The sequence below is a fragment of the Enterobacter sp. BWH52 genome (assembly GCF_001037565.1).
In the GTDB taxonomy this organism is placed as follows: domain Bacteria; phylum Pseudomonadota; class Gammaproteobacteria; order Enterobacterales; family Enterobacteriaceae; genus Enterobacter; species Enterobacter hormaechei_C.
The window spans coordinates 1,882,536-2,113,221 of the sequence record NZ_KQ089854.1 but is presented as its reverse complement, the minus strand read 5'-3'; the positions used below and the strand labels follow the sequence as shown (position 1 = coordinate 2,113,221).

205 protein-coding genes, 2 tRNA genes and 5 pseudogenes (1 of these 212 running past the window's edge) are annotated in these 230,686 nt (G+C 56.0%); 112 read left to right on the top strand and 100 right to left on the bottom strand.

The window, feature by feature from the left end:
* Window positions 1–448, bottom strand: partial view of an EAL domain-containing protein gene (locus SK47_RS09935; protein WP_032609154.1) — the start only. Its footprint begins 1,010 nt before the window's first position; 448 of the gene's 1,458 nt are visible here — the first part of the coding sequence; the start codon lies at window positions 446–448; its stop codon lies beyond the left edge, outside the window.
* 285 nt (window positions 449–733) lie between these two features.
* On the opposite strand from SK47_RS09935, the gene SK47_RS09930 reads away from it, so the two are divergent.
* On the top strand, window positions 734–1,618 hold the full coding sequence (locus SK47_RS09930) for a hypothetical protein (RefSeq protein WP_048245062.1): 885 nt from the start codon (window positions 734–736) through the stop codon (window positions 1,616–1,618).
* 33 nt (window positions 1,619–1,651) lie between these two features.
* Here SK47_RS09930 and SK47_RS09925 read toward each other — a convergent pair whose 3' ends face one another.
* From SK47_RS09925 to SK47_RS09910, 4 genes are all read right to left on the bottom strand, one after another.
* Window positions 1,652–2,827 carry an HlyD family type I secretion periplasmic adaptor subunit gene (locus SK47_RS09925; RefSeq protein WP_022651165.1) on the bottom strand — a complete coding sequence of 392 codons (1,176 nt, stop codon included), beginning with the start codon at window positions 2,825–2,827 and terminating at the stop codon, window positions 1,652–1,654.
* Window positions 2,824–4,989, bottom strand: a complete 2,166-nt coding sequence (locus SK47_RS09920) for a type I secretion system permease/ATPase (RefSeq protein ID WP_048244044.1) — start codon at window positions 4,987–4,989, stop codon at window positions 2,824–2,826. Before SK47_RS09920 ends, SK47_RS09925 begins: the two co-directional genes overlap by 4 nt.
* A 176-nt stretch (window positions 4,990–5,165) precedes the next feature.
* Entirely contained in the window at window positions 5,166–23,219 is an 18,054-nt protein-coding gene (locus SK47_RS09915) for an Ig-like domain-containing protein (protein WP_048244042.1), read from the bottom strand.
* Between the two features lie 120 nt (window positions 23,220–23,339).
* Window positions 23,340–24,677, bottom strand: coding sequence for a TolC family outer membrane protein (locus SK47_RS09910; RefSeq protein WP_048244040.1), 1,338 nt, complete (start codon window positions 24,675–24,677; stop codon window positions 23,340–23,342).
* 733 nt (window positions 24,678–25,410) lie between these two features.
* Between SK47_RS09910 and SK47_RS09905 the strand changes: the two genes are divergently transcribed.
* A complete protein-coding gene (locus tag SK47_RS09905) occupies window positions 25,411–26,154 on the top strand; it encodes a DeoR/GlpR family DNA-binding transcription regulator (RefSeq protein WP_045333016.1) in 744 nt (247 codons plus the stop codon).
* Between the two features lie 13 nt (window positions 26,155–26,167).
* Window positions 26,168–27,235, top strand: a complete 1,068-nt coding sequence (locus SK47_RS09900; protein ID WP_023314112.1) for an oxidoreductase — start codon at window positions 26,168–26,170, stop codon at window positions 27,233–27,235.
* 40 nt (window positions 27,236–27,275) lie between these two features.
* Here SK47_RS09900 and cybB read toward each other — a convergent pair whose 3' ends face one another.
* The 3 genes from cybB to SK47_RS09885 form a co-directional block, all read right to left on the bottom strand.
* Window positions 27,276–27,806, bottom strand: coding sequence for a cytochrome b561 (cybB, locus tag SK47_RS09895; RefSeq protein WP_003857288.1), 531 nt, complete (start codon window positions 27,804–27,806; stop codon window positions 27,276–27,278).
* An 87-nt stretch (window positions 27,807–27,893) separates the two neighbouring features.
* Window positions 27,894–29,333, bottom strand: a complete 1,440-nt coding sequence (gene aldA, locus SK47_RS09890; RefSeq protein ID WP_048244038.1) for an aldehyde dehydrogenase — start codon at window positions 29,331–29,333, stop codon at window positions 27,894–27,896.
* A gap of 199 nt (window positions 29,334–29,532) precedes the next feature.
* Complete coding sequence (locus tag SK47_RS09885) at window positions 29,533–30,327, bottom strand: YdcF family protein (RefSeq protein WP_075262091.1); 795 nt, start codon at window positions 30,325–30,327, stop codon at window positions 29,533–29,535.
* Window positions 30,328–30,541: 214 nt separating this feature from the next.
* Between SK47_RS09885 and SK47_RS09880 the strand changes: the two genes are divergently transcribed.
* From SK47_RS09880 to SK47_RS09870, 3 genes are read left to right on the top strand one after another with little or no spacing between them, the layout of a single operon-like run.
* The gene (locus tag SK47_RS09880) at window positions 30,542–32,194 is read left to right on the top strand and encodes an MFS transporter (RefSeq protein ID WP_048244036.1); all 1,653 of its coding nucleotides are present in this window, start codon (window positions 30,542–30,544) and stop codon (window positions 32,192–32,194) included.
* Window positions 32,195–32,216: 22 nt separating this feature from the next.
* The gene (locus SK47_RS09875) at window positions 32,217–33,299 is read left to right on the top strand and encodes an HlyD family secretion protein (protein WP_003857294.1); all 1,083 of its coding nucleotides are present in this window, start codon (window positions 32,217–32,219) and stop codon (window positions 33,297–33,299) included.
* Window positions 33,296–34,675 (top strand): efflux transporter outer membrane subunit, encoded by a 1,380-nt coding sequence (locus SK47_RS09870; RefSeq protein WP_023324614.1) that lies wholly within the window; start codon window positions 33,296–33,298, stop codon window positions 34,673–34,675. The genes SK47_RS09875 and SK47_RS09870 overlap by 4 nt, the downstream gene beginning before the upstream one ends.
* A gap of 84 nt (window positions 34,676–34,759) precedes the next feature.
* Here SK47_RS09870 and hrpA read toward each other — a convergent pair whose 3' ends face one another.
* On the bottom strand, window positions 34,760–38,662 hold the full coding sequence (gene hrpA / locus SK47_RS09865) for an ATP-dependent RNA helicase HrpA (protein ID WP_023314108.1): 3,903 nt from the start codon (window positions 38,660–38,662) through the stop codon (window positions 34,760–34,762).
* A 203-nt stretch (window positions 38,663–38,865) separates the two neighbouring features.
* On the opposite strand from hrpA, the gene azoR reads away from it, so the two are divergent.
* Window positions 38,866–39,471, top strand: coding sequence for an FMN-dependent NADH-azoreductase (gene azoR / locus SK47_RS09860; protein ID WP_003857298.1), 606 nt, complete (start codon window positions 38,866–38,868; stop codon window positions 39,469–39,471).
* 90 nt (window positions 39,472–39,561) lie between these two features.
* Window positions 39,562–40,248 (top strand): RluA family pseudouridine synthase, encoded by a 687-nt coding sequence (locus SK47_RS09855; protein WP_048244034.1) that lies wholly within the window; start codon window positions 39,562–39,564, stop codon window positions 40,246–40,248.
* A 7-nt stretch (window positions 40,249–40,255) separates the two neighbouring features.
* Here the strand turns inward: SK47_RS09855 and SK47_RS09850 are convergent, their stop codons facing one another.
* Window positions 40,256–40,795, bottom strand: a complete 540-nt coding sequence (locus SK47_RS09850) for a DUF2058 domain-containing protein (protein ID WP_048244032.1) — start codon at window positions 40,793–40,795, stop codon at window positions 40,256–40,258.
* Between the two features lie 168 nt (window positions 40,796–40,963).
* On the opposite strand from SK47_RS09850, the gene SK47_RS09845 reads away from it, so the two are divergent.
* Together SK47_RS09845 and SK47_RS09840 are read left to right on the top strand one after the other, a co-directional pair.
* On the top strand, window positions 40,964–41,968 hold the full coding sequence (locus SK47_RS09845) for a DUF1852 domain-containing protein (RefSeq protein WP_048245058.1): 1,005 nt from the start codon (window positions 40,964–40,966) through the stop codon (window positions 41,966–41,968).
* Window positions 41,965–42,993 (top strand): methionine synthase, encoded by a 1,029-nt coding sequence (locus SK47_RS09840; RefSeq protein ID WP_003857302.1) that lies wholly within the window; start codon window positions 41,965–41,967, stop codon window positions 42,991–42,993. Before SK47_RS09845 ends, SK47_RS09840 begins: the two co-directional genes overlap by 4 nt.
* 3 nt (window positions 42,994–42,996) lie before the next feature.
* On the opposite strand, the gene SK47_RS09835 is transcribed toward SK47_RS09840, so the two are convergent.
* Window positions 42,997–43,929: a LysR family transcriptional regulator gene (locus SK47_RS09835; RefSeq protein WP_032634166.1), complete on the bottom strand. Its 933-nt coding sequence runs from the start codon at window positions 43,927–43,929 to the stop codon at window positions 42,997–42,999.
* A gap of 98 nt (window positions 43,930–44,027) precedes the next feature.
* On the opposite strand from SK47_RS09835, the gene SK47_RS09830 reads away from it, so the two are divergent.
* The gene (locus SK47_RS09830) at window positions 44,028–44,462 is read left to right on the top strand and encodes a DMT family transporter (protein ID WP_048244030.1); all 435 of its coding nucleotides are present in this window, start codon (window positions 44,028–44,030) and stop codon (window positions 44,460–44,462) included.
* A 4-nt stretch (window positions 44,463–44,466) separates the two neighbouring features.
* On the top strand, window positions 44,467–44,925 hold the full coding sequence (locus SK47_RS09825; RefSeq protein ID WP_023314104.1) for a DMT family transporter: 459 nt from the start codon (window positions 44,467–44,469) through the stop codon (window positions 44,923–44,925).
* Here SK47_RS09825 and SK47_RS09820 read toward each other — a convergent pair.
* The 8 genes from SK47_RS09820 to SK47_RS09785 are packed head-to-tail and all read right to left on the bottom strand — an operon-like array spanning window position 44,922 to window position 50,802.
* Complete coding sequence (locus tag SK47_RS09820; RefSeq protein ID WP_023314103.1) at window positions 44,922–45,455, bottom strand: DUF3833 domain-containing protein; 534 nt, start codon at window positions 45,453–45,455, stop codon at window positions 44,922–44,924. The genes SK47_RS09825 and SK47_RS09820 overlap by 4 nt on opposite strands.
* Window positions 45,452–45,976: a chalcone isomerase family protein gene (locus tag SK47_RS09815; RefSeq protein ID WP_023314102.1), complete on the bottom strand. Its 525-nt coding sequence runs from the start codon at window positions 45,974–45,976 to the stop codon at window positions 45,452–45,454. Before SK47_RS09815 ends, SK47_RS09820 begins: the two co-directional genes overlap by 4 nt.
* The gene (locus SK47_RS09810) at window positions 45,973–46,458 is read right to left on the bottom strand and encodes a DUF2878 domain-containing protein (protein WP_048244028.1); all 486 of its coding nucleotides are present in this window, start codon (window positions 46,456–46,458) and stop codon (window positions 45,973–45,975) included. The genes SK47_RS09815 and SK47_RS09810 overlap by 4 nt, the downstream gene beginning before the upstream one ends.
* Window positions 46,455–47,675, bottom strand: a complete 1,221-nt coding sequence (locus tag SK47_RS09805) for an SAM-dependent methyltransferase (RefSeq protein WP_003857310.1) — start codon at window positions 47,673–47,675, stop codon at window positions 46,455–46,457. Before SK47_RS09805 ends, SK47_RS09810 begins: the two co-directional genes overlap by 4 nt.
* Window positions 47,672–48,394: a DUF1365 domain-containing protein gene (locus SK47_RS09800; RefSeq protein WP_048244026.1), complete on the bottom strand. Its 723-nt coding sequence runs from the start codon at window positions 48,392–48,394 to the stop codon at window positions 47,672–47,674. The genes SK47_RS09805 and SK47_RS09800 overlap by 4 nt, the downstream gene beginning before the upstream one ends.
* Before the next feature lies 1 nt (window position 48,395).
* A complete protein-coding gene (locus SK47_RS09795; RefSeq protein WP_045336202.1) occupies window positions 48,396–49,655 on the bottom strand; it encodes an NAD(P)/FAD-dependent oxidoreductase in 1,260 nt (419 codons plus the stop codon).
* Entirely contained in the window at window positions 49,652–50,371 is a 720-nt protein-coding gene (locus SK47_RS09790; protein ID WP_023324604.1) for an SDR family NAD(P)-dependent oxidoreductase, read from the bottom strand. Before SK47_RS09790 ends, SK47_RS09795 begins: the two co-directional genes overlap by 4 nt.
* The gene (locus tag SK47_RS09785) at window positions 50,368–50,802 is read right to left on the bottom strand and encodes a nuclear transport factor 2 family protein (protein WP_003857316.1); all 435 of its coding nucleotides are present in this window, start codon (window positions 50,800–50,802) and stop codon (window positions 50,368–50,370) included. Before SK47_RS09785 ends, SK47_RS09790 begins: the two co-directional genes overlap by 4 nt.
* Window positions 50,803–51,061: 259 nt before the next feature.
* Here SK47_RS09785 and SK47_RS09780 point away from each other — a divergent pair, with 259 nt between their 5' ends.
* Complete coding sequence (locus SK47_RS09780) at window positions 51,062–51,259, top strand: hypothetical protein (protein WP_003857318.1); 198 nt, start codon at window positions 51,062–51,064, stop codon at window positions 51,257–51,259.
* 1 nt (window position 51,260) lies between these two features.
* A complete protein-coding gene (locus tag SK47_RS09775; protein ID WP_022651152.1) occupies window positions 51,261–52,013 on the top strand; it encodes a hypothetical protein in 753 nt (250 codons plus the stop codon).
* Window positions 52,014–52,069: 56 nt separating this feature from the next.
* On the opposite strand, the gene SK47_RS09770 is transcribed toward SK47_RS09775, so the two are convergent.
* Window positions 52,070–54,046 (bottom strand): alkyl/aryl-sulfatase, encoded by a 1,977-nt coding sequence (locus tag SK47_RS09770; protein WP_023324603.1) that lies wholly within the window; start codon window positions 54,044–54,046, stop codon window positions 52,070–52,072.
* 202 nt (window positions 54,047–54,248) lie between these two features.
* Between SK47_RS09770 and SK47_RS09765 the strand changes: the two genes are divergently transcribed.
* On the top strand, window positions 54,249–54,884 hold the full coding sequence (locus tag SK47_RS09765; protein ID WP_003857323.1) for a helix-turn-helix domain-containing protein: 636 nt from the start codon (window positions 54,249–54,251) through the stop codon (window positions 54,882–54,884).
* A 42-nt stretch (window positions 54,885–54,926) separates the two neighbouring features.
* Here the strand turns inward: SK47_RS09765 and paaY are convergent, their stop codons facing one another.
* From paaY to paaA, 13 genes are all read right to left on the bottom strand, one after another.
* Window positions 54,927–55,532, bottom strand: a complete 606-nt coding sequence (gene paaY / locus SK47_RS09760; protein ID WP_006810541.1) for a phenylacetic acid degradation protein PaaY — start codon at window positions 55,530–55,532, stop codon at window positions 54,927–54,929.
* A gap of 9 nt (window positions 55,533–55,541) precedes the next feature.
* Window positions 55,542–56,477 (bottom strand): phenylacetic acid degradation operon negative regulatory protein PaaX, encoded by a 936-nt coding sequence (paaX, locus tag SK47_RS09755; protein ID WP_048240857.1) that lies wholly within the window; start codon window positions 56,475–56,477, stop codon window positions 55,542–55,544.
* A gap of 133 nt (window positions 56,478–56,610) precedes the next feature.
* Entirely contained in the window at window positions 56,611–57,927 is a 1,317-nt protein-coding gene (gene paaK / locus SK47_RS09750; protein WP_047654567.1) for a phenylacetate--CoA ligase PaaK, read from the bottom strand.
* A gap of 26 nt (window positions 57,928–57,953) precedes the next feature.
* Window positions 57,954–59,159 carry a 3-oxoadipyl-CoA thiolase gene (gene pcaF, locus SK47_RS09745; RefSeq protein WP_048244024.1) on the bottom strand — a complete coding sequence of 402 codons (1,206 nt, stop codon included), beginning with the start codon at window positions 59,157–59,159 and terminating at the stop codon, window positions 57,954–57,956.
* Window positions 59,159–59,581, bottom strand: coding sequence for a hydroxyphenylacetyl-CoA thioesterase PaaI (paaI, locus tag SK47_RS09740; protein ID WP_048244022.1), 423 nt, complete (start codon window positions 59,579–59,581; stop codon window positions 59,159–59,161). Before paaI ends, pcaF begins: the two co-directional genes overlap by 1 nt.
* On the bottom strand, window positions 59,571–60,995 hold the full coding sequence (gene paaH / locus SK47_RS09735) for a 3-hydroxyacyl-CoA dehydrogenase PaaH (RefSeq protein WP_032609124.1): 1,425 nt from the start codon (window positions 60,993–60,995) through the stop codon (window positions 59,571–59,573). The genes paaI and paaH overlap by 11 nt, the downstream gene beginning before the upstream one ends.
* A gap of 1 nt (window position 60,996) precedes the next feature.
* Window positions 60,997–61,785: a 2-(1,2-epoxy-1,2-dihydrophenyl)acetyl-CoA isomerase PaaG gene (gene paaG, locus SK47_RS09730; protein WP_026080707.1), complete on the bottom strand. Its 789-nt coding sequence runs from the start codon at window positions 61,783–61,785 to the stop codon at window positions 60,997–60,999.
* A complete protein-coding gene (gene paaF / locus SK47_RS09725) occupies window positions 61,785–62,552 on the bottom strand; it encodes a 2,3-dehydroadipyl-CoA hydratase PaaF (RefSeq protein WP_045350638.1) in 768 nt (255 codons plus the stop codon). Before paaF ends, paaG begins: the two co-directional genes overlap by 1 nt.
* Window positions 62,549–63,619, bottom strand: coding sequence for a 1,2-phenylacetyl-CoA epoxidase subunit PaaE (gene paaE, locus SK47_RS09720; protein ID WP_003857345.1), 1,071 nt, complete (start codon window positions 63,617–63,619; stop codon window positions 62,549–62,551). The genes paaF and paaE overlap by 4 nt, the downstream gene beginning before the upstream one ends.
* 7 nt (window positions 63,620–63,626) lie before the next feature.
* Window positions 63,627–64,124: a 1,2-phenylacetyl-CoA epoxidase subunit PaaD gene (gene paaD / locus SK47_RS09715; protein WP_003857347.1), complete on the bottom strand. Its 498-nt coding sequence runs from the start codon at window positions 64,122–64,124 to the stop codon at window positions 63,627–63,629.
* A gap of 11 nt (window positions 64,125–64,135) precedes the next feature.
* A complete protein-coding gene (gene paaC / locus SK47_RS09710) occupies window positions 64,136–64,882 on the bottom strand; it encodes a 1,2-phenylacetyl-CoA epoxidase subunit PaaC (protein WP_048244019.1) in 747 nt (248 codons plus the stop codon).
* 8 nt (window positions 64,883–64,890) lie between these two features.
* The gene (gene paaB, locus SK47_RS09705) at window positions 64,891–65,178 is read right to left on the bottom strand and encodes a 1,2-phenylacetyl-CoA epoxidase subunit PaaB (RefSeq protein WP_048244017.1); all 288 of its coding nucleotides are present in this window, start codon (window positions 65,176–65,178) and stop codon (window positions 64,891–64,893) included.
* Between the two features lie 12 nt (window positions 65,179–65,190).
* The gene (gene paaA, locus SK47_RS09700; RefSeq protein ID WP_003857355.1) at window positions 65,191–66,120 is read right to left on the bottom strand and encodes a 1,2-phenylacetyl-CoA epoxidase subunit PaaA; all 930 of its coding nucleotides are present in this window, start codon (window positions 66,118–66,120) and stop codon (window positions 65,191–65,193) included.
* Between the two features lie 285 nt (window positions 66,121–66,405).
* On the opposite strand from paaA, the gene paaZ reads away from it, so the two are divergent.
* From paaZ to SK47_RS09680, 5 genes and pseudogenes are all read left to right on the top strand, one after another.
* Complete coding sequence (paaZ, locus tag SK47_RS09695; RefSeq protein ID WP_048244015.1) at window positions 66,406–68,445, top strand: phenylacetic acid degradation bifunctional protein PaaZ; 2,040 nt, start codon at window positions 66,406–66,408, stop codon at window positions 68,443–68,445.
* A gap of 225 nt (window positions 68,446–68,670) precedes the next feature.
* Window positions 68,671–68,802, top strand: a pseudogene (locus tag SK47_RS24080) (type VI secretion system tube protein Hcp); the annotation flags it as partial.
* An 85-nt stretch (window positions 68,803–68,887) separates the two neighbouring features.
* Window positions 68,888–69,283, top strand: a complete 396-nt coding sequence (locus SK47_RS09690) for a hypothetical protein (RefSeq protein ID WP_048244013.1) — start codon at window positions 68,888–68,890, stop codon at window positions 69,281–69,283.
* Window positions 69,284–69,442: 159 nt separating this feature from the next.
* Window positions 69,443–71,719: a primary-amine oxidase gene (gene tynA, locus SK47_RS09685; RefSeq protein WP_048244011.1), complete on the top strand. Its 2,277-nt coding sequence runs from the start codon at window positions 69,443–69,445 to the stop codon at window positions 71,717–71,719.
* A gap of 120 nt (window positions 71,720–71,839) precedes the next feature.
* Window positions 71,840–72,946, top strand: a complete 1,107-nt coding sequence (locus SK47_RS09680) for a GGDEF domain-containing protein (RefSeq protein WP_048244009.1) — start codon at window positions 71,840–71,842, stop codon at window positions 72,944–72,946.
* 39 nt (window positions 72,947–72,985) lie between these two features.
* On the opposite strand, the gene SK47_RS09675 is transcribed toward SK47_RS09680, so the two are convergent.
* Window positions 72,986–74,485, bottom strand: coding sequence for an aldehyde dehydrogenase family protein (locus tag SK47_RS09675; protein WP_022651146.1), 1,500 nt, complete (start codon window positions 74,483–74,485; stop codon window positions 72,986–72,988).
* A 241-nt stretch (window positions 74,486–74,726) separates the two neighbouring features.
* On the opposite strand from SK47_RS09675, the gene feaR reads away from it, so the two are divergent.
* Window positions 74,727–75,635, top strand: a complete 909-nt coding sequence (gene feaR / locus SK47_RS09670; protein ID WP_023314084.1) for a transcriptional regulator FeaR — start codon at window positions 74,727–74,729, stop codon at window positions 75,633–75,635.
* Here feaR and SK47_RS09665 read toward each other — a convergent pair whose 3' ends face one another.
* From SK47_RS09665 to SK47_RS09655, 3 genes are read right to left on the bottom strand one after another with little or no spacing between them, the layout of a single operon-like run.
* Window positions 75,636–75,953, bottom strand: a complete 318-nt coding sequence (locus SK47_RS09665; RefSeq protein ID WP_022651144.1) for a YdbL family probable chaperone protein — start codon at window positions 75,951–75,953, stop codon at window positions 75,636–75,638.
* A 7-nt stretch (window positions 75,954–75,960) separates the two neighbouring features.
* Window positions 75,961–76,152, bottom strand: coding sequence for a YnbE family lipoprotein (locus SK47_RS09660; protein ID WP_003857369.1), 192 nt, complete (start codon window positions 76,150–76,152; stop codon window positions 75,961–75,963).
* Window positions 76,149–78,788, bottom strand: coding sequence for a YdbH family protein (locus SK47_RS09655; RefSeq protein WP_048244007.1), 2,640 nt, complete (start codon window positions 78,786–78,788; stop codon window positions 76,149–76,151). The genes SK47_RS09660 and SK47_RS09655 overlap by 4 nt, the downstream gene beginning before the upstream one ends.
* 210 nt (window positions 78,789–78,998) lie before the next feature.
* Here SK47_RS09655 and SK47_RS09650 point away from each other — a divergent pair, with 210 nt between their 5' ends.
* Together SK47_RS09650 and SK47_RS09645 are read left to right on the top strand one after the other, a co-directional pair.
* The gene (locus SK47_RS09650) at window positions 78,999–79,988 is read left to right on the top strand and encodes a 2-hydroxyacid dehydrogenase (RefSeq protein ID WP_003857375.1); all 990 of its coding nucleotides are present in this window, start codon (window positions 78,999–79,001) and stop codon (window positions 79,986–79,988) included.
* Window positions 79,989–80,648: 660 nt separating this feature from the next.
* Window positions 80,649–81,485 (top strand): alpha/beta fold hydrolase, encoded by an 837-nt coding sequence (locus tag SK47_RS09645; protein WP_003857377.1) that lies wholly within the window; start codon window positions 80,649–80,651, stop codon window positions 81,483–81,485.
* Between the two features lie 87 nt (window positions 81,486–81,572).
* On the opposite strand, the gene SK47_RS23130 is transcribed toward SK47_RS09645, so the two are convergent.
* Both SK47_RS23130 and SK47_RS09640 read right to left on the bottom strand, forming a co-directional pair.
* The gene (locus tag SK47_RS23130; protein ID WP_022648006.1) at window positions 81,573–81,746 is read right to left on the bottom strand and encodes a GnsA/GnsB family addiction module toxin; all 174 of its coding nucleotides are present in this window, start codon (window positions 81,744–81,746) and stop codon (window positions 81,573–81,575) included.
* 308 nt (window positions 81,747–82,054) lie between these two features.
* Entirely contained in the window at window positions 82,055–82,333 is a 279-nt protein-coding gene (locus tag SK47_RS09640; protein WP_003857380.1) for a YdgH/BhsA/McbA family protein, read from the bottom strand.
* 228 nt (window positions 82,334–82,561) lie between these two features.
* On the opposite strand from SK47_RS09640, the gene SK47_RS09635 reads away from it, so the two are divergent.
* Window positions 82,562–83,152, top strand: coding sequence for a DUF4142 domain-containing protein (locus tag SK47_RS09635; protein WP_048244005.1), 591 nt, complete (start codon window positions 82,562–82,564; stop codon window positions 83,150–83,152).
* A gap of 74 nt (window positions 83,153–83,226) precedes the next feature.
* On the opposite strand, the gene SK47_RS09630 is transcribed toward SK47_RS09635, so the two are convergent.
* Both SK47_RS09630 and SK47_RS09625 read right to left on the bottom strand, forming a co-directional pair.
* Window positions 83,227–85,323, bottom strand: coding sequence for a pyrroloquinoline quinone-dependent dehydrogenase (locus SK47_RS09630; protein ID WP_023314079.1), 2,097 nt, complete (start codon window positions 85,321–85,323; stop codon window positions 83,227–83,229).
* Window positions 85,324–85,333: 10 nt separating this feature from the next.
* Window positions 85,334–85,699 carry a hypothetical protein gene (locus tag SK47_RS09625; RefSeq protein ID WP_022651139.1) on the bottom strand — a complete coding sequence of 122 codons (366 nt, stop codon included), beginning with the start codon at window positions 85,697–85,699 and terminating at the stop codon, window positions 85,334–85,336.
* Window positions 85,700–86,330: 631 nt separating this feature from the next.
* Between SK47_RS09625 and SK47_RS09620 the strand changes: the two genes are divergently transcribed.
* The 3 genes from SK47_RS09620 (at window position 86,331) to SK47_RS09610 (ending at window position 88,753) form a co-directional block, all read left to right on the top strand.
* A complete protein-coding gene (locus tag SK47_RS09620; protein WP_080472727.1) occupies window positions 86,331–87,593 on the top strand; it encodes an amino acid permease in 1,263 nt (420 codons plus the stop codon).
* An 87-nt stretch (window positions 87,594–87,680) separates the two neighbouring features.
* Window positions 87,681–87,920 (top strand): DinI family protein, encoded by a 240-nt coding sequence (locus SK47_RS09615; protein WP_045342839.1) that lies wholly within the window; start codon window positions 87,681–87,683, stop codon window positions 87,918–87,920.
* Window positions 87,921–88,069: 149 nt separating this feature from the next.
* Window positions 88,070–88,753, top strand: coding sequence for an SOS response-associated peptidase (locus SK47_RS09610; protein WP_032609110.1), 684 nt, complete (start codon window positions 88,070–88,072; stop codon window positions 88,751–88,753).
* 59 nt (window positions 88,754–88,812) lie between these two features.
* On the opposite strand, the gene SK47_RS09605 is transcribed toward SK47_RS09610, so the two are convergent.
* Both SK47_RS09605 and SK47_RS09600 read right to left on the bottom strand, forming a co-directional pair.
* Window positions 88,813–89,304 (bottom strand): 2-thiouracil desulfurase family protein, encoded by a 492-nt coding sequence (locus tag SK47_RS09605; RefSeq protein WP_003857394.1) that lies wholly within the window; start codon window positions 89,302–89,304, stop codon window positions 88,813–88,815.
* A gap of 108 nt (window positions 89,305–89,412) precedes the next feature.
* Window positions 89,413–90,216 (bottom strand): AraC family transcriptional regulator, encoded by an 804-nt coding sequence (locus SK47_RS09600; protein WP_039268873.1) that lies wholly within the window; start codon window positions 90,214–90,216, stop codon window positions 89,413–89,415.
* Window positions 90,217–90,325: 109 nt separating this feature from the next.
* Here SK47_RS09600 and SK47_RS09595 point away from each other — a divergent pair, with 109 nt between their 5' ends.
* Window positions 90,326–91,117 (top strand): sulfite exporter TauE/SafE family protein, encoded by a 792-nt coding sequence (locus SK47_RS09595; RefSeq protein WP_032645704.1) that lies wholly within the window; start codon window positions 90,326–90,328, stop codon window positions 91,115–91,117.
* A gap of 130 nt (window positions 91,118–91,247) precedes the next feature.
* Here SK47_RS09595 and dcp read toward each other — a convergent pair whose 3' ends face one another.
* Window positions 91,248–93,281: a peptidyl-dipeptidase Dcp gene (dcp, locus tag SK47_RS09590; protein WP_048244003.1), complete on the bottom strand. Its 2,034-nt coding sequence runs from the start codon at window positions 93,279–93,281 to the stop codon at window positions 91,248–91,250.
* Window positions 93,282–93,424: 143 nt separating this feature from the next.
* On the opposite strand from dcp, the gene ydfG reads away from it, so the two are divergent.
* Together ydfG and SK47_RS09580 are read left to right on the top strand one after the other, a co-directional pair.
* Window positions 93,425–94,171 (top strand): bifunctional NADP-dependent 3-hydroxy acid dehydrogenase/3-hydroxypropionate dehydrogenase YdfG, encoded by a 747-nt coding sequence (ydfG, locus tag SK47_RS09585; RefSeq protein WP_015570609.1) that lies wholly within the window; start codon window positions 93,425–93,427, stop codon window positions 94,169–94,171.
* Between the two features lie 90 nt (window positions 94,172–94,261).
* Complete coding sequence (locus SK47_RS09580; RefSeq protein WP_003857403.1) at window positions 94,262–94,948, top strand: GntR family transcriptional regulator; 687 nt, start codon at window positions 94,262–94,264, stop codon at window positions 94,946–94,948.
* A gap of 35 nt (window positions 94,949–94,983) precedes the next feature.
* Here the strand turns inward: SK47_RS09580 and SK47_RS09575 are convergent, their stop codons facing one another.
* Window positions 94,984–95,415, bottom strand: a complete 432-nt coding sequence (locus SK47_RS09575) for a universal stress protein (RefSeq protein WP_003857404.1) — start codon at window positions 95,413–95,415, stop codon at window positions 94,984–94,986.
* A gap of 287 nt (window positions 95,416–95,702) precedes the next feature.
* Between SK47_RS09575 and ydfZ the strand changes: the two genes are divergently transcribed.
* Window positions 95,703–95,906 (top strand): putative selenium delivery protein YdfZ, encoded by a 204-nt coding sequence (gene ydfZ / locus SK47_RS09570; RefSeq protein ID WP_003857405.1) that lies wholly within the window; start codon window positions 95,703–95,705, stop codon window positions 95,904–95,906.
* A 44-nt stretch (window positions 95,907–95,950) separates the two neighbouring features.
* On the opposite strand, the gene SK47_RS09565 is transcribed toward ydfZ, so the two are convergent.
* The 5 genes from SK47_RS09565 to SK47_RS09545 form a co-directional block, all read right to left on the bottom strand.
* Window positions 95,951–97,414, bottom strand: coding sequence for a mannitol dehydrogenase family protein (locus SK47_RS09565; RefSeq protein ID WP_003857406.1), 1,464 nt, complete (start codon window positions 97,412–97,414; stop codon window positions 95,951–95,953).
* Between the two features lie 223 nt (window positions 97,415–97,637).
* Window positions 97,638–99,017 (bottom strand): MFS transporter, encoded by a 1,380-nt coding sequence (locus SK47_RS09560; protein ID WP_048244001.1) that lies wholly within the window; start codon window positions 99,015–99,017, stop codon window positions 97,638–97,640.
* A gap of 73 nt (window positions 99,018–99,090) precedes the next feature.
* Window positions 99,091–100,110 (bottom strand): Zn-dependent oxidoreductase, encoded by a 1,020-nt coding sequence (locus SK47_RS09555; RefSeq protein WP_003857408.1) that lies wholly within the window; start codon window positions 100,108–100,110, stop codon window positions 99,091–99,093.
* Between the two features lie 14 nt (window positions 100,111–100,124).
* Complete coding sequence (manD, locus tag SK47_RS09550) at window positions 100,125–101,339, bottom strand: D-mannonate dehydratase ManD (protein ID WP_023314071.1); 1,215 nt, start codon at window positions 101,337–101,339, stop codon at window positions 100,125–100,127.
* Window positions 101,340–101,450: 111 nt separating this feature from the next.
* Window positions 101,451–101,777, bottom strand: coding sequence for a YnfA family protein (locus tag SK47_RS09545; RefSeq protein ID WP_003857412.1), 327 nt, complete (start codon window positions 101,775–101,777; stop codon window positions 101,451–101,453).
* A gap of 150 nt (window positions 101,778–101,927) precedes the next feature.
* On the opposite strand from SK47_RS09545, the gene SK47_RS09540 reads away from it, so the two are divergent.
* Together SK47_RS09540 and speG are read left to right on the top strand one after the other, a co-directional pair.
* Window positions 101,928–102,266, top strand: coding sequence for a DUF1283 family protein (locus SK47_RS09540; protein WP_006808856.1), 339 nt, complete (start codon window positions 101,928–101,930; stop codon window positions 102,264–102,266).
* Window positions 102,266–102,826 carry a spermidine N1-acetyltransferase gene (gene speG / locus SK47_RS09535; RefSeq protein WP_003857416.1) on the top strand — a complete coding sequence of 187 codons (561 nt, stop codon included), beginning with the start codon at window positions 102,266–102,268 and terminating at the stop codon, window positions 102,824–102,826. The genes SK47_RS09540 and speG overlap by 1 nt, the downstream gene beginning before the upstream one ends.
* A 17-nt stretch (window positions 102,827–102,843) precedes the next feature.
* On the opposite strand, the gene SK47_RS09530 is transcribed toward speG, so the two are convergent.
* Window positions 102,844–103,554 (bottom strand): YnfC family lipoprotein, encoded by a 711-nt coding sequence (locus SK47_RS09530; RefSeq protein ID WP_048243999.1) that lies wholly within the window; start codon window positions 103,552–103,554, stop codon window positions 102,844–102,846.
* A 142-nt stretch (window positions 103,555–103,696) separates the two neighbouring features.
* Between SK47_RS09530 and SK47_RS09525 the strand changes: the two genes are divergently transcribed.
* From SK47_RS09525 to SK47_RS09495, 7 genes are all read left to right on the top strand, one after another.
* The gene (locus SK47_RS09525; RefSeq protein ID WP_023300004.1) at window positions 103,697–104,452 is read left to right on the top strand and encodes a glycosyltransferase family 25 protein; all 756 of its coding nucleotides are present in this window, start codon (window positions 103,697–103,699) and stop codon (window positions 104,450–104,452) included.
* Window positions 104,453–104,580: 128 nt separating this feature from the next.
* Window positions 104,581–104,886, top strand: a complete 306-nt coding sequence (locus tag SK47_RS09520; protein WP_003857424.1) for a DUF1161 domain-containing protein — start codon at window positions 104,581–104,583, stop codon at window positions 104,884–104,886.
* Window positions 104,887–105,016: 130 nt separating this feature from the next.
* A complete protein-coding gene (gene ynfE, locus SK47_RS09515) occupies window positions 105,017–107,455 on the top strand; it encodes a selenate/tellurate reductase subunit YnfE (RefSeq protein ID WP_048243997.1) in 2,439 nt (812 codons plus the stop codon).
* Between the two features lie 10 nt (window positions 107,456–107,465).
* Entirely contained in the window at window positions 107,466–108,083 is a 618-nt protein-coding gene (locus SK47_RS09510; RefSeq protein WP_017384545.1) for a DMSO/selenate family reductase complex B subunit, read from the top strand.
* 1 nt (window position 108,084) lies between these two features.
* Entirely contained in the window at window positions 108,085–108,939 is an 855-nt protein-coding gene (locus tag SK47_RS09505; RefSeq protein ID WP_048243995.1) for a dimethyl sulfoxide reductase anchor subunit family protein, read from the top strand.
* A 44-nt stretch (window positions 108,940–108,983) separates the two neighbouring features.
* Window positions 108,984–109,598, top strand: a complete 615-nt coding sequence (dmsD, locus tag SK47_RS09500) for a Tat proofreading chaperone DmsD (protein ID WP_015570619.1) — start codon at window positions 108,984–108,986, stop codon at window positions 109,596–109,598.
* A 109-nt stretch (window positions 109,599–109,707) separates the two neighbouring features.
* Window positions 109,708–110,019 (top strand): YebG family protein, encoded by a 312-nt coding sequence (locus tag SK47_RS09495; protein WP_003857437.1) that lies wholly within the window; start codon window positions 109,708–109,710, stop codon window positions 110,017–110,019.
* A 175-nt stretch (window positions 110,020–110,194) separates the two neighbouring features.
* Here SK47_RS09495 and catA read toward each other — a convergent pair whose 3' ends face one another.
* Entirely contained in the window at window positions 110,195–110,872 is a 678-nt protein-coding gene (gene catA / locus SK47_RS09490) for a type A chloramphenicol O-acetyltransferase (RefSeq protein ID WP_045351135.1), read from the bottom strand.
* An 85-nt stretch (window positions 110,873–110,957) separates the two neighbouring features.
* Window positions 110,958–111,404, bottom strand: a pseudogene (locus SK47_RS23690) (LysR substrate-binding domain-containing protein); the annotation flags it as partial.
* 105 nt (window positions 111,405–111,509) lie between these two features.
* On the opposite strand from SK47_RS23690, the pseudogene SK47_RS24460 reads away from it, so the two are divergent.
* The 7 genes and pseudogenes from SK47_RS24460 to clcB all read left to right on the top strand — a co-directional run.
* Window positions 111,510–111,624, top strand: a pseudogene (locus SK47_RS24460) (alpha/beta hydrolase); the annotation flags it as partial.
* Window positions 111,625–111,916: 292 nt separating this feature from the next.
* A complete protein-coding gene (locus SK47_RS09480) occupies window positions 111,917–112,666 on the top strand; it encodes a YoaK family protein (protein ID WP_023314061.1) in 750 nt (249 codons plus the stop codon).
* 250 nt (window positions 112,667–112,916) lie between these two features.
* Window positions 112,917–113,627, top strand: coding sequence for an osmoprotectant ABC transporter permease OsmY (gene osmY, locus SK47_RS09475; RefSeq protein ID WP_003857442.1), 711 nt, complete (start codon window positions 112,917–112,919; stop codon window positions 113,625–113,627).
* 18 nt (window positions 113,628–113,645) lie between these two features.
* Window positions 113,646–114,545, top strand: coding sequence for an osmoprotectant ABC transporter substrate-binding protein OsmX (gene osmX, locus SK47_RS09470; RefSeq protein ID WP_003857443.1), 900 nt, complete (start codon window positions 113,646–113,648; stop codon window positions 114,543–114,545).
* Between the two features lie 8 nt (window positions 114,546–114,553).
* A complete protein-coding gene (osmW, locus tag SK47_RS09465) occupies window positions 114,554–115,201 on the top strand; it encodes an osmoprotectant ABC transporter permease OsmW (RefSeq protein WP_006808875.1) in 648 nt (215 codons plus the stop codon).
* Entirely contained in the window at window positions 115,201–116,349 is a 1,149-nt protein-coding gene (osmV, locus tag SK47_RS09460) for an osmoprotectant ABC transporter ATP-binding protein OsmV (RefSeq protein WP_003857446.1), read from the top strand. The genes osmW and osmV overlap by 1 nt, the downstream gene beginning before the upstream one ends.
* 105 nt (window positions 116,350–116,454) lie before the next feature.
* Window positions 116,455–117,765 carry a voltage-gated ClC-type chloride channel ClcB gene (gene clcB, locus SK47_RS09455; protein WP_048243993.1) on the top strand — a complete coding sequence of 437 codons (1,311 nt, stop codon included), beginning with the start codon at window positions 116,455–116,457 and terminating at the stop codon, window positions 117,763–117,765.
* Here the strand turns inward: clcB and bioD are convergent.
* The 3 genes from bioD to SK47_RS09440 all read right to left on the bottom strand — a co-directional run bounded on the left by bioD (window position 117,700) and on the right by SK47_RS09440 (window position 120,772).
* Window positions 117,700–118,395, bottom strand: a complete 696-nt coding sequence (gene bioD, locus SK47_RS09450) for a dethiobiotin synthase (RefSeq protein ID WP_015570628.1) — start codon at window positions 118,393–118,395, stop codon at window positions 117,700–117,702. The two genes, clcB and bioD, sit on opposite strands and share 66 nt — an antisense overlap.
* A 129-nt stretch (window positions 118,396–118,524) precedes the next feature.
* On the bottom strand, window positions 118,525–119,745 hold the full coding sequence (mlc, locus tag SK47_RS09445) for a sugar metabolism global transcriptional regulator Mlc (RefSeq protein WP_003857451.1): 1,221 nt from the start codon (window positions 119,743–119,745) through the stop codon (window positions 118,525–118,527).
* A gap of 121 nt (window positions 119,746–119,866) precedes the next feature.
* Window positions 119,867–120,772, bottom strand: coding sequence for a LysR family transcriptional regulator (locus SK47_RS09440; protein ID WP_003857454.1), 906 nt, complete (start codon window positions 120,770–120,772; stop codon window positions 119,867–119,869).
* Between the two features lie 121 nt (window positions 120,773–120,893).
* On the opposite strand from SK47_RS09440, the gene SK47_RS09435 reads away from it, so the two are divergent.
* The 5 genes from SK47_RS09435 (at window position 120,894) to SK47_RS09420 (ending at window position 125,262) form a co-directional block, all read left to right on the top strand.
* Window positions 120,894–122,147, top strand: coding sequence for an MFS transporter (locus SK47_RS09435; protein WP_003857455.1), 1,254 nt, complete (start codon window positions 120,894–120,896; stop codon window positions 122,145–122,147).
* A gap of 74 nt (window positions 122,148–122,221) precedes the next feature.
* Entirely contained in the window at window positions 122,222–123,706 is a 1,485-nt protein-coding gene (locus SK47_RS09430; RefSeq protein ID WP_048243991.1) for a carboxypeptidase M32, read from the top strand.
* A 149-nt stretch (window positions 123,707–123,855) separates the two neighbouring features.
* Window positions 123,856–124,161, top strand: a complete 306-nt coding sequence (gene asr, locus SK47_RS09425) for an acid resistance repetitive basic protein Asr (RefSeq protein WP_003857459.1) — start codon at window positions 123,856–123,858, stop codon at window positions 124,159–124,161.
* Window positions 124,162–124,253: 92 nt separating this feature from the next.
* Complete coding sequence (locus tag SK47_RS24455) at window positions 124,254–124,337, top strand: small membrane protein YdgU (protein WP_057979992.1); 84 nt, start codon at window positions 124,254–124,256, stop codon at window positions 124,335–124,337.
* 103 nt (window positions 124,338–124,440) lie between these two features.
* Window positions 124,441–125,262: a trypsin-like serine peptidase gene (locus SK47_RS09420; protein WP_003857461.1), complete on the top strand. Its 822-nt coding sequence runs from the start codon at window positions 124,441–124,443 to the stop codon at window positions 125,260–125,262.
* Between the two features lie 5 nt (window positions 125,263–125,267).
* Here the strand turns inward: SK47_RS09420 and mdtI are convergent, their stop codons facing one another.
* Both mdtI and mdtJ read right to left on the bottom strand, forming a co-directional pair.
* Entirely contained in the window at window positions 125,268–125,597 is a 330-nt protein-coding gene (gene mdtI / locus SK47_RS09415; RefSeq protein WP_003857463.1) for a multidrug/spermidine efflux SMR transporter subunit MdtI, read from the bottom strand.
* Window positions 125,584–125,946: a multidrug/spermidine efflux SMR transporter subunit MdtJ gene (gene mdtJ / locus SK47_RS09410; protein ID WP_003857465.1), complete on the bottom strand. Its 363-nt coding sequence runs from the start codon at window positions 125,944–125,946 to the stop codon at window positions 125,584–125,586. The genes mdtI and mdtJ overlap by 14 nt, the downstream gene beginning before the upstream one ends.
* Window positions 125,947–126,367: 421 nt before the next feature.
* On the opposite strand from mdtJ, the gene SK47_RS09405 reads away from it, so the two are divergent.
* Complete coding sequence (locus SK47_RS09405) at window positions 126,368–127,408, top strand: AI-2E family transporter (RefSeq protein WP_003857467.1); 1,041 nt, start codon at window positions 126,368–126,370, stop codon at window positions 127,406–127,408.
* Here the strand turns inward: SK47_RS09405 and SK47_RS09400 are convergent.
* Window positions 127,405–128,352 carry a zinc-dependent alcohol dehydrogenase family protein gene (locus SK47_RS09400; RefSeq protein WP_017384558.1) on the bottom strand — a complete coding sequence of 316 codons (948 nt, stop codon included), beginning with the start codon at window positions 128,350–128,352 and terminating at the stop codon, window positions 127,405–127,407. The two genes, SK47_RS09405 and SK47_RS09400, sit on opposite strands and share 4 nt — an antisense overlap.
* On the bottom strand, window positions 128,345–129,379 hold the full coding sequence (locus tag SK47_RS09395; RefSeq protein ID WP_048243989.1) for an LLM class flavin-dependent oxidoreductase: 1,035 nt from the start codon (window positions 129,377–129,379) through the stop codon (window positions 128,345–128,347). Before SK47_RS09395 ends, SK47_RS09400 begins: the two co-directional genes overlap by 8 nt.
* Window positions 129,380–129,586: 207 nt before the next feature.
* On the opposite strand from SK47_RS09395, the gene yajD reads away from it, so the two are divergent.
* From yajD to pqqF, 9 genes are all read left to right on the top strand, one after another.
* A complete protein-coding gene (gene yajD, locus SK47_RS09390) occupies window positions 129,587–129,934 on the top strand; it encodes an HNH nuclease YajD (RefSeq protein ID WP_003857471.1) in 348 nt (115 codons plus the stop codon).
* 259 nt (window positions 129,935–130,193) lie between these two features.
* The gene (locus SK47_RS09385) at window positions 130,194–131,459 is read left to right on the top strand and encodes a Y-family DNA polymerase (RefSeq protein ID WP_003857473.1); all 1,266 of its coding nucleotides are present in this window, start codon (window positions 130,194–130,196) and stop codon (window positions 131,457–131,459) included.
* 104 nt (window positions 131,460–131,563) lie between these two features.
* Window positions 131,564–132,583 carry a dipeptidase gene (locus SK47_RS09380; protein ID WP_048243987.1) on the top strand — a complete coding sequence of 340 codons (1,020 nt, stop codon included), beginning with the start codon at window positions 131,564–131,566 and terminating at the stop codon, window positions 132,581–132,583.
* Between the two features lie 137 nt (window positions 132,584–132,720).
* Window positions 132,721–132,792, top strand: coding sequence for a pyrroloquinoline quinone precursor peptide PqqA (gene pqqA / locus SK47_RS23900; RefSeq protein ID WP_002905689.1), 72 nt, complete (start codon window positions 132,721–132,723; stop codon window positions 132,790–132,792).
* Between the two features lie 55 nt (window positions 132,793–132,847).
* On the top strand, window positions 132,848–133,765 hold the full coding sequence (gene pqqB, locus SK47_RS09375) for a pyrroloquinoline quinone biosynthesis protein PqqB (RefSeq protein ID WP_003857504.1): 918 nt from the start codon (window positions 132,848–132,850) through the stop codon (window positions 133,763–133,765).
* 2 nt (window positions 133,766–133,767) lie between these two features.
* Window positions 133,768–134,523, top strand: a complete 756-nt coding sequence (gene pqqC / locus SK47_RS09370; protein WP_045894570.1) for a pyrroloquinoline-quinone synthase PqqC — start codon at window positions 133,768–133,770, stop codon at window positions 134,521–134,523.
* A gap of 2 nt (window positions 134,524–134,525) precedes the next feature.
* On the top strand, window positions 134,526–134,804 hold the full coding sequence (gene pqqD, locus SK47_RS09365; RefSeq protein ID WP_048243985.1) for a pyrroloquinoline quinone biosynthesis peptide chaperone PqqD: 279 nt from the start codon (window positions 134,526–134,528) through the stop codon (window positions 134,802–134,804).
* On the top strand, window positions 134,791–135,933 hold the full coding sequence (gene pqqE, locus SK47_RS09360) for a pyrroloquinoline quinone biosynthesis protein PqqE (RefSeq protein WP_047055244.1): 1,143 nt from the start codon (window positions 134,791–134,793) through the stop codon (window positions 135,931–135,933). Before pqqD ends, pqqE begins: the two co-directional genes overlap by 14 nt.
* 5 nt (window positions 135,934–135,938) lie before the next feature.
* On the top strand, window positions 135,939–138,215 hold the full coding sequence (gene pqqF / locus SK47_RS09355) for a pyrroloquinoline quinone biosynthesis protein PqqF (protein WP_048243983.1): 2,277 nt from the start codon (window positions 135,939–135,941) through the stop codon (window positions 138,213–138,215).
* Between the two features lie 86 nt (window positions 138,216–138,301).
* Here the strand turns inward: pqqF and SK47_RS09350 are convergent, their stop codons facing one another.
* Both SK47_RS09350 and SK47_RS09345 read right to left on the bottom strand, forming a co-directional pair.
* Window positions 138,302–140,731, bottom strand: a complete 2,430-nt coding sequence (locus SK47_RS09350; protein WP_003857512.1) for a glucose/quinate/shikimate family membrane-bound PQQ-dependent dehydrogenase — start codon at window positions 140,729–140,731, stop codon at window positions 138,302–138,304.
* A gap of 347 nt (window positions 140,732–141,078) precedes the next feature.
* The gene (locus SK47_RS09345; RefSeq protein WP_003857514.1) at window positions 141,079–141,498 is read right to left on the bottom strand and encodes a translesion error-prone DNA polymerase V autoproteolytic subunit; all 420 of its coding nucleotides are present in this window, start codon (window positions 141,496–141,498) and stop codon (window positions 141,079–141,081) included.
* 325 nt (window positions 141,499–141,823) lie between these two features.
* On the opposite strand from SK47_RS09345, the gene SK47_RS09340 reads away from it, so the two are divergent.
* Window positions 141,824–142,024 carry a hypothetical protein gene (locus SK47_RS09340; RefSeq protein WP_003857516.1) on the top strand — a complete coding sequence of 67 codons (201 nt, stop codon included), beginning with the start codon at window positions 141,824–141,826 and terminating at the stop codon, window positions 142,022–142,024.
* Window positions 142,025–142,070: 46 nt separating this feature from the next.
* Here the strand turns inward: SK47_RS09340 and SK47_RS09335 are convergent, their stop codons facing one another.
* Complete coding sequence (locus SK47_RS09335; protein ID WP_022651043.1) at window positions 142,071–142,937, bottom strand: aldo/keto reductase family oxidoreductase; 867 nt, start codon at window positions 142,935–142,937, stop codon at window positions 142,071–142,073.
* A gap of 145 nt (window positions 142,938–143,082) precedes the next feature.
* On the opposite strand from SK47_RS09335, the gene SK47_RS09330 reads away from it, so the two are divergent.
* On the top strand, window positions 143,083–144,744 hold the full coding sequence (locus tag SK47_RS09330; protein ID WP_023314051.1) for a methyl-accepting chemotaxis citrate transducer: 1,662 nt from the start codon (window positions 143,083–143,085) through the stop codon (window positions 144,742–144,744).
* 32 nt (window positions 144,745–144,776) lie between these two features.
* On the opposite strand, the gene smrA is transcribed toward SK47_RS09330, so the two are convergent.
* Together smrA and SK47_RS09320 are read right to left on the bottom strand one after the other, a co-directional pair.
* On the bottom strand, window positions 144,777–145,340 hold the full coding sequence (gene smrA / locus SK47_RS09325) for a DNA endonuclease SmrA (protein WP_003857522.1): 564 nt from the start codon (window positions 145,338–145,340) through the stop codon (window positions 144,777–144,779).
* Between the two features lie 348 nt (window positions 145,341–145,688).
* Window positions 145,689–146,594 (bottom strand): LysR family transcriptional regulator, encoded by a 906-nt coding sequence (locus SK47_RS09320; protein WP_003857524.1) that lies wholly within the window; start codon window positions 146,592–146,594, stop codon window positions 145,689–145,691.
* Between the two features lie 175 nt (window positions 146,595–146,769).
* Between SK47_RS09320 and SK47_RS09315 the strand changes: the two genes are divergently transcribed.
* The 6 genes from SK47_RS09315 (at window position 146,770) to uspE (ending at window position 153,639) form a co-directional block, all read left to right on the top strand.
* Window positions 146,770–148,080, top strand: coding sequence for a M20 family metallo-hydrolase (locus SK47_RS09315; RefSeq protein WP_048243981.1), 1,311 nt, complete (start codon window positions 146,770–146,772; stop codon window positions 148,078–148,080).
* Entirely contained in the window at window positions 148,080–149,525 is a 1,446-nt protein-coding gene (locus SK47_RS09310) for a M20 family metallopeptidase (RefSeq protein WP_048243979.1), read from the top strand. Before SK47_RS09315 ends, SK47_RS09310 begins: the two co-directional genes overlap by 1 nt.
* Before the next feature lie 38 nt (window positions 149,526–149,563).
* Complete coding sequence (abgT, locus tag SK47_RS09305) at window positions 149,564–151,090, top strand: p-aminobenzoyl-glutamate transporter (RefSeq protein ID WP_023324558.1); 1,527 nt, start codon at window positions 149,564–149,566, stop codon at window positions 151,088–151,090.
* Between the two features lie 9 nt (window positions 151,091–151,099).
* On the top strand, window positions 151,100–151,615 hold the full coding sequence (gene ogt / locus SK47_RS09300; protein ID WP_003857532.1) for a methylated-DNA--[protein]-cysteine S-methyltransferase: 516 nt from the start codon (window positions 151,100–151,102) through the stop codon (window positions 151,613–151,615).
* Window positions 151,616–151,798: 183 nt separating this feature from the next.
* Window positions 151,799–152,551 (top strand): fumarate/nitrate reduction transcriptional regulator Fnr, encoded by a 753-nt coding sequence (fnr, locus tag SK47_RS09295; protein ID WP_000611906.1) that lies wholly within the window; start codon window positions 151,799–151,801, stop codon window positions 152,549–152,551.
* A gap of 137 nt (window positions 152,552–152,688) precedes the next feature.
* Window positions 152,689–153,639 (top strand): universal stress protein UspE, encoded by a 951-nt coding sequence (gene uspE / locus SK47_RS09290; protein ID WP_003857535.1) that lies wholly within the window; start codon window positions 152,689–152,691, stop codon window positions 153,637–153,639.
* A 38-nt stretch (window positions 153,640–153,677) separates the two neighbouring features.
* Here uspE and SK47_RS09285 read toward each other — a convergent pair whose 3' ends face one another.
* The 3 genes from SK47_RS09285 to pntA form a co-directional block, all read right to left on the bottom strand.
* Entirely contained in the window at window positions 153,678–154,790 is a 1,113-nt protein-coding gene (locus tag SK47_RS09285) for a mechanosensitive ion channel family protein (protein WP_003857538.1), read from the bottom strand.
* A 107-nt stretch (window positions 154,791–154,897) separates the two neighbouring features.
* On the bottom strand, window positions 154,898–156,286 hold the full coding sequence (gene pntB, locus SK47_RS09280; protein ID WP_003857541.1) for a Re/Si-specific NAD(P)(+) transhydrogenase subunit beta: 1,389 nt from the start codon (window positions 156,284–156,286) through the stop codon (window positions 154,898–154,900).
* 10 nt (window positions 156,287–156,296) lie between these two features.
* Window positions 156,297–157,826, bottom strand: coding sequence for a Re/Si-specific NAD(P)(+) transhydrogenase subunit alpha (gene pntA, locus SK47_RS09275; protein WP_048243977.1), 1,530 nt, complete (start codon window positions 157,824–157,826; stop codon window positions 156,297–156,299).
* Window positions 157,827–158,361: 535 nt separating this feature from the next.
* On the opposite strand from pntA, the gene ydgH reads away from it, so the two are divergent.
* The 3 genes from ydgH (at window position 158,362) to folM (ending at window position 161,636) form a co-directional block, all read left to right on the top strand.
* Window positions 158,362–159,306, top strand: a complete 945-nt coding sequence (ydgH, locus tag SK47_RS09270) for a DUF1471 family protein YdgH (RefSeq protein WP_047055239.1) — start codon at window positions 158,362–158,364, stop codon at window positions 159,304–159,306.
* A gap of 185 nt (window positions 159,307–159,491) precedes the next feature.
* On the top strand, window positions 159,492–160,874 hold the full coding sequence (locus SK47_RS09265; RefSeq protein WP_003857548.1) for an amino acid permease: 1,383 nt from the start codon (window positions 159,492–159,494) through the stop codon (window positions 160,872–160,874).
* Window positions 160,875–160,913: 39 nt separating this feature from the next.
* The gene (gene folM / locus SK47_RS09260) at window positions 160,914–161,636 is read left to right on the top strand and encodes a dihydromonapterin reductase (protein ID WP_003857550.1); all 723 of its coding nucleotides are present in this window, start codon (window positions 160,914–160,916) and stop codon (window positions 161,634–161,636) included.
* Here folM and SK47_RS09255 read toward each other — a convergent pair.
* Window positions 161,633–161,968 carry a GlpM family protein gene (locus SK47_RS09255; protein WP_003857551.1) on the bottom strand — a complete coding sequence of 112 codons (336 nt, stop codon included), beginning with the start codon at window positions 161,966–161,968 and terminating at the stop codon, window positions 161,633–161,635. The genes folM and SK47_RS09255 overlap by 4 nt on opposite strands.
* Before the next feature lie 127 nt (window positions 161,969–162,095).
* Here SK47_RS09255 and rstA point away from each other — a divergent pair, with 127 nt between their 5' ends.
* From rstA to tus, 4 genes are all read left to right on the top strand, one after another.
* Window positions 162,096–162,815 (top strand): two-component system response regulator RstA, encoded by a 720-nt coding sequence (gene rstA / locus SK47_RS09250; RefSeq protein ID WP_003857553.1) that lies wholly within the window; start codon window positions 162,096–162,098, stop codon window positions 162,813–162,815.
* Between the two features lie 392 nt (window positions 162,816–163,207).
* Window positions 163,208–163,627 (top strand): anti-adapter protein IraM, encoded by a 420-nt coding sequence (gene iraM / locus SK47_RS23120; RefSeq protein WP_058659747.1) that lies wholly within the window; start codon window positions 163,208–163,210, stop codon window positions 163,625–163,627.
* Window positions 163,628–163,951: 324 nt separating this feature from the next.
* Entirely contained in the window at window positions 163,952–165,250 is a 1,299-nt protein-coding gene (gene rstB, locus SK47_RS09245; RefSeq protein ID WP_003857557.1) for a two-component system sensor histidine kinase RstB, read from the top strand.
* Between the two features lie 74 nt (window positions 165,251–165,324).
* Window positions 165,325–166,254: a DNA replication terminus site-binding protein gene (gene tus / locus SK47_RS09240; protein ID WP_003857559.1), complete on the top strand. Its 930-nt coding sequence runs from the start codon at window positions 165,325–165,327 to the stop codon at window positions 166,252–166,254.
* Here the strand turns inward: tus and fumC are convergent, their stop codons facing one another.
* Window positions 166,255–167,649 (bottom strand): class II fumarate hydratase, encoded by a 1,395-nt coding sequence (gene fumC / locus SK47_RS09235; RefSeq protein ID WP_003857560.1) that lies wholly within the window; start codon window positions 167,647–167,649, stop codon window positions 166,255–166,257.
* Window positions 167,650–167,831: 182 nt separating this feature from the next.
* A complete protein-coding gene (fumA, locus tag SK47_RS09230) occupies window positions 167,832–169,478 on the bottom strand; it encodes a class I fumarate hydratase FumA (protein WP_032609072.1) in 1,647 nt (548 codons plus the stop codon).
* Between the two features lie 199 nt (window positions 169,479–169,677).
* Here fumA and manA point away from each other — a divergent pair, with 199 nt between their 5' ends.
* A complete protein-coding gene (gene manA, locus SK47_RS09225; RefSeq protein WP_003857564.1) occupies window positions 169,678–170,853 on the top strand; it encodes a mannose-6-phosphate isomerase in 1,176 nt (391 codons plus the stop codon).
* Window positions 170,854–170,952: 99 nt separating this feature from the next.
* On the top strand, window positions 170,953–172,479 hold the full coding sequence (locus SK47_RS09220; RefSeq protein WP_023324553.1) for a YdgA family protein: 1,527 nt from the start codon (window positions 170,953–170,955) through the stop codon (window positions 172,477–172,479).
* 101 nt (window positions 172,480–172,580) lie between these two features.
* On the opposite strand, the gene SK47_RS09215 is transcribed toward SK47_RS09220, so the two are convergent.
* Window positions 172,581–173,609, bottom strand: coding sequence for a Mal regulon transcriptional regulator MalI (locus tag SK47_RS09215; protein ID WP_003857568.1), 1,029 nt, complete (start codon window positions 173,607–173,609; stop codon window positions 172,581–172,583).
* 179 nt (window positions 173,610–173,788) lie between these two features.
* Between SK47_RS09215 and malX the strand changes: the two genes are divergently transcribed.
* The 3 genes from malX to add all read left to right on the top strand — a co-directional run bounded on the left by malX (window position 173,789) and on the right by add (window position 177,699).
* A complete protein-coding gene (gene malX, locus SK47_RS09210) occupies window positions 173,789–175,381 on the top strand; it encodes a maltose/glucose-specific PTS transporter subunit IIBC (protein WP_023324552.1) in 1,593 nt (530 codons plus the stop codon).
* A 50-nt stretch (window positions 175,382–175,431) separates the two neighbouring features.
* Window positions 175,432–176,604, top strand: coding sequence for a MalY/PatB family protein (locus tag SK47_RS09205; RefSeq protein WP_048243975.1), 1,173 nt, complete (start codon window positions 175,432–175,434; stop codon window positions 176,602–176,604).
* Between the two features lie 96 nt (window positions 176,605–176,700).
* A complete protein-coding gene (add, locus tag SK47_RS09200; RefSeq protein WP_015570661.1) occupies window positions 176,701–177,699 on the top strand; it encodes an adenosine deaminase in 999 nt (332 codons plus the stop codon).
* Between the two features lie 56 nt (window positions 177,700–177,755).
* Here add and SK47_RS09195 read toward each other — a convergent pair whose 3' ends face one another.
* Complete coding sequence (locus SK47_RS09195; RefSeq protein ID WP_048243973.1) at window positions 177,756–178,796, bottom strand: oxidoreductase; 1,041 nt, start codon at window positions 178,794–178,796, stop codon at window positions 177,756–177,758.
* A 239-nt stretch (window positions 178,797–179,035) separates the two neighbouring features.
* On the opposite strand from SK47_RS09195, the gene blr reads away from it, so the two are divergent.
* The 12 genes from blr to gstA all read left to right on the top strand — a co-directional run bounded on the left by blr (window position 179,036) and on the right by gstA (window position 189,220).
* Entirely contained in the window at window positions 179,036–179,161 is a 126-nt protein-coding gene (blr, locus tag SK47_RS09190; RefSeq protein ID WP_151884424.1) for a division septum protein Blr, read from the top strand.
* Between the two features lie 229 nt (window positions 179,162–179,390).
* A complete protein-coding gene (ydgT, locus tag SK47_RS09185) occupies window positions 179,391–179,606 on the top strand; it encodes a transcription modulator YdgT (protein WP_000217941.1) in 216 nt (71 codons plus the stop codon).
* 85 nt (window positions 179,607–179,691) lie between these two features.
* Complete coding sequence (locus SK47_RS09180; RefSeq protein ID WP_048243971.1) at window positions 179,692–180,132, top strand: DUF2569 domain-containing protein; 441 nt, start codon at window positions 179,692–179,694, stop codon at window positions 180,130–180,132.
* 76 nt (window positions 180,133–180,208) lie between these two features.
* Entirely contained in the window at window positions 180,209–180,790 is a 582-nt protein-coding gene (gene rsxA, locus SK47_RS09175) for an electron transport complex subunit RsxA (protein ID WP_003857582.1), read from the top strand.
* A complete protein-coding gene (rsxB, locus tag SK47_RS09170; RefSeq protein WP_003857583.1) occupies window positions 180,790–181,368 on the top strand; it encodes an electron transport complex subunit RsxB in 579 nt (192 codons plus the stop codon). The genes rsxA and rsxB overlap by 1 nt, the downstream gene beginning before the upstream one ends.
* Entirely contained in the window at window positions 181,361–183,382 is a 2,022-nt protein-coding gene (rsxC, locus tag SK47_RS09165; protein ID WP_048243969.1) for an electron transport complex subunit RsxC, read from the top strand. The genes rsxB and rsxC overlap by 8 nt, the downstream gene beginning before the upstream one ends.
* Entirely contained in the window at window positions 183,383–184,435 is a 1,053-nt protein-coding gene (gene rsxD, locus SK47_RS09160) for an electron transport complex subunit RsxD (RefSeq protein WP_003857588.1), read from the top strand. It abuts the gene before it with no gap.
* 10 nt (window positions 184,436–184,445) lie between these two features.
* Window positions 184,446–185,066, top strand: a complete 621-nt coding sequence (gene rsxG / locus SK47_RS09155) for an electron transport complex subunit RsxG (RefSeq protein ID WP_003857590.1) — start codon at window positions 184,446–184,448, stop codon at window positions 185,064–185,066.
* 2 nt (window positions 185,067–185,068) lie between these two features.
* Window positions 185,069–185,755 (top strand): electron transport complex subunit E, encoded by a 687-nt coding sequence (locus SK47_RS09150; protein WP_003857592.1) that lies wholly within the window; start codon window positions 185,069–185,071, stop codon window positions 185,753–185,755.
* Entirely contained in the window at window positions 185,752–186,387 is a 636-nt protein-coding gene (gene nth, locus SK47_RS09145; protein WP_003857594.1) for an endonuclease III, read from the top strand. Before SK47_RS09150 ends, nth begins: the two co-directional genes overlap by 4 nt.
* 613 nt (window positions 186,388–187,000) lie before the next feature.
* The gene (gene dtpA / locus SK47_RS09140) at window positions 187,001–188,509 is read left to right on the top strand and encodes a dipeptide/tripeptide permease DtpA (protein WP_003857596.1); all 1,509 of its coding nucleotides are present in this window, start codon (window positions 187,001–187,003) and stop codon (window positions 188,507–188,509) included.
* Between the two features lie 105 nt (window positions 188,510–188,614).
* Window positions 188,615–189,220 (top strand): glutathione transferase GstA, encoded by a 606-nt coding sequence (gene gstA / locus SK47_RS09135; protein ID WP_003857598.1) that lies wholly within the window; start codon window positions 188,615–188,617, stop codon window positions 189,218–189,220.
* Window positions 189,221–189,310: 90 nt separating this feature from the next.
* Here gstA and pdxY read toward each other — a convergent pair whose 3' ends face one another.
* The 5 genes from pdxY to anmK all read right to left on the bottom strand — a co-directional run bounded on the left by pdxY (window position 189,311) and on the right by anmK (window position 193,893).
* A complete protein-coding gene (gene pdxY, locus SK47_RS09130; RefSeq protein WP_003857599.1) occupies window positions 189,311–190,171 on the bottom strand; it encodes a pyridoxal kinase PdxY in 861 nt (286 codons plus the stop codon).
* Window positions 190,172–190,237: 66 nt separating this feature from the next.
* Window positions 190,238–191,512, bottom strand: coding sequence for a tyrosine--tRNA ligase (tyrS, locus tag SK47_RS09125; RefSeq protein WP_017384594.1), 1,275 nt, complete (start codon window positions 191,510–191,512; stop codon window positions 190,238–190,240).
* A gap of 125 nt (window positions 191,513–191,637) precedes the next feature.
* Complete coding sequence (gene pdxH, locus SK47_RS09120) at window positions 191,638–192,294, bottom strand: pyridoxamine 5'-phosphate oxidase (protein ID WP_048208777.1); 657 nt, start codon at window positions 192,292–192,294, stop codon at window positions 191,638–191,640.
* A gap of 57 nt (window positions 192,295–192,351) precedes the next feature.
* Window positions 192,352–192,675: a C-type lysozyme inhibitor gene (mliC, locus tag SK47_RS09115; protein WP_003857602.1), complete on the bottom strand. Its 324-nt coding sequence runs from the start codon at window positions 192,673–192,675 to the stop codon at window positions 192,352–192,354.
* 93 nt (window positions 192,676–192,768) lie between these two features.
* Entirely contained in the window at window positions 192,769–193,893 is a 1,125-nt protein-coding gene (gene anmK, locus SK47_RS09110) for an anhydro-N-acetylmuramic acid kinase (protein ID WP_048243967.1), read from the bottom strand.
* 255 nt (window positions 193,894–194,148) lie between these two features.
* On the opposite strand from anmK, the gene slyB reads away from it, so the two are divergent.
* On the top strand, window positions 194,149–194,616 hold the full coding sequence (gene slyB, locus SK47_RS09105; protein WP_003857604.1) for an outer membrane lipoprotein SlyB: 468 nt from the start codon (window positions 194,149–194,151) through the stop codon (window positions 194,614–194,616).
* 193 nt (window positions 194,617–194,809) lie between these two features.
* Window positions 194,810–196,174 carry a GGDEF domain-containing protein gene (locus SK47_RS09100; protein ID WP_048243965.1) on the top strand — a complete coding sequence of 455 codons (1,365 nt, stop codon included), beginning with the start codon at window positions 194,810–194,812 and terminating at the stop codon, window positions 196,172–196,174.
* 35 nt (window positions 196,175–196,209) lie between these two features.
* Here SK47_RS09100 and slyA read toward each other — a convergent pair whose 3' ends face one another.
* A complete protein-coding gene (gene slyA, locus SK47_RS09095; protein WP_006808997.1) occupies window positions 196,210–196,650 on the bottom strand; it encodes a transcriptional regulator SlyA in 441 nt (146 codons plus the stop codon).
* 187 nt (window positions 196,651–196,837) lie between these two features.
* On the opposite strand from slyA, the gene SK47_RS09090 reads away from it, so the two are divergent.
* The 3 genes from SK47_RS09090 to SK47_RS09080 are packed head-to-tail and all read left to right on the top strand — an operon-like array spanning window position 196,838 to window position 199,970.
* Window positions 196,838–197,074, top strand: coding sequence for a DUF1656 domain-containing protein (locus SK47_RS09090; protein ID WP_003857607.1), 237 nt, complete (start codon window positions 196,838–196,840; stop codon window positions 197,072–197,074).
* Between the two features lie 2 nt (window positions 197,075–197,076).
* Window positions 197,077–197,937, top strand: coding sequence for an efflux RND transporter periplasmic adaptor subunit (locus tag SK47_RS09085; RefSeq protein ID WP_032610212.1), 861 nt, complete (start codon window positions 197,077–197,079; stop codon window positions 197,935–197,937).
* Window positions 197,937–199,970: an FUSC family protein gene (locus SK47_RS09080; protein ID WP_003857609.1), complete on the top strand. Its 2,034-nt coding sequence runs from the start codon at window positions 197,937–197,939 to the stop codon at window positions 199,968–199,970. Before SK47_RS09085 ends, SK47_RS09080 begins: the two co-directional genes overlap by 1 nt.
* Here the strand turns inward: SK47_RS09080 and sodC are convergent.
* The 3 genes from sodC to SK47_RS09065 form a co-directional block, all read right to left on the bottom strand.
* Window positions 199,949–200,467 (bottom strand): superoxide dismutase [Cu-Zn] SodC, encoded by a 519-nt coding sequence (gene sodC, locus SK47_RS09075; RefSeq protein WP_003857610.1) that lies wholly within the window; start codon window positions 200,465–200,467, stop codon window positions 199,949–199,951. The genes SK47_RS09080 and sodC overlap by 22 nt on opposite strands.
* An 81-nt stretch (window positions 200,468–200,548) precedes the next feature.
* Window positions 200,549–201,445 (bottom strand): aldo/keto reductase, encoded by an 897-nt coding sequence (locus SK47_RS09070; protein WP_048243963.1) that lies wholly within the window; start codon window positions 201,443–201,445, stop codon window positions 200,549–200,551.
* Window positions 201,446–201,493: 48 nt separating this feature from the next.
* Entirely contained in the window at window positions 201,494–201,733 is a 240-nt protein-coding gene (locus SK47_RS09065; RefSeq protein ID WP_003857614.1) for a DUF1289 domain-containing protein, read from the bottom strand.
* A gap of 147 nt (window positions 201,734–201,880) precedes the next feature.
* On the opposite strand from SK47_RS09065, the gene eptA reads away from it, so the two are divergent.
* The 5 genes from eptA to rnt all read left to right on the top strand — a co-directional run bounded on the left by eptA (window position 201,881) and on the right by rnt (window position 206,561).
* Window positions 201,881–203,521 carry a phosphoethanolamine transferase EptA gene (eptA, locus tag SK47_RS09060; protein WP_032645825.1) on the top strand — a complete coding sequence of 547 codons (1,641 nt, stop codon included), beginning with the start codon at window positions 201,881–201,883 and terminating at the stop codon, window positions 203,519–203,521.
* A gap of 26 nt (window positions 203,522–203,547) precedes the next feature.
* Window positions 203,548–204,147, top strand: coding sequence for a TetR/AcrR family transcriptional regulator (locus tag SK47_RS09055; protein ID WP_003857618.1), 600 nt, complete (start codon window positions 203,548–203,550; stop codon window positions 204,145–204,147).
* 53 nt (window positions 204,148–204,200) lie between these two features.
* Window positions 204,201–205,298 carry an alkene reductase gene (locus SK47_RS09050; RefSeq protein ID WP_023324540.1) on the top strand — a complete coding sequence of 366 codons (1,098 nt, stop codon included), beginning with the start codon at window positions 204,201–204,203 and terminating at the stop codon, window positions 205,296–205,298.
* A gap of 99 nt (window positions 205,299–205,397) precedes the next feature.
* The gene (gene gloA, locus SK47_RS09045; RefSeq protein WP_003857623.1) at window positions 205,398–205,805 is read left to right on the top strand and encodes a lactoylglutathione lyase; all 408 of its coding nucleotides are present in this window, start codon (window positions 205,398–205,400) and stop codon (window positions 205,803–205,805) included.
* 96 nt (window positions 205,806–205,901) lie between these two features.
* Window positions 205,902–206,561: a ribonuclease T gene (gene rnt, locus SK47_RS09040; protein ID WP_003857625.1), complete on the top strand. Its 660-nt coding sequence runs from the start codon at window positions 205,902–205,904 to the stop codon at window positions 206,559–206,561.
* A 79-nt stretch (window positions 206,562–206,640) separates the two neighbouring features.
* Here the strand turns inward: rnt and grxD are convergent, their stop codons facing one another.
* The gene (gene grxD, locus SK47_RS09035; protein WP_003832760.1) at window positions 206,641–206,988 is read right to left on the bottom strand and encodes a monothiol glutaredoxin 4; all 348 of its coding nucleotides are present in this window, start codon (window positions 206,986–206,988) and stop codon (window positions 206,641–206,643) included.
* 338 nt (window positions 206,989–207,326) lie between these two features.
* Here grxD and SK47_RS09030 point away from each other — a divergent pair, with 338 nt between their 5' ends.
* Together SK47_RS09030 and sodB are read left to right on the top strand one after the other, a co-directional pair.
* The gene (locus tag SK47_RS09030; protein ID WP_023313959.1) at window positions 207,327–208,085 is read left to right on the top strand and encodes a C40 family peptidase; all 759 of its coding nucleotides are present in this window, start codon (window positions 207,327–207,329) and stop codon (window positions 208,083–208,085) included.
* A 122-nt stretch (window positions 208,086–208,207) separates the two neighbouring features.
* Window positions 208,208–208,789, top strand: coding sequence for a superoxide dismutase [Fe] (gene sodB / locus SK47_RS09025; RefSeq protein ID WP_003857629.1), 582 nt, complete (start codon window positions 208,208–208,210; stop codon window positions 208,787–208,789).
* Between the two features lie 37 nt (window positions 208,790–208,826).
* On the opposite strand, the gene SK47_RS09020 is transcribed toward sodB, so the two are convergent.
* Window positions 208,827–209,993, bottom strand: a complete 1,167-nt coding sequence (locus SK47_RS09020; protein WP_003857631.1) for an MFS transporter — start codon at window positions 209,991–209,993, stop codon at window positions 208,827–208,829.
* Window positions 209,994–210,154: 161 nt separating this feature from the next.
* Window positions 210,155–210,244, bottom strand: a complete 90-nt coding sequence (locus tag SK47_RS23895; RefSeq protein WP_003857632.1) for a cytochrome bd-I oxidase subunit CydH — start codon at window positions 210,242–210,244, stop codon at window positions 210,155–210,157.
* 297 nt (window positions 210,245–210,541) lie between these two features.
* Between SK47_RS23895 and purR the strand changes: the two genes are divergently transcribed.
* Entirely contained in the window at window positions 210,542–211,567 is a 1,026-nt protein-coding gene (gene purR, locus SK47_RS09010) for an HTH-type transcriptional repressor PurR (protein WP_048243961.1), read from the top strand.
* Window positions 211,568–211,584: 17 nt separating this feature from the next.
* Here purR and punR read toward each other — a convergent pair whose 3' ends face one another.
* Window positions 211,585–212,496, bottom strand: a complete 912-nt coding sequence (gene punR / locus SK47_RS09005; protein ID WP_003857638.1) for a DNA-binding transcriptional activator PunR — start codon at window positions 212,494–212,496, stop codon at window positions 211,585–211,587.
* A 112-nt stretch (window positions 212,497–212,608) separates the two neighbouring features.
* Between punR and punC the strand changes: the two genes are divergently transcribed.
* Together punC and cfa are read left to right on the top strand one after the other, a co-directional pair.
* Window positions 212,609–213,808, top strand: a complete 1,200-nt coding sequence (gene punC, locus SK47_RS09000; protein WP_003857639.1) for a purine nucleoside transporter PunC — start codon at window positions 212,609–212,611, stop codon at window positions 213,806–213,808.
* 298 nt (window positions 213,809–214,106) lie between these two features.
* Window positions 214,107–215,255, top strand: coding sequence for a cyclopropane fatty acyl phospholipid synthase (gene cfa, locus SK47_RS08995; protein WP_003857641.1), 1,149 nt, complete (start codon window positions 214,107–214,109; stop codon window positions 215,253–215,255).
* A gap of 31 nt (window positions 215,256–215,286) precedes the next feature.
* Here the strand turns inward: cfa and SK47_RS08990 are convergent, their stop codons facing one another.
* Window positions 215,287–215,928, bottom strand: a complete 642-nt coding sequence (locus SK47_RS08990; RefSeq protein ID WP_048243959.1) for a riboflavin synthase — start codon at window positions 215,926–215,928, stop codon at window positions 215,287–215,289.
* Window positions 215,929–216,153: 225 nt separating this feature from the next.
* Between SK47_RS08990 and mdtK the strand changes: the two genes are divergently transcribed.
* From mdtK to SK47_RS08975, 3 genes are all read left to right on the top strand, one after another.
* Complete coding sequence (mdtK, locus tag SK47_RS08985) at window positions 216,154–217,527, top strand: MdtK family multidrug efflux MATE transporter (RefSeq protein WP_032634141.1); 1,374 nt, start codon at window positions 216,154–216,156, stop codon at window positions 217,525–217,527.
* A gap of 153 nt (window positions 217,528–217,680) precedes the next feature.
* Window positions 217,681–217,757, top strand: a tRNA-Val gene (locus tag SK47_RS08980).
* Between the two features lie 4 nt (window positions 217,758–217,761).
* A tRNA-Val gene (locus SK47_RS08975) sits at window positions 217,762–217,838 on the top strand.
* Window positions 217,839–218,016: 178 nt separating this feature from the next.
* On the opposite strand, the gene SK47_RS08970 is transcribed toward SK47_RS08975, so the two are convergent.
* The 13 genes and pseudogenes from SK47_RS08970 to SK47_RS08925 form a co-directional block, all read right to left on the bottom strand.
* Window positions 218,017–218,487 carry an Hsp20 family protein gene (locus tag SK47_RS08970; RefSeq protein ID WP_003857647.1) on the bottom strand — a complete coding sequence of 157 codons (471 nt, stop codon included), beginning with the start codon at window positions 218,485–218,487 and terminating at the stop codon, window positions 218,017–218,019.
* A 172-nt stretch (window positions 218,488–218,659) separates the two neighbouring features.
* Window positions 218,660–218,860 carry a cell surface composition regulator GlgS gene (glgS, locus tag SK47_RS08965; protein ID WP_022650936.1) on the bottom strand — a complete coding sequence of 67 codons (201 nt, stop codon included), beginning with the start codon at window positions 218,858–218,860 and terminating at the stop codon, window positions 218,660–218,662.
* A 356-nt stretch (window positions 218,861–219,216) separates the two neighbouring features.
* Window positions 219,217–219,612, bottom strand: a complete 396-nt coding sequence (locus SK47_RS24075; protein WP_045339057.1) for a YdcA family protein — start codon at window positions 219,610–219,612, stop codon at window positions 219,217–219,219.
* A 331-nt stretch (window positions 219,613–219,943) separates the two neighbouring features.
* Entirely contained in the window at window positions 219,944–220,387 is a 444-nt protein-coding gene (gene tssE / locus SK47_RS08960) for a type VI secretion system baseplate subunit TssE (protein ID WP_003857652.1), read from the bottom strand.
* Window positions 220,387–220,911: a type VI secretion system lipoprotein TssJ gene (gene tssJ / locus SK47_RS08955; protein ID WP_003857655.1), complete on the bottom strand. Its 525-nt coding sequence runs from the start codon at window positions 220,909–220,911 to the stop codon at window positions 220,387–220,389. Before tssJ ends, tssE begins: the two co-directional genes overlap by 1 nt.
* The gene (gene tssG, locus SK47_RS08950) at window positions 220,892–221,986 is read right to left on the bottom strand and encodes a type VI secretion system baseplate subunit TssG (RefSeq protein WP_072202992.1); all 1,095 of its coding nucleotides are present in this window, start codon (window positions 221,984–221,986) and stop codon (window positions 220,892–220,894) included. The genes tssJ and tssG overlap by 20 nt, the downstream gene beginning before the upstream one ends.
* Window positions 221,941–223,704: a type VI secretion system baseplate subunit TssF gene (gene tssF, locus SK47_RS08945; protein WP_048243957.1), complete on the bottom strand. Its 1,764-nt coding sequence runs from the start codon at window positions 223,702–223,704 to the stop codon at window positions 221,941–221,943. The genes tssG and tssF overlap by 46 nt, the downstream gene beginning before the upstream one ends.
* Before the next feature lie 13 nt (window positions 223,705–223,717).
* Window positions 223,718–224,458 carry a hypothetical protein gene (locus SK47_RS08940; protein WP_048243955.1) on the bottom strand — a complete coding sequence of 247 codons (741 nt, stop codon included), beginning with the start codon at window positions 224,456–224,458 and terminating at the stop codon, window positions 223,718–223,720.
* A 56-nt stretch (window positions 224,459–224,514) separates the two neighbouring features.
* A pseudogene (locus SK47_RS24280) lies at window positions 224,515–224,695 on the bottom strand (hypothetical protein); the annotation flags it as partial.
* Between the two features lie 37 nt (window positions 224,696–224,732).
* Window positions 224,733–228,112, bottom strand: a pseudogene (locus tag SK47_RS08935) (ImcF-related family protein).
* Window positions 228,113–228,169: 57 nt separating this feature from the next.
* Window positions 228,170–229,354, bottom strand: coding sequence for a hypothetical protein (locus SK47_RS08930; RefSeq protein ID WP_048243953.1), 1,185 nt, complete (start codon window positions 229,352–229,354; stop codon window positions 228,170–228,172).
* A gap of 3 nt (window positions 229,355–229,357) precedes the next feature.
* Entirely contained in the window at window positions 229,358–229,615 is a 258-nt protein-coding gene (locus SK47_RS23100) for a PAAR domain-containing protein (protein WP_075262089.1), read from the bottom strand.
* Window positions 229,616–229,711: 96 nt separating this feature from the next.
* Window positions 229,712–230,680, bottom strand: coding sequence for a formylglycine-generating enzyme family protein (locus tag SK47_RS08925; RefSeq protein ID WP_048243951.1), 969 nt, complete (start codon window positions 230,678–230,680; stop codon window positions 229,712–229,714).
* Between the last annotated feature and the right edge of the window lie 6 nt (window positions 230,681–230,686).

The window sequence follows — 230,686 nt, the reverse complement described above, 5'->3', positions numbered from 1 at the left end:
TGCGTGACGAATCGGTATGCACGTCATAAATGTTGTCTGCACAGTCCATTACGTCTGAAATATTCGCTATCCTGATCATCGATAACGATTTGGTATTATTAACGAGACTACACAACGTGGCATAAAGCCATCTCTCTGGTATTGCGCCATAAAGCGTCACGCTACAAATAACCGGCAGCGCATTCAGCACCGATACCAACTGCTTCAGGCTTTCAAGAAAGGCAGCGACGTCGCGACCAAGAAAAACAGCAACTTCAGGTGGTTGATTTTGCATCATTTTATGAACATCACCTGAGCAAACTTCATCCTCTTCAAAATGGAGCCGCGTGGCGTTTACGCCACGTGACTTCAGAAGCAGGCTATACCCCTCGAAGGTGAAACCGCAGGCTGAAATAACAAACCGTTGCTTGTAGCACGTACCTTGTATAAAAGGTAAATTTTGAGACATAACCTGCTCCTGAGAATGCAAATAGTATTCCCATCTGTAATTAAAGCCAATACTCTTTGTCGCATTGAATAATTTTACCGCACCCTGTTTGGTTAATAAACCGTTATCAATGTTATGCACAGGAACATTTTTGCGTTAATCAACCGACTCATCCATATGCAGCATAAATATTACTTTCTTTTCATATAACGACAGTAAATATGCATTTCTCGAGGTATAATGAAAATTCCGAAAAAGAAGACCGGACACTTCATCTTATCGGCCCAGACAAAAAGAGAAAATGCTATGGATAATCACATCTCATCCAGGGCTTTGCTACATCGAAGGGATGTCATTAAAAACAACCCGCGATTTGGTGAAGCTATAACAGAACACTACAGAATTAATGATGCCATTTATAAAAAACAACCCTTGTTCTACAAAACGATGCTTCAGGAATCACGCTTCAACATAATACTGTCCATGTGTTGTTTTGTTTTTGGCAATCAGGCTGAGTCAGTTTCAGAGATTAAGGCGCTATGCACCCGTTATAATATCGCCAGCCCTAACAGTGTTATCGCGATCATTACCATACTTAAAACTACCGGGCGAATTAAGACCTGGCGCTGTAGTGAAGATCGCCGAAAAACAAAAATTGCGCCGACGGAAAAAGGACTCGATGAGCTTAAACGCTATATGTCCGGGGCGTTTACGCCTGTCAGCATTCTTTATCCGGCATTCGACATTAATGTTAACCTTCTGGACAATGACATTCTGAGGCACAACTTTTTCCGGCGCGCCGCAGAGTACCTTTTCCGCGGATTAACATTCAGGAAAGTGCTTCCGGAGGTGGGTTTATTTATTGATAAGGATGGTGGACGAATGATTATGCTCTATCTCTATTTGCAGGCCATTAAAAACAAAACAGCACACGGTGCCATAATAGCGTATTCAGCCAGCACGCTGGCAAAAGAATTTTTCGTCTCGCGTATTCACGTCAACCGCATTATCAAATCGGCGCAGGAGGCAGGTTATCTTAAAGATCGCGGCGATGGCCGGATGTCAATTTATCCGGCCTTTATCGAGCTTGTCGAAAATTATGCCGGATTATATTTTGCGTATGTCACACATTACATCAATGTGGTACCAAAAGAACGACGCCATGCTGTCAACATGACGCCTACACTCTGATCTGACGGGCGTTCGGTTTGCTGAACGCCTTTTTTACCGCTCGCGCAGCGCCTCTTTTGCCTTATTCAACGGTTTCAGCAGATAATCAATGACGGATTTACTGCCGGTTTTGATATCAACTGTGGCTATCATGCCCGGGAACACCGGGAACGCCTTGCCCTGCCTGTTGGTCAGATGGTTACTGTCTGTACGAATATAAACGCGATAATAATAAACATCCCGTTTCACCTCGTCCTGAAGGGTATCCGGGGAAATCATCGTCACCTCCCCTTCCAGCCCGCCGTAGATCGAGTAATCATAGGCGGTGATTTTCACCAGCGCTTTTTGCCCGGGATGGATAAACGCGACATCGCGCGGCGAGATTTTCGCTTCTATCACCATCTGGTCATCAAGCGGTACCAGGCTCATCAGTTTGCCGTTCGGCGGGATCACCCCGCCCACCGTCGTCACGTCAATATCCTTCACGATGCCACGCACCGGCGCATTAAACGTTAAGCGGGTGAGTGAATCTTCGCGTCCTTTCATGACCGAACGCTGCGCCTCTATTTCTGCGTTCGCTTTCGCCAGTTCTTCGCGGGCGCGAACGTAGTACTGGTTTTTCATCTCGGTGATTTTGCTCTCCAGCTCATTTTTTTGGCGTTCAAGGCGTAAGACTTCGACCTTACTGGCCGCCCCCTGCGTCACCAGCGGGCGCGTTAATGCCAGTTCACGCTGCACGAGATCCGCTCCCTGGCGTAAACCCGCCAGCCCTTTTTCAAGGCTTTCGCGACGTGACTGATAAAGCGCCGTTTCCTGTTTGACCAGCTCAACGTCGTCATCCAGCTCTGCCGGGAATGTCAGCCCAGTGTCGTTCACCTCAGCATTCAGACGCGCGGCCGTCGCCATTGCAGCGTTTAATCGAGACTCGCTCTCCAGCACGCTGGACTCGGTTTTCGTCCGGTCCAGTTGGGCAAGCTGTTGACCACGCTCGACGATGTCGCCTTCGCGCACCATCAGACTGTGAATAATCCCCCCTTCCAGGGACTGGATCACCTGCTCGTGGGAGGACGGGATCACCTTGCCACTGCCCGTCGTGACCTCATCCAGCTGGAACAGGCTGGCCCAGGTAATAAACACCACCAGCAGGGCAAACAGCGACCATGCCACCAGCGACGAACGCGGCAGGCGGGGCTCCTTCAGTCGGCTATTAAAGCGGGAGAAATCATTCATGCCACGCCCTCCGTTTTCAGTTTAACCGTACGCTGCGGCGCCTGCTGCGGGGCCATTCCGTGCTGGCGTAAAATGGCATCACGAGGGCCATCCATCACCACTTTGCCGTTTTCCAGGACGATGATGCGGTCAACCAGGTCCAGAATCGGCAGGCGATGCGTCGCCACCACCAGCGTCCGGCGCTTACCGAGCCACTGGTGCAGATGCTGGATAAACTGCTTCTCGCTGACCTCATCCAGCCAGGCGGTGGGTTCATCCAGTAGCAGAATATTCGGCGAGGTGATCAGCGCGCGCGCCAGCAGCAGCGCCTGACGTTGCCCGCCGGAAAGCCCCGTTCCGCCCTCGTTGATGATGGTGTTTAGCCCCATTTTCTGCTTGCGCACAAACTCCAGCGCGCCGCTGTTGACCAGCGCCTGATGGATTTCCTCGTCTGTCGCCAGCGGATTACCCATCAGGATGTTGTCGCGTACGGAGCCGAAGAACAGCCGCGCCTGCTGGCTGAGCAACTGCATATCGCGGCGCACGTCGGCCGGGTCAAGATGATTGAGAGCAATATCGTCCAGCAAAATGCTGCCCTGCTGCGGCTCCTGCATTCCCGCGAGGAGGTGCAGCAAGGTGCTTTTCCCCGAACCATTCCGCCCGAGCACCGCCACGCGCTCCCCGGCGCGAATGCGTAGTTTGCTGATATTCAGCACGGTGAGCTTCTCTTCTTCGTCGTAATAAAACCCCACGTCGTCCAGCAGATAATCACCGCGCAGGTGGGCTTTATGCACCTTCTTTCCGTGCTGGGGATCGTCAATCGGGCGCTGCATCAGGTCATCCAGTCCCTTGCGGGCCACCTTTGCTGACTGCCAGCGGGAAAGCACGCCAGAAATTTGCGACAGCGGCGCAATGGTCCGGGACGCCAGAATCGAGGTGCCCACCAGCGCACCGGTGGTCATGTCGCCGCTGATGACCAGATAGCAGCCCACCAGCAGCACCACCGCGTAAACAATGGACTGCACCTCCTGCGTCCAGGTGAGCAGCAGGCCCGTCAACCAGCGCTGCTTCATGCCGACGCTGGCGGCGACGTCGTTGGTGTTATTCCACTGGTTCTGGAAACGCTGCTCGGCGCGCATCAGCTTGATGTCTTCAATGCCCTGCACCGCTTCCACCAGCGTGGCGTTACGAATGGCGGATTCACGCATCCCTTCGCTGGAGAGTTTCCCCAGCGGGCGCTGCACCAGCAGGCCCGGAATAAGCAAAAGCGGCACGGCGAGCAGGACCACCAGCACCAGCGGACCGCCAATCATCCACAGAATGAAGACGAACAGCAGGAAGAACGGCAGATCGGAGAGGGCCGCAATGGTCGTCGAGGTGATCAGCTCGCGCACCGACTCCAGCTCGCGGATCTGCGCGATAAACGATCCGGTTGATTTCGAGCGTGCGCCGTTTTTAATCCGCAGCGCGTGGGCAAAGACGCGTTCAGAGATGCGCAGATCGGCACGCTTCCCCACCACGTCGGAAATGTGCACGCGCAGCATGCGCATGATGAATTCGAACACGATGGCAATCATCACGCCGCCGAACAGCACCCACAGCGTGGCTTCTGACTGCGACGGTACCACCCTGTCGTAGACCTGCATGGAGAAGACCATGCCGGAAAGCGCCAGCACGTTGGCGACCAGCGCCACCAGCATAATGTCGCCGTAGCGTCGCCAGTCCTTCAGCGCCAGTTGCCAGAACCAGTTTTTTTCATACGGTTTGATGTAGTCATCCACGCGGGCATCCGGCGTGGACTCCAGGGGACGCAGCACCATCAGCCCCTTTAACCGCGAACCGAGCTCGTCCCGCGTCAGCGTTGTCTCCAGGCCGCCGTCGCCGCTAAACTGCACGCTGACGTTCCCATCGTTGTCCATACGGTTGATGACCGCAATTTGCCCGCCGGTAAACTCCGCCAGCAGCGGTAAACGCCAGGGATCGAGCGATAGGGCTTCCGCCGCCACCCACCGCATCCCCAGCCCAAGCTGGCGCGCCATCTCCTCCAGCACCAACTGGCGTGGCGACTGGCTTTCATGGTTAATCGTGACCCGAACATGCTCCGCCGAAAAATCCAGCCGATAATATTTCGCGATGATGAGCATGCCCTGCAACCAGGGTTCGTACTGTGGATGTGTCTTCATAATGCTACGTCCTGTTCAGGGCGATGATTTCGCACTGAAATGATACCTTTCCGGGATGATTAGAAATCGAACACTGTCTAAACGAGCCCGCAAAATAATCTTTTGAAATATAGGGTTATGGCTATTCGTGTAAAGAAACGCAAAAAGCCGCGAGGATCGCTCCCCGCGGCAGTGTTTTACGCAATTAACAGCTGGTGGTTCGCCAGCAGCGTCGCCAGATCTGTCTGCACCCCGTTCAGCGTCACCAGCGTGGTGGGCGAGAACTGACCGCCGGTGCCGTCCAGGTCAACCTGGATCTCGGTGTTGCTGCCGTTCTGCACCACGCGGATGTAGTCGGCGATGTTGCCCGCGCTGCTGTCCAGCGTCGCCACGCCGTTGACGTAGCTCGCCGAGCCGGTGCCGGTATAACCGCTGTCGGAAAGCAGGTCGCGCAGGTCGATACGGTCCGTATCCGCCGTCCCTTCCCAGGTGCCGACGGTAAAGCCGTTCACCACATCGCTGCCGTTGCCGCCCGTCGCGTCAGACGCGTTGATCAGCTTATAGAGCAACGTATCGTGACCGCCGCTGCCGATGTTGAAGGTGTCGTTCCCGCCCCGGCCTTCGAACTGGTTATCACCGCTGTTGCCGGTGATCACGTCGTCATAGTCGGAGCCGTTGATGCCTTCAATATTCACCAGTGTCGCGGTATCGAATCCGGTACTCTGCGCCGTAGAGCGTCCTAAATCGACGGTGACGCCGGAAGTGGCGTTGCGATAATCCACGACATCCATGCCGCCCGTACTGCTCCACGTGTCGTGTTCAGAGGTCGTCGTCCAGCCACCGGAACCGTTGTAGGTATACGTCCCTGCTTCAGCGATAAAGGTATCGTTGTAGCCGGTACCTGTCAGGGTGCCCTGGTGACCGCCCGTAGCAGCTTCAGCCGTCAGGGCGTAACTTTCTTTACCGTCTCCTGCCGTCAGCCCGTCCCAGGTTACGTTACTCGAAACACCGTTAACGGCACGAACCAGCACCGCGTGATACGTCTCGCTGGGATCCAGGCCGTAAAAACTGATGAGCGACGAGGAATCGTTAATGCCAATCCCGGACTGGGCGTTGATGATTTCACTGGCGACCAGCTGGCCTGCCGCGTTGTACAGCTGGACAGTGTTGCCAAAGAAGGCGTTAATCCCTTCGCTGTCGACAATCTTCAGATGCAAGGCCGTACCTGGTGCGACCGTATTGGTATTCCGCTCCAGTAAAACCGTACCGTTTTGACGGAAAATGAGCAGATCCTGTGCGCCATCCCAGTCGTAATCAAGCAGAGCCGCGCCGGATACCTGAGTTGACGTAGCGGTACTGAATTTCGAAGCAGTAAAGCTTGCAGTACCTGCCAGTCCATCATTGGTGTAAAGATAAGACTGCCCGCTATTCGCCAGCTTGATGATGTCCATGTGACCGTCGAGGTTCCAGTCCACCGCCACGCTGACGTTACCCACAAACTTATCCGTGGTCGCCGTTCCAACCGCGGTGCCGGCCAGAAGGTTGCCGCTACCGTCGTTCAGCATTAACACCCCGCCCTGACTGGTTCCGCTGGAGGTACGGGACATGCTCATATACAGGTCCATGTAACCATCACCGTTAAAGTCGGCCCAGGTCATACTCACGGCATTGGACGCTGCGGCGGAACCATAGCCGCTGTACATGGTATTGGTGAAGTTTTGCCCCCACGTAAATGAGCCATTGCCCTGGTTAAACATGGTCGACAGGGCATAGTTGTTGCCCCCGTTGGTCGTATGCTGGGCAATATCCACTTTTCCGTCGTTGTTCAAATCCACACCGGACGTTTCAATCAGACTGTTGTAGTTACCTACCGTTGATCCCGATACGAAACTGGAGTACGTACCGGACTTCGAACTGCCCGTCAGCGTGCCGTTGTTATTGAGCATAACGGTGCTGGAATCAGGCCCGCCAGCATCGCCGATGACAAAGTCAGTGTAACCATCGCCCTTGATGTCAATGGCGACCACCGCGCCATACCACACCGCAGCCCCCATATTGGTCAGCGTACTGGAGGTGTATGTACCGTCTCCATTGTTAATCAGCTGCACCATGTACGAGTAACTTGTCCCTTCCGCCAGCACGTCAGCCAGCCCGTCGCGGTTGATATCCGCGTAAGTACCGGTTGTGTAACTCCCCGTCATTGAGAAATTGCCTGAAACGGTGTAAGCGTTACGGCTACTGGTATTGGCGGATGCGAATTGCTGGTTGGCCATAATCGTCCACAGCCCATCCGAATCCAGCATATAGCTGGCAGAATAGGAGTAGTTCGCGGCGGTAAATGACCAGGCCGGCGTCAATGATTCTTCACTCCCTACAATCAGGCTACCGGTAGTCAACCCAGCGGTATTACCGTTGCCGGCGCTGCTTTTCACCTGTGCCGTAACATCATAATTCTTCACGCTCAGCGCATCGCCGTCAGGGAGCTGCAAATACCATGTGTTGTTATCCGGATCGACCACGACCGCACCGCCAGTCTCTGAGGTGTAGGTTTTATCGTTCACGGTGATAACCACGTACTCGCCGTTGGTCAGTCCCGCCGATACCAGTCCACTCAGAATCGGGGTGCTATCTGTCGTCGTCTGAGGGTTAATGGTCACGGTGGTTGTCGGGATACTCGTATCCACTTTCAGCACGAAATCATCTGAGTCGGTGAAGTTACCTGCCAGATCGGTCACACGCAGCATATAGACGTGATTACCGTCATTCAGACCACTGTCCTGGAAATACCAGCTGGCGGCGCCGTTCATCGTCACCTGTCCCAGCAGCACACCGTCACGATACAGTTGCACGATCTCGCCATTGTCCGGCGCACGGTTAAGCGTCCCGTTAATCACTGGAGAGTTGTCATCTGTTGCCACCGAAGCGCCGAAGCTGCCCTGACGTTCGCCTTCCCCGTCGGTATAGCTGACCACCGTTCCCACCGTATCAGGCGGCGTGGTATCAACCGTTACCACCTGCGAAGTGGTTGAGCCGACGTTGCCCGCCTGGTCGATGATCCGCACCTGGTAGTTGTAATCCCCGTCCGCCAGATCGCGGGTGTCCGTATAGCTCCAGCGCTGGTTAGTGACGGTAGCGTCAATCCAGGTATTGCCGCCGTCGAGGCTAATCTGTACGCGCTCGTCGCTGGCCAGCGCGCTGCCCAACGAACCGTTGATCGTCAGCGAGGTGTCCATGGTGATGAAATCACTTCCGGACTGCCCGGTATCTTCGCTGATGCTGTCAATGGTGATGCCGTACTGCGGCGCCTGGGTATCCACCGTCACGTCCTGCGTGGTGGTGGCCCCGACGTTGCCCGCCTGATCGACAACCCGCACCTGATAGCGGTAATCGCCGTCGGCCAGGGTGCGCGCGTCGGTATAGCGCCACTGGGTACCGCTTACCGTGGCGTAAACCCAGGTGGTGCCGCCATCCATGCTCACCTGCACATACTCACCCGCCCCGAGTTCGGCCCCGAGCGTCCCGTTGAGCGTGTACGAGGTCGAACTGGTCAGGAAGTCATTGTTATCGAAACCGGTATCGACGGTGATGTTATCCACGGTCACCGTAATCGCCGCATCCGGCGCGACCGTATCGACCGTCACCTGCTGATGAGCGCTGGCACCCACGTTGCCCGCCGCATCCACTACGCGAACGTAGTAGTCATAGGTCTGGTTACCCAGCGTGCGGCCGTCCACGTAGTACCAGCTGTTGCCGGTGACGATCACGTTCTGCCAGGTGACGCCGCCGTCGATGCTGATCTGGGCATATTCGCCGTCGGCCAGCGTCGCGCCGAGTGAGCCGTGCAGGGTCAGGGACGTGTCGCGAGTGATAAAGTCGCTGCTGCTCAGGCCGGTATCGTCGCTGATGCTGTCGATAGCGATCGTTTTGCTGGCGTCCGGCGCGACGGTATCAATGGTCACCACCTGGCTGGTGGTGGCGCTGATATTCCCCGCCTCGTCAATCACGCGCAGCTGGTAGTTGTAATCCCCGTCGGTCAGCGTACGGCCATCAATATACGTCCAGCTCAGGCCGCTAACGCTCACGTCAGTCCAGGTCGCGCCACCGTCCAGGCTGATCTGGGCGTGGTCGCCGCTGCTCAGGGCCGCGCCGAGCGTACCTTTCAGGCTGATCTGGTTGTCGCTGGTAATGAAGTCGCTGTCGGACAGGCCGGTATCCTGCGAGACGGAATCCACGGTAATGGTCGCCGCCGCAGGCTTCGTCAGATCGATTACCACGTCCTGGCTGTCCGTTGCCCCAACGTTGCCCGCGTTATCAATCACGCGTACCTGGTACTGATACGTACCGTCCGTCAGGGTGCGGCCATCAGTGTAGCGCCAGGTGGTGCCGGTGACGGTCAGGTCGATCCAGGTGACGCCGCCGTCAAGGCTGATCTGCGCCTTCTCGTTATTGCCGAGCTGCGCGGTCAGGGAACCATTCACCACCACCTGGCTGTCGTTGGTGATGAAGTCATTCGCGCTGAGGCCGGTATCGTTTTGCAGGGAATCAATGCTGATCCCCATCGACGGTGCGGTGAGATCCACGGTTACGGTGTGGTTATCGCTGGCGCTGTTGCCGATGGCGTTGCTCACCTGCGCGTTAATCACGTACGAACCGCCGTCCGCCAGCGCGGTCACGTCTGCGCTGCCGACCGTATAGCTCCAGGTGCCGTCATTTTGAACGGTAGCCGTGTAGGTTTTACCGTTAAGCGTAATTGTCACCGTCTGGCCCGCTGGCGCATCGGTGGTGCCGCTGATAACCAGTGGCGTGCCATGTTCGGCGGCATTTACGATATCGTCCTGCGCAAAGGTGTTAATGGCGATGGTCGGCACGTCGCCGTTAAGCGTCACGTCGTGCGTTGCGCTGCCCGGGTTACCTGCCTTATCGCTCACCGTAGCCGTAATGGTGTAATCCCCGTCGCTCAGGCCAAGGAAATCACGCCCCGGCACGAAGACCGACCAGGAGCCGTCCGCACCGACGGTCGCCTGATAGCTGTGGCCGTTGAAGGAGACGGTCACCGTCTGGCCCTGTTCCGCGGTGGTGGTCCCGCTGATGGTCTGCCCCGCCAGCTGCTCGGCGTTGTTGACGATATCGTCATCGGCCACGGTGCTAATGGTGACGGCTGGCGCGATGGTATCGACCGTTAAGGTATGCGTCGTCTGGCCGCTGTTACCGGCTTTATCGTTGACCGAAGCGGTGACCGTCAGCGCGCCCTGGCTCAGGGCGGCCAGGTCGGCTGCCGGCACGTCGAGCGTCCAGGTGCCGTCGCTGCCGACAAGCGCAGTGTAGGTTTTTCCTCCCAGCGTCACGGTAACGGTCTGACCCGCCTCCGCGCTGGAAGATCCGTGCACGGTCAGCGGCTGCTGCGCTTCCGCGGCGTTCAGCATGTCGTCAACCGACAGCTTCCCAATGCTCACCACCGGCGCAGTGGTATCCACGCTGATGGTGTGCGTCGCCGAGGCGCTGTTCCCGGCGCTGTCCTGCGCCGAAACAGAAACCTGGTAGCTCGCGCCGTCGGCCAGGGTGCCCACGTCGGCGGCCGGTACGGTGGTTGTCCAGGAGCCATCGCTCTGGATAGTGGCCGTATAGCTCTTACCATTCAGGGTGATAGTGACCTGCGTACCGCTGGCGAACTGCGCGCTGGAGCCGTTGATGACCAGCGACGCGCCCGCTTCTGCCGCATTGATCACGTCATCACCGCTGAGGGTGTTGACGGTCAGCGCGACCGATGCGGTATTTACCACCACGTCATGAGTCTGAGTGCTGCTATTGCCTGCGCTGTCGGTGATAGTCGCGCTAAGGGTTAAGGTGCCGTCGGTCAGCGCGGAAATCACGCTGGCCGGAACACCCACGCTCCATTTGCCGCTGGCGTCAACGGTGGTGGTGTACTGGTTCGAACCGATGGTGATGACCACCTTATCGCCGACGCTGGCGCCGGTTGCGGTGCCGCTGACGATCTGCGCCTGCCCGTGCTCCACGCTGTTGATGACGTCATCGCCCGCCACAACGTTAAAGCTGACGGTCGGCGGCGTGGTATCAAGCGTAATCGCTTTCCCCGCGCTGCCCGGATTACCCGCGGCGTCACTCACGCTGGCCTGCACGGTGTAACCGTTATCCGCCAGTGCGGAAAGGTCTGTGCCCGGCACGTTCACGCTCCAGACGCCGCCCTGCTGAACCTGTGCGGTGTAGCTGTTTCCGCCCAGCGTCACGGTGACCGTCTGACCGACTTCAGCCGTGGTGGTGCCGGAAATGGCCACGCCCGCAGCCGCTTCGCTGCCGTTGATCACGTTGTCGCCGGCTACCGTATCAATGGTCACGGTTGGCGCAGTCGCGTCCACGCTGTATTCGCGGCCCGCCGAGGCGCTGTTGCCGTGCGCGTTGGTGACGCTCACCTGCACGCTGGCGTCACCGTCCTTCAGGCCCGCGAGATCGGCGGAAGGCACGGTGGCCGTCCAGTTACCGTCAGCATCCACCTTCGCGGTGTACGTCTTGCCGCCGAAGGTAACGGTAACGGTCTGGTTTTCCTCAACGTTCGAGGTGCTGCCGGAGAGCACCAGATCCACGCCTTTCTCCGCCGCGTTAATCACGTCGTCGGTGGCAATCGCATCAATGCTGATAGCCACCGCCGCCAGATCGACGGTCACGTCATGGCTGATGGTCACCGGGTTGCCCGCCGCGCTCTGGCCTGCCACGGTCACGGTGACGGTACCTGCTGCGAAGGCCGCGACGTCTGCCGCCGGGATCGCCGCGTTCCAGGAGCCGTCTGCCAGTACCGACGCGGCATAGGTCTTGCCATTCACGGTCACGGTGAGCGTTGTGCCTGCCGCCAGCCCGTCACTGGTGCCGGAGACGATCAGGTTTTGACCATGCTCAATGCTGTTGATCACGTCATCGCCCGCCACGGTATTCACGCGCAGCCCCGGCAGGCTGGCGTCGATGGTGACATCGCGCTCGCCCGTTCCCGTGTTGCCGTGGCCGTTGGTCACAGTCGCAGACACCGTCAGGTCGCCGTTGCCCAGCGCCGTCAGGACGGATTCCGGCACGTTCACGGACCAGGTCAGATCGCTCTGCACTGTCGCGGTGTACGTGTTGCCGCCAATGGTCACGGTGACGGTATTGCCCGCCTCCGCGTTCGCTACCTTGCCGCTGAGGGTCTGACCCGCGGCCACTTCCGCCGCGTTGATGACGTTATCGCCCGCAATGGTGTTGATGGTGACGGTTGGCAGCGCGGTATCTACAAGCAGGTTCGCGGTGTTGCTCACGCTGTTGCCCACGCCGTTGGTGGCCGTCGCGTTCAGGGTGTAACTGGCCTGACCGAGACCGGTCAGATCCGCTGCCGGAACGGTCAGGCTCCAGGTGCCGTCTGCCGCCGTCGTGGCCGTGTAGTTTTTGCCGTTGAGGGTCACGGCCACCACGGTGCCTTCTCCCAGGTTGGCGCTGGTGCCGCTGACGCGCAGATCCTGACCCTTCTCTACCGCGTTCAGCACATTATCATCGCTGATGGCGTTGAAGCTGACCGACGGCAGACCGGTATCGACGGTCACATTATGCGTGCCGCTGCCGGTGTTGCCCGCCGCGTCGGTGACTGATGCAGTGATGGTCGCGGTACCGTCGCTGAGGCCTGAAATCACATTTGCCGGGACGCCCACGCTCCAGTTACCCGCCGCGTCCAGCACGGTGGTATAAGTCTGGCCGCCGATCGTGACGGTGACCTTATCGCCCGCCGCCGCGCCGGTGGCGGAGCCGCTGATAATCTGCGCCTGATTGTGTTCAGCCACGTTAATTACGTCGTCGCCTGCCACGGTGTGGATGGTCACTGCCGGAACGGTGACGTCCACCGTAAGGTTGTGGTCCGCCGACGCCGGGTTACCCGCCTTGTCGCTCACGCTCGCGGTCACGGTGACGCTGCCGTCGCTTAATCCTGCCAGATCCGCCGCCGGAACGTTCAGCGTCCAGCTGCCGTTCGCGCTGACGGTTGTGGTGTAATCTTTGCCGTTCAGCGATACGGTCACCGTCTGGCCCGCTTCGGCGGTGCTGGTGCCGGAGATTGCCAGGTCGGACTGCGCTTCTGAGGCGTTGAGGATATCGTCGGTGGCAATGGTGTTGATGGTCACGGACGGCGCGGTAGCATCCACGCTGTACTCACGGCCCGCCGAGGCGCTGTTGCCGTTCACATTGGTGACGCTCACCTGTACGCTGGCGTCACCATCCTTCAGGCCAGCCAGATCCGCTGACGGCACGGTGTAAGTCCAGTTGCCGCTGTCGTCCACGGTGGTGGTGTAGATCCTGCCGTTCAGACTAATGGTCACGGTCTGCCCGGCTTCCACGTTGGTGGTCACACCGGACAGCACCAGATCCGCGCCCTTCTCCGCCGCGTTAATCACGTCGTCGGTAGCAAGCGCATTGATGCTGATGGCAACGGTAGCCAGATCAACGGTCACGTCGTGGCTGATGATGATCGGATTACCCGCCGCGCTGTCACCGGTAACGCTGATTTTCACGGTGCCTTCCGGCCACGCGCTCACGTCGGTGGACGGGATCGCAGCGCGCCAGGTGCCGTCTGCCAGTACCGTTGCCGCGTAATCTTTACCGTTGACGGTAACCGTCAGCGCCGTGCCCGTCGCCAGCCCGTCGCTGGAGCCTGAAACAATCAGATTCTGCGCGTGCTCGATGGTGTTGAGCACGTCGTCACCCGCCACGGTATCGACGCGCAGCCCCGGCAGGTTAGCGTCGATAGCGATCTCGCGCTCGCCGGTGCCGGTGTTGCCGTGTCCGTTGGTGACGGTCGCCGTCACGCTCAGACTGCCGTTGCCGAGTGCGGTCAGCACGTCAGACGGCACGTTGACGGACCAGGACAAATTATTCTGCACCGTTGCGGTGTAGCTGTAGCCGCCGATAGTCACGGTCACGGTGTTGCCCGCTTCGGCATTCGCCACGGTGCCGCTCAGGGTCTGACCCGCGGCCACTTCCGCCGCGTTGATGACGTTGTCGCCCGCCACGGTGTTGATGGTGACGGTTGGCAGCGCGGTGTCGACAAGCAGGTTCGCAGAATTGCTCACGCTGTTGCCCACGCCGTTGGTGGCCGTCGCGTTCAGGGTGTAACTGGCCTGACCGAGACCGGCCAGATCCGCAGCCGGAACCGTCAGGCTCCAGGTGCCGTCTGCCGCAGTTGTCGCCGTGTAGTTTTTACCGTTCAGGGTCACGGTGACCAGGGTGCCTTCCGCCAGGTTGGCGCTGGTGCCGCTGACGCTCAGATCCTGGCCTTTTTCAACGGCGTTCAGGACGTTGTCATCACTGATGGCGTTGAAGCTGACCGATGGCAGACCGGTATCGACGGTCACATTATGCGTGCCGCTGCCGGTATTGCCCGCCGCGTCGGTGACTGACACAGAGACGGTCACGGTGCCGTCGCTGAGGCCTGAAATCACATTCGCCGGAACGCCCACGCTCCAGTTACCCGCCGCATCCAGCACGGTAGTATAAGTCTGCCCGCCGATCGTGACGGTGACCTTATCGCCCGCCGCCGCGCCGGTGGCGGAGCCGCTGATAATCTGCGCCTGATTGTGTTCAGCCACGTTAATCACGTCGTCGCCTGCCACGGTGTGGATGGTCACCGCAGGTACGGTGACGTCCACCGTCAGGGCGTGGTCAACCGACGCCGGGTTACCCGCCTTGTCGCTCACGCTCGCGGTTACGGTGACGCTGCCGTCGGTTAATCCTGCAAGGTCAGCTGCCGGCACGTTCAGCGTCCAGCTGCCGTTCGCGCTGACGGTTGTGGTGTAATCTTTGCCGTTCAGCGATACGGTCACCGTCTGGCCTGCTTCGGCGGTGCTGGTGCCGGAGATTGCAAGGTCGGACTGTGCTTCTGAGGCGTTGAGGATATCGTCGGTGGCAATCGTGTTGATGGTCACGGACGGCGCGGTAGCATCCACGCTGTACTCGCGGCCCGCAGACGCGCTGTTGCCGTTCACGTTGGTGACGCTCACCTGCACGCTGGCGTCACCGTCCTTCAGGCCAGCCAGATCCGCAGACGGCACCGTGGCGGTCCATTTACCCTCAGCGTCCACCGTGGCAGTGTAGCTCTTGCCGCCGAAGGTGATGGTGACGGTTTGATTTTCCTCTACATTCGCGGTGGTGCCGGAGAGCACCAGATCCGCACCCCTCTCGGCGGCGTTGATCACGTCATCGGAAGCGATGGCGTCAATGCTGATCGCGACGTTTGCCAGATCCACGGTCACATCATGGTTGATAGTCACCGGATTGCCCGCGCTGCTCTGGCCTTCAACGTTCACGGTGACCGTGCCTGCGGCAAGGGCACTCACGTCCGCAGAAGGGATCGCCGCGCTCCAGGTGCCGTCTGCCAGCACCGTGGCTGCATAGGTTTTACCGTTTACGGTGACGGTCAGCGCTGTGCCCGCCGTCAGGCCGTCGCTTGAACCCGTGATAATCAGATTCTGCCCGTGTTCGATGCTGTTAATCACGTCATCGCCCGCTACGGTGTCCACGCGCAGGCCCGGCAGATTCGCGTCGATAGTGATATCGCGCTCTCCGCTGCCGCTGTTGCCCACGCCGTTCGTGACGCTGGCGGTCACGGTCAGATCGCCATTGCCCAGCGCGGTGAGCACAGATTCCGGTACGCTGACGGACCAGGTCAGATCGCTCTGCACCGTTGCGGTGTAGTTATGGCCGCCAACAGACACAGTCACGGTGTTGCCCGCTTCGGCATTCACCACTGTGCCGCTAATGGTCTGGCCGGTTGCCAGCTCCGCCGCGTTGATCACGTCGTCGCCCGCCACGGTGTTAATGATGACGCCAGGCAGCACGGATTCCACGTTCACGGTGTGCGAGGTGCTGGTGCTGTTGCCGACGCTGTCCGTTGCGGAGGCCGACACGGTGTAAAGCGCTTCACCCAGTTGCCCCACCTCGCTCGCCGGAACGGTTGTGGTCCATTGGCCATTGGTATCCACCGTGGCGCTGTACGCTTTGCCGTTGAGCATCACTGTGACCACCGCGCCCGCGGCCAGCCCGGAAGCCGTACCTGTGATGGTCAGATCCTGCGTTTTCTCACTGCTGTTGATCACATCGTCGCCGGACACGGTGTCAATGGTCAGCACCGGCGCGGTGAGGTTGACTTCAACCTCGTGCGTTGTGCTGTTGCTGTTTCCGGCTTTATCGGTCAGCGCCGCGGTGATGGTGTGATCCCCGGCGGTCAGGGCACTCACGTCCGCCGCAGGCACGCCCACGCTCCACCTGCCGGAAGCGTCCAGGGACGCCGTGTAATCTTTGTTATTGATGGTGACGGTCACCACGTCGCCCGCCGCCGCACCGGTCACGGAACCGGTGACAATCAGCGCCTGCGCATGCTCGGCGCTGTTGATCACGTCGTCGTCGGAAACGGTGTTAATGGTCAGCTGTGGCACCGTGGTATCCACCAGCACATCGCGGTCCGCCAAGGCCGGGTTACCCGCCTTATCCGCGACGGCTGCCGTGATGGTGTAACTGCCGTCGGTAATCGCGCCGATATCCGCAGACGGTACGGTGACGCTCCAGCTGCCGTTCGCCTGTACGGTGGTGGTGTAGTCCACGCCGTTCAGCGTCACGGTGACGGTCTGGCCCGCTTCGGCGTTGGAGACACCGTTAACGACCAGATCCTGCTGCGCTTCGGCCGCGTTGATGATGTTGTTGTCGCTGACGATCTCGATGGACACCGTCGGCGCGGTGGCGTCCACGCTGTACTCGCGGCCCGCCGAGGCGCTGTTGCCGTTCACGTTGGTGACGCTGACCTGCACGCTGGCGTCGCCGTCTTTCAGGCTACCTAAATCGACAGACGGTACGGTCGCCGTCCAGTTGCCGCTGGCATCCACCGTCGCGCTATAGGTCTTACCGCCGAAAGTGATGGTAACGGTCTGGTTTTCTTCCACGTTGGTGGTCGTGCCAGAAAGTACCAGGTCCTCCCCCTTTTCCGCGGCGTTAATCACGTCGTCGGTGGCAACGGCGTCGATGCTGATGGCCACCGTCGCCAGATCGACCTTCACGTCGTGGCTGATGGAAACCGGGTTACCCGCCGCGCTCTGGCCGTCAACGGTCACGGTGATCGTGCCTGCGCTCAGCGCGCCGACGTCAGCCGCCGGAATAGCTGCACTCCATGTCCCGTCTGCCAGTACGGTTGCCGCGTAGGTTTTGCCGTTGACGGTGACCGTCAGCGCCGATCCGCTCGCCAGACCGTCGCTGGAGCCGGTGATAATCAGGTTTTGACCATGCTCGATGCTGTTGATCACATCGTCGCCTGCCACGGTATCCACGCGCAGGCCCGGCAGGCTGGCATCAATCGTGATGTCGCGTTCGCCGGTGCCGGTGTTGCCGTGGCCGTTGGTCACGCTCGCTGTTACGGTGAGATCGCCGTTACCGATAGCGGTTAAGACGTCAGACGGCACGTTAACCGACCAGCTCAGGTCGTCCTGGACCGTCGCGGTATAGGTGTTGCCCCCGATACCGATCGTGACAGTGTCACCGCTCGCCGCGCCGCTCACTTTCCCGCTCAGGGTTTGTCCGGAAGCCACTTCCGCCGCGTTAATCACGTCGTCGGTGGCAACCGCATTAATGGTGACCTGCGGCAGCGCGCTGTCGACCAGCACGCTATGGCTGGTGTTCGCACTATTACCCGCAGTATCGGTCACGCTGGCCGTCACGCTATAGCTCGCTTCGCCCAATGCCGAGACGTTTGCCGCCGGAACGGTGACGCTCCAGTTACCGCTGGCATCGGTGGTGGCGGCGTAACTGATACCGTTCAGGGTTACGGTGATGCGGGTCCCGTCCGGCTGGTTGCTGGTACCGGAGATCAACAGGTCCTGGCCTTTCTCGGTCGCGTTGATCACGTCGTCAACCGCCAGGGTATTGATGGCAATCACCGGCGCGGTCAGGGAGACGTCAAACGCGTGCGTCGCGCTGGTGCTGTTGCCCGCTTTATCGGTGACCGTGGCGGAGATCGTCTGATCGCCGTTAGCCAGCGCGCCCACGTCTGCCGCCGGAACGCCCACGCTCCAGCTTCCGGCACCGTCCAGCATCGCTGTGTAGTCTTTGCCGTTCAGGGTCAAGGTAATCACATCGCCCGCCTGCGCGCCCGTCACCTTGCCGGTGACAATCAGCGCCTGGCCGTGCTCGGCAATATTAACAATGTCGTCGCCCGCCACAATGTTGAAGGTAATCTGCGGCACGGTAGTGTCGACCAGCACGGACGCCCCTGCACTGGCCGGGTTGCCCGCTTTATCGGACACGGTCACCGTGACCGCCGCGCTGCCGTCGGCGATCCCCTCTAGATCCGCCGCCGGTACGTCCAGCGTCCAGCTGCCGTTTGCCTGCACCTGGGCGGTGTACTGATTGCCGTTGAAGGTCACGGTGACCGTCTGGCCTGCTTCGGCAGTAGACGTCCCGCTCAGGGTCAGATCCTGCGCCGCCTCTGCCGCATTCAGCATGTTGTCGCCGCTGATGGTGTTGATGGTGACCGCTGGCGCGGCGGTATCGACGCTGAATGCCTGCGAGGAAGAGGCCGCGTTGCCGTTCACGTTGGTTACGCTGACCTGTACGCTGGCTTCGCCGTCCTTCAGGCCGCTCAGATCGGCAGCCGGTACGGTGCAGGTCCAGTCACCGTTGGCATCGACCGTCGTGGTCCAGGTTTTACCCGCAAAGATAATGGTAACGGTCTGGCCCGCTTCAACGTTCGAGGAGGAGCCGGACAGCACCAGATCCTGGCCTTTTTCTGCCGCGTTCAGCACGTTGTCGTCCGTCACGCTGTTAATGCTTATCGCCACCGGGGCGAGATCGACATCCACAACGGTACCGATGTTCACCGGGTTGCCGGAGGTATCCTGCGCGCTGGCGCTGATGGTGAGCGACCCGTCCGCCCACCGGGAGACGTCTGCGGCCGGAACCGCAGCCTGCCATGTGCCGTCCGCCAGTACCGATGCGGAATAACTCTTGCCGTTGATGGTCACGGTGACGGTGCTACCCGCCGCCAGGTCGGTGCTGGTGCCGGAGATAACCAGGTTCTGCGCGTGTTCAATAACGTTAATGACGTCGTCACCGGCGACGGTATCAATGCGCAGGCCGGGCAGCTGGGCGTCAATGGTGACATCCAGGGAAGACGATCCGGTATTGCCGTGCGCGTTCGTCACGCTGGCCGAGACGGTCAGGTCGCCGTTGCCGAGCGCGGTTAACTGACTCTGGGTTAACGGCAGGCTCCAGGTGAGATCGTCCTGTACGGTAGCCGTGTATGTCTGCCCGCCGAGGATAATCGTGACGGTATCGCCCGATGCCGCGTTAGAAACCTTTCCGGTCAGGGTTTGCCCTGCGGTCACTTCCGCCGCGTTGACGATATTGTCGCCCGCGAAGTTGTTGAGGGTAACAACCGGCAGCGAGCTGTCCACCAGCACATCGTGCGTGGCAGCGGCGCTATTGCCCACATTATCGGTGACGCTCGCCGTTACGGTGTAATTGGCTTCACCCAGCGCGCTCACCGCAGAGGCGGGTACGGTAACGCTCCAGTTGCCGCTGGCGTCGGTGGTGGCGGTGTAGTTGATACCGTTCAGATTAACAGTGATGGTGGTTCCTTCCGGCTGGTTGCTGGTACCGGAAAGCAGCAGATCTTCGCCCTTCTCTGCCGCATTGATCACGTCATCCGCTGCCAGCGTGTTAATACCGATAACGGGCGTCACAGTATTGACCACCACATCCACTGAACTGCTGCCGGTGTTGCCGGACCGATCGGTCACGGAGACGTTAATGGTCCAGGTGCCGTCCGTCAGCCCCTGAATGACGGACGCAGGCAGGCCGAGACTCCAGTTTCCTGCCGCATCCACCACGGTGGTGTAGTCTACGTTATTGATGGTGATGGTGACCAAATCGCCCGCCGCCGCGCCGGTGACGGAGCCGCTCAGGATCTGCGCCTGAGCATGGGCCAGCTGGTTAACGGTGTTGGTGTCGGTGACGAAATCGTTGATGGTCACCTGCGGCACGGTGGCATCCACCAGCCCAACGCGATCCACGCTGCTGCTGTTGCCCGCCACGTCAGTGACGGTGGCCGTCACGGTGACATTGCCATCGGTCAGCGCGCCTACGTCGGCGGCAGGCACGTTCAGCTGCCAGCGACCGTCCGCCTGTACCGTAGTCTGGTAAGATTTACCGTTCAGCGTCACGGTGACCGTCTGGCCCGTTTCAGCGGTTGTGCTGCCGCTGAGCACCAGATCCTGCTGCGCTTCTGCCGCATTAATGATGTTGTCGTCGGTCAGGTTATCAAGCGTAATGGCTGGCGGCTGTGTATCGACGATCACCACGCGTGAGGCGTCCGCGCTGTTGCCGTTGACGTTAGTAACGCTGACGCTCACCTGCGCACGCCCGTCGGTCAGCGTTTCCATCGCGCTCGCCGGAACGGTCAGGTGCCAGGAGCCGTCCTGCTGCACCTGTGCAGTAAAGGTTTGATCCGCGAATTTCACCACCACGGTCTGCCCGGCCTCCACGCCCTGCGTCTGACCAGAAAGCGTGACATCCGCGCCTTTTTCCGCCGCGTTGAGCATATCGTCAGTGGTTACGGTATCGATGGTGATAGCCACCGCATTCAGGTCAAGTTCGATCGGGTGTTCAGCCGCCACGGTGTTGCCCCAGGCATCTTCCGCGCTGACGCTGACGGTCATGCCTCCCGCCGTCCATGCCTGAAGGTCCGCCGCCGGCACGCCAATCTGCCAGCTGCCGCTGGCGTTAACCGTGGTGACGTATTCGACATTATTGATGGTAACGGTGATCTGTGTGCCTTCGGCCAGATGAGTGCTGGAGCCGGTGACGGCCAGATCCTGCTGCTGCTCGATGGCGTTAATCACGTCATCGCCAGAGATCGTGTTCACGCGCAGGCCCGGCAGTTCGGCGTTGATGTTGATATCACGTTCGCCGGTGCCGGTATTGCCGTGCGCATTGGTGACAGAGGCGCTGAAGGTTAAATCGCCGTCGCCAAACGCCTGGAGGTCGGCCGATGGGATCGTCACGCTCCATTTCAGGTCGCTGCCAACCGTCGCGGTGTAGCTCTTGCCGCCCACGGTGACAGAGACGGTATCGCCCGCCGCCGCGCCGGTGACGCGTCCACTGAGGGTTTGGTCAACCGCCGCTTCGGCGTTATTGACCAGGTTATCCCCGGCAAAGGTGTTGACGATCACCTGCGGCAGCACGGTGTCTACCAGCAGATTCGCCTCGGCGGAGCCGCTGTTACCCACGCTGTCGGTGCCGCTGACGCTGACGGTGAAAAGGGTATTCGCCAGATCCAGCACGTCGGAAACCGGCACCTGAACGGACCAGCGACCGTTCTCAACGGTGGCCTGATAGTTAACGTTGTTCAGCGTCACGGTGACAGCGCTGCCGTTCGGCAGATTACTGGTCCCGCTCAGGCTCAGGGGCTGCATGGCCTCCTGCGCATTCAGGACGTTATCCTGGCTGATGGGATCAAGGGTAAATTCCGGCGGGTTGCCGCTCAGCGTAATGCCGTGCGTCGCGCTGCCGGTGTTGCCCGCCGCATCGGTCACGGCGACCGAAATGCTGTGGCTACCTTCCCCCAGCGCGCCAATGACGGAGGCAGGCACGCCGACGCTCCAGCTGCCGTCCGCCTGGACGACACCGGTAAAGGTCTTGCCGCCAACGGTCACGGTGACAACGTCGCCCTCCGCCGCGCCGTTCGCCTGGCCGGAAATAATCTGCGCCTGCCCCTGCTCGCTGGTGTTCAGAATGTCGTCGCCCGCGACGGTGTTGATAGTGACCACTGGCGCTGCGGTATCGACCGTGAAATCGGCGGTGATGGAGGACCCATTACCCGCTTTGTCGCTGACGTTTACCGTCAGGGTGTGCTCGCCGTTAGCCAGCGTCTGTACTTCACTGGCCGGAAGCGTAACGAACCAGCTGCCGTCGCTGCCCACGGTCGCCGTGTGATTTTTGCCGTTCAGCGTGACCGACACAATCTGGCCCGCTTCCGCATCGGTTTTCCCCGTCAGCGTCAGCGGCTGATTATGTTCAGCCGCGTTGATGATGTTGTCCTGGGCGATCGTGTCGACAGAGATCACTGGCGAGGCGGTATCCACGCCAATCGTCTGGCTGCCGGACACGGTGTTGCCCGCCGCGTCTTTTCCGCTGACGTTGACCGTCCAGGTACCATCGCCCAGCGCCTGTGCGTCGGCAGCAGGCACCTTCACGCTCCATGCGCCGTTTGCTCCCACTTCTGCGGTATAGGTTTTACCGTTGAGCGTGACGGTAAGCGCCGTTCCCTGCGCCAGGTTTTTGCTGGTGCCGGACAGCGTAAAGCCCGCGGACTGTTCGCTGGCGTTGATCACGTTATCGCCCGCCGTGGTGGCGAGCGTCACGCTGGTATCCGCTGTAGAAACGGTTACGGTAATACTGCCCGCAGAGGTCGTTTTACTGCCGTCGATCTGTACGACGGACCAGGTATGTTCCCCGTCCGCCTGGGTCGGGAGTGTTACCGTCCAGGTGCCGTCCTTCGCGACCATGGTGCTGGCGATGGTGCTGCCGCTGCCGTCTTTAACCTGAATGGTCGCGCCCGGCTGCCCGGTACCGCTGAAGGTGGGGGTGTTATCATCCGTGACCTCTTTTGCACTCAGCACGCCCTGCTTGTCACCCGCGTTGTCCGCCAGCAAAAATGTCGGCGTAGCGCTTTCGACTTCTTTTGTATTATCAATAACCCTGGTTTTGGTTTCGCCATCGCCGCCGTGAGCCAGCAGTGCGCCGATCGCACCGCCCCCTAACGCCGCACCGGCAATCCAGCCCCACGGCGCATCGCTTAATACGCTTCCCTGCTCCAGGAAAGGTTCAATGCTGCTAATGGGTGCAGCCTGGGCGGTTAATTCGGTGGCGGCAACGCCTGATGCTTCGCCGGCATCGGCAAATGAAATATGCGTCAACGCCTGGTTATCGTTAAATACCAGTTCGGAATGATTATGGGTTTCCGTGTCTTCGACAAAATAATTATTGCAGCGGATCACGCTGCCATCTTTCATATAAATGAGGAGGTCATTCCCCTGGCGGACATAACGCACCACGTCCTGAGCAGAACCCTGAATTTCAATCACGCTCGGTGAGGAAATAGAAACCGAGAGATTCCCTTCACCGGTTAATTTCGTCTTCTCTGCCGTTTTGCGAATGATGACATCAACAACTTTTGCGGTACTCATATTCTTCTCCTTGCAGGTGCGCGTATTCCTGTGGATATGTCCACCAGAGGGATGTAGCTATCCTTGGGAAAAATCACCCATTATTGTCTGACTTATTTCGCGCAGAAAGGCGCGCCTTTTTTAACTTAAATCAGGTAATTTCGCGGCAGCGTTTTTCTCTATTCCGATAAGCGGCATGAGATTATCCACCGCAGAGGCGTAATTAATCGCCGCACTCCAGCCATCGTATTCAGCCATTATTTTCGCGGAGGTGGCAGACCAGACATCCTGCTCCACGCTGAGCAGATCGTTAATGCTGCGCTTGCTCAGGGTATATTCATTTTTGTAGACATCGCGGGCGCGCAACGCATTTTCCAGCTGACGTTTCCCGGCTTCCATTCGTCCACGCGCCCCGGTCCAGTCGGCCTGTGCGACGGAGGCTTTTTGCAGGACATCAAAACGGGCCTGATCGACCTGAGACGATGCCATTGCCCTTGCGCCCTCGGCCTGACGGACGCGCGCCGAGACCGCGCCGCCCTGATAAAGCGGTGCGTCAATATTGAGCTGGATCTGATCATCCCAGTACGCGCGATTATCCGACTCATAGCGGGTGCGGCCCCCTTTCAGGCTTAAGGTCGGCCAGTGCTGAGACTTCGCGGTTTCTACGCCGTACTGGGCTGAACGCTCCATGTTCTGCGCGGCCATCACCGTTGGGATCAGTGAATAATCAATCCGATTGAGAGAATCCGGCTCCACGGCCAGACCTCCCGGAACCGGTGAATAGCGTTCAGCCTGTATGCCAGTTAATACCGCCAGCCGCGCGCGGGCGCTGTTCAGGGACGCATTGTACTGCTCTACCATCGCCTGCATCCCGGCAATACGGGTGCGGGTCTGAAGCTCATCAGAGGTGGAGCTTACGCCAGCGTCGGCGCGGAGTTTTGCCAGCTGCTCAACGTTTTTAAGCGCCTGCACGTTCTCTTTTGCCGCCTGCAACAGATCGCTGTAGCGTTTCACTTCCACATAGCTGAGCGCCGTTTTTTCCGCGACGGCAGACATCGTGCTCATCAGCTGGTAGCGATAGCTGTCACGCTGAGCTGAAGACTGGCTGATGCTGTTGTTGGTCTTGCCAAAATCGTACACCAGCTGCGTCAGACTCAGGCCCCAGGCTACGGAATTTCGCAACGAGCCGCTAGAATCGGTGGTCTGGCTGTGACCCGTACTCCCGTTCAGGGCTATTTGTGGCATCCAGCCACTGCGCGCTTCGTCTATTTGTGCCTGGCCGATCCCCAGCTGTGCCGCCTGCTGACTCACCGAGGGGTCGCGATCGAGAGCGAAAAGAACACTTTCTTTCATCGTCATTGCCGCAACGGGAGATATCCCCGCCTGGCCGTTATTTGCATTAGCCGCAGTCACCACCAACGAAATTAAGGTCAGGGAGGCAGATAATCTGAGTAACCTGTTATTGCATTTCATCTTCATAATATCCCCCGACTCCAGGTGATAGCCAAATAAATACCCAGGAAGAGGTACAAATAATTCGCCAGAAATCCATTGCCCCTTCTCCATTAATTCCGGGCAAGAGTTCCCCTAACCCATTTCAATTGAGACGAGAGCCGTTCAATCCTTTTTTTCTTTTAAGAATTTACTTAAATATTTATTGATTCGCAGCATAACAAAATGTGATATAAGCAACCACACCCGCAATGTTAATGTGTTGTTACAAATAAGAAAAAAGATGGGGTTTCTGGACAAAACGTTATAAAAGACCTTTCAGATGAAACAAATAAACCCACTGTAATATAAAGAAAATTCTAAAATACCCCGGTGTACATTTTTGCGTTAATTTCACCCCGAATCAGACACAAAGATTTTCAAAGAAATGTCAATTTAAGTAATCCACCGAATAAAACTGGATTATTTTACTTTATAAACACAGATTGTTAGATATATGCACTAATTTATAATTACAAATTAGTTATAAATATCAATTAGGCGCTGGAATGTGGCAGCTTAAGCCAAATTTATAAGTAAAACATAGCGATAACAACATACCTAAAAGATACATACATGTTTTTGATGACTGATTAATGCGATATCAATAATCACACCATTAAACTGTTTTTGGATAACATCCCGCGCCTGTCCCGATTCCCTTTTCTGCAAAATGCTGTAAAATGCGAAGTATTGCGACATTTTGCAGGATACTGCGCCCATGCATAAAACCGCCAGACAGAAATATGTGCTTGATTTCATTACTGAACAAGGCCAGGCCAGCATTACCGAGCTGGCAGATCGATTGCAGGTTTCAGCGGACACTATCCGTCGCGATCTGACCGACCTGGAAAAACAGGGACTGGCACAAAAAAACCATGGTGGCGCCATCGCGCTGAATCTCTCGACGATGAACCGGGTTAGCAGGAATACCTTGCTGCCTGAAATCAAGCAGCGGCTGGGTAAACAGGTTGCGCAATGCGTGCCTGCGGGCTCGACGCTATTTCTGGATGCCGGAAGCACACTGCTGGCCGTTGCCTCTTTCCTTCAGGGGCCGCTGACCATCATCACCCCTTCTCTTGATATCGCTCAACAGGTGAGCGATCGGGAAGGTATCGACCTGATCCTGCTCGGTGGAAAGTGGGATCAGAAACAGCGCCTGTTTGCCGGAAGCGCCACCCTTTCGCTGCTCTCTCGCTACCGGGCGGATATTGCCATCCTTGGCGCATGCGCCATCCATGCCGAACTCGGATTGAGCGCCAGTCAGGAGGCGGATGCCGAAGTGAAGCGTGCCATGCTGGCCGCAAGCCAGGCGCACTGGGTAGTCGCCGACCATCTAAAACTCAACCAGTGCGAACCGTATCTGGTGTCAGGGTTATCCGAGATTAATCAACTGTTTTTAGATCGTCCCTGGGCAGAGCTCGGGGACCATAGCGCCGTGCAGGTTACCGTTTGCGCACATTAACGTGGAGAAGGTCATGAATAAAGTGAAGACAATGAATATTGCGCTGATCGGGTATGGTTTTGTGGGTAAGACGTTCCATGCCCCGCTGATCCAGTCCGTTGACGGCCTGAAGCTGGCGGTGATCTCATCCCGGGATGAAGAGAAAGTGAAACGCGATCTGCCGGACGTGCTCGTTGTCGCCACGCCGGAAGAGGCCATTCAGCACCCGGATATCGATCTGGTGGTTATCGCCTCCCCTAACGCGACCCATGCGCCGCTGGCCACCCTGGCGCTCAATGCCGGCAAGCATGTGGTAGTAGATAAGCCGTTCACGCTGGATATGCAGGAAGCGCGGGATCTGATTGCGCTGGCTGAAGAAAAACAGCTGCTGCTCTCCGTCTTCCATAACCGCCGCTGGGACAGCGATTTTCTCGGCATTAAGCAGGTGATTGCGCAAGGCAGCATCGGCAAGGTGAAACATTTTGAGTCGCATATCGATCGTTTCCGCCCGGAGGTTCGCGTGCGCTGGAGAGAGCAAAACGTTCCCGGCAGCGGCCTGTGGTTCGACTTAGGCCCGCACATGATTGACCAGACGCTACAGCTTTTTGGTCTGCCGCAGTCGGTACAGGGCAACATCGCCACCCTCCGTGACGGCGCGGAGATTAACGACTGGGCGCACGTGGTGCTGAATTATCCGGAACACAAAGTGGTCCTCCATTGCAGCATGCTGGTGGCGGGCGGCGTATCCCGCTTTACCATTCACGGTGACAAGGCTAGCGTGGTGAAAGCGCGCATCGATCAGCAGGAAGCCCAGCTGCTGGCAGGCGTCATTCCGGGTAGTGAAAGCTGGGGTGAAGACAGCGACGCTATGGTGCTGCTTAATGCCCAGGGTGAAGCCAGCGCTATCCCTGCGCCAAAAGGCGACCAGCGGCAGTACTATATAAACGTGCGCGATGCCCTGAACGGCAAGATTGACAACCCGGTCCCGCCGGTGGAAGCCCTGGCGGTGATGGCGGTGCTGGAAGCAGCTGTAAAATCTTCAGAAACGGGTACAACTCAGGAACTGGACTTAACGGCGCAGGAGCGCGCGCAACTGCAATAAGCCGCAAAAAATGCCCTGCGGGTTTGCAGGGCATTATCGGTTACTGACGCTTTTTCGGCATCATGCGCAGCAGCGTGTTGTCTTTCCAGAAATAGTGATGCATCAGCGCGGCAAAGGCGTGCAAACCAATCACGAAATATCCCAGATTCGCCAGCGTCACGTGCCACGCTTTTAGCGTATCCACCAGGTCGAAATTCCCCTCCGCCGCATGCGGCATCGTCAGGCCAAACGCAAACCAGTCATTTCCCCGGTTATACATCATCACCATGCCGATCAGCGGCAGCGCAATGAACAGCAGGTAGATAACCAGATGCCCCAGATGGGACAGCCCGGTAATCATCGCTTTTGGTTTCGGTTGAATAGGCGGAGCCGGGAATTTGAGGCGGATAAGCAGGCGCGCCACCATCAGCACCAGGATGCTGATCCCGCAGGAAACGTGGATCATATTAATGAGCGGACGATCGCTTCGCGGGAACCATCCCCTGAACTCCATGGCGCAATAGGCCATAATAACTAACAGAAAAACCAGCCAGTGAATGCTGATTTGCAGACCCGTATATTTTGTGCGCATGTTGTTTCCCGATAAATAACCATTATCGCGCCAACATAACCACCTTTCCTGAAAATGTGAACCCCCTCGCATGGAGGGGGCTCCTGATTACGACTGCAAATAGACCACCTGCGTCTGCAAATACTCATTCAGACCGTGTTTACCATCTGCCCCGCCGATACCGGATTTCCGCCAGCCCGCATGGAAGCCCTGCATCGCTTCAAAGTTTTCACGGTTAATGTAGGTCTCGCCGAACTTAAGCCCCTTAATGGCTTTCATGGCGACGTTCAGGTCCTGCGTATAAACAGACGAGGTTAAACCGTAGTCGCTGTCGTTGGCCATGTTCAGGGCCTCTTCCAGGGTGTCGAAAGCCACCACCGGCAGCACCGGGCCAAAGGTCTCTTCGTGCATGATGGCCATATCCTGACGCACGTCCAGCAGCAGCGTTGGGGGATAAAAATACCCTTTACCTTCTGCCGCTTTACCGCCAAGGACCACTTTGGCCCCCTCCTGCACCGCGCGCGCCACCTTCTGCTCCACGCGCTCCAGCGCGGCGGCGTTGATCAGCGGCCCCATGGCAATATCCGTTCGCTCAGCCGGATTGCCAAACTGGACGGTTTTCATTGCCTCGCCCAGACGATTCACAAAGCGGTCGTAGATCCCCTTCTGGACATAGACACGTTCCGCGCAGTTACACACCTGCCCGGTATTGATGACGCGTGAATCCACAATGGCCTTCACGGCCAGCTCAAGATCGGCATCGTCCATCACGATGGCCGGGGCTTTACCGCCCAGCTCCAGCCCCACTTTGGTGATGTTTTTCGCAGCCGCAGCCATGATCTTTTCACCTGCCCCGACGCTGCCGGTCATGCTGACCATCGCCACTTTCGGATTCCCGGCCAGCTCCTGTCCGACGGTTTCACCCCGGCCCAGCACCAGGTTAAAGACGCCTTTCGGCAGGCCAATCTCATCGACGATTTTGGCAAACGCGATGGCGTTGTTTGGGGTAAATTCGCTCGGTTTGATAACGATGGTGTTGCCGGTGATCAGCGCGGGAGCAAGCTTACGGGCAATCAGGAAGAAGGGAAAGTTCCACGGCAAAATGCCGGTGGTGACGCCAAGGGCACGCTTAAACACCAGAATATTCTCGCCCGGACGGTCGCTCTGAATGATTTCCCCTTCATACCGGCGCGCCCACTCGGCCATATAGTCGATGTAGTCAGCGGTAAAGTTCACTTCCACTTCCGCCAGCTGCTGGATCTTGCCGCCTTCGGCCACAATCAACGCGCTGATTTCACTGACGCGCTCGCGGATCCCGGCGGAAATTTTGCGTAGCCAGCTGGCGCGTTCAATGGCTGGCAGCGCCTCCCAGCCAGCCTGCGCGCGCTTTGCCGCGTCAATGGCTTTGCGGGCGTCCTCGGCGGTGCCGTCGGGAATACGGGAAATGACCTCTTCCGTGGCCGGATTGATCACGTCAATCCATGCATCACCCTGCCAGGCAACAAACTGTCCATCAATATACATAGGATGTTGTACGGGTACTGTCATAACCTGCTCCTGTAATCATACTGTTTTTAACAAGTAAACTTATTGTTAAAAACTATAATTACCGGGGCAATTGCCTACTCTATGAGTCTGTTTTTGTGAGATATCTCATAAAAGATACGGGTCAGCCCGTTTCCAAAATCACAAATCGGCAACAAAGGCTGCCCGTTTGCGTAAAAGATGGCGCAAACGGGCAAGAGCATTACAGCAGAGAACGGCTCACCAGCGCGTCGGTGAGAATGACGTCGTTTCGCAGGATCTGCCACGCGGCGTCCACATCGGCAGGGATATCGACATGGGCAATGAAATCACGTCCCGCCGGACCGTAGCCGTTGATGTCGTCCCTGAGTCGCGGAAATTCACCCAGCACCAGCGACAGGTAACGTTCTACCGGCCATAACCCCTCGACCGGGCCGCTAAACACCAGACCGTCGTCGCTGTTTTGCAGCACGGGCGTCAGGCCGGGATGACTCACCCATGCGGGCGCTGCGGCCTCGTCGCGGCATACGCGGGCAAACGTAGCCATTGTGCGCCGCTGCATCGTCGGGTCCTGCACCACCAGCACCCGGGCGGCGTTCAGTCCGGATTGTTTCATCAACGCCCGGCTGAAGCGGGCGTTTTCACCACAGTTGGTCGACTGATCCTCAACGTGAAGATGCTCAGCCGGAATGTTCCAGAATTCACGGGCGATGTCGGCCAGAATAGCTGCCTCAGCCCGCCCGGTGGTGGGTATCCTGTTATAGCGGGGGTGTTTCGCAATCGCGGCGTAGAGGAAGGTCGTCGAGTGACCGATCCCGCCGCTGATGATCAGAGGAACACCCTGTTCAGCCGCGTTTTTACAGGCAGCATCAAACGCGGGGATCACCGCATTACCCGCCAGAATCACCAGATCAACGGGCTGATTGTCCTGATAGTCGTCCTGAGCAAGCCACGCCCCAACGGTATTCACGGCGTCGAGGGTTGTGCCAGGCAGACAGGGGAAAAGTGCCATTGTCATCGTTACCTCCTTACAGCATACAGAGCCATCGATTATCCCCCTTTCTGCGCGTCATGCTATGGCATGAATGCTGAAAAAACGGGCTGGAACGTTCTCAAAAAGCACTCACATTTGATTAACTTGAGAAAATCGTATTCACTTGAATTATGATTTGCGTCAGCCTTAGAATCATTAGCCCGCTCACAATTCAACATTTTGAAAGGTAAACCACGTTATGCGCCTGCCCCAACGCGACCCTTATGCTCCTCGCGAGTGGCAGCCACACGAGAAACCCGCCCTGCTGGGTTCCCCTTCCACCCCGGAACATCCAACCCCAAAACGGATCGCCTATGGCGTGGTCGGCCTGCTGGTATGTCTGACCGGGGCGCTGGGTAACGCGGTCGTCACCGCTAATCTGCAAAATCTGCAAGGCACTTTTGGCGCCTGGTCGACTGAAATCGCCTGGTTGCCTGCCGTCTATGTCATGACCAACGTTTCCATCAACCTGCTGCTGGTAAAGTTTCGCCAGCAGTACGGTTTGCGCGCCTTTACGGAAGGCTTCCTGGTGCTGTATGTGCTGGTCACCTTTTTCCACCTGTTTGTGAACGATCTTAGCTCGGCGCTGATGGTAAGGGCGGCACACGGGATGGTCGCCGCCGCGCTCAGCTCGCTCGGCATTTATTACCAGATCCAGGCCTGGCCCGCAAAGCATCGACTGAAGGCGCTGACCATTGGCATTACCGGGTCGTCGCTGGCGATCCCGCTGGCGCGGCTGTTCTCCACCGAGCTGTTACAGCTTGATGAGTGGCGCGGGCTGTACTTCTTCGAGCTGGGTCTGGCCCTGATCTCCCTGGCCTGCGTGATGGTGCTAAAGCTGCCGCCGGGCGATCGGCGCAAAGTCTTCGAGAAGAAAGATTTCATTACCTTTTTTTTGCTTGCGCCCGGCATGGCGCTGCTGTGCGCGGTTCTGTCGCTAGGGCGTCTGGACTGGTGGTTTGAAGCGCCGTGGATCGGCTGGGCGCTGGCCCTCTCGCTGGTGCTGATTGTCTCTGCGATCGTGTTTGAACATAACCGCAGCAACCCGCTGCTTAATACCCGTTGGCTGTCCAGCGGCAGCATCGTACGCCTGGGGCTGATTATGCTGCTGATCCGCATCGTACTGGCGGAGCAGAACACGGGCGTCATCGGCTGGCTGCAATATGTGGGCCTACAGAATGAACAGATGACCCATCTGGCGTGGGCTATTTTCGCCGGGATCGTCTGCGGTATCGTCACCAGCTGTCTGACGATTAAGCCCACTAAACTGGCCTGGCCGATAATCACCTCGCTGGTGCTGATGATCGTCGCCTCGCTGCTGGACAGCCAGTCCAACAACCTGACCCGGCCGGATCAGCTTATTTTCAGCCAGTTCCTGCTGGGCTTCGGCAGCTCTTTCTTCCTCGCGCCTGCGATGCTGGCAGCCATTGGCGGGGTGATCGCCGACCCGCGCAACCTGGTCAGCTTTTCCGTGATGTTTGGCATGAGTCAGAACCTTGGGGGCCTGCTGGGTTCCGCGATCCTCGGCACCTTCCAGACCTGGCGCGAGAAGTACCATTCCAGCCTGCTGGCTGACCAGCTCACCACCCTTAACCCGCTGGTGAACGAACGCATTCAGCTTTACACCCAGATGTACAAAAGCCTGATTGGCGACAGTTCCCTGCTGGGAACCCAGGCCATTACCCAGCTCCAGACGGTGACGGCGCTTGAGGCAAATATTCTGGCTTACAACGATACTTATCTCCTGACGGCGAGCATTGCCACTGCCACGCTGGTCTGGATTTTATGGCGCTTGCTGCGCCTGCGCATCACCGCCCGTATGGCCCTTAAGAACGCCACTGGCAACAAGTAATGACTATTTTTCAGGAGAGGTTATGAGTCAGCAGGATGCCGCCAAAGAGCAGGCCAACACCCGTAAAAACGTGCGCGTCGTGTCCATTTTCACCGCCGCGGCTATCGGCATTGTCGGGGTACTGGTGATCCTTTATGCCTGGCAGCTGCCCCCGTTCACGCGTCATGCCCAGTTTACCGATAACGCCTACGTGCGCGGCCAGACTACGTTCATCAGTCCTCAGGTAAACGGCTACATTACCGAGGTCCATGTTCAGGATTTCGCGCAGGTTAAAAAAGGCGAGCTGCTGTTGCAGATAGATGACCGTATCTATCGCCAGCGCGTCCATCAGGCCGAGGCGCAGCTGGCAATGAAAATTGCAGCTCTTAATAACAACCTGCAACAGCGCAGAAGTGCGGAAGCGGTGATTGCCAAAAACGAGGCGGCGCTGAAAAACGCCCGTGCCCAAAGTCTGAAAACCCAGGCGGATTTGAAACGCGTGAAAGAGCTGACCGCGGACGGCTCCCTTTCCATTCGCGAGCGCGATTCGGCACTGGCCAGTGCCGCCCAGGGGAGCGCCGATATCGACCAGGCGAAAGCAACGCTTGAGATGTCGCGTCAGGATTTACAAACGGTTATCGTCAATCGCGGTTCGCTGGAGGCCGACGTTGAGAATGCGAAAGCCGCGCTGGAGCTGGCGCAGATCGATCTGCAAAACACCCGGATTGTCGCGCCGCGTGATGGTCAGCTCGGGCAGATTGCAGTGCGTCTGGGGGCGTACGTCGCCGCCGGGACGCACCTTACCACGCTGGTCCCGCCGCAGCACTGGGTGATCGCCAATATCAAAGAGACGCAGCTGGCGAATTTACGCGTCGGACAGCCGGTGAAATTCACCGTCGATGCCTTAAACGATAAAGCCTATCAGGGCCGCGTGGAGAGCATATCCCCGGCAACAGGCGTCGAGTTCAGCGCTATCACCCCGGATAACGCCACGGGCAACTTTGTTAAAATCGCCCAGCGCATCCCGGTACGCATTGAAGTACTCGGTGAGCCGGAGGCGTACCGTCTGCTGCGCCCTGGCATGTCGGTGCAGGTGACCATCGACACGCGGGAGGCGAAACAATGACGCTTCGCCCGATAGCCGGCCTGCTGATGATGGCTATCCTGGCGGGATGCCAGTCGGTTGACGTTGAGCCCGCCAAATCGTCCCTGCACATACCGGCCCAGTGGCGCGCGACGTCGGGGCCAGCCAGCCCGACAGAGCAGCTCTGGTGGCGAAATTTTCACGACAGCAATCTGAACCGCTATGTGGATCAGGCGCTGAAGAACAACAGCGACGTGCTGATTGCACGCGAGCGGATTAACGAGTACCAGGCCCGGGTGTTCGCCGCCGACGGCAGTCTGTTCCCGTCGCTTGACGCGGGCGTGACCGGGACGCGCGCACGCTCGCAGTCCGCCGCCACGGGGCTTCCGGTATACGGTACGTTGTACAAAGGCAGCCTGACCGCCAGCTACGACGTGGATATCTGGGGCGTAAACCGTAGCACCTCCCGTGCCGCTGAAGCATCGCTGGAGGCACAAAAGGCGGCGGCAGCGGCGGCTGATCTTACCGTCGCATCATCGGTGGCCTCCGGGTATGTCACCCTGCTGTCGCTGGATGAACAGCTTCGCGTTACCCAATCCACGCTGAAGTCGCGTGAAGAGGCGTTCAATCTCGCCAAACGACAATTTGAGACGGGATACAGCTCTCGCCTTGAGCTGATGCAATCGGATTCTGAGCTGCGCGCCACCCGCGCCCAGGTTCCACTGCTTCAGCACCAGATTGCACAGCAGGAAAATGCGCTTAGCCTGCTGCTGGGCAGCAACCCGGGTGACGTTGCGCGCGGTGAAAGCTTTGATGCCCTGACGCCGCTGAAACTGCCCTCCCAGCTGCCGTCGACACTACTCAACCGGCGCCCGGATATCGTTCAGGCGGAACGTCAGCTGATTGCGGCAGACGCGACGCTGGCGGCATCGCGCGCCAGCCTGCTGCCGTCAATCAACCTCACGGCCACGGGATCGGTGCAGGATCGCACGCTGTCGGGATTGCTGGATAACCCCCTACAGCTCTGGAGCGTGGGCGGCAGTATTCTTGCGCCGCTGCTGAACCGTCAGGCGCTGAATGCGCAGGTGGATATCTCCCAGTCCCAGCGGAATCAGGCTCTGTATAGCTACGAAAAAACCGTGCGTAACGCGTTTGCTGAGGTGAATGACAGCCTTGATGCCATCACCCGCTATCAGGAACAGCTTACCGAGCTGCTGGCACAGCAGGCGGTCGCGCAGGAGACGCTGCGGATTGCGCAAAACCGCTACCGCAACGGATACTCTTCTTATCTGGATGTGCTCGATGCGCAGCGCACGCTGTTCTCGGTGCAGACCAGCGTGGTACAGGTGAAAAACAACCTGTTGCTGGCGCAAATTGATTTGTATAAAGCGCTGGGCGGCGGTTGGAGCAGTGCGTGAAAACATGCCGGGTGGCGCTGCGCCTTACCCGGCCCACATGCTCTCCCGTAGGCCCGGTAAGCGCAGCGCCACCGGGTAACGGTTTTAGCCGGAGATCTGCTCCATCGCCTGCAAGATACGCTTATCCGAAATCGGATACGGCGTACCGAGCTGCTGGGCAAAGAAGCTGACGCGAAGCTCCTCGATCATCCAGCGGATCTCCCGCACGTCGTCGTCATCGCGACGCGCTGGCGGCAGTTTGTTGAGCCACTGCTGCCACGCCTGCTGCACGTTTTCGACTTTCAGCATCTGCGCGCGATCGCGATGCGGATCGACCGCCATTTTCTCCAGACGCTTCTCAATCGCCTGCAAATAACGCAGCGTATCGCCCAGACGCTTAAAGCCGTTGCCGGTCACAAAGCCGCGATACACCAGCCCCGCCATCTGCGCCTTCACGTCCGACAGCCCCAGGGCCATGGTCATATCCACCCGCCCCTTCAGGCGCTTGTTGATATTGAACACGGCGGTAAGGATCTGCTCGACCTGTTTGGCAATCTCCACCACGGTGTCGTTCAGCTCCGCGCGCACCTTTTCATGAAGCTGAGCAAAGCCCTCTTCCGTCCAGACCGGACCGCCCGCCTCGTGGATCAGCTTATCCACACCGCAGGAGATGCAGTCGTCGATCAGATCCAGCACCTTACCGTACGGGTTAAAGTAGAGCCCCAGCTTGGCTTTGTTCGGCAGCTTCTCGTGCAGATACTTAATCGGCGACGGGATGTTAAGCAGAAGCAGTCGACGCAGCCCGCGCCACATCATCTGCTGTTGTTCCTGCGGATTGTCAAAGAGCTTAATCGCCACGCTATCGCGCTCATCCACCAGCGCGGGCCAGGCTTTGACCTTATAGTTCCCGCGCTTCTGCTCATAGCTTTCCGGAAGCTGACCAAAGCTCCAGATGTGCAGCCCGCTCTGCTCGATACCGTCGTCCGCCACGGCAGACAGGGTTTCCTGCACTTTGCCCTTCAGGGCGTCCTTCAGTTCCGAAAGCGAGCGGCCTTCCAGCAGCTTTTTGTTTTTATCGTCCACCACGCGGAAGGTGATTTTCAGGTGATCGGGCACCTGATCCCAGTTCCAGTCGTCGCGGTCGATGGTGGTCCCGGTCATGCGTCGGAACTCACGCTCCAGCGCGTCCAGCAGCGGCAGCTCCAGCGGCGTGACGCGGCCCAAAAACGCTTCGGCGTAGTTCGGCGCCGGCACAAAGTTACGCCGCACCGGTTTAGGCAGGGATTTGATTAACGCAATGACCAGCTCGCGGCGCAGGCCGGGAATTTGCCACTCAAACCCGCTCTCGTCGACCTGGTTTAACAGCGGCAGCGGAATATGAACGGTCACGCCGTCCGCGTCGGCCCCCGGCTCAAACTGATAGGTCAGACGCAGCTTGAGGTTGCCCTGATGCCAGAAGTTCGGGTAGTCGAGCTTGCTGACCGACTCCGCGCCCTCTTTGATCAGCATGCTCTTTTCAAAGTTGAGCAGGTCCGGGGTCTCTTTGCTGGCTTTCTTCCACCAGCTGTCGAAATGGCGCGCCGAGATCACATCGTGGCTGATGCGCTGGTCGTAAAACTCAAACAGCGTCTCGTCGTCCACCAGAATGTCGCGGCGGCGGGACTTGTGCTCAAGCTCTTCCACCTCGGCGCGCAGCTTCAGGTTTTCGCGGAAGAACGCATGACGCGTCTGCCAGTCGCCCTCCACCAGCGCATGGCGGATAAACAGCTCGCGACTCAGCGCCGGATCGATCTGGCTGTAGTTAACCTTACGCGCGGCCACCACCGGCAGGCCGTAGACGGTGACTTTTTCCGTCGCCATCACCGCGCCCTGCCCGCGCTCCCAGTGCGGCTCGCTGTATGAGCGTTTCAGCAGGTGCTGCGCCACCGGCTCAACCCACTCCGGATCGATACGCGCGGCGATACGCCCCCACAGACGGCTGGTTTCCACCAGCTCGGCGACCATGGTCCACTTCGGCGGCTTTTTAAACAACCCGGAGCCCGGGAAGATGGAGAAACGCGCGTTGCGTGCGCCGGTAAATTCCTGTTTATCCGCATCCTTCATCCCGATATGGGACAGCAGGCCGGTCAGCAAGGCGATATGAATTTCGCGGTACTCCGCCGGTTCACTGTTGACCGGAATGCCCAGCTCTTTTACCACCTGGCGCAGTTGGGTGTAGATATCCTGCCACTCGCGCACGCGCAGGTAGTTGAGGAAATCCACCCGGCACTGACGGCGGAACTGATTTGAAGAGAGCGTTTTTTGCTGCTCGCCCAGGTAGTTCCACAGATTCACAAAGGCCAGGAAATCAGACTCTTTATCGTGGAAGCGACGGTGTTTTTCATCCGACGCCTGCTGCTTGTCCATTGGGCGCTCGCGCGGATCCTGAATGGAGAGCGCCGAGGTGATGATCATCGCCTCGCGCACGCAGCCGTGTTTTTGCGCCTCCAGCACCATGCGCGCCAGACGCGGGTCGACCGGCAACTGGCTAAGCTGGCGGCCCAATGGCGTTAGCTTGTAGGCCGTCGCCTGCTCGTCGGTGGTAATCGCCCCGAGCTCTTCCAGCAGACGCACGCCGTCCTGAATGTTGCGCTTGTCCGGCGCTTCCACAAACGGGAAGGCGGCGATATCGCCCAGCCCCAGCGCGGTCATTTGCAGGATAACGGATGCCAGGTTGGTCCGCAGAATTTCCGGATCGGTAAACTCCGGGCGCGACAGGAAATCGTCTTCCGAATAAAGACGAATACAGATCCCTTCCGACACGCGGCCGCAGCGGCCCTTACGCTGATTAGCCGACGCCTGGGAAACCGGCTCAATCGGCAGGCGCTGAACTTTGGTTCGGTAGCTGTAGCGGCTGATGCGCGCCGTACCCGGGTCGATCACGTATTTAATGCCCGGCACGGTGAGCGAGGTTTCGGCCACGTTGGTCGCCAGCACGATGCGGCGTCCGCTGTGCGGCTGGAACACGCGGTTCTGCTCACTGTTGGACAGGCGCGCGTACAGCGGCAGGATCTCGGTATGGCGCAGATCGCGTTTGCTGAGCGCATCGGCGGTATCCCGGATCTCGCGCTCGCCGCTCATGAAGATCAGAATGTCGCCAGAACTCTCGTTGCCCAGCTCGTCGACGGCATCGAAGATGGCCTGAAGCTGGTCGCGCTCGGTATCGTCCGCCTCTTCCACAATCGGGCGATAGCGCACTTCAACCGGGTAGGTTCGGCCTGAGACTTCAATGATCGGCGCATTGTTGAAATGTTTTGAGAAACGCTCCGGGTCAATGGTCGCAGAGGTGATGATGATTTTCAGATCCGGACGCCGGGGCAGCAGCTCTTTCAGGTAGCCGAGCAGGAAGTCGATGTTCAGGCTGCGCTCGTGCGCTTCATCGATGATGATGGTGTCGTACTGCATCAGCAGACGATCCTGCTGGATTTCCGCCAGCAGGATACCGTCTGTCATCAGCTTAACCATGGTGTTATCGCTGACGTGGTCGCTGAATCGCACCTTGTAGCCGATGCAGCCGCCCGGCTCCGTTTGCAGCTCTTCCGCAATACGGTTCGCCACGGTGCGCGCCGCCAGACGACGCGGCTGGGTGTGACCGATCAGCCCTTTCAACCCGCGGCCCAGCTCCATGCAGATTTTCGGCAACTGGGTGGTTTTACCTGAACCGGTTTCCCCCGCGACGATCACCACCTGGTGGTCGCGTACGGCCTCAAGAATGTCCTGTTTCTTCTGGCTGACGGGCAGGTTTTCCGGATAGGTAATCTCCGGGCGTGCGGCTTCACGCAGCACAACTTTCCCTGCCGCCTGTTCAATCTCTTTGGCCATTTCCTGGTAAATGGCCTGTTGTGCATCAGGATTTTTAACCTTCTTAACGCCGTGCAGACGGCGCGCAAACCGCTGTTTATCGCGCAGCATCAGCGAATCAAGCTTTTGCATCAGCATCGGGAAGGTCAATTTTTGGTGTTCTGTCATAGCGTTAACGGGCAGTGCACTGCCGGATAAAATCTCTTTTTAATGATTGCTATAGAGTACCACATCAGCGCTTTGCGCGCCTTATTCAAAAAATTCGAACATAGGCTTCGATATATTGCGCTATCCCTGTGGCAGGATTGTGAATAAAGTGTCAACAAGCAACGGGGCAACCCCCTCAATCAAATACAAAACAGGAATTTCCCATGAGCAAAGTATTAGTGTTGAAATCCAGTATTCTGGCAGGGTATTCACAGTCTGGTCAGCTGTCTGACTATTTCGTTGAACAGTGGCGTGAACAGCACAGCGCGGATGAAATCACCGTGCGTGACCTGGCGGCAAACCCAATTCCTGTGCTGGACGGCGAGCTGGTTGGCGCGCTGCGTCCGAGCGATGCGCCTCTTACCCCGCGTCAGCAGGAAGCCCTGGCGCTTTCCGACGAGCTGATTGCTGAATTGCAGGCGCACGACGTTATCGTGATCAACGCCCCAATGTACAACTTCAACATTCCTACCCAGCTGAAGAACTACTTCGACCTGGTGGCGCGCGCTGGCGTAACCTTCCGTTACACCGAGAACGGCCCGGAAGGTCTGGTGAAAGGCAAGCGTGCGGTTGTACTGACCAGCCGCGGCGGTATTCACAAAGATACCCCAACCGACCTGGTGGCGCCGTACATGACCCTGTTCCTCGGCTTCATCGGCATTACCGACGTGAACTTTGTGTTCGCTGAAGGTATCGCTTACGGCCCGGAAGTGGCTACCAAAGCGCAGTCCGACGCGAAAGCCGCTATCGACAGCCTGGTCGCTGCCTAAGATCTCCCCCTCTCACCGCCCGGTGGGAGGGTTTTTCTTTTCCTGCATATTTCGTTATCATCCGCACCCACTCTCCAGCCCGGCGGCCTGATGTCTGTCATTATCGATACGTTTATTGCACCACCCTGTCACGACGACATTGAGATCCTCTGGCAGGACGAGCATCTGCTGCTGATCAACAAACCTTCCGGTCTGCTCAGCCTGTCGGGGAAAAATCCGCAAAACCGTGATTCCGTTCACCATCGTCTGGTGCAAACCTTTCCTGGCTGCACGCTGGTGCATCGCCTTGATTTTGGCACCTCGGGCCTGATGGTCATTGCGCGTAACAAGGCGATTAACGCCGCGCTTTGTCACCAGTTCAGCCAGCGCGCCGTGAGCAAGGTTTACACCGCCCTGTTGTGCGGACATGTGGAACAGGACGAAGGGACCGTGGATGCCCCGATTGCCAAAGATCCGGCACTGTTTCCGCTGATGACGATCTGTGCCCGCACCGGTAAGCCCGCTCGCTCGCGCTATCGGGTGGTGGAACGTATTTCTCAGGATACGACAATGCCGCTAACGCGGGTTGAGCTTACCCCGGAGACCGGGCGCACCCACCAGCTGCGCATTCACTGCCAGCAGTTAGGCCACCCTATTCTGGGGTGCGATCTGTATGGTGGTCTGGAATGGCCGGGCGCGGAAGAAACGCCCCGGTTGATGCTGCATGCCAGCGTTCTGAATTTTATTCATCCGCTGAGCGGCGAGACGATAAACGCCTGTCACGCCGCGCCATTCTGAGCGGGGATTACCACATTAAATCGTCAGGGATTTTAAAGTCTGCGTACGGATCGTCTTCGTCCTGCTCTTCCTGACTCAGCGCGCTGTTAAGCACAATGCTGTCCGCATCGCGTTGGGCAATTTTATCCGCCACCACCGCCGGGATAATCGCGTAATCACAGTCGCCCTTCGCATTAATTACCAGTCGGGCAATCGACAGACGGCCGTTGATCAGCTGGGTTTGCGTCTGCTTATCGACCTCGATTTTTTTGATCAGGTTGCCGTCGGTAAAGTTAAAGGTAATGTTGCCCTTCGCCACGGTGATGCGGTTCATCTCAATCAGCTGCTTCACCTGCGCCCTGAACTCTTTTGCCAGCACCGCCTGTTTTTGCTGTTCGCTCAGCTGCTTATCACGCTCCAGCTGGGCTTTCTTGTTCTCTTCAACAGCCTCTCTCGCCTCGCGAGCCTGGACGCGGGATTTTTTCGCCGTGCGCTGGACCTTCGCCATCTTTTTACTGCTGACTAAGCCCGCTTTCAGCATCTGCTCTTGCAGGGTGAGTTTTGTCATGTTCGTTTAAACCGGTTGGAAATGTCGGGGGATTATACCTGAATCGCGCAGTTCATGAAGAACCCTCATGTTGCAGTGAAATTAAGTCACTTCCCCTGCGCCAGGGGCTCAGGCATAAATTATGCATTGATAACGTTCCGGCAACATGAACTTAGGATGCATAACCAAATGAGTCAGGCTTTCACATTTACCCTTAAGCGCAGTTGCTTTGATGAAAACTATAACCCGTCAGAAAACACGCGTACCACCACCAACTTCGCCAACCTGGCGCGTGGCGAGAAGCGTCAGGAGAACCTGCGCAACACGCTGGTGATGATCAACAAGCGCTTTAACGCGCTGGCGAGCTGGGATAACCCAAAGGCGGACCGCTATGCCGTCGAGCTGGAGATTATTTCAGTCGATATGAATATCGGCGGCGATTTTACTTTCCCGGCCATCGAAATTCTGCAAACGACGATTGTGGATAAAATGACCCACGAGCGCATCGAAGGCATCGTCGGGAATAACTTCTCATCGTATGTTCGTGACTATGATTTCAGCGTCCTGCTGCTGGAGCATAATAAAGATCAACCCCGTTTTACCCTCCCCGAGAATTTTGGCGAGCTGCACGGCAATATCTTTAAAAGCTTCGTTCATTCTGCGGAATATCAGGCGAACTTCAAAAAAGCGCCGGTGATCTGCCTGAGCGTCTCCAGCAAAGACACCTATCGTCGTACCGGTAACCACCACCCGGTGCTGGGGTATGAGTACCAGCCGGACGGCGAGTCGCTAACGGAACAGTACTTCGCGAAGATGGGCCTGAAGGTTCGCTATTTCATGCCGGAAAACAGCGTCGCGCCTTTCGCCTTCTTCTTCACCGGCGATTTACTGCGTGATTACACCAATCTGGAGCTGATCGGCACCATCAGCACCATGGAGACGTTCCAGAAGATCTATCGACCGGAAATTTACAATGCCAATTCCGCTGCGGGACAGTGCTATCAGCCCGACCTGAATCAGCAGGATCACTCATTAACAAAAATCGTCTATGACCGTGAAGAGCGCAGCCGGCTGGCCATTGAACAGGGGAAATATACCGAAGAGCGGTTTATCAAACCCTACAAAACCCTTCTTGAGCAGTGGTCTCATCACTTCACGCTTTCATTTAATACGGATAAAAGGTTCTTCTCATGAAAACATTGCTCCCGACATCGACGGCTGGCAGCCTGCCGAAACCCACCTGGCTTGCGCAGCCGGAAACGCTCTGGTCGCCGTGGAAACTCCAGGACGAGGAATTACTTGCAGGGAAACAGGATGCGCTACGTTTGTCTCTGGATGAACAGATTCGCGCCGGGATTGATATCGTCAGCGACGGGGAACAAACTCGCCAGCATTTCGTCACCACCTTTATTGAACATCTCAGCGGCGTGGATTTTGAGAACCGTCAGACGGTACGCATCCGTAACCGCTACGATGCGAGCGTGCCGACCGTGGTAGACGCGGTGGCGCGTCAGAAACCGGTGTTTGTTGACGACGCGAAATACCTGCGCCAGCTGACGGACAAGCCGATCAAGTGGGCGCTGCCCGGCCCGATGACCATGATCGACACGCTATACGATGCTCACTATAAAAGCCGTGAAAAGCTGGCCTGGGAGTTCGCAAAAATCCTTAATCAGGAAGCCCGCGAGCTGGAGGCGGCCGGTGTCGACATTATTCAGTTCGATGAACCTGCCTTTAACGTCTTTTTCGACGAGGTGAATGACTGGGGCATTGCCGCGCTGGAGCGCGCCATTGAAGGACTGAAATGCGAAACCGCGGTACATATCTGTTACGGGTACGGCATCAAAGCCAATACGGACTGGAAAAAGACGCTCGGCTCCGAGTGGCGCCAGTATGAAGAGGCGTTTCCAAAGTTGCAGACCTCAAAGATCGATATTATCTCGCTGGAGTGCCACAACTCGCGCGTACCAATGGATCTGCTGGAGCTTATCCGTGGTAAAAAAGTGATGGTCGGGGCAATTGACGTCGCCACCCAGACCATCGAAACGCCTGAAGAGGTCGCCGATACGCTGCGCAAGGCGTTGCAGTTTGTTGATGCAGATAAGCTCTATCCGTCCACCAACTGCGGTATGGCTCCCCTTTCCCGCCAGGTCGCCAACGGTAAGCTGAAGGCGTTAAGCGCCGGGGCTGACATTATCCGTCGCGAGCTTGCCCGCTAACCTTCAGGTTTGCCAGTACAGCGGCGTACCGAATCGCTCAATATAGTAATCTATCACCGCCCTGACGTTCAGGGGCGGATGACGCGCGTTCGGGTAAATCGCCGCAATCGTCAATGGCTCCGTATTAATTGAACACTCCATTTCCGGCAGCAGTGCCACCAGCTCACCGCTTTTGAGTCGTTCGCTCACCATCCAGTCCGGGAAAAGCACAACGCCCATACCGCCCAGCGCCGCAATCAGGAGCGTTTCCGCGTTATTGGAAGTCATCAGCGGTACGATGGGATAGTGAACCCACGCCTCGCCCGGCTGTCGGATCAGCCAGCGGTTAGGCCCGGACGAGCCGCGGTAAACCAGACAGTGGTGAAGGCTGAGATCGTCCGGCCCCTCGGGCGCGCCATGTTTTTGCAGATAGTCCGGCGAGGCCGCCAGATGGTAGAACTGCTGACCAAACACCCGGGCGTGAAACGAGGAGTCCGTCAGCGCGCCGATGCGGAAGATAACGTCCGCGGCGTCACGGTGCGGATCGATAAAATCGTCGGTGAGGGTCAGTTCAATGGAGAGACGAGGGTAACGCGCCAGAAGCCCCGGCAGGCCAGGCGCGATGTGCCTCTGTCCGAAAAAGACCGGGCCATTGATACGCAGCGTGCCCGACGGCTCGCGGGCGCGTTCATCCAGCTCGCGTCGCGCGTCCTCCATATTCCCGGCCATTGCCCGGGCATAGCGCACAAAAAGATGCCCGCTCTCTGTGGGCATAATCGCCCGCGTGTTGCGGTAGAAAAGCTGTTGCCCGAGGGCGTCCTCAAGCTGGTGGATCACGCGTGAGACCTGCGACGCAGAAATCCCTTCCCGCCTCGCCACCACGGAGAAATTCTGCGTTTCATAAACGTCGATGAAGATCAGCAGCGCGCGAATGCTGATATGTCCGGCATCCATCATTAATGCATTTCCTGCACAGGTGTTTCCTGCATTATGGCATTTTTCTCAATGATGTTCAGACGTAATCTTCACCGCCTGGAAAAAGGAGAAAAAGCGTTATGCACATTATTTTAATTTTACTGGTGATTGCCGGTGGCATAGGGCTGTCCGTGGAAGCCGGGCTGCTGGGGCCGCTGGGCGCAGAGGTGGGCGACCTGTGGGCGGCGTTCAGCATATTTAGCGTGGGAACGGGGCTAACGTTTCTGCTGATGCTGTTTTTCAGCCCCCGCAACAGTCCCTCATTTTTTGCGCAGCCTTCATGGCACCTGTTGGGCGGCGTGCTCGGCCCGGTTTACGTCATCATTCTCACCATTGCCACGCCTGCGATCGGCATTGCCATGACGATGATCGGCATTCTGGCAGGCCAGGTTTTTAAAAGCCTGATTATTGACCACTATGGCCTGCTGGGTACGCCGCACCGCAGGATCGATACAAAACGCATTATTGCGCTGGGATTTATCATCGCCGCGCTCATTCTCGTGGCGCAGGGGTAACGTTATGACAGTGATTATGATTATTCTGGCGGTGATTGGCGGCGCAACGCTGAGCATTCAGGCTGCCATTAACGGGCAATTAGGCAGCAGCGTGGGGGTATTCAAAAGCGCGTTTCTGACGTTTTCCGTCGGCGCGCTGGTGACCGCCCTGCTGATCTTCTTTTTTGAGCCGAAACAGGCGGTCAGCCTGATGGATGTACCCAAATGGCAGCTTCTGGGCGCCCTGTGCGGCGTGCCCTATATCGTGATTATGGTGCTCGCGGTGCAGCGCATCGGGACCGCTGTTGCCACGGTAGCGGTTATCCTGGGCCAGCTGGCCATGAGCATGCTGATTGATAACTTTGGCTGGCTGAACAATGAAGCCATTCCGTTTTCAGTGAGCCGTTTCGGGGCCGTCGTCTGCCTGAGTATTGCGCTCTTCTTCATTTACTCAAGCAGTAAACTTCAGCCCGAAGAGAATTAACCGCCCTCTTTGCGGGTAAAGAACAGCGTCACCGTGGCGACGGTGACGCCAAATTTCTTCATCTCCGTTTTATTGAACAGACGGGTACTGTCCTGCAAATACATCCAGTCATCAAAGTGCAGCAGCCAGGTTTTGCCGTCCGCCTTCACGTTCATGCTGTAGCGCCAGTTAAGGGCATTGCCCGCCGCCTGGCCTGTCGCAACACCTTCTATGTCACCCGCCGTGCCTTCATAGCGATTCTGCCCAACGCGGCGGATATGCCAGACGCGCTGCTGCTTTTCGCCGTCATCGTAGACAAAATGCTCGTTCAGGGTCAGCGTATCGCCGATAACATCCCCGGCGATCTCGACGTGAAAACGGCGGATCTGCTTACCGCTGCGATCCTGCACCATCCCCCACGCCTCGGTTTTCCCCTGGAAGTAAGTAAAAATATCAAGCCGTGGCTGCTGCTGACGATACTCTGTCACCTCGGTGCTACATCCGGCCACCAGCATCGTCAGGGCAAGCGCCACTAGCAGGAAACGTTTCATTGTGCTCCTCCAGTTAACTGCTGACGCAGTTCAGGATATTCGGTGCGGGGATCGAGCCATATCGCCAGAAAGCGTGAGCTAAACGCTGCCGTCTGGCGTGGCCCGAGTGGCGTAAATTTTTTCTGCGACGCCGTGGGGCGATACCAGAATTGTCCCTGGCCGTTATTAACCACAAACGCGAGCTGCGTGCCGGGCGTGACGTCGGGCCAGAGCGTGGACAGCATGCGTAGCCAGGCTTCACTCTGCGGCTCCTGCTGCAAAATGCCCTGCGCCTGCCACTGGTCGCGGGTCGCCTCGACCAGGTCGTCACCATCGATGTCCCGGGCATAGGTGATAATCAGCGCATTATCGCCGTCTAATCCTGTATAGCTGCCGTCGGGCGTCAGAAGCTGAGAGGTATAGACGGTAAACGGCCCCCAGGTGAGGGTGGCGTCACCCACCTTGCGCCAGCTCAGCCAGTCTGCCGCCTGCACGGTACAGGTGAAGACGGATAACGCGAGCATCAGTACCAGATTTCTCATTGTTGTCTCCCCATCAACAGGTGGAAAAACAGCATCAGCACCAGCCAGCCGGGGAACATCCAGCTGACGACGATAAAGGTCGGCTCCTGAAACGTAATGGCCCCAAGATGCTCGCCGATCAGGTAGGCTACCGGTCCGCCCAGAGTCGCCAGCACCGTCAGCAACCATCCTGGCAAGGTGGTCGTGCGGGTCAGGTGCGTCCAGACGGTGGCAAACATTAGCCACAGCGCCACCATCCATAGCGGCATCAGGGACGCGCCTGTGAACGCAATCAGCCCCGTCAGCGCCCAGAGGGCGTCCAGCAGCGCACCCGACGCCGCCAGCACAAGGGCGTATACCCGGTGTGATGGCGGTAATAACAGCCAGGCAAGCACCGCCAGCGTGATCCAGATGACCAGCCCCTGCTCGCGAAACAGCACCACCAGCGTCCAGTAGAGATCAAAACCGATGGCCAACAGAAATACCTGCCCGTAACGCTTCATACGCGTTCCGCAGTCAGCTGCACCACGCTGATGGTGCGGGCATTAAACCCGGCTTCACAGTAGCCGAGGTAGTACAGCCACATCCGCCGGAAACGGTCATCAAACCCGAGCTTTTCAATCTCCTGCCAGGCGTGAACGAAACGCTGACGCCAGTGCGCCAACGTGCGGGCGTAGTCCGGCCCCATATCGAAGAGATTACGCACCACAAAATCGGTATGGCGGGTCATCAGTTCATTCATGGCGGTGATGCTGGGCAAAAAGCCGCCGGGGAAGATGTAGCGCTGAATAAAATCGACGCTTTTGCTGTAGTCGCGATAGCGCTGATCCTGAATGGTGATGGCCTGAATCGCCATCCGCCCGCCTGGACGCAGACGCGCCTGACAGGTACGGAAAAACGTTGGCAGGTAGCGTTGGCCGACGGCTTCGATCATCTCAACCGAGACCAGTTTGTCGTAAACCCCGGTCAGATCGCGGTAGTCGCAAAGCAGCACCTCAACGCGATCCTGCAACCCTGCCCGGGCGATCCGCGCGGTGGCCCAGTGGTACTGCTCCTGCGACAGCGTGGTGGTGGTCACCCGACAGCCGTAGTGACGGGCGGCGTATTCCGCCATCGCCCCCCAGCCGGTGCCAATCTCCAGCAGATGATCGTTTGCCGTGAGCGCCAGCTGGTCGCACAGCCTGGCCATTTTCGCCTGCTGAGCCGCGTTCAAATCCTGCTCGTCCCCGTTAAACAGCGCGCTGGAGTACAGCAGGTCTTCATCAAGGAAATGGGCGTAGAAGGCGTTGCCCAGATCGTAATGGGCGGCAATATTTTCACGCGCCTGAGCGCGGGAGTTGCGCCGCATCCAGTGCCGTAGCCGCTCCACCGGTTTCCCGAGCAGGCGAAACCCTTTTTCCAGTTGCCCGAGGATTTGGCTATTACGTGCAATCAGCTCCAGCAGCGGCGTCAGGTGGGGCGTCTCCCAGTCGCCATCCATCCACGCTTGTGCCGCGGCGAGGCTGCCCCCGGTTAAAATGCGCCAGTAGACGCCCGGAGCAAGTACCTGCACCTCAGCATGAAGCGCGGCGGAGGCGTCGCCGAACTGGAACGTCTGCGCGCCTTCACGCAGCGTCAGCGAGCCACCGCGCAGACCGTTCAGCAGGCGGAAGAGCAACCATCGCGCGACGCGGACGTTGCGCGGGATATCGGGTTCAAGCGCAAAGACGGGATCGGTCATGAGCGTTCACTCCTGCTGAGGGGATGGTTATGCAGCGGCACGCGCTTCAGCCACAGCCTGAGCGCCTGCCAGTAAATGGCGAAAACGGTTTTGAGGGTCATCAACGGGATCCGCGCCAGCAGCGAACGCAGCGCTGCGCGCGTCAGCGGCGCCCGGCGTAGCGTCAGGGTGGCATCAAACACCTTCGTCTCCTGATGGTTTTCGATATGCATGCGCAGCGTGCTGTCCGGGCTGTTGAAGCGCCAGTGGTAAACCATATCCATCGGATTAAAGGGCGAGACGTGAAAAGCTTTCTCCGTCGGCGGGGCGTCCCGCCCCGCTACCGCGTAGTAATGTCGTTCATTCCACGGCGTGTTACGCACTTCGGCGAGAACCCAGCGCAGAGTGTCTTCGCCGTCATAGCAGTAGTAAAAATTGACCGGGTTGAAATGAAAACCGAAATAGCGCAGCTGAGTCAGAAGCATGACCCGCCCCGCCGGACGCTCGCCGGTCAGATTTTCCAGACGCTCAAGGACGTGCTCTTTGAGCGGCGTGCCCAACGGGTAGTCCGCATCATAAAATGCCGCGGGCGCAACGCGGTTACGGCGCACGCCGACGGAGGGCAGCGCGTCCAGCTCATCGAGATCGAGCCAGGCCATAAAGACGCTGTAGGTAAAGTGGTGCGCTTTTGGCGCAAGCCGACGATGGCGCAATGTGCCGTGGTAAAGGCAGCTGTTCATCTCAGTTGCCCTCCCCGGCCGCGATAGCGTTTACCACGTCCAGCGCACTGCGTACGCCATCTTCGTGGAAGCCGTTGTACCAGTACGCGCCGCAGAACCAGCTCCGCTGGCGACCGTTTATTTCTCCGCGTCGGGCCTGGGCTTGCCAGCTTTGCGGGTTAAAAAGCGGATGCTCATAGACAAAGCGGCGCAGCACATAGCGTTCTTCCACCGGCGTTTCCGGGTTGAGGGTGACGCAAAACAGCGGGCTACCCGGCGGCAGTCCCTGCAAGATATTCATGTTGTAGGTGACGCAGGCGCTAGCCCGATCCTGCTCGCTGAGGCGGTAGTTCCAGCTCGCCCACGCGCGCTTGCGCACCGGCAGCCAGCGCGGATCGCTGTGAAGCACCACCTCGTTACGCTGCCAGCCGATATCACCCAGCACCTCACGTTCAGCCTGCGTTGGGCTGGCGAGCATCGCCAGCGCCTGAGCAGAGTGACAGGCGAAGATCACCTGATCGAAGGTGTGAGTGACGCCTTCCCGCTCAATATCGACGCCACGATCGTGGCGAACAACCTTCTGAACCGGCGCGTTGAGGTGCAGCGTCAGGCGATCGCCAAGCTTGTCCATCATCGCGCGGATATACTCCCGGGAGCCGCCTGGCACGACGTACCACTGCGGACGATGGGTAATGTCCAGCAGACCGTGGTTTTCAAAAAAGCGTAAAAAGAGCGGCAGCGGAAAGCGTTTCATCTCCTGTAGCGACGACGACCAGATAGCCGCTCCCATTGGCAGGATGTAGTGGCGCGCAAAAAAGGGCGTAAAGCGGTGCTGGCGCAGGAATGTTTCCAGCGTGGCGGATCCATCGACTTCGCCCCGGAGCGTCTGTTTCGCCAGCCGGTTAAAGCGCACGATCTCCTTCAGTAGCGTCCAGAAGGCAGGGTTCAGCAGATTACGACGCTGGGCAAACAGCGACGTCAGCGTGTGCCCGTTATACTCCAGCCCGCTCTGCGGGTTATGTACCGAAAAACTCATCTGCGTTTTTTGCCCGCTGATGCCCAGTTCGCTGAGCAGCCCCATGAAGCGCGGATAGGTGCGGTCGTTGTAGACGATAAAACCGGTATCGATGGCAAAGGTACCCTGGGGCGTGTCGACATCTACCGTTGCAGTATGGCCGCCCGGGGTGGCCTGCGCCTCAAACACCGTGATCTGATGATGTCCGGCGAGCCGCCAGGCACAGGTTAACCCGGCGATGCCGCTGCCGATAATTGCGATTTTCATGGTCGCACCATCCTGCGCAGCAGTGCGCGCTGAAGTACATCGGGCAGGCCGGAAAGCAGGCGCAGCGCCAGGCTGAACCCGGCGGGAAACGCGATGTGATCCTTCCCTTTTGCCAGACCGCGACGAATGGCGTGGACGGCGTCCCCCACGCTGACCCGGCCCGGCATCGGGAAATCGTTTTTGCGGGTCAGCGGCGTGTCGACAAAACCGGGTGAAACGACCGTGACGGCAATCCCTTTCGGTTCCCAGTCGAGGCGCAGCGTGTCGGCAAACCAGGTTAATGCCGCTTTAGAGGCCCCATAGGCTTCGGCTCGCGGGAAGTGAAGCCAGTGCGCCATCGAACTGACCAGCACCACGCGGTTGCCGGATACCAGCTGCGGCTGCAACGCCGCAAGGCAGTTTACCGGCCCCATGAAATTGGTGGTCATGACCCGCGCCACCAGCTCGGCATCCACCTCGCCGCGGTCGAGATACTCGCAGGTTCCGGCGCAGAGAATCACCGTGTCGGCAGCACAGTCCGCCAGCGCCTGGCGACAGGCGTCCCTGTCTGTCATATCGAACAGGCGCACCGTGATGTTGGGGCTGTGCTGATGCACAGCGGCCAGACGTTGCGCATCGCGCCCGCAGGCAATCACCCGGTAACCATCGTCGGCAAAAGATTTCGCCAGCCCCGCCCCGATGCCCGAGCTTGCGCCGGTGATCAGAACCGTTTTCATGATTTCACTCTCCGCTTCACGCCGCGCACGGCCCAGCCGAGTATCGGGAGATGTTCGTAAATCATCTCTCCGGCATCGTAGTAATCCCGCTGGCGAACAATGCGATCGTCGCGCATGTCTACCACGGAGCAGCCCGGCAGCTGTCGCACTGCACCCCGGGCAATACGCGGGTGCGACCAGTGCATCATCCAGGTGACCACAAAGCGATCGCCCTGCTGCAACGGCGCATCAACGGTAAAGCGACAGTGCTGGACGTTAGCCAGCAAGTGGGTGAAATAGCGCTGGATCGCGAACACCCCGCTATGTTCGCCAAAGGGATCGATAAGCGTGGCATCGGCGCGATAAATTCCCGCCAGCGCCGAAGGTGGCTGGGTATCCAGCGTGGCGTAGTAATCAACGAACCGACTGATGACGGACGGCAACGTGCTCATGGGTCACATCCTGGGTGTAAACAACGTAGCGAAATCGCATAATTTAAACTTACACAATTAACGTTATTTGTCCAAGTTTGCGCAGATATATTTTTTATTCTTATTATTTTTCAAATACCTGAAATGTTACCTCGCGCAACCATTTTGAGCATAAAGTTGAATTTCGCCGCCAGGCTGCCGTTTTTTTAGGGATAACCTTAAGGCAAAGGTGCCATTTATCTTCCAGACTTATCCTTTTAATTCATAAGGATGTCACACGATGAAACATTTACTGATGACGCTCTTTTCCAGCCCGGAATCCTTGTTGCAGGTCATGAGTCACCAGGAAATTATCGAAGCCGTAGAGGATGGCGACCGCATCATCATCGATCAGGATGGAAACGCCTCGGTTAACTACAAAAGCCACGAGGTGCGGCAGGACTTTCTGCGCCATGTCAACGCGCTGAAGAGGGCCTGAAATGGGAACGGCAATATTCATGGTATTGATGGTATGCGGGTACTGGTACACCAGCCGCGACCTCTCAACACGGTTTAAAATCAAGCGCTCCTTTGGCTGGGACGTCTATTTTCTTGTGGCGCTGTATGGCTGTATTTTTGTTCTTCAGGGAGTGATCGCCACCGGCCTGTTGTGGCTGCTGTTGTTCGCCCTCTCCGCCGCCGATAACACGTTCCATTTCACGTCTGCAAAATATGCCGACTGGCAAATTGATTTTATGAACTGGAGCTTCCTGGGGATTCAGGCCCCGGTGGTGGTAATGCTGACCTTCGCGATCCTGTTCTGTCTCTACCGCTCGAACTGGGCCGGGAGCGCGCGGCTGGACGGCGAAGGCCGAAAAAAGCTCTACAAGCGGCTGGCGCAATCGAGCGGGATTGAACAGCTGCTCTATCAGTGCATGGAGGAAGGTGAACTGGCGCACGTCACGCTGAAATCGCGGCGGATCTATATTGGGATGATCCATACCGCCACGCTGGAGTATGAAAAAACGGCCAATATCGTGCTTATTCCGATGCTGAGCGGCTACCGTGACGGGAAAAACATGCAGCTCTGTATCGAACATAACTACAGCAAATGGTATGCCGAGCATGATATTACGCTCGATTCAGAGCCCAAAAGCGCCATGGATTTTCGCAAAGTGATCATGCTGGATCAGATCGAGAGTATTTCGCTGTTCGATCCGGCAAGCGCCAGCGCGCTGGCAATGCGTGAATAAAAAAATGGCGCCTTATCGCAACAAGGCGCCAGGATTAACCAGGATGAACGCTAAACTTATGGCGTCACAATATTGAACCAGAAGTCAAATGTGTCCATGTAGCTCAGCATCTCTTCCAGCTTCGCCCCGTTTCCGCTCACCTTCACGTCACCCTTATCCATCGCCTGCTTCAGCGTCTCTTTCTTAAGGATGATGTTGTTCAGCGTGGTACGGTCCAGCGCGATAGTTGCGTCGGCATCCTTCGCCTGCGCGTTGGCGGTATGGTTCAGCACGCCGTTTTCCAGCTCCAGCTTGTATTTGCCGCCATCCTTACCGAGATCGACATTGAAGACCGCCTTCGCGTTACCGGCCCGTACCCCGTTGATGTGCACACCCAGGTAGTCGAAGAACATTTCCGGGGTCATCGCCCGCACGGTATCCGGGCTGGCGGTGTTCGGCGTCGGCAGCTTCTTCACGCCATTACGCAGTTCTTGCGCGCCGGTCAGGTAGAAGTTACGCCAGGTGCCCGCTTCCGCCTGGTAACCTAACTGCTCCAGCGCGTCGGCTTCCAGATTACGGGCAGCCTGGTTGTTAGGATCGGCAAAGACCACTTTGCTGACCACCTGAGCAACCCAACGGTAATTACCCTGCTGATAATCCGCTTTGGCTTTCTGCATGATGGCATCAGCGCCGCCCATGTACTGCACGAACTTCTTCGCAGCCTGTTCAGGCGGCAGCTCGTCGAGGGTTGCCGGGTTGCCGTCGAACCAGCCGAGATAAAACACGTAGGTGGCTTTGACGTCGTGGCTAACGGAGCCGTAGTAACCGCGGCTCGCCCACTGTTTTTCCAGCGATTCCGGCAGTTTAAACTCGGCGGCGATCTCGTCGCGGGTCAGCCCCTTGTTTGCCATACGCAGGGTCTGGTCGTTGATGTAGCGATACATATCGCGCTGGCCTTTCATCAGCTTGACGATATTCTCGTTGCCCCAGGTCGGCCAGTGGTGCTGCGCAATAATCACTTCTGCGTCCGCCCCCCAGCGCTCAATGGCGGCGTTAATGTACTTAGACCAGGCCAGCGGGTCGCGGATTTTCGCGCCGCGCAGGGAGTAGGTGTTGTGCAGGGTATGAGTTACGTCCTCTGCGGCCTCGATCATTTTCTTCTCTTTGACATACCACAGCATCTCCGACGGAGCTTCTGAACCCGGCGCCATCATAAAGTCGTAGGTCAAACCGTCGATCACTTCTTCCTGACCGGTATGGGTAATGTAGTCGGTCGGCGGGATGAGGGTGACAGTACCCGCAGAGGTGGTGGTGCCAAGGCCTGCACCCACCTGGCCTTTTGCATCCGGCTTCAGCAGGTTGCCGTACATATAGCTCGCACGACGGCTCATCGCGTTCCCGGCCATAATGTTTTCGGAAACCGCCTCTTTCATAAAGCCATCCGGCGCGTAGATTTTCACTTTGCCAGACTTGACGTCAGCTTCGTCAACCACGCCGCGCAGGCCGCCATAGTGGTCAACGTGGCTGTGGGTGATCACCACAGCGACGACCGGTTTCTTGCCGCGGTTTGCATAGTAGAGATCCAGCGCTTCTTTCGCCGGTTCAGCGCTTAACAGCGGGTCGATAACGGTAATGCCCTTCTCGCCCTCAATGATGGTCATGTTGGAGAGATCGAGATTACGGATCTGATACACGCCGTCGGTGACCTTAAACAGCCCGCCAATGTTGATCAACTGTGACTGACGCCACAGGCTCGGGTTTACCGTATCCGGGGCTTTCTCACCCTCTTTCACGAAATCATATTTCGCCGGGTTCCAGATAACGTTCCCCTGCTCGCCTTTAATCATGTTTTGCGGCAGCGGGGCGATAAAACCTTTATGGGCGTTCTCAAAGTCGGTTTTATCGGCAAACGGTAATTTGTTATACAGGGCGTTATTTACCTGCCGGGTCGTGGCAGTGGCATCCTGCGGCTGTACTTCCGCAAACGAGGAAAGCGACAGCGACGTCAACACACCGGCAAGCGCCAGATGTTTAGCAATTAGGGTTAATTTCATTGAATGGCCTCATAGATTAATTGCGCCGCCTGGATATTTACAGTTGGCGGATAATTTTAATGCGAACTCATTGACGACCATTCTAAACAGAATACCTTTCCATCATAGTCCCATATGGGACTGGTTATTTATGGGTTCGTAATTCGGGGGCTATTGCTGCTATACTCGCTACCACGGCAAACGTTGCGGGGAGAGGCTTAGCGTGAATTTTCAGGATATCCATACCTATTATCAGCAACTCAATATTGGGCAATTTTTTCCGCACATGCTTTGTAAAGGCGAGGCCTTAACCGTTGCCGCAAATAAAAAACTCACCGTCGAGCCTGGCTATATCTATTTTTGCACTGAAGGGTCGCTGACGATATTAATGCCTGATGATGGCCTTAATATTGGCAATACTATCGAGTATATGCCGATAGGGTTAATGGAAAGGTATTGTCCACTGGCGAAGTATGAATATCGCAGCAGTGCGAAGGTGAAGCTGGTGAGAATATCCTGGGTCGACTTCGACCAGATATTTTTCCAGGGCGGGCCTGAGCGCATGCAGGCGCTGGCCACCATACTGACCTACATGTCCATATTTACCATCGACCTGCACAATGAACGCAGGCAGGTCACCAGCTACCAGACCATCAAACCAATGCTGTACCGCTATCTCTATCGGCAGGAGACCCACACGGGAGAGAATGAGGGCCTGGCGCTGTTTATCATCAAGCGCACTAACCTGTCACGAACGCATGTCTTTCGCGTGCTGGCAGATCTTAAAGCCGGGGGATATATCACCATGAAGCGCGGAAAGCTGGTGTCGATTGACCGGCCCCTGCCGGATGCGTATTGAGCTCATTTTCACGCCTTGATCAACGTGCGGGAGCGAACAGCCTTATTTATCCCGGCCAGCCGACTTAGGCCGTAAATTCTCATCGAAGACCAGCCGTTTGCGTCCTGGCTCTTCTTCACGCAGCGGCTCCACCTGGTGCAGCGTCTGCTTACAACGGTCCACCAGCACCTGATACTCCCGCGTGCCCTGCTTTTTCCACTCTATTTCCTGCGCACTTAGCTCACGAATCGCTTTCGCCGGACTGCCAAGAATTAAGTGATTCGCAGGCATTTCCGCTTTGGCCTTCACAAACGCCGCCGCCCCAACGATGCTGTTTTCGCCGATCGTCGCCCCGTCCATCACGACCGCATTCATCCCCACCAGCGCATTACGGCGGATAATGCAGCCGTGCAGGATCGCGCTGTGGCCGATATGCCCGTCCTCTTCCACCACCGTGTCCTGCTCCGGAAAACCGTGCATCACGCAGTTATCCTGGATGTTCGCGCCGTCTTTCACCACGATCCGGCCAAAATCGCCGCGCAGGCTGGCGTTGGGCCCCACGTAAACGCCTTTGCCGAGGATCACGTCGCCAATCAGCACCGCGGTCGGGTGAACATAGCTCTCTTCAGGCACGACCGGCGTCAGACCATCAATTTGATAAACAGGCATACCCTCTCCTTATGTGATATTCAGACCACCAAAACGCTGGTGATAAAGCGTGCCGGGAGCGGGCAGCTCGCCCACAGAGGTTTCCCCCTTCTCACTGACAAACGCCAGGGCTCCCGCCGCCACGCGCTGGTAGATATTAATGCACAGCTGTCGCGCGCTCTGTCCCGCCCAGTGCGCAGGAAGTAACTCCTCCGGCAACAGCGGATCTTTCAGCACCACGCGACGATAAAAATGAATGAGTAACAGCTGGATCTGGAAGCAGCGTTCCGGGGTCAAATCCTCAGGCGGCGTTTCTTTCAGCAGCGGCAACAGCGGACGGAACGAGTTGATAAACGTTTCGTACATCGCGTTTTGTTCGGTCAACTGCCAGCACTCTTCCACGCGGGCTCGTAACGCCGCACGTGATAAGGCCAGCGGTGAATGGGCCTCAAAGAAAATGACGTTTTCCGCCACGCCCGCGTCATGCAGCAGAGACTGCACGTCCGCCAGGTTCTGCGACGGCGAGGCCATCAGGCTCGGCGCCAGCGTGCCGAACCCTTGCCAGATGAGCTGTTTTTTCACGTCCGCGAGGGTGGTTTTATCCAGCCCCTCGGAGAGCAGCAGCAGCCATTTACCATCCCACGCCGGCAGTTCCGCACGGTAGATTTTATTTTCCGCGCGGCGGGTCAAACGCAGCCCCTTGTCGCTGAGACGGTAAAAGCTGCGGCGGCCAATGCGGGACACGTCCAGCCAGCCCTCTTTGTTGAGGCGAAACAGCGCGGTGCGCACAAAACGCTCGCCAAATCCCATCCCTTCCAGCAGGGCCGCCAGGCTGCCGAGCCAGATCTCTCCGCCGCGGTGCGAAAGCGCGTCGCCATACAGTGAGGAGATAAGCGACGTTCCGCTGACGGGAACAGAGCTGACTGCATGCTGGATAAAGGCTTCAAGTTTATTCATGTGATTCATTCTTTTGTTATTTTTTTCCTGGATGAATCATAGCATACGAATCTGGGGTGTACCCTCACCCTAACCCTCTCCCAAAGGGAGAGGGAACTTAATACACCCTCTCCCTTTGGGAGAGGGCTGGGGTGAGGAGAATTCAACCGTTGGCTGCCACTTTACGCAAATCAAACACCCGGCAAGCTTTACCCTCGGAGCGCGGTATGCTGCCACAGTTAACGATCATCACGTCGGTCGAGATCCCCACCATCGATTTAATCCGATGACGCAGCTGATGGCAGACCTGACAGCGCTGCTCATGGGTCAGCGTTAAGCTGCTCTGTTTCAGCTCGACCTTCACCGAAAGTGAATCAAGATGCCCGCGGCGGTTCACCTCCAGCTGATAGTGTGGCGAAAGATGTTCGAACTTAACGATCTCCTCTTCCAGCTGTGACGGGAAGACGTTCACGCCGCGAATGATGAGCATGTCGTCGCTGCGCCCGCTGATGCGATCCATCCGGCGCATGGTGCGTGCAGTGCCCGGCAGCAGGCGCGTGAGGTCGCGGGTGCGGTAGCGGATCACCGGCAGTGCCTCTTTGGTCAGGGTGGTGAACAGCAGTTCGCCCTGCTCGCCGTCGGCCAGCGGCGTGCCGTCATTCGGGTTGACGATCTCCGGGTAGAAGTGATCTTCCCAGATGGTCGGGCCGTCAGCGGTTTCAAGACACTCCATCGCCACGCCCGGCCCCATCACCTCGGAGAGACCATAGATATCCAGCGCGGTAATGCCCAGCCGTTTTTCAATTTCGCAGCGCATCGCCTGCGTCCACGGCTCGGCGCCAAACACGCCGACGCGCAGGGAACAGGCGCTGGCGTCACCGCCCATCTGACGCTCCAGCTCTTCAATTAAATTCAGGCAGTATGAGGGCGTCACCATGATCATATCCGGCTGAAAATCGCGGATCAGCTGCGCCTGCTTCTCCGTCTGGCCGCCGGACATCGGGATCACCGTCGCACCCAGACGCTCGGCACCGTAGTGCGCCCCCAGCCCGCCGGTGAATAGCCCGTAGCCGTAGGCCACGTGAATTTTATCCTTCGCGCTGCCCCCGGCGGCGCGCAGGGAACGGGCAACTATATTGGCCCAGTTGTCGATATCATTCTGGGTATATCCCACCACGGTCGGCTTTCCGGTGGTGCCCGACGAGGCGTGGATGCGCACCACCTGCTCCATCGGCACCGCAAAGGTATCGAACGGGTAGTTGTCGCGCAGATCCTGCTTGGTGGTGCACGGGAATTTTTGCAGGTCCGCCAGCTCGTTAAAATCGTCAGGGTGAACGCCCGCGGCGTCAAACTTGCGTTTGTACATCGGAACGTTGTTGTAGGCGTGGTTCAGCGTCCACTTCAGGCGCGCGGTCTGCAACGCCTGCAATTCATCAATGGACGCGGTTTCGATCGGATCAAGCTTTGTTGTATTTATCATCGCAGGGTACTCACATTATTGTTCGCTCAAACACGCTCAAGGATCATGGCAATGCCCTGACCCACACCGATGCACATCGTACACAGCGCGTAGCGCCCGCCGCGTCGGTGCAATTCATTGCTCGCGGCCAGCGCCAGTCTGGCACCGCTCATTCCCAGCGGATGACCTAACGCGATCGCCCCGCCATTCGGGTTCACATGCTCCGCGTCATCCGGCAAACCCAGCTGACGCAGCACGCCCAGCGCCTGTGCGGCGAAGGCTTCGTTAAGCTCAATGACGTCCATATCGGTGATACTGAGTCCGGCACGTTCCAGCACCTTACGGGTGGCGGGAATCGGGCCTAATCCCATCAGGCGCGGCTCGACGCCCGCGGTCGCCATGGCCACAATGCGGGTGCGCGGGGTTAACCCCTGGGCAAGCGCCATCGGCTCGCTGGCGATAATCAGCGCCGCCGCCCCGTCGTTCACGCCGGAGGCGTTCCCCGCCGTCACCACACCGTTCTTGCGGAACGGAGCTTTCAGCGCGGCAAGCTGTTCAAGGGTGGTTTCGGCGCGCGGATGCTCGTCCACGCACACTTCCGTTACGGCACCTTTTTTCCCCGCCACCTGTACCGGGATAATCTCCTGCGCCAGAACGCCATTCTGCTGCGCCCGCGCGGTGCGCTGCTGGCTGCGCAGGGCAAATGCATCCTGATCGGCACGGCTTATATTTAACAATTCCGCTACATTCTCTGCCGTTTCCGGCATGCTGTCAGTTCCGTATTGCTGATGCATGAGCGGATTCACAAATCGCCAGCCGATGGTGGTGTCGAAGATCTCCGCCTGACGCTGAAACGCCGCGGTGGCTTTGCCCATCACGAACGGCGCACGGGACATGGATTCGACGCCACCGGCGATCAGCAGCTCGCCATCCCCGGCCTTAATGGCGCGTGCCGCAAAGCCAAGGGCATCCAGACCGGAGCCGCACAGGCGGTTAATGGTGGTACCGGAAACGGTCTGAGGCAGCCCGGCCAGCAGCGACGACATGCGCGCTACGTTGCGGTTATCCTCTCCCGCCTGATTTGCGCAGCCGAAGATCACATCATCTATGCGCTCCAGATCGAGCTGCGGGTAACGCGCCAGCAGCGCACGCAGCGGCACGGCCCCTAAGTCATCGGCACGCACGCTGGATAATCCTCCACCGTAGCGACCGACCGGGGTACGCACACCCTCACAAATAAATGCGTCACGCATCAGGCTTCTCCTGTCCCACTGCCGCCGGTGCGGTGCGATTTCCCGCGAAAAAGAGCGACGGTTTTCTGTTGTTGGTTCTGAATTTCAATGTCGTATACGCCGGTCAGTTTGCCCTGATGCTTCACCCGCGCGGTAGCGGTCAGCTTATCGCCGGCAAAGCCCGGACGCAGAAAATCGATGGCGCAGCCTGAGGCCACCGCCGCCAGCCCCTGACTGTTGCAGGCGTAGGCAAAGGCGGTATCGGCCAGCGAGAACAGCTGTCCGCCGTGGCAGGTTTTATGCCCGTTGAGCATCTGCGGGGTGATGGTCATGGTCACCACCGCGTAGCCCTCGCCCATGTCGAGAATGTCCATCCCCATCGCCTGCGCGCAGGCGTCCCGTTCGTACATCGCACGGGCGTTATGCCAGGCGTTATGACTCATAGCTACTCTCCAGAAGCGCACGCTGGCGCAGCAGTGAACAGGGGCGATAGCGTTCCTCGCCGTAGTGACGTTGCAGGTTCTCCAGCAGCGTTAACAGACGCTGCCAGCCAAGGCGCTCGCCCCAGGCGATGGGCCCGCAGGGATAGTTGACCCCTAAGCGCATGGCGGTATCGATGTCTTGCTCGCTGGCGACCCCTTTTTGCAGGGCGTCCAGCGCTTCGTTGGCAATCATCGCTACCGTGCGCCAGACCAGCAGACCGGGGTAATCCGCAATCTGGACCACCCGTTTCTGCTGGTGCTGCAACCAGTAAATGGCTTTCTGCGTGGCGGCGTGCGGGTTGCCGGGTGCGGCGGCTATCACGGCCACATCCCGCTCGATGCGGTCGACCACCACCACCGGGCAGCCATGGCGCAGCGCCAGCGACTGCGCGGTCTCACCCTGCGTTTCGATCAGCAACAGATCGTCAATTTCCGTGACACCGTCACTTCTTCGCTGTACGCGCATGGGGTTGAAGCTGTCGCTGACCGGGGCGAGCCATCTGACGGCGGGTTTGTCCTCCAGCCAGCGGTAAACGCCCTGCCCGCTTTTCTTACCCAGACGCCCCGCCAGCACCAGCTCCTGCTGCACCAGCGACGGCAGAAAACGACGCTCCTGCCAGAAGGCATTAAACACGGAGCAGGTCACGGCAAAGTTGACATCCTGACCAATCATGTCCGTCAGCTCAAGCGGCCCCATCGGGAAGCCTCCGCCGTCTCGCAGGGCGGCGTCAATCACCTCGGGCGTTGCCACCTGCTCTTCCAGCGCGCGCCAGGCTTCCGAGTAGAACGGGCGCGCCACGCGGTTGACGATAAACCCCGGCGTGGACTGGCAGCGTACCGGCTGCTTTCCCCAGCTCAGCGCCAGCTCGCACAGCGCATCGGCCACTTCTGGTGAGGTCGCCAGCCCGCTGACCACCTCCACCAGCTTCATCACCGGGGCAGGATTGAAGAAGTGCAGCCCGGCGACGCGTTCAGGGTGGTTTATCTCCGCCGCAATCGCGGTAACGGAAATGGACGAGGTATTGCTGGCGAGCAGCGTCTGCGGCGGGCAAACCTCTGCCAGCTGGGTAAACAGCGCCTTTTTCACTTCAAGCCGCTCGGAGGCCGCCTCGATCACCAGATCGGCTTTCGCCAGAGCACTGATATTCGTCACCGGCGTCAGGCGGGCGAGGATCTGCTCCCCGGCGTCGGCAGAGAGTTTTCCACGCGCAACGCGTGAGGACAGCCGCTGGCGAATGCCGTCGACGGCGCGGGAAATCGCCGCTGCGTCAATGTCGTACACCAGAACCGGATGACCGTGGCTGGCTGCCACTTCGGCAATCCCGGCGCCCATGGTGCCGCTGCCAATGACGGCGACCGTATGGATATTCACCATATTATTTCCCCGTAAAGTTCGGCGCGCGTTTTGCCAGGAACGCGCTGACGCCTTCCCGGTAGTCGTCGCTGCGTCCGGCCAGGCGTTGATAGTCGCGCTCCAGATCAAGCTGGGCGTCGAGGGTGTTGGTTTCGGCGGCGTTGATCGCCTGCTTGATCAAGCCCAGGCCAAAGGTCGGCTGCGAGGCAAAATGCAGCGCCATCTGCTGTGCGGTGGCGGAGAGCTGCTCGTCGTCCACCACCTGCCAGATCATTCCCCAGGCCTGTGCCTGCTCAGCGCTGAGCTTATCGCCCAGCAATGCCAGCCCCATGGCGCGGGCGCGTCCGGCCACGCGCGGCAGCAGCCAGGTGCCGCCGCAGTCCGGGACGAGGCCGAGCTTGCTGAAGGCCATCACAAAACTGGCGGAGCGCGCCGCAATCACCATGTCGCAGCCGAGGGCCAGCGTCGCCCCCGCGCCCGCCGCCACGCCGTTAACCGCGCAAATCACCGGCTTCGGCAGTTTTGCCAGGCGGCGCACCAGCGGGTTGTAAAAAGTCTCAACGGACATGCCCAGATCGGGCGCCGGGCCGTTCGGGTCGACGTTACGGTCGTTGAGATCCTGCCCGGCGCAGAAACCGCGTCCTGCCCCGGTGATCAGCAGGCAGCGGATGGCGTCATCGCGCTCGGCCTGCTTCAGGCATTCGGAAAGCTGCTGGTGCATGACGTCGTTAAAGCTGTTCAGGCGCTCCGGGCGGTTCAGCGTAATGGTCATTACGCCCTGCTCAACATGGCTCAGAATAGATTCCACAATTAGCGTCCTTTAAAGTCTGGGGTGCGTTTTTGTAAAAAGGCGTTGATCCCTTCCCGGCGATCGTCGGTGGCCGCGAGCAGCGCAAACAGCTGACGCTCCTGCGCCAGCCCGGCCTGAAGCGGGACTTCCTGCGACTGGCGAAGCGCCTGCTTCGCCGCCTGTAGCGCCAGCGGCGAATGGCGCGCCATCAGCGCCGCCTGCTTCAGGGCGTACTCCAGCGTCAGCGAGGCCGGGTAGATGTCGCTGACCAGCCCGGCGCTGTGCGCCTGCACCGCCGTGATGCTTTCGCCCGTCAGCACCATTTTGCTGGCCAGCGATTTGCCTACGCTGCGGATCAGCCGCTGGGTGCCGCCTGCGCCCGGCATGATCCCGATGGTGATTTCCGGCAGGCCAAAACGGGCGTTATCGCCAGCAATCACGACATCGCAGAGCAGCGCCAGCTCACAGCCTGCCCCCAGCGCGAAGCCGTTTACGGCGGCAATCAGCGGTTTGGTGAAGGCGTTGATCCGCGCCCACAGCTGCGGACGGATATCGTTCAGGGTGGCGGGCAGGTCTTTCTCCGCCATTTCGTTGAGATCGGCCCCGGCGGCAAAGCAGCGTTCGTTGCCGTACATCACGCAGACGGCGATCTCAGCATCCGCGGCGGCGGCCTCAAGCTGCTCCGCGATTTGCAGGAGCAGCGCATTGTTGAGCGCGTTGCGCGCCGCCGGACGGTTAAGCGTTAACTGCAACACGCGGCCATGACGGGTAACAATCAGTTCGCTCATGCCATCCCCTTCGCATCAAAATCGACGATAACGTCGGCGGTTAACGGCAGCGCCTGACAGCTCAGCACATAGCCTGCGGCCAGCTCGTCCGGCTCCAGGCTGTAGTTGGTCGCCATATCGACTTTCCCACGCAGCACTTTGCATTTGCAGGTGGCGCATACGCCACCCTTGCAGGCGTAAGGCAGATCCGCCCCCTGACGCAGGGCCGCGTCAAGAATGCTCTCGTCGTCCGCCGTCAGGGTGATCTCCCTGTCGCGCCCGTCCTGACGGACGGTGACCTTCTGGCCATCGGCCTGCACGCTGGCTGTCCGTTTAACGGCGGTACCCGGCGTGTTAAAGCGCTCAAGATGGATCGCTTTTTCCGGCATACCCAGCGCTTGCAGCGCCGCTTCGGCCTCATCCATCATCGCCGACGGGCCGCAGATGAAGGCTTCATCGTACTGACGGAAATTCACCAGCGTTTTTGCCAGCGCCTGGAGCTTTTCCCCGTCAATGCGGCCATGGAGCAGATCGCTGTCGAGCGTCTCCTGGCTGAAGATGGCGATCAGCTGCAAACGCTGCGGGTATTTATCTTTCAGGTCCGCCAGCGCCCGGCGGAACATCATGCTCTGGCTGCTGCGGTTGCCGTAAATCAGGGTGAAGTGGCTGTGGGCTTCAGTGGCCAGCGTAGCGGACATAATCGCCAGCATCGGGGTGATCCCAGAGCCGGCGGCAATCGCCAGATAATGGCCTTCGCGTTCGGCCTGCGGCTGGTAGCCAAAATGCCCCTGGGGCACCATCACCTCCAGCGCCATGCCCGGTTTGATCTCGTCCCGGGCATAGCGGGAAAAACGTCCGCCCTCGATGGCTTTGACCGCCACGCTGATCTCACCGCACGCGGTGCTTCGGCAGATGGAGTAGCAGCGGCGCAGTTCATCCCCGCCAGGGCTGGCTTTCAGGGTCAGATGCTGACCGGGACGGAAGCGGTACGCCTCCTGTAACGCCTGCGGCACCGCGAAGGTAATGGTCACCGCGTCGCGGGTTTCGGGTTCCACTTTTGCCACTGTTAATGAATGAAACGTTGTCATGGCAGCCTCAAATACATTTGAAATAGTCGAAGGGCTCACGGCAGGTATTGCAGCGGTAGAGCGCTTTGCAGGCCGTGGATCCAAATTCACTGATAAGCGAGGTATCGGTGCTCGCACAGCGCGGGCAGCTCACCTCCGCGGGAACGTGGGCATGGCAGCTATGACCAACAGGCGGGCTGATGCCATATTCACGCAGGCGCCTGCGGGCATCGTCGGTCATCCAGTCGGTGGTCCAGGCGGGCTCCAGTTGCAGCACAATATGTACCGGGCTAAAGCCGTTTCCGGTCAGGGTTTCGCGGATCGCCCCCAGCAGATGCTCCGTTGCCGGACAGCCCGAATAGGTTGGCGTGAAGCCGATGACCCAGCCTTCCCCCTGTGCCTTCACGCTGCGCACCATGCCCAGGTCGGTGATGGTCAGCACCGGTACTTCCGGGTCGGGGATCTGGCTTAACAGCGCCCAAATCTGCGGGATTTGTGCAGGCGCGATGTCGACGAGGCGTTGCATGGCGTCCTCCTTTACCACTGCTGGCCGGGGTAAACGCGCTGGAGATACTGCATCTCTGCCAGCATCGGCCCGAGGTGTTCGGTATGTAGCCCCTTCTTACCGCCCGTGCGATACGCCACCTCTTCGGGCACGCGGAGGGTGGCTTCCGCCAGGCCAGCAAACACTTCGCGCTCCCACGGGTCCCGCAGGTCGCGCGGATCAACCGCCACGCCGTCATCAATTAGCGCCAGCTCGACCTCGTCAGCGTCGAACAGTTCAGCCGTAAAGCGCCACAGGCTATCCACCGCCTGCTGCATTTTTTGTGCGGAGGTTTCTGTTCCGTCCCCCAGCCGCACCAGCCAGCCGCGGCTAAAGCGCAGGTGATAGCGCGCCTCCTTAATGGCTTTTGCCGCGATGGCGGCAAGCTGACTGTCGCTGCTGTGGATCAGCCGCTCGTAGAGCGCCACGTTCCACGCATCCATCAGATACTGACGGGCAATGGTGTCGGCGAAGCTGCCGTTTGGCTGTTCCACCAGCAGCAAATTGCGGAACTGACGCTCATCGCGGCCATAGGCCAGGGTATCTTCATCACCCTTACCTTCCCGTTCAGCGGCGTAGGTCAGGAAATTGCGCGCCTGCCCGAGCAGATCAAGGCCGATATTGGCGAGCGCCAGGTCAATTTCCAGCTCCGGCGCGTGGCCGCACCAGGCGCCCAGACGCTGTGAGAGCACCAGACCGTTGTCGCCCAGACGCAGGGCATAAGCACATACGTTGTTCATCCCCAACCTCACATATGCTCGATACCATCAGGGATGGTGTAAAACGTCGGATGGCGGTAGACCTTGCTTTCCGCCGGATCGAAAAACTCCCCGCTCTCTTCCGGCTGGGAAGCGACGATTTCACTCGCCTTCACCACCCAGATAGAACAGCCTTCGCTGCGGCGGGTATAGGCATCGCGCGCGTTTTCCAGCGCCATGCGGTCGTCGGCAGCGTGAAGGCTGCCCACATGCCGGTGCGACAGCCCCTGCTTCGAACGGATAAAAACTTCGTATAACGGCCAGTAAACATTGCTCATGGTTGATTCCTCTTATGCGGCCTGGCGGGCGCGTTGTTTTTCTGCGTGGGCCAGAGCGGCTTCACGCACCCATGCGCCGTCGTCCCAGGCTTTACGTTTTGCGGCCAGACGTTCGTGGTTGCAGATCCCGCGCCCGTTGATCACCTCGTCAAATTCCTGCCAGTCGATTTCGCCGAAGCGGTAGTGGCCGCTCTCTTCATCGAAACGCAGGTCGGGATCCGGCACGGTCATGCCGAGCATCTCCACCTGAGGCACCGTGTTGTCCACGAAGCGCTGGCGAAGCTCATCGTTGCCAAAGCGTTTGATCTTCCAGGCCAGACTGCGGGCGCTGTTTGGGGAGTTGTCGTCGTTGGGTCCGAACATCATCAGCGCGGGCCACCAGAAGCGGTTGATGGCGTCCTGCAACATCTGCCGCTGGGCTTCGCTACCCTGCGCCAGCGCCATGCAGGCCTCAAAACCCTGACGCTGGTGAAAGCTCTCTTCTTTACAGATTTTCACCATCGCCCGGGCATACGGGCCGTAAGACGTACGGCACAGCGCCACCTGGTTCACAATGGCCGCCCCGTCCACCAGCCAGCCAATGACCCCGATATCGGCCCAGCTCAGGGTCGGATAGTTGAAGATGGAGGAGTATTTCATCTTGCCGTCGAGCATCTTTTGATAGATGTCCTCCCGGGCGCAGCCCAGCGTTTCCGCCGCGCTGTAAAGGTACAGGCCGTGTCCGGCTTCATCCTGCACCTTCGCCAGCAGAATGGCTTTCCGGCGCAGCGTCGGTGCGCGGGTGATCCAGTTCCCTTCCGGCAGCATGCCGACAATCTCAGAGTGGGCGTGCTGTCCAATCTGGCGGATCAGCGTCTTGCGGTAGGCATCCGGCATCCAGTCCTGCGGCTCGATGGCCGTCTCCTGTGCGATGCGTTGCTCAAAGCGTTGTTCTTGCGTCACATAACCACCTTTGTGATTCGTTAAATCACCACAAATAGCAAAATGGTGAATCATTTGGTTTCTTAAAAGTTACACAAAGGTTAAATATAACCCCAAGAAGCGTTTGTTTATTTTGTGACGACGCTCGCAAGCCTTTTCATGAAAGGCCGATGGCGCAAGGCTTTCTGTTGGTCATGCCAAGCAATACAGATCACAACGTTAACAATTCATTAAAACTCAGCTTGATTTTTATGATTCGAGATCAAACTATTTATAGTGAAATCACGAAACATCTGGAGAGAAGAAATGCAGCAGTTAGCCAGCTTCTTGTCCGGCATCTGGCAATCAGGCCGGGGCCGCGAGCGCACCATCACCCACGCCATCAGCGGGGAAACGCTATATCAAGTCACCAGCGAAGGGCTGGATATGGCGGCCGCGCGCCGTTACGCCATTGAACACGGCGGAGAAGCGCTCCGCGCAATGAGCTTTATCGAGCGCGCCGCCATGCTGAAGGCGGTGGCCAAACATCTGCTGAGCCAGAAGGATCGGTTTTATGCCCTGTCAGCCCAGACCGGCGCGACGAAGGCTGACAGCTGGGTGGATATTGAAGGCGGTATCGGCACCCTCTTCACCTACGCAAGCCTCGGCAGCCGTGAGCTGCCGGACGATACCCTGTGGCCGGAGGATGAGCTGATCCCACTGTCGAAGGAAGGCGGCTTTGCGGCACGTCACGTGTTAACGTCGAAATCCGGCGTGGCGGTGCATATCAACGCGTTCAACTTCCCGTGCTGGGGGATGCTGGAAAAGCTCGCGCCCACCTGGCTTGCCGGGATGCCCGCCATCATCAAGCCCGCCACCGCCACCGCGCAGGTGACTCAGGCGATGGTGAAAGCGATCGTGGAGAGCGGACTGGTGCCGGACGGCGCCATCAGCCTGATCTGCGGTGGCGCGGGCGATCTGCTGAACCACCTCGACAGCCAGGACGTGGTGACGTTTACCGGGTCGGCCAGCACCGGGCAGAGCCTGCGCGTCCACCCGAATATCGTCGCACATTCCATTCCGTTTACCATGGAAGCAGATTCTCTTAACTGCTGCGTGCTGGGTGAGGACGTGACGCCGGAACAGCCGGAGTTTACGCTGTTTATCCGCGAAGTGGTGCGCGAGATGACCGCCAAAGCCGGGCAAAAATGTACCGCCATCCGCCGCATCATCGTGCCTGAAGCGCAGGTTGAAGCCGTCAGCCAGGCGCTGATTGCGCGGCTGGAGAACGTGGTCGTCGGCGATCCGGCCCAGGAAGGGGTGAAGATGGGGGCCCTCGTCAACAGTGAGCAACGTGCTGACGTGCAGGACAAAGTCGATCATCTGCTGGCCTCGGGCTGCCAGATCCGTCTGGGTGGTAAAGCTGATTTGCAGGCGCCTGGCGCATTCTTCCCACCCACCCTGCTGTTCTGCCCGCAGCCGGACGAAACCCCGGCCGTTCACGCCACCGAAGCCTTTGGCCCCGTCGCAACCCTGATGCCCTGCCGTAACACCGAACACGCCATGCAGCTGTCGCGGGCGGGCGGCGGCAGCCTGGCGGGAACGCTGGTTACGGCAGATACCCGCGTGGCGCGGCAGTTTATTGCCGGTGCCGCGCGCGCCCACGGACGCATTCAGATCCTCAACCAGGAATCCTCGAAAGAATCTACCGGCCACGGTTCACCGTTGCCGCAGCTGGTGCACGGTGGTCCGGGACGTGCGGGCGGCGGCGAAGAGCTGGGCGGCCTGCGCGCTGTGAAGCACTATCTTCAGCGCACGGCCATTCAGGGCAGCCCGTCCATGCTCGCCGCGATCGGTAAACAGTGGGTCCGTGGCGCGGAGGTGCAGGAAGATCGCGTTCATCCGTTCCGTAAATACTTCGAGGAGTTACAGCCGGGCGACAGCCTGCTGACCCCGCGTCGTACCCTGACGGAAGCGGATATCGTGAATTTTGCCTGCCTGAGCGGGGATCATTTCTACGCCCATATGGACAAAATTGGCGCGGCGGAGTCGATTTTTGGTGAGCGCGTGGTACACGGTTATTTCCTGATTTCCGCCGCGGCTGGGCTGTTTGTCGATGCCGGGGTTGGGCCGGTTATTGCCAACTACGGCATGGAAAACCTGCGCTTTATCGAGCCGGTCAAGCCGGGTGATACCATTCAGGTGCGCCTGACCTGTAAACGTAAAACGCTGAAGAAACAGCGCACTGCCGAGGAAAAACCCACCGGCGTGGTGGAATGGGCTGTGGAGATCTTCAACCAGCACCAGCAGGCCGTGGCGCTCTACTCCATCCTGACGCTGGTGGCGCGCCAGCAGGGTGACTTTTAATCAATGCAATGGCATTAACCTTGCTGCCTCGAGTGTTTGAGCGCATCAAAATAAGCGGAAGGTAAAACAGGGACTGGATGGCTTTGATTGATCGAACCATCCAGTCTGCCTGGTTTGGATAAGTTACAACCGGAAACACTAAGCAAGTTGACCATGTAGTTAGCATGGTTATTATTTTGCGCCGGGAATATTCCCGCATTAAATTACATGGATGATTAACAAACTATGGCAATTCCTGTTTACCTTTTCTTAATTGAAGATGGTGGGTCAAAAATTACAGGCTCGGTGGATGTTCGTTACCGTGAGGGAAGCATTGAAGTCACCGGCTTCACACACAATCTTCGCCTCCTAATTGATCCTGCCGAATTTGCAAAATTCCAGAACAATAATAATTACGGTGATGACCCAGTCGATCAGTTATGGATAAGGGCAGGAATAGATTATGCGCGACGTTCGGGTTTTTAACTGGCGAGCTGGAATTATTATCTTTATATTTCTCATATTCATTGCATACCCTTTCCGCGATCTTTTTACCGTGTATGAAAATTTGCAGGAAAAAATCAAGGTTAACGATCGTTTAACTCTTTACATCACCCAGGTTGAGACGGGCTCACTGTCTAAAAACAGGTATCATATTTATCTCTTTGATGCGAAAAAAAGTCCGGAAGAATTCATGTCTAACATTAAGAATATCATTCCCGTCATGATCACCGATGATGATAAAGCTTCAGTGGCAATTAAAAATGGAGACATTTATCTTCGCGTTCGCGGTACGGTTTATTCGTTCACGACGGTAGGTTTTGATGTCCGCACGCATCTCGATAGCTCGCCTTACTGAAGCGCACTTTATCGGCCATGGGGGTGTGATGCACCCCCGCTCTTTTTTAACCTGGCAAGACTGACAAACAACCTGGCAGATGCAGGCAAACGCTTTTCGTGCGCGCCTGTCAGGATAACGCTGACACAACACAATAAACACAACAAGATGAGGTCTGCGATGGGAAGCAATTCTTCTTTTTCTGCCCGTAGAACGGCACTGGCCATGGCCGTTGCGCTCTGTTGCGCCTGGCAATCCCCTGTTTACGCTCACGGCAGCGAGGCGCATATGGTCCCGATGGACAAAACGCTTCAGGCGTTTGGCGCGGACGTGCAGTGGGATGATTACGCCCAGATGTTCACCATCGTCAAAGACGGTGCCTTTGTGAAGGTCAAACCCGGCGCAAATACCGCCATCGTTAACGGCAAACCGCTGACGCTCCAGGTGCCCGTGGTGATGAAGAACAATAAGGCGTTTATCCCGGAGACCTTTATCAACGATGTCTTTCAGTCCGGTCTTGATCAGACATTCCAGGTTGAAAAAAGCCCCCACCCGTTAAACGCGCTGACGGCTGATGAAATCAACCAGGCCGTAGCAATCGTGAAAGCCTCAGCGGATTTTAAACCCAATACCCGCTTTACCCAGATTGCGCTGGCGGAGCCAGAAAAGGCCAAAGTCTGGGACTTTGTGCTTAACGGCACGGCGGTGGATGCGCCCCGCCAGGCCAATATCATCATGCTTGATGGTAAACACATCATCGAAAGCCGGGTGGATCTGAAGGAGAAAAAGATCCTCCGCTGGGAGCCGATCAAAGACGCGCACGGCATGGTGCTGCTGGATGACTTCAATACCGTTCAGCAGATCATCAATGATAGCCCGGAGTTTGCCGCCGTGCTGAAAAAGCGCGGCATTACCGACCCGAAGAAAGTGATCACCACCCCGCTTACCGTCGGCTTTTTTGACGGCAAGGATGGGCTGAAACAGGAAGACCGCCTGCTGAAAGTGATCAGCTATCTCGACGTGGGCGACGGTAACTACTGGGCGCACCCGATCGAAAACCTGGTTGCGGTGGTGGATCTCGAGCAGAAGAAAATCCAGAAGATTGAGGAAGGCCCGGTCGTGCCGGTGCCGCTCACGCCGCGCCCTTATGATGGCCGTGACCGCGTTGAAACGGTGAAAAAACCGCTGGAGATTATCGAGCCGGAAGGCAAGAACTACACCATCACCGGGGATAGGGTGCACTGGCAGAACTGGGATTTTCATCTGAGCCTGGACTTACGCGTCGGCCCGATAATCTCCACCGTGACCTATAACGACAACGGCAAAAAGCGACAGGTGATGTATCAGGGGTCGCTCGGCGGCATGATTGTGCCGTACGGCGACCCGGATATCGGCTGGTACTTTAAAGCCTACCTGGACTCCGGCGATTACGGCATGGGTACCCTGACCTCCCCGCTGGTGCGCGGCAAGGATGTTCCGTCTAACGCCGTGATGCTCAACGAAACCATCCCGGATTACACCGGCGCGCCAATGGAGATCCCCCGGGCGATCGCCATTTTCGAGCGTTACGCCGGGCCGGAATATAAGCATCAGGAATTAGGAAAACCCAACGTCAGCACCGAACGCCGCGAGCTGGTGGTGCGCTGGGTCAGCACCGTGGGTAACTACGATTACATCTTCGACTGGGTATTCCACGAAAACGGCACTATCGGCATTGATGCAGGGGCTACGGGCATTGAAGCGGTGAAAGGCGTGCAGACGAAAACCATGCATGATGTCACCGCGAAGGATGACACCCGATACGGAACGCTGATCGACCATAATATTGTCGGTACCACCCACCAGCACATCTACAACTTCCGTCTGGATATGGACGTGGACGGCATCAACAATAAGCTGGTGGCCATGGATCCGGACGTCAAACCGAACACCGCTGGCGGACCGCGCACCAGCACCATGCAGGTTAATCAGTATGATATTGATACCGAACAGCAGGCGGCGCAGAAGTTTGACCCGGGCACCATCCGCCTGCTGAGCAATACCAGCAAAGAGAACCGCATGGGCAACCCGGTCTCATATCAGATCATCCCTTACGCGGGCGGTACACACCCGGTAGCGTCCGGCGCGAAGTTTGCCCCGGACGAGTGGATTTATCACCGCCTGAGCTTTATGGATAAACAACTGTGGGTAACGCGTTACCATCCCGACGAGATGTACCCGGAGGGAAAATACCCGAACCGTTCCACGCACGATACCGGCCTCGGCCAGTACAGCAAAGATAACGAGTCGCTGAACGACCAGGATAACGTCATCTGGATGACCACCGGCACCACCCATGTCGCCCGTGCCGAGGAGTGGCCAATAATGCCGACGGAATGGGTGCACACGTTGCTCAAGCCGTGGAATTTCTTTGACGAGACGCCAACGCTCGGCAAGAAGAAAGCCGAGCAAAAATAAGCAAACGCCGGGCGCAATGCCCGGTTTTTTTGTGCAAACATTTGAGGAATAATCGAGCCTGCTTATAGTTAATACTACCTGGCTTTAGCGAGCTATCCACCGGACGGGAAGAAAACCATAATGGAAAAAAGACACAACGCAACGCCAGAACCTGCGACATGGCCTACCCGTAAATCAATGGTTGTTCACGGGCTGGCCGTGAACCTGCCGTGGCTCGCCTTTGTGAATGCCAGCTTTGCCCTTATGGTCCTGCTGCGCAATTCGCTTTTCGGCCATATCGATGCCCTCCTGCACATCAGCCCGCCTCTGCGGCAGATGATAGACGCCTCCATGCTGGGCGTGGTGATCCTTTCCGTGGCGCTGGTGATCATGGCCTGGCGCCACATCCGCGGCGTCAGCGCCGTTTTGTTTATGTGCAGTCTGCTGTGGTCGATAAGTTGTTACTGGTTTATCAACGTGTTACATCTTCCGCATCCCTGGCCTATATTCGTTACCCTGCTGATGGCCGGTATGACCGCGCTCTATTTTCACCCGGTGGCACTGCTCTGCTTCACTGTTCCGCTATGGATAAGCCTGCCCGTTGCCAGCATGCTGCTGAATCAGGAAATTAATTATCGCTTCGCCGGGCTGTGGGTGGTGTTCACCTTCATTCTCGTGTGCGGGCGCTATATCCTGTTGAGCTGGTTTGAAGAGGCGTGGCGTCGCAACCAGCAGAATCAGCGTTTAATTTCGCGGCTGGATGCGCTGGCCCATCAGGATCCGCTGACGAAAACGGCCAACCGGCGGGCGATGGAGCTGGTGCTGGAAAACGCCGTGGAGCAAGGCAAACGCTTCGCGGTGCTGATGCTGGATGTCGATTACTTCAAACTGTATAACGACACCTATGGTCACCAGGCAGGAGACGCGTGTCTCGCGAGGGTGGCAGAGGTGCTGAACACCTCGGTGCGCACGCCAGAGGATGTGGTTTCGCGCTACGGTGGTGAGGAGTTCGTCGTGATCCTCTTTGACTGTGAAGAAAGCGTTGCTGAGAAAGTCGCCGCGCGGATCCAGGCTGGCCTGCGCACCGCAGCCATTGCGCACAGCGTGTCGAAGGTGAGTGAATGTGTGACGGCGAGTATGGGCATTGCCGGCTATACCCCAGGACTGGCCGGCCCGGAAATCATCGCCCGCGCCGATGCAGCGTTGTATCGGGCGAAGGAGTCCGGGCGGGATCGGTGGTCGCGTTAAATAATGCCGGGTGCCGGCTTCGCCTTACCCGGCGTTTTATTAATACCGCACACACACCGACTTGGTTTCACACCAGCCATCCAGCCAGTCGGGGCCGAAATCGCGCCCGGTGCCAGACTGCTTCATGCCGCCGAACGGCAGGTTGGCGTCTATCAGCGTGTGGCTGTTCACCCACACGGTTCCTGCCTGTAACCTGTCGGTATACGCTAGCGCTTTACTGATATTCTGCGTCCAGACGCTGGCCGTTAAGCCGTATTCAGTGTCGTTCGCCAGCTGAAGCGCCTCTTCCCCGTCGTCCACACGAACCAGGTTCACCACCGGCCCGAAGACCTCTTCACGCGTCAGTCGCAGATGATTATCCGGGTTGACCACCAGCGTTGGCGAAACGTAATAGCCTTTGCCGTCTGGCCCCCGGTTCCCGGCGATCAGCTCCGCATTGTGCGCCTTCGCCTCATCCAGGAACGCCTGAACCTTATCGCAATGGGCGCGCGACACCAGCGGGTTGATAAACGCATCCGGCGACATGCCCGGCCCGACGCTCAGAGATTTCACGGCCTGTTCAAAGCCGCTGACCAGCGTGTCGAACAGCGGAGCCTCAATATAAATACGCGAGCTGGCCGCGCAGACCTGCCCCTGATTCAGGAAGCTGCCGGTCATCAGCCCTTCAATTACCCACGCCGGATCGGCGTCTTTCAGCACGATGGCCGGGTTTTTGCCGCCCAGCTCCAGCGTCACGCCCGTTAGCGTATCCGCAGCCACGCGGGCAATCTGCTTGCCCGTCGCCGTCGAACCGGTAAAGCTTACTTTGGCAATGCGCGGGTGCGAGGTTAGCGCCGCGCCACAGACGGCGCCACTACCGGTCACCACGTTGAACACGCCATCCGGGATCCCCGCCTCGCTCGCCAGTTCCGCCACCCGTAACAGGGTGAGCGGCGTGGTTTCCGAGGGTTTGATCACGATGGAGCAACCTGCCGCCAGCGCGGGCATTACTTTCCACATGCCAATCATCAGCGGGAAGTTCCACGGCACAATCCCCGCCACGACTCCCACCGGCTCTTTACGCGTCCACGCCTGATAACGCGCGCCCTGCGGCAGTGGAATCGAGAGATCGAGGGTTTTACCGGCAATTTTGGTGGTCAGCCCTGCCGTGTAGCGCATCCAGTTCAGGGTGCATCCCACCTCGAAGGCGCGGGAGATGTTAATGGATTTCCCCTGCTCCAGGGTTTCGAGCTGTGCCAGCTCTTCGCCATGCTGTTCCACCAAATCGGCAAACCGCAGCAGGATGCGTTCCCGCTCTGCCGGCAGACGCCCTGCCCAGCTTCTGGCGACAAAGGCGCGCCAGCCAGACATCACCGCACGATCGACATCATCGACGCTGGCATCGGCGGTGGAGGCAATAACCTCCCCGGTCGCCGGGTTGTAGACGTTCAGACGCTTTTCGCTGTCGGATGCCGCCTGACGCCCTTCAATCCACAGGCCGTGCTGGCGATCTAAAAACTGCTGCACGCCTGGCAGGATGGCGACGTGTGATTCGGACATAGGATACTCCTTCGTTATGCTTCGCAGGGTGTGTATGCAGTCTAAGAGGGGAATCGCATTCCTGCTTTTGTCTGTGTGACATTCGCTTTGTCAGCTGTGACAGGCTCCGCAAATCGTGATAATTCCCGCTTATATCGCTGTAACCGTTGAGTGTTCTTTCCTATAGTCAGCCTCGTAGCCCTGACAAAATGCAACATAAATGCAACAATGCGAAAACAGTGACGGTGCAGCGAGAACATCAATGGCGTGTGCAAGCGAACAGGACAATTTTCAGCAGTGGCTGGCGCAAATTAACCAGGTTTGTGGGCGCTTTGCGGCACGTCCGTTAGAGGGGGCGTTTCTCGGCGAACTGGAAACCAGCTATACCCAAAGTCTGAAGCTGAGCACGGTGACCGCCGCAGGCGTTAACCTTTTTCGCACCCGTCAGGAGATCAAAAACGGCAACGACGCCTGGTTCTACACCGTGTTTCAGCTGGAAGGCAGCGCCGGAATCGAACAGGACAACCAGCGCGCGATGCTGAAAGCCGGGGATATCACGCTGATTGACGCCTCCCGCCCGTGCTCCATTTACTGGCAGGAGCGTTCCCGCCAGATTTCGCTGCTGCTCCCGCGACAAATCATTGAGCAACACGCGCGTTTTCAGGAAGTGAGGTGCGCGCTGCCTCTCTCCCGCAGTCTGCCTACCGTACAGCTGAGCTACCGACTGCTACAGGAGAGCATGGGCAATGCCGATCTCAGCGCCAGCGAAAGCGAAGCGGCGCTGGAGGCGATGGTGTGTCTGCTGCGTCCGGCCTTCCAGCAGCAACACGAGGTGCTGCCGCGCAAGGAGCGTCAGTTCCGCCACGTTCTGTCCCTGATTGATGATCATATTCAGTCAGAGGCGTTAAGACCGGAGTGGATAGCTTCAGAGAGCGGCATGTCCGTGCGGAGCTTGTACCGCATGTTTGCCGGGAAAGGGCTGGTGGTGGCGCAGTATATTAAGAACCGTCGCCTCGATTTATGCGCTCAGGCGCTGCGTTCCATCAGCGATGACGAAAAGCTGGCGGGCATTGGCTACAGCTGGGGCTTTACCGACCATAGCCATTTTTCCACCGCCTTTAAGCAGCGTTTCGGGGTTTCGCCGGGCGAATACCGTAAGCGTTACCGCTAGTTACTTTTTTAGCCACTTGCCGTTAATCCCCTTCACGTATTCACCCGGCTGGGCGCGCGCCACCAGCTTTTGTCCCGCCATTTTCGCCACCTCGTCGACGGGCAAATTATTGCTGTCAGCTAACTGCTGGTAACTTTCCGTGCGTGCGGCGTTGATACGGCTCACCAGCGCCAGGGTTTCAGCATCGTGCTGAACGGGCGCAAGATAGCCGCTCAGGGTTTCCCCTACGCGCCCCTGGGCACGTGCATCGTTGAGCGTAAGCGTGGCGGCGTGAACGTTCATCCCCAGCGCCAGTAACATCAGAGCTAATCGTTTCATGGCATCCTCAGAACAGATCGCTGCGGGATTTCAGCAGGGCTTCAACGTCTTTATCCACCTTGATATGGATTTCATGCTCAATTTTCACGTTCATGTTGATAGTGATCGGCTCTTTGGGCGCCGCCACTTCAATGCGCGGCGTGCAGCCTGACAGCAGCGCGACGACGGCCACGGTGAGTACACCAGCCCTCTTTTTCATTGTTGTTCCTCACTTTCCTTGCCTGTCGAACCGCGGAGAAGGGGTATCGCCGCATGTTGCTCAAACCATGTTTGCAGATTGTCCCCAAAGCGCAGGCTGCGCCAGAGGGTAAAAATGTTCTCTTCATGGGTGTAATTCAGGTTTACGAAACTGCTTTTGCCCTCGACGCGGCTGGTGCCTTTAATGGCCGCCTGCATGGTTAACACACCCAGATTATCCACATTGAGTTTTGTCCACGACTGCGAAATTTCCATATAGCGGAGCCAGTTGATCGCCGCCCCGGCAACCACGTTGTCTTTCACAATGGCATCCGCCGTGTCCTGGTCGATGCGCAGCGTCATCGGCCCCGGGTTGGTCAGCCAGCCATCTTTAATGATCCATTTTTCATTGTCCAGCCAGAACGGCAGCGCGCCGCTCACCGGGCCGGACATGGCAAACTGCTTCGGATTCACCGCGCTTATCAGTTCGCTGGAGGAAATATTATCCACGCGTAGTAAAGCCGGATCGTGCTGCGGCATTCTCAACTGCTGCATGGTGATTTTCCCGCCGAGCGCTTCCACCTTCACGTTGGTGAGCAGGAGCGGGTTCGCTTCGGTCCAGGGATAATCGCCCTGGAGATCCGCGGTGATATTTCGGGCTGTGACCAGGTTTTTTACCTCGTCGATTCGTAACGTTACCGGCCCGCGCGTGCCCAGCGACCAGGTACCCTGGCTTAAGCGGAACGGCAGAACAAAATCAACGCCGTTGATTTCGTTATCCGGCATCCACGCGCTGCCCGCTTTCAGCACCCCGTGCCCCCCGGCCTCAAACCCCTGATCGGAGGCCGCTGAGAAAGCCACCTGTGCGTACATTTCGCCGCCGCGCAGGGTCATTTTCCAGTCTGGCGGGATCAACGGCTGGAACACCGTAAGAGACTGTTTTGGCCACCAGGCCTTACCGCGAAGGCGTTCGCCATCCCAGCGTCCATTCACCTGGACCGGGCCGATGTCGTCCGCATGCAGGTTCCCTTTAAACTGGAACACCGTCGGGTCTGTCCCGTCAACGCTGAAGGTCAAAACGGACGGCGGCAGCACGCTTCCGCCCGAGAAGCTTGTTTGCCCGGCATTGAGCGCGAGCGCGCCGCTAAAGGTGGGGTTATCCGGGTCCCGCGACCAGCGCACCGGGTGATCCAGCACCAGGCGCGGCTTGCTGACCAGCATCGTACCGTACTGCAATTTGTCGAACCCCGTGGAAAGATCGGTCAGTTCGATAACGTTGTCGCGCCACTCCCCGGTTCCCCGGACATCCCAGCGCGCGTTCATCGGCGTGAAGTTCCCTTTACCCCAGTAGCGCCACTGCCACAAACCGTTGTCCAGTAAAAAGTCGTTAGCCTGGCCGTCCAGATGCAGTTCAAAATCGCCCATCTCGTTTTCATGCGCCCGCAGAATGGCTTGCAGGCGGCCGTCCACGCCCTTCTGCGTGAGCTTCACGCCTGCCAGCGGCCAGCGGATCTCATCGATATCCAGCGAGTCGATGATGCGCCCGCGCGAGCGCAATAATGCGCCGGGTTCAAACGTAAGCTGCGGATCGTAAAGGCTGCCGGTCAGCTTCGCCGGGAGTCTGGCATACAGGATCAGATCGTTTTGCTTGGCTTCCCCGCTCAGGTGCAACGGCATAGCGCTGTTTTCCATACTGAGCGAGCCGGGACCAATATTCAGCACCGCGTTGCCCTTCCCCGCATCCCCCTGGGTCAGCACGTTGAGCCGCCCCGTGAAGGTGGCTTTCTCCAGCCCCTGCTGCCAGTTATCCACTTTCAGCCCGACGCGACCGCTCATCGGCATACCGGAGGCTGACCAGTTCCAGCGTCCGTCGCTGACGGTTAACTGCTGAGCGGTGATCTGCCACGGTAAATCGAGCAGTGGATCGGGGTTGTCCCGCGCCATGACCACCAGCTGGCCCTGATTGTCCTCCCAGTCCAGATCGGCATCGACCAGCGAGGATAACTGTGGCACGTTAAAGGTCGCGACCGTATGCCCTTTCACCGGCACGCCGTCCGGTACCAACGGCAGGGTAAATTCACCGATCAGCTTCACGGGCTGCGGCTGATCCGGCAGTTGCACATCGAACTGGCTGATGGAGAGCGTCTGGCCGCGCAACTGCCCCTTAATGCTCACCTGCTCGCCGTTATAAGTGATGTCCTGGCGGGCTGGTGTGAGTGAAGCATGCAGCTCACCCTCCCACTGCTGCCAGGGAGAAAGGGTAAAGCGGTGGATGGTCAGCCAGGTGTTAGGCAGGATGGCCTGCCACTGCGCCAGCGTTTTCGGCGCCACCGTTGAGGACGCTGACTGCGGTAATTTGCTCAGGCAGACAGAGTTAAGTTCAAGTGCGCCAATATCCAGATCCCAACGGCTGGGGTGTGACAGGGTCACGTTTTCCACACGGGCAATTTCGCACTCTTCTACCAGATAGCGGAGATCGGGGATGATCAGGGCGTGGCGCGTGAGCCGTGGGCTTTCTTCAAACGCGATGCGCGTTCCAACAGGGAGCCAGATCCCGGCGAGCGTGGGTACCCACTGGGCGAGCGTCATCAGCAGCGTCAGCGGCACGAGTAATAGCAGCAGTAATAGCGCGATTGCGGCTTTGTATTTACCCTTCATGGGCAGTTAATATCCTGATTTTGCGAAAAAAATAAGCCGTTCTTGCCGCTCATTGTCGCATGTTTAGCCAGTCAGTTGAAGGTAATGCCATTTTTAAGAGTAGATGCTCTACAATAATTCATAGAACTTATTGATTTCAATGAATTTTGAAAAATTGTAAGATAATTTTAAACATGCTAACGTGGTTCCAAAATCACTGGAGAAAGTCTTATGAAACTCGCGGTATATAGCACAAAGCAGTACGACAAAAAGTATCTGCAACATGTTAACGAGACGTACGGTTTCGATCTTGAATTTTTCGACTTTCTGCTGACTGAAAAGACGGCTAAAACCGCTCACGGCTGCGAAGGCGTGTGTATCTTCGTTAACGACGACGGTAGCCGACCGGTGCTGGAAGAGTTGAAAAAACAGGGCGTGAAATACATTGCCCTGCGCTGCGCGGGCTTTAACAACGTCGATCTCGATGCCGCCAAAGAGCTGGGTCTGAAGGTCGTTCGCGTCCCAGCCTATTCTCCGGAAGCCGTGGCTGAACATGCCGTCGGGATGATGATGTCGCTCAACCGTCGTATTCACCGTGCCTATCAGCGCACCCGTGATGCTAACTTCTCTCTGGAAGGGTTGACCGGCTTTACCATGTACGGTAAAACCGCAGGCGTGATTGGTACCGGCAAAATTGGTGTGGCCGCCCTACGCATCCTGAAAGGATTTGGCATGCGCCTGCTGGCGTTTGATCCGTACCCAAGCGCCGCTGCGCTGGAGCTGGGCGTGGAGTATGTCGATCTGAAAACGCTCTTCTCGCAGTCTGATGTTATCTCCCTGCACTGTCCGTTGACCCCGGAAAACTATCACCTGCTTAACCAGTCGGCGTTCGACCAGATGAAAGACGGCGTGATGATCATCAATACCAGCCGCGGTGGACTGATCGACTCTCAGGCCGCTATCGAAGCGCTGAAAACGCAAAAAATTGGCGCGTTGGGTATGGATGTGTATGAGAACGAACGCGACCTGTTCTTTGAGGATAAATCTAACGACGTGATTCAGGATGACGTGTTCCGTCGCCTGTCGGCCTGCCACAACGTGTTGTTCACCGGCCACCAGGCGTTTCTGACCGCCGAAGCGCTGATCAGTATATCGGAAACCACGCTGGGGAATTTACAGCAGCTTGATAAGGGCGAAGCGTGCCCTAACGCGATCGTTTAAGACGGTCAGGCCGGGTGGCGGTAACCTCTGCCCGGCCAATAACAAGCCCATCAGAAAAATAAGCACAGGTTAACTATTAAGACGGGTAACGTTCATCGTAAATATAACAATCAAGGATATGACTGTTCCGGTGTGACCATATCAGAATGAGACTCTGATGAAGGCTGCGTGATTTGCTGCACTATCGTAACCAGTTGTTCAAAAACAGCTCTCATTTGCGTCGGGTAGGTTAAAGACAACCAGGTTGCCAGCACTGCTCCAGCCAAAAAGCCCAACTTCATACACCATCCCTAATAAATTCAGCGAGATACAAGCTTTAACGTATGTGTGGTGCCGGGTGCCTCCCGGTGAGTCGTTGGTCAGCCACCTTGACCCGCTACTGATTGCCTAAGCTACACGTGCTGTTTAACCCCTCCGCACAGGGGGATTCACCACGCGAGAAACATAACACAGTGCCCCGGCTGGTTTAGGGGATATTTCGTTTAAAAATAAATAATGACCATACAAATTTAATCTATAACTGTTTTCAGGAACCCTTCTACACTTTAAGCGGATATACCAGTAATAAGATTAATATAAGTCAGTTTTATTACGTCCCTAAATGCTGGGCTATTTACTTAGCCTTCACACGTTTTTGCCATTAGCAGAGGAGTCTGAAATATGGCATTCGTAACAACGAAAGATGGTGTCAGTATTTATTACAAAGACTGGGGTCCGAAGGATGCGCAGCCGATCGTTTTCCATCACGGCTGGCCGCTGAGCGCCGATGACTGGGATAACCAGATGCTCTTTTTCCTTGCAGAAGGCTTCCGCGTCATCGCCCTCGACCGTCGTGGTCATGGTCGTTCCGATCAGGTGAGTGAAGGTCATGATATGGATCATTATGCCTCCGACGCCTCGGCCGTGGTCGAAAGCCTTGATTTGCGTAATGCAGTGCACGTCGGCCACTCCACCGGCGGGGGCCAGGTCGCCAGGTACGTTGCGAAGTACGGCCAGCCTCAGGGGCGAGTGGCCAAAGCGGTACTGGTCAGCGCCGTTCCTCCGCTGATGGTAAAATCAGACACGAACCCCGGCGGAACGCCCATTGAGGTGTTTGACGGCTTCCGCCAGGCGCTGGCCGCTAACCGCGCCCAGTTTTACCTCGACGTCGCCAGCGGTCCTTTCTATGGATTTAACCGAGACGGAGCAGAGGTTTCGCAGGGCACAATCCAGAACTGGTGGCGTCAGGGAATGATCGGTAGCGCCAAAGCCCACTATGAAGGCATTAAGGCGTTTTCAGAGACCGACCAGACGGACGATCTTAAAGCCATTACGGTTCCCGTCCTTGTGTTGCAGGGTGATGACGATCAGGTCGTCCCCTATAAAAATGCCGCCCTTCTACAGGATAAGCTGCTCGCAAACAGCGAACTCAAAATTTATCCAGGCTTCCCGCATGGGATGCATACCACGCATGCAGATACCATAAACGCCGATATACTGACATTTATTCGCTCATAAAGACGATGATTATCCATAATACAACCGGGCATCACGCCCGGTTTTGTATTGCGGCAAGAATTGAGCAACCATTTCAGGAAGAAACGCCTACAGGAGTTTGATTTTTACTTCGTACCCCTCGAGGCCCGTCATGGCCTCACGAGCGATAAACTCTATTTCAGAAACTTCCTGCCCTGTTTTTTTTCGTAACTCTGCAATTTTTTTGGCTATAAGCGCTGAAATCTCTTCCTCTGCCTTTTGTGTCATTGCGTCAACTTTCATCTTTACCTCTTACGACCGTTAACTGTATCCATTCTCTAAATGGTTTTAACCATAACCCTTTGTAAAGCGTAGACTATCTGCGTTACGTATGCTGCATTAACCTTAAGATGAGCAGCATGATGGAGTCGTCACATTTAAACATGCATTTATGTTGCATTATTTGAACAAGCTGTTATTGTCCCAAAGCCTTAGAGCACATAAACATAAGAAAAGTTTTGACTTAAACTCGCCCCGCATCAGGGGCATTTTTTTGGCTGTCTGTAAACAAAAAACCCGCCAGAAGCGGGTTTTTGTGGTATTCGAGAAAATTATTTAAAGACTTCTGCGACGGCCTGGAAGTTAGGGCCATGCTCGCGGGCAGCGATAATGACGTAGTATTTCCCGCCCTTCTCGTCTGCCAGTTTTGAGAGTTTTTGATGAAGATCTGAAGGTGAAGAAATTTGTCCACCTGAAGCCCCTACAGATACATTACCAAGGTATTCAAGTTTGAAGTGGTGCGCTTCATCCTTGGAAATCATATCTGCCGCAGATGCGCCGAAGCTTGCTACTGTTAAAGCCAATACACTCCCTAATAGTGCTTTTTTCATATCATTCCTCCTGTTGATGAATCTATATATTTAACATTAGCACCAAATATGTAAATGATCCGTATCAATATTGTAGAAGAATTGAGCATCACGACCAGCCATCACTGACCTGAACGGCGGGTGCAGCAGTTTCATCTACTATACTGACCCTTGTAGTGAGCATTTATCTGTCCGGTTGCGCCTGAAGCAACCGAAACTTACCTGTACCATGACCATCAGGAGAACAATATGCACACGAGTAAAACCCTGAAATGGCTGCTAGCCGTATCAGCAGTTGCAGCAATGTTCAGCACCGTTGGCGTACAAGCCCAGACGACAAGCGCCGCACAAACTCAAACTGCGGGCAAGGCTCAACCGGACGCCAGACTCAGCTCCGGCGACGAGAAAGCGTTGAAGGACATGGCGCAGGCCAATATCAACGAAGTCGCCGCCGCCAGGCTCGCCCTGGACAAGGCCCAAAGCAGTGAAGTGAAAACATTCGCTCAGAAAATGGTCGACGATCACGGCGCCGCGCTGACCAAAGTCCAGACCGTTGCCCAGAAAAAGGGCGTGGAGCTGCCGACCGAACCAGACGCCGCGCATAAAGCCCTGAACTCAAGGCTGGAAAACCAGCGTGGTGACGCTTTTGACAAAATGTATATGGAATATGCTGGCGTGAAGGACCACGAGAAGGTGCTGTCGAAGCTTAAGAGCGACGCCAGTAAAATCGACGATCCGGATGTGAAGGCTCTGGCCAACGAGCACACGCCGGTCGTTGAGCAGCACCTGAAGTCCGCCGAGCAGATGTCAACCCACTCCGGCGCATCAGCCGATAAATAACGCGTCGGTAAAACGACAATTGCAAAACAAAGTGGGGCCCGCAGGCCCCACGCTTATTTCCCCTTCCTGATGAATTATTCCGGCAAGGCGTAGACCACCACCTGATCGCCCACCTGATCCTTCAGGATCGTATTCCCGCCTGCCACGAAGGCCACATACTGGCGACCTTTATATTCATAGACTGACGGGTTCGCTACTGCCGGCGCTTCTGCCTGATCGGACCACAGCTCTTCACCGCTCTCGACCGAGTAGGCACGCACTTTGGCATCCATTGAAGCACCGATGAAGATCACGCCGCCCGCCGTCACTGCCGGGCCACCAATGGTAGGTGAACCCCAGCTCTCCGGCATGAAGAAGCCATACTGCTGGGAGGCGCCAACCGGACGACGCCATTTCACATCGCCCGTATGCATGTCCAGCGCCACGATTTCGCCAAACGGCGGCTGCCAGCACGGCATGCCCAGCCAGTTGCTCGCCACCAGCAGACGCATACCGTACGGGGCGCCTTCCTGTGGGGCAAAGCCGCTTTCGTTACCGGAGTCTTTGTCTGCGTTATCGTAATCTTCGCGGCTGTAGAGCTTCACGTACTGGACGATATGCGAGGTGTTGACGATGGCGATCTGTTTTTGCGGATCGAACGCCACCCCACCCCACTGTACGCCGCCAGCGCTATCAGGATAGGTTAGCGTGCCTTCGCCCTTGGTGGTCGGCGGAGTATACATTCCCTCATAGGTCAGGTTATCCCACAGACGGGAGCACTGGCCGCCACCGACGATATCCGCCAGCTTCCAGATTTCCGGTTTTTTCGACTGGTCGAGCAGCGGCGCGGGTTTGGTCGGGAACGGCTGCGTGGGCGAGAGAACTTCACCCTGAACCGAACCATCACCCTGCGGAACCGGACGTTCTTCGATTGGCCATACGTCCTCCCCCGTCAGGCGGTTAACCACGAACAGGAAACCCTGCTTGGTGGCCTGAATCAGCGCCGGGATCTGCTTGCCGTCTACGGTGATGTCCATCAGCGTCGGGGCGGAGTTAATATCGTAATCCCAGACGTCGTGGTGTACCCATTGACGGGACCAGACCACTTTACCGGTGTTGATGTCCAGCGCGGTGGTCGAGGTGCCAAGCGGAATAGCGTCCACGCGGTTGCCGCCCCAATAGTTGGGAGATGGCGATGAAACCGGGAGATAGACCAGCCCGTTGGCCTCATCGGCGGACATGTGCGTCCAGACGTTGGCGGTACCGGTACGCTTGCGAATCTCTGCCGGGATCGCCTCAAAGGTCCATTCAAGCTTACCGGTCTGGGCGTTGACTGAAAATACGGTGCCCGGAGGGGCTTCGGCATAGGCCCAGTCCTTCCCGGCCCAGCCCACCAGCAGATGGTTGCCGACAACGGTTGGCGGTTGCAGGACAGAGAGCGGATACTTCGCGTTAACGGTATTCCACTGGTTCAGATCCAACACGCCGTTATTCGCAAAGCCGCTGCAAGGTTTGCCTGAATCGGCGTCCAGCGCAAAGAGCTTGCCGTCAACGGTGCCCATATAAACCATCTTCTGGCATGCCTCTCCGCTCACCGGATTTTTGGCCTGCCAGTAGGAAACGCCGCGGTTTTTCAGCACTGGCTGGGTCAGCGCCTTGCGCGACGATTTCGTGTCATAATGCCACTTCTCTTTACCCGTCCCCGGATCCAGCGCAATCAGGCGATCGAATGGCGTGCCAATGTAGAGCGTATCGTTGGCGAAAATGGGCGTTGCGGACCAGACGGTGGCTGGCGTATCGCCTTTACCATCCGAGACGTCGCCGGTATGGAATTCCCAGACTTTCGTTAATTTCCCGACATTATCCGCCGTAATTTGGGTCAGGGGGCTGTATTTCTGCGCGTTAAGCTGGCCGTGGAAGCTGTCCCAGGTGGGCGTGCCGGGCACCAGCGGCGTCGCGGGCTGGCTGGCCGAGGCGACTTTCTTTCCGTCACCGCTGCCGGTTGAGGCATCGTCGGTGGTTTTTGTGGTTCCGGGTGCCTGCTGATCGGCGGCATCAATGTTAAGCGATTCCTGGGTCCCCTGAGAGGCCTCAGTGGCCTTATCCTGCGCCTGTAGCGCGAGCGGAGCGACCAGCAGCGCCAGCGCCGTCATGCTGACTTTTATGAAGGGATAATGCTTATCGTTGTGCACGGGCGGCTCCTCAGCTTCTGACGCGATGGTTGTAACGGGCGGAATGGCTGCTCAGCATAATCAGACCTATCAGGCCGACCACCATGGCTGCCGTTATGATGTACTGGTGCAGCAGCGCGGCGGCAAAACCAATACCCGCCAACACCACCAGGGTGACAATAATCAGGAAAACGCGCGCCCCGCGACGCGATGCCGCGCGTAGCATAACGGTCAGGATCGCCAGCACTACGCTGGCAATGACCACGCCCAGTGCGCCAATGGTGCCAGTGACGCCGGTAAGCGGCGTCCACCAGGCGTATAGCGCCACCGCGAAGGCTATTATCGCGGTCAGCAGCAGCAACATGCTACCGACCCGCGAGGATTGAGAATGCAACATACCAGGAATCCCCCTCTAAAAATGCAAAATTGACCGTTATTAAGGCGTTTTCGTGGATATGCCCCTGCTGCCCGCCGCTATTAAGGCAACGCGACGTGTGGAGCGGCGGCATATTTCACTAAACGTAACTGAGTATAGAAGAGGATTTTTTTATGGGGCGTTTAATAGCAGGCATACGACGCCTTGTGCCCCTTCGCCACCATAAAGATAGCGTTATGTTACAAGACAGTTCGAAAGCTACGAGCAGGTTACGTGATTGTCTATATCCTGTTTTTTAATTTGAGGCATAACGGGATAATTTTCCATCCAATAAAATAATTAAATAAGCCCCCCTTCAATATGATGGCGCCTTATGTTACTTAATAAAACAGGGTATTTATTTTTTAATTAACAGACGTGCAGGCAGGGAAAGTCAGTCGTTATTTGTTCGTTAATTTAACAAATCCCCTTCTTAATTAACCGCCTGTTAAAGCATCGTCAAAGAATAACGATAGTTATTGCAGGCATACACATAAGGTTTACGGTATGCGAAATCAAACCCCTCCCACCCGTGGTGTAATGGCGCAGCAACGACTACAGGCAGATAAAAACTAAATAAGTCGTCGCTCCTCTAACAACGCGGTAAAATATGATGAATAAAGCCACCACTCTCTCAGCTAATATTACAACACGCTCTAACTGGCACTGGCAGGATAACATCTGGACGCTGGGCCTCTACGGTACAGCCGTCGGGGCGGGAACGCTGTTCCTGCCCGTGGAAATCGGCACCCGTGGTCCGGTTATTTTCCTGGTCATGCTCCTGCTGGGGCTGCCGTTATCCCTGATCCCCCATTTACTCCTTTGTCGTGTGTATATGCGAGAAGAGAAGAATGAAAACGGCACGTTGCCGATCTTCGGCTCCTTCTTCAGCGGACGGGGTGAAAAGCTGATCACCCTGTTCTATTGTGTGACCTTCTTCCCGGTAACCCTGGTTTACGGGGTGGCGCTGATTAATGCGCTGAGTAATTTACTGGTGGAGCATCTGCATATTACCGCCCTCAGCCGTGGGCCATTGTCGTTTATCGTGGTTGCCGCACTTTATGTGGTGCTTAGCAAGGGCCGGGACAGAGTCGTGGCCATTATGAGCGCGCTGGCGCTGCCGTTCGCGGCATCTGTACTGCTGATCGCCGTATCACTTATCCCGGGATGGCATCTGTCTAACCTGACCGATACGGCCGCTGAAATGAACGCCACGCCGCTGCCGGTAACGCTGAAAAATATCTGGCTGACGCTGCCGCTTATTACCTTCTCGTTTTGCTGTGCGCCTATGGTCTCCCCGCTGAGCTCTTACTACCGGGAGAGGAAAGCGGAGGGCGAGAAAAAGGCACTGTTCGTGATCCGCATCGCCTATTTAGCCATCTTCGCCAGTATCCTCTTTTTCGTGCTGAGCTGCGTGCTGGGGATCCCGCATGACAACTTTGTACGGGCGAAGGCGGAAAACCTGAATGTGCTGTCCGTGATGAAAGGAAACGGTGATTTCAGCCTGATTTACCACATTGCCCCGCTCATCGCTATCATCGGTATGACGAAATCCTTTCTCGGCGTAGGCCTGTCGGTCGCACAAACGTTTGGTCAGCTGGCTGCCAGCGTATCCGGCAAAAAGGCCAGCGCCAGCAAGCGGCTGGCCTCTCTGGCGCTGTTCCTGCTGACCTATGGCATTGTTTATGCCAATCCGGATGTGCTCAGCCTGATTGAAATGTTCTGCGGACCACTGATCGCGGTGATCCTGTTCCTTATCCCTGCGTACCTCATATACATCCGCCCCTCGCTGGCGGAGCTTCGCGGCGTGACGGTGTTTCTGGTTGTTCTGGGCGGACTGGCAACGCTGTCTGCATTGCTCTGGACAATGCTTTAGCCTGAACGCCGTTTGACTGTACCCATATACAGTAGTATTTTACGTTCAGGCTGAATCACATGCGTAATATCCATAAGGTAAACAATCATGTTTGTGGAACTGGTTTATGACAAGCGAAACGTACAGGGGCTGGAGGGAGCCAGGGAAATCATCCTGACCGAGCTGACAAAACGCGTGCACCGGATTTTTCCTGATGCCAGCGTGACGGTTAAGCCAATGCAAGCGAACGGCCTGAACAGCGACGCCAGCAAAAGCGACCGTGAAAAGCTTAACCGCATGCTCGAGGAGATGTTCGAAGAGTCGGATATGTGGTTGATACAAGAGTAACCGGGCGCAAAGCCCGGCTCTGTTTTCAACTAACAATACCCCTGTGTATTCAGGCCGCGATTTTCCAGCATCGGTTCAATCTCAGAAGCATGCCCGCGCGACTTTTTCTCCCTGCCCTATACTTTCAGTCTGACTGACTGGAGGTTTCTATGTGTGGACGTTTTGCACAAGCCCAAACCCGTGAAGAATATCTGGCTTACCTGGCCGACGAAGGCGAACGCGATATCGCATATGACCCTGAACCCATTGGCCGCTACAACGTTGCGCCCGGTACCAAAGTGCTGCTGTTAAGCGAACGTGACAAACAACTGCACCTCGATCCGGTATTCTGGGGCTACGCGCCTGGATGGTGGGACAAAGCACCACTGATTAACGCGCGTGTAGAAACCGCAGCCACCAGCAGAATGTTTAAACCTCTTTGGCAGCATGGCCGGGCGATCTGCTTTGCCGATGGGTGGTTCGAATGGAAAAAGGAAGGCGACAAGAAACAGCCGTATTTTATTCATCGGGCCGACGGGCAGCCGATATTCATGGCGGCGATCGGCAGTACGCCGTTTGAGCGCGGCGATGAAGCCGAGGGATTTCTCATAGTGACCTCTGCTGCGGATAAAGGCCTCATTGATATACACGATCGACGGCCGCTGGTTCTGTCGCCAGAAGCAGCAAGAGAATGGATGCGACAGGATGTTGGCGGGAAAAAAGCGGAAGAGATCATTGCCGACGGTACAGTACCCGCCGACGAGTTTATTTGGCATGCTGTAACTCGCGCCGTGGGGAACGTGAAGAATCAGGGGGCGGAGTTAATCGAGGTGGCTCATAAAATGGAAAAATGAGCTGCATACCCATTATGACCAGGAAGCAATGCCGCTCGGCGTTAATCCTGGAGAATCGTTCATTCCCTTTCTTCAATCCAGTTCACAAGCTCCGCAAACTGAGTTTCTGAAAATACCGCAATACCATGCTCGGAGAGTAATGACGCTGCCACTCCCATACCCGATTTACGCTGATTACTGAAAGAACCGTTGTAGATAAACTGAGTTCCGCACGTTGGACTACCATCAGTTAACAAAGCAGCAGTACATCCTGCTTCTTGTGCTGCTCGCAGAGCCAGCCAGGCTGCAAGTTGATAATGCCCGGTAACATCTGTTCCGGTGTTTTCAATTATTCTGGCTTGTCCACGCATTACGTCTTTACCCTCAGCAGACATAATCTCAGCGGGTGGTCTCGGAACAGGTAGCCCCGCAGCCAACTCAGGGCAGTGGATCACCAGGCGCTGCTCCTGTTGCCAGCGAGCAAGTTGATGAGTCATCTGCGCTTTCTCTTTCCCGTTATAACGGACTTTAAGGCCCATCAGGCAGGCACTGACCAGTATTTTATTTATCATTATTTAATAGTATTAAGATCCAAAACGCCTACGATTTTAACACCTTAACCCTTCTCATGAATTAAAGAATTTGACGTGGCAGCGTCTTTAGCTGGTACATAGCTGACGCTATGATCGGTGCCCTGTCCCGTGGAACTTTTTGAATAATGCCGGGTGATAATACGAAGGTGGCTGTCCTGTGACACGGCGGAACATCGTTGCGAAGGATGATGCATTATCGTATCCAAGAGTCAAGGCTACTTCATTTACGGGTTTTCCCGTTATCAACAATGCCAGCGCGCTAACCACGCATGCTCGTTGGCGCCAGACAGAAAATGACATGCCCATTTGCTTAAGGAAATGGCGACGAAAGGTGCTGTCGCTCATGAACAGCGCATTTGCCCAGCGCTCTGCTGGATCATGGATTGAGGGATTGAGTAAAAACGCCTGACAAAGAGCCAGTAGGGCCGGATGTCGCGGCAACGGAATATCGAATTCGCGAACCGGCATAGCCGCCAGCTCCAATATCATCAGATTTATCAGTGCACGGTCACGCGTGCTTTCATACAGTGGCGGTAAATCCACTGACTCAAGCAATAGCTGACGTAATAATGGCGATACGCTAATAACTTCACAACGAGGATATTTTAAGAAGGCATTCACGAAATCTGGTTCTATATACAGACTGCGAGTGGTCACGCCAACAAATTTGACGGCGTGCATAGTTTCGGGTGGGATCCAAACAGCATGTTGTGGAGGAACAATCCACTCTCCATCCTGGGTTATGACATGCATTAATCCGGTCGCGCCATATAGCAGCTGCGCGCGGCGATGTTTGTGCTGTGGCAGCATAAATCCCTGCACATAGTCATTGCCTATCGCTACCACTTCACGATCTAGCTGCTCGACCTCTTCAATCTTTACGTTGCGCACACCCGTCTCCTTATGACCGATTTACAAAGGTAATTGAGCGCGGCGCGAATGGGAAGCAGGACGCTACCGGTATAAGCTGCGAAATCATTTTCAGGTCGAGGGTATGATTTTGAATGATATCGCAATCATTGCGCTGGCAGGCTTTACTACCGGTATTACCACCGTGCTTTTTGGCTTTGGCGGCGGCTTTGTCGTAGTACCATTCGTTTATCAACTAATGCTACGGCAGACCGAACTGGCACTAAACGCCATGCATATCGCGGTTGCTACCTCTACATCGGTGATGATATTTAACGCGGGCTGGGTCACCTATCGAAACTGGCGAGCTTGCGAGCTTTCATCGCAAATGTTATTCCCGTTACTATGGTTTATAGCCATTGGGGCTATCATGGGTTCCTGTCTGGCAGGAATATTTAGTGAGAGTGTTGTTCGCGCGCTGTTCATTTTCTACATGCTGGCAACAATCAGCGATTGTTTGTTGCGTAAGGGTTTTCTCGGAGGAAGTTCTCTGCGTCGCTTGTCATTTCCTGTAGTAACGGGCGGCGGAGTGACCATTGGTATGATAGCCGCATTGCTTGGCGTGGGCGGAAGCGTAATGACGGTACCCCTGTTACGGCGCCATGGTTATGCGATGCGTGAATGCATTAGTGCTTCTAATCCGCTTTCCCTGCCCGTCGCGCTATGTGGTGCCGTGACGTATGCAGTTATTGGCTGGCAAACTATTCCTGTGAATGGATTTCTCGGTTTTATCAACCTGAAAATTTTAGGTATGTTGGTACTAACAGGCTGGGCAGGAATAGTTTTTAGCCGTCGGGTTATACCTGCTGTACCTGATATTTGGCACGCACGAATCTATGTCATGCTGCTGTTCCTGGTGTTACTGGCGATGCTATTTCAGTAACCCTCTTTTATCGCAGCGACTAATGGCCCGTAATTATACCTGTCTCAATGTACCTTTCAGACACAAAGCGGACCAAAGCGTACAAAAAACCGGGCCTCGCGCCCGGTTCTGTTTACACACTAAAAAAGCCTTACGCACTCAATCCGCGATTCTCCAGCATCGGTTCGATCTTCGGATCGTGCCCGCGCCAGTTCCGGTAAAGTTCAGCTAGATCAGTGCTGTTGCCGCGGGACAAAATCGCCTCGCGGAATGTCTGTCCGTTTTCGCGGGTCAAACCACCCTGCTCGACAAACCACTGATAGCCATCGTCCGCCAGCATTTGCGTCCACAGGTAAGCGTAATACCCCGCCGCGTACCCGCCGCCGAAGATATGGGCGAAATAGCTGCTGCGATAGCGCGGCGGTACGGCTGGAAGATCCAACCCCTCTTTTTTCAACGCGGCGGCTTCAAAGGCTTCCACGTCTTCAACGGGCTCCTGAATGCCGTGCCAGTTCATATCCAGCAGCGCGGCGCTCAATAGCTCCGTCATGTCATAACCCTTGTTAAACTGGGTCGCATTGAGCATTTTTTCTCGCAGCGCATCCGGCATCGGTTCGCCGGTTTGATAATGACGAGCAAAGTGCGCAAACACCTGCGGATGGCTGGCCCAGTGTTCATTGATCTGCGACGGAAATTCAACGAAATCACGCGGCGTGTTGGTGCCTGAAAGCGTGGCATAGCGCTGGCTGGCAAACAGACCATGCAGGGTATGGCCAAACTCGTGGAACAGGGTAATCACATCATCCCAGGAGATCAGCGCGGTCTGCCCGTTCGCCGGTTTTTGATAGTTGCAGACGTTATAAATCACCGGACGCGCAGCAAACTCGTAAGACTGCTCAACAAAATTCCCCATCCACGCACCGCCCGCTTTGGAATCACGCGCGAAAAAGTCGCCATAGAACAGCGCCATGCCTTCACCCGTGTGGTCGAAAATCTCCCACACGCGAACATCCGGGTGATAAACCGGAATATCGAAACGCTCGACAAAACGGATACCGAACAGCTGCGTGGCGGTCCAGAATACGCCATCTTCAAGCACGGTATTGAGCGCGAAATAGGGTTTGATCTGCGACTCATCCAGCGCGTATTTCGCTGAGCGCACGCGTTCGGCATAAAACGCCCAGTCCCAGGCCTGCACCGTAAAACCGCCCTGCTCGTCGTCGATGACTTTCTGAATATCCGCCTGCTCCAGCGCAGCCCTGCCGCGCGCCGCAGGCACTATTCCGCGCATGAATTCGAGCGCGGCTTCCGGCGTTTTCGCCATTTGATCGGCAATGCTCCAGCTCGCATAGTTGTCAAAGCCGAGCAGCTGCGCCTGTCTTGCCCGTAACGCGGTAAGCCGACGGATCAGCTCGCGCGTATCGTTTTCGTCGCCTTTCTGAGTGCGTTCCCAGCCCGCGCTGAACAACTTTTTACGGGTCTCGCGCAACGCCAGCGCCGCCAGCGCGGGCTGTTGCGTGGTATTCAAAAGCGGGATCAGCCAGCGTTCCTTCAGCCCTTTTTCTGCGGCAGCGTGAGCCGCGGCAGCCATCTCCTCCGCACTGAGCCCGTCAAGCTGGCGAACATCGTCCACCACCAGCCCTCCCGCCTTATTCGCCGCGAGCAGGCGCTGGTTGAACTGGCTGGTCAGGGTGGCGGCTTCGGTATTCAGAGATTTCAGCTCGGCTTTTTCATCGGCGTTCAGACGCGCGCCCGCAAGAACAAAGTGCTGATACGTCTCCTCCGTCAGTCGGCGGGATTCGGCATCCAGCGCCTCGCGATCCTGCCAGACGGCTTCCACGCGGGCGAAAAGCGTATCGTTTAGCCAGATATCGTTCGCCAGCCCGGCCAGTTCGGTGGAGAACTGCTCGTCCAGCGCCTGAAGATCATCGTTAGTGTGTGCGGACGTCATGGCGAAGAATACGCTGCTCACGCGCGACAGCATGGCCCCGCTTTTTTCCAGCGCCAGCAAGGTGTTATCGAAGTCCGGCGCGGCGCGCTGCGCGATAATCGCGTCAATGTCTGCACGCTTCAGGCGCATTGCTTCATCAAACGCCGGGCGATAATGGCTGTCGTTGATCGCATCAAAACGTGGCGCCTGATAAGGCAACAGGCTAATTTCAAAAAAAGGATTGTTGACCGACATCGTTTACTCCTGTGCACGGTATTTCTCCCCAGAGTAGGCCAGCCTGCGCCAGCCTGCAATGGCGTCATACAAATGTTGCCTTAACGACGTGCCGGAGAGCGTGCTATGTTAGTACAACACAAAAAGCGTTGAGGAACAGTGAGATGATTATTTTAGTTACCGGGGCGACAGCGGGTTTTGGTGAAAGCATCACGCGTCGCTTCGTCGCCAACGGACACAAAGTGATTGCAACGGGGCGTCGTCAGGAGCGTTTGCAGGAGCTAAAAGACGAGCTGGGTGACAGCATTCTGACCGCACAGCTGGACGTCCGCAACCGCGCCGCCATTGAAGAGATGATTGCCAACCTGCCTGCCGAATGGCGTGAAATTGACGTGCTGGTCAATAACGCTGGCCTGGCGCTGGGTATGGAGCCTGCCCACAAAGCCAGCGTGGAAGACTGGGAGAACATGATCGACACCAACAACAAAGGCCTGGTGTACATGACCCGCGCCGTGCTGCCGGGCATGGTTGAACGTAACCGTGGTCATATCATTAACATCGGTTCCACCGCTGGAAGCTGGCCTTACGCGGGCGGCAACGTCTATGGCGCGACCAAAGCCTTTGTCCGCCAGTTCAGTCTGAACCTGCGCACCGACCTGCACGGAACTGCGATCCGCGTGACCGATGTTGAGCCGGGTCTGGTAGGCGGAACCGAATTCTCCAACGTGCGTTTCAAAGGCGATGACGCGAAAGCGGATAAAACCTATGAAAACGCGAATGCGCTGACGCCGGAAGATATCACCGAAACCGTCTGGTGGGTCGCGAATTTGCCGAAGCATGTCAACATCAACACGGTTGAGATGATGCCCGTCAGCCAGACCTATGCCGGACTCAGCGTGCATCGCGGGTAATTCACCCTTCCCGGCCTGCGGGCCGGGTATGTGATGGCAGGGAAAAGAATGGTAGTATGTTCAGGTTAACTCTCTGAGAAATCACAACCCATGGCCGCTGAATCGCAACTTAATCCTACCCAGCCCGTTAATCAGCAAATATATCGCATCTTACGCCGTGATATTGTTCGCTGCCTGATCCCACCGGGAACGCCACTCTCAGAAAAAGAGGTTTCGGTACGTTTTGACGTTTCCCGTCAGCCCGTGCGCGAGGCGTTTATTAAACTCGCAGAAAACGGCCTTATTCAGATCCGCCCACAGCGCGGCAGCTATGTAAATAAAATTTCGCTTTCGCAGGTACGGAATGGCTGTTTTGTTCGCCAGGCCATAGAGTGCGCCGTGGTGCGTCGCGCCGCGTCGCTCATCAACGATAACCAGTGCTACCTGCTGGAGCAAAACCTGCATCAGCAACGAATCGCCATCGACCGCAAACAGTTAAACGACTTTTTCCAGCTGGACGACGAGTTTCACCAAAAACTGGCGCAGATCGCCGAGTGCCAGCTCGCGTGGGATACCGTTGAAAACATCAAAGCGACCATCGACCGCGTGCGCTACATGAGCCTCGACCATGTTTCTCCGCCAGAGATGTTGCTGCGCCAGCATCATGATATTTTCAGCGCGCTGGAAAAACGCGACGTGGAAGCCGTAGATAAAGCGATGACGCTTCACCTTCAGGAAATTAGTGAGTCAGTTCAGTTAATTCGTCAGGAAAACCGCGAGTGGTTCAGCGAAGAATAAAACCTCGCCGCCCCCTTTCGGTTGCGGCGAAGTAATTAGCGGACCACTAATACTGGAATAGTGGCGTAGCGCAGGATAGTTTCAGCATTTGAACCCAGCAGATGGGTTGTCATGCTCGGGTTTCTTGATCCAATAACAATAACGTCATATTTCCCCTCTTTGCTGAGCTTGATGATTTCATCGCGTACGTTGCCGAAGCGAACTTCACAATCAATATTTTCCGGGGACATATCAAAGAGCCGTTTCAGCGCCTTCATCTTCTTATCAGACTCGGCGGTCATATACTCTTCGAACTTCTTAATATCGGCATTGAACCCCCGCAGTAACGAACGGCTGCTGTTAGGGAGAATGTTGACCAGGGTGATCGTCGCGCCTTCCGCCTTCGCGAGGTTGACCGCATGGCGTACCGCTTTATCGCTCAAATCCATTTCAAACACGTCAACAGGCATCAAAATTTTCTTATACATAAGCCTGACTCCTTTTCCGATGAAGGGTTATTTTCTGTCTCCAGAATGACATTGTGGATATAAACAAAGCCTAAACACTTGCATCCGTAAACTATCAATTAAGGAAAATAACTGTCCGCTTTGTAAAGTGGTGTCCTTAACCGTCAACGCCTGCATGAAATAAGAAAAAAGTGTGAGCTTGATCAAAAGCAAATAATTTCGTTAAAGAGAGGCGTATTAATAGTGCCCCGTGAACGGCAGCCGTCGAATTAGCGCCGTAGCGGATAAGTACGAGAGGAGAAAATACCATGATGACATACGACCGTAACCGAAATGCAATCACCACTGGCAGCCGCGTCATGATTAGCGGCACAGGTCAGTTCGGCGTGATTAAAGCGATCCACAGCGACGGCCTTAATGCCGAGCAGGTGCGTCGTGGTAAAACGGTTGAAGTGGAAGGATGCGAAGGTAAGTTCGAACCGATTGAGCTGATTCGCCTGGGGATGCACTAAGCTGCGCCCCGACATGCCGCCGCGGACGGCGGCATGTCATAGCGTTAAAGCCGGGTGGCGTACTCAGCAACCGTGGCCTTCGCGCCTTTTTGCAGCAACGTCTGATAAGCCTGCATGACCGACGCCACAAACACCGCGTCCTTCGGCAGCTCGTTACCGAAAATAGCCTCAATGCCCAACAGCGCATTAACGCGGCTTTCGCCTTCAGCGCTACCGTTTACCGCCGCCTGAATCACCGCCAGCTGCGGGTCACTCACCTCAATCGGGTTACCCTGCTCATCCACACCGCCGACATAACGCATCCAGCCCGCCACACCGAGGGCCAGCAGCGGGAAGGGTTTCTGGTGGACCAGGTGCCAGCGCACGGAATCGAGCATCCGCTGCGGCAATTTCTGGCTACCGTCCATGGCGATTTGCCAGGTGCGGTGACGCAGGGCCGGATTGCTGTAGCGCGCGATCAACAGGTCAGCATAGTGAGCTAAATCCACCCCCTTTACTTTCAGAGTCGGCGCCTGCTCTTTCAGCATCAGCGCATGCGCGGCTGCGCGATAATGTTCATCTTCCATGCAGTCGTTAATGTGCTGATAACCGGCAAGGTAGCCGAGATAGGCCAGGAACGAGTGGCTGCCGTTAAGCATTCGCAGCTTCATCTCTTCAAACGGAATGACATCAGAAACCAGTTCCGCACCGGCCTTTTCCCACTTTGGACGTCCGGCGACGAAATTATCTTCCACCACCCACTGGCGGAACGGCTCGCAGGCGACACCTGCCGGATCGCGTACGCCGGTCAGCTGTTCGATTTTATCCAGCGTGTCAGCCGTGACGGCGGGCACAATACGGTCCACCATGGTTGACGGGAAGGTGACGTTCGCTTCAATCCAGTCGGCCAGTTCGCCGTCAACAGCGCGCGCGTAGGCGCAGGTGACATTGCGCATCACGTGGCCGTTCTCCGGCATGTTATCGCATGACATCACGCTGAATGCTGGCAGCCCCGCCGCCTTACGCCGCGCCAGCGCTTCAACCACAACGCCCGGCGCAGATTTCGGCTGATGGGGGTTTTGCAGGTCGGCAACGATTAACGGATGATCGAACATCAGTTGTCCTGTTGCCGGGGAATGGCAATACCCTTTCTCGGTGATGGTCAGGGAAACAATGGCGACCTGTGGCTCGCACAGCGCCGCCAACACGGTTTCCAGCCCGTCGACCTGCGCATGCAGCGCGTTTTTGACGACGCCGACCACGCGCGCTGTCCACGCATCGGCAGACATCTCTGCCACGGTATAAAGGTTATCCTGTGCCTTCAGATCGGCGATCTGCTGTTCGCCGCCAATCAGGTTAACTTCGCAGTAACCCCAGTCGCTGCCCTGTTCTGCGGCGAGTATATCGGTGTACACCGCCTGGTGTGCGCGGTGAAACGCGCCAAACCCTAAATGAACAATGCGTGCCTTGAGGCTGTCGCGATCGTACTGAGGACGCGTTGCCTTCGCCTGTAATAACTGGTTTTCCATGATTGAGACTCGTTAATTAATGAACGCTGTGATCCGCTGCCGCTTCCTTTTCAGAGCGGCAGCGCCTGCTGACTACACCAACTAGAATGGCAGTCGGAGTCAAAAAACGCTGCCATTAACCATACTGATACGTCGTTTTCAGATCTTGATTTACATTAACTTTTCGCCATGTGGTGTGACATCAGTAAAAAGTTGTGTGACAGGTAACGCAAGATGTAAACCACTAGCGGCGTGAAGAGAGCGCGCCGTAGGCTACCGCTTCTTTATGCGGCGCTTCGGCTGCATCTTCGGCTTCACTCAGATCGCGGTCGCGCACTTCCGGCATCAGCAAAGCGGAGCCCAGCCCAATCAGCGAGTACGCCACCAGCATCGCCACAATTGGCCACCAGGACCCGGTCATGTTGCAGAAGATCCCCGCCAGCACCGGACCAAAGCCAACGGCTACCAGCCCGCCCGCCTCTTTCGAAATGGCCATACGGGTAAAGCGGTTCCGCGAACCAAACATCTCTGCCATGGTGATGTTTTCCAGCGCAAACAGCCCGAGGACCGCAAAGTTATGAATAACGATGATAGAGAGCATAATCACGCCCGGCGCGTAACTTTTATCGACGATAATCGACAGCATCGGGTAAGCCAGAATAATGGCTGAAATGTTAAGGAGGATATACGGCAGACGGCGCCCCACTTTATCGGACAGCCAGCCCAGCAGCGGGATGGTGAGGAAGCCGAGAATCGAACTGATCATCAGCGCATCGGTTGGGATCGCCTTATCAAATAACAGCGTCTGCACCAGATACCCGGCAAGGAAGGTCTGGATAAGCCCAGAGTTACCGGCCTGGCCAAAGCGCAGCCCCGTCGCCAGCCAGAACGATTTGCTCTTAAACATCGCGCCTAATGAGGTATCCTGCGCCGCCGCTGGCGCAACGGTTTCGGCGTCGTTAACCTTCTCAAACACCGGGCTCTCTTTAAGGTTCATACGCAGCCAGATGGCGAAGATCATCACCACCACGCTGGCGAGGAATGGCACGCGCCAGCCCCAGGCAATAAGTTCTTCACGATCGAGGGCAAAGAACATCACGGCCCAGATCGCCGTGGCGCTCAGCGTTCCGCAGTTGGTGCCCATGGCCACCAGCGAGGAGATGATGCCGCGTTTACCCTTCGGCGCGTACTCCGCCAGCATGGTGCCCGCACCGGAGATTTCTGCCCCCGCGCCCAGCCCCTGAATAATACGCAGCGTCACCAGCAGCACCGGTGCGAAAATCCCGATCTGCGCGTAGGTCGGCAGCACGCCGATTAAGGTGGTGCAGATCCCCATCATGGTGATGGTGATAAACAGCACTTTTTTACGGCCAATTCTGTCGCCCATTCTGCCGAAAATAAATGCCCCGACGATACGCGCGATGTAGCCTGCGCCGTAGGTGCCCATCGCCAGGATCAGCGCCATGGCCGCCGATTGCTCAGGGAAGAAAATTTCATGAAACACCAGCGCGGCGCCAAGGGAGTAGAGCTGGAAATCCATAAATTCCAGGGCGGTGCCCAGCCAGCCAGATACGGCGGCTTTCACCAAATCTGACGTACTTCTTTGAGGTTGTGCTTGAGTCATAATGGCTATCTCTGAAAGGTAAGATGCGTACCACTTAGAGCCTGTCTTCGCAGGCTCTTAACCGCGTGAATTATTATTGGTCGAACGTGAGCAAGACTTTGCAGCACTGCCGCTGGTCTTTTTCAAACAGTTCGATGGCGTCTGTAACGTGGTGATAGTCAAATGTATGGGTGACCAGTTTTTCAGGGTCGATCAGCCCTTTTTCCAGCCAGTCAATGACCACCGGGAATTTGTTGGCATTCAGGCGCGAAGAGAAGATCGACAGCTCTTTGCCGGTGATCCCCTGCTGCACGATCTGGCTCGGGTCGCTGGAAAATCCCATCAGCACGATGCGCGCCGCCGGAGACGCCAGCGTAATCGCTTCCTGCAAAATGGACGGATGACAGGCAGCATCGATGATTAATGTCGGCTTGATGCCTTTTTCATCCAGCGCAGTCTGTAACGACTGCTCGCCGTTGTTGAAGACCCAGTCTGCGCCGCTGCGTTGCGCCATCTCCAGCCGCTCATCAATGCGGTCTACCACGATGACCTGCTTCACCTTGTAAACGCCCTTCAGCGCCTGCACGGTGACCAGCCCCATCGGGCCTGCGCCGTAGATCAGCGCCACGTCCTGTTCGGTGGGTTTCGCCTGCCCCGTCACGTTGGCGGCAATGGTGAAGGGCTCAACCATCACCGCGTGTTTGTCAGGGATCGCATCCGGAATGTGCCAGGCATTTTTCGCCGGCACGACGGCGTATTCGCTGAAACCACCGTCGCGATGGACGCCCAGCACCACCAGCGAGGTGCAAACGTTCGGTTTTCCGACGGAACAGGGGTAACAGTGCCCGCAGCTGATCACCGGATCCACCGAAACGCGCTGGCCGAGTCGGGTGCCCTCCACGCCTTCGCCAACCGCGTCTATTTCGCCAAAGAATTCGTGACCGATTACCCGCGGATATTTTGCAAACGGGTTATGCCCGCGATAGATATGGCTGTCTGAACCGCAGATACCGGCGAGCTTAATTTTGACGCGGACGTCGCCTGCCCCCGGCAACGGGAGAGGACGCTCCTCAATCTCCAGCGCATTCGGCTGTTGGATCACTACGCTTTTCATCATTCGCTCCTCGTTTACCAGTTCCAGAGAGTGCCGTCTTCCAGACGGGCCACCGGCAGATAAGCCGGATCGTACGGGTATTTCGCTGCCAGCTTCTCATCAAACTCAATGCCCAGCCCTGGCTTGTCGCCCGGGTGCATATAGCCGTTATCGAAGCGCCAGCTGTGCGGGAACACTTCCAGCATCTGCTCCGAATAACCCATATACTCCTGCACACCAAAGTTCGGTACCCACAGGTCAAAATGCAGCGCCGCGGCGTGGCAAATCGGCGACAGATCCGACGGGCCGTGTGAGCCGGTACGCACCTGGTAGAGTGAGGCAAAGTCCGCAATGCGACGCATTCCGGTGATGCCGCCCGCATGGGTTATGGTGGCGCGGATATAGTCAATGAGCTGCTCTTCAATCAGCTGCTTGCAGTCCCAGATGCTGTTGAACACTTCCCCCACCGCAATTGGCGTGACGGTGTGCTGGCGGATCAGGCGGAAACACTCCTGGTTTTCAGCGGGAGTCGGATCTTCCATCCAGAACAGGCGGTAATCTTCAATACTTTTGCCGAACCGCGCCGCTTCGATGGGCGTCAGACGGTGGTGCATGTCGTGAAGGAGATGTTCACTGAAACCGAACTGGCTGCGCACTGCGTCGAACAGTTTGGGCGTGAAGTCGAGGTATTTCTCGGTGGACCACAGCTGCTCTTCCGGCCAGGCGCCCTTGGTCGCAGGTTCATACGCCAGCCCTTTGCCTTTGGCCATGCCGTAGGTGGTTTTCATTCCCGGCACGCCGCACTGCACGCGAATTGCCTTGAAGCCCATCTCTTTATGACGGGCATAATCTTCCAGCACGTCGTCAATGGTGTGCCCGGTGGTGTGACAATAAACCATCACCCCTTCCCGGGAAGCCCCGCCCAGAAGCTGATAGAGCGGCATGTTCGCGGCTTTCGCCTTAATGTCCCATAGCGCCATATCCACGGCAGAAATCGCTGACATGGTGACCGGACCACGACGCCAGTAAGCGCCTTTATAGAAGAACTGCCAGATATCTTCGATGCGGTGCGCATCGCGGCCAATCAGCTGAGGGCACAGGTGATCTTTCAGGTAAGAGGCAACGGAAAGTTCACGTCCGTTAAGCGTGGCATCACCCAGGCCGACAATGCCCTCATCGGTGGTGATTTTAAGGGTGACAAAGTTACGCCCCGGGCAGGTGACAAATACTTCAGCCCCGACAATCTTCATAATCCATTTCCTTACATCGCTCGTTGTGATGCAGGAAATTTACGCAACTACACTACTACCATACAAGTATAATGATCGTAAAATAAGCGGGCGATCACACTATAAGGACGCTTATGCGCGTCCCCAACCGGCCACGATGATCAACATGCCGCACAGGGCAATCAGCGCGCCTGCCCAGTCATACAGGCTTAGCCTGACGCCATCGACAACGCGCAGCCACAGCAGCGCGGTACAGACGTACACTCCGCCGTAGGCCGCATATACCCTCCCGCTGGCGGCCGGATGCAGGGTGAGCAGCCAGACAAAAAGGGCCAGGGACACGCCCGCCGGGATCAGCAGCAGCGCGGAAGCGCCCCGCTTTAGCCAGAGCCACGGCAAAAAGCATCCGATGATTTCGCACAGCGCGGTCGCGAAAAAAAGCAGCGTCGTTTTGAACATTTTTCTCGTTTCGTGAGGATTGATTTAGACATCATACGCGATAATGTTCACATCGTTCCCATACCTGCCGCGCGGGTATGACACCCTTTCGGATTGGTGTAGAATCCAACGGGGTAATCCGATTGTCTGCACCCGTTTAAAGGAAACGCTATGACTACATTAAGCAAACGCCTTTGTCTGACAGCCGTACTGGCGCTGTCCTCGTTCGCCTTCGCCGCAACGGCATCAGCCGAAACCAGCAAACTCATCATTGAGTCTGGTGACAGCGCGCAAAGCCGCCAGAATGCTGCCATGGACAAAGAACAATGGAATGACACCCGCAGCCTGCGTCAGAAAGTGAATAAGCGCGTGGAGAAAGAGTGGGATAAAGAAGACGTCGCGTTTGATGCCCGCGACAAATGCCAGCAAAGTGCCAACGTCAACGCTTACTGGGAGCCTAACACCCTGCGCTGTCTCGATCGTCGCACTGGCCGCACGGTAGCACCGTAATGTCGACGCCGTGTGACGTTAAGCTCCGTCCGCTGGAGCGCGAAGATTTACGCTTTGTTCACCAGCTCGACAACAATGCCAGCGTGATGCGCTACTGGTTTGAAGAGCCTTATGAGGCGTTTGTCGAGCTGTCCGATCTCTACGATAAGCATATCCACGATCAGAGTGAACGCCGGTTTGTGGTGGAGTGCGAAGGTGAAAAAGCCGGGCTGGTTGAACTGGTTGAGATCAACCACGTTCACCGTCGGGCGGAATTTCAGATCATTATTTCACCGGAGCACCAGGGGAAAGGTCTTGCGTCGCGAGCGGCAAAGCTGGCGATGGATTACGGGTTTAACGTCCTGAATCTCTACAAGCTTTACCTTATCGTCGACAAAGAGAACGAAAAAGCGATTCATATCTACCGTAAGCTGGGCTTTATGGTGGAAGGTGAACTGATCCATGAGTTCTTTATTAACGGCGAATACCGTAACACCATACGCATGTGCATTTTCCAGCATCAGCATCTGGCCGGGCATAAGTCCTCCTCCGCCAGCCTGCTTAAACCTACCGCGCAGTAACCTGCGCGGTTTTATTCTCAATAATATTCAATGCTGTTTTTGATGGTGTACTTGCGCTCAACGGCAGGTTTGACGCTGTCATCTGTGATCACCAGCTCACAGTTCACCGGGTTGTTGTGGCGATCGTAATCACAGCTCTGCTTTACATTGCCCATCGGTTTATCGTTCAACAGGCTTACCGCCGTATAATCCATGCGCTTGCGCAGATCTTTCGAAGGCACCGACTTGACCGATAAACGCTGGTCGCCGGAAACCGTAGTTTTACCCAGCGGATAGCCGTCGGCGTCATACTGGTACTTCACTTCCATCTCTTTACTGTGCGCTGCAACCACAAACCCGTTATCGTCGGTGTCCCACGTCAGGCCGGCAGACGGCAGTTCCGCCAGCTGGCATTTCCCCTGCAACTTTACCTTCTGCTGCTGGGTTTCCGCATCGACGTAGTAGTTAGCATCCAGCACCAGCGCAACGCCCGTATTCGCTTCGAGATCGTGCAGTTCAAGCGTATCGAAACACCCTTCCGTTGACATCGTGCCGGTCACACGTTTAGAGACTTCACCCTTATCGTTAAACAGCGTCTGGGTAAAATCCTTCACCGGCCCGCGCAGAGGATCAAAGTCAAACTCGTTCGAAAAGCTCGCCATCTCCGGCGTAAATGACAGCGGCGCGGAGTTGTTGTCGCATCCCACCAGTACCGTTGCCAGTAGCGTTATCGCTGCGTATTTGTTCACATCATTTACCAAAAGGATGAAAGGATAGTGGCACTTATAGTAGCAAATAGTATGGTAACGATGTTGAATTGATTCGAATACTGGTAAAATGTAAGAATGTAGATGTAGTCCAGCCAAACAGTCTTTAAGGAACGTTCAAAGGATGAGAACTTTTATAATCAATCTCAAACACTCGCTCGAACGTCGTGCAAAAATGGAATCTCAACTATTAAAGCTGAACATAGCACACGAATTTATCGAAGCAATTGATGGTCGGAAAATGGCTGAAGCTGAACGCAAAAATGTTACGCGCGAGGTAAATTATGCTTTTCTCCCGGGTGAAGTTGGTTGCGCATTAAGTCATCAGGAAATATATAAAAAAATAATATATGAAAATATCGACGCAGCTCTCATCCTCGAAGATGATGTTGTAATAAATAATGACTTACGTGAAATACTCGACAACGTAACGCTTAGCGCGACTAAACCTGAGATTATACTTCTTAGTCGAGTTAATAAATATTACAAAAAGCCTCTTAAAAGCATAAGCGGCTCATATAGCATTCATAAAACTCAACAAGCCACGACTGCTCACGCTTATATTATTAATCAAAAAGCTGCCAGTAATCTCCTTCAAAACCTATATCCTGTGTGGATGGTTTCTGACAAATGGACCTTGTTTGAAGATTTATCTTTAGCGAAAATTCATTCAATCGTGCCTTTTCCAGTACGTCTTTCCGAAGAAGCGAACGCCTCGACTATTAATGAATCGAAAGGCGATGCTGCTTTAGATGCCAAAAAGAAAGAAATCTGGGAGTTGCTGATGCGGGAAAGACCTTTAGCTGCAAAGCTTCGCCACCGTTATCGACGCGCGATTACGCCACTGTTCAATACAATAATTAATCAAGGGAAAGGGTAAGCTTATTATTCTTTTTGATTACAGCGCGTTTCAGCACCACCAGGACAATTCAGAAAGACAGCCCCAAAAACAAAAGCTTACCCTAGCCCTGCTATGCTTACAGTCTACACAGTGAAAAGGAGCTACAGATGAAACGGTTACCCTGGATTACCGCCCTGCTGTTAATGAGTGCTTCACCCGCTCTTCTTGCGGCCCCGGATTCCTGCGAGCGCGTGAAAAGCGACATTCAGCAGAAGATTATCAACAACGGCGTACCGGAGTCTGGCTTTACCCTGAACATCGTCCCGAACGATCAGGCCGATCAGCCGGATGCGCAGGTCGTTGGGCATTGTGCCAACGATACTTTCAAAATTTTGTATACCCGCACCAGTAGCGGCAACTACCCGGTGAGCGGCGCAGGTACGCAGGAGAATGCGCCCGCTGAGCCGCAATGATTTTCCCACTCAATTCCCCTGATTTGACGAGGATTAATATTTAATACCTCTAAATAAGTAACACTCCCCCCATCATTAGCCCGGTTGTAGTCACGGGTGAAAATAATTATTAACAATGATGGGGTGAGTCATGTCCGAAGTTGAACATCACGGCGGGATAAGCCGTCGAACTCTGGTTAAATCTACTGCCATAGGATCTTTGGCGCTTGCCGCTGGTGGGATCGCATTACCTTTTGGTCTGAAAAGCGCCGCCGCCGCTGTGCAGTCCGCTATTCAGCCCGCAGAAGACAAAGTCGTCTGGGGCGCCTGCTCGGTAAACTGCGGTAGCCGCTGCGCGCTGCGTCTGCACGTTCGCGATGACGAAGTCTATTGGGTTGAAACGGATAATACCGGCGAGGATGTTTACGGCAACCATCAGGTTCGCGCCTGCCTGCGAGGCCGTTCAATTCGCCGTCGCATCAATCACCCAGACCGTCTGAACTATCCGATGAAACGCGTGGGCAAACGCGGAGAAGGCAAGTTTGAGCGTATCACCTGGGAAGAAGCGCTGGACACCATCGCCGCGAGTCTGAAAAGCATGGTCGAAAAATACGGCAACGAAGTGGTCTACATTAACTACTCCTCCGGAATTGTAGGCGGCAACATCACCCGTTCCTCCCCTTACGCCTCGCTGGTCGCGCGCCTGATGAACTGCTACGGCGGCTTCCTCAGCCACTACGGCACCTACAGCACCGCGCAGATCGCCTGCGCAATGCCCTACACCTACGGCAGCAACGACGGCAACAGCACATCGGATATCGAAAACACCAAACTGGTGGTGATGTTCGGCAATAATCCGGCGGAAACGCGCATGAGCGGCGGCGGGATCACATACTTCCTTGAGCAGGCGCGCGAACGGTCAAACGCGCGGATGATCGTTATCGATCCGCGTTATACCGACACTGCCGCAGGGCGTGAAGACGAGTGGATCCCGATTCGTCCGGGCACCGATGCCGCGCTGGTGGCAGGTATTGCGTGGGTGCTGATTAATGAAAATCTGGTCGATCAACCTTTCCTCGATAAATACTGCGTGGGTTATGACGAAAAAACCCTGCCGGAAGGCGCACCAGCTAATGGTCATTACAAAGCCTATATTCTCGGCCAGGGTGATGACAAAACCGCGAAAACTCCGGATTGGGCGTCTCGCATAACGGGCATCCCTGCCGAACGCATCATTAAGCTGGCCCGTGAAATCGGTTCGGCGAAACCGGCCTACATTTGCCAGGGCTGGGGCCCGCAGCGTCAGGCAAACGGGGAGCAAACGTCCCGCGCCATCGCCATGCTGCCGATCCTGACCGGCAACGTCGGCATTAACGGCGGTAACAGCGGCGCACGCGAATCGACCTACACCATCACCATCGAACGCATGCCGCTGCCGGAAAATCCGGTGAAAACGCAAATCTCCTGCTTCAGCTGGACGGATGCCATCGTGCTTGGACCGGAGATGACCGCCCTGCGCGACGGCGTACGCGGCAAAGATAAGCTCGATGTGCCGATCAAGTTCATCTGGAACTACGCGGGTAATACCATCATCAACCAGCACTCCGATATCAACAAAACTCACGACATTTTGCAGGATGAGAGCAAGTGCGAAACGATCGTCGTCATTGATAACTTCATGACCTCGTCTGCGAAGTATGCCGATATTGTTCTGCCGGATCTGATGACCGTCGAGCAGGAAGATATCATCCCCAACGATTACGCCGGCAACATGGGATACCTGATTTTCCTCCAGCCGGTTACCGCCCCGAAGTTCGAGCGCAAGCCCATTTACTGGATCATGAGCGAAGTGGCGAAACGCCTCGGACCGGATATCCATCAGAAATTCACCGAAGGCCGTACGCAGGAGCAGTGGCTGCGCTACCTGTACGCCAAAATGGTCGCCAAAGATCCGCTGCTGCCGTCCTACGACGCGCTGAAAAAAATGGGTATTTATAAGCGCAAAGATCCAAATGGACATTTTGTGGCCTATAAAAAATTCCGTGACGATCCGGATGCCAATCCGCTGAAAACCCCGTCGGGCAAAATCGAGATCTACTCCAGCAAGCTGGCGGATATTGCGGCAACCTGGGAACTGCAAAAAGACGAAACCATCACCCCGCTGCCGGTCTATACCTCAACCTTTGAAGGCTGGGACGCGCCCGAGCGCAGCAAATTCCCGCTGCAACTGTTCGGTTTCCACTTTAAAGCCCGTACCCACTCCAGTTACGGCAACGTAGATGTGCTCCAGGCCGCCTGTCGCCAGGAGGTGTGGCTTAACCCTGTGGATGCAGAGCAACGAGGTATCAAAAATGGGGATATGGTGCGCGTCTTCAACGACCGCGGCGAAGTGCGCATTGCTGCGAAAGTCACCCCGCGCATCATGCCCGGCGTAAGCGCGATGGGCCAGGGCGCCTGGCATGACGCCAACATGAACGGCGATCGTGTCGATCACGGCTCCTGCATCAATACCCTGACCACGCACCGCCCGTCACCGCTGGCGAAAGGCAACCCGCAGCACACGAACCTGGTGCAGATCGAGAAGGCATAAGGATTAACCGATGACAACCCAGTATGGATTTTTTATTGATTCCAGCCGCTGCACCGGGTGCAAAACCTGCGAGCTGGCCTGCAAGGATTACAAAGATCTGACCCCGGACGTCAGCTTCCGTCGTATTTATGAATACGCGGGCGGCGACTGGCAGGAGGATAACGGCGTCTGGCATCAGAATGTCTTCGCCTATTACCTGTCGATTGCCTGCAACCACTGCGAAGATCCGGCCTGCACCAAGGTCTGCCCGAGCGGGGCAATGCACAAGCGCGACGACGGTTTTGTGGTGGTGGACGAGGATGTCTGCATCGGCTGTCGCTACTGCCACATGGCCTGCCCGTACGGCGCGCCGCAGTACAATGCCGCCAAAGGCCACATGACCAAGTGCGACGGCTGCCACAGCCGGGTGGCGGACGGCAAAAAGCCCATCTGCGTCGAATCCTGCCCGCTGCGCGCGCTGGACTTTGGCCCGATTGAGGAGCTGCGCAAAAAACACGGCCAGCTTGCTGCCGTCGCGCCGCTGCCGTCTGCGCACTTCACAAAGCCGAGTATTGTGATTAAACCTAACGCCAACAGCCGTCCGACGGGTGACACCACCGGCTACCTGGCAAACCCGAAGGAGGTGTGAGATGGGAAGTGGATGGCATGAATGGCCGCTGGTGATCTTCACCGTTTTCGGGCAGTGCGTGGCCGGCGCGTTAATCGTGATGGGCTTCGTCTGGCTTAAGGAAAATGATGACAAGGCCAGAATGCGCATCGTGCGCAGCCTGTTTTTTCTCTGGCTGGTAATGGGTATTGGGTTTATGGCTTCGGTGCTGCATCTTGGCTCCCCGCTGCGTGCCTTCAACTCGCTTAACCGCGTGGGCGCGTCAGCGCTGAGTAATGAGATCGCGGCGGGTTCGATCTTCTTTGCCGTGGGCGGTTTCTGGTGGCTGGTGTCGGTTATCGGTAAAATGCCTCCAGCTTTGGGCAAAATCTGGCTGGTTGTCAGCCAGCTTCTGGGTATCGTTTTTGTCTGGGCGATGACCCGGGTCTATCAGATAGAGACTGTCCCGACCTGGTATACGGGTTACACCACGCTGAGCTTCTTCCTGACGATGGTCCTTGCTGGTCCTCTGCTGGCCGCGCTGCTGCTACGCATCGCAAACGTGACATTCAAAGGTACTCTTGCCGCGTCTGTCAGCGTACTGGCAATTATCGTCTGCGTGGCGGTCGTCGTGTTGCAAAGCAATACGCTGGGGACGATACAGAGTTCCATCCAGCAGGCCAGCGCCCTGCTGCCAGATTATGGCTCGCTTCAGGTGTGGCGCATCGCGTTGCTGGCGGCGGGTTTAGGCTGCTGGATCTGCCCGCTTATTCGTCGTCAGGAGCAAAAAACGCTCGGCCTGTTTGCAGGTGTCGTTCTGGTGGTGCTGGGTGAACTGATTGGCCGTGGGCTATTTTATGGTCTGCATATGACCGCAGGGTTAGCAATTGCAGGTTAACACAGGTGCGCGGGGCTACCCGCGCGCAAGTAAGGAAAGTTGTAATGAATGATGTCTCACACCGCGAATCGTTCGCGTTCAGCGCCCGGGTACTGGGCGCGCTGTTTTATTTCGCCCCAGACAGCGAGCAGACCGCGCCGCTGGTGAGTGCCCTGACCGCAGGTGACTGGGTTCAGGACTGGCCGCTGGCGGAGGAAAACCTGCTGCCTGTCGCCAGTATGTTTAAGACCCCATCGGATGAAGCGTTGAAAGACGCCTGGCAGCGTCTGTTTATTGGCCCGTATGCCCTGCCCGCCCCCCCGTGGGGCTCGGTCTGGCTTGATCGCGAGTCAGTGCTGTTTGGCGATTCGACCCTCGCGTTGCGTCAGTGGATGCGTGAAAACCATATCGCCTTTGAGATGCAGCAGAATGAGCCTGAAGATCATTTCGGAACGTTGCTGATGCTGGCGGCATGGCTTGCCGAGAACGGTCGCGAAACAGAACGCGACCAGCTTCTTGCCTGGCATCTGCTGCCATGGAGCACGCGTTTCCTTAGCGTATTCGTTGAAAACGCGGCCCATCCGTTCTACACCGCGCTGGGTAAACTTGCCCAGCTGACGCTGGCGGAATGGCAGTCCACTTTGCTGATCCCGATTGCCGAAAAAACGCTGTACCGATAACAGCACCTGGCTTGTCCACCCGTTGTGCAGGCCAGGCTCGCACATTTTTGCTGCAACACAACGTCACAACTGCTATACTGTATATAATTACAGTATACGGGGGTGCACAATGGCTGTTGAAACAAAATTTGTTGTCGTAAGAAAAGGTGAAGAAAAAATGACATTTGCCAGTAAGAAAGAGGCTGACGCTCACGACAAACTGCTCGATATGGCAGAAGCGTTTACCGACTGGCTGTTGCAAAGCGGAATGCAGATGGATGAAACGCAGGCGGAAAACCTTGGTCTGTATCTTGCCGAGCAGAAAGAGTCCGTGCAGCATATCCTGCGTACCAGCAAGCTTCCCGAGCGCAATGCTGCAACGGATAAAACAGCATCAGATGCGGATAGCAGCAAAAAAATCCGGGCCGTCAAAGCCGCCTGATCGTCAGAACGACTCATCACCTGTCATGCCGCCGCGGGCCGGAAACGGCTCGCGGCTTAATCATGCATTATGTCGATCTTCTCGAAAACAATGCGATTGAACATTTTAATCTGTTCTGGCGTAAAATTTGGTTACAGCATTTCCTCTCGTCAGACGTATGTTAAAAACACGTGAATCACACGTTCGGCGCCTCTGAATGGTGTGGTAAATTATCACATAACTCTTGCAACTCGTTGATCATCCTGGCTACATGGAAGCCATCACAAACAGAATGATGGACCTGAACGGCGAAAGGCAACAAGACTTTTTCATCCTGGTTATAGTATTTTCCAAACGTGAACATGGGCGCAAAAAAATTCCGCATGTTAGCGACGTTGACGTTAAAACTGCTAAAACTGACCCACGGAATATCAGATATGAAAAATATATTCTCCCGGGACTCTTCCTTAGGCCAGTAAGCAAGGATATTGCCATAGCGGGCAACATCTTCTGCATAAACGCGCTGAAAATGGTGAATATTTCCATCGTAATGACTCCATAACGATGAAAATGTCTCCGTTTCTTTATGGAAAAGGGTATAGCTTGGATGAACCTCATTCCATATTACAAGCTCATCATCCTTCATGGCCATACGGAATTCCGGATGCCGGTTTACGACGTCAGAAATAAGGGAAATAATCGCAGGATAAAATTTCCAGCCAACCTCTTTGATATGCTTTAGCAGTACGGTAATGTCCAGCTGAACCGTTTGGTTAAATGTAGATTGAGCAAAGCCCTGAAATACTTCAAAGTGTTCCTTTCTTGCCCAACGTGATAAGTCAACTACCGTATATTCTGGCATTATTTTTGTCATTTCAGAGCCTTAGTTGAGCTGCGCTATATAAAATAGTAGCGTATCACAAACGCAGGGGCTGTATAGACCGTAGCGAAGAGGCACCCTAAATTTTCAGCGTATCAATCACCGCTCTCAGCGCCGGGGATACGTTGCGGTGTGGATAATAGAGGTACAGTCCGTCCATCCGCAGGCTGTAGCGCTGTAAGACGCGTATAAGCGTGCCACGCTCCAGATCGTCAGCCACCAGCTCAACCGGGACATAGGCCAGCCCGAGTCCCAGCCGGGCCGTTTCGGCCTCCATGTAGCTGTCGGAAAAGGCCCATTGCCCCTCCGGGCGGTGAGTCACTCGCTTCCCATCCTGCACAAGCTCCCATTGATAGTGGTTACCGTCGGCGAACTGGTAGGCAATGCAGGGATGAGCATCCAGATCGGCGGGCGTCTGCGGGAAACCATAGCGCCGAAAATGCGCCAGGGCGTCAACACAGCCATCTCCATATCGGGCGTGATGCGCACGGCAATCATCCGGCCCCAGCCGGACGCCAGCGTCGAATGAAAATATTCACCCAAACTGTCCGCCGTGCTGCTATGCGCATCATTAAGTTGAGTTAAAACAATGAATTAGTAAGAAACACGAAATCCTGACGCCCGCGTTTCGATGGTGACAACCTGAGATAAGACCTTCGCCGAGAGCGATAAAGTCGACCACCGCAAGGTGACGTTCGAGTACCGATACGGGATCACCCTGGCTGGCGATCTGTACATTCCCAGGAACAGCGGCGACCAGATGCTGGCTTCTCTTCTCGTCGTTGTGAATTACACCTATGTCTACACTGAATCAAATCCCATCCCGCTCCAGCGAGTATGCATACTGGGCCGGTATTTATGCCCGCCAGTCTGCTCGCGTCATCAGCAATAAAGCATTATATTAACAAGGTTATTTTATTTAATTACAAAACCTCGCACTCCTCCCGTTGAAATAATAATTAAGCAATATCCTGGTCAGCCAGCGACATCGCTTTGTTAGCTTGAGCGTTCAGGCAAAGCTCAAACCGGAGGTATTCTTTGCTGATTAAATTAAAGAAAGAACGAACGCATCAGGAGGATCGTCGTCTTGCCCTCTGGCTGGCGACCTCCGCGGGACTGCTGAATGCCATTGCGCTGGGCGCATTCGGCTTTTTTCCCTCGCATATGACGGGCAATACCTCGCAGCTATCCAGCGAAGTTTCCTCCACCGATCTCAGCGATATTCTTTTCTTCGGCGCCATTATTCTTTCGTTTGTCTCAGGTGCCATCGCTGCGCGGATTATTGTTATCTGGGGGATTATCCATAACATCAGGCTGGTATTCAGCCAGGTTCTGTTTGTTGAAGGGCTATTACTGGCAGGGGTATCCCTGTACGAAATGTATTTTCACTCCTTTGCCACGAATCAGGAGATTATTATTTTCCTGTGCGGGTTGATGGGAATTCATAATTCCACCTCCACTCAGCTATCCGGTGGACGGGTAAGATCCACACACATCACCGGCACGCTGACCGATGCGGGCATTTCGCTGGCCTCCGTTATGGTCGCCATGATGCGCCGGGATTATTCCAAAGATACGGCCGCGCAAAAGAGTCAGCTCAAAACCCATTTAACTACCCTTTTCTCCTTTATCAGCGGAGGTATCGCGGGGCTGATCCTGTTCAGAGAGTTTGGATTCCACGCGATGCTGGCGCTGGGCCTGATGCTGGTAGTCGTCGCCGCCTTCTCTATCGTCCGCATCTCGTGGCGGGTACGAAAAGTGCGCGCCGCGCTTAGTCGACAGGTTTAATCAGCACGCCTTACGTGACATTGTCACGTAAGGCGTGCTTCTTTAAGACTATTCTGCCTGCCCACTGACAGCCCTTATGCCATAAGGCTTCACCCAGGTTGTCACTAATTTCATAGGGTTACTGTTTTACCCCCTTCGCTGGAACCCTTCCGTTTCGCTTGCTATAGGTGAAGTACCCCTGCCGAAACATGGCATAACAACAGGCAACCGGTGGTTGCTATAACGCATGCGCACAGGGAGACACACCGCAATGCACCCATTACTTAAACGTTCGCTGCTTTTTGTCGGCGCGATTATCGTGGTTCTCGCTCTCCTCACCTGGGGAATTGGACTGGAGACGATTAAGGCGCGCCAGGTTGACCTGATCTACCTCGGGCAACAGCACCTGATTCTGGTCTTTTCATCAATGTTCTTTGCCCTGCTGGTGGGCATTCCAAGCGGTATTTTGCTGAGCCGTCCAGCCGCGCGTGGTATCGCCGAATATGTGATGCAAATCTTTAACGTGGGTAACACCCTGCCGCCGCTGGCCGTTCTGGCGCTGGCGATGGTGGTGATTGGCATCGGTGATAAACCGGCCATTATCGCCCTCTTTCTGGCCTCTCTGCTGCCGATTGTGCGTAACACCTATGCCGGGCTGTGCTCTGTTCCCGCGTCGTTGCTGGAGGCGGCAAACGGTATCGGCATGACCAAATGGCAGCGCCTGCGTCAGGTTGAGATCCCTAACGCGTGGCCGGTGATGCTTTCTGGTATTCGCATTGCCACTGCGATTAACGTCGGTACCGCACCGCTGGCATTCCTGATTGGCGCCAGCAGCTACGGCGAGCTGATTTTCCCTGGGATCTACCTGAATGACTTCCCGACGCTGATCCTGGGCGCGGCGGCCACCGCCCTGTTCGCCCTGATTCTGGATACGCTGCTGGCGGCACTGGGTCGACTACTGAGCCCGCATCTCGCGCGATAATTATAACAAGGAGCTTCTATGAGACTGTTTTCCGGCCTGACGGCGCTATGCGCCGCCGCGCTCTTCACCAGCCAGGCGCTCGCCGCGCCGCTGATCCTGGCAACCAAGAGCTTTACCGAGCAGCACATTCTCTCGGCCATGACCGTGCAGTATCTGCAAAAGAAAGGGTTTCAGGTGCAGCCGCAGACCAATATTGCAACGGTGATTTCCCGTAACGCGATGATCAACAAGCAGATTGATATGACCTGGGAGTACACCGGCACGTCGCTGATCATCTTCAACCACATCAACAAACGCATGTCGCCGCAGGAGTCATACGAGACGGTGAAACGCCTCGACGCGAAGCACGGTCTGGTGTGGCTTAAACCTGCCGATATGAACAATACCTATGCCTTTGCCATGCAGCGCAAGCGCGCCGAGGCTGAACATATCAATACCATGTCTGAGATGGTGGCAAAGATTGAGCAGATCCGTAAAACCGATCCGGATAACAACTGGCTGCTGGGCCTTGACCTGGAATTTGCCGGACGCAGCGACGGGATGAAACCGTTGCAGGCGGCCTACAAGATGGAGCTGGACCGCCCGCAGATCCGCCAGATGGATCCGGGCCTGGTCTATAACGCGGTGCGCGACGGGTTTGTCGATGCGGGGCTGATCTACACCACCGACGGGCGCGTAAAGGGCTTCGATCTTAAAGTGCTGGAAGACGATAAAGGCTTCTTCCCGAGTTATGCCGTGACGCCAGTTGTTCGAAAAGACACGCTGGAGGCTAACCCGGGGCTGGAGGAGGCGCTGAACACCCTCTCAGCCCAGCTCAATAACGACGTTATCACCGACCTGAATAAGAAGGTGGATATCGACCATCAGTCACCGCAGCAGGTCGCCCGTGATTTCCTGCGTAGCAAACAGTTGCTGTAGGAGGCGCTATGGAGACGATTCACTATATTCTCGACAACTGGGACTATCTCTTAACCCTGACGCTGCAACACCTGTGGCTGGTGGCACTCGCCGTCGGCCTGGCGATTATTATTGGCGTGCCGCTGGGCATTTTAATTGTCCGCCATAAATGGCTGGCAACGCCGGTGCTGGGGATTGCCACCATTGTGCTCACCATCCCGTCAATTGCGCTTTTCGGCCTGATGATCCCGCTCTTTTCGCTGATCGGTCAGGGCATTGGCGCCCTGCCCGCGATTACTGCGGTGTTCCTCTATTCGCTGCTGCCGATTGTGCGTAACACCCATACGGCGCTCGACAGCCTGCCCCCCGGCCTGCGAGAAGCGGGACGCGGCATCGGCATGACCTTCTGGCAGCGTCTGCGCTGGGTGGAAATCCCGATGGCGCTGCCGGTGATTTTTGGCGGCATCCGCACCGCCGTGGTAATGAACATCGGCGTCATGGCGATTGCCGCCGTGATCGGTGCGGGCGGGCTGGGCCTGCTGCTGCTTAACGGTATTGGCGGGAGTGATATTCGTATGTTGATTGCGGGCGCGCTGATGATTTGTCTTTTAGCGATTGTGCTCGACTGGTTGCTGCACCGTTTGCAGGTGGTACTGACTCCGAAGGGGATTCGATAATGATAAAACTGGAAAACCTCACCAAACAATTTTCACAGAAACACGGCCAGACGTTTAAGGCCGTCGACAACGTCAACCTGAACGTGCCTGAAGGGGAAATGTGCGTGCTGCTCGGCCCGTCCGGCTGCGGGAAAACCACTACACTGAAGATGATCAACCGTCTCATTACGCCAAGTAGCGGGACAATCCTGATTAACGGCGAAGACACCAGCGGAATGGACACCGTGACCCTGCGCCGCAACATTGGCTACGTGATCCAGCAGATTGGCCTGTTCCCGAACATGACCATCGAAGAGAACATTACCGTCGTGCCGCGCATGCTGGGCTGGGACAAGGCACGCTGTAAATCCCGTGCCGAAGAGCTGATGGATATGGTGGCAATGGATCCGCATAAATTCCTTCACCGCTATCCGCGTGAAATGTCCGGCGGCCAGCAGCAGCGCATCGGCGTCATCCGCGCGCTGGCAGCCGATCCTCCGGTCCTGCTGATGGATGAACCGTTCGGCGCGGTCGACCCGATTAACCGTGAGGTGATCCAGAACCAGTTCCTGGAGATGCAGCGCAAGCTGAAAAAGACCGTGATGCTGGTGAGCCACGATATTGACGAAGCGCTGAAGCTGGGCGACCGTATTGCCGTCTTCCGTCAGGGACGTATCGTGCAGTGCGCCAGCCCGGACGAGCTGCTGGCGAAACCGGCGAATGAGTTTGTCGGCTCGTTTGTTGGTCAGGACCGGACGTTGAAACGCCTGCTGCTGGTATCGGCGGGCGACGTCACCGACCAGCAGCCTACCATTACGGTACGCGAATCGACGCCGCTGCCGGAGGCCTTCGCCACCATGGATGACAACGATATTCGCGCCATTACCGTGGTTGATGAGCACGGCAAACCGCTCGGCTTTGTGAAGCGCCGCGAAGCGCGTAACGCCAGCGGCAGCTGCGGGGATATTCTGCATCCGTTCCGTATGACCGGTAAGGCCGAGGATAACCTGCGCGTGGTGCTTTCTCGCCTGTATGAGAGCAACACCAGCTGGATGCCGATTGTGGACGAGGACGGACGCTATAACGGCGAAATATCTCAGGATTATATTGCGGAGTATTTGAGCTCAGGGCGTACGCGCCGGGCGTTGAATATTCATAGCGAGAGTTAAGCATTCAGGCCGGGTACTGCCCGGCCTTTTTCCGCACGCATACCTTTTGCTAACCTCCCGATTTACCGCCACAATATTGTATCGTCCCCGTTAAATCACGACTTCATGCAACGTCTTCACGCTTACCCCGACATCCGCGCGATGTTTCGTCGTCTCCTGATTGCTACCGTCACCGGCGTGCTGGCGGCGCTGGCCGTTGCGGTGTTCCGCCACAGCATGTATCTGCTGGAGTGGCTATTTCTCAGCAACGAAAGCGGAAATCTGGTGAACGCCGCAGCCGCGTTATCGCCCTGGCGGCGGGCGCTGACGCCTGCGCTAGGTGGTCTGGCCGCGGGGATGCTGCTGTGGGGATGGCAGCGCATGACGGCACAACGTCCCCACGCCCCGACCGATTATATGGAAGCGCTTGAGACGGGTGACGGCCAGTTTGATTACGGCGCCAGCCTGGTGAAGTCCCTCGCGTCGTTGCTGGTGGTCGCCAGCGGCAGCGCCATCGGCCGTGAAGGCGCCATGATCCTGCTCGCCGCCCTCGCCGCCTCCTTTTTTGCACAACGTTGTACGCCAAAATCCGAATGGAAACTGTGGATCGCCTGCGGTGCCGCCGCCGGGATGGCCAGCGCCTATCATGCGCCGCTGGCGGGCAGCCTGTTTATCGCAGAGATCCTGTTTGGCACGCTGATGCTGGCCTCCCTCGGCCCGGTGGTGATTGCCGCTGTAGTGGCCCTGCTGACCACGCGCCTGTTAAGTCCCGGCGCGAATACGCTATATGATGTCCATCTCAGCGAGATGCTTACGGCGGTGGATTATTTCCTGATCGTTGGCGTGGGCCTGCTGGCTGGCGTTTGCGGCCCGCTGCTGATGTGGCTGATGGCGGCCAGCCACAGGCTGTTTCTGCGTCTCAAACTCTCACCGCCGTGGCAGCTGGCGCTGGGTGGTCTGATCGTCGGGCTGCTGTCGCTGCTGACGCCAAAAGTATGGGGGAATGGCTATAGCGTGGTTCAGGCGTTTTTGCAGTCGCCGCCGCTGCTGTCGGTGATTGCTGGCGTCTTTATTTGCAAGCTGCTGGCGGTACTGGCAAGCAGCGGGTCCGGCGCGCCGGGAGGCGTGTTCACGCCAACCTTGTTCGTTGGTATGGCAACGGGAATGCTGTTTGCGCAGATCTTTGCGCTGTGGTTTCCTGGCTCTGAGACGGCGATCCTGCTTGGGCTGGCGGGAATGGCGACGCTGCTCGCCGCCACAACGCATGCGCCAATCATGTCGGCCTTGATGGTCTGTGAGATGACCGGGCAGTATTTTTTACTTCCCGGTTTGCTGGTTGCCTGTGTTGTGGCGTCGGTATTGTCGAGAACGCTACGCCACGACTCGATCTACGGCCAGCATACCGCCGAAAGCCGAGAGATCGATATAGTGCGCTAATTCGCGCTGCTCTGCGCGGGGCAGATAAGGCAGTTCGCCCACCAGCGGGCCAGGCAGCTTTTTGCTCAGCACGTCGATGATTTCAGCGTAGTGCGCAAGGCCCGGGTTAATACGATTCGCCACCCAACCAATCAGCGGCAGGCCGTCATTAGCGATAGCCTGCGCCGTCAGCAAGGCATGGTTGATGCACCCTTCCTGGATGCCCACGACCATAATCACCGGCAATTGCTCCTGCACCACCCATTCGGAAAGGGGACGTAAATCGTTCATCAGGCTGCGCCAGCCACCGGTCCCTTCAACGACAACGTGGTCAACCTTTTCACTCAGATTTGCCAGGCCATCAGAAAGCAGGCTGTAGTTGATAAGCCCACTGTGAGCGACGCTGCTTTCCTCTTCGCTTAACGCGATAGGATTGACGGCATCATAAGGCAGTTCCAGAGACGAGACGCTTTGCAGAACCAGGGCGTCCTTATTGCGCAGCCCTTCTGGCGTCTCTTTACTGCCTTTTGCAACCGGCTTGTATCCTGCAACGCGTTTACCGCTTGCCGCCAGGGCCTGGAGTAACGCGCGGGATACGACTGTCTTCCCGACAGACGTATCCGTACCAGTAATAAAGAAACGCTTAAGCATGACTCATTCCACCTCTTGGGTATGCTTCAAAATATAAACCAGGTAAATAATTCAGTGGGGAAAGTCTACGGGATGCGTGCGCTACCGGGCTTGAGATAGCGCAATTTTTCGTACATCTCTGGAAAAGAGTTAGCCCTGTAGCAAACGAATCAGTAACGAGCCGTTGTACATCGCATCTTTTACCAGCGCGGCGCCGGCCATGGTGCCCTGGTTGGAAAATTGCGTACTTTCGACCACGATGTTTTTACTGTACGCGGGAAGCGCCTGCTGATTGATGCAGGCGGAAATCGCCGGAAAGAGGATATCCGCCGCCTGGCTGAGCGGGGAGCCGATCAGTATTTTTTGCGGGTTAAACAGATTCACCATAATGGCCAGAATGCGCCCGACATTATTGCCCACGCCGGTAATAATGTCCTTCGCCAGCAGATCGCCCTGCCTTGCCGCAGCGCACAGTGCCTCGACGCTTAACGGTTGACCGTGCAGCGTGGAGCTCATCGACTGGCTGAGCCGCACTTGCGCCAGCTCCAGCACGCTTTCGACGCTGGCAATCGTCTCCAGACAGCCATGGTTACCGCAGTAGCAGCGTTTTCCGTACGGATCGACCTGCGTATGGCCGATCTCCACCAGGCTACTGCTGCCAGCATGCAACAGACGCCCGTCGGTAATCACACCAGCGCCAACGTTATGATCAATCACCACCTGAATCACGTCGCGCGCGCCCCGGGAAGCGCCAAACAACGCCTCCGCCATCGTCCAGGCGCTGATATCATGCTGAATGTAGACCGGTACACCGGTGTGGTTTTCCAGCACGTCGCCCAGCGGCATCTCTTTGACGTTTTCATAAAACGGCATGCGGTGCACAATGCCATTTTCGGTATCAATAATTCCCGGCAGGGTGATCGCAATCGCCGTTAAACGTTCAAGACGCTGCTGGTGACGAATAAAGAACTGGTCGATGTGGGTCAGAATGGCATCGAGAAGTGGTTGCTCTGCATTAAGCGGGAGTTCCAGCCGGTCTTCCACCACCAGCTTGCTGCTGAGGTCGCGCAGCGCGAGGAAGATTTCCCCGCGGCTAATCCGCAGCGACAGGTAGTGCCAGGCTTCCGTTTCCACCACAAGCCCTACCGCCGGACGGCCACGACTGCCCGGCTCCTGAATTTCTGTCTCCTGAACCAGATGGGCTTCCAGCATTTCGCGGACAATCTTGGTAATACTGGCGGGTGCCAGTTGTGCCAGGCGCGAAAGATCGATACGCGAAACCGGACCAAGCTGATCAATCAGGCGATAAACGGCGCCCGCGTTGGTCTGCTTGATCTGATCGATATGCCCTGGCTGACTATCAGCAACCACCTCGTACTCCCTTATTTTCGAGCTTCGAAATAAACTGAGGGCTATGGTGAAGCACTTCAATGGCTGACGTCAAATTTTTACTTAGCCATGTGATTTACTGCACATTTTCGCCCACTTTTCCCTATAAATAACGCCCGCGAGAAGCGGTAATTAATTGTTCTTTGAAACGCTGTGCCGCATGGCTCTGTTCATGATGTTTAGACCACACCAGCCACATCTCTGAGACTGCATCCTGCTCGGCTATCTTCACCCAGCGCATTTCCGGCAATTGTACCCGTTTAAACGAGGCCGGGAGAATCGAAACGCCAAGCCCTGCGGCAACGAGACCAATGATCGTCATGGCTTCCCCCACCTCCTGCGCGATAGTCGGGACAAGGCCATATCGCCGCATCAAACCAAGAATATCGTCATACAACCCGGTTCCCACCTGTGGGTCAAAAAAGACAAATGGCTCTTTCGCCAGTTCAGCCAGCGTGACGCTGTGCTGCGCGGCGAGCGGATGATCCCGGGGGATCATCGCCATCAGCGGTTCGCGCAGGATCACCTGCCACGCCAGGGTATCAGGCAACTGCGTGTTACGCATCAGCCCCAGATCGAGCGATCCTTCGTTAAGCGGCGATATCTGCTCGCGAGTATTTATTTCGCGCGTCTGAATATGCACATCCGGAAAGTTACGGCGAAACGAAGATAGCGTTTGTGAAACAGCGCTGATAAAGGGGGCCGATGAGGTAAACCCGATGCGCAGCTCTCCCGTCTCCCCGAGATAAAGCCGTTCCGCTCTGGCGGCGGCGTCCTCCACCATACTCAGGATTTGTCGGCTATCGGCAAGAAACTGTTTTCCCGCCGCCGTCAGGCTCACGCTGCGGTTGGTTCGCGCCAGCAGACGCGCCCCGACCTGCTGCTCCAGGATCTGTATCTGCTGGCTTAGCGGTGGCTGAGAGATATTCAGCCTTGCCGCCGCACGACCAAAATGCAGCTCTTCGGCGACGGCGACAAAATAGCGTAGATGGCGCAGCTCGATATTCATATTTTTAAAGTATCATTTGAGATTATTAATATATTAGACAGAATATTTACATTTTCCTACCCTAATCTTGTGGTCATACCCGTCACCAGAAACCACGGGGATGTTTAAGCAAGGATTATGTGTGAGCCGTACAACGACCGTTGATATCGCGCCGGCCAGCGACATTGATGATTTACCCGCAGCACCGCAGCCGGTTCAGTTTATTAAACGTGGTACCCCCCAGTTTATGCGCGTCACGCTGGCGCTCTTCTCAGCGGGTCTCGCCACTTTCGCCCTGCTCTACTGCGTTCAGCCGATCCTGCCGGTCCTGTCGCATGAATTTGGCGTGTCGCCAGCCAGCAGCAGTATTTCGCTCTCCATTTCAACCGGGATGCTGGCGATCGGTCTGCTGTTCACCGGGCCACTTTCGGATGCCATCGGGCGTAAGCAGGTCATGGTAACGGCGTTAATGCTGGCCTCCGTGTGTACCTTGTTGTCCACCATGATGACCAGCTGGCACGGCATTCTGATCATGCGCGCGCTGATTGGGTTATCCCTGAGCGGCGTGGCGGCGGTCGGGATGACCTATCTCAGCGAGGAGATCCACCCGAGTTTCGTGGCCTTCTCCATGGGGCTGTACATTAGCGGGAACTCTATCGGCGGGATGAGCGGACGCCTGCTCAGCGGTGTGTTTACTGATTTCTTTAACTGGCGCATTGCGCTGGCCGTTATCGGCTGCTTCGCCCTCGCTTCGGCGCTGATGTTCTGGAAAATCCTGCCGGAATCGCGCCATTTCCGCCCGACCTCCCTGCGTCCGAAAACGTTATTTATCAACTTTCGCCTGCACTGGCGCGATCAAGGGCTGCCCCGTTTGTTCCTGACCGGTTTCCTGCTGATGGGCTCGTTCGTGACGCTGTTCAACTACATTGGCTATCGTCTGATGCTTTCACCGTGGCATCTTAGCCAGGCATTAGTGGGTTTGCTCTCTGTGGCATATCTCACCGGGACATGGAGTTCGCCAAAAGCGGGCGCCATGACCGCGCGCTTCGGCCGTGGTCCGGTGATGCTGGTATCCACCGCCGTGATGCTGTTCGGACTGCTGATGACGCTTTTCTCTTCCCTGTGGCTGATTTTTGCCGGAATGCTGCTCTTCTCTGCGGGCTTCTTTGCCGCGCATTCCGTTGCCAGCAGCTGGATTGGCCCACGCGCGCGCCGCGCTAAAGGTCAGGCTTCGTCACTGTATCTGTTCAGTTACTATCTTGGTTCCAGCATAGCCGGTACGCTCGGCGGGGTGTTCTGGCATAACTACGGCTGGAACGGCGTGGGCGGATTTATCGCGCTGATGCTGTGCGCGGCACTGCTGGTGGGCGCGAGCCTGCATAAACGACTGCATTAACATTCAGCCCTCTTCGTGTTTAAATCGAGCCGATGCTAATTTTTGTCATCGGCTGATTCAGACACGAGGACTTCATGAAAAACAATAACTATCAACAACTCACCCGCACCTTCCAGCGCCTCTCCCGCTTCTCTCACCTCTCCTCCATCGCCAGCTGGGACATGTTCACCATGATGCCGCCAGGCGGCAGCGCCGCGCGCGGTGAAGCGCTGGCGGAGATGAGCGTCCTGCAACATCAGATCCTGACCGATAAAAAAGTGGGTGAATGGCTGGCGGCGGCGGCAGACGAAGATCTGAACGACGTTGAGCTGGCCAACCTGCGTGAAATGACGCGCCACTACCAGCAGGCAACTTTACTGCCGGAATCGCTGGTGGAGGCCAAATCGCTGGCGGGCAGCAGGTGTGAACACGCGTGGCGCACTCAGCGTCCGGCCAACGACTGGCAGGGCTTTTCAGCCAACCTGAAAGAGGTGGTGAAACTCAGTCGTGAAGAAGCCCGCCTGCGCGCTGAGGCTAAAGGCTGCACGCCTTACGACGCGCTGCTGGATATCTTTGAACCCGACATGACCAGCGCTCGCCTGGATGTGCTGTTCGGCGATCTGAAGTCCTGGCTACCGGAGTTGCTGGCAAAGGTTGTGGAAAAACAGGCTCAACGATCGTTCGTTCCGCCACAGGGTCCCTTCCCGACCGCCACGCAGCGCGAGCTGGGCCTGGAAGCGATGAAAATGCTTGGCTTCGATTTTAACGGCGGTCGTCTGGACGTTAGCGCCCACCCGTTCTGCGGCGGCGTGCCGGAAGATGTGCGTATCACCACGCGTTACGATGAAGATGAACTGCTCAGCGCGCTTTTCGGCGTGATCCACGAAACCGGACATGCCCGCTACGAGCAAAACCTTCCGCGAGCATGGGCCGGTCAGCCCGTTGCGCTGGCGCGCTCTACGGCGATCCATGAATCCCAAAGCTTGTTCTTTGAAATGCAGCTAGGCCGCAGCGACGCTTTCCTGAAGCATCTGCTTCCGGCGGTTCATGCCCGTTTCGGCAGCCAGGCGGCATTCAGCGAAGAGAATTTCATTGCCTGGAACCAGCGCGTGAAGCCGGGCTACATCCGCGTTGATGCGGATGAAGTGAGCTATCCGGCGCATGTGGTGCTGCGCTATGAGATCGAGCGCGCGCTAATCAATGGCGAAATTGAAGTCGATGATATTCCCGCGTTATGGGATGAGAAAATGCAGGCCTGGCTTGGGTTATCCACCAAAGATAACTATCGCAACGGCTGTATGCAGGATATCCACTGGACCGACGGCGGTTTTGGCTACTTCCCGTCTTACACGCTGGGGGCAATGTATGCGGCACAGCTGTTCCATGCCGCCAAAACTGCGCTGCCCGGGTTGCAGACATCCATTGCCGGGGGCGATTTCTCAGCACTGTTTGACTGGCTGCGTCAGAATATCTGGCAGCACGGCAGCCGTTTCAGCACATCGCAGCTCATCACCCAGGCCACGGGCGAAGACCTGAATATCCGCTACTTCCGCGAACACCTGACGTCCCGCTATCTGTAACCGAACGCGCCGGGGGTCCACCCCGGCGTTGTACATACGGTTACACGCCGATACCAATCACTCACGGAAACCCCGAATTTACAGGGATATAGTTATTTCAACGGCCCCGCAGTGGGGTTAAATGAAAAACCAAATTCGAGGGTATGAAAATGAAAAAAGTATTAGCTCTGGTTGTTGCCGCTGCTATGGGTCTGTCTTCCGCTGCATTCGCGGCTGAAACTACCGCCACCGCAGCGCCTGCGGCTTCCACCGCTGCTCCGGCCAAAACGGTTCACCATAAAAAACATCACAAAGCGGCTAAACCAGCGGCAGAACAGAAAGCGCAGGCCGCTAAAAAGCACCACAAAAAAGCGGCAAAACCAGCGGTAGAGCAGAAAGCCCAGGCGGCTAAAAAGCATCATAAAAAAGCAGCAAAACACGAAGCGGCTAAACCTGCTGCACAGCCAGCAGCGTAAGAGTACAAGCTTAACCGTGCCCTTCGGGGCACGTTGGTAAACCGGCGCTGAACGGGTTTGCGGTCAGCGCCGTTTTTTTATCCGGAGGGCGTATGCTGCGGCGCTATCGGTTTGAGTTCATTCTTATCCTGCTAATTTTATGCGCGCTCATCGCCAGCCACTTTTATCTTTCCTGAATGTAGCACGCTGATTTTACTCCCACTTTCTCGCCGTCGCGTCTATAGTATTTTTATAGGGATCACTTTTAATAATCATAATTACCCCCCACCAGAGTGTGATATGCGTAAATCTGTTGTGTTGTTACTGGGAACGTTTAGCCTTTTTGCTGGCTTTTCACATGCGGATGATGGCGACGATGACGCCATTAGCGCCAAAGAGGTAAAGACGCTGTTTTTTGGTCATGACGATCGTACGCGTGTCACCGATCCTACCGAATCGCCCTGGGATGCCATCGGGCAACTGGAAACCGCCAGCGGCAATTTATGTACTGCAACCCTCATTACGCCACGCCTTGCGCTGACGGCGGGTCATTGCCTGTTAATGCCGCCTGAAGGCAAACCGGATAAAGCGATCGCCCTGCGCTTTGTGTCGCAAAAAGGAATATGGCGCTACGAAATTCACGGTATTGAGGGGCGGGTGGATCCGTCGCTTGGCAAACGCCTGAAACCGGATGGTGATGGCTGGATTGTGCCGCCCGGGGCGGCCTCCTGGGATTTCGGGCTGATCGTTTTACGTTATCCGCCGTCCGGGATCACCCCGCTGCCGCTCTTTGATGGCGATAAAGCCGCGCTCACCGCCGCCCTGAAAGCCGCCGATCGAAAAGTAACGCAGTCAGGCTACCCTGTTGATCACCTCGATTCGCTGTACACCCATACGGACTGCGTGGTGACGGGTTGGGCGCAAAACAGCGTGCTGTCGCATCAGTGCGATACGCTACCGGGTGATAGCGGATCGCCGCTGATGTTAAAAACCGATAACGGCTGGCAGCTGATTGGCGTTCAAAGTTCTGCGCCAGCGGCGAAAGACCGCTGGCGCGCCGATAACCGGGCGTTGTCGGTGACCGGTTTTCGCGACCGGCTGGAAGCCCTGGCGCAGCAGTAGGTCACTCAGGCCAGTTTAATCATGATCATGCCGGCGAGCAGTAATACCAGCCCTATCCAGCCTTTATTGTTTAAACGCTGCCCGAACATAATCCAGCCTGCCGCCAGGGTGGCGGCAATACCGAAGCCACCCCACAGCGCATAGGCCACGGACAGATCGATGCCTTTCACCGCCTGCGACAGGGCGCTAAACGCCCCCAGAACCGCGGCAATCGATAACAGGCCGTAGGCTTTGCGACGAAAACCGTCGGAAAACTTCAGAAAGACGTTCGCAATAATTTCCAGAACGATGGCGAAAGCCAGCCAGGCCGCGTGGATCCATTCAAACTGCTGCATGGGTCTGCTCCTTCTGCTGTTTTGCCGGTTTGCGTGTACCCGATTTAATCAGCACGATACCCGCGACCAGGGTCGTCAGCCCGGCAATTTTCATTGTCGTCAGGGTTTCATCAAATAACATGACGCTAAACAGCGTAATCAATAAAATACCAACACCTTCCCACAATGCGTATGCCACGCCCAGCGCGATTTTTTTAACCGCGAAAGAGAGGAAAATATAGGAAAGCGTAATCATGACCAGCATCAAAATAAAACCGGTGCTGCCATCACTCACGCTCGCCCATTTCATCGACAAGGTGCCGGTAATTTCAGCGACGATCGCCAGAGCTAATAAAATCCAGTAAAACATGTTTTTTCTCCTGCTTGAGAATATAATCCATCGAGGCTCGCTGCGGACAGCAAACCAAAAAATTGGGAATTAAATCAGTTAGCTAAGCGCATAGCGCCAGCTCAGGCAGAAGACGTGACTATAGCGCGGAACGCCAGTGTTGCTCACCAGAAAGCAGGCAGAGGGAGGTTGAAAACAGAGCAGAGTTGTTTGAAAAATACGTCCTGAACAAATTGTCCATAAAATTACAATTATCCGCGGTGTTGCTTCTCGTCTTTGCGGATGAAAATTGTCCTCGGTAGTTGAACACGCCTGATTTGTATCATAAGCCAGGAATTTACTCAAAGCCTTTTCATTTCTTTACCCAGTCTGTTTGATTTTGGTTAGTTTTTTTAATCCGCTTTCCCCTCTATTATAAATAAAAAACTGTTCAGGAACGTCCATGGCCAAACCTATTATCACCCTCAACGGGCTTAAGATCGTCATCATGCTGGGCATGCTGGTGATCATTCTGACCGGCGTTCGTTTTGCGGCCGATATCATCGTGCCTTTTATCCTGGCGCTTTTTATCGCGGTGATCCTCAATCCACTGGTGCAGCGAATGGTGCGGCTGCGCATCCCGCGTGTGCTGGCGATAAGCCTGCTTATCAGTATTATTATCGTTGCGATGGTGCTGTTAGTCGCCTATCTGGGAACCTCCCTGAACGAGCTGGCGCGGACGCTACCGACATACCGCTCTTCCCTGGCGACCCCGCTGCTGCAAATTGAACCCTGGCTGCAACGCGCGGGTATCGAAGTCTCGGTTGAGGAACTGCTTAAATATATCGATCCGAATGCCGCCATGACGATTGTCACCAGCCTGCTGGCACAACTCTCCAACGCCATGACCTCGATTTTCCTGCTGTTCCTGACGGTTGTGTTTATGCTGCTGGAAGTTCCACAGCTGCCTGCAAAGCTCCAGCACATCATGGTGCGTCCGGTAGAGGGAATGGGCGCCATTCAGCGCGCGCTCGACAGCGTTTCACGCTATCTGGTGCTGAAAACGGCCATCAGCCTGGTGACGGGATTAGTGGTCTGGGGGATGCTCGCCGCGCTGGATGTGCGTTTTGCCTTTGTCTGGGGGCTGCTGGCCTTTGCGCTCAACTATATTCCTAACATCGGCTCCGTGCTGGCGGCGATCCCCCCTATCCTTCAGGTGCTGGTTTTCAGCGGTTTGTATGATGCCCTGATTCTGCTGGCAGGCTATCTGGTGATTAACCTTGTCTTCGGGAACATTCTCGAACCACGGATAATGGGACGCGGGCTGGGGCTTTCAACCCTTGTTGTGTTCCTGTCCCTGATTTTCTGGGGCTGGCTGCTCGGGCCTGTCGGCATGCTGCTCTCCGTTCCGCTGACAATTATTGTCAAAATTGGCCTCGAGCAGACCGCCGGTGGACAAAGTATCGCTGTACTGCTGAGCGACATGAGCCATAAGGCCGATTAATTGTCCATTGACAGCATGGGCTTGCCCGTTCTTCCCGCTTCGCGATAGTTGCCCACTGCCCGCTGCCATTCCGACAGCGGGTAGAGGGTGACATCGCTGCACTGGCTGGCGCGCAGTTTAGGCCAGATGCGCCGAAACTCCGCCTGCCACGCCTCAGCGCTCAGCGCGTCCAGATAGTTACGAATGTGAAACCACGCCACGCGCGGCAACGGCCGCTGCTGCCGGAAGGTCTGCCCGGAGAGTAGCCCGTAGCAGACAAAGGTGCCGGTTTCGGGCATCACGCTAAGGATCGTCTCCGCCAGACTGCCGCCCGTGGCGTCGTACACCACCTCCGCTTGCGCGGCGGCAGCGTTGACGGCGGTCGTATCATGTTGCGCAATCGGGACGATCCCCATTTCAGCCAGACGTTGAGCGTGCACGGGCGAACGATGGATCCCGTAAACCGCCTCCGCACCCGCCTGGCGTGCCCATTGCCCGAGCAGAACGGCGCAGTCAGAACCGGCAGCGGTGAGCAGCACCGTTTTCCCGACCGGAGGATAGCGGTCCAGCATCATCTGTGCGGCAAGCGGGTTGATATACGCCCGCGCGGCAAGTAGCGAGTCGACGTCGTCCGGGACGGGAACCGCATACGCCGCCGGGCAGTCGACATAGCGCTGCCAGGTTCCCTGCCCCCGTAACGGCAGGACCCGCTTGCCCAGCAGCGCCGGATAAGCGGCGGGCGTTTCGGTCACTATTCCGACCCCTTCATAACCGGCTATCGCAGGCAGCGGCGTGCGATGGCGATATGCCCCGGTGATGGGGATGAGATCGGAGGCGTTCACCGGGGAAAAAAGCATGCGCACACGTATCTCTCCCGGCTGTCGCGGCGACAATGGTGTAGTTTCCGCTTGCAGTACCGATTCAGGCTCACCAAACCGGCGATACCAGAGGGCCAGATTAAGCATTGCGATCGCGCCATCCCATTTCCGGTGCGACATGTTTCAGGATGGACTCGATCACATGTGCGTTGTATTCCACGCCCAGCTGATTCGGCACGGTAAGTAACAGCGTATCCGCTTCCGCGATCGCTTCATCCTTTTTCAACTGTTCAATCAGCTTGTCTGGCTCTGCGGCATAGCTGCGTCCGAAAATGGCCCGCGTTTTCTCATCCAGATAGCCCACGCTGTCGCTTTCATTGCGGCTTGAACCGAAATACATCCGGTCGCGATCGTCCATCAGGGCAAAAATACTGCGGCTGACCGAAACGCGTGGCTGACGGGTATGCCCTGCCTCAGCCCAGGCCTGTCGGTAGGCACGGATCTGTTTTGCCTGCTGAATATGGAACGGCTCGCCGGTTTCATCATCTTTCAGCGTTGAGCTTTGCAGGTTCATCCCCAGTTTTGCCGCCCATACTGCCGTTGCATTAGAGCCAGCCCCCCACCAGATACGATCGCGTAAGCCTTCTGAATGCGGCTCCAGACGCAACAATCCCGGCGGGTTTGGGAACATCGGCTGTGGGTTAGGCTTTGCAAACCCTTCACCGCGTAATACATCAAGCAGTACCTCAGTGTGGCGGCGCGCCATATCAGATTCGGTTTCCCCTTCCTGCGGCACGTAACCAAAATAACGCCAGCCATCAATCACCTGCTCCGGGGAACCCCGGCTGATACCAAGCTGTAATCGCCCGCCGGAGATGAGATCTGCCGCGCCAGCATCTTCCGCCATATACAGCGGATTTTCATACCGCATGTCGATCACGCCCGTCCCGATTTCGATGCGTTTGGTTTTCGCGCCTATTGCAGCCAGCAAGGGGAATGGCGAACTGAGCTGGCGGGCAAAGTGGTGCACACGGAAATAAGCCCCGTCCGCGCCCAGCTCTTCGGCTGCGACCGCCAGATCGATGGACTGTAGCAGCGTGTCAGCCGCGGTTCGCGTGCCGGACTGGGGTGACGGCGTCCAGTGACCAAACGACAAAAATCCAATCTTTTTCATAGTGGAGTATCCTGATAAAGCATTGCGTTATCCCTACTCTACGCATTAACGGATGAGAATAAATGGTGATTATTTAACGGAATGCTTCAAATAAACTGACAGAAAGACGCAAATCGCAGGCTGCCTTCCCGCAGAGGAGGCATTCTCCTGACATCTCATAATGGGATATAGTGTGAACTATTCTCTTTTTAACAGGTAACATCAGCAATGGCTCTGATCCCCAAAAACTACGCACGGCTGGAAAGCGGCTACCGTGAAAAAGCGCTAAAAATCTACCCCTGGGTTTGTGGACGCTGCTCGCGTGAGTTTGTTTATTCAAATCTTCGTGAACTCACGGTTCACCATATCGACCACGATCACACCAATAACCCGGAAGATGGCAGTAACTGGGAGCTGTTGTGCCTGTTTTGTCACGATCACGAGCACTCAAAGTACACCGAAGCGGATCAGTATGGCACCACCGTTGTCGCGGGTGAGGATGCGCAAAAAGACGTGGGTGTCGCCACGTTTAACCCCTTTGCCGATCTCAAGGCGATGATGGACAAGAAGAAGTAATATCGACGGCTTCACTGCCCATACCTGCCGTATGGGCACTTATATTCCTTAAACATTTCATTAAATACCCTTTCCGCCAGATTTGCCTCGCCGCCATTCTGAATATAACCCTCTTCCTCCTGCACCCGTACGACGTCACTCCTCGTTCCCCCTTGATCTTTGCTATCAATATACAATACTGTATATAAATACAGTATTTATTAACGGTGATCATAATGCAGTTTTTCACCCCACCTGGCGATACCAGAGCGAGCTGACCATGTTTGCACTGTGTGATGTGAACGCTTTCTATGCTTCCTGTGAAACGGTTTTTCGCCCGGACCTGAAGGGACGACCGGTGGTCGTGTTGTCCAATAACGATGGGTGCGTCATCTCTCGCTCCGCTGAAGCCAAACCCTTTGTGAAAATGGGTGAACCGTACTTCAAACAGAAAGATCGCTTCAGGCATCATGGCGTGGTTTGTTTCAGCAGTAATTATGAACTTTACGCGGATATGTCCAACCGGGTAATGAACACGCTTGAAGAGATGTCGCCTCGTAGCGAAATATACTCCATTGATGAGATCTTTTGCGATCTTACCGGGGTACGTAATTGTCGCGATCTTTCCGATTTTGGGCATGAAATGAGAGCGACCGTACTGCAACGCACCCATCTGACCGTCGGGGTGGGCATCGCACCCACAAAGACGCTGGCGAAACTGGCAAATCACGCGGCAAAACGCTGGCAGCGCCAGACGGGAGGCGTTGTTGATTTATCCAATGTGGATCGTCAGAGAAAGCTGATGGCGGCGCTACCCGTCGAAGACGTTTGGGGTGTAGGACGTCGCATAGCGAAGAAGCTTGAGATGATGGGGATTAAGACCGTCCTGCAACTGGCAGACACCGATATCCGGTTCATAAGAAAACATTTCAATGTCGTGCTGGAGAGAACGGTGCGTGAATTACGGGGCGAACCGTGTCTTGAACTGGAAGAGTTTGCCCCGGTAAAGCAAGAAATCGTCTGTTCGCGCTCGTTTGGCGAACGCATCACCGAATATGACGATGTACGCCAGGCCATCTGTAGTTATGCTGCCCGGGCAGCAGAAAAACTTCGCAATGAGCATCAGCATTGCCGATTTATCTCCGTATTTGTTAAAACCTCGCCCTTCGCGCTTAACGAGCCATATTATGGCAATAGCGCGTCGGTAAAACTGCTCACCCCAACCCAGGATAGCCGGGATATTATCGGCGCATCAGTTCGTTGTCTGGATGCGGTCTGGAAGAACGGCCATCGGTACCAGAAAGCCGGTGTGATGCTGGGAGATTTTTATAGCCAGGGCGTCGCGCAACTTAATCTGTTTGACGACAACGCACCCAGGAAAAACAGCCAAAAGTTAATGGATGTATTAGACCATCTGAATGCTGAAAATGGCCGTGGCACGCTTTACTTCGCGGGACAGGGTATTCAGCAGCCGTGGCAGATGAAACGGGAAATGCTTTCACCCCGCTACACAACCCGCTTTGCGGATCTCCTCACTGTTAAGTGATATTAACAATTGCTGCTAAGTTGTAAATTTCTCCTTGCCGGACCGGACAAATCGGTTATCGTGCCAGGCAACTTTCACAGCAATAAAAGACAGTGGGATGCGCTATGGCGGTTTTTGATGGTCACAATGACCTGTTGCTTAATTTATGGCTTCACCATCGCCAGGATCCGGTAACGGCCTTCTTCTCCGGCATTGAAAACGGACACCTCGATTATCCGCGCATGCAGCAAGGCGGATTTTCCGGCGGGCTGTTCGCGCTGTTCGTGCCGCCGCAGGAGTATATCGCCCGCATGGCGCCACAATACGCCTGCGAGCCGTGGCAGCCGGTCGACATTCTCTGGCAGCAGCTGACGATCCTTAAGCAGCTTGTCGCCCACTCCGACGGCCGGGCGCGATTGTGCCTGAGCGCGGCGGATATCGAACGCTGCCGTCAGGATAAGGTGCTGGCGATGGTGGCGCATATTGAGGGCGCGGGCGGTTTTGACGGCGAGGGAGGCGATCTACAGGCTTTCTATGCCGCCGGGGTGCGTAGCATTGGGCCTTTCTGGAACATTGCTAACCGTTTTGGCACCGGCGTTAACGGGGTGTTTCCCGGCAGCCCGGACAGCGGCCCAGGGCTTACCGCAGAGGGTATCGCCCTCATTAAGCACGCTAATGCCCTGAACATGCTGATTGACGTTTCGCATATGAATGAAAAGGCGTTCTGGGATACCGCTCGTCATTCCTCATCACCGCTGGTCGCCACCCACTCCAACGCCCATACGCTGTGCCCGCAACCGCGCAATCTGACCGATCGGCAGCTGCTGGCTATCCGCGACAGCGGCGGCGTGGCTGGCGTCAATTTCGGCAACGCGTTTCTGCGCGCCGACGGTAAACGCGATAGCGATACCCCGCTGAGTACGATTGTTCGCCATATCGACTATCTTATTAACATCATGGGTGACGATCATGTCGCGCTGGGCTCCGATTTTGACGGCATTACGTTGCCTGATGACCTACAAGATGTGAGTGGTTTACCACGGCTAATCAGCGCGTTGCGTGACAGCGGCTATGATCAATTTGTGCTGAATAAGCTGCTGTGGGGTAACTGGCAAAAGGTATTGCAAAATGTTTGGCAACAATAGGTTACGTTGTAAACATTAAGTTAATTCCTTACATCTTTCGGGTTGAGCTTTGCCCTCCTGTGACGCATTATTTGATGACCATCACAAAACTGGCACAAACAATGGCGTTGGTGCTGAATTTTAAAGAGGAAAAAACGATGTGGAAGAAACCTGCTTTTATTGATTTACGTCTTGGCCTGGAAGTGACCCTGTACATTTCCAACCGCTAATCGCTCTGCCCGCCATCCGTGCGGGCATTTTTGTTTGACTACCTGGCCCATCTTCATGTTTATTAAAGTCCTCGGTTCCGCCGCTGGCGGTGGTTTCCCCCAGTGGAACTGTAACTGCGCCAACTGTCAGGGTTTGCGCGACGGTACCCTTCAGGCGACCCCTCGCACCCAGTCGTCGATCATCGTCAGTGATAACGGCAAAGAGTGGGTGCTGTGTAACGCCTCCCCCGATATCAGCCAGCAGATTGCCCATACGCCAGAACTGAATAAGAAAGAGGTTCTGCGCGGCACGCATATTGGCGGCATTATTCTCACCGATAGCCAGATTGACCACACCACCGGGCTGCTCAGCCTGCGCGAAGGGTGCCCACATCAGGTATGGTGTACGCCGGAGGTGCATGAAGATCTTTCCAGCGGATTCCCGATTTTTACCATGCTCCGGCACTGGAACGGCGGCCTGATTCATCACCCGATTGCGCCGCTCACCGCCTTTAGCGTGGAAGCCTGCCCTGATTTGCAGTTTACCGCTGTCCCCATCGCCAGTAACGCACCGCCCTATTCGCCGTGGCGCGACCGCCCGCTGCCGGGGCATAACGTGGCGCTGTTTATCGAAAACCGCCGCAACGGTCAGACGCTGTTCTACGCACCGGGTCTCGGTGAACCCGATGACGCTATCCTGCCGTGGCTCAAAAAGGCGGACTGTCTGCTGATTGACGGCACCGTCTGGCAGGACGATGAACTCCAGGCCACCGGCGTCGGGCGCAATACCGGCCGCGACATGGGCCATCTGGCGCTCGGCGATGAACACGGCATGATGGCGCTGCTGGCCTCGCTGCCGGCAAAGCGCAAGATTCTGATCCACATTAATAACACCAACCCGATCCTTAACGAGCAGTCGCCGCAGCGTCACGCCCTTGCGCAGCAGGGAATAGAAGTGAGCTGGGACGGGATGAACATCACGCTTCAGGACTAACTATGCACATTCGCGAAACGCTCTCGCCGCAAGAGTTTGAGCACGCCCTTCGGGCGAAAGGCGCCTACTATCATATTCACCATCCGTACCATATCGCGATGCATAACGGCGAGGCCAGCCGCGAGCAGATCCAGGGCTGGGTGGCGAACCGGTTTTACTACCAGACGACGATCCCACTGAAAGACGCGGCAATTATGGCGAACTGCCCGGATCCGAACACGCGTCGCAAATGGGTGCAGCGGATCCTCGATCACGACGGCAGCAACGGTCATGACGGCGGTATCGAAGCCTGGCTACAGCTGGGCGAAGCCGTGGGGCTCAGCCGCGAGGACTTAATCAGCGAGCGCCACGTGCTGCCCGGCGTCCGTTTCGCCGTCGACGCTTACGTTAACTTCGCCCGCCGCGCCAACTGGCAGGAGGCTGCATGCAGTTCGCTCACCGAACTGTTCGCCCCGCAAATCCATCAGTCGCGTCTCGACAGCTGGCCACAGCACTACCCGTGGATCAAAGAGGAAGGCTATTTTTATTTCCGCAGCCGCCTCAGCCAGGCCAGCCGCGACGTTGAACACGGTCTGGAGCTGGCGAAGCGTTATTGCGATAGCGCGGAAAAGCAGAATCGGATGCTGGAGATCCTTCAGTTCAAACTCGATATCCTGTGGTCGATGCTCGACGCGATGACCATGGCCTACGCGCTACAGCGTCCGCCTTATCACACGGTCACCGACAAAGCGGCCTGGCACACAACCCGACTGGTATAAGCATGCAAAAAAACTCCACCGTCGCCTTTCGTCGCGGCTATCGCCTGCAATGGGAAGCCGCTCAGGACAGCCATGTCATCCTCTATCCGGAAGGCATGGCTAAACTCAATGAGACCGCCGCCGCGATCCTCGAACTGGTCGATGGCCAACGCGACGCGGCGGCCATCATTGCCATACTCAACGAACGGTTCCCGGAAGCCGGCGGCGTGGATGACGACGTCGTAGAATTCCTGCAAATTGCTTATCAACAGAAGTGGATTATTTTCCGTGAGCCAGAATAAACCTGCCGTTAATCCACCGCTGTGGCTGCTGGCGGAGCTGACCTATCGCTGTCCGCTACAGTGTCCTTACTGCTCTAACCCGCTGGACTTCGCCCGGCAGGATCAGGAGCTGACCACTGAACAGTGGATTGAGGTTTTCCGCCAGGCGCGGGCGATGGGCAGCGTGCAGATAGGTTTTTCCGGCGGCGAACCGTTGACGCGTAAAGATCTGCCGGAGCTGATCCGCGCCGCCCGCGATCTCGGTTTTTATACCAACCTGATCACCTCGGGAATTGGCCTGACGGAAAGCAAGCTCGACGCATTCAGCGAGGCCGGTCTGGACCATATCCAGATTAGCTTCCAGGCCAGCGATGAAGTGCTCAACGCTGCGCTGGCGGGGAATAAAAAAGCCTTCCAGCAGAAGCTGGCGATGGCCAAAGCGGTTAAAGCGCGCGATTACCCGATGGTGCTGAATTTCGTCCTGCACCGGCATAATATCGATCAGATCGATAAAATCATCGAACTGTGCATCGAGCTGGACGCCGACGACGTCGAACTTGCCACCTGCCAGTTCTACGGTTGGGCATTCCTTAATCGTCAGGGGCTTCTGCCGACGCGGGAACAGATTGCCCGCGCGGAACGCGTGGTTGCCGAATATCGGCAAAAAATGGCCGCCAGCGGCAATCTGACCAACCTGCTGTTCGTCACCCCCGATTATTACGAAGAGCGGCCAAAAGGCTGTATGGGCGGCTGGGGGTCGATTTTCCTCAGCGTGACCCCGGAAGGCACGGCGCTGCCCTGCCACAGCGCGCGCCAGCTGCCGGTGGAATTCCCCTCGGTGCTTGAGCAGAGCCTGGAATCCATCTGGTATGACTCTTTCGGCTTCAACCGCTATCGCGGGTTTGACTGGATGCCGGAGCCGTGCCGCTCCTGCGATGAAAAAGAGAAAGACTTCGGCGGCTGCCGCTGCCAGGCCTTTATGCTCACCGGGAATGCGGATAACGCCGATCCGGTGTGCAGCAAATCGCCGCATCATCATAAAATCCTCGAGGCGCGACGCGAAGCAGCCTGTAGTGATATGAAGATCGGTCAGCTTCAGTTTCGCAACCGAACCCGTTCTCAGCTTATCTATAAAACCCGGGAACTGTAACGATAATGACCATCCGCATCGTGGAACTGGCAGGCGGTTTACGCGCAACGCTGGTGCATCAGCCGCAGGCGACACGCGCGGCGGCGCTGGCGCGCGTGAGTGCCGGAAGCCATCACGAGCCACCGCGATTCGCCGGTCTTGCGCATTTACTTGAGCACCTGCTGTTCCGCGGTAGCCAGCGCTATCAGGGCGATGATCGACTCATGGCCTGGGTCCAGCGCCAGGGCGGCAACGTCAATGCCACCACGCTGGCTCGCCACAGCGCTTTTTTCTTCGACGTTGCCGCCGATAACCTGTCCGACGGCGTCGCGCGACTGCGGGATATGTTGCAGGCGCCGCTGCTTTCCCGGCAGGACATCCAGCGCGAAGTGGCGGTCATTGATGCGGAAAACCGGCTTATCCAGCAGCATGATGCCGCCCGGCGCGAAGCCGCGGCGCGCCACGCGATGGAACAACCGGAGGTTTTTCGCCGTTTTCAGGTTGGTAGCCATGATTCTCTGGGGCAAGACACGGGATCGCTGCACGCCGCGTTGCGCGACTTTCATCGCCGCTATTATGTGGCCGGACACCTGCAATTGTGGCTACAGGGACCGCAAACGCTGGATGCGTTAGCCGAGCTTGCCCATACGTTTTCGACAGGTTTTGCTTCAGGTGGCGTGCCTGAAGCCGCCCCCCCGTTACGCCTTAGCGCTGAAGCATATTATCAGCTGGCAGTGACGGAGCGACCCGCGCTGTGGCGCTGTCCGTTGATCCAAAAAAGTGACAACGTCACCTTGCTTCGGGAATTTTTGCTGGACGAGGCCCCCGGAAGCCTGATTGACGGGCTGCGGGCGCGCGGGCTGGCAGAAGAGGTATCGCTGGACTGGCTTTATCAGGATGACGATTACGGCTGGCTGGCGCTAACGCTTGACGGCGAACGGCCCGAGGCCATAGACGCGCAAATCACGCGCTGGCTGCGGGCCCTACAGCAAACGACGCAAGAGCAACAGCGGCATTATTATCGGCTGGCACAGCAGCGCTTTAACGCCCTGTCGGCCCTTGACCAGCTTCGCCAGCGGGCGTTTGGTTTTGCGCCCGGCGCGGCGCCGGTTGATTTTTCCGCCTTCTGTGCCGACTTACTGGCGGCGCCCACCTCATATCTGGCCTGCAAAAAAATGGAAGCCGCCGGGACAATTTCCAGCCAGGGATTTGCCCTGCCGCTTAGCCACTGGCGTCGCCAGCCGGTTGCGGATGAGAGCCCCACCGCGTTTTCCTTCTACCCGCAGGCTGCCCAATATTCTGCCCCAGCCCTGACGCCAGAAGCCGTTCCGCTGCTGCATTTACCGGCGCAGGCACAAGCGCCGACGCTGATCCTCCGCAGGCCTTTTTATTCGCGCGTAAGCGAGTCACAGGGAGTGGCGATCGGCAAACAATTACGCCCTCTTCTGGCTGAAATGCGCCATATCGGCGGCAGCGGCGAGTGGCAAACGGTTGACGGTAGCTGGCAGCTAACCCTGCGGCTTCCTGACGCCGTGGTGATGGCGGAACCCATCATCGGGGCGATAATCGATCGCCTCTCCCGCCCCACACCGGCTATTACGCCTGCGCCAGATGGCATTGCGATCCGTCAGTTGCTTAAGCAATTGCCTGAACGACTGGCATCGGAACCGTCACGGAATGGCTGGCTGGCGGCGTTAGCTGGCGGCAGCGCCGGACACGCGCACGGGTTAGCCCGGCAGCTTGGCCTGCTCCGGGCGCCGGTTAACGCTAAGCCGTTGCCGTTAAGCGATTGTCCCGGCGGGGTCGAACACATTCCGCACGCCAGCGAGGATTCGGCGCTGCTGGTGTTTATTCCCCTGCCGCCGGGTGCGTCGCTCGCCGCGCTGCGGCTGCTGGCGTTATGCTGCGAACCGCGATTTTTCCAGCGCCTGCGCGTGGAACAGCAGATTGGCTACGTGGTCAGCTGTCGTTATCAGCGTATTGCCGATCGCGATGGCCTGCTGCTGGCGTTACAGTCGCCTGATCGTTCTCCCGTGAACCTGTTGGGTTGCTGCAAACGATTTTTGCGAGAGCTGACGCTGTGCGATGAATCCGAGTTCAGCCTATTGCGACAGCAGCTGGCGACGCAGATCCGCTCACCGATGGATGCCAGCGCCACGGCAGTGGCCGCCCTGCGCCAGCGCTATGGTTTGCCGGTGTTAACGCCGCAGGCTATTGATGCCCTGCAACCTGACGAGATAGTCGCGCTATGGCGCGAGATGACTCGCCGTCGCCGTCGCTGGCGGGTGCTTTTCACGGGCTGACCGGAACCGCAGCTTTCTTCCTGTGCGTGGTTTTTAGTCAAAAAAAAGCCCCGTACTACGACGGGGCCAGGCTGTTTATTTCGCTGTTATTTATCCAGCGCGTAGGCAATCACGTAGTCACCACGATCCGGCGACTGGCGTGCACCGCCAGCAGAGATCAGAATGTACTGTTTGCCGGTTTTCGGTGATACATAGCTGATAGGTCCGCCCTGGCTACCCACCGGGAGACGCGCTTTCCACACTTCTTCCCCCGTAGAGGAATCAAAGGCGCGCAGGTAGTAATCCTGGGTTCCCGCAATGAAGACCAGACCGCCCTGCGTGGCCAGCGTACCGCCCAGCGTCGGCATACCGACAGGCATCTGCATACGCATTTTTACCCCAAACGGACCGGTATCCTGAACGGTACCGACCGGCACCTGCCAGACGATTTTCTGTGTTTTCAGGTCAATCGCAGAGAGAGAGCCAAACGGTGGTTTCTGGCACGGAATACCCAGCGGTGACATGAAACGGTTTTTGTTGACCGAATACGGCGTTCCTTTCATCGGAACAGCGCCCATACCGGCGTTCACGGCTTCACCGCCCGTGTTTGCCACTGCGCTTTGCGGATCTTGTTTAATCAGCTGGACCCACAGACCCAGACGCATGTCGTTGACGAAGATGTACTGGTTGTTCGGATCCGTGGACAGACTACCCCAGTTCATTCCCCCCAGCGAGCCCGGGAAGCTCAGGGAAATATCGGTTCCCGGCATCGTGTACAGACCGTCATAACGCATTGATTTGAAGCTGATACGACAGGCCAGCTGGTCAAACGGCGTCGCCCCCCACATATCCGATTCTTTCAGGGTTTCCGCGCCAATCTGCGGCATCCCCACAGAGCGCGGCTGCGTTGCCGGGTACTGTTCACGTGGAATATCCGCTGGTTTTACCGGAACCTCTTTCACTTCAGTGAGCGGTTTACCCGTCAGGCGATCTAGAACATAAATTTGCCCCGCTTTGGTGCCCACCACCACCGCGGGCTTGTTGCCCTCTTTTGTCGGGAAATCAACCAGGCTCGGCTGCATCGGGATATCGAAATCCCAGAGGTCGTTATGCACGGTCTGGTATACCCACTTCTCTTTCCCGGTAGTCGCATCCAGCGCGAGGATTGAGGTGGCGTATTTATGATCTTCCGGAATACGGTCAGCGCCCCACAGGTCGACGGAGGAACTCCCCATCGGGATAAACACGGTATTCATCGACGCATCCCAGGACATAGGGGCCCAGGAGTTTGCAGAGCTACGTTTGTAGTGTTCGCCCGGCTTCAGAACATAGTTCGGATCCGGATTACGCGGGTCGAACGCCCAGCGCAGCTGGCCGGTGATCACGTCATAACCACGTATAACGCCTCCCGGCATATCGGTGCTGACGTTATCCGCAACGCGGCCACCAACGACAACCGTCGTACCCGCCAGCGTCGGGGCCGACGTCAGCACGTAGGTGGGATCTGACGCGTCGCCCATCCCTTCATGCAGGTTAACGCTGCCGTTAGTACCGAAGTCCGGGCAGAATTTGCCGTTATCGGCGTCTAACGCGATCAGCTTACCGTCAATGGTATTCATCAGGATACGGCGCTGGCATGCAGCGCCCGGTGCGACCTGCGCTGGCAGAACCGGCGTGGAGCCCGCTACCGTTGGCTGTGCCAGCGGTTTGGTGGCATCAAAGTATGCCAGGCCACGGCAGCGCATCCAGATTGCAGATTTGGCGTTGATTTCCGCTTTCCAGATCTCTTTCCCACTATCGGCATCCACGGCGATCACGTTGTTATGCGGCGTACAGAGGAAGACACGATCGCCAACCTGTAGCGGCGTTTGCTGATCTTCTGCGCCATTGCCGTCCGGACTTTCCGGTACGTCACCGGTATGGTAGGTCCAGACCGGTTTCAGGTTTTTCACGTTGTCACGGGTTATCTGGTCCAGCGCCACAAAGCGACTACCGCCGGCCGTATTACCGTAGTGATCCCAGTTCTGCTGTTTCGCATCATCTTTTACCGGTACCAGCGGACGTTTTTCACCGCTAAACGGCACGGTCGGATGGGGTTGAAACATCTGAACAAAGGTGACGCCCATGGCGATAATAAGGACCGCGCAGACCCCCAGAGCCCCTTTTGCGCAGGACGGTTTTCCTTCACGTTTACGCAATGCAGGCCAGGTGGCAGCTGCCAGCACCATCAGCCCGGCGGGTACCATTAAACGGGAAACCAGCGGCCAGAAGTCGAGCCCGGCATCGAAAAATGCCCAAATCAGGGTGCCAAGAAACACCAGGGCAAACAGCCCCACGGCAGAGGACTTGCGGCGGAAGAACTGAATCGCAGAGAGCAGAGTGATAACCCCGGCGATGAGAAAATACCAACTCCCCCCCAGGGAAACCAGTTTAAAACCGCCGATAGCAAAAAAGAGCCCCGTTACAAGAAGTATCACACCCACCAGCAGGCACCACGGGCCTAACCAGCCGGATGAGCGGGGATTATTGTCTGACATAAAAATGAATCTCCTGATTACTTTATAACAGCAGGGTTTTATTGACTGCCACGATGCTAAAACCCTGCGTAACATCAATTGTTCGTGTGCGAATCATAAATTAAAATTATAATGTAGACAAAATGTATTCTGTCGGAAGAAAAGAAAACTCACTAAAGTGCAGGAACATAACAAAATAAAAAAAATGGGATATCACTCTGTAATTCGCCAATACCAGAATATTTGACCAGTCAGTTCCGGCTTATGCGATGAATATCAGGTTTGCCGACAAGACAGCCCAGGTGACGTAAGATTTTTGCATGATGAGAATTAACTTATTGCCTATTAATTAAGCTTCACAAACACGATCAGCTCGCGGATTTCACGATATACGTCACTACACCAAAGATATCGAGCGTATCGTCGCTGCCGACAATAATCGGTGAATAGGCGCTGTTCATGGGGTTGAGTTGAATATTGGGACGCAGCTGGAGGCGCTTCACGGTAAATTCGCCCTCTACCGCCGCAATCACGATATCGCCATGCTCAGGCTTGCGGGAACTGTCCACCACCAGCAAATCACCGTTATTGATCCCCCCTTCTATCATCGAGTCACCGGCGGCTTTGACAAAGTAAGTGGAGCTGGGATGGGCCACTAATAACTCGTTTAAATCGATACGCCGCTCTACATAATCCGCTGCCGGGCTGGGGAAGCCGCACTGTACTAAGTCGCTGAAAAGTGGAATAGCAACGATTTCACGCAACTCTGCGGGTCTGAAAAAGATCATGATAAACACCTCCATACTGTTTTTATATACAGTAGTTTTAACTGAGGTATCGATCAAGCCATGTCAGCGTAAGCGGCTGGCTACGCCTTAACCGCTTCGCTTATAACCCCCTATAGCAATGAAGATTATTTGTTTTGTAAATTTTTACGCACAGACAAGCGTAACGCGTCATAAAACTTCACTACGCAATGACTTTCACATGACTATAAAAACAAAACAAAGTAACCACAAATCACTCCACATACACTATACGTTGACTTTATATTTAGACTAGCGCATATTTTACAGCACAAATTAACAAGACAATTTTTGGAGGACGTTTTCTATGCCCGCCCGTGATTATCCCGATAAGCGTGTTGCTCGCGGTGTCGCAAAGGAGGCCGAACTCAGGATGTTAAGTGCGCGCATCGATCCTGCGCTGATGGAGTACATCCGCATTACTGCGTATGAAACACGGAAAAGTAAGCAGGAAATCGTGGCAGAAGCGTTAGCGCTTCACCGCCAAAGAAGTCAGATTGGATCATAAACAGCAAAAGCCCGAAAAATCCTCCGGGCTTTTGCTGGTATCGGGATTACCCCACCAGAGAATTTAACGTCTCCAGCGCCTCAGGCGGCAATACCAGATCGACTGCCGCCAGGTTTTCACGCAGATGCGCCACCGATGAGGTTCCCGGGATCAAGAGGATATTTGGCGAGCGTTGCAGCAGCCATGCCAGCGCCACCTGCATCGGCGTCGCGCCCAGTGAATCCGCCACCGCCTGTAGTCCGGAAGATTGCAGTGGCGTGAAACCACCCAGCGGGAAGAACGGCACCCAGGCAATCCCCTGCTGCGCCAGCGAATCAACCAGCGCATCGTCACCGCGATTCACAACGTTGTACATGTTCTGTACGCACACCACGGAAACCATCTTCTGCGCTTCAGCAACCTGCGAAGCGGTGACGTTGCTCAGCCCAATATGACGAACCAGCCCCTGCTGTTGCAGCTCCGCAAGGGTGCTCAGCGGCGCGGCAATCGAGCCTTCCGCCGGTCCGTGGGCGCTAAACATGATCCGCAGGTTAACCACGTCCAGCACATCCCGCTTCAGGTTACGCAGGTTATCATGCACCGCCTGCGTCAGCTCCTGCGCGGAAAACGCCGGCAGCCAGGAGGCATCCTCGCCGCGTCGGGCTCCGATCTTGGTCACAATCGTAAGGTCGTCCCGGTACGGATGAAGCGCCTCGCAGATAAGCTGGTTGGTCACATGAGGTCCGTAAAAATCGCTGGTATCAATGTGATTCACACCCAACGCCACCGCTTCACGCAGCACTGCCAGCGCCGCATTTTTATCTTTTGGCGGACCAAAAACGCCAGGCCCGGCAAGCTGCATCGCGCCATAGCCAAATCGTTTAACCGTACGCGTTCCGAGCGTGAACGTTCCGCTTTTATCTATGCTGCTCATGCTGACCTTCCTCATAAAAAATGATCCGGATTTACAACAGGTTCCGCAACGAAACCATTAGTTAAGCAATAGTAAAATTAAAGTTTAAATTCGCTACGACGATAGTATTGATGTAACCCTGCCTCTTCTCTTACGGATGACCGCCATGCTGAAAAATCTGCACGTGATTACCGGTATTATCTTTGCCCTCACCATATTCTGTCTGCTGCAAGTTGTCACGGGAGGGTTGTTCTACTCTGCCGTTAACAACGATCGTCACAACTTTCAGAACTCCGGGTTACTCAATGCCCAACAGGAAAGCCTGAGCGACAGCGTTAACACGCTGGTGAAAACGCGCGTTACCGTTACCCGCGTGGCGATCCGCTACCTGAAAAACCAGCGCGATCCGGCCTCTCTCGCGGCGATCAACACGCTGCTGGGCACCGCCAACGGTTCGCTGGCCAAAGCCGAAGACTATTACAAAAACTGGCTGGTTATTCCGCAGGTGAAGGGCCAGAATGCCGCGCTCACCGAAGAGATGCAGAAAGCCTGGAAGCAAATGCACGAGGTGATGCGCTTGTCCATTGAGTATCTGCGCGCAGATAACTATCAGGCCTATGGCGACCTGGACGCCCAGCAGGCGCAGGATGAGATGGAGGCGGTCTATACCCGCTGGCGCGCTGAAAACAACGTTCTGCTGAAAGCCGCCGCCGAAGAGAACCAGAGCAGCTTTACCCAGATGCAGTGGACGCTGGCGGCGATCTTCCTGACCGTGATCGCCGTGCTGGTGGTGATCTGGCAGGGTTTACAGCACCTGCTCCTGAAACCGCTCAACGCCATCATGAACCATATTCGCACCATCGCGAGCGGCGATCTGACGCAAAATGTCGCGATTACCGGGCGCAACGAGATGGGCCAGCTGGCTGCTGGTCTGCACGAGATGCAGCAGTCGCTGGTGAGCACCGTCAGCGCCGTGCGCGGCAGCACAGATTCTATCTACACGGGCGCAGGAGAAATTGCCGCCGGAAGTAACGACCTTTCCGCCCGAACCGAGCAGCAGGCAGCCTCGCTGGAAGAGACCGCCGCCAGCATGGAAGAGCTGACTGCCACGGTGAAACAGAACTCGGATAACGCCCGCCAGGCGACGCTGCTGGCGAAGAATGCGTCTGAAACCGCCGCACGCGGCGGTCAGGTGGTGGATAACGTGGTGCGTACCATGAATGACATTGCCGACAGTTCTCAGCAAATTGCGCATATCACCGGCGTTATCGATAGTATTGCCTTCCAGACCAATATTCTCGCGCTCAACGCGGCGGTTGAAGCCGCCCGTGCCGGGGAACAAGGTCGCGGCTTTGCGGTCGTGGCAGGTGAAGTACGGACGCTGGCCAGCCGCAGCGCGCAGGCGGCAAAAGAGATCAAAGGGCTTATCGAGAACTCTGTCAGCCGGGTGAATACCGGCTCGGAACAGGTGAGCGAGGCGGGTGCGACCATGAAAGAGATCGTCGCGGCCGTGACGCGCGTAACCGATATTATGGCTGAGATTTCCTCGGCGTCTGACGAGCAGAGCCGCGGTATAGAGCAGGTCAGCCTGGCGGTCTCGCAGATGGACAGCGTCACGCAGCAAAACGCCGCGCTGGTACAGGAGTCGGCAACGGCGGCGGCGGCGCTGGAAGATCAGTCTGAACAGCTGCGTCAGGCCGTGGCGGCATTCCGGCTGAACGCTCAGGCATCGCCGGCGGCTCGCCCTAAAAACGTGAAAACGCCCGTACTGCTGCGCCCGTCAGCGGCAGGCGCGAATACAGCTGACGCGAACTGGGAAACCTTCTGAGTGACAGGCGGGCATATCGCCCGCCTTCATGATTAGCGGCTGCGCTTGGCGTGGCGTTCCCAGTTATCTCGCTTCGCATCCTCTGACTTACGCAACGAGACATAGCATGCTCCGCTGCCGCCGTGATGCGGCTGCGCTTCGCAAAAGGCCTGTACTTCGTCGAACTCGGTCAACCAGCGCGCAAGATAGCTGCGCACTACGTTAGGGTGCGACTGCTGTTCACGCCCTTTACCATGCACGATGATCAGGTTGCGTAGCCCGTCACGTCCGGCCTGGCGAATAAAGGAATAGACCAGCTGGCGGCATTGCTCCGCAGGCTGGCGTAACAGCGTTAAGCTGGCCTGACGGGAATATTTGCCGGAACGCAGCTTATCAAATACCCCCTGCTGTACCCCTTCACGCTGGAACATCAGCGGCTCGTCAAGGGGCAACAGTTCCAGAAACCCCAGCGTCAGAAAGTTATCGAGCTGCTCAGTATCTATTTCCTGACGCGCCCGCGTGTTGCGGCTCTGCTGCCAGTGAATATCCGCGCAGCGTTTGAGCGGCTGGACATCCTCCATGGCGTCAAGAAAAAGTGATTTGTCGTCAGGGTTCATGGAAATCCTCCGGCTACATCTGAGTGATGTACTATACCTGCGCCCGTTGCGGGTCTCAATCACCCGGGCACGGGTACAAATAATGGCTTAAGGAACAGATAATCGCAGACGCAATAAATTTAATCTAACCTTAACTTAAATTTCAGCCGTAATTAATTAAATAAATACGTTAAAAAATCGTGAAATCAATCACTCAACGTCCTTCTCTTTTAAGAAAAAGCTGTTATAACTTAATAAACCTGCCCAATGGATAATGCATGTAGGATCCGCGAAAGGATGCACGACTGTGTGTTCTGTGGAGTCTGTCTGATGTCGGGCAGACTCTATTTTTTATTGTTGTTATTTTTATTAAATTAATTTCCTGGCCTCTCTTCGAAACTGCGTGATTAATGATTCGGCAAGCGGTGTCTGGCGAGAATCACGACGCTGAATTAAATAATATGCCGCTTTAGGCAGGGTTTCGACAACCGGCAGCATTATCAGACGGTGCGCCAGAAGCGGATCGCAGCCCAGCTCCTGCGGTAAAATGCTGATGAAATCGCTTTGTGCGACGAGGCTAATACAGGAGGAAAAGGTCTCACAGACAACGCCAATTCGCGGTATTTGAGAGCGATGGTTAAAAGTATCCTGCAACTGCTTATAATAACTTCCCCGGGGCGTAGGCATCGTCCAGTTATATTGCAGAAGCTCATTAATTGAGGTCGCCCCTGTCGCCGGATGTCCTGCCCGACAAAATACGGCAAAAGGCTTTTCGAACAGCTTTTCAAACGTAAATTCGTGATCGTACGGCCCCTGATAATAGGTATTGATGGTAAAGTCCAGCTCACCCTGACGTAATTCATTAATCATCGACACCAGCTGGCCTTCCATAATCCGAACGTTGACCTGAGGATGCTGCGCATGAAAACGCGTAATGACGGCTGGCATCAGGCTGCGTGAAATGCTGGCTCCCATCCCAATATTGATCTGCCCGGCGAGTTCGCCCTGCCGCTGGCGGATGTCATCCTGCGCCGCGCGTAGCTCTTCCAGAATCAAATTAGCGCGGTGATAAAATCCTTCCCCGCACTCGGTCAGCGCGACGCCTTTACTCCTGCGCACAAACAGCTGGGCCGCCATACCCTCCTCCAGCTCTTTAATGGATTTGGTCAGCGCGGGCTGCGAAAGATTAAGCGTCCGGCTGGCGCCGCGAATACTGCCCTGTCGCGCCACCTCGACAAACGCCCTGATTTGATGAAATTTAATCTGAAATGACATAACGCAACCGATAACCGTTGTTTATCAGAGTAAAGAAACTGTCATCTACTTTAATGGAAACGGATGTGCGAGGGTAATTCCTGAACGGTTAAAACTGTGAAAAAACGATTAGTGATAAGTAAAAACTATCACAGCGTGAAGCAGTTCACATATTTTAATGATGACAGGAAAAGATATGAACGCACTGGCGCAGTACATCCAGACATTAGCCCCACAAATGAGCGCATGGCGTCGCGATTTCCACCATTTCGCGGAATCCGGTTGGGTGGAGTTTCGCACTGCGGCAAAAGTGGCGGAGATCCTCGCCTCACTGGGTTACGAGCTGGCGATGGGACGCGACGTGGTCGACGCCGAAAGCCGTATGGGACTGCCCGATGACGCCACCCTTTCGCGAGAGTTTGCCCGCGCCCGGGCGCAGGGCGCGCCGGAGAAATGGCTGGCGCCGTTTGAGGGCGGGTTCACCGGCATTGTCGCGACCCTGAATACCGGCCGCCCGGGCCCAACCCTGGCGTTTCGCGTGGACATGGACGCCCTTGATTTAAGCGAAGCGCTCGACGACAGCCATCGCCCGTTCCGCGACGGGTTTGCCTCCTGCAATCCGGGAATGATGCACGCCTGTGGCCACGACGGGCATACCACCATTGGTCTGGGGCTCGCGCAGGTGCTTAAGCAGCATGAAGCGCAGCTCAACGGCACCATCAAACTGATCTTCCAGCCTGCCGAAGAGGGTACGCGCGGCGCGCGCGCTATGGTCGCCGCAGGCGCGCTGGACGGCGTAGACTACTTTACCGCCATTCATATCGGAACCGGCGTTCCGGAAGGGACAGTGATCTGCGGCAGCGATAACTTCATGGCGACCACCAAATTTGACGTGCGCTTTACCGGAGTCGCCGCACACGCTGGCGGTAAACCGGAAGAGGGCCGTAACGCCCTGCTTGCTGCTGCCCAGGCCGCTATCGCGCTGCATGGCATCGCGCCACACAGCGAAGGCGCGTCCCGGGTTAACGTCGGGGTCATGCAGGCGGGCAGCGGACGCAACGTGGTTCCGGCTGATGCGTTACTTAAGGTTGAAACCCGCGGCGAAAGCGAGGCCATTAATCAGTATGTCTTTGAGCGCGCGCAGGCGGTAATTACCGGCGCGGCGGCGCTCTATGGCGTAACAGCCGGGATAAACCTGATGGGGGCGGCGACCTCCAGCGTCCCTTCCCCGGCCTGGGTCGATTATCTGCGCGAGCAGGCAAGCCAGGTGCCCGGTGTGACTCATGCCATTAATAAGGTCAAAGCGCCTGCGGGCTCCGAAGACGCCACGCTAATGATGGCCCGCGTGCAGCAGAACGGCGGCATGGCCTCGTATATGGTTTTCGGCACCCAGCTGAGCGCCGGACATCACAACGAAAAATTCGATTTTGATGAGCAGGTGATGAACGTTGCCATCGAAACGCTGGCGCGAACTGCGCTTAATTTCCCGTGGACGCAAGGTGTGTAATGCAGGAGAACTACGCTTTTATCGCTGATGCCATCGACACGCGATGTCAGACGTTTACCGATATTGCCGATGACATCTGGGATCATCCCGAAACGCGCTTTGAAGAGTTCTGGTCCGCCGAACGCCTCGCCAGCGCGCTGGAAGCCGAGGGCTTTACCCTGACGCGGGAAGCCGGAGGCATTCCCAACGCCTTTATTGCCAGCTACGGCAGCGGCAAGCCCGTTATCGCCCTTCTGGGCGAATACGATGCCCTGGCCGGGCTAAGCCAGCAGGCACACTGCGCGACGGCGCAATCCGCCACCCCGGGGGCGAACGGCCACGGCTGCGGGCATAACCTCTTAGGCACGGCTGCCTTTGCCGGGGCGGTGGCGGTGAAAAGCTGGCTGGAACAGCACGGCGGCAGCGGAACGGTGCGTTTTTACGGCTGTCCCGGCGAGGAAGGCGGCTCCGGTAAAACCTTTATGGTGCGTGAAGGATTATTTGACGACGTGGACGCTGCCGTGACATGGCACCCGGAAGCCTTTGCCGGGATGTTTAACGTCAGCACGCTGGCCAATATTCAGGCCGCCTGGCGGTTTAAGGGGATCGCCGCCCATGCCGCTAACTCCCCACATCTGGGACGCAGCGCGCTGGATGCCGTGACGTTGATGACCACCGGCACAAACTTCCTCAACGAACACATCATTGAAAAAGCGCGCGTTCATTACGCCATCACCGATACCGGCGGAATTTCGCCTAACGTGGTGCAGGCCCAGGCCGAGGTGCTGTACCTGATCCGCGCCCCGGAGATGGCCGATGCGCAGCAGATCTACGCGCGCATCGAGAAAATCGCCCAGGGCGCGGCGATGATGACCGAAACCACCGTCGAGTGCCGCTTTGATAAAGCCTGCTCCAGCTATCTGCCGAACCGAACGCTCGAAGCGGCGATGTACCGCGCATTGCAGCATTACGGCACGCCGGCCTGGACGGAAGAGGAACGCGAATTTGCCCGTAAAATCCGCGCTACGCTCACGGCAAACGACCTGCAAAACAGCCTGAAAAACATTGCCGCAACGGGGGCCGAAGAAGGAAAAGCGTTTGCCCGACGCCATCAGGAGACGCTGCTGGTGGATGAAGTTGCCCCTTACGCCATCACCGATAACGTACTGGCAGGCTCCACCGATGTGGGAGATGTCAGCTGGAAGATGCCTGTCGCACAGTGCTTTAGCCCCTGTTTTACCGTGGGCACCCCGCTGCATACCTGGCAATTAGTGGCGCAGGGGCGTACCTCTATTGCCCATAAAGGCATGTTGCTGGCCGGAAAAGTGATGGGCGCGACCGCGCTGCATCTGCTTCAGGATGCCGAACTGTTGCGAAAATGCCGGGAAGAGTTCGAACAACACATAACAGAAAAACCGTACGAGTGTCCGATCCCGCAGGGCGTGACACCGTCGCCTTTAAAATAAAAAACACAACAACACAACAACAGTCCCGAGGAACGCCCATGAGTATGTCTTCCATACCTTCGCATTCCCCATCCGGTAAGCTCTATGGCTGGGTTGAAAGGATCGGCAATAAAGTGCCGCACCCTTTCCTGCTTTTTATCTATTTAATTGTCATCCTGATGGTCGCGACGGCCGTGCTGTCCGCCTTTGAGGTGAGCGTGCGCAGCCCGGCCGACGGCAGCATGGTGGCAGTGAAAAACCTGCTCAGCGTTGAAGGGTTGCACTGGTTTTTGCCGAACGTGATTAAAAACTTCAGCGGTTTTGCGCCGCTGGGCGCCATCCTGGCGCTGGTGTTAGGCGCGGGACTGGCCGAGCGCGTGGGTCTCCTGCCCGCGCTGATGGTCAAAATGGCCTCGCACGTCAGCGCGCGTTATGCCAGCTATATGGTGCTGTTTATTGCCTTCTTCAGCCATATCTCGTCCGACGCGGCACTGGTGATCATGCCGCCGATGGGGGCGCTGATTTTCCTCGCCGTTGGTCGTCATCCTGTTGCGGGCCTGCTGTCGGCGATTGCGGGCGTCGGCTGTGGGTTTACCGCTAACCTGCTTATCGTGACCACCGATGTGCTGCTCTCCGGCATCAGCACAGAGGCAGCCAGCACCATCGATGTGACCATGCACGTCAGCGTGATCGACAACTGGTACTTTATGGCCAGTTCAGTGATTGTCCTGACGATTGTCGGGGGTCTGATTACCGATAAAATCATTGAGCCGCGCCTGGGTAAATGGGAAGGCCGGAGCGATGAAAAGCTGGAGACGCTGAGCAAAGAGCAGCAGTTCGGCCTGCGCGTAGCCGGGATCGTCTCGCTGGCGTTCATTGCGGTGGTGGCGCTGATGGTGGTACCGGAGAATGGCGTGCTGCGCGATCCGATCAAACACACCGTACTGCCCTCGCCGTTTATTCAGGGCATTGTGCCGCTGATAATTCTCTTCTTCTTCGTCGTTTCGCTCGCGTACGGCATCGCCACCGGCAAAATCCGCCGTCAGGGAGATCTGCCGCACCTGATGATCGAGCCGATGAAGGAGATGGCCGGTTTTATCGTGATGGTGTTCCCGCTGGCGCAGTTTGTCGCCATGTTTAACTGGAGCAACATGGGCAAGTTTATGGCCGTGAGCCTGACGGACGCGCTGGAGGCGGCGGGGTTGAGCGGTGTTCCGGCGTTTGTCGGCCTGGCGCTGCTGTCGTCCCTGCTGTGCATGTTTATTGCCAGCGGGTCGGCCATCTGGTCGATTCTGGCGCCCATCTTTGTCCCCATGTTTATGATGCTCGGCTTCCATCCGGCGTTCGCCCAGATCCTGTTCCGTGTCGCCGATTCCTCGGTGATCCCGCTGGCGCCCGTGTCACCCTTCGTTCCGCTGTTTTTAGGCTTCCTGCAACGCTACAGACCGGAGGCTAAGCTGGGTACCTACTATTCGCTGGTTCTGCCCTATCCGCTTATCTTCTTAGGGGTATGGCTGGTGATGCTGGTGGCGTGGTATCTTGTCGGCCTGCCGATTGGACCGGGTGTTTACCCGAGGCTGAACTAAGGAGTACTGATGCTGAGATTACTCGAAGATAAGATTGCGACGCCGCTGGGGCCGCTGTGGGTTATCGCGGATGAAGCGTTCAATCTGCGCGCGGTTGAATGGGAAGAGCACAGCGACCGGATGGTTGAGCTGCTCAACATCCATTATCGCGCCGAGGGATACGAGCGTGTTACTGCCCGTAATCCTGGCGGGCTGAGCGATAAACTGACGGCCTACTTCGAGGGCGATCTCAGCATTATTAATACCCTGCCAACCGCCACGGCGGGCACCCCTTTCCAGCGCGAGGTGTGGCAGGCGCTGCGTAATATTCCCTGCGGGCAGGTGATGCACTACGGTCAGCTGGCAGAACAGCTTGGTCGTGCCGGCGCGGCGCGCGCGGTCGGTGCGGCAAATGGCTCTAACCCCGTCAGCATTGTGGTGCCTTGCCATCGCGTGATTGGGCGCAACGGCACCCTCACCGGCTATGCCGGGGGCGTACAGCGCAAAGAGTGGCTGCTGCGTCACGAAGGGTATTTTCTGCTGTAATTCCCAGGCTTTTTGTGCTTAATTTTCTACCTGTTAGATTCATAATCCTTAATCATTCTGTGGAATTTCAAGGAGATGGCAACACGCTGCCGTCTCTTGTCTTTATTGGGGGTTTGCCAGACTTACGTCCTTACCAAAAAGATGTTAAAATTGACCAATATCAATTAAGGCTTGAGCAAACCTATGATCCCGGAAAAGCGAATTATACGACGCATTCAGTCTGGCGGTTGTGCTATCCATTGCCAGGATTGCAGCATCAGCCAGCTCTGTATCCCGTTTACTCTGAATGAGCACGAACTCGATCAGCTTGACAATATCATCGAGCGCAAAAAGCCTATTCAGAAAGGGCAGACGCTGTTTAAGGCGGGAGACGAACTGAAGTCGCTCTATGCTATCCGTTCTGGCACCATCAAAAGCTACACCATTACCGAACAGGGCGACGAGCAGATCACCGGCTTCCATCTGGCAGGCGATTTAGTCGGCTTTGACGCCATCGGCAGTGGCCATCACCCGAGCTTTGCTCAGGCGCTGGAAACCTCTATGGTCTGCGAAATTCCGTTTGAGACGCTGGACGATCTGTCCGGTAAGATGCCGAACCTGCGTCAGCAGATGATGCGTCTGATGAGCGGTGAGATCAAAGGCGATCAGGATATGATCCTGCTGCTTTCTAAGAAGAATGCCGAAGAGCGTCTGGCCGCCTTTATCTATAACCTCTCCCGCCGTTTCGCGGAACGTGGCTTCTCCCCGCGTGAATTCCGTCTGACCATGACGCGCGGTGATATTGGTAACTATCTGGGCCTGACCGTGGAAACCATCAGCCGTCTGCTGGGTCGCTTCCAGAAGAGCGGAATGCTGGCGGTTAAAGGTAAGTATATCACCATCGAAAACGGTGAAGCTCTGGCCATTCTGGCGGGTCACTCACGTAACGTGGCATAACTCTCCCGGATATCTTATGCCAGGTCGATAAATTTTCATGATTATTGATCTGGCAAAAACTTCCCCCCTGTTTCATTCAAGATATATAGGTTACTCTTTTACTTACAGACTGTGGTGACAGTAGTAAGGAGACCTGTATGGCAAAGTATCAAAACATGCTGGTGGCTATCGATCCTAATCAGGACGATCAGCCGGCATTACGACGTGCTGTGTATTTACATCAACGGATTGGTGGCAAAATTAAAGCCTTTTTGCCGATTTATGACTTCTCATACGAGATGACCACCCTTCTGTCGCCTGACGAGCGCACCGCTATGCGTCAGGGAGTGATCAGCCAGCGTACCGCGTGGATCCGCGAGCAGGCGAAGTATTACCTGGAAGCGGGCGTACCGATTGATATTAAAGTAGTCTGGCACAACCGCCCCTTCGAAGCCATTATTCAGGAAGTGGTGGCCGGTGGGCATGACCTGCTGCTGAAAATGGCGCACCAGCATGACAAACTGGAATCCGTGATTTTCACTCCAACAGACTGGCACCTGCTGCGCAAATGCCCTTGTCCGGTATGGATGGTGAAAGATCAGCCGTGGCCTGAGGGCGGGAAAGCCGTCGTGGCGGTCAATCTGGCCAGCGAAGAGGATTATCACAATTCGCTGAACGAGAAACTGGTGAAAGAGACGCTTCAGCTTGCAGACCAGGTTAACCATACTGAAGTCCATCTGGTGGGCGCCTATCCGGTAACGCCAATCAATATCGCCATCGAGCTGCCTGAATTTGACCCGAGCGTGTATAACGACGCGATTCGCGGTCAGCATCTGCTGGCCATGAAAGCGCTGCGCCAGAAATTCAGTATCGATGAGAACATGACCCACGTAGAAAAAGGGTTACCGGAAGAGGTTATTCCGGATCTGGCGGAGCATTTGCAGGCCGGGATTGTGGTGCTGGGCACCATCGGCCGGACCGGTATTTCTGCCGCGTTCCTGGGAAATACCGCCGAGCAGGTGATCGACCATCTGCGCTGCGACCTTCTGGTCATCAAACCGGATCAATATCAGACGCCGGTTGAGCTGGACGATGAGGAAGACGATTGACCCCAAAATGAAAGCCCGCCGGTAACGGCGGGCTTTTTTTATTGCGCTTCGCTCAACCGTTGCGCAGATGCCTCGTCGCCGGCATTCATCCAGGGCGCGTGCAGAACCATGCTCGGTAGCGCCAGCTTGATCTCCTGCTGGTTCAGCCCCTCCAGGATACGAATATTGATCTCCTGCTGAATATCCATGTACTTGTTGTAATCCGCCGTATTAACAATATGAACCACCTCGAAGGTCAGGCGATCGCGATCGAAGCCCAGGAAATGGGCGCGGTCAAACTTCGTTTCCCCGACGTCGGTAATGATCTGTTTGACCATCTCACCCACTGAACGCAGTTTTTCCGGCGCCGTGTCGCTGGCGACTCCGAAGGTAAAAACAATCCGCCGCGTTTGCATCCGCTTATAGTTATGCAGCGTCTGTTGCAGCAGGATGGCGTTCCCGCAGACAATCTGCTCCCCGCTCAGGCTGCGGATACGGGTGGTTTTCAGACCAATGTGCTCTACCGTCCCGGCGACATCGTTAAACACCACAAAATCGCCGATTTCGAACGGCTTATCAAAACCGATGGAGAGCGATGCAAACACGTCGCTCAGGATCGTTTGCACCGCGAGGGCGATAGCAATACCCCCTACCCCAAGGCTGGCAACCAGAGCAGTGATGTTGACGCCCGCGTTAGCAAGAATAGACAGCAGCATCACTGACCAGACAATGGCACGGAGGATAAGCCCCGTGATCACCAGCGTCACCGGGTTTTTATGGCTTCCCGGCGCCAGCATGACGTGACGAAGCCACGACACCACCCCCTGATCCATCCACAGCGCCACCTGGATAGCGAAGACCAGGAACCAGGCGTGGCTCACGGTACCAAAGAGATGATCCGGTAAGTCGACGAAACGCAGGCTGAACAACAGCGCCACGACAAAAAGCAGGACGCGGCTGGTGCGGTTAAGCATATCCGTCAGGATAAAGCGCATCCGGTTGGTGCTGGGGTGCTTGTCGCCCCAGGTGGTGATCCCTTTCTTAACGAAGGCGATCAGGCGCGTCAGCAGCCAGTACACCAGCAGAGTCACAAAGACCACCGTGGCGACGCCGATCCAGAAAGACGGCGTCATCATCAGTTCGATGATGTCGAAGCGGGACAAAAATCGCATTACACCTCCTCGTATTACACAAAGGGTAAAGTATAGACAGAGGAGAAAAGCTGGCCGCAGAAATAAGAAAACCGCCCCAGGGGGCGGTTTGTCAGGATGAAGCGAAATTACAGCGCTTTCAGGATCGCATCCACGCTGGCCTTGGCGTCGCCAAACAGCATGTGGGTGTTATCTTTAAAGAACAGCGGGTTCTGCACGCCAGCATAGCCGGTGTTCATAGAGCGTTTGAAGACAATAACGTTCTGCGCCTTCCACACTTCGAGAACAGGCATACCCGCAATCGGACTACGCGGATCGTCCTGCGCCGCCGGGTTAACGGTGTCGTTGGCGCCAATCACCAGCACGGTGTCGGTGTCGGCGAAATCATCGTTGATCTCGTCCATTTCCAGCACGATGTCGTAAGGCACCTTCGCTTCCGCCAGCAGCACGTTCATGTGGCCTGGCAGACGCCCCGCCACCGGGTGAATACCAAAGCGAACCTTGATACCGCGCGCGCGGAGTTTCTCGGTGATTTCCGCCACCGGATACTGCGCCTGCGCCACCGCCATGCCATAGCCTGGGGTGATGATGACGGAATGCGAGTTTTTCAGCATCTCTGCGGTGTCTTCCGCGCTGATTTCACGGTGTTCACCCACTTCCTCATCAGAACCGGTTGATGAGCCGTCAGAACCGAAGCCACCCGCGATGACGCTGATAAACGAACGGTTCATCGCCTTACACATGATGTAAGACAGGATCGCACCGGAAGAACCGACCAGCGCACCGGTGACAATCAGCAGGTCGTTGCTCAGCATAAAGCCTGCCGCCGCCGCCGCCCAACCGGAGTAGGAGTTCAGCATGGAAACGACTACCGGCATATCTGCTCCGCCGATAGACGCCACCAGATGCCAGCCGAACGCCAGCGCGATGATGGTCATCACCAGTAACGCCAGCACCTGCAAGCCTACGCTTTCGGTACGCACGAAGACCACCAGCAGCACAAAGGAAACGACCAGCGCCGCCAGATTCAGCTTGTGGCGGTTAGGCAGCATCAGCGGTTTGGAAGAGATCTTCCCGCGCAGCTTGCCGAACGCCACAATCGACCCGGTGAAGGTCACCGCACCGATGAAGATGCCGAGGAACACTTCGGTCAGATGGATGTTCACCAGAATCGGCTCCAGGCCCGGTTCGTGGTACAGGTAGCTGTTGAAGCCCACCAGCACCGCCGCCAGACCCACGAAGCTGTGCAGAATAGCAACCAGCTCCGGCATCTCGGTCATTTCAACGCGTTTCGCCAGACGAATACCAATCGCGCCGCCGATGATCATCGCCACCAGGATCCACGCCACGTTGCCGGTGTCCGGCCCAAAGATGGTGGCAATCAGCGCAATCGCCATACCGGCGATACCAAAGTTATTTCCCTGCTGAGACGTTTCGTGTTTGGAAAGCCCCGCCAGACTGAAAATAAACAGGATTGCAGCAACAATGTATGCGGCTGTAACTAATCCTCCAGACATATGCTACCCCTTAGCCTTTACGAAACATTTTCAGCATGCGCTGAGTCACGGTGAAACCACCGAAAATATTGATACTGGCGATCAGCACCGCAATGAAGCTCAGGAAGCTGATCCAGCCGCCATGACCAATTTGCAGCAATGCCCCGACCACGATAATCCCGGAGATGGCATTGGTGACCGACATCAGCGGGGTATGCAGCGCATGGGAAACGTTCCACACGACGTAGTAACCCACCACGCAGGAGAGCGCGAAGACGGTGAAGTGGCCAAGGAACTCTTTTGGCGCGACGTCCGCCAGCCAGCCAAACAGGATTATGACCAGCGCCATGATGGCGTATTTGCGCCACGGCGACGCAGGTTTTGCTGGCTCCGCGGGCTCTGGTGCCGCTTTCGGCGCAGCCTGAGGTTGAGCGGAAACCTGAATCGGCGGTGCAGGCCAGGTGATTTCCCCTTCACGCACCACGGTAACGCCACGCACCACCACATCATCAAAATCAACGGTAATGTTGCCGTCTTTCTCTTTGCAGAGCAGCTTCAGCAGGTTAACGAGGTTCGTGCCGTACAGCTGAGAGGACTGGGTTGGCAGACGCCCTGGCAGGTCGGTATAACCGATCACCTTCACGCCGTTCGCGGTCGTCGTGACCTGATTTGGCACGGTATACTCACAGTTACCGCCGTTTTGCGCCGCCAGATCGACTATAACGCTGCCCGGCTGCATGGAATCCACCATCTCACGGGTGATCAGCTTCGGCGCCGGTTTACCCGGAATAAGCGCGGTGGTGACAATGATGTCTACCTCTTTTGCCTGCGCCGCAAAGAGCGCCATTTCCGCCTTGATAAAGGCTTTAGACATGACCTTCGCGTAACCATCACCGCTGCCCGCTTCTTCCTTGAAGTCCAGCTCAAGGAATTCGGCGCCCATACTCTGCACCTGCTCCTTCACTTCCGGCCGGGTATCAAACGCGCGAACAATAGCGCCCAGGCTGTTTGCGGCCCCGATAGCGGCAAGACCTGCCACACCGGCACCAATCACCATCACCTTCGCGGGTGGAACTTTACCTGCCGCCGTAATCTGACCGGTAAAGAAGCGACCAAACTCATGCGCAGCTTCGACAATGGCGCGATAGCCGGCAATGTTCGCCATGGAGCTCAGCGCATCCAGAGACTGCGCGCGCGAAATACGCGGCACGGAGTCCATCGCCATCACGGTGACACCGCGTGCCGCCAGCTTCTCCATCAACTCCGGGTTTTGGGCTGGCCAGACAAAGCTCACCAGCGTAGTGCCCGCGTTCAGCAGTTCAATTTCACCCTCTTCCGGTGCGTTTACCTTCAGAATGATGGGTGATTGCCAGACCTCAGCACCGTCCACGACGTCCGCGCCAGCCTGAGTAAAGGCCTCGTCATCGAAACTCGCCAGTGTGCCCGCGCCGCTTTCAATCGCGACGGTAAAACCCAGTTTAAGCAGTTGCTCCACCGTTTTTGGTGTTGCCGCTACGCGGGTTTCATTGGCTAACCGTTCTTTTGGTACCCCAATACGCATAGTTTTCCCTTCCATCGGTTTTTGATGATGGTTTGTCGATAATTGCCCGCGGTTTGTATCAATTTTCACCATCGCGATAACGACGGAGAATGATTAACCCCGGAAAATAAAACAGTAACAAACTTTCTATAACCTACTGAAAATAGCGCCCGTGATCTACCGCCAGAAAACACTATTTCTTACTTTATCTGTGAAAAATAAGCGATCGGGGTTACTGACAGAGATATTTACCTTAAATTCGCCTTCAGGACCGATAAATCGCGCAAGCGAAGCGGTAAAAACATGATATAGCGCCATAATAGAACAACTCATTAACATTAAATTAACTTGTAAAAGTCATATGCTTAATCAGTTTTTCTTGTGAAACGCCTGTTTTTTCCACATATCACAAAATGTTATCGAATCAGGTCCTTTGGTGAGCACAGGCTGTGAAAAATGCCGCAGACAGCGATGGGTGTTAAATGCCATAATCGGGACCGTCTCAAATTAACAACAACACCAGTACATGGTTTGCGCAAGGCGAAGGATTATTTTTATGAAGCTTAAGAACACACTCCTGGCGTCCGCACTTCTTTCCGCGACCGCCCTGTCTGCGAATGCCGCGACAGAGTTGACGCCGGAGCAAGCGGCAGCGTTAAAACCTTTTGACCATACGGTCATTGTGGGTCGCTATAACTCTATTGGCGATGCCGTCGCCGCCGCATCAAAAGCCGCCGATAAAAACGGCGCTGCCTCGTTTTACGTTGTTGACCAGTCCGATCAAGGCAACAGCGGCAACCAGCGCGTGACGATTGCGCTGTACAAAGAGAATGCCCCAAAAGCAGATGAACAGAAAAACCGCGTGATTAACGGCATTGTTGAATTGCCGAAAGATCAGGCTGTTCAGCTGGAACCGTATGACACCGTGACCGTTCAGGGCTTCTACCGCAGCCAGCCTGAAGTTAACGATGCCATCACCAAAGCCGCGAGAGAAAAAGGCGCTTACGCGTTCTATATCGTGCGTCAGGTTGATGCTAACCAGGGCGGAAACCAGCGCATCACCGCTTTCATCTATAAGCAAGATGCGAAAAAACGCGTAGTGCAAAGCCCGGACGCCATTCCAGCGGATTCAGATGCGGGACGTGCCGCGTTGGCGAAAGGCGGTCAAGAAGCGAAGAAAGTGGAAATTCCGGGCGTAGCAACGTCTGCGGCACCAAGCGCTGAAGTGGGTCGTTTCTTTGAAACCCAATCCACCAAAGGCGGTCGTTATACCGTTACGTTACCAGACGGCACGAAAATTGAAGAGCTGAACAAAGCCACTGCCGCGCAGATGGTGCCGTTCGACAGCATCAAGTTTACGGGCAACTATGGCAACATGACGGAAATCTCCTATCAGGTGGCGAAGCGTGCTGCGAAGAAAGGCGCGAAGTATTACCACATCACCCGGCAGTGGCAGGAACGTGGTAACAACCTGACCATCAGCGCCGATCTGTACAAGTAACAAAACGGTTTCATAAAGGCGGCGCAGTGCCGCCTTTTTTGTTACTTTTTTTCTGATTTCTGCCACACGTCATTGCATGCATCCTTCACACTCCGTAAAATCCCGCGCCTTAGCGTGATCCACCATTTTTATGCGCCTTAGCGAAATAATTATTCTGGATTTGGACTTTTCATAACAGGAAGCCAATGGAAAAGAAACTTGGCCTGAGTGCGTTAACTGCACTTGTATTGAGCTCAATGCTGGGCGCGGGCGTATTCAGTTTGCCGCAGAACATGGCGGCCGTCGCCAGCCCGGCCGCATTACTGATTGGCTGGGGCATTACCGGTGTTGGGATTTTGCTGCTGGCATTCGCCATGCTGCTGCTGACCCGTATCCGACCGGATCTGGACGGCGGAATATTCACTTACGCCCGGGAAGGTTTCGGCGAGCTGATCGGCTTCTGCTCCGCCTGGGGTTACTGGCTGTGCGCGGTGATCGCCAACGTCTCCTATCTGGTTATCGTCTTCTCAGCGCTCAGCTTCTTTACCGATACGCCCGAACTGCGCCTGTTTGGCGACGGTAATACCTGGCAGTCCATCGTCGGCGCCTCGGTACTGCTGTGGATTGTTCACTGGCTGATTTTGCGCGGCGTCCAGACCGCGGCCAGCATTAACCTCGTGGCAACGCTGGCCAAGCTGGTGCCGCTTGGCCTGTTCGTCGTGCTGGCCTTCCTCGCCTTCCGTCTCGATGTCTTTACGCTCGATTTCAGCGGCATTGCGCTGGGCGTTCCCGTCTGGGAACAGGTGAAAAATACCATGCTGATCACCCTGTGGGTGTTCATCGGCGTTGAAGGTGCCGTCGTAGTCTCTGCCCGCGCGCGTAACAAGCGCGACGTGGGACGCGCCACGCTGCTGGCCGTACTGGCGGCGCTGGGCGTTTATCTGCTGGTGACGCTGTTGTCGCTCGGCGTGGTGGCACGCCCTGAACTGGCGGAAATGCGTAACCCATCTATGGCCGGGCTGATGGTGAAAATGTTGGGTCCCTGGGGAGACGTGATTATCGCGGCGGGTCTGATTGTCTCCGTTTGCGGCGCCTATCTGAGCTGGACCATTATGGCAGCGGAAGTGCCGTTCCTGGCCGCCACGCATAAAGCGTTCCCGCGCCTGTTTGCCCGTCAGAACAAAAACAGTGCGCCATCGGCCTCTTTGTGGCTCACCAACATCAGCGTGCAGGTCTGTCTGGTGCTGATCTGGCTCACAGGATCGGACTATAACACGCTGCTGACCATCGCCTCCGAGATGATTCTGGTACCCTATTTCTTAGTGGGCGCATATCTGTTAAAAATTGCGACCCGCCCGGCACACTATGCGGTAGGTGTCGGCGCCTGTATTTACGGTCTATGGTTGTTGTATGCTTCCGGACCGATGCATCTGCTGCTGTCCGTGGTGCTCTACGCACCGGGCCTGCTGGTGTTTATCTACGCTCGCCGTACGCATCAGCTTGATAATGCCCTTAAGCGCCGCGAAATGGCGTTGATAGGTTTGCTGTTAGTCGCTGCCGTACCGGCAACGTGGATGTTAATGGGATAGCGTCGCCTGTCCCATTGTTGAACTGAAAAGGAGATTACGATGGGACACACGCAGCAACGCCCAATATTGATCACTGGCGCAGGCCGTCGCATCGGCCTCGCCCTCGCCCATCACTTTCTCAACCTTCGCCATCCGGTTATCGTCAGTTACCGCACGGAATATCCCTCCATTGAAGGTCTACGAAATGCCGGAGCAGTCTGCATTCAGGCGGATTTCTCCACGGATGAAGGTATACTCGCCTTCGCGGACAAAGTGAAATCGACCACCCACGGGCTGCGGGCGGTTATTCACAACGCCAGTACCTGGCTTCCCGAAAAAGCAGGACATTCGCTCAGCGAAACGCTCGCCTGCATGATGCAGATCCACGTTAATGCGCCTTATCTGCTCAACCATGCCCTACAGGATCTGCTGCGCGGACACGGCCATGCCGCAGGCGACATTATCCATTTCACCGATTACGTGGTAGAGCGAGGAAGCGACAAACACATCGCCTATGCGGCCAGCAAAGCCGCCCTGGATAATATGACCCGCTCTTTCGCACGCAAGCTGGCGCCCGAGGTAAAGGTCAACGCGATTGCTCCGGCGATGATTTTATTTAACGAAGGCGATGATGCCGAGTATCGTCAGCAGGCGCTCAACAAGTCGTTAATGAAAATTGCGCCCGGTGAGAAAGAGGTGATCGACCTGATCGATTATCTGCTGACCAGCTGTTACGTCACGGGCCGAACGTTTGCCGTGGACGGTGGCCGCCCGCTGCGCTAGTGAAAGCGGCTCCAGAAGAAGATAAGCACCCAGGCGCTGAGGCTCCAACAGACCACCGCCCCGCCCAGCGCCAGGGGCAGACGCAGAAAACCGGTGAAGTACCACAGCGACAGCAGATAGATAAAATACGGGATGATCGACCACATCCCGAACACAATGGTGGCGCGCAGCGCCTCAATACCCCGCTCAGAGGCCACAATATAGTGCGCGATTAACGCAAAGGTGGGAAACAGCGGGATCAGCCCGGCAATGTAGTAGTTCTTCGTTTTAGCCAGCACCCCAATCAGCAGCACGACCAGCGCACCCAGCGTGGCTTTTATCACCAGCCCCATTCTTTTCCCTTAACAATCAAATAACATTCCCGTGCAGGATAACGGAAGTCCGGCTAATTTTGAAAGATTAATGGAAGGTTAAGATTGCGCGGTGTATGTTGACGTTTTTTGCGATGACAGACGTTGTATGAATAAGATTGTTTATGTTGAAGATGAACCCGAGGTGGGGCAACTGATCGCCGCTTATCTGGGTAAACATGATATGGAAGTGGTTGTCGAGCCTCGTGGCGATCGCGCTGAAGACGTCGTGACCCGCGAAAATCCGGACCTGGTGTTGCTGGACATCATGCTGCCCGGAAAAGATGGTATGACGCTCTGCCGGGATCTGCGCACGAAGTGGGACGGTCCGATCGTGCTGCTGACCTCTCTCGACAGCGATATGAATCATATTCTGTCGCTTGAGATGGGCGCGAATGACTACATCCTGAAAACCACGCCGCCGGCAGTCCTGCTTGCCCGTTTGCGCCTCCATCTGCGTCAGCGTGCCAGCGGCGCGGAGCGTGAAGCGTCTGCCCCCTCTTTAACGCCGCACAAAGCGATGCGCTTCGGCACGCTTTCTATCGACCCGGTCAACCGACAGGTTATGCTTTCCGGGGAGCTGATTGCGCTCTCAACCGCAGATTTTGACCTGCTGTGGGAGCTGGCAACCCATGCCGGTCAAATTATGGACCGGGATGCATTACTGAAAAATCTGCGCGGCGTAAGTTACGACGGAATGGATCGTAGCGTTGATGTGGCGATTTCGCGTCTGCGTAAAAAACTGCTGGATAACGCCACGGAACCTTACCGCATTAAAACCGTACGCAATAAGGGCTATCTGTTTGCACCGCACGCCTGGGAAACCTGAAAAAAGGAACAAAACAGGAATATTCGAAAAATAACTCACGATGCATCGGAATTATTATCAGTACCCGTCGAAAGTTATCGATTATATGCATCGTCAGTTATAAAATATCCCTTGTTCTCATTCCTTCCTTGTATGCTATTTCGCTGGGCATTTTTCGCCTAAACAAAAGTATTCCTAATGTATTTCAGTGCTGTAGTACAATATATATTCAGCAGTGCAGGCGCCATCATCGATCAAAAATCCGTCACTTAAAAGCACATTGGTCTAAAAATAATCTTTACAATTGCTTTAATCATTATCTTATCCTTTTGAAAACAAAGGGGATAGTGGCAACCGTATAAATAATATCGATCTTTTTCAATAGCTTACGTGTTTGCAGATATCTAATTCTCATGCTAAACCTTATACTCTCTCAATTATTTAATGAAAGAGGTATAGCAATGTCATGGAGAGTCATTAGCTCGGTAATTTGTCCTAACACGGGAATCGTTTATTCAAGCATCTTGGGCCTCAAGTTCTTGAAACTCATTATTTGGTATGAAAGCGATGTCTATTTGTACCCCGGTGACAGAATATATCCGACAAAAAATGGCGTCTTCATTAATGGTGTGTTCAAGCCTATATCGATATATAACATATCACCTTATAACGAGATGTTGTGGAGTGAAATTAAAAACAAGATGGCATGCCCATACAACCGAAACCAGCAAGAAGAGATATGCACATACGCGGTGCATTGCAACGCGCGGAAATGCCCGCATGGGTTTACCACGAATCCACTGATTGTCAGCACAGCTAAATCCAGACATTAACGAAGATCGATAATGCTCAGGTTACAACGCTAATTATTTCTGTCGCACCGTTTGTGCCGGATCCCTCTCGCTGGTTAACGCCATTAAATAAAGCCACCCGCAGGTGGCCTTTGTCATTGTTATTACGGATCAATAATACGCAATCGTAAATAAACTCGTTTAACTGAAACGTAAACGGATTTTCCGGGCATTGATGGAATAAAGCGATGCCGCGCTGAAATACCTCTCGACAATTACCCTTTTCAACTCATCATGCCTGACTTGCGCCCATGGCGACCCTGCTGGTAAAAGACGTGTAGTGAAGCCCCTGTTTCGGTGAGATTAATGAAAAAGCTGTTTGTGCAGTTTTACCTTCTGCTGTTTGTCTGCTTTCTGGTGATGACCATGCTGGTCGGGCTGGTCTACAAATTCACCGCAGAGCGCGCGGGCAGACAATCCCTCGACGATCTGATGAAAAGCTCGCTCTACCTGATGCGTAGCGAGTTGCGAGAAATACCACCTCATGACTGGGCGCGCACGTTAAAAGAGCTGGATCTGAATCTGTCGTTTGATCTGCGTATCGAACCCATGAAGGATTTTGACTTAGCGCCGCCTGCGATGCAGCGTCTGCGCGATGGAGACATCGTCGCGCTGGACGAGAAATATACCTTCATTCAGCGTATTCCGCGCAGCCATTATGTCCTGGCCGTCGGGCCGGTGCCCTATCTCTATTACCTGCACCAGATGCGCCTGCTGGATCTCGCCCTGCTGGGCTTTATTGCCATCTCGCTCGCTTTCCCTGTATTCATCTGGATGCGACCGCACTGGCAGGACATGCTGAAACTGGAATCCGCCGCACAGCGTTTTGGGGAGGGTCATTTAACTGAACGCATACATTTCGACAGTGGTTCCAGTTTTGACCGGCTCGGTATTGCCTTTAACCAGATGGCCGATAACATCAACGCCCTGATTGCCAGCAAGAAGCAGCTGATCGATGGCATTGCGCATGAACTGCGCACTCCGCTGGTACGCCTGCGTTATCGCCTGGAGATGAGCGAGAACCTCACCGGGGCGGAATCGCAGGCGCTCAATCGGGATATTGGCCAGCTTGAAGCGCTAATTGAAGAGCTGCTGACCTATGCCCGCCTCGATCGGCCTCAGACGGAGTTGCACCTCAGTACACCGGATCTCCCCGTCTGGCTACAGACGCATATTAACGATGTGCAGAGCGTTAACCCTCAGCGAAAACTGCTGACAGCCATTACCCCCGGCGCGTACGGCGCACTGGACATGCGCCTGATGGAACGCGTGCTGGATAATCTGATGAACAACGCCATGCGCTACAGCGAAACGACGCTGCGCATAGGTTTAGATTTGCAGGGAAGCCAGGCGATTCTGTGTGTGGAAGACGATGGCCCCGGCATTGAGCCGGCGGAGCGTGAAAAAGTTTTTGAGCCGTTTGTGCGCCTCGATCCCAGCCGCGACCGGGCTACCGGCGGCTGTGGTCTGGGGCTGGCTATTGTCCGTTCTATTGCCCAGGCGATGGGCGGTTCGGTTCGCTGCGAAGCGAGCGAGCTGGGTGGGGCCCGGTTCGTCTTTAGCTGGCCGATCTATCACAACATTCCCCTTCCCGTACCTGCCTGACCTAAACTGCACGCTGGCCTGACCCGGCGTGTTGTGCTATATCAATAGTATGTTGTAACTAATTAAGGGCTGCCATGACAACTTACGATCTCATCGAAAGGCTTAACACCACGTTTCGGGAAATAGAGCAGGCGTTACTGACCCTCACGGGGCAACTTCAGGACTGCCGCCTGCTGGCCGCCCGCGTCTTTTCCCTGCCCGAGGTGGCAAAAGGCGCAGAGCACGACCCGCTGAACACCATTGAGGTGACGCAGCATGTTGGCAAGGCGGCGCTGGAAATGACGTTGCAGCACTATCGTCGCCTTTTCATCCAGCAGCAGTCCGAAAATCGCAGCAGTAAGGCCGCCGTTCGCCTGCCCGGCGTCATCTGCCTGCAAACGGATGCCGCAACGCGTGAAGGAATTGAGGCGCAGATTACGCATATCAATACGCTGAAAGCCGCCTTTGAGAGGATTGTAACCGTTGAGTCCGGGCTGGCACCGGCTGCCCGTTTTGAATGGGTGCATCGCCAGCTTCCGGGGCTGATCACCCTGAATGCCTACCGCACGCTGACGGTACTGCGCCATCCCGCCACGCTGCGCTTCGGCTGGGCCAACAAGCACATTATTAAAAATTTCGCGCGGGACGAGATCCTGGCGCAGCTGGAAAAAAGCCTGAAATCGCCGCGAACGGTCGCCCCGTGGTCGCGGGAACAGTGGATTGAACGGCTGGAGCAGGAGTACCACAGCATTGCCTCCCTGCCAGCTGATACCCGTCTTAAAATAAAGCGTCCGGTGAAGGTGCAGCCTATCGCCCGTGTCTGGTATGCCGGTCAACAAAAGCAGGTGCAATACGCCTGCCCGACGCCGCTGATTGCGCTCTATGATGCCGATCAGGGTGCGGTGGTGCCGGATATCGGGGAACTGCTGAACTACGATGCTGAAAACGTTCAGCATCGCTATAAACCCCAGGCGCAGCCGCTACAGCTGATTATTCCGCGGCTGCACCTGTATGTGGCGCAGTGATTATCTGAGGCTGCCCACCATCGCTTCCGGTCGGACCCAGGCATCAAACTCGGCGTCCGTCAGGTAGCCCAGCGCCAGCGCAGAGGCTTTCAGGGTAAGCCCCTCTTTGTGCGCTTTTTTTGCGATTTCGGCCGCTTTGTCATAACCGATATGGGTGTTCAGCGCCGTTACCAGCATCAGAGACTCATTCAGCAGCTGGCTGATTCGCTCGCGATTAGGCTCAATGCCCACCGCGCAGTGCTCGTTAAAGCTCTCCATGCCATCGGCCAGCAGACGAATCGATTGCAGTACGTTGTGGATCACCATCGGTCGATAGACGTTAAGCTCGAAGTTACCCGACGCGCCGCCCATGTTAACCGCCACGTCATTACCCATCACCTGACAGCACAGCATGGTCATGGCTTCGCACTGGGTCGGGTTCACTTTGCCCGGCATAATGGAGCTGCCCGGCTCGTTTTCCGGAATGCTGATTTCGCCGATGCCGCAGCGCGGGCCGGAGGCCAGCCAGCGCACGTCGTTGGCGATTTTCATCAGCGAGGCCGCCAGCCCTTTCAGCGCGCCATGGGTATGCACCAGGGCATCACAGGTCGCCAGCGCTTCGAATTTATTCGGAGCGGTAACAAACGGCTGCCCGGTAATCTTCGCCAGCTCTTCGGCCACGCGCACCGCGTACTCGGGATGGGTGTTTAACCCAGTGCCCACCGCCGTTCCGCCGAGCGCCAGCTCCGCCAGATGCGGCAGGCTGTTGTCGATATGCTTAAGGTTGTGCTCCAGCATCGCCACCCAGCCGGAGATCTCCTGGCCGAGCGTCAGCGGCGTGGCGTCCTGAAGGTGCGTACGACCAATTTTAACGATGTCGCGGAAGGCCTGCGCTTTCTCGTTAAGCGTAGATTTAAGCACGTTGAGCTGCGGTATAAGCTGCTCGTGGATTGCGATGACGGCCGCCACGTGCATGGCCGTCGGGAACACGTCGTTGGAACTCTGGCTTTTGTTCACGTCATCGTTCGGGTGGACCTTGCGCTCCATGCCGCGCACGCCGCCAAGCAGCTCGCTTGCGCGGTTCGCCAGCACCTCGTTCATGTTCATGTTGCTCTGGGTGCCTGAGCCGGTCTGCCAGATGGCAAGGGGGAATTCGTCGGGATGTTTGCCCGCCAGCACTTCGTCGGCGGCATTGATGATGGCGGTGGCTTTATCGGCATCCAGCAGGCCCAGATCCTGATTGACTTTGGCGGCAGCGCGTTTGGTCAACGCCAGCGCCTGGATTAGCGAGACGGGCATTTTCTCTGTCGAAATGCGAAAATGCTCCAGCGAACGCTGGGTTTGTGCGCCCCATAGCTTGTCGGCCGGGACGTCGATGGCGCCCATGGAGTCTTTCTCGCGGCGATGCATTGTCATTACTTACTCCTTGATAACAAAGATGGGATTGCTCACATGCTTAAGAGATAAGTATTGATGACTTCTGAGAAACGTTATGGCGCTTTGTGCGCTCTTTTTGATGTCGGGTGGCGGCTGCGCCTTACCCGACCTACGAGTATGTAGGCCGGTTAAGCGTCAGCGCCACCCGGCAATTTACAGAATTACTTCACACACGCCGAACACTGGGAAGACTGGATCTGTTTGAAGAAGTCGTTACCTTTGTCATCCACGAGGATGAACGCCGGGAAGTCTTCCACTTCAATTTTCCAGATCGCTTCCATACCCAGTTCCGGGTACTCCACGCACTCAAGGCTCTTGATACTGCCCTGCGCCAGCACCGCCGCCGGGCCACCGATGCTACCGAGGTAGAAGCCGCCGTGCTTGTGGCACGCGTCCGTCACCTGCTGGCTGCGGTTGCCTTTCGCCAGCATGATCATGCTGCCGCCGTTGGCCTGCAACTGGTCGACGTAGGAGTCCATACGGCCCGCCGTGGTTGGGCCTAACGAGCCGGAAGCATATCCATCAGGCGTTTTTGCCGGACCTGCGTAGTAGATCGGGTGATCTTTAATGTACTGCGGCAGCCCTTCGCCGTTGTCCAGGCGCTCTTTCAGCTTCGCATGGGCGATGTCGCGGCCCACGATAATCGTCCCGTTCAGGGATAGACGGGTCGAGACCGGATACTGCGAAAGCTGCGCCAGAATCTCTTTCATCGGACGATTCAGGTCCACGCGAACCGCTTCCCCCTCGCCCGCTTTACGCAGTTCTTCAGGGATGTATTTGCCCGGGTTGTTCTCCAGCTTCTCGATCCAGATGCCGTCGCGGTTGATCTTCGCTTTGATGTTACGGTCCGCTGAACAGGAAACGCCCATCCCCACCGGACAGGAAGCACCGTGGCGCGGCAGGCGGATCACGCGAATGTCATGCGCGAAGTATTTGCCGCCAAACTGCGCGCCCAGCCCCAGGTTCTGCGCTTCGGCCAGCAGTTCCTGCTCAAGCTGCACGTCGCGGAACGCCTGACCATGTTCGTTACCTTCCGTTGGCAGGCCATCGTAGTATTTGGTTGAGGCCAGCTTAACGGTTTTCAGGGTGCTTTCGGCAGACGTACCGCCAATCACAAATGCGATATGGTACGGCGGGCAGGCCGCGGTGCCGAGGGTACGCATCTTCTCGACCAGGTAGTTTTTCAGCTTGCCCGGGGTAAGCAGCGCTTTGGTTTCCTGGTAAAGATAGGTTTTGTTGGCTGAACCGCCGCCTTTGGCGATGCAGAGGAATTTGTACTCGTCACCGTCGACGCTGTAGAGGTCAATCTGCGCAGGCAGGTTAGTGCCGGTGTTCACCTCTTTGTACATATCCAGCGCCGCGTTTTGCGAATAGCGCAGGTTGTCTTCGGTGTAGGTATTGTAAACGCCGCGCGCCAGCGCCGCTTCGTCACCGCCGCCGGTCCAGACGCGCTGGCCTTTTTTACCGGTGATAATCGCCGTGCCGGTGTCCTGGCAGGTCGGCAGAATGCCTTTCGCCGCGATATCAGAGTTACGCAGGAATTGCAGGGCAACGTACTTATCGTTCTCGCTGGCTTCCGGGTCGCTCAGGATATCAGCAACCTGCTGCTGATGCGCCGGACGGAGCATAAAGGAAGCATCATGGAAGGCTTGCTGCGCCAGCAACGTCAGCCCCTGCGGGTCAACTTTGAGGATCTCCTGCCCTTCAAACTCAGAGACAGTAACGTAATCGCGGGTTAACAGATAATACTCGGTCTGATCCTGACTGAGGGGGAAAGGATCCTGATAATGGAAGGGTTTATTCGACATTGTTCTCTCACTTACTGCTTCGGTCTGTTTATTCAGGGCAGATGTTCCGCTGCCCGGCTTAAAAGCGAGTCAGCTTATCCTACACAATTTTTTAACAAAAACTGAGACTAGTACGACTTTTTACATCCGCAGGTTACTTCCATTCGGTTTATTGCTTTAATACGCGGAGTTAATTCCACATATGAATCAGGGCTTGATAATGCAAAAACTCATCAACTCAGTGCAAAACTACGCCTGGGGAAGTAAAACTGCGTTAACGGATCTCTACGGTATCGCCAACCCGGACAACCTGCCGATGGCAGAGCTGTGGATGGGCGCGCACCCGAAGAGCAGCTCAAAAATTGAAGATGCCAGCGGTCAGGTTCGCAGCCTGCGTGACGTCATCGACGCCGACAAAGCCGCACTGCTCGGCGATAAAGTGGCGAATCGGTTTGGTGAGCTGCCGTTTCTGTTCAAGGTATTGTGCGCCGACCAGCCGCTCTCCATTCAGGTTCACCCGAACAAAAAAGCCTCTGAGCTGGGCTTTGCCAAAGAAAATGCCGCCGGTATTCCGTTAGACGCCGCAGAGCGTAACTACAAAGATCCTAACCACAAGCCGGAACTGGTTTTCGCCCTCACCCCTTTTCTGGCGATGAATGCCTTCCGCGAGTTTTCCGAGATCATCTCCCTGCTGCAACCGGTCGCCGGGGCTCACAACGCGATCGCCCACTTCCTGGAAAACCCGAACGCAGAAGCCTTGAGCGAGCTGTTTGCCAGCCTGCTGAATATGCAGGGCGAGGAAAAATCACACGCGCTGGCGGTGCTGAAAGCCGCGCTGAACAGCCAGCAGGGTGAGCCATGGGACACCATTCGCGTAATTTCCGCGTTTTATCCGGACGACAGCGGTCTCTTCTCTCCGCTTCTGCTGAACGTGGTGAAGCTCAACCCGGGCGAAGCGATGTTCCTGTTCGCTGAAACCCCGCACGCCTACCTCAACGGCGTGGCACTGGAGGTGATGGCTAACTCCGATAACGTACTGCGCGCGGGCCTGACGCCAAAATACATCGACATCCCTGAGCTGGTTGCCAACGTGAAGTTTGTGGCGAAACCTGCTGCGGAGCTGCTTACTCAGCCGGTGAAAAACGGCGCAGAGCTGGACTTCCCGATTCCGGTTGACGATTTTGCCTTCTCCCTGCACGACCTCAGCGCAGACGAAACCGCCATTGCACAGGAGAGCGCCGCGATCCTGTTCTGTGTGGAAGGCGAAGCGACGTTGCACAAAGATAGCGAGCGTCTGGTGCTCAAACCGGGTGAATCCGCCTTTGTCGCAGCAAACGAGTCGCCTGTCCGGGTGAGCGGCACCGGTCGCCTGGCGCGTGTTTTTAATAAGCTTTAGGGACTTACTGAATTTTTTAACAACTCTTGCTAAGCTAGTAACAGGCGTTGTAACACCAGGCGGTTTTAACCGCCTGGTTTCATTTTAGGGATAATCGCAATGAAAAAATCGGTCGTAGCGGTAGGAGTGATTGTTGCTTTAGGCGTGATCTGGACGGGTGCTTCCTGGTATACCGGGAAACAGCTGGAAAGCCGTCTGGCAGAGATGATGACGCAGGCAAACAGCGAGATTAAGCGCAGCGCGCCTGAAGCAGGTCTGGAGCTGAGCTATCAGAACTACCAGCGTGGCGTGTTTACCAGCCATATGCAGGTGGTGGTGAAGCCGGTTGCGGGTAATCAGAACGCCTGGCTGAAACCGGGCCAGAGCGTGGTGCTGGATGAAGTGGTCAGCCACGGTCCGTTCCCGCTGGCGCAGTTGAAAAAGTTTAACCTGATCCCCTCTATGGCATCCGCCAGAACCGTACTGGTGAATAACGAGGTGACGAAGCCGATTTTCGATATGGCGAAAAATGAGTCGCCGTTTGAGATCAATACCCGCATCAGCTATGCCGGTGATACGCATTCCGACATCGACCTGAAAGCCCTGAATTACGAACAAGGCACTGATAAAGTCGCCTTCAGCGGCGGTAATTTCCAGCTTGATGCCGATCGCGACGGCAAGAATGTCTCCCTGACCGGCGATGCCGCCAGCGGCCTGGTGAATTCAGTCAATGAATATAACCAGAAGGTGCAGCTTACCTTCAACAACCTGAAAGCCAGCGGCAATAGCCGTATGACTGATTTTGATGAGCGTATCGGCGACCAGAAACTGAGCCTCGATAAGATCGCCATTGCGATCGAAGGCAAAGAGATGGCGGTGCTTGAAGGCATGGATCTGGACGGTAAGTCTGACGTGTCCAAAGACGGTAAAAGCATCAACACCCAGCTGGATTACAGCTTGAAAAGCCTGAAAGTACAGAATCAGGATCTGGGTACCGGTAAGTTGTCCCTGAAAATCGGCAACATTGACGGCCAGGCGTGGCACGAATTCAGTCAGAAATACAGTAAAGAGAGCCAGGCTCTGCTGACCGATGCCGCCCTGCAACAGAACCCACAGGCTTACCAGCAGCAGGCGATGACGGTGCTGTTTAATAACCTGCCGATCCTGCTGAAGGGCGAGCCGGTGATTACCGTTGCGCCCCTGAGCTGGAAAAACGGCAAAGGCGAAACCAACTTCAACCTGTCGCTGTTCCTGAAGGATCCGGCAGCCACGACCGGCGAGCCGCAGACCCTGGCGCAGGAAGTTGACCGCAGCGTGAAATCGCTCGACAGCAAGCTGACCATCCCGATGGATATGGCAACCGAGTTCATGACGCAGATTGCGAAACTCGAAGGGTATGGTGAAGAAGATGCAGGTAAACTGGCAAACCAACAGGTGAAAGGCCTGGCGGCGATGGGCCAGATGTTCCGCATCACGAAGGTGGAAGACAACACCATTTCCACCAGCCTGCAATATGCTAATGGCCAGGTGACGCTCAACGGCGACAAAATGCCGCTGGAAGAGTTTGTCGGTATGTTTGGTATGCCGACGCTGGGCATGCCTGAACCGGCCGAACCGGCTGCGCCGCCGGCAGTACCGCAGCAGTAAACGAAAAACCCCTCGCATGAGGGGTTTTTTATTGCCGGGTGGCGCTGACGCTTACCCGGCCTCCGCTCCTGAGCCGTTGTAGGCCCGTGCAAGCAAAGCGTTTACTTCACCGTCACTAAGCGCGCAGCCACAATCTGATGCCCGGCCTGCACGTCCGTATTTTCAATGCGCTGCATAATTCGTTCTGCCAGGGTGTACCCCATTTCACGAGCCGGCGTCGTCGCCCAGACGATGGGGAGATCGTCTAACGCATTTTCACCGACATCTGCAAACGCCCCCAGCGCCACCTGATGGCCGAAGAACGTTTCTACCCCGCCCTCACCGCTCTGGCGTCCGGCGCGGATCAAACCGAACCACGCCCCCATCGCAATAACGTCGTTATAGCAAATCACCGCGCTGATCGTCGGGCTGTTGCGAAGCAGCGTGCCGATGGCTTCCGCGGCTTTTTTCTGGCTGGATTCACACTCCACCACCCATTCGCTGTGAAACGGCAGGCCATATTTGATGAGCGTGGAGCAGTAACCGCCCACCCGCTCGGCACGCGTCAGGGACGAGCTTTTACCGCCGAGCCAGGCGATGCGCTGATGGCCGCGATGAATAAGATGCTCGGTCAGCATTTGCGCGGCCTGCATGTTATCTGGCCGAAGGGTATCGGCTTCGTCGAGATAGCTGGCGCGCGACGCAAACACCAGCGGTACGCCTTTCTGCGCCGCGCGCTCACACAATTCACTGCCCACGCCGGACGCGCCGGCCACGATCACCCCATCCACCCCTTGCGTCAGCAGCAAATCCAGCCTGGAGAGCAGTTGCTCCGGTTCGCGCCCACCGTGGAGCAGGAAAACCATTCGCCCCTGCGCTTCAAGCGCCTCGGTCAGCCCGGCGGTCAGTTCTGCATAAAACGGCGACGCGAGATCGCGAACGATCAGCCCTATCACCCCGCTTTGCCCACCGCGCAGCGCCGACGCCTGGCGATTACGCACAAAGCCCAACTGCTCAACGGCCTCGTTGACGCGCTGACCCGTTGCAGGAGAGATGCGCCCCTTCCCGCTTAATACCAGCGAAACGGTGCTGACGGAAACCCCCGCCGCCAGCGCGACATCGTTGATGGTGATCTTTTTCGCTACAGCCATGTGGTGGCGTGACTCCTTGATAATGAGATCGCTAAAACGTTTTATCAATACGTTATCTTTATACTACCAGTAAAAGCCTGAGAATGTGATTTAGCGCGCACTAAAGTTTGATAAAACGTTTTATCTTCTCGCCCCATCGAGGTCGTTAAATCTCTTTCTACCATTTAAGGAGTCGTTTTATGACGACGAAAGCAGCACAAAAAATATCGCTGTGGGAGTTTTTCCAGCAACTGGGTAAAACCTTTATGCTGCCCGTGGCGCTTCTCTCTTTTTGCGGGATTATGCTGGGGATCGGCAGCTCGTTAAGCAGTCATGACGTCATTACTCTGATCCCTTTCCTGGGAAATCCGGTACTTCAGGCGATCTTCATCTGGATGAGCAAGGTCGGATCGTTTGCCTTTAGCTTCCTGCCGGTAATGTTCTGTATCGCCATTCCTCTGGGTCTGGCGCGCGAAAACAAAGGCGTGGCGGCGTTTGCGGGCTTCGTTGGCTATGCGGTCATGAACCTTGCGGTTAACTTCTGGCTGACCGCCAAAGGGATCCTGCCGACGACCGACGCGGCGGTACTGAAAGCCAATAACATTCAGAGCGTGATTGGTATTCAGTCCATCGATACCGGGATTCTTGGAGCCGTGATCGCGGGGGTGATTATCTGGATGCTGCACGAGCGCTTCCACAACATCCGCCTGCCCGATGCGCTGGCCTTCTTCGGCGGGACCCGCTTTGTGCCAATCATTACGCTGGTTGTGATGGGTCTGTTTGGTCTGATCATCCCTCTGATTTGGCCGATTTTTGCCATGGGGATCACCGGGATTGGCCGCATTATCAACGGCGCGGGTGATTTCGGCCCGATGATTTTCGGTACGGGTGAACGTCTGCTGCTACCGTTTGGTTTACAGCACATCCTGGTTGCCCTGATCCGCTTTACGGAAGCAGGCGGCACCATGGACGTTTGCGGTCATTCCGTTAGCGGCGCGCTGACCATCTTCCAGGCCCAGCTGAGCTGCCCGACCACTCACGGCTTCTCTGAAAGTGCGACGCGTTTCCTTTCTCAGGGTAAAATGCCTGCCTTCCTCGGCGGCCTGCCGGGTGCTGCGCTGGCGATGTACCACTGTGCCCGTCCGGAAAATCGTCATAAAATTAAAGGTCTGCTGATCTCCGGCGTTATTGCCTGCGTGGTGGGCGGTACGACAGAACCTATCGAGTTCCTGTTCCTGTTCGTGGCACCGGTACTGTACCTCATCCACGCCGTACTGACGGGCCTGGGCTTTACCGTGATGGCTGTGCTCGGTGTGACCATCGGTAACACCGACGGTAACGTGATTGACTTCGTGGTATTCGGTATCCTGCACGGCCTGTCCACCAAGTGGTATCTGGTGCCGGTTGTGGCCGCCATCTGGTTCGCGGTTTACTACGGGATCTTCCGCTTCGCCATCACCCGCTTCAACCTGAAAACGCCTGGCCGCGATACCGATACGGCCACCAGCGTTGAACAGGCGGTGGCCGGTACCGTTGGGAAATCCGGATATAACACGCCGGCTATTCTGGCGGCGCTGGGCGGTGCGGATAATATTACCTCTCTGGATAACTGCATCACCCGCCTGCGTTTGTCGGTGGCGGACATGTCCAAAGTGGATACCAACGCACTTAAAGCTAACCGGGCTATTGGCGTAGTACAGTTAAATCAGCACAATTTGCAGGTCGTCATTGGCCCGCAGGTACAGTCAGTGAAGGATGAGCTGGCAACCCTGATGCGAACCGTCGAAGCCTGATGCCTCGCCCCCCCTCGTCATGAGGGGGTTTTACTTTACGGAGCACCGTCATGTTTGATTTTTCAACCGTCGTGGATCGACACGGCACCTGGTGTACCCAGTGGGATTATGTCGCTGACCGTTTTGGCGCTGCCGACCTGCTGCCCTTCACCATCTCTGATATGGATTTCGCCACCGCCCCCTGCATTACCGATGCGCTGCACCAGCGAATAAACCACGGCGTGTTTGGTTACAGTCGCTGGAAAAATGACGAATTTCTGGCCGCCGTGGCGCACTGGTTCCGGCAACGCTTTAACAGTCAGATTGATACCGAAACCGTGGTGTATGGGCCGTCGGTCATTTATATGGTCTCGGAGCTGATCCGCCTCTGGTCCTCGCCTGGCGACGGCGTGGTGGTCCATACTCCGGCTTACGATGCCTTTTATAAAGCCATCGAAGGCAACCAGCGTACCGTTGTTTCCGTGCCGATGCAGAAAACAGCGCATGGCTGGGAGGGGGATATGGCCTCGCTGGAAGCGGCGCTATCAAAACCGGAAAACACGATTCTGCTGCTGTGTAGCCCGCAAAACCCGACCGGAAAAGTCTGGACTCGGGAGGCGCTGACCACAATGGCGGCCCTGTGTGAACGTTATGACGTAGCGGTGATCAGCGACGAAATTCATATGGACATGGTATGGGGCAAGCATCGTCATACCCCGTGGAATGAGGTTGCGCACGGTAAATGGGCGCTGCTGACCTCGGGTTCCAAAAGCTTCAACATTCCGGCGCTGACGGGCGCCTGGGGGCTTATCGCCGATGACGCCAGCCGTAACGCCTATCTGAATGCATTAAAAGGTCGGGACGGACTCTCTTCCCCTTCCGTGCTGGCGCTGACCGCGCATATTGCTGCTTACCGACAGGGCGAACCCTGGCTGGACGCGCTGCGGACCTATCTCGAAGAGAATCTGCGGTATGTTGCTCGCGAATTAAACAGTGCTTTTCCGGCACTCAGCTGGCAACCACCCGAGGCAACCTATCTGGCCTGGGTCGATCTCAGCCCGCTCGGTATTGACGACAATACGCTGCAAAAGGTGCTTATTGAGCAGCAAAAAGTGGCCATCATGCCGGGATATACCTATGGAGCCGAAGGGAAAGGCTACGTTCGTCTGAACGCGGGTTGCCCCCGTAGTAAGCTTGAACAGGGCGTTCAGCGCCTCATCGCGGGCATCAACACGCTGCTGTAAATTATTTGCGCAACGGAATATTCCCTTGCGCAAATAGCTTTTTACCCCGTTTTGTTTTTATAATATGGCGCACTTTAACCAGCAAAGAGTGCGACCATGATTGATACACGCCTGCCTTTAACCGATATTCACCGCCACCTTGACGGCAACATTCGTGCCCAAACCATTCTCGATCTTGGTCGCCAGTTCAATTTAACCCTCCCTGCCGAAACGCTTGAAACCCTGATCCCCCATGTTCAGGTCACGTCGAACGAACCGGATCTGGTGAGCTTTCTGAGCAAGCTCGACTGGGGCGTGAAGATGCTGGCCTCGGTCGATGCCTGTCGCCGTGTCGCCTTTGAAAACATCGAAGATGCCGCGCGCAACGGCCTGCACTATGTCGAACTGCGTTTCTCCCCGGGCTATATGGCGATGACCCACAATCTCCCCGTAGCGGGCGTGGTTGAAGCGGTCATTGAAGGCGTGCGTGAAGGCTGCAAAACCTTTGACGTTCAGGCGCGTTTGATCGGCATTATGAGCCGTACCTTCGGTGAAGCGGCCTGTCTTCAGGAGCTGGAAGCATTACTGGCGCATCGCGACCAGATCACCGCCATCGACCTGGCCGGTGACGAGCTGGGCTTCCCGGGCAGCCTGTTCCTGTCTCATTTCAACCGCGCACGTGATGCAGGATGGCATATTACCGTTCATGCAGGCGAAGCCGCGGGGCCGGAAAGCATCTGGCAGGCCATTCGTGAACTGGGTGCGGAACGTATTGGTCACGGCGTGAAAGCCATTGAAGATCGCGCGCTGATGGATTTCCTCGCCGAACAACGTATTGGAATCGAATCCTGCCTGACCTCCAATATTCAGACCAGTACAGTGGCATCGCTGGCGCAACACCCGCTGAAAACCTTCCTTGAACACGGGGTGCTGGCTTCACTGAACACGGACGATCCGGCGGTTCAGGGCGTGGATATTATTCACGAATACAACATCGCCGCGCCGCAGGCCGGGCTGAGCCGCGAGCAGATCCGTCAGGCGCAAATCAACGGGCTGGAGATCGCCTTCCTGACGCCTGAAGAGAAACAGGCGCTGCGCGATAAAGTTGCTCAGTAGTCCTCTTTACTGCCGGGTGGCGCTGCGCTTACCCGGCCTACGAAAGCGTTTGGCACTTATGCCAGACAGAGCGTTGCGCGATGTTTGGCAGATTCGATCCCCAGCTCAATGAGCTCCATAATCTGGATTGCCTGGCTTGCGGGAACCGGATTTTCACCTGAACCGTTCAGCGCGTCACGAATGGCGGCGTAATACGCCGGATAGTTCCCCGGCAGGGTCAATACCGTCTCTTCAACCAGCGCCTCACCCTCCGCACGCGTCACCACCCCGTCGCGCATGTCGTAGCCCCAGTCCTCCTGCGGTAAGCGTTCGCCATTTTTGAGGCGCTCTTCCTGCGGATCCAGGCCGAACTTCACATAGCTGCCGCGCGCCCCATGAATGATATAGCGGGCCGATTCCGCCGCCGCAAGCATTGTCCCGTGCAGCACAATGCGCCGCTGCGGATAACTCAAAATGGCATGGAAATAGTCGGTGGTCTGCGCCCCCGGCCTGAGCTGCGCTAAATCGACCGTCATGCTTACGGGCAGACCAAACAGATGAACGGCCTGATCGAGAAGATGCGGCGCTAAGTCATACCAGATGCCGCTGCCCGGTCCCGCCTGCTCGCGCCAGCGATCTCGCACCTGCGGACGATAACGATCGAAGTGCGACTCAAAAAAGGCAATTTCGCCGAGCGTGCCTTCGTTGAGCAGCGCTTTGACCGTCAGGAAATCGCTGTCCCAGCGCCGGTTGTGAAAGACCGATAATAACCCACCCAGACTTCGCGCCAGCGCATCCAGCTCGCGCGCCTGTGACAACGTCACGGTGAAGGGCTTATCGACAACAACATGTTTGCCTGCCTCCAGCGCCGCTTTCGCCAGGGGGAAATGAGTGTCGTTAGGGGTAGGAATGACAATAAGGTCAATATTAGGATCGTTAAACAGATGCTTAGGCTCCGTTACCACCGGCACAGCTGGCCAGTCGGCGCGGACCTTAGTCTCATCGCTGCTTGTGATGGCCGCCAGTTCCATTCCCGGCGTGCCGGCAACCAGCGGTGCATGAAAGGTTTTGCTTGCGTACCCGTAGCCAATAAGACCGACGCGGATGTTTTCACTCATCGTTTGCCCCCTCGCTGTGCGCTTATTTATCACTGGCCTTGTGCTTAACGCACACATTAATAATGTGCCCTGTGAGTTAAAATAGCATCTCACGACAGCGTTTTTTGTTACCTCGCATTAAAGTGCGCATAGGGGGCCGGGGAATCGTTCCCAAAGCGCTTGCTCTGAAGAAAAGGGCGCTGTAACATTTGTAATCTGTATTTATGGATAAATTACAAACACAAATTATGACGTCAATAATTAATCGAATCATTGAATTAGCGGGATGGATTGTCCTTGGGGTTTCAGTCGTGTTGCTCGGCATTGCCAGCCATATCGATAACTACCAGCCGCCGGAGCCTGTGACTGTCGCACAACAAAAGTAAGCCGTGTCGTCATAAAGCGTGACACATTACGTCATGGAAAATATTGCCAGCCGTAATGAACGGGGTTACCCTTCTCTTTCAGGCATCTCCTGATGCCTGATTCTTCGCAAAGAAAACTCCTAATTTCGTCGCGTTACCCGAGTGGACAGTTTACGTCTTTATTAATCCGTTTATTATTCGAACGCATTACCTTTATGGGTATTACCCTTTTATATGGAAACTTATTAATATGACAGTTCAGGACTATTTATTAAAATTTCGCAAGATCAATTCCCTTGAAAGCCTGGAAAAACTGTTTGACCATCTGAACTACACGCTGTCGGATAATCAGGACATCATCAATATGTACCGCGCTGCTGACCATCGTCGCGCCGAACTGGTCTCTGGCGGTCGTCTGTTCAATGTGGGGGAAGTGCCTAAATCCGTATGGCGTTACGTTGTATAAGAAAGTAGCCTTCGGCGTGAAATGTTATATACTCTCCGCCCTGCAAATTTCTGTATAACATTTCGCGCAGACTATGGGAGAGCGTATGACCGCATTGCCTGGAGAGAGAATTGGGGGCTGGTTAATCGCCCCGCTGGCATGGCTGCTGGTGGCATTACTAAGCGCTTCACTGGCGCTGTTGCTTTACACCACCGCACTGGTTACGCCTCATGCTATCCAGACACTGATGTCCCAGAGTGCGCTCAATATTGCGACGTGGTTTGTGTCGTTCGTTTTCGCGATCGCGATGTGGTACTACACGCTGTGGCTGACTATCGCCTTCTTCAAACGCCGCAAAAGCGTGCCAAAGCATTACATTATCTGGCTGCTGGTCTCCGTGCTGCTGGCTGTCAAAGCGTTCGCTTTCTCGCCTGTGTCTGACGCGCTGGCGGTTCGCCAGTTACTGTTTCCGCTACTGGCGTCGGCGCTTCTGGTCCCTTATTTCAAGCGTTCGACGCGCGTTAAGAAGACCTTTGTCAACCCGTAATAACCTTACAGTTAACCTGTTGTGGCCTGTTGTCGTTTATCCGATAATAGGCGGCTATTTTATTTCAGGCTAAATAATGACCGATTACTTACTGCTCTTTGTCGGAACTGTGCTGGTGAATAACTTCGTACTGGTGAAGTTCCTTGGCCTGTGCCCGTTTATGGGCGTCTCCAAAAAGCTGGAGACGGCAATGGGCATGGGGCTGGCAACCACCTTCGTGATGACGATGGCCTCCATTTGCGCATGGCTGATTGATACCTGGATCCTAATCCCGCTCGACATGCTCTACCTGCGCACTTTGGCCTTTATTCTGGTCATTGCGGTCGTGGTGCAATTTACCGAAATGGTGGTGCGGAAAACCAGCCCTGCCCTGTATCGCCTGTTGGGTATTTTTCTGCCCCTCATCACTACTAACTGTGCGGTGCTGGGCGTGGCGCTACTGAATATCAACCTTGGGCATAATTTCCTGCAATCGGCGCTGTATGGTTTTTCCGCCGCGGTCGGTTTTTCTTTTGTTATGGTCCTGTTCGCCTCGATTCGCGAGCGTCTGGCCGCGGCGGATATTCCCGCGCCGTTTCGCGGTAACGCCATCGCTCTGGTGACCGCAGGTTTAATGTCTCTGGCCTTTATGGGCTTTAGTGGTCTGGTGAAGTTGTAATGAGTGCTATCTGGATTGCCATCGCGTCCATCAGCGTGCTGGGACTCGTCTTTGGCATCATTCTGGGTTACGCCTCCCGCCGGTTTGCGGTGGAGGACGATCCGGTGGTTGAAAAAATTGATGAACTTTTACCCCAGAGCCAGTGCGGGCAGTGCGGCTACCCTGGCTGCCGCCCTTACGCTGAGGCGGTGGGCGTGCAGGGAGAAAAGATCAACCGCTGCGCGCCGGGTGGCGAAGCGGTCATGCTTAAAATAGCTGCCCTGCTGAACGTCGATCCCCAGCCTGTCGACGGCGATGAACAGGCCCAGGAGCCTGTTCGTGCCCTTGCTGTTATCGACGAAGCCAACTGCATTGGCTGCACAAAATGTATTCAGGCGTGTCCTGTTGACGCCATTGTGGGCGCAACGCGCGCGATGCATACCGTTGTGGCGGATCTGTGCACCGGCTGTAATCTCTGCGTGGCGCCCTGCCCGACGCAGTGTATAGAACTACGCCCGGTTGAAACGACTACCGAAAACTGGAAGTGGGACCTTCAGACCATTCCGGTTCGCAATATTCCTGTGGAACAACATGCTTAAGTTATTTTCTGCCTTCAGAAAAGAGAAGATCTGGGATTTCGACGGCGGCATTCATCCGCCTGAGATGAAATCGCAGTCTAACGGCACGCCGCTGCGCCAGATCCCGCTGGCGACCCGTTACGTTATGCCCCTGAAACAGCATATCGGCGCGGAAGGCGAATTGTGCGTGAAAGAAGGCGATAGCGTTCTTCGCGGCCAGCCGCTGACCTTTGGTCGCGGACGGATGTTGCCGATACATGCCCCGACTTCCGGTAAGGTGGTGGCTGTTGCCCCCCATACCGTTGCCCATCCGTCGGCGTTGTCTGAGCTGAGCGTGATCATTGAAGCCGATGGTGAAGACCGCTGGATCGAGCGTGACGGCTGGAGCGACTACCGTTCCCACAGCCGTGAAGCGCTGATTGAACGCATTCATCAGTTCGGCGTGGCGGGTCTGGGGGGCGCAGGCTTCCCGACCGGCGCTAAGCTTCACGGCGGCGGCGATAAAATCGAAACGCTGATCATCAATGCCGCCGAGTGCGAACCGTACATCACCGCCGATGACCGTCTGATGCAGGACTGTGCCGCGCAGGTGGTGGAAGGTATTCGCATTCTTGCGCATATCCTGCAACCCCGCGAAGTGCTGATCGGTATTGAGGACAATAAACCGCAGGCCATTTCGATGCTGCGTGCGGTACTGGCGGACAGCCATGATATCGCCCTGCGCGTGATCCCGACCAAATATCCGTCCGGTGGGGCAAAACAGCTGACGCAGATCCTGACCGGAAAACAGGTCCCCCACGGAGGCCGTTCGTCCGACATCGGCGTGCTGATGCAAAACGTGGGGACTGCCTACGCGGTGAAACGTGCGGTGATTGACGGCGAGCCATTGACCGAGCGCGTCGTCACGCTGACCGGCGAGTCCGTCTCCCGTCCCGGCAACATCTGGGCGCGTCTGGGTACGCCGGTGCGTCATCTGCTGGAACAGGCTGGCTTCTGCCCGGGTAGCGATCAACTGGTCATTATGGGCGGCCCGCTGATGGGCTTTACCCTGCCGTGGCTTGATGTGCCGGTGATGAAGATTACCAACTGCCTGCTCGCCCCTTCCCTGACGGAGATGGGCGAAACGCAGGAAGAGAAAGGTTGCATACGCTGTAGCGCCTGTGCGGACGCATGCCCGGCAGATTTACTGCCGCAGCAGTTGTATTGGTACAGCAAAGGCCAGCTGCACGATAAAGCCCAAGCGCATAACCTGGCTGACTGTATTGAATGCGGTGCCTGCGCCTGGGTCTGCCCAAGCAATATTCCGCTGGTGCAGTATTTCCGTCAGGAGAAAGCTGAAATCTACGCCATCTCCATGGAAGAAAAACGTGCCGCTGAAGCGAAGGCCCGCTTTGAAGCGCGCCAGGCGCGACTGGAGCGCGAGAAACAAGCCCGTCAGGAACGCCATAAGCAGGCTGCCGTGCAGCCTGCGGCGAAAGATCAGGATGCCATTAACGCAGCCCTGGCCCGCGTACGCGAGAAGAAAGCCACCGCCGCCCAGACGGTTGTGATCGCTCCGGGAGAAAAACCGGACAACAGCGAAGCGATTGCAGCCCGCGAAGCGCGGAAAGCCGAAGCACGCGCGCGTCAGGCGGAGAAAGCGCAAAACGCCAAACCGGAAGCCGACATCGACCCGCGTAAAGCGGCGGTGGAAGCGGCTATTGCCAGGGCAAAAGCCCGCAAAGCCGGTCAGCAGACAGTGGTGGTTGAACAGGAAGCGACGGATCCGCGCAAGGCGGCCGTTGAAGCCGCTATCGCCCGCGCCAAAGCACGTAAAGCGGCACAGCTACAACCTGCCGAAGAGAGTGAAGCCCCTGTCGATCCGCGTAAAGCCGCCGTTGAAGCGGCCATCGCCCGTGCCAAAGCACGAAAAGCGGCACAGCAGGACGAACTGCCTGCGGCCGCTAATGACGATCCACGCAAAGCCGCAGTCGCCGCCGCGATTGCGCGCGTTCAGGCAAAGAAAGCCGCGCAGCAAGCCGTTAACGAGGATTAAATGGTTTTCAGAATTGCAAGTTCCCCTTATACCCATAACCAGCGCCAGACATCGCGTATTATGATGCTGGTGTGCCTGGCCGCGCTGCCAGGTATTGCCGTACAGTGTTGGTTTTTCGGCTGGGGTACGCTTTTCCAGTTAGTTCTGGGTTGCGCCAGTGCCGTCGCAGCGGAAGCCGCGATCCTGAAGCTGCGCAAAATGGAGGTGACTCGCATCCTGAGCGATAACTCCGCCCTGTTGACCGGCCTGTTACTGGCCATCAGCATTCCCCCGTTCGCCCCGTGGTGGATGGTGGTATTGGGAACGGTGTTTGCGGTGATCATCGCCAAGCAGCTGTACGGCGGGCTGGGCCATAACCCGTTTAACCCGGCGATGATTGGCTACGTAGTACTGCTGATCTCCTTCCCGGTACAGATGACCAGCTGGCTGCCGCCGCATGAGATCGCCGCCACGGTGCCCGGCTTTATGGATGCCCTGCACGTTATCTTTACCGGCCACACCGCGCTGGGCGCAGATATGAACGCGCTTCGCATGGGCGTGGACGGCATCAGTCAGGCCACTCCGCTCGATACCTTCAAAACCTCCCTGCGTGCCGGACAAAGCGTGGAGCAGGTGATGAAATCGTCTATTTACAGCGGCGTACTGGCAGGTGCTGGCTGGCAGTGGGTCAATCTGGCCTACCTGTTGGGTGGCGCGTTCCTGCTGCAACAGAAGGCGATCCGCTGGCATATTCCGGTGAGCTTCCTGGTGACGCTGGCCGTCTGCTCGACGCTCGGCTGGGTTATCTCACCTGAGTCACTGGCCAGCCCGCAGCTCCATCTGCTCTCCGGCGCGACCATGCTCGGGGCATTCTTTATTCTGACCGATCCGGTCACCGCCTCTACCACCAACCGTGGTCGTCTGATTTTCGGCGCGCTGGCAGGCTTGCTGGTCTGGCTTATTCGCAGCTTTGGCGGCTATCCGGACGGCGTGGCATTTGCCGTGCTGCTGGCTAACATCACCGTTCCGCTCATCGACTACTACACGCGTCCACGCGTGTACGGTCATCGCTAAGGGTCGCGCCATGCTAAAGACAATGCAAAAACACGGCGTCACGCTGGCGATCTTCGCCGCCGCCCTCACCGGGCTGACCGCGCTGGTAAATGAACTGACGAAAACCACCATTGCAGAGCAGGCAATGAAGCAGCAAAAAGCGCTGTTCGATCAGGTGATCCCATCCGATCTCTACGATAATGACCTGCAAAAAAGCTGCTTTGTCGTGCAGGCTCCGCAGCTTGGTAAAGGACCCCATCGCGTTTATATTGCCCGCAAGGGCGATAACCCCGTGGGCGCCGTCATGGAAGCCACCGCGCCGGACGGTTACTCCGGTGCGATTCAGCTGCTGGTGGGCAGCGATTTTTCCGGCACCGTACTGGGTACGCGCGTGACGGAGCATCACGAAACGCCGGGCCTTGGCGACAAAATTGAAACACGCTTAAGCGACTGGATCTTACACTTCGCCGGAAAGATGATTCATGGCGAGGACGATCCTGCTTTCGCGGTGAAAAAAGATGGCGGCGAATTTGACCAGTTCACGGGTGCCACGATTACCCCGCGCGCGGTGGTCAACGCCGTAAAGCGCGCCGGGCTGTATGCCGAAACGCTGCCCGCGCAGATCAATCATCTTTCCACCTGTGAGGAGTGACCATGAGCCAGGTTAAAGAGGTTATCGTCCAGGGTCTCTGGAAGAACAACTCCGCGCTGGTGCAGCTGCTGGGGCTATGTCCGCTGCTGGCGGTGACGTCTACCGCCACCAACGCGCTCGGGCTGGGGCTGGCGACCACGCTGGTGCTGACCCTGACTAACTTTTCCATTTCTGTTTTGCGCCGCTGGACGCCGTCAGAAATCCGTATTCCGATTTATGTCATGATCATTGCGTCGGTGGTCAGCGTCGTGCAAATGCTGATTAACGCCTACGCATTTGGCCTGTACCAGTCGCTCGGGATCTTCATTCCGCTTATCGTGACTAACTGTATTGTCGTAGGCCGCGCTGAAGCCTTCGCGGTGAAAAACAATCCGGCCATATCCGCGCTGGATGGGTTTTCCATCGGCATGGGCGCGACTGCCGCCATGTTCGTCCTCGGCTCTCTGCGTGAAATTTTGGGCAACGGTACGCTCTTCGACGGTGCGGACGCGCTGCTTGGCGGCTGGGCGAAGTCGCTGCGTATTGAGGTGTTCCATACGGACACCCCGTTCCTGCTGGCCATGCTACCTCCTGGCGCCTTCATTGGCCTTGGGATGATGCTGGCGTTAAAATACCTGATTGATGAAAAACGTAAACGCCGCGCCGCTGAACGCAGCGTACAGGAAGGGATCCCCGAGAAAGCAGTATGAATAAAGAGAAACGCATTGCGATCCTGACGCGCCTGCGCGATGAGAATCCTCATCCAACGACAGAGCTGAACTTTAACTCGCCGTTTGAACTGTTGATCGCGGTGCTGCTCTCTGCACAGGCGACGGACGTGAGCGTCAATAAAGCCACTGCCCTGCTCTACCCTGTCGCCAATACGCCGCAGGCCATGCTGGAGCTGGGCGTTGAAGGTGTGAAATCCTATATCAAGACCATTGGCCTGTTTAACAGCAAGGCCGAAAACGTCATTAAGACCTGCCGGATCCTGCTGGAGAAGCACGGCGGTGAAGTCCCTGAAGATCGCGCCGCGCTGGAAGCGTTGCCGGGCGTCGGGCGTAAAACGGCAAATGTGGTGCTGAACACGGCGTTTGGCTGGCCGACCATCGCCGTGGATACCCATATCTTCCGCGTCTCAAATCGCACCCGTTTCGCGCCGGGTAAAAACGTGGAAGAGGTTGAAGAGAAGCTGTTAAAAGTCGTTCCTGCGGAATTTAAGGTGGACTGCCACCACTGGCTGATCCTGCACGGACGGTATACCTGTATTGCCCGTAAGCCACGCTGCGGTTCCTGCATTATCGAAGATCTCTGCGAATACAAAGAAAAAGTCTATCCCTGAGCGTAAACCACCTTACTTCTTACCTGTTCAAGCCCTTAGAATTAACAAGGGCTCTGATATCTTCTCGATTGACCATAAATTGCCCTCTCTTTCTCCTTTACGCATTGTCGATTCTTCGGTCATTTAACACTCAAACAGGTTAATAGTTTTTTCATCACCAAAAATTTCTATACATCTGTGATCGCGATCACTCTGATAACCTGATGTTGGATTTTTGTTGTTAAAACCCGCCCAACCCCTTTGTCAGACAAGATTTCGTCTATTCAACACCGCACATAAGACCAGTCATTTTTCAGAACATGGGCTATATCACTGCCAATCACCCGAAATAGCAGAACATATCGCCATACAGCCATTAAACAGGGTCGCTCACAGTCAAAAAAACCACTAATTTTCAACCAATGAAATTTAAAGCTGCATAACATTTGCGTGAACCGATGATTATACCGCCAGAGTTATATGTAACAGATTATTACAAACGTATTGCCAGATGGGGCTGGATAGTGAACATTACCCGCCGTTTCCCCTCCCAATATAACTATAAAGCGGATGTACTACGGTCATCACGCTATGAACACCCCCGTTAATATGGGATGTAAAAAAAGAGGTATATGTGTCTACTGCAAACAATAAACCAACAGATGAGAGCGTAAGTCTTAACGCTTTCAAACAGCCTAAAGCGTTCTATCTCATTTTCTCTATCGAATTATGGGAACGTTTTGGCTACTACGGCCTGCAAGGGATCATGGCGGTTTACCTGGTTAAACAGCTGGGTATGTCTGAAGCCGATTCCATCACGCTATTCTCTTCCTTCAGCGCCCTGGTGTATGGCCTCGTCGCTATCGGCGGCTGGTTAGGCGATAAAGTCCTCGGTACTAAACGAGTCATTATGCTGGGCGCCGTTGTTCTGGCGATTGGCTATGGGCTGGTTGCCTGGTCCGGGCACGATGCAGGTGTGGTTTACATGGGCATGGCTACCATCGCGGTAGGTAACGGCCTCTTCAAGGCGAACCCATCTTCCCTGCTCTCTACCTGCTACAGCAAAGATGACCCACGTCTGGACGGTGCATTTACCATGTACTACATGTCCATCAACATCGGCTCCTTCTTCTCTATGCTGGCAACCCCATGGCTGGCCGCAAAATTCGGCTGGAGCGTAGCGTTTGCGCTGAGCTTCGTGGGTATGCTGATCACCGTTGTGAACTTCCTGTTCTGCCGTAGCTGGGTTAAAGACTATGGTTCAAAACCAGACTTCGAACCCGTGCACATGGGCAAACTGCTGGCAACCATCGTCGGCATCGTGATCCTGGCCGCTGTCGCCACCTGGCTGCTGCATAACCAGGGCGTTGCACGTGCCGTACTGGGCGTGGTTGCGCTGGGTATCGTGATTATCTTCGCGAAAGAAGCCTTCGCGATGCAGGGTGCGGCACGTCGTAAGATGATTGTGGCGTTCATTCTGATGCTGGAAGCAATCATCTTCTTCGTTCTGTACAGCCAGATGCCAACGTCTCTGAACTTCTTCGCTATCCGCAACGTTGAGCACTCCATCCTCGGTATCGCGTTCGAGCCGGAGCAGTATCAGGCCCTGAACCCGTTCTGGATCATGATTGGTAGCCCGATTCTGGCCGCTATCTATAACAAGATGGGCGACCGTCTGCCTATGCCGCACAAGTTCGCTATCGGTATGGTGCTGTGCTCTGGCGCATTCCTGGTGCTGCCGCTGGGGACGAAATTCGCGACCGACGCGGGTATCGTGTCTGTAAACTGGCTGATCCTGAGCTATGCGCTGCAATCCATCGGTGAACTGATGATCTCCGGTCTGGGCCTGGCGATGGTTGCGCAGCTGGTCCCTCAGCGTCTGATGGGCTTCATCATGGGTAGCTGGTTCCTGACTACCGCTGGCGCGGCCATCATCGCAGGTAAGATTGCGAACCTGATGGCGGTACCAGACAACGTTACCGACCCGCTGGTTTCCCTGAATGTCTACGGCACCGTGTTCATGCAAATTGGTATCGCGACCGCCGTGATTGCCGTACTGATGCTGCTGACCGCACCTAAACTGAATCGTATGACGCAGGACGACGACAAATCCGCTAAAGCGATTAAAACCGCGAACGCGTAATGTCATCGGGAAACGACTGAACAGAAGCCGCTAATTGATTAGCGGCTTTTTTTTTATCCGAACGCGCACTAACATAGCTGGAACCTCAGCAAAAAGGAGTTACCGATGAAACTGTTCTATAAACCGGGCGCCTGCTCTCTTGCTTCCCATATTACGCTTCGCGAGAGCGGTAAAGATTTCACGCTGGACGGCGTTGACCTGATGAAAAAGCGCCTGGAAAACGGGGATGACTTTTTTGCGATTAACCCAAAAGGGCAGGTTCCGGCCCTGCTGCTGGATGATGGCACCCTGCTGACCGAAGGGGTGGCGATTATGCAATTCCTGGCGGACAACGTACCGGATCGTCAGCTCCTTGCCCCCACCGGCAGCATTGCGCGTTATAAGACGCTGGAGTGGCTGAACTATATTGCCACCGAACTGCACAAAGGCTTTACGCCCCTGTTCCGCCCGGACACGCCAGAAGAGTACAAACCTACCGTGCGCGCGCTGCTGGAGAAAAAGTTGCAGTACGTTAACGACGCGCTGAAAGACGACCAGTGGATCTGTGGCTCGCGTTTCACTATCGCCGATGCCTATCTGTTTACCGTTCTGCGCTGGGCGCGCGCGGTTAAGTTGAACATGGAAGGATTAGACCATGTCGCCTCGTATATGACGCGCGTGGCGGAGCGTCCTGCGGTGGCGGCGGCGCTGAAAGCGGAAGGGTTGAATTAACGGAGCGGCCTGGGGAGCCGGGTGGCGCTGACGCTTACCCGGCCTACAAATTCCGTAGGCCCGTGCAAGCGCAGCGCCGCCGGGCAGTGTCTATAGCTGCGTTGCGCTAAAATAGTGCTCCGGCTTCGCGATGCGATCCTGTGCCGCGACGACCTGGAGCTCATATTCCTGCATCGTCTTCGTCGCAATCATGATTTCATAAACGGCTGCGGTGACGTGCTCCAGCGCATCGCGCAGGCTCGCGCCTTGCAATAGTTTCACCAGCAGCAAACCGCTGGTCACATCCCCGACCCCGACAGGCTGACGTGTACCGAAATCCACTAGCGGTCGACTGATATGCCAGGCTTCATCCTTCGTCACCAGCAGCTTCTCAAAACGGTCCTGGCTCAACCCTGCGCGTGCCAGGTGTTTCACCAGTACAATCTCTGGCCCCTGGGCGATCAGCTCGCGAGAGGCGCTTACAGCCTCTTCTACGCTGTTAACCGGATGCTCGCTGAGGATCTCCAGTTCAATCAGGTTGGGGGCAATAATATCGCTGGCGGGCAATGCATGACGGACATGAAACTCCGCAACGCCCGGCGCTACGATGCAGCCTTTTTCCGGATGTCCCATCACCGGATCGCAGAAATATTTCGCCGCGGGGTTTGCCGCTTTCACCTGGCGCACAATGCCGAGGATGTGCTCCCCCTGCTCCGCCGATCCCAGATAGCCGCTCAGTACGGCATCGCAGCGTTTAAGCTGGTCGATATCCGCAATCCCCTGAACGATTTCCGTCAGATGCGACGGCGGCATCACGCAGCCGGTCCATTTACCGTACTGGGTGTGATTCGAAAACTGGACGGTATTGAGGGGCCAGACATTAACGCCGAGGCGGCGCATCGGGAATTCCGCAGCGCTGTTGCCAGCATGTCCAAACACAACGTGGGACTGAATGGCGAGGATGTTCTTCATGTTGTACTTACCAAACCCTGTCAAAACAAAAGGGGCGTGGTTTCCCACGCCCCTGCATACTTTTAATTACTTCCAGCAGACCAGGCAGTAATTTTTCTTACCGCGACGCAGCAGCGTGTAGCGACCATAGAGACGGTCGTTCTCGGTAAAGGTGTATTCCGGATCGGCCTGTTTTTCGCCATTAATGGTGATCGCGTTAGAGGCGATGGTTTTACGCGCCTGACCGCGAGACGGCTGGAGCTCGGAGTCCACCAGCGCCTGCATCAGATCGGCGCCTTTTTCCATCTCCACCATCGGTACGCCATCCTGCGCCAGCTGTTCGAAATCCGCTTCGCTTAAATCGCTCAGGGTCCCGTTGAACAGGCTCGCCGTAATGCGTTTCGCTGCCGCCAGACCTTCTTCGCCGTGAACCAGTTTGGTTACTTCGTCCGCCAGCACGTACTGGGCGCGTGGTGCTTTACCGCTGTTCTTGTCTTCTTCTTCCAGCGCATTGATTTCTTCGATATCCATAAAGGTGAAGAACTTCAGGAAGCGATAAACATCGGCATCCGCCGTGTTGATCCAGAACTGGTAGAATTTATACGGGCTGGTTTTCTTCGGATCCAGCCATACCGCGCCGCCTTCGGTCTTACCGAACTTGGTACCGTCTGCTTTGGTGATCAACGGCACGGTCAGACCAAACACCTGATTCTGGTGGAGGCGACGGGTCAGATCGATACCGGAGGTGATGTTACCCCACTGGTCGGAACCGCCAATTTGCAGAGATACGCCGTGCAGCTTGTTCAGGCAGGCGAAGTCATACCCCTGCAACAGGTTGTAGGAGAACTCGGTGAAAGAGATACCTTGGTCGTCACGGTTAAGACGCTGCTTCACTGCTTCTTTGTTAATCATCTGGTTAACAGAGAAGTGTTTGCCGATGTCACGCAGGAACGTCAGCACGTTCATGCCACCAAACCAGTCGTAGTTGTTCGCCGCAATCGCAGAGTTATCACCGCAGTCGAAATCCAGGAACGGTGCAACCTGTTTACGGATCTTATCCACCCACTCCTGCACGGTGTCTTCGGTATTCAGCTTACGCTCAGCGGCTTTGAAACTTGGGTCGCCAATCAGACCGGTCGCGCCGCCAACCAGAGCGACAGGCTTATGGCCGGCCATCTGGAAGCGTTTCAGGCATAACAATGGAACAAGATGCCCCAAATGCAAGCTGTCAGCGGTGGGATCGAAGCCGCAATAGAGCGCGATCGGGCCTTGCGCCAGTCGCTCTGCTAACGCTTCCTCGTCCGTCACCTGGGCCACGAGGCCCCGCTCTTGCAATTGTTTAATCAAGTTACTGCTTGCCATCAAATTCTCCATGTATAAACGACTGCACCTTTGCCGGTACACGACTTTTCGCCTGATGCGAAAGGACCATAGAATAAAGCGCCAGCGCGGTGTGCGCTAGCGCTTAAATCAACAAATTTTGGGGATTACGGTGCCAGTCTGTCGATTTTCCAGCCACCGTTGTCGCGCTGGTATAAAAAGCGGTCGTGGAGACGGTGTTCACCGCCCTGCCAGAATTCCATCTGCTCAATGGGGATGCGGAACCCGCCCCAGAAACTCGGCAGCGGTACTTCACCCTGCTGAAACTTCTGTTTGAGTTCGAGGAATTTACTCTCCAGCACGCCGCGGGCTGAGATTCGGCTGGACTGTTTAGAGACCCAGGCACCGATCTGACTGTCGCGCGGGCGGCTGTGGAAATATTTCACCACTTCAAGCGTAGAGAGGCGCTCCGCCGTGCCGGTAACCATCACCTGGCGCTCAAGCATATGCCACGGGAAGAGCAGGCTAATACGCGGATTATTTTCAAGGTGATGCGCTTTACGACTGCCCAGGTTGGTGTAGAACACCAGCCCTTTCTCGTCATAATGCTTGAGAAGAACGATGCGTTGATACGGCTGACCATTTTCATCAACCGTGGCAACAACCATCGCGGTCGGGTCGGCCAGTTTCGCTTCGCAGGCCTGCTTCAGCCAGCGTTCAAAAAGCACCAGCGGTTCGGCGGGAAGATCCTGGCGTCGCAGACCGCCTTTGGTGTATTCACGGCGCAGATGCGCAATTTGCTGTAGTTCGTCGTTATCTGACATGGCGTTAGCTGAAAGTGAGATTGGGTGGCGCTATTGTGCGCGCCCCCTTCAAAAATCTCAACGCTTCGGATTTTGAAGCTGACAATTGTTCAGCACAATGCGGTCACGCTTGTAGACGGTGGCGCTGTCGCCTTTCGACCAGAAGACGTAGATCCCGTCTGAGTAGCGCGCACCGGAGGCCGACATTCCCTGCTTCAGCGTCAACAACTTATTGTCATAAACAAAGCTGGCTTCCTGACGCGGGTTGTTCAGCTTCACCGTCAGCGGTTTTTCATCACAACGATATTCCAGCGTATCGGTTTGCATACGCTCAACGAACTGGTTATAGACGCTGCATCCGGTCATAAGAAAAGGTACAGCAATGAGAAGAAGTTTTTTCATGGGCAGATTCCGAAGACTATCCTGGTCCTGGAGGGCCTAACCGCCCTCCTGTTTTTCCCTATTTTACGGGTTACGCCTCCCGCTGAATTTCAGTTAACTCTGATTATGGCGCGGGTTTGCGGGGAAAATGGCCCCGAGGACGCTCGCCTCCCGCGCACCGGTTACGGAGGGTAAATTAGCCGGCAGACCGGCAACCGTACGCCAGGCAAGCCAGGCGAAGGCCAGCGCTTCCATATCGTCTCCGCTGATCCCGGCTTCATCAGTGGTCGTGACTTCGGTGCCCGGCAGCAAGGCGGCGAGGCGTGCCATCACCAGCGGGTTTCGGCTTCCGCCTCCGCATACCAGCAAGCGCTCACACCCGCCGCTCAGCAACACCTGTTCAGAGATCGACACCGCGGTGAGCTCCGTCAGCGTAGCCTGCACATCCTGAGGCGCAAGGCCGGGGAAGCGCGCCAGCTGACGTTCAAGCCAGCCGTAGTTGAAATATTCCCGCCCCGTGCTTTTTGGCGCAGGCAGAGCAAAGAAAGGATCGCTTAACAGGGTTTGCAGCAAGGGAAGGATCACTTTCCCCTGGCTGGCCCACTGCGCGTCTTTGTCATAGGCTTTACCGCTCTGACGCCAGATCCAGGCATCCATCAGCATATTACCGGGTCCGGTATCGTACCCCCGCACGGGTTGCCCGGGAATAAGCATCGACAGGTTGGCGATCCCGCCGATGTTCAGGACCATCCTGCGCTCTACCGGGTGCGCCAGCAGCGCCTGATGAAATGCCGGAACCAGCGGCGCCCCCTGCCCGCCGAGGGCCATATCACGACGACGGAAATCACCCACCACCGTTACGCCGGTTTTTGCCACAATCTGGTTGTTATCGCCAATTTGCATCGTGTGCGGCGCCTCGCCGACAGGTTCATGCCAGACGGTCTGCCCATGGCAGCCTATTGCCACGATATCCTGCGGGTGGAGTCTTTCCTGCTGCATCAGGGCCAGTACCGCATCAGCAAACAGCGCCCCCAGACGCACATCCAGTTGGCCCAGTTGGGAAAGCGTCAGCTGTTGCCCCTGGCAGATGTTCAGGATCTCTTCTTTTAACGAGACCGGAATTGGCCAGGTCAGGCTTGCCTGCTGCGCCACCATGTTTTCATCAATGGCGGCCAGAACGACATCCACACCGTCAAGACTGGTACCAGACATCACACCGATATAGCGACCCGATTTCATGCGCTTTCCTTACGTTACATGGGCTAAGTGCAAACACTCCATCATAAATAACGCGGCTTTGCTATGCGGTGATAATAATTTTTAACAATCTCAGACCTGTAGCACAGGCGATGTTTGTTTATGTCCCGTTAAGCCCTGTTCAGGTAAAATTTATTTATTCGGCATGCAAAGATATGAACTGTGGTCAGGAATGCCATATAATTTAGCCATAACGGATGCCCCAACCGGGCGTTTTTTGGTGAACAGGAGAGTCAAATGATTTTACGTGTACTGGGCGTTTCGCTGATTGGTTTAACACTGGCGGGTTGTGTGAATGACAGTTCACTCTCCGGCGACGTATATAGTGCTTCTGAAGCTAAACAGGTACAGAACGTGACATACGGTACTATCGTTAATGCCCGTCCTGTTCAGATTCAGGGTGGCGATGACACGAACGTGGTGGGCGCAATCGGCGGTGCTGTGCTGGGTGGTTTCCTGGGTAATACCATTGGCGGCGGCACCGGACGTTCTCTGGCGACCGCAGCGGGCGCAGTTGCAGGCGGCGTAGCGGGTCAGGGCGTTCAGGGTGCGATGAACAAAACTCAGGGCGTTGAGCTGGAAATCCGCAAAGACGATGGCAGCACTATTATGGTTGTGCAGAAACAGGGTAACACCCGCTTCTCTGCTGGCCAGCGTGTTGTTCTTGCAAGCAACGGCAGCCAGGTCACCGTCTCCCCGCGTTAATATCCTGATGGATGTGGTCTTTCAGACCGCATCCATTTACCAAAATCATCATTTCCAATAATATATTGGCACAATATATTCACATGGTGAATTATTCATTTCACCCGTTCTTGTCCGTGCGCAAAGTATTTTTTATTTCCCTCGCTTAGACTCTTCGCAATCTCTTTTTCCTTTTTTAATTTTTAAATTCTCTATGCTTGCGATCTGTCGATTTGTAAAGAACCGCTTTGTGGCCTTCGCGCTTGGGTGTATTGTTATCATTGCCGTATTACAAGGTTTTTTTATAAAACTTGTTGAATGGGTTCCTTCGTTTTCACCTTTGTTTTTCCCTACGCTGACGATATTTCTTCTGGTGTTCCATCTGTTTATTGCCTGTTTTATGGCAATGAAATACTGGTGCGACAAAAGGCGATTATATCTTGTTCCCATTGCCCTGGCCTTTGCCGGTTCGGCGTTACTGATGGTGGGGACACTGGCCAGCTTCCCGGCCTGGCTTGATCTCTATCAGTTCAACGAAGCGAACTATAACGACGCCATGATTTTCTACATGTTCCGCCACTTTTTAATGGCGGTGCTGATGATCGTCGCAGCATTACTGTATACCCTGCGCAATTCTGCGCTCTCACGAAGCGCCCATGTTGGTATCGTTGTCGGCGCCTCGCTCTTTACGGGCTGTATGCTTGGGCTGGCATTGTTCTATTCCAGCCATTCAACCCTGCTCACACTGGACCTGGTGGATAATGAAACCCGACAGTTTATGGTTCTCTGGAGCCAGGCGATCAATATCATTTTGATCGTCCTGTGGGTAGTAACGTTAATCACCCTGTTGGCCATTACCCGCGTGAAGAATTTGTTTTGGGTCGGCGGCAATTTTTTATGTGTCTGTTATATCGTCACTCTGCTCATGCTATTGTTAGGCGGACACGCTGAAGATATTTCATGGTACCGGGCACGGTTATTCGAAACTGTCGCTACGTTAATGATTATTTTCATCTTACTTTCCGACGTATTTAATTTGTATCGTGACTCGCATGTAAAATATCAGCAGTCTTATCAAAATTCCATCCGCGACCCCCTCACCCGTCTTTATAATCGCAGCTATTTCTATGATTCATTAAATCACGCGCTAAACACGGCCACGGTGACACATCCGGTGTCGGTGGTCGTGAGCGATCTTGACCGTTTTAAACGCATTAACGACTGCTACGGTCATTTGCAGGGGGATAGGGTTTTACAATTTGTCTCAAACCTGTTGACCGATTCGGTGCGACCGCAGGATATCGCGGCGCGGATCGGCGGCGAAGAGTTTGTGCTCATGCTGACAAATACACCGTCCGATGTCGCGCATCAGGTTGCCGAACGTATTCGCCTCAAGTTGAGCGGGTTTGACAAGGCCAGCAGCGGTGGGCAGCTTCCGGAACCGATTACCATTAGTATGGGAGTATTCACCGCTACCTCGCCGGAAACCAGCGCTGAAACCTGTGTGGAAAGCGCGGATAAAGCCATGTACGAGGCAAAAGAGACGGGCCGCAACCGGGTGGTGGTGTTCAGAACATGACAAAGGCCTTGCACGAGCAAGGCCAGTGAACAACGTCAGTCGCGCGACTGTAAATCGTGGATGTTTTGCTCAAGACGGGCGATGAGTCCGATCAGCATCTCCAGCTCAGCGGGTGAAATACCGGCCAGGATCTCCCCTCGCGTTTTACTGATGACGGTTTCCATCTCAGTAATAATCGGGGCCGCTTTTTCCGTCAATTTGATCCGCTTGGCGCGACGGTCGCTGGCGCAGGTTTGTCGGGAGATGAGTCCCTTCTCTTCCAGCTGGTCAAGGGTACGCACCAGGGAAGGCTGTTCAATACCAATCGCTTTTGCCAGTTGGATCTGTGACTGATCGGGCGGAAGCTGATGGATGTTGTGCAGCGTAACCCAGTGCGTCTGTGTGAGTTCCAGAGGTTTCAGGCGATGGTCAATCAGAGCACGCCAGATGCGTACCAACCTTGCCAGATCAGAACCTAATGGCGATTCCAATTTCATCTCCTTATAATTAGCTTGCTAAGTGATTATAGTGATTTTAGAATAGTTTGCAGTATTTGTATTGCCAAAACAAATGCAATCACGGTATTCATCATTCCTTAAAGGATGATTTACACTGAACGGTAATGCGCCATCGCATTGAAATCTGCCATTGTGGCCCTCATTCCACCGCAAAGGATCGCTGCTTGTGACGTTGTTTTCCTTCTCCGCAGGGTTGCCCCTCCAGGATCTGATTGTTGGCGCATCGGTCTACTTTCCGCCACTGTTTAAAGCCGTGATGGTCGGTTTTGTGATCTGGCTCATTGCGCATCGTCTGCTGCGCGACTGGATGTATTCCGGTGAAATCTGGCACCCGATGTTAATGGATCTCTCCCTGTTTACCCTCTCCGTCTGTCTTGGCCTTGCCGTGTTAACCGTGTGGTGAGAATAGCATTGAAAACGTTAAAATATTTTTCCACTCTTTTCGTCTTAGCGCTGGCGCTTATCGCCGGCTGGTGGCTCTGGAATTATTACATGCAGTCGCCCTGGACGCGTGACGGCAAGATCCGCGCGGAACAGGTCAGCATCACGCCACAAGTGTCCGGCAGTATCAGCGCGCTGCTGGTGAAGGACAACCAGTTCGTTCATGCGGGTGATGTGTTATTCCGCATCGACGAGACCCCTTTTCACATTGCGGTGCTCAATGCCCAGGCGCAGCTCGCAAAAGCTCAATCCGATCTGGCAAAAGCCAATAACGAAGCCGAACGTCGCCGACATCTGTCGAGGAATTACATCTCTGCGGAAGATCTCGATACCGCCAATATCAATGTAAAAGCCATGCAGGCCAGCCTGAAGGTTGCAGAGGCAACGCTGAAACAGGCCGAGTGGCAACTGACCCAGACCGTTGTCAAAGCTCCGGTGGATGGATGGATCACGAGCCTGTCGACCCGTGTGGGGGATTACGCCACCACAGGCCAGCCGGTCTTTGCCCTGGTCGACAGCCGCTCTTTCTATGTTGTAGGTTATTTTGAAGAGACCAAGCTGCGCCATATCCGCGAGGGAGCGCCTGCCCGAATCACGCTTTACAGCGGCGCAGAAACGTTACAGGGTCACGTTAGCAGCATAGGTCGGGCAATTTACGATCAGAGCGTGGAAACCGATTCTGGCCTGGTGCCCGACATCAAACCCAACGTACCGTGGGTGCGTCTGGCTCAGCGGGTGCCTGTTCGCGTCGAGTTTGATCAACTGCCGAAAGACATTACCCTGGTCTCTGGCACAACCTGCACCGTCGCCATCGGATCGCGATGATGAACCTGGGAGCTCTCTCCTGGCGCAATACGCCGTGGATAAAAGCGACACGGCCGCAGTGGCGTTACGCGCTGCGTAACGGCATCGCCATGTGCCTTGCGCTTACGGTTGCCTATTATCTGAATCTGGATGAGCCTTACTGGGCGATGACCTCTGCGGCGGTCGTCAGCTTCCCTACCGTCGGGGGCGTTATCAGTAAAAGCCTCGGGCGCGTGGCAGGTAGCCTGCTGGGGGCAACCGCCGCACTGCTTCTTGCCGGCCATACTCTGAACGATCCCTGGCTCTTTTTGTTAAGCATGTCGGCATGGCTGGGGCTGTGTACCTGGGCCTGCGCTCATTTTACCAATAACGTTGCCTATGCGTTTCAACTGGCGGGTTACACCGCGGCCATTATCGCCTTTCCGGTCGTCAACGTGCTGGATACCACCGAGCTGTGGGATATCGCCCAGGCACGCGTGTGTGAAGTGATGGTCGGCATTCTGTGCGGGGGCGTCATGATGATGATCCTGCCCAGTACCTCAGATGGCACTACGCTTATCACCGCCCTTAAAACGATGCACGCACGTTTGCTGGAACATGCCAGCCTGCTCTGGCAGCCTGACAGCAGCGATGACATCCGCCTCGCGCACGAAAAGGTCATCGGCCAGATCCTGACCATGAACCTGTTGCGCATCCAGGCTTTCTGGAGCCACTACCGTTTTCGTCGCCAGAACACGCTTCTGAACTATTTACTGCACCAGCAATTGCGGATGACGAGCGCGATCTCGAGCCTTCGTCGGATGTTGCTGAACTGGCCTGCACCGCCAGCCCATACCCGGGAGATTATCGAGGCGCTGCTCGCTGCCCTTGCGCGTTCGGATGCCGATATTTATACCGTGGCCCGCATTATCGCGCCGCTCGCCCCAGCGGATGAATATGACTACCGGCATCGCGCCTTCTGGCAGCGTCTGAACTATTTCTGCCGCCTGTATCTGCGCAGCAGCCGCTGGTTAAAAGCCGTCGAGAATGCCACGCCCGTCACCGAATTTTCCGTTCCCGGTAGTCCTGCTCTGGCGCGGCATACCGACGCAATGGAGGCGCTGTGGAGCGGTTTTCGTACGTTTTGCGCGTTGACGGCCGTAGGCGCATGGGCCATCACCACGCAATGGGATGCGGGCAGTGCGGCCCTGACGCTTGCGGCAATCAGCTGCGTGCTCTATTCCGTCGCCGCTTCCCCCTTTAACTCCCTGACGCTTCTGCTGCGTACGCTGGTGCTGCTGTCGCTGTTCAGCTTCGTGGTGAAATTTGGTTTGATGGTGCAGATAACCGACCTCTGGCAATTTCTGCTGTTTCTCTTCCCGCTATTAACCACCATGCAGTTGCTCAAACTGCAAATGCCTAAACTGGCCGGTCTGTGGGGTCAGTTAATTGTTTTTATGGGCTCATTTATCTCTGTAACGAATCCACCGGTTTACGATTACGCTGATTTTCTCAACGACAACCTGGCGAAGATCCTCGGCGTGGGGCTGGCGTGGCTGGCTTTCGCCGTGCTACGCCCGGGCTCGGACGCGCGTAAAAGCCGCAGGCATATTCGGGAGTTGCGCAGGGGTTTTGTCGATCAGCTGAGCCGCAGGCCGCATCTGCGCGAAAGCGAGTATGAATCGCTGGTTTACCATCATGTCAGCCAGCTGAACAACAGCCAGGATTCACTCTCCCGTCGCTGGCTACTGCGCTGGGGCGTGGTGCTGCTAAACTGTTCGCACGTGGTGTGGCAGTTGCGCGCCTGGGAGACGCGTTCCGATCCGCTGTCGCAGGTCCGTGATAACTGTATTTCTATGCTCCGCGATGTTATGAGCGAGCGCGGGGTGCAGCAGCGCCCCCTGAGCGTCACGCTCGCCGAGCTTCAGCGTATTTGCGACACGCTGGCGCACCATCATCAGCCTGCGGCCCGCGATCTGGCATCCATTATCTGGCGGCTGCACTGCTCCCTGTCACAGCTTGAACAGGCGCCGCCACCCGGAACGATTGGCGATCAGATCACCCCGCAGGCATAGCGCGCCCCGCCGCCGCCAAGCGCTTCAGGTTGATCGGACATGTTATCGCCGCCCACGTGGACCATCAGCGCCTTGCCTTTGACCTCGTCAAGCTTTTTGAGTCGTGGCGCCACAACCGGATCGGTGGCTTTACCATCGTTATTTACCACCAGCACCGGCAGATCGCCGAGGTGCCCCATCCCTTCCGGGCCTTCATGCTTACCGGAGTTCTGCGGGTCGAGATGCCCCCCTGCGGCTTCCGCAGCTGTTGGTTTCCCCTCTTTCATCGCGGGTTGACAGCTGCCTTTAGCATGAACGTGAAAACCATGTTCGCCGGGTGGAAGAGCCTTGAGATCGGGAGCAAATTCCAGCCCTTTATCGGTTTCGGTGATTTTCACCGTCCCGATGGACTGACCTACCCCCTGAGAAGTGACGAGATTCATTTCAACGTCCTCGCTGGCTGCCTGCGCCCCTGCGCAAACAACCAGCGTGACCATTGCCAGAGCAAAACGCTTCATATGACCTCCACGGGTTATTTTTTGCACCTTAAGTCTATACCAGAGGCGCAGATTTCACCGGAAAGTCAGGTTCAGGCGTGCTCAGGGTACGTCGTAGCCCAGCGCCGCCTTACGAATGCGGAACCACTGCTGACGCGTCATATCCAGCTCCTCAGCAACAAGCGCAGCGCGGACACGCTCAATTTTGCCGGAGCCAATAATTGGCAGCGGTTTAGACGGCAGGCGCAGGATCCAGGCGTAAACCACCTGCTCGATACTCTCCGCATTCAGTTCGCGCGCCACCGTTTCAAGCTCGTTACGCAGCGGCTGGAATGCCTCATCGTTAAACAGACGGCCGCCTCCCAGGCAAGACCATGCCATTGGACGGATGCGCAGCTGTTGCAGTTGGTCGAGCGTGCCATCCAGCAGCAGCGGCTGATGAACAGGCGAGATCTCCACCTGATTCGTCGCCAGCGTAAACGGCAGGCGAGACTGCAATAGCGCAAACTGTGCCGGGGTGAAGTTAGACACGCCAAAATGGCGCACTTTGCCGCTCTGGTGCAGCATCAGAAAGGCTTCCGCGACCTCATCCGCATCCATCAACGGATCGGGACGGTGGATCAGCAGCAGGTCGATACGATCTGTGGCCAGGTTGACCAGTGACTGCTCGGCGCTTTTAACGATATGCGCGCTGTCAGTGATGTAATGTCCAAGCGCATGCTCCGGTTTTGCTGTGGTGGCAATACCGCATTTGGTCACAATCTCCATTCGTTCACGCAGCCCCGGCGCACGCTTCAGCGCTTCGCCAAAGGCGGCCTCGCACTGATAGCCGCCATAAATATCAGCATGATCGACGGTGGTGATCCCGAGATCGAGATGCTCTTCTATAAAGTCCGCCAGCTGGACCGGAGACATATTCCAGTCCATGAGGCGCCAGTAGCCCATAACAAATCGGGAGAATTCCGGGCCCTGTGGGGCAAGGGTAATACGCTGAACCATAACATTTTCCTCAAGGAAGTCATGTCACCAGTATACGCAATTACCCTGCTAAAACAGTGAAGGTTGCTGAGGTTCTTCGGGTTCAACCGCTTTGTTTGCACGAATTTTACGCAGCAGACGCTGTCGGCAAAGCCGTAAGACCTCCTGCTTTTGCGCGTCGCTGAAATTTTGCCAGTTAAAACGTTCATCGCGCGTGCGCATGCAGCCACGACAGTATCCTCGTTCATCAACCTGGCAAATACCCCGGCACGGGCTCTGGACAGGGAAAAATTCCAGTTGCTCTGCCACACCTACCTCCAGAACGTCATTATTCCCTACAGTGAAGACCCTAAATGGCTTGCATGCAAGGATGTCTGCCACAAACAGGACATTAAGGTTTCGCTAATCTTCCCTTCTTATACTCGCCGCATTGATATAACGAATGGTCTGCTTATCATGTGGTTCGCAAAAAAGTTACACTGTAACGATATAAAATTTACTCTGGGCTGTGCATTTTTCTTTACCGTACTGAATGCACTGTTTATCCAGCGCAGCTGGTCAATTATTGCGCCTGCGCATCTGCACGATGTCCTGTTTGCTGCCAGCGTGCCGCTGGTACTGTTCTGCGGCTGGGTGATTGTCTTCAGCCTGTTAAATATCCCCTATATTCGTAAGCCGCTCCTGATTGTCCTGACCCTGGGATGTGCCGCCGCGACCTGGTTTATGTATACCTATGGCGCGGTTATCGATCAGAACATGATTGTGAACGTGTTCGAGACTAATTCTCAGGAAGCGACAGCCCTGGTGACGCCGCAGATGATCCTGTGGCTGGTCGTAGCGGGTCTGGTTCCATCTGTTGTGTTAGCCCTGACGCGCATTCGCACCGGAAAATGGTGGTATGCCCTCCTGACGCGCTTCGCCGCTATGCTGGGTGCGCTGCTGGTGATCATCCTGGTCGCGTCAGTGTTCTATAAAGACTATGCTTCGCTGTTCCGCAATAACAAAAGCATCGTAAAAATGGTCACCCCGGCGAATTACGTGAGCGCCGTGGTGAAATACAGCAAAATGCGCTGGTTTGCCGGCGACCAGACGCTGGTCCGCATTGGCGAAGATGCTCATAAAGGCGCGCTGATTGCCAGCCAACGCAAGAAAACCGTGCTGGTTGTGGTGGTGGGCGAAGCCTCCCGCGCTGCAAACTACTCGTTAAATGGTTACCCGCGTGAAACCAACCCCGAGCTGAAAAAGCAGGATGTCATCAACTTCCCGCGGGCCTCCTCCTGTGGCACGGAAACCGCTGTTTCCGTCCCCTGCATGTTCTCCGGCATGACGCGGAAAAAATATGACGCGGACCTCGCCCATCATCAGGAAGGTCTGCTTGATGTGCTTAACCACGCCGGGTTCAACCTGCTGTGGCGCGACAACGACGGCGGATGTAAAGGCGCCTGCGACCGCGTACCGCACACGGACATGACCCAGTGGAAACTGGATCAGTTCTGTAAGGACAAATCCTGTATCGACGACGTTAACCTGTACCGCCTGGACAACGTGCTGGATGGAATAAAGCAGGATACGGTTCTGGTTATTCACCTGATGGGCAGCCACGGTCCGGCCTATTACAAACGCTACCCGGACAGCTTCCGCAAGTTCACCCCAACCTGCGATACCAATGAAATTCAGGATTGCGATCATCAGTCGCTGATCAATACCTATGACAACACGATTCTGTATACCGACAGCGTCGTCAGCCGAACCATCGACGCACTGAAAGCCCGGCAGGCCAACATGAACACGGCGCTCATTTACCTCTCCGATCACGGTGAATCGCTGGGCGAAAGCGGAATTTACCTGCACGGTACGCCGTATATGCTGGCCCCGGAGCAGCAAACGCATATTCCTTTTATGTTCTGGCTCTCCCCGGATTATGCGAAAAACTTCGGCGTAAACACGGATTGCCTGCGTGACCATGCCGCAAAAGAGGCGGTTTCACAGGACAATTTATTCGCCACCGTTCTGGGCATGATGGACGTGAAATCAGCGGTTTATCAGCCGCAGCTGGATATTCTGTCACAGTGTCGTCGCCAAGCGGGCTTGCATTAGACCGAACGGTCTATTAGAGTAAGGGCATGAGCAGACACACTGAACACGATACACGAGAACATTTGCTGGCTACCGGCGAGCGCCTTTGCATGCATCGCGGGTTTACCGGGATGGGGCTTAGCGAGTTGTTAAAAACCGCTGAAGTACCTAAGGGATCGTTTTATCACTATTTTCGTTCCAAAGAGGCGTTCGGCGTTGCCATGCTGGAGCGGCACTACGCCAGCTACCATCAGCGCCTGGCAGCCCACTTCGCCAGCGGTGAAGGTGACTACCGGGATCGTGTTCTGAACTACTATCAGGAAACGCTGACGCAGTTCTGTCAGCAGGGCATCATCAGCGGCTGCCTGACGGTAAAACTGTCTGCCGAAGTGTGCGATCTCTCCGAAGATATGCGCACCGCCATGGATAAAGGGGCCAGCGGCGTGATTGCACTGCTGGCTCAGGCGCTGGAGAGCGGGCGCAATGAAAAAACGCTCTCCTTCTCCGGCGATCCGCTCACGCAGGCACAGGTGCTCTATTCCCTCTGGTTAGGCGCCAACCTGCAAGCAAAAATGTCTCGCAGCGCCGTGCCGCTCGAAAGCGCGCTGGCGCACGTGAAAAACTGTATAACCGCGCCAGGCGTGTAGCCGGCGTTTTTATTTACCCTTTTACTAGTCGACTGGTCTACTCAGGAGCCATTATGTCCGCTGAAAAGCTGTTTACCCCACTGAAAGTGGGTGCCGTTACTGCCCCAAACCGCGTGTTTATGGCCCCACTCACCCGTCTGCGCAGCATCGAGCCGGGCGATATCCCAACGCCATTGATGGGTGAGTATTATCGTCAGCGCGCCAGCGCGGGCCTGATTATTTCCGAAGCCACGCAGATTTCTGCCCAGGCAAAAGGCTACGCCGGTGCGCCGGGTCTGCACAGCCCAGAACAGATCGCCGCGTGGAAAAAAATCACCGCAGGTGTTCATGCTGAAGATGGCCGTATTGCGGTTCAGCTGTGGCACACCGGACGTATCTCACACAGCAGCATCCAGCCTGGCAGTCAGGCGCCGGTTTCTGCTTCTGCCCTGAACGCCAATACCCGCACTTCCCTGCGCGATGAAAACGGTAATGCGATCCGCGTTGACACCACCACGCCACGCGCGCTGGAGCTGGACGAGATCCCGGGTATTGTGAATGATTTCCGTCAGGCCGTCGCCAACGCCCGTGAAGCGGGCTTCGACCTGGTTGAGCTGCACTCTGCGCACGGTTACCTGCTGCATCAGTTCCTGTCCCCTTCTTCCAACCAGCGTACCGACCAGTACGGCGGCAGCGTTGAAAACCGCGCGCGTCTGGTGCTTGAAGTGGTGGATGCTGTCTGTAATGAGTGGAGCGCAGACCGCATTGGTATTCGTGTCTCCCCGATCGGTACTTTCCAGAACGTCGACAACGGTCCGAACGAAGAAGCAGACGCGCTGTATCTGATTGAAGAGCTGGCGAAACGCGGTATCGCCTATCTGCACATGTCCGAGCCGGACTGGGCAGGCGGCAAGCCTTATAGTGAAGCCTTCCGCCAGAAAGTGCGCGAGCGCTTCCACGGCGTGATTATCGGGGCGGGCGCGTATACGGCAGAGAAAGCTGAAGATCTGATCGGGAAAGGCCTGATCGACGCCGTGGCCTTTGGCCGTGACTACATTGCTAACCCGGATCTGGTTGCCCGTTTGCAGAAGAAAGCCGAACTGAACCCGCAGCGCCCTGAAAGTTTCTATGGCGGCGGCGCGGAAGGTTATACCGACTACCCTTCACTGTAATCCCGCTTTGTACATTGATAGCGGCGACCTTTCGCCGCTATACTAAAACATCGTTTCTGTTCAAAAAGATAATCCATTCCACTGGTTAATGAGGAAATTATGCGCCTACTTCACACCATGCTGCGCGTTGGCGACCTGCAACGTTCCATCGATTTCTACACTAACGTTCTGGGCATGAAGCTGCTGCGCACCAGCGAAAATCCGGAATATAAATACTCTCTGGCGTTTGTCGGTTACGGCCCGGAATCTGATGAAGCGGTCATCGAGCTGACCTACAACTGGGGCGTAGACAGCTATGAGCTGGGTACGGCTTACGGACACATCGCGCTGGAAGTGGATAACGCCGCCGAAGCCTGCGAACGTATCCGCAGCAATGGCGGTAACGTCACCCGTGAAGCCGGTCCGGTTAAAGGCGGTACCACCGTCATTGCGTTTGTGGAAGATCCGGACGGTTATAAAATCGAACTGATTGAAGCCAAAGACGCTGGTCGCGGTCTGGGCAATTGATCCCTCAGGGCGCACTATGCGCCCGTTGTTTTGCTGCATCCCCTCTCAAAATTTGCCATAATGCGCACTGCTTTTTCCCCCTTGTAAGAGACCCTGATGTCCGATAACGCTCAATTTACCGGTCTGTGCGACCGTTTTCGTGGTTTTTATCCCGTTGTCATTGATGTAGAAACAGCCGGATTTAACGCTAAAACCGATGCGCTGCTTGAGATTGCCGCCATCACGCTGAAGATGGATGAACAGGGCTGGCTTGTACCGGACACCACGCTGCATTTCCACGTTGAACCCTTTGAAGGGGCAAACTTACAGCCAGAGGCGCTGGCCTTTAACGGTATCGATCCGACAAACCCGCTGCGCGGGGCGGTAAGCGAATACGAGGCGCTGCACGCCATATTCAAAATGGTGCGCAAAGGCATGAAAGAGAATGACTGTAGCCGCGCCATCATGGTAGCCCACAACGCTACGTTCGATCACAGCTTCACCATGGCTGCCGCCGAACGCGCCTCGCTAAAGCGTAATCCATTTCATCCGTTTGTGACCTTCGACACCGCCGCGCTGAGCGGCCTGGCGCTGGGGCAAACCGTGCTCTCGAAAGCCTGCATCACGGCGGGTATTGCGTTTGACGGTACCCAGGCGCATTCCGCGTTATACGATACCGAGCGTACGGCGGAGCTGTTCTGTGAGATCGTCAACCGCTGGAAACGTCTGGGCGGCTGGCCGCTGCCGATGGGCGACGAGGCCGATCTTCAATCGTAGGTTGGGTTATCAACAGCCCCCCAGGACAAAAAAAAAGCGACCAACATAATGTGGTCGCTTTTTTATATCCGCAGAAAACTTATTCTGCGTCCGGCTCTTCGGTTTTATACTTCGCCGCAGTCTCTTTGATCAGCTGTTGCAGTTCGCCGCGCTGATACATTTCAATCAGGATGTCGCATCCGCCAACCAGTTCACCATCAACCCACAGCTGTGGGAAGGTCGGCCAGTTTGCGTATTTTGGCAATTCAGCGCGAATGTCCGGGTTTTGCAGGATATCAACGTAAGCAAAACGCTCACCACAGGCGGACAGCGCCTGAACCGCTTGCGCGGAGAAGCCGCAGCTTGGCAGCTTCGGAGAACCTTTCATGTACAGGAGAATCGGGTTTTCAGCGATCTGGCGCTGAATTTTTTCAATAGTGGTGCTCATGTCTTGCTTCCTTTAACTTCTGTTACGGCATCAGTCTGACATTGTAGCGGGTCAGGCCGACATCGGAAAATAACATTTTTGTCACGTCTAATTATTTTATCGCTTATCGCATAAAGTTGCATTGCTAATGTCGTTTATCGCCAGACGGGGTGCGGTTTTGCTTAAGGAGCGAACAGGAGTGCGTCAGAATGGTGAATTTTTTTGCACTTGCTAACGAAACATAATTTTTGAATGAAAAATGCTATTAACTTCTTCTGATTTTATGGATTAGAATCGACAGGTTTTGTAAATCTCACGCGGGTATGCATTGTGGCCTGCATTTATCAGGGGACTGCCCAGTGGCGCGGATAACTAAAATCTCGATGACGCTCTGTGCTTTACTGTTTACCACACTCTCATTTACGCCAGCGGCGAACGCCTCTGAACAGGCGCGGCATTCTGCTGTACAAAAAACGCATCTGGCAAAATCCACAGAACGTAAGAAAAAAACCACCAGCAAAACAGTTAAGAAGAAAATCACCGCTCAGACCAAAAAGACCGCCTCCAGTAAAACCAAAACTCTCCGCTCCGGCACGCACAAAACCACCCGCACAACCGCCAGCCTGGTGAATGAAAAATGCACCGTGCGCAAAGGCCATAAAACGAAATGCGCAAAAGTGACGAAGCTGGCTGACGTGCATAAAGCGCGCATGCAGAAAGCGCAAAAAACGGCGATGAACAAACTGATGGGGCAAATAGGTAAGCCGTATCGCTGGGGTGGCACCTCTCCGCGCACCGGTTTTGACTGTAGTGGGCTGGTTTATTATGCCTATAAAGATCTGGTGAAGTTTCGCATTCCACGCACCGCCAATGAGATGTACCATCTGCGCGACGCCGCCCCTGTAAACCGTGGCGAACTGCAAAATGGCGACCTGGTGTTCTTCCGCACCCAGGGACGCGGTACGGCCGATCACGTTGGGGTGTATGTGGGTAACGGTAAATTTATCCAGTCACCGCGCAGCGGTCAGGACATTCAGATCACCTCTCTCAGCGAAGATTACTGGGTGCGCCACTATGTGGGTGCGCGCCGCGTGATGACGCCAAAAACCATCCGCTAGCCCCTGCCCTGCCGCCCTTGTGGCAGGGTAAGTTCCTCTTTTGCATACCCTTTCAATTTGCTATCCTGTCCTTGTTGTCTGTAGGGTTATTGGTAACGTATAAAACTATAAGGAGAGAAGCAATGTCGTTCGAATTACCTGCACTACCGTATGCAAAAGACGCCCTGGCCCCGCATATTTCCGCGGAAACCCTGGAGTACCATTACGGCAAGCATCACCAGACCTATGTCACCAACCTGAATAACCTGATCAAGGGCACCGATTTTGAAGGCAAAACGCTGGAAGAGATCGTGCGCAGTTCAGACGGCGGCGTATTCAACAACGCCGCACAGGTGTGGAACCACACCTTCTACTGGCACTGCCTGGCCCCGAATGCAGGCGGAGAACCTGACGGTGAGCTGGCGGCAGCGATTAACGCCGCGTTCGGCAGTTTCGCGGATTTTAAAGCGAAGTTTACTGACGCAGCCGTTAAAAACTTTGGCTCCGGCTGGACCTGGCTGGTAAAAGAGGCTGATGGCAAACTGGCTATCGTTTCCACTTCTAATGCGGGTACCCCTCTGACCACCAGCGCCACGCCGCTGATGACCGTGGACGTATGGGAACACGCCTATTACATTGATTACCGTAATGCGCGCCCGAACTACCTGGAACACTTCTGGGCACTGGTTAACTGGGAATTTGTTGCGAAGAACTTCGCCGCGTAAGAGACACGCAGAAGGGGCAGCCCTTCTGCGTTTTTGTTTATTCCGCCGTACACACCGCTTGAGGCTGTTTACGACCAGACATTATCACCAGCAGCAGGCCGAGTGCGGCAATGATCGCCCCCATCACCGGCACAAAGCTGTAACCCAAACCACCGGAGATCACCGCCCCGCCCGCTGCGGCCCCCAGCGCATTGCCCAGGTTAAACGCACCGATATTCACCGATGAAGAGAGCCCCGGCGCTTCGTGTGCAACGCGCATTACGCGCATCTGCAACGGTGGCACCACGGCAAAGGTTGCGGCGCCCCACACCACCATGGCAATCGCGGCACCCACTTCGTTACGCGCCAGCCACGGAATCGCCACCATGATGACAATCAGCAGCGTTAAAAAACCTTTCAGCGTCCCACTCACGGAGCGGTCGGCAAATTTCCCGCCGAGATAGTTGCCAATCGAGAACCCGACACCAATCAGCACCAGCATCGCGGTAACAAAGAGTGGCGTTGCGTGGGTTATGTCGTGCAGCACCGGGGAGATATAGGTGTAGAGCGTAAACATCGCCCCGGCCCCCAGCACCGTGGTGAGCAGCGCGGACAACACCTGAGGACGCATCAGCACCGCCAGCTCTTTACGTACTTCCGGACGTTCTCCAGCACTTCCTTTCGGCAGTGAGAAAAACAGCGCAACCATCGCGACCACGCCCAGTCCGGCGGTTGCGAGGAAAGACATACGCCAGCCGATGGCTTCTCCCAGCCAGGTGGCGGCGGGAACGCCGCCGATATTAGCGATGGTGAGGCCCATAAACATAGTGGCTACCGCGCTGGCCTGCTTATGTTTTGGCACCACGCTGGCAGCAACAACCGAGCCCAGTCCGAAGAAGGCGCCATGGTTGAGGCTGGTAAGAATGCGCGAAAGCATCAGAGTGGTGTAATCGGGCGAAATCGCGGAAAACACATTGCCGAGAGTGAAAATCGCCATCAGGAAAATCAGCGCGTTGCGGCGCGCACGGTGCGAAAGCAGCAGCGTCATGAGCGGCGCGCCCACCATCACGCCGATCGCGTAGGCGCTAATTAACATACCGGCCGCAGGGATAGATACGTCCACCCCCCGGGCGATAACAGGCAATAACCCCATCGGGGAGAATTCAGTGGTGCCAATCCCAAAGGCGCCAATCGCCAGGGCCAGCAGGGGAAAATTGATTTTCATGAAGAGACTCCGGATACCGTGCCATAACCCGGCACAGAACTAAGAAGTCAAAAGCATGACATCAATCACAAAAAATGAGAAGTTAACATTTTGGCAAAAGATTTTTGCCGGAGAGGTAACAATAGCGGCAAGAGAGGGAGAAGGTTCTCCCTCCGCCTGAATCAGTGCAGTGCAGCGGTTAAACCACCGGCAACAATCAGAGCAAGAACAACAATGGTGGTAAACAGCGAAAACTTCAGATCGGTACTCATCAATTTTTCTCCTTTTATTCACCCTACGAAAAGTGAGCTTGCTCATTTTTACACAGTTCAGGTCAAAAATCTTCCAGGATTTAAACGGATATCCACTTTACCTCTTCCCCTTTTCATCAAGATAGGACAAAATTCCACGCTAAATTTATTAGCGTACCGGCCACTGACCCCCTCCTGACGTCCTGTGTCGTTTTCCCGGCGTGTCGCAACTCATGTTTGCGTAATAAGGGTGAGAGAAGGCAAACGTTTACCTTCAATTTTTTCAGGTGTTTAGGGTATGGTCTGGAGTGACATTTAATGGCAACAATTAAAGACGTAGCAAAACGCGCAAACGTTTCCACTACAACCGTATCACATGTTATTAACAAAACGCGTTTCGTCGCTGAAGAGACGCGTAATGCCGTCTGGGCGGCAATCAAAGAACTGCACTACTCGCCAAGTGCCGTCGCCCGCAGCCTGAAGGTTAATCACACCAAATCGATTGGCCTGCTGGCCACCAGCAGTGAAGCGGCCTATTTTGCTGAAATCATCGAAGCCGTTGAAAAAAACTGCTTCCAGAAAGGCTATACCCTGATTCTGGGCAATGCGTGGAACAACATTGAAAAACAGCGCGCTTACCTGTCAATGATGGCGCAAAAGCGCGTCGACGGCCTGCTGGTAATGTGTTCTGAATACCCTGAGTCGGTCCTTTCCATGTTGGAAGAGTATCGCCACATTCCGATGGTAGTCATGGACTGGGGCGAGGCGCGCGCAGACTTCACCGACTCCGTTATTGATAACGCCTTTGAAGGCGGCTACATGGCGGGGCGTTATCTGGTAGAACGCGGTCATCGTGAAATTGGCGTGATCCCGGGTCCTCTGGAGCGTAACACCGGTGCTGGCCGTCTGGCCGGTTTCATGAAAGCGATGGAAGAGGCGCTGATCACCGTGCCGGAAAACTGGATTGTTCAGGGCGACTTCGAGCCGGAGTCAGGCTATCGCGCCATGCAGCAGATCGTCTCCCAGCCGCATCACCCTACCGCGGTGTTCTGCGGCGGCGACATCATGGCGATGGGCGCGCTATGCGCGGCAGATGAACTCGGCCTGCGCGTCCCCCAGGATATCTCGGTGATCGGCTATGACAACGTGCGCAACGCCCGCTTCTTTACCCCGGCGCTGACCACCATTCACCAGCCGAAAGATTCGCTGGGTGAAACGGCCTTCAACATGCTGCTGGACAGGATCGTCAACAAGCGTGAACAGTCCCAGTCCATTGAAGTTCACCCGCGCCTGATAGAACGCCGTTCCGTTGCGGACGGTCCGTTCCGCGACTACCGTCGTTAATCACTTTCCGGGGCCAGCTATGCTGGTTCCCGCAACCACTCCCGGTTCAGCGTTTCGCTGTCTCCCAGATAATCCAGCAGCCAGGCCATGGCGGGCGAGACGTCGTTTTGCTGCCACGTCAGGCAGCATGCGGCATCCGGGAAGGGGTTTTCCAGCGTCAGAGCCACCCACTCTCCCGCGTCGATGCGCGGGCGCGCAAAATGCACCGGCACCATGCCAACGCACAGCCCCGCGCTCAGACAGGTGGCTGACGACTCCCAGTCCGGCGCGACCACGCGGCGCTGATTATCCAGCAACCAGGTAATGCGCTTGGGCAGCGAGCGGGAGGTATCTTCCAGCACCAGCGAGGGCCAGTTGCGTAATGTGTCATCGCTCAGCGGCCCTTCCAGCGCTGCCAGCGGGTGATCGCGCGCGACCACGCAGGTCCAGCTCAGCATGCCCATGTCGCGAAACGCGTAGCGCCCACCAACCGGGATCGCCTGGGTTGCACCAATCGCCATCTCCGCCCTGCCGTCCGCCAGCGCATCCCAGACGCCGTTGAACACTTCCTGCGAAACACGCAGTTCGACGTCGGAAAAATGACGATAGAAATCGACGATCATCTGCCGGGTCCGCTCCGGCTTAACAATGTTATCCACCGCGATAGCGAGATGCCCGCGCCAGCCGTTGGCGATCTGCTGGCACTGCTCACGGGTGATCTGCATTTTTTTGATGACAGACCGCCCTTCCTTCAAAAACCACGCTCCGGCAGGCGTGAGCTCCACGTCGCGATGACGCCGCTCGAACAGCGGCACCGCCAGCCACGCTTCCAGCTGACGCACCGTGTAACTGATCGCCGAGGGAACGCGATGCAGCTCCTGGGCGGCGCCGGTAAAGCTGCCGTTACGCGCCACGGCATCAACCACTTCAAGGGAATAATCTGACCACATCTTTAGCCTGCAAATTTTTTGAATGCACCCGCCAAATATTAGCGTTTCACAAGCCGCTTTGCACTCCCTACACTCTGCGCCAACGTACACCTGCCTCCTCAGGAGAAAAAAAGTGCAACCCAGGAAAGGATTTTTAGTCTGGCTCGGCGGCTTAAGCGTGCTGGGCTTTTTGGCGACCGATATGTATCTGCCCGCGTTCGCCGCGATGCAGGAAGATTTGCAAACCCCTGCCGCCGCCATCAGCGCCAGTTTGAGTTTGTTCCTGGCCGGTTTTGCTTTTGCGCAATTGCTGTGGGGGCCGCTCTCGGATCGTTTTGGCCGTAAACCCGTCCTGTTGTTGGGGCTGGCGATTTTTGCCGCAGGCTGTCTGGGCATGCTGTGGGTCCGCGATGCCGCCTGGCTGCTGGCGCTGCGCTTTATTCAGGCGGTCGGTGTCTGTGCCGCTGCGGTGACCTGGCAGGCGCTGGTAACCGATTACTACCCCGCCTCGCGCACTAACCGTATATTCGCCACCATTATGCCCCTGGTCGGCCTGTCGCCGGCGCTTGCCCCGTTACTGGGAAGCTGGATCCTGGCGCATTTCGACTGGCAGGCCATTTTCGCCACGCTCTTTGCTATTACGCTGGTCCTGATGCTGCCCGCGTTCGGGCTTAAACCGGCGCATAAAAAAGAGACGCATCCGGACGCGAAGCCCATCACCTTTACCTCTTTACTGCGGTCGAAAGCCTATCGCGGTAACGTGCTGATTTATGCCGCCTGCTCTGCCAGCTTCTTTGCCTGGCTGACCGGTTCGCCGTTCATTCTGCATGACATGGGCTACAGCCCGGCGGCTATCGGCCTGAGCTATGTACCACAGACCATCGCCTTCCTGGTGGGTGGCTATGGCTGTCGCGCCGCGCTGCAAAAATGGGAAGGCCAACAGATGCTGCCCTGGCTGCTGGTGCTGTATGCGCTAAGCGTGATTGCGACCTGGGCTGTCGGCTTTATTCCCGGCGCCGGGCTTGCAGAAATTTTGATTCCGTTCTGCGTCATGGCGATCGCTAACGGGGCCATCTACCCTATCGTTGTAGCCCAGGCGTTGCGTCCATTTCCGCAGGCGACAGGCCGCGCTGCCGCGCTGCAAAATACCCTGCAACTTGGCCTGTGCTTCCTGGCAAGTCTCGTGGTCTCTGCGTTGATTGCAACCCCGCTGCTCACCACTACCAGCGTGATGCTGATCACCGTTGCGCTGGCGGGATTGGGTTATCGCATGCAGTCCTCCGCGCTTCGCGAGCAGAATGACAATGCACAAACCGAAACGTCGCACGCCTGATTGCGCGGGAAACTATGTTAAAAACCAGTGATTAGGTAGCTAACAATTTTCTGTTGAATCACCAAATTTTGCGGCCTATACTGAATTTGGTTCGATTAAATACGATAAATATTAAGTGTTAACGGGAGCCGGAGCGCTCCCGTTTTACCATGGAAGGCATTTCGGCAAGGGTTATCTCCCTTCCTCTGTTCTACGTCGGATATTAGCCTCGCGGGCATTTACCGTGAGATTTCTCACAAACCAAAAAAGCGTCTACGCTGTTTTAAGGTTCTGATCACAGCAAGGTGATGGAGAAGCTATGAGTTCATCGTGTATAGAAGAAGTCAGCGTTCCGGACGATAACTGGTCCCGGATCGTCAGTGAACTGTTGGGACGTGCGGGCATTACGATTAATGGCTCATCCCCCTCCGATCCCCAGATAAAGCATCCCGATTTTTTCAAACGCGTGTTACAGGAGGGATCGTTAGGGCTGGGTGAAAGCTATATGGACGGCTGGTGGGAGTGTGAGCGGCTGGATATGTTCTTCTCCAGCGTATTACGCGCCGGTCTTGAAAAACAGCTCCCTCGTCATTTCAAAGATACCTTACGTATCGCCTCCGCCCGCCTGTTCAATCTGCAAAGTAAAAAACGGGCATGGATCGTCGGTAAAGAGCATTACGACCTTGGCAACGATTTGTTCAGCCGTATGCTCGATCCTTTAATGCAGTACTCCTGCGGATACTGGAAAAAAGCGACGACCCTGGAAGAGGCGCAGCAGGATAAGCTGCAACTGATCTGCGATAAATTGCAGTTACAGCCCGGTATGCGTGTGTTGGACATCGGCTGTGGCTGGGGTGGTCTTGCCTGGTTTATGGCGAAAAATTACGGCGTCAGCGTAGTCGGCGTCACGATTTCGGCTGAACAGCAGAAGATGGCGCAGGAACGCTGTCTGGGACTGGATGTTGATATTCGGCTTCAGGACTACCGCGACCTGAATGAGCAGTTCGATCGTATTGTTTCCGTAGGTATGTTCGAGCACGTGGGGCCGAAGAACTACAAGACCTACTTTGAGGTCGCCGATCGTAACCTGAAGCCTGACGGAATTTTCCTGCTACACACCATCGGCTCTAAGCGCACCGATAACAATGTGGACCCCTGGATCAACAAATATATCTTCCCGAATGGCTGTTTACCCTCTGTTCGCCAGATTGCGAACGCCAGCGAACCTCATTTTATTGTGGAAGACTGGCATAACTTCGGCGCAGATTACGACACGACCCTGATGGCCTGGCATGAACGTTTCCAGGCTGCATGGCCTGAAATCGCCGACAACTATTCGGAACGATTCAAACGGATGTTTAGCTATTATCTGAATGCCTGTGCGGGCGCGTTCCGTGCGCGGGATATACAGCTGTGGCAGGTGGTGTTTAGTCGTGGGATTGAGCACGGCTTGCGGGTGGCTCGCTGAAAAAATAACCCCGGTTACCCGGGGTTATTTTTTATTCTTCTTCCACGGTCTTTATTATCGCCGCCTCTTTCGCCGCCAGCACGCGCTCAACGGTATCCACGACCGCCTGGGTCTGGGGATCAATTTCGATATTTACGCGCTGCCCCAATTTTTTTGCGCCAAGCGTAGTACGTTGCAGCGTTTCAGGAATTAAATGCACGCAAAAACGCGTAGGCGTCACTTCACCGACGGTCAGACTAATCCCATCGATGCCAATAAATCCTTTATAAAGGATGTATTTCATTAATGACGGATCCTGCACCTTGAACCAGATTTGACGGTTATTTTCCGAGGTCACGATTTTCGCCACTTTTGCGGTGGTCATAATATGGCCCGACATCAGATGCCCACCAATCTCATCGCTGAATTTCGCCGCTCGTTCAACGTTGATGATATCGCCCACCTCCAGCTCACCCAGGTTAGTGATGCGCAGCGTCTCTTTCATTAAATCAAAGCTAATCTGATTACCGTTAATTTCGGTCACCGTCAGGCAGCAGCCGTTATGCGCTATCGACGCCCCGGTTTCAATGCCGTCGAGCATATATTCAGGCAGCTCAACCACGTGAGTGCGGAAATTCGGTTTTTCATCAATGGACACCACTTTGGCAGTGCCCTGCACAATACCAGTAAACATGCTTACAGCTCCTGTTCATTCCGAACGGCGATGACACCGTATAATCCCACCACAATAACAGTTGAAAAAACAGGTTGCCAGTGATGCGCAATTTCTGGCGATTTTTTCACTAGATAATTAGTTAAACCCCGCTACAATAGCTGGCATCCCTCTGTTTTTTCTTCTTGCTGCCAGTAACGGCGGCCTTTTTAGTCTCTCAAATAACTACAATACAAAGGTGTTCACGTGCAGAAGTATATGATCGAAGCGCGTCAGTTATTGGCACTGGCAATACCGGTGATCGTCGCGCAGGTAGCCCAAACCGCAATGGGATTTGTGGATACGGTAATGGCCGGTGGTTACAGCGCCACCGATATGGCCGCCGTGGCGATCGGAACCTCAATCTGGCTCCCGGCCATTCTGTTTGGTCACGGCCTGCTGCTGGCGCTAACGCCCGTCATCGCACAGCTTAACGGCTCCGGTCGACGTGACCGCGTGGCCCATCAGGTGCGCCAGGGCTTCTGGCTGGCCGGGTTCGTCTCCGTCCTGATTATGATCGTCCTGTGGAACGCCGGGTATATTATTCGCGCCATGCATAATATCGACCCGGCGCTGGCGGATAAGGCGGTCGGTTATCTGCGCGCCCTGCTCTGGGGCGCGCCCGGCTATCTGTTCTTCCAGGTGGCACGTAACCAGTGTGAAGGGCTGGCAAAAACCAAGCCGGGCATGGTGATGGGCTTTATCGGCTTGCTGGTGAACATTCCCGTGAACTATATCTTCATTTACGGTCATTTTGGCATGCCGGAACTCGGCGGCGTGGGCTGCGGCGTGGCGACGGCAGCGGTGTACTGGGTGATGTTCGGAAGCATGCTCACCTACATTAAGCATGCGCGATCCATGCGCGACATTCGCAACGACACCGCCTTTAGCACGCCTGACTGGTCGATGTTGACCCGCCTGACACAGCTGGGTCTGCCCATAGCGCTGGCGCTGTTCTTTGAAGTGACGCTGTTTGCCGTCGTCGCCCTGCTGGTCTCGCCGTTAGGGATTATTGATGTGGCAGGCCACCAGATCGCGCTGAACTTCAGCTCTTTGATGTTTGTTCTGCCGATGTCGCTGGCGGCTGCGGTGACGATTCGCGTGGGCTTCCGTCTGGGGCAAGGTTCTACGCTGGATGCGCAAACGGCTGCCCGCACCGGGCTGGGCGTCGGCGTCTGCATGGCGGTCTGTACCGCCCTCTTTACCGTGCTGTTGCGTGAGCAAATTGCCCTGCTCTATAACGACAACCCGGAGGTAGTAACTCTGGCCTCGCACCTGATGCTGCTGGCGGCCATTTATCAGATCTCTGACTCCATCCAGGTCATTGGCAGCGGCGTGCTGCGTGGGTATAAAGATACGCGTTCCATCTTCTTTATCACCTTTATTGCCTACTGGGTGCTGGGCCTGCCGAGTGGTTACATTCTGGCGCTCACGGATCTGGTGGTGGATCGCATGGGGCCAGCCGGATTCTGGATGGGCTTTATCATCGGCTTAACGTCTGCGGCCATTATGATGATGCTGCGCATGCGTTTCCTGCAACGTCAGCCCTCTACGGTTATTTTGCAGCGCGCTGCACGTTAATGACCCTGTAGCCGCCGGCTGGCGGCTACTTTCTCTTCACTTTGCGCGGTAATGAAGCAATCGCGTGAAATCAGAGAGAAAAATGCATTTTCCCTCTTGCCACCTTGGTGCTGTGCCGCTAATATTCGTCCCCGTTGTCACCGACAACACAATGCGTTCATAGCTCAGTTGGTTAGAGCACCACCTTGACATGGTGGGGGTCGTTGGTTCGAGTCCAATTGAACGCACCATCTTGCGTCTGTAGCTCAGTTGGTTAGAGCACCACCTTGACATGGTGGGGGTCGATGGTTCGAGTCCATTCAGACGCACCAATCTGTTTTCTCTCACATTTCATTCCCGTTCAGCCTCATGCAGAGGCAGCAAACCTTTTAAGCACATCGAAAGTGACCTCCAGCCCGCGCGTACCGGGAAAAGCGGAATGGCATAAGCCCCATCAGGTTAGCAAAACGCCCGGCGTTTGCCGGGCGTGAAAACAACGTCAGTCAACGATTACGGCTTATGTTCAATCGCCGGGTTGTTGTTGATGGCGATGCGCTGCGGTTTCTCTTCTTCCGGGATATCCTGGTGTAATTCAATTGCCAGTAAGCCGTTTTCCAGCGAAGCGCCGGTCACTTTCACATGCTCCGGCAGACTATAGCTGGCCCGGAAGTCGCTGCGGCTGATACCCCGATGGATCCACCCTTCTTCGCCGTTTTCGGTTTTCTCCTCTTCACGTTTACCGCTGATATTCAGCTGACCGCCAACGGTTTCAATTTCCAGTTCGCTCTCTTTCCAGCCCGGCACGCTGAGCGTCAGTTCATAGCGGTTATCGCCCAGCCGCCGGATATTGTAAGAAGGCGTGGAGGGCAACGGCGTACTGCCGGTTAGCTGGCTAAAAAGGCGATCGATACGGTTAAAACGGTCCGCAAACAGAGAGTCGGAGAGATCGTTCAACACGGGAAAGGTTCTGAGAGTCATCATGTACCTCCTGAACAGTAAAAAAGAATATTCAAAAAGTTCATGTCTTATGGGCAGGTGTTCCTTACCCGCTTTCTATATGTGGTTACCGCAAAATATTTCAACCTCAGGAGCCTGCAAAAATGTAGCTGGAACCTAAAAAAGCAACGGGCCGTTAAGCCCATTGTTCGTTACATCATCGCAGTTCTATAACTCTCGCCCGCTCAGCCTGCTTTCGGTAGTGGTCATATCGCTCCCGGAACCATGCCTGCTGTTTATTACTCATATTGCCGGTCACGGCATCGATATCAACTGGCTGGCCCAGGGCGTACATACGGGCAAAACTGCGTGCCAGAAAATCAAAATTCTTTAATGCGTTTATATCTTGTCGCTTCATTAGCATATCCCTCCAGTCGCTGTGGTTACTGTTCAAGGTCATATGCTTTTCTGATCTCAGTATCCGCCTGAAAAAGATCGATTTTTGAGCGATGTGTGCGCATCCATCTGCCAGTGTTCACATTTCAGGAACGACAAAACTCTTCAGCCCAGGTCATGATTTTCCCTCCCTTTTATCACTCATGCAGAAAACATAAACGCCTGCCATGCAGTAAGTTCGCCACGTATCCGGAAGGTGCGAACGGCGTGCTTTACTGCCAGACGCTGTAACAGGTCGCCCAGCGCGTTCAGGTGGGTTTCCAACTGCAAGCGTCTTATCAGTTCGAATAACAGACAAAGAACGTTTACACTGGCGGATTAATACTGATTACCTGAACAAATGGGTAAATGGGTGAATCCGGGCTTGTTGGCCATATAGAGAGGGGCGCATGTAGGTTGCCGCGGTTGTGTATCGAACTGCGCATTGTTTTCTACAACACGCTGCTCCTGGCCTTTCACGGCTATTCTCTTTTTCGTCTGCGCTTTCCTGGCGGAGGGGGAGGGTTTTACCTGCCGGGGCAGTTCGGAGGCACCATAACCTGAACAGAATCGCTTCGACTGGCTCAGACTTCCGTCATTGCAGACAAAACGACCATCCGATGTACAGTGTGCTATGCCACCTTTTGAGCCAGAGCAGGGCTGTCTTCCACGGGCGGCACCAGCCTGCATGTTAAAAAGTACACTGACCGTAAGAAGGAGAATTCTCATTTTCATATCTGTATCCATGATTGACGTCATCATACTCAGGGTATCCCCTCAGCCATTGACCTTTTCGCCAGATAAAATGCAATGACTCATGGCGAAGAAATCAATTATTAATATTTCAGTACCCGCTACAGCACAAGCTCTACAATAACTCATTGAAAAGTAACTCTTTAATGTATCTTTTCTGACCAGGGTAAAATAAATATCTGGTCGTTCATGTTGCCTGCTCGCCCAATTTTCATGAAGTGGTTATTTTCGCAGGCGAAACTCTGCAATATGCATCCTCGCGATGTCGGTAAAAGATGTGGGGTGGTTTTACGTGCTGAATTTCAAAATTGGCTCACAATCGGGCTGTATTATCCAGATACTGCTGTTGTTTCAGATGACGGATTAATACCCTGCCCTCGGGCATAAACTCCGTGCCGTAGCGCACCAGCCCCACCCCCTTCAGCTCCGCATCAATGGCGTAGCGGAGTTCACCGGGCTGAATCTGTTCCTGCATCACCACATTAATCCGGCTCAGGCGCGGCTCGTATTTCAGCAACACAGCCGACAGTGTGGTAATCAGCTGGTGGGCGGTCCCGGGCATTCCCTGGAGGATTTTTGTCATATCCGGCAGACCGTAGTCCGGCAGGTGAGCCAGCGTACCGGCGCGGCAGTTGAGGATGCGCTGCATGTTATCGAGTACTGATAAAATCAGCTGGTTCTCCTCACTGACACTGTGCAGGTCAAGCCCGCCGGCGAAGTTACCGTACAGCATGTCATACAGAGACGGACGCGGCATCATTCCCCCTCCAGCGGTTTCAGCGTCAGACGATTATTACTGACTTCGATAACCCGCGCCTTATCCGGGTCAAGGTCGTCACGGGTCAGGGTAATACGCCAGGTATCATTTACCTGGTCCGGTGCCATAAACATCCCCGCCACCGCCACAACCTGCGCGCTCTCTTCCATCGGCATATCCAGCGTCACCGATTCGCCAGGGCGCAGGCGGATATCCTTTTCCGCCACAAGATCGGCTTTAATGGCCTGAGTGTCACTGGCGAACAGCGACGGATAATCAGTACTGTCAAACGCCTTACGCTCTTTAAGCTGGTAAATTCGCACCACCGTTGCCAGCGATGCCCCCTTCGCGTTGTTGTTCACCCCTTCGCGCGCCTGAATATCCAGGTGAAGGGTTTTCACCTGTCTGTAAAAAATGGACTTCGTGACGGCGACGGTGCCATCCGTCACTTTCTGCGTCAGACCGCAGCCGGTTAAAAGGGTCGCCAGAGTGATTGCCAGCGCTTTACCAGCGGTAATCGCCATCTTCATCGTTTTTCCTTCGCTGAATGTTTTCCCGGACGCGCTGAAAGCGTCCAGGGTGAATGGTGATAATGTCGTTTCTGTTCTGTTGCGGATTAAGGGGACGCAGCACTGCCGTGCGCCCGACCTGCGCGATCTGTTCCGCATTGCAGGACAGCCGCGCATCCGGCAGCAAATGCCGGGCAACGCATAACTGCATACGTACATCCAGGTGCGCGCCCAGCCACACGTGCAGCAGCGCCATCAGGTCAGCGTGCAGGTCACCGCCCGGCAGCCAGCCCCGGATCTCTTCCGGGTTGTCCGTGCTCAGGCGCAACAGCACCTGGCCGTTCACATCCGTGGCATGCGTGCCCATCACCGGCCGGTGCTTCAGGCTGACCGGCTGGCATGTACTCATCGCAACCGGCTGCTTCAGCGGGATACGGCAGCGGTCATGGTGATAAACCTGCGTGCGCGTATCCGGTGCCAGCAGCCGCACCAGCGCCCCCATTCCCTCCGCCGTCCGTCCCGGCAGCATCATCACCGGCAGCAGCGCCAGAAATCGCGACAGCGGCGTACCGGCTGCCTGAGCGCAGCCGGGTATCCCCAGCCCCGCCAGGCCCAGCAGGTATTGTGACGTGTTGTCAGCGCCGCCGGCCTTAAAGGTGGCCGGGTACGAATACTTACGCCAGATGCGGTAATACTGGGTAATCAGCCGGTGACTGAAAATATCCAGAAAATCCTGCGTCGCGTCGTGCCCTTCCCGTCGCTGAGCGATATCGTCGGTGTAGTGGGTCGGCAGCGGCGACTCCACGCCGTACAGCCCCATAAAGGTGACGCGCACCGACGGCGGCAGGTGCGGATGTTCCGGGTCTTCCATCCCCCGGATTTCACCGGACGGAAACCCCATCCCCGGATGCGGGCGAAAACGCACTGGCTCCTGCCGCACCCGCCAGTCGCTGCCGGGCACCGGCATCTCCGGCAGGCTCTGTTCCAGCAGCTGGCAGAAGCGGTAAAAATTCATATACGGCAGCTGGTGCCGTACCTGCGCCATCAGCCGGGCAGGCGCGGACTGTGATTCTCTTTCCACCGGATACATTTCCCTTCTGGCTGAACAATCAGCGTGAGCTGGTTAAACTGATTCATGTCGGCATACAGGGCGAAAAAACGGTTAAGCAGTTCGCCAAACAGGTGGATATCGCCCTCTCCGGTAAATCCATTACTGTCGAGCGTCACCTCCACGTCCAGCCCGCGCAGCAAAAAACCGTCCTCAAAGCGCTGAATGCGGTGGTGCCTGACATCCAGGATGGCATCGAGGCGACGGTTGTTCAGCTCGTCGTCCCGCCAGTTATAGAGCGAGAGCGTGCCGCGCAGCACCAAAGCGCTGCTCATCATATTGAGAAACCGGGAGCCCAGATGGCTCATCACCCGCCAGTGGAAACGATCCTCCGCAGGCGGGTATGCGGGCAGCGTCGGCTTGCAGAGATTACGCACGGTGAGGGGCGTGTCATAGACCTGTTCACAGCGGTCCAGCAGCGTGCTCTGCAACGCCCGGCGCGGTAACTGGCCGTTGGTGCCAGTGATGCGCAGCGAGACTGTCTCCCGCTCCAGCATCCGGTCAGCTTCCCACTGCTGGCCGCCCAGTATCAGCCAGGTATCGTGCATCCCGGTGACGCCCCGCTTCACGCGGGTGTGGTAATATCGTTCCGGCGCATGACGACGCATCATGCCGCCCTGATGGCGAAAACTGGTGAACGGCACATAGTGCGCTTCGCCGGTACGCCCGGAGCCGTTGACGCTGTCCACCGAGTAAATCTCGGTATGCCCGTCCTGAAGACGTTTCGGGCGCAGCAGGTATTCACTCTCCAGTCCGCTGATGATCAGCGGGTCGGCTTCCAGGGTGAACAGGTTAATTACCGGCACGCAGTGCAGGCGCAGGCTGCTGTCTGTTACCGGTAAATCGCTCTGCCATACCTGGCTGAACACCACCTCGATATCGAAATACGCCGTACCCGCCGGAAGCGTGATATTTTCCAGCCCGTTAAGATGGACGAACATAAACTTTTCGCGGAAGGTGAAATACTCCAGCAGCAACTGATAACCGCTGAAGGCGCTGTCGCCCTTTGGCCACAGCCGATCTTCCTCAGCAAAACCGCCCGGGGAGAAATAACCGTCCAGTGCGATCCGCTCCGTCTGCCCGGGCAGGCGAATGTACAGCGCCGCCTGGCGTTTTGTCAGCCAGAGGTGCAGGCTGCTGCCCGTCACCCTATCTTCGCCCAGGTACAGCGGCAGATGCCGGAGGTCCGTCTGCGGCCAGTCCGCCTGCGTACTACAGGCAAAACGCACCCGCAGGAGCGAACGCCCGTCAGGCTCCGTGGTCATAATGACCTTTTCCACCGCGAGCGGATTCAGCGTCAGATCCCGGGTGGTGCGGTAGCGGCAGATGGTGTTTTTAGGACCGACCGGGCGGGAGCTGATTTCCAGCCCGGCGGACAACGTTTCCGCCATTTTCATCGCCGGCACATCCGGGGACAGTGCCACCACCGACAGGGACGGGATGGTACGCAGGTAGTGCGGCCACAGCATACTCACCAGACTTTCGGTCAACTCCGGCAGGTCGTCATCTATCTTTTCGCGCAGACGTCCCATGGAGAAGGCGAAGCCCTCAAACAGCCGTTCAACATACGGGTCAGGTGTGCCGGCTTTGTCGAGGTCGAGCATTGCCGCCCGGTCGGGGTGCGTCTGCGCGAACTCTTTCGCCGCCTCGCGCAGGTAGCGCATTTCAGCGTCAAAATAACGCAGGGTTAAATCTTCCATAATTTTCCGGCTATTAATGTACAGGAGGATGGGTGATGAGCCCTAATACACGCAGTGTTATAGGGAAAAATACAATATCCGCAACGGCCGTGAAGAGTGTTAACACGATGTTTGTTGCCAGTCGCAGAGGATGAAAGTGAGTTGAGTCTTCTGTAGAATAAAATTCCACATTATGTTTTTTAACCAATTTCTCGCTATTATTAAACAGACTGTCGTTCTTATCTCTGGGAATAATTACCCCTTCGAGGCGTATTTGCTTAATATACCTTCCACCCTCATTCCAGAACCCCATTTTTTTAAGGTCATCAATATCCTGAGCGGTAAGGTTGCTGTCGCTTTTATTAACCTGCAGTACAAGCGCATCGGAAAAATGCATGACAAGATCATTTCCACGCGGCATATCCAGTTTTAGCCTTAAACCATCAAATTTCACATAACCGGTAACCAGCGCTACCTGTGTGGATAATTTATCCAGGGCAAATAACTCTTTCGCGCCTTTCGTTAGTATATAGATGTTTTTTTCACCCTTGAAAGCGAAACCATCCCGAGGTATTTCTACCCTGACCTGTGTCTTTCCCTGAATAGCCGAAGCAGAGAGATTTTCATAATAAAACGCAGCGGTAACCTCGTCTGAAATCAAAGTACGTTCTTTTATCTTTGTGTCAGCAACTCTGTTTTCTCCCCAAAGAATTGCTGTACAGCCTGAAAGCTGAATAAATATAACCGACAATATTATTTTCATAATCAAATGCATGATTGTTGTATATCCCTGATAATGATTTTTTTGTTACGTTTGTTTAATTATCCGCACTACACGGTGACTCTGGCAGCGTCAGTTGCAATCAGCCCCGCCAGCAGATGTTCCATCTCCGGATTCAGGCGTGTTTTATCTGTATCATTACGTCCGGCCCTTCATACGGAGCAGCTTCAGGCGGTAGGCTTTGACCTCAAACAGCAGTTCTGGTGCCCACTGCGTGAGCGTGATGGCGCGGCCTGGCAGGCTGTAATCAGTGTGTGAACGGATGCCATCAGTACGTTTCCTCTGTGGGGTCGGTGTCATCGGTCAGGGGGTCAGCGGCGGGCTCGCTGACGGTGAATATCTGCAACGGCAGGCTGAAGTTTCGCAGCTTCAGCAGGGCCAGCGGGCCCTCCCCCGCCTCGGTACGCAGGGTGTAGTTCAGCGGTCTGCCATCCTGCGCCTGCCACGTGAGACTGTAACTGCTGCCCGTGCCGGGATACGCGCTGACTGACGCCTTGTCCAGCAGCCTTATCCAGCCCCACGCCCCGGACATATCCGCATACTGCCGGGTGCCGGCCTGGGTGCTTATCCAGCTTAATGCCGCACCCGGCGCTTCGGTGTCCGCAGGCCAGATAAAACGCTTCCAGGCGGGCATCTGGTTCATATAAGTCAGCTTCTGGCTGTCGATAACCAGCCGCGTCTCCATGATGCCATCCGCCGTTCCCGGGCGCAGTTCAAAGGACAACCCCGCCTCCCCGCGGGTGAACACCACATCGGAAATATGGCTCAGGGTATCAACCGCCCTGAGGAAGGCCGGATTGAAGGTCAGCCCCTGAGCGTTGATGCTGTCCGGCACCCAGTGACTCCCCTCCCTGTGCAGCACGCCGTTAAGACGGGTCTGGAGAAAACGGGTGATACGTCCGGAATCAGCGTTGAGGTATCTGGCCAGCAACGGCAGTGAGACCTCGCTGCTGACATCCTTAAACGGATACCGCCCGCCAAAAACGTTGTTCCAGTCATCCACCACGGCGGTCTGCCACTGTGCATTCAGGCTTTCAGCCGCCGGAGTCAGTACCTGCTGCCAGGCCTGCTCCATAGGCCGCACAAACATCGTCTGCCCGAAACCACTCCATTCCTGCCCGAGTCCCGCTGCCACCAGACTGCCGTAGTCGCGGGTCTCGGTTAAATCCACCGCCTTACCCTGAAACACCGTCTGCGCAAGCAGCCGGGTCATGGCCTGCGGGTCAGCGGCGTTGGTCACCTGCTGTAGCCGCAGGCGCACCTGGGTGACCCGAGTCAGAAACGTCTGGAGGCTCAGGTCGGTATTTCCGCCGCCTTTCTGCTGGCTGTTAATCAGCGCCAGTACCGGGCCGAAGGTCGCCTCCAGCGGGCCGCGCGGGCCGCCGCTCTGGTCAATGGCCGGCTGTTTATCGCCACCGAGCAGATTTTTTGCCGATTTACCAGCGAATCGGATATCGCCTCGCCGGTCTCACCGGTTCGCCCCTGGATATTCAGGGTGTTCATCAGCGCCACCAGCGGCGACTGACGCACATCCGCCATCAGGGTGAGCTGGTCAATGGCGTCGGACAGGGTCACTGCCCGTTGCCAGCGCAGACTGTTGAGAAAATCGAGCCAGGCGGTACTGAAGTCGGCAAAGTAACGTGCGGTGAGCCGCTGCTTCAGGTCTTCCGGTGGGGTCTGCTGCGTGGCGGGCTGTCTGCTGTCGCTCAGCACCCAGTCCATCTCCTCGCGACGTTCATTCACCACCTTATCAATGGCAGGCTGTACCGCCTCCTCCCACGCCTGACGGGTGAACATTCCCGGCACCACCTCATCGGTGCTGAACAGGCTTGCGGCGTCGGTGTCGCCGGTCATGTCCGTCAGGCGCATATCGGCATACTGGTTCGCCACCTGCGCGAGCATTTTCTGATAGAGGGTGGATTCACTGTTTCGCACCCCCATCTGGCGAACCAGCAGCGTACGCGTCTGGCTGACCAGCATATCGTCAGCATGTAAGCGCCACTGCGGGTGTGACGCCAGGCTCGTGGCATAAAAAGCGTACAGTGCCGGGCCGCTGCCCTGCCAGAGGCCGTTTGCCACACCAGCACGCCGTGGCCATTCGCGCATCAGCGTGGCGGAAAACCAGGCCGCATCCATTTTCTCCGGCCGCGAGAGCATCAGGTACAACCTGAGCCGGTCGTAAACCGGTTTTGCCATGCGCTCACGTAACGGGCTGTCCGGCGGCAGCTGTACAAAGGCGTGTAGCTGTTTTGCAAGATGTTCCGCCGCCGCATCGCGCAGCAGGGGCAAGGCGCTTTCGCCATAACGCGGAAACAGCGCCGCCAGCAGGGCATCGTTCTGGCTTAAGCCGCCGCGTGCGTACCAGGGCACGCCGTGTTGTCCACGGTACTGTAAACGGGCAAGAGTTTTCTGGAGTTCAGACAGGGCGTGCAGACGCGTGCTCAGCGGCTGTTTCTCTGCCACAGACTGCTGAACCTGCTCCTGCGCCGTCGCCACCAGGTGACGGTTGGCGACAAAGGAGACAGCCATGGATACAACCCAGAGCACCATCAGCGCCGCCACGCTCACGCCCGCCATCTGCGTCCAGCTGATTCCGGGTTTACGCGGGCGCAGACCTGCCGGTAAGGCCTGTGCCGAGGCCGGGATGGCATCCCAGCGGTTGTCTTTGCCCCAGTGATGAGCAACGCTGCGCACGCCGCCGTCCGTGGCCGGACTGAACACCACACCGGCCATCGGCAGCGGGCGGTACGGGTTGAGCAATACCGATAAGGGGCCGGTCAGCGTTTCCGGCTCGCGCGTCAGCTGGTCGGCCAGGGCGAGCAAAAAACTCTGCTGTGGTTTGTCGCAAATCTGCTGAACGCCCTGCGCGGTGAGGGCCGGTATCAGGTCGCTTAGCTGGCGGGCCAGTGCTTCAGGTTTAGAGGCCGCTGACAGCTGACACCCCACCGGCTGGGTAATCCGCCCCAGTTGCTCTCCAGCTCGCGGATGCAGCGACCAGACGTAAAGCGGCAGTTTCCAGCCCAGCGCGTCATACCGCCCCTTCAGGGCGTGTGCCAGGGCGTCCATGGATTCAGGAGTCAGCGGCGCTGCCAGTTCAGTATCTGAACCTGCGAGGCGATCAAACGCAGAGGTCACCCACACCACGCCATCCACTGGGCGGCGGCGCAGTTTACGCAGCGCGGTAAGCCAGGCAGTGTCCGCCGGTGCTGCCGGGTCACCGCCCCACAGCAGCAGCGTCCCCTGGTCTTCCTGCCAGAATTCCTGGGTGAGTTTTGGGATGAGTTGTTCGACATCTGAAGCGCTGCCGGTTATAAGCAGGATTCGGAGTTTGCGGGGCCAGGCGCGGTCATAATTATGACGCAAATACAGACGCATATTTTTTAACGTTTCTCTGTATTTTTCCCTATCAACTAGTCGTTTGTCTTCGTGCCGAAGACTTTTACCTGACAATTCCCTCAGCCGCTGCAAAAAACTTATTGAGATCAACCAATTCCACAACCTGAGAAATAAATCGTCGCAGAGCAGAATTAAAATACAAATCCCTGCCACTGTCAGCGATGTTGTCAGTTTCTTCTCAGTGGTAAACTGATGAACAAAAGGGTTTTCAGTCCAGATGAGAAATCCCCCCACAACCGCTATCAGCAGGATAATTAACCATGTACTGAGGCGCTTTTTCTTTTTCACATCACTATCCTTTGCGTAAGATTAAGCCGGACGGACAATCACCATTTGTGTGGTTTCATCACCAACCATCAGCCACTGGGTTTGCTCTGAAATCACTGCATGTTCGCAGGCGCAAATTAACGTGATATTTCCTACCGCCGCCCCCGGTCTGCCAAAAGTATCCTCCAGTACCATCTCTCCTTTTTTTTCAGACAAGAATGCCAATTTATCCATTGCAAGAAGAGCCGCAGTCAGTGCGCTACCTTTTACCTGAGCTCGCCAAAAGAACCAGGGCACCGCAGTTGTTATTTTTCCCCAAAGTGCAACATCCGCTACATCCTCTTCCGTTTTTGCGATCACCACCGGGCGATGTATCCACATTTGCGGCATTACACGATAACAAGTTAGCCATGCCGGAGAGGCCAGCAGCAGCGCTGATACGGACTCTGCCTCTTGGTTACGCGCTTGCAGAAATAAATTGATTTCAACAGAAAGAACAAGCGCCTCGTCCCTCCTGTCCAGCCAGCCATCAAGCCACATCAGCCCACTATTATCAGTACTAACAGTAATATCATTGACAGCATATGACGCTGGGAAAATCTTTCGCCAGATGGTGAGGATGTGCTCATCGTTCAGCACACCATCATGATGAATACGAACGAACAGGTTACCAGTAAACTGAACCAGTTCAGCGTGCAATTGCCCGATGACGCTTACCAATATTGATTCCAGTCGAGTCTGATAATTTGCTTCAGTGAATAAGGTTACTGATGGAAAAATTATTGATGCCGTTGTTAACGTCGACTGAATGGCTGGTGAATAGTGCGTCTGAAGTCCACTCCCGCCTTGTAAAAGCGCGACAGCAAGTTTATTTCTGGCAACTGGTGTGACGTAACTCATTCCAAGCACACCAACGGCCTTCTGTCCCAGTAAAATTTGTTCTTCATATTGTTTTTGATATAAGTGGTTCCACCATAGCACGCGATCTCGTTCATTTTCATAGCGGCGTAGCCGGATGATATACCCCATAAATCCAACGGATAAAGGCAGCATCAACGTACAAAACCAAAACCATTCAGAACGAGTAGAAAGGTGCTTAGGCCATAGAGCCAGCACTACAACCGCGCCAGCAATCACACACAGAACAATCGTAAGCAGCCAACGGAATTTATCCGGAGCAACTGGCAAAGGTTCTTCTGCTGGGATTTTTTTTAGATCAACAGGCATAAATTAACGTTTTCCTGCATTTGGTAATGATGATATTAGTGAGCAACCACAACCGCAACGATGACCATGCAGAGCTATTGGCTTACCATTGATCTTTGAAGTTTCATCGCCTTCGATAATATATGTTTCACCATGTAGAGGGCAAAATACCTTATCCATAAGACAAGAGACTTCCAGGCCCATAAATTTCACACCAGAGCTACCTTCAAGCACAGTATCACCGTGTGTTGTTTTGCCATTGATACGAATAACACACTGCATATACGTCTCCATATAAACTAACACAACAATGAGCTACACCTTTGCAAAATAATCTTATGGTGGTGACTCATCGTAATCCGAGAGTTATGCCTTGTATTATCTGACCGGTTTCGGGCTGTTGACAACGCAACGAACCGTTTTGTCGCCAGGGAGATATCCCTCATTAGCAGGGTCTGAGTCGAAGCGGAATATCGTTGCGCCGCGTCTTGGTCCGGAAAAATCCTGTGAGCGGATAACTTTTGTGTAATTACCGTTACTATCTTTAAACACTGGTTTTTCAGGGCCCTGAGGGTCTTTTACTGATGAGTATTTATAATAATCAGGATCATACCAGTCCTTTACCCACTCCCATCCATTACCGGCCATGTCATATATACCTAAGGGGTTTGGTGGATAAAGATCACCGGGCAACGGAGAGTAGAGTCCCAAAGACGTGCCCATTTTTTTTGCATATAGTTTGCTATCCTTTTCTGAAGCTACATTGCTTTTATCTCCTTCTCCAATTCGTATGGTCCCGTCATTGGTTGGAACAATTACAAATTGTCCACGACTACGCGCTGCATATTCCCATTGCGCTTCTGTTGGTAATGAGAAAGGTAACTCAGTAATAGTAGACAGCCAGCGACAATATTTTTCCGCCTCATACCAGTCGACATGAGCAGGTGTATCGGGTGTCATATTTTTTTCCCGCCAGCGCTGTCCATTTCTGGTTTTCAAATCAACATTCCTTCCAGCTAAATTATTATAAGCCAAATAAAACTGGTACTGTTTGTTACTGGTTTTAAACTTACTTATCGAATAACTTGTCAGCTCGACTTTATGTAATGGTTTACTATGCTGATTTGCATCATAGGGTAAATGTTCCGGGCCGTATTTTTCGCCATAATCTCCCATCAGAAATTCACCACCCTGTACAAAGATAAGCTCGGCCTTAATCTCACCCACAAATTTAGAGAGTTCAGCGCTGCTTTTTGGGGAGGGTAGCACCAACTGCTTTTGCTGATCGCAGGAGATTAGTGACAAAACGGTAATAAGAATCCCCCCCGTTCTGTATAAAATCCTCATAACTGT

Excerpts from the sequence above, each read along its gene's own strand:
- ydfZ (WP_003857405.1), top strand. The coding sequence starts at position 95,703 with ATGATGACATACGACCGTAACCGAAATGCAATCACCACTGGCAGCCGC.
- folM (WP_003857550.1), top strand. The coding sequence starts at position 160,914 with ATGGGACACACGCAGCAACGCCCAATATTGATCACTGGCGCAGGCCGT.
- SK47_RS09805 (WP_003857310.1), bottom strand. The coding sequence starts at position 47,675 with ATGACCGATCCCGTCTTTGCGCTTGAACCCGATATCCCGCGCAACGTC.
- asr (WP_003857459.1), top strand. The coding sequence starts at position 123,856 with ATGAAAAAAGTATTAGCTCTGGTTGTTGCCGCTGCTATGGGTCTGTCT.
- SK47_RS09265 (WP_003857548.1), top strand. The coding sequence starts at position 159,492 with ATGGAAAAGAAACTTGGCCTGAGTGCGTTAACTGCACTTGTATTGAGC.
- SK47_RS09930 (WP_048245062.1), top strand. The coding sequence starts at position 734 with ATGGATAATCACATCTCATCCAGGGCTTTGCTACATCGAAGGGATGTC.
- SK47_RS09575 (WP_003857404.1), bottom strand. The coding sequence starts at position 95,415 with ATGTATAAGAAAATTTTGATGCCTGTTGACGTGTTTGAAATGGATTTG.
- mdtJ (WP_003857465.1), bottom strand. The coding sequence starts at position 125,946 with ATGTTTTACTGGATTTTATTAGCTCTGGCGATCGTCGCTGAAATTACC.
- SK47_RS09810 (WP_048244028.1), bottom strand. The coding sequence starts at position 46,458 with ATGAAGCGTTACGGGCAGGTATTTCTGTTGGCCATCGGTTTTGATCTC.
- SK47_RS09505 (WP_048243995.1), top strand. The coding sequence starts at position 108,085 with ATGGGAAGTGGATGGCATGAATGGCCGCTGGTGATCTTCACCGTTTTC.
- ynfE (WP_048243997.1), top strand. The coding sequence starts at position 105,017 with ATGTCCGAAGTTGAACATCACGGCGGGATAAGCCGTCGAACTCTGGTT.
- cfa (WP_003857641.1), top strand. The coding sequence starts at position 214,107 with ATGAGTTCATCGTGTATAGAAGAAGTCAGCGTTCCGGACGATAACTGG.
- ydgT (WP_000217941.1), top strand. The coding sequence starts at position 179,391 with ATGACAGTTCAGGACTATTTATTAAAATTTCGCAAGATCAATTCCCTT.
- SK47_RS09220 (WP_023324553.1), top strand. The coding sequence starts at position 170,953 with ATGAAAAAATCGGTCGTAGCGGTAGGAGTGATTGTTGCTTTAGGCGTG.
- SK47_RS09340 (WP_003857516.1), top strand. The coding sequence starts at position 141,824 with ATGCCCGCCCGTGATTATCCCGATAAGCGTGTTGCTCGCGGTGTCGCA.
- SK47_RS09875 (WP_003857294.1), top strand. The coding sequence starts at position 32,217 with ATGAGTCAGCAGGATGCCGCCAAAGAGCAGGCCAACACCCGTAAAAAC.
- SK47_RS09565 (WP_003857406.1), bottom strand. The coding sequence starts at position 97,414 with ATGGAAAACCAGTTATTACAGGCGAAGGCAACGCGTCCTCAGTACGAT.
- SK47_RS09655 (WP_048244007.1), bottom strand. The coding sequence starts at position 78,788 with ATGAAGGGTAAATACAAAGCCGCAATCGCGCTATTACTGCTGCTATTA.
- pqqC (WP_045894570.1), top strand. The coding sequence starts at position 133,768 with ATGCACATTCGCGAAACGCTCTCGCCGCAAGAGTTTGAGCACGCCCTT.
- osmY (WP_003857442.1), top strand. The coding sequence starts at position 112,917 with ATGCACCCATTACTTAAACGTTCGCTGCTTTTTGTCGGCGCGATTATC.
- fumA (WP_032609072.1), bottom strand. The coding sequence starts at position 169,478 with ATGTCGAATAAACCCTTCCATTATCAGGATCCTTTCCCCCTCAGTCAG.
- mdtI (WP_003857463.1), bottom strand. The coding sequence starts at position 125,597 with ATGCAGCAGTTTGAATGGATCCACGCGGCCTGGCTGGCTTTCGCCATC.
- abgT (WP_023324558.1), top strand. The coding sequence starts at position 149,564 with ATGAGTATGTCTTCCATACCTTCGCATTCCCCATCCGGTAAGCTCTAT.
- feaR (WP_023314084.1), top strand. The coding sequence starts at position 74,727 with ATGGCGTGTGCAAGCGAACAGGACAATTTTCAGCAGTGGCTGGCGCAA.
- SK47_RS09580 (WP_003857403.1), top strand. The coding sequence starts at position 94,262 with ATGGCCGCTGAATCGCAACTTAATCCTACCCAGCCCGTTAATCAGCAA.
- rsxB (WP_003857583.1), top strand. The coding sequence starts at position 180,790 with ATGAGTGCTATCTGGATTGCCATCGCGTCCATCAGCGTGCTGGGACTC.
- SK47_RS09905 (WP_045333016.1), top strand. The coding sequence starts at position 25,411 with ATGCATAAAACCGCCAGACAGAAATATGTGCTTGATTTCATTACTGAA.
- SK47_RS08930 (WP_048243953.1), bottom strand. The coding sequence starts at position 229,354 with ATGCCTGTTGATCTAAAAAAAATCCCAGCAGAAGAACCTTTGCCAGTT.
- SK47_RS09420 (WP_003857461.1), top strand. The coding sequence starts at position 124,441 with ATGCGTAAATCTGTTGTGTTGTTACTGGGAACGTTTAGCCTTTTTGCT.
- fnr (WP_000611906.1), top strand. The coding sequence starts at position 151,799 with ATGATCCCGGAAAAGCGAATTATACGACGCATTCAGTCTGGCGGTTGT.
- SK47_RS09050 (WP_023324540.1), top strand. The coding sequence starts at position 204,201 with ATGTCCGCTGAAAAGCTGTTTACCCCACTGAAAGTGGGTGCCGTTACT.
- purR (WP_048243961.1), top strand. The coding sequence starts at position 210,542 with ATGGCAACAATTAAAGACGTAGCAAAACGCGCAAACGTTTCCACTACA.
- SK47_RS23100 (WP_075262089.1), bottom strand. The coding sequence starts at position 229,615 with ATGCAGTGTGTTATTCGTATCAATGGCAAAACAACACACGGTGATACT.
- SK47_RS09605 (WP_003857394.1), bottom strand. The coding sequence starts at position 89,304 with ATGATAAATAAAATACTGGTCAGTGCCTGCCTGATGGGCCTTAAAGTC.
- osmW (WP_006808875.1), top strand. The coding sequence starts at position 114,554 with ATGGAGACGATTCACTATATTCTCGACAACTGGGACTATCTCTTAACC.
- fumC (WP_003857560.1), bottom strand. The coding sequence starts at position 167,649 with ATGACAATGCATCGCCGCGAGAAAGACTCCATGGGCGCCATCGACGTC.
- nth (WP_003857594.1), top strand. The coding sequence starts at position 185,752 with ATGAATAAAGAGAAACGCATTGCGATCCTGACGCGCCTGCGCGATGAG.
- dcp (WP_048244003.1), bottom strand. The coding sequence starts at position 93,281 with ATGTCGGTCAACAATCCTTTTTTTGAAATTAGCCTGTTGCCTTATCAG.
- SK47_RS09405 (WP_003857467.1), top strand. The coding sequence starts at position 126,368 with ATGGCCAAACCTATTATCACCCTCAACGGGCTTAAGATCGTCATCATG.
- paaK (WP_047654567.1), bottom strand. The coding sequence starts at position 57,927 with ATGATAAATACAACAAAGCTTGATCCGATCGAAACCGCGTCCATTGAT.
- SK47_RS09635 (WP_048244005.1), top strand. The coding sequence starts at position 82,562 with ATGCACACGAGTAAAACCCTGAAATGGCTGCTAGCCGTATCAGCAGTT.
- tssF (WP_048243957.1), bottom strand. The coding sequence starts at position 223,704 with ATGGAAGATTTAACCCTGCGTTATTTTGACGCTGAAATGCGCTACCTG.
- SK47_RS09610 (WP_032609110.1), top strand. The coding sequence starts at position 88,070 with ATGTGTGGACGTTTTGCACAAGCCCAAACCCGTGAAGAATATCTGGCT.
- SK47_RS09285 (WP_003857538.1), bottom strand. The coding sequence starts at position 154,790 with ATGCGATTTTTGTCCCGCTTCGACATCATCGAACTGATGATGACGCCG.
- yajD (WP_003857471.1), top strand. The coding sequence starts at position 129,587 with ATGGCTCTGATCCCCAAAAACTACGCACGGCTGGAAAGCGGCTACCGT.
- SK47_RS09100 (WP_048243965.1), top strand. The coding sequence starts at position 194,810 with ATGCTTGCGATCTGTCGATTTGTAAAGAACCGCTTTGTGGCCTTCGCG.
- SK47_RS09840 (WP_003857302.1), top strand. The coding sequence starts at position 41,965 with ATGAAAACATTGCTCCCGACATCGACGGCTGGCAGCCTGCCGAAACCC.
- SK47_RS09320 (WP_003857524.1), bottom strand. The coding sequence starts at position 146,594 with ATGTCATTTCAGATTAAATTTCATCAAATCAGGGCGTTTGTCGAGGTG.
- SK47_RS09385 (WP_003857473.1), top strand. The coding sequence starts at position 130,194 with ATGTTTGCACTGTGTGATGTGAACGCTTTCTATGCTTCCTGTGAAACG.
- SK47_RS09345 (WP_003857514.1), bottom strand. The coding sequence starts at position 141,498 with ATGATCTTTTTCAGACCCGCAGAGTTGCGTGAAATCGTTGCTATTCCA.
- SK47_RS09825 (WP_023314104.1), top strand. The coding sequence starts at position 44,467 with ATGACAGTGATTATGATTATTCTGGCGGTGATTGGCGGCGCAACGCTG.
- pqqB (WP_003857504.1), top strand. The coding sequence starts at position 132,848 with ATGTTTATTAAAGTCCTCGGTTCCGCCGCTGGCGGTGGTTTCCCCCAG.
- SK47_RS09430 (WP_048243991.1), top strand. The coding sequence starts at position 122,222 with ATGAAAAACAATAACTATCAACAACTCACCCGCACCTTCCAGCGCCTC.
- tssG (WP_072202992.1), bottom strand. The coding sequence starts at position 221,986 with ATGTATCCGGTGGAAAGAGAATCACAGTCCGCGCCTGCCCGGCTGATG.
- pqqF (WP_048243983.1), top strand. The coding sequence starts at position 135,939 with ATGACCATCCGCATCGTGGAACTGGCAGGCGGTTTACGCGCAACGCTG.
- glgS (WP_022650936.1), bottom strand. The coding sequence starts at position 218,860 with ATGAAGCGACAAGATATAAACGCATTAAAGAATTTTGATTTTCTGGCA.
- slyB (WP_003857604.1), top strand. The coding sequence starts at position 194,149 with ATGATTTTACGTGTACTGGGCGTTTCGCTGATTGGTTTAACACTGGCG.
- SK47_RS09665 (WP_022651144.1), bottom strand. The coding sequence starts at position 75,953 with ATGAAACGATTAGCTCTGATGTTACTGGCGCTGGGGATGAACGTTCAC.
- eptA (WP_032645825.1), top strand. The coding sequence starts at position 201,881 with ATGTGGTTCGCAAAAAAGTTACACTGTAACGATATAAAATTTACTCTG.
- SK47_RS08925 (WP_048243951.1), bottom strand. The coding sequence starts at position 230,680 with ATGAGGATTTTATACAGAACGGGGGGGATTCTTATTACCGTTTTGTCA.
- SK47_RS09615 (WP_045342839.1), top strand. The coding sequence starts at position 87,681 with ATGTTTGTGGAACTGGTTTATGACAAGCGAAACGTACAGGGGCTGGAG.
- SK47_RS09885 (WP_075262091.1), bottom strand. The coding sequence starts at position 30,327 with ATGACAATGGCACTTTTCCCCTGTCTGCCTGGCACAACCCTCGACGCC.
- SK47_RS09880 (WP_048244036.1), top strand. The coding sequence starts at position 30,542 with ATGCGCCTGCCCCAACGCGACCCTTATGCTCCTCGCGAGTGGCAGCCA.
- sodB (WP_003857629.1), top strand. The coding sequence starts at position 208,208 with ATGTCGTTCGAATTACCTGCACTACCGTATGCAAAAGACGCCCTGGCC.
- SK47_RS09660 (WP_003857369.1), bottom strand. The coding sequence starts at position 76,152 with ATGAAAAAGAGGGCTGGTGTACTCACCGTGGCCGTCGTCGCGCTGCTG.
- SK47_RS09780 (WP_003857318.1), top strand. The coding sequence starts at position 51,062 with ATGAAACATTTACTGATGACGCTCTTTTCCAGCCCGGAATCCTTGTTG.
- rstA (WP_003857553.1), top strand. The coding sequence starts at position 162,096 with ATGAATAAGATTGTTTATGTTGAAGATGAACCCGAGGTGGGGCAACTG.
- SK47_RS09150 (WP_003857592.1), top strand. The coding sequence starts at position 185,069 with ATGAGCCAGGTTAAAGAGGTTATCGTCCAGGGTCTCTGGAAGAACAAC.
- SK47_RS09080 (WP_003857609.1), top strand. The coding sequence starts at position 197,937 with ATGAACCTGGGAGCTCTCTCCTGGCGCAATACGCCGTGGATAAAAGCG.
- SK47_RS09315 (WP_048243981.1), top strand. The coding sequence starts at position 146,770 with ATGAACGCACTGGCGCAGTACATCCAGACATTAGCCCCACAAATGAGC.
- SK47_RS09920 (WP_048244044.1), bottom strand. The coding sequence starts at position 4,989 with ATGAAGACACATCCACAGTACGAACCCTGGTTGCAGGGCATGCTCATC.
- paaC (WP_048244019.1), bottom strand. The coding sequence starts at position 64,882 with ATGAACAACGTATGTGCTTATGCCCTGCGTCTGGGCGACAACGGTCTG.
- gstA (WP_003857598.1), top strand. The coding sequence starts at position 188,615 with ATGAAACTGTTCTATAAACCGGGCGCCTGCTCTCTTGCTTCCCATATT.
- SK47_RS08990 (WP_048243959.1), bottom strand. The coding sequence starts at position 215,928 with ATGTTTACTGGTATTGTGCAGGGCACTGCCAAAGTGGTGTCCATTGAT.
- SK47_RS09675 (WP_022651146.1), bottom strand. The coding sequence starts at position 74,485 with ATGTCCGAATCACACGTCGCCATCCTGCCAGGCGTGCAGCAGTTTTTA.
- SK47_RS09835 (WP_032634166.1), bottom strand. The coding sequence starts at position 43,929 with ATGATGGATGCCGGACATATCAGCATTCGCGCGCTGCTGATCTTCATC.
- SK47_RS23895 (WP_003857632.1), bottom strand. The coding sequence starts at position 210,244 with ATGAGTACCGATCTGAAGTTTTCGCTGTTTACCACCATTGTTGTTCTT.
- sodC (WP_003857610.1), bottom strand. The coding sequence starts at position 200,467 with ATGAAGCGTTTTGCTCTGGCAATGGTCACGCTGGTTGTTTGCGCAGGG.
- paaF (WP_045350638.1), bottom strand. The coding sequence starts at position 62,552 with ATGAGCGAACTGATTGTTACCCGTCATGGCCGCGTGTTGCAGTTAACG.
- SK47_RS09205 (WP_048243975.1), top strand. The coding sequence starts at position 175,432 with ATGTTTGATTTTTCAACCGTCGTGGATCGACACGGCACCTGGTGTACC.
- clcB (WP_048243993.1), top strand. The coding sequence starts at position 116,455 with ATGCAACGTCTTCACGCTTACCCCGACATCCGCGCGATGTTTCGTCGT.
- SK47_RS09870 (WP_023324614.1), top strand. The coding sequence starts at position 33,296 with ATGACGCTTCGCCCGATAGCCGGCCTGCTGATGATGGCTATCCTGGCG.
- aldA (WP_048244038.1), bottom strand. The coding sequence starts at position 29,333 with ATGACAGTACCCGTACAACATCCTATGTATATTGATGGACAGTTTGTT.
- SK47_RS09820 (WP_023314103.1), bottom strand. The coding sequence starts at position 45,455 with ATGAAACGTTTCCTGCTAGTGGCGCTTGCCCTGACGATGCTGGTGGCC.
- SK47_RS09855 (WP_048244034.1), top strand. The coding sequence starts at position 39,562 with ATGTCTGTCATTATCGATACGTTTATTGCACCACCCTGTCACGACGAC.
- mliC (WP_003857602.1), bottom strand. The coding sequence starts at position 192,675 with ATGAAAAAACTTCTTCTCATTGCTGTACCTTTTCTTATGACCGGATGC.
- SK47_RS09055 (WP_003857618.1), top strand. The coding sequence starts at position 203,548 with ATGAGCAGACACACTGAACACGATACACGAGAACATTTGCTGGCTACC.
- ogt (WP_003857532.1), top strand. The coding sequence starts at position 151,100 with ATGCTGAGATTACTCGAAGATAAGATTGCGACGCCGCTGGGGCCGCTG.
- paaE (WP_003857345.1), bottom strand. The coding sequence starts at position 63,619 with ATGACAACGTTTCATTCATTAACAGTGGCAAAAGTGGAACCCGAAACC.
- SK47_RS09070 (WP_048243963.1), bottom strand. The coding sequence starts at position 201,445 with ATGGTTCAGCGTATTACCCTTGCCCCACAGGGCCCGGAATTCTCCCGA.
- dmsD (WP_015570619.1), top strand. The coding sequence starts at position 108,984 with ATGAATGATGTCTCACACCGCGAATCGTTCGCGTTCAGCGCCCGGGTA.
- SK47_RS09440 (WP_003857454.1), bottom strand. The coding sequence starts at position 120,772 with ATGAATATCGAGCTGCGCCATCTACGCTATTTTGTCGCCGTCGCCGAA.
- rsxG (WP_003857590.1), top strand. The coding sequence starts at position 184,446 with ATGCTAAAGACAATGCAAAAACACGGCGTCACGCTGGCGATCTTCGCC.
- manA (WP_003857564.1), top strand. The coding sequence starts at position 169,678 with ATGCAAAAACTCATCAACTCAGTGCAAAACTACGCCTGGGGAAGTAAA.
- SK47_RS09915 (WP_048244042.1), bottom strand. The coding sequence starts at position 23,219 with ATGAGTACCGCAAAAGTTGTTGATGTCATCATTCGCAAAACGGCAGAG.
- cybB (WP_003857288.1), bottom strand. The coding sequence starts at position 27,806 with ATGCGCACAAAATATACGGGTCTGCAAATCAGCATTCACTGGCTGGTT.
- paaY (WP_006810541.1), bottom strand. The coding sequence starts at position 55,532 with ATGCCTGTTTATCAAATTGATGGTCTGACGCCGGTCGTGCCTGAAGAG.
- grxD (WP_003832760.1), bottom strand. The coding sequence starts at position 206,988 with ATGAGCACCACTATTGAAAAAATTCAGCGCCAGATCGCTGAAAACCCG.
- SK47_RS09770 (WP_023324603.1), bottom strand. The coding sequence starts at position 54,046 with ATGAAATTAACCCTAATTGCTAAACATCTGGCGCTTGCCGGTGTGTTG.
- rsxA (WP_003857582.1), top strand. The coding sequence starts at position 180,209 with ATGACCGATTACTTACTGCTCTTTGTCGGAACTGTGCTGGTGAATAAC.
- SK47_RS09910 (WP_048244040.1), bottom strand. The coding sequence starts at position 24,677 with ATGAAGATGAAATGCAATAACAGGTTACTCAGATTATCTGCCTCCCTG.
- bioD (WP_015570628.1), bottom strand. The coding sequence starts at position 118,395 with ATGCTTAAGCGTTTCTTTATTACTGGTACGGATACGTCTGTCGGGAAG.
- gloA (WP_003857623.1), top strand. The coding sequence starts at position 205,398 with ATGCGCCTACTTCACACCATGCTGCGCGTTGGCGACCTGCAACGTTCC.
- SK47_RS09650 (WP_003857375.1), top strand. The coding sequence starts at position 78,999 with ATGAAACTCGCGGTATATAGCACAAAGCAGTACGACAAAAAGTATCTG.
- SK47_RS09525 (WP_023300004.1), top strand. The coding sequence starts at position 103,697 with ATGAGAACTTTTATAATCAATCTCAAACACTCGCTCGAACGTCGTGCA.
- paaX (WP_048240857.1), bottom strand. The coding sequence starts at position 56,477 with ATGAATCACATGAATAAACTTGAAGCCTTTATCCAGCATGCAGTCAGC.
- SK47_RS09495 (WP_003857437.1), top strand. The coding sequence starts at position 109,708 with ATGGCTGTTGAAACAAAATTTGTTGTCGTAAGAAAAGGTGAAGAAAAA.
- SK47_RS23130 (WP_022648006.1), bottom strand. The coding sequence starts at position 81,746 with ATGAAAGTTGACGCAATGACACAAAAGGCAGAGGAAGAGATTTCAGCG.
- SK47_RS09830 (WP_048244030.1), top strand. The coding sequence starts at position 44,028 with ATGCACATTATTTTAATTTTACTGGTGATTGCCGGTGGCATAGGGCTG.
- pdxH (WP_048208777.1), bottom strand. The coding sequence starts at position 192,294 with ATGTCAGATAACGACGAACTACAGCAAATTGCGCATCTGCGCCGTGAA.
- SK47_RS09775 (WP_022651152.1), top strand. The coding sequence starts at position 51,261 with ATGGGAACGGCAATATTCATGGTATTGATGGTATGCGGGTACTGGTAC.
- tssJ (WP_003857655.1), bottom strand. The coding sequence starts at position 220,911 with ATGGCGATTACCGCTGGTAAAGCGCTGGCAATCACTCTGGCGACCCTT.
- ydgH (WP_047055239.1), top strand. The coding sequence starts at position 158,362 with ATGAAGCTTAAGAACACACTCCTGGCGTCCGCACTTCTTTCCGCGACC.
- SK47_RS09640 (WP_003857380.1), bottom strand. The coding sequence starts at position 82,333 with ATGAAAAAAGCACTATTAGGGAGTGTATTGGCTTTAACAGTAGCAAGC.
- SK47_RS09815 (WP_023314102.1), bottom strand. The coding sequence starts at position 45,976 with ATGAGAAATCTGGTACTGATGCTCGCGTTATCCGTCTTCACCTGTACC.
- smrA (WP_003857522.1), bottom strand. The coding sequence starts at position 145,340 with ATGAACCCTGACGACAAATCACTTTTTCTTGACGCCATGGAGGATGTC.
- tynA (WP_048244011.1), top strand. The coding sequence starts at position 69,443 with ATGGGAAGCAATTCTTCTTTTTCTGCCCGTAGAACGGCACTGGCCATG.
- rnt (WP_003857625.1), top strand. The coding sequence starts at position 205,902 with ATGTCCGATAACGCTCAATTTACCGGTCTGTGCGACCGTTTTCGTGGT.
- hrpA (WP_023314108.1), bottom strand. The coding sequence starts at position 38,662 with ATGACAGAACACCAAAAATTGACCTTCCCGATGCTGATGCAAAAGCTT.
- paaH (WP_032609124.1), bottom strand. The coding sequence starts at position 60,995 with ATGGTGAATATCCATACGGTCGCCGTCATTGGCAGCGGCACCATGGGC.
- SK47_RS09395 (WP_048243989.1), bottom strand. The coding sequence starts at position 129,379 with ATGAAAAAGATTGGATTTTTGTCGTTTGGTCACTGGACGCCGTCACCC.
- osmV (WP_003857446.1), top strand. The coding sequence starts at position 115,201 with ATGATAAAACTGGAAAACCTCACCAAACAATTTTCACAGAAACACGGC.
- SK47_RS09850 (WP_048244032.1), bottom strand. The coding sequence starts at position 40,795 with ATGACAAAACTCACCCTGCAAGAGCAGATGCTGAAAGCGGGCTTAGTC.
- SK47_RS09350 (WP_003857512.1), bottom strand. The coding sequence starts at position 140,731 with ATGTCAGACAATAATCCCCGCTCATCCGGCTGGTTAGGCCCGTGGTGC.
- pqqD (WP_048243985.1), top strand. The coding sequence starts at position 134,526 with ATGCAAAAAAACTCCACCGTCGCCTTTCGTCGCGGCTATCGCCTGCAA.
- SK47_RS09785 (WP_003857316.1), bottom strand. The coding sequence starts at position 50,802 with ATGAGCACGTTGCCGTCCGTCATCAGTCGGTTCGTTGATTACTACGCC.
- SK47_RS09400 (WP_017384558.1), bottom strand. The coding sequence starts at position 128,352 with ATGCTTAATCTGGCCCTCTGGTATCGCCGGTTTGGTGAGCCTGAATCG.
- SK47_RS08940 (WP_048243955.1), bottom strand. The coding sequence starts at position 224,458 with ATGCATTTGATTATGAAAATAATATTGTCGGTTATATTTATTCAGCTT.
- SK47_RS09330 (WP_023314051.1), top strand. The coding sequence starts at position 143,083 with ATGCTGAAAAATCTGCACGTGATTACCGGTATTATCTTTGCCCTCACC.
- SK47_RS09795 (WP_045336202.1), bottom strand. The coding sequence starts at position 49,655 with ATGAAAATCGCAATTATCGGCAGCGGCATCGCCGGGTTAACCTGTGCC.
- SK47_RS09545 (WP_003857412.1), bottom strand. The coding sequence starts at position 101,777 with ATGTTCAAAACGACGCTGCTTTTTTTCGCGACCGCGCTGTGCGAAATC.
- pntB (WP_003857541.1), bottom strand. The coding sequence starts at position 156,286 with ATGTCTGGAGGATTAGTTACAGCCGCATACATTGTTGCTGCAATCCTG.
- SK47_RS09255 (WP_003857551.1), bottom strand. The coding sequence starts at position 161,968 with ATGGGGCTGGTGATAAAAGCCACGCTGGGTGCGCTGGTCGTGCTGCTG.
- SK47_RS09560 (WP_048244001.1), bottom strand. The coding sequence starts at position 99,017 with ATGACTCAAGCACAACCTCAAAGAAGTACGTCAGATTTGGTGAAAGCC.
- SK47_RS09925 (WP_022651165.1), bottom strand. The coding sequence starts at position 2,827 with ATGAATGATTTCTCCCGCTTTAATAGCCGACTGAAGGAGCCCCGCCTG.
- SK47_RS09510 (WP_017384545.1), top strand. The coding sequence starts at position 107,466 with ATGACAACCCAGTATGGATTTTTTATTGATTCCAGCCGCTGCACCGGG.
- osmX (WP_003857443.1), top strand. The coding sequence starts at position 113,646 with ATGAGACTGTTTTCCGGCCTGACGGCGCTATGCGCCGCCGCGCTCTTC.
- uspE (WP_003857535.1), top strand. The coding sequence starts at position 152,689 with ATGGCAAAGTATCAAAACATGCTGGTGGCTATCGATCCTAATCAGGAC.
- catA (WP_045351135.1), bottom strand. The coding sequence starts at position 110,872 with ATGACAAAAATAATGCCAGAATATACGGTAGTTGACTTATCACGTTGG.
- pcaF (WP_048244024.1), bottom strand. The coding sequence starts at position 59,159 with ATGCGTGACGCATTTATTTGTGAGGGTGTGCGTACCCCGGTCGGTCGC.
- paaZ (WP_048244015.1), top strand. The coding sequence starts at position 66,406 with ATGCAGCAGTTAGCCAGCTTCTTGTCCGGCATCTGGCAATCAGGCCGG.
- iraM (WP_058659747.1), top strand. The coding sequence starts at position 163,208 with ATGCTAAACCTTATACTCTCTCAATTATTTAATGAAAGAGGTATAGCA.
- SK47_RS24455 (WP_057979992.1), top strand. The coding sequence starts at position 124,254 with ATGCTGCGGCGCTATCGGTTTGAGTTCATTCTTATCCTGCTAATTTTA.
- paaB (WP_048244017.1), bottom strand. The coding sequence starts at position 65,178 with ATGAGCAATGTTTACTGGCCGTTATACGAAGTTTTTATCCGTTCGAAG.
- SK47_RS09620 (WP_080472727.1), top strand. The coding sequence starts at position 86,331 with ATGAATAAAGCCACCACTCTCTCAGCTAATATTACAACACGCTCTAAC.
- manD (WP_023314071.1), bottom strand. The coding sequence starts at position 101,339 with ATGAAGATTGTCGGGGCTGAAGTATTTGTCACCTGCCCGGGGCGTAAC.
- rsxC (WP_048243969.1), top strand. The coding sequence starts at position 181,361 with ATGCTTAAGTTATTTTCTGCCTTCAGAAAAGAGAAGATCTGGGATTTC.
- ydfG (WP_015570609.1), top strand. The coding sequence starts at position 93,425 with ATGATTATTTTAGTTACCGGGGCGACAGCGGGTTTTGGTGAAAGCATC.
- SK47_RS09310 (WP_048243979.1), top strand. The coding sequence starts at position 148,080 with ATGCAGGAGAACTACGCTTTTATCGCTGATGCCATCGACACGCGATGT.
- tssE (WP_003857652.1), bottom strand. The coding sequence starts at position 220,387 with ATGCCGCGTCCGTCTCTGTATGACATGCTGTACGGTAACTTCGCCGGC.
- SK47_RS09800 (WP_048244026.1), bottom strand. The coding sequence starts at position 48,394 with ATGAACAGCTGCCTTTACCACGGCACATTGCGCCATCGTCGGCTTGCG.
- pntA (WP_048243977.1), bottom strand. The coding sequence starts at position 157,826 with ATGCGTATTGGGGTACCAAAAGAACGGTTAGCCAATGAAACCCGCGTA.
- speG (WP_003857416.1), top strand. The coding sequence starts at position 102,266 with ATGTCGACGCCGTGTGACGTTAAGCTCCGTCCGCTGGAGCGCGAAGAT.
- add (WP_015570661.1), top strand. The coding sequence starts at position 176,701 with ATGATTGATACACGCCTGCCTTTAACCGATATTCACCGCCACCTTGAC.
- azoR (WP_003857298.1), top strand. The coding sequence starts at position 38,866 with ATGAGCAAAGTATTAGTGTTGAAATCCAGTATTCTGGCAGGGTATTCA.
- SK47_RS09900 (WP_023314112.1), top strand. The coding sequence starts at position 26,168 with ATGAATAAAGTGAAGACAATGAATATTGCGCTGATCGGGTATGGTTTT.
- paaI (WP_048244022.1), bottom strand. The coding sequence starts at position 59,581 with ATGAGTCATAACGCCTGGCATAACGCCCGTGCGATGTACGAACGGGAC.
- SK47_RS24075 (WP_045339057.1), bottom strand. The coding sequence starts at position 219,612 with ATGAAAATGAGAATTCTCCTTCTTACGGTCAGTGTACTTTTTAACATG.
- SK47_RS09020 (WP_003857631.1), bottom strand. The coding sequence starts at position 209,993 with ATGAAAATCAATTTTCCCCTGCTGGCCCTGGCGATTGGCGCCTTTGGG.
- SK47_RS09845 (WP_048245058.1), top strand. The coding sequence starts at position 40,964 with ATGAGTCAGGCTTTCACATTTACCCTTAAGCGCAGTTGCTTTGATGAA.
- paaD (WP_003857347.1), bottom strand. The coding sequence starts at position 64,124 with ATGCAACGCCTCGTCGACATCGCGCCTGCACAAATCCCGCAGATTTGG.
- SK47_RS09645 (WP_003857377.1), top strand. The coding sequence starts at position 80,649 with ATGGCATTCGTAACAACGAAAGATGGTGTCAGTATTTATTACAAAGAC.
- pdxY (WP_003857599.1), bottom strand. The coding sequence starts at position 190,171 with ATGAAGAACATCCTCGCCATTCAGTCCCACGTTGTGTTTGGACATGCT.
- slyA (WP_006808997.1), bottom strand. The coding sequence starts at position 196,650 with ATGAAATTGGAATCGCCATTAGGTTCTGATCTGGCAAGGTTGGTACGC.
- SK47_RS09215 (WP_003857568.1), bottom strand. The coding sequence starts at position 173,609 with ATGGCTGTAGCGAAAAAGATCACCATCAACGATGTCGCGCTGGCGGCG.
- SK47_RS09195 (WP_048243973.1), bottom strand. The coding sequence starts at position 178,796 with ATGAGTGAAAACATCCGCGTCGGTCTTATTGGCTACGGGTACGCAAGC.
- rsxD (WP_003857588.1), top strand. The coding sequence starts at position 183,383 with ATGGTTTTCAGAATTGCAAGTTCCCCTTATACCCATAACCAGCGCCAG.
- SK47_RS09555 (WP_003857408.1), bottom strand. The coding sequence starts at position 100,110 with ATGAAAAGCGTAGTGATCCAACAGCCGAATGCGCTGGAGATTGAGGAG.
- punR (WP_003857638.1), bottom strand. The coding sequence starts at position 212,496 with ATGTGGTCAGATTATTCCCTTGAAGTGGTTGATGCCGTGGCGCGTAAC.
- SK47_RS09790 (WP_023324604.1), bottom strand. The coding sequence starts at position 50,371 with ATGAAAACGGTTCTGATCACCGGCGCAAGCTCGGGCATCGGGGCGGGG.
- tyrS (WP_017384594.1), bottom strand. The coding sequence starts at position 191,512 with ATGGCAAGCAGTAACTTGATTAAACAATTGCAAGAGCGGGGCCTCGTG.
- SK47_RS09520 (WP_003857424.1), top strand. The coding sequence starts at position 104,581 with ATGAAACGGTTACCCTGGATTACCGCCCTGCTGTTAATGAGTGCTTCA.
- SK47_RS09180 (WP_048243971.1), top strand. The coding sequence starts at position 179,692 with ATGACCGCATTGCCTGGAGAGAGAATTGGGGGCTGGTTAATCGCCCCG.
- tus (WP_003857559.1), top strand. The coding sequence starts at position 165,325 with ATGACAACTTACGATCTCATCGAAAGGCTTAACACCACGTTTCGGGAA.
- SK47_RS09540 (WP_006808856.1), top strand. The coding sequence starts at position 101,928 with ATGACTACATTAAGCAAACGCCTTTGTCTGACAGCCGTACTGGCGCTG.
- SK47_RS09690 (WP_048244013.1), top strand. The coding sequence starts at position 68,888 with ATGCGCGACGTTCGGGTTTTTAACTGGCGAGCTGGAATTATTATCTTT.
- malX (WP_023324552.1), top strand. The coding sequence starts at position 173,789 with ATGACGACGAAAGCAGCACAAAAAATATCGCTGTGGGAGTTTTTCCAG.
- SK47_RS09680 (WP_048244009.1), top strand. The coding sequence starts at position 71,840 with ATGGAAAAAAGACACAACGCAACGCCAGAACCTGCGACATGGCCTACC.
- SK47_RS09335 (WP_022651043.1), bottom strand. The coding sequence starts at position 142,937 with ATGAGCAGCATAGATAAAAGCGGAACGTTCACGCTCGGAACGCGTACG.
- SK47_RS08970 (WP_003857647.1), bottom strand. The coding sequence starts at position 218,487 with ATGATGACTCTCAGAACCTTTCCCGTGTTGAACGATCTCTCCGACTCT.
- SK47_RS09380 (WP_048243987.1), top strand. The coding sequence starts at position 131,564 with ATGGCGGTTTTTGATGGTCACAATGACCTGTTGCTTAATTTATGGCTT.
- anmK (WP_048243967.1), bottom strand. The coding sequence starts at position 193,893 with ATGAAATCGGGTCGCTATATCGGTGTGATGTCTGGTACCAGTCTTGAC.
- rstB (WP_003857557.1), top strand. The coding sequence starts at position 163,952 with ATGAAAAAGCTGTTTGTGCAGTTTTACCTTCTGCTGTTTGTCTGCTTT.
- SK47_RS09625 (WP_022651139.1), bottom strand. The coding sequence starts at position 85,699 with ATGTTGCATTCTCAATCCTCGCGGGTCGGTAGCATGTTGCTGCTGCTG.